Origin of the sequence: Nonomuraea solani (genome assembly GCF_900108335.1) — a bacterium.
GTDB lineage: Bacteria > Actinomycetota > Actinomycetes > Streptosporangiales > Streptosporangiaceae > Nonomuraea > Nonomuraea solani.
In genome coordinates, this window is sequence record NZ_FNVT01000011.1 from 135,561 (window position 1) to 361,697 (window position 226,137).

203 protein-coding genes, 1 pseudogene and 1 riboswitch (2 of these 205 running past the window's edge) are annotated in these 226,137 nt (G+C 71.2%); of the genes and pseudogenes, 110 read left to right on the forward strand and 94 right to left on the reverse strand.

Features of this window, described 5'->3' with window-relative positions:
* Together C4V41_RS33915 and C4V41_RS33920 are read left to right on the forward strand one after the other, a co-directional pair.
* Positions 1-209, forward strand: partial view of a serine hydrolase domain-containing protein gene (locus tag C4V41_RS33915; RefSeq protein WP_103960064.1) — the 3' end only. It extends 976 nt beyond the left edge of the window; the window shows 209 of its 1,185 coding nt (coding positions 977-1,185); its start codon lies off the left edge, out of view; the stop codon is at positions 207-209.
* 89 nt (positions 210-298) lie between these two features.
* Positions 299-631 (forward strand): hypothetical protein, encoded by a 333-nt coding sequence (locus C4V41_RS33920; protein ID WP_103960065.1) that lies wholly within the window; start codon positions 299-301, stop codon positions 629-631.
* A 226-nt stretch (positions 632-857) separates the two neighbouring features.
* Here the strand turns inward: C4V41_RS33920 and C4V41_RS33925 are convergent, their stop codons facing one another.
* Positions 858-1,379, reverse strand: coding sequence for a hypothetical protein (locus tag C4V41_RS33925; RefSeq protein WP_103960066.1), 522 nt, complete (start codon positions 1,377-1,379; stop codon positions 858-860).
* 346 nt (positions 1,380-1,725) lie between these two features.
* On the opposite strand from C4V41_RS33925, the gene C4V41_RS33930 reads away from it, so the two are divergent.
* Positions 1,726-2,793, forward strand: coding sequence for a trypsin-like serine peptidase (locus C4V41_RS33930; RefSeq protein ID WP_103960067.1), 1,068 nt, complete (start codon positions 1,726-1,728; stop codon positions 2,791-2,793).
* A gap of 102 nt (positions 2,794-2,895) precedes the next feature.
* Entirely contained in the window at positions 2,896-4,047 is a 1,152-nt protein-coding gene (locus tag C4V41_RS33935; RefSeq protein ID WP_103960068.1) for a M20/M25/M40 family metallo-hydrolase, read from the forward strand.
* On the opposite strand, the gene C4V41_RS33940 is transcribed toward C4V41_RS33935, so the two are convergent.
* Positions 4,019-4,774, reverse strand: coding sequence for a PH domain-containing protein (locus tag C4V41_RS33940; protein WP_235030537.1), 756 nt, complete (start codon positions 4,772-4,774; stop codon positions 4,019-4,021). The genes C4V41_RS33935 and C4V41_RS33940 overlap by 29 nt on opposite strands.
* A gap of 63 nt (positions 4,775-4,837) precedes the next feature.
* Positions 4,838-5,437 (reverse strand): TetR/AcrR family transcriptional regulator, encoded by a 600-nt coding sequence (locus C4V41_RS33950; protein WP_160150491.1) that lies wholly within the window; start codon positions 5,435-5,437, stop codon positions 4,838-4,840.
* 99 nt (positions 5,438-5,536) lie between these two features.
* On the opposite strand from C4V41_RS33950, the gene C4V41_RS33955 reads away from it, so the two are divergent.
* Positions 5,537-7,588 carry a peptidoglycan-binding domain-containing protein gene (locus tag C4V41_RS33955; protein ID WP_103960070.1) on the forward strand — a complete coding sequence of 684 codons (2,052 nt, stop codon included), beginning with the start codon at positions 5,537-5,539 and terminating at the stop codon, positions 7,586-7,588.
* On the opposite strand, the gene C4V41_RS33960 is transcribed toward C4V41_RS33955, so the two are convergent.
* Positions 7,585-8,565, reverse strand: coding sequence for a helix-turn-helix domain-containing protein (locus C4V41_RS33960; protein ID WP_103960071.1), 981 nt, complete (start codon positions 8,563-8,565; stop codon positions 7,585-7,587). The genes C4V41_RS33955 and C4V41_RS33960 overlap by 4 nt on opposite strands.
* A gap of 143 nt (positions 8,566-8,708) precedes the next feature.
* On the opposite strand from C4V41_RS33960, the gene C4V41_RS33965 reads away from it, so the two are divergent.
* The 5 genes from C4V41_RS33965 to C4V41_RS33985 all read left to right on the forward strand — a co-directional run bounded on the left by C4V41_RS33965 (position 8,709) and on the right by C4V41_RS33985 (position 12,662).
* Complete coding sequence (locus tag C4V41_RS33965) at positions 8,709-9,812, forward strand: WD40/YVTN/BNR-like repeat-containing protein (RefSeq protein WP_103960072.1); 1,104 nt, start codon at positions 8,709-8,711, stop codon at positions 9,810-9,812.
* A 41-nt stretch (positions 9,813-9,853) separates the two neighbouring features.
* A complete protein-coding gene (locus tag C4V41_RS33970; RefSeq protein ID WP_103960073.1) occupies positions 9,854-10,735 on the forward strand; it encodes a class I SAM-dependent methyltransferase in 882 nt (293 codons plus the stop codon).
* Positions 10,736-10,842: 107 nt separating this feature from the next.
* Positions 10,843-11,289, forward strand: coding sequence for an RlpA-like double-psi beta-barrel domain-containing protein (locus tag C4V41_RS33975; protein ID WP_103960074.1), 447 nt, complete (start codon positions 10,843-10,845; stop codon positions 11,287-11,289).
* Between the two features lie 11 nt (positions 11,290-11,300).
* Positions 11,301-11,897: a cell wall protein gene (locus tag C4V41_RS33980; RefSeq protein WP_103960075.1), complete on the forward strand. Its 597-nt coding sequence runs from the start codon at positions 11,301-11,303 to the stop codon at positions 11,895-11,897.
* 12 nt (positions 11,898-11,909) lie between these two features.
* Complete coding sequence (locus C4V41_RS33985; protein WP_146103893.1) at positions 11,910-12,662, forward strand: MauE/DoxX family redox-associated membrane protein; 753 nt, start codon at positions 11,910-11,912, stop codon at positions 12,660-12,662.
* A 5-nt stretch (positions 12,663-12,667) separates the two neighbouring features.
* Here C4V41_RS33985 and C4V41_RS33990 read toward each other — a convergent pair whose 3' ends face one another.
* From C4V41_RS33990 to C4V41_RS34000, 3 genes are read right to left on the reverse strand one after another with little or no spacing between them, the layout of a single operon-like run.
* Positions 12,668-13,504: a carbohydrate ABC transporter permease gene (locus C4V41_RS33990; protein ID WP_103960077.1), complete on the reverse strand. Its 837-nt coding sequence runs from the start codon at positions 13,502-13,504 to the stop codon at positions 12,668-12,670.
* Complete coding sequence (locus C4V41_RS33995; RefSeq protein ID WP_103960078.1) at positions 13,498-14,385, reverse strand: carbohydrate ABC transporter permease; 888 nt, start codon at positions 14,383-14,385, stop codon at positions 13,498-13,500. Before C4V41_RS33995 ends, C4V41_RS33990 begins: the two co-directional genes overlap by 7 nt.
* An 11-nt stretch (positions 14,386-14,396) precedes the next feature.
* A complete protein-coding gene (locus C4V41_RS34000) occupies positions 14,397-15,713 on the reverse strand; it encodes an ABC transporter substrate-binding protein (RefSeq protein WP_103960079.1) in 1,317 nt (438 codons plus the stop codon).
* Positions 15,714-15,949: 236 nt separating this feature from the next.
* Between C4V41_RS34000 and C4V41_RS34005 the strand changes: the two genes are divergently transcribed.
* The 4 genes from C4V41_RS34005 to C4V41_RS34020 are packed head-to-tail and all read left to right on the forward strand — an operon-like array spanning position 15,950 to position 19,576.
* Positions 15,950-16,954, forward strand: coding sequence for an SIS domain-containing protein (locus C4V41_RS34005; protein WP_235030538.1), 1,005 nt, complete (start codon positions 15,950-15,952; stop codon positions 16,952-16,954).
* 3 nt (positions 16,955-16,957) lie between these two features.
* Positions 16,958-17,818, forward strand: a complete 861-nt coding sequence (locus C4V41_RS34010) for a PfkB family carbohydrate kinase (RefSeq protein WP_103960080.1) — start codon at positions 16,958-16,960, stop codon at positions 17,816-17,818.
* Positions 17,819-17,848: 30 nt separating this feature from the next.
* Positions 17,849-18,946, forward strand: a complete 1,098-nt coding sequence (locus C4V41_RS34015; protein WP_103960270.1) for a LacI family DNA-binding transcriptional regulator — start codon at positions 17,849-17,851, stop codon at positions 18,944-18,946.
* A 51-nt stretch (positions 18,947-18,997) separates the two neighbouring features.
* Positions 18,998-19,576 (forward strand): dienelactone hydrolase family protein, encoded by a 579-nt coding sequence (locus tag C4V41_RS34020; RefSeq protein ID WP_103960081.1) that lies wholly within the window; start codon positions 18,998-19,000, stop codon positions 19,574-19,576.
* Here C4V41_RS34020 and C4V41_RS34025 read toward each other — a convergent pair.
* Together C4V41_RS34025 and C4V41_RS34030 are read right to left on the reverse strand one after the other, a co-directional pair.
* The gene (locus tag C4V41_RS34025) at positions 19,569-19,955 is read right to left on the reverse strand and encodes a chorismate mutase (protein WP_103960082.1); all 387 of its coding nucleotides are present in this window, start codon (positions 19,953-19,955) and stop codon (positions 19,569-19,571) included. The genes C4V41_RS34020 and C4V41_RS34025 overlap by 8 nt on opposite strands.
* A gap of 56 nt (positions 19,956-20,011) precedes the next feature.
* Positions 20,012-21,187, reverse strand: a complete 1,176-nt coding sequence (locus C4V41_RS34030; RefSeq protein ID WP_103960083.1) for a 4-hydroxybenzoate 3-monooxygenase — start codon at positions 21,185-21,187, stop codon at positions 20,012-20,014.
* 278 nt (positions 21,188-21,465) lie between these two features.
* Here C4V41_RS34030 and C4V41_RS34035 point away from each other — a divergent pair, with 278 nt between their 5' ends.
* Genes C4V41_RS34035 through C4V41_RS34060 form a run of 6 tightly spaced genes read left to right on the forward strand, consistent with a single transcriptional unit; the run spans position 21,466 to position 26,997 of the window.
* Entirely contained in the window at positions 21,466-21,660 is a 195-nt protein-coding gene (locus C4V41_RS34035) for a CbtB domain-containing protein (RefSeq protein WP_103960084.1), read from the forward strand.
* Positions 21,661-21,668: 8 nt separating this feature from the next.
* Positions 21,669-22,430, forward strand: coding sequence for a CbtA family protein (locus tag C4V41_RS34040; protein WP_103960085.1), 762 nt, complete (start codon positions 21,669-21,671; stop codon positions 22,428-22,430).
* A 4-nt stretch (positions 22,431-22,434) separates the two neighbouring features.
* Positions 22,435-22,989, forward strand: coding sequence for a histidine phosphatase family protein (locus tag C4V41_RS34045; protein WP_103960086.1), 555 nt, complete (start codon positions 22,435-22,437; stop codon positions 22,987-22,989).
* The gene (locus C4V41_RS34050; protein ID WP_103960087.1) at positions 22,986-25,070 is read left to right on the forward strand and encodes a magnesium chelatase subunit D family protein; all 2,085 of its coding nucleotides are present in this window, start codon (positions 22,986-22,988) and stop codon (positions 25,068-25,070) included. Before C4V41_RS34045 ends, C4V41_RS34050 begins: the two co-directional genes overlap by 4 nt.
* A gap of 2 nt (positions 25,071-25,072) precedes the next feature.
* Positions 25,073-25,675, forward strand: a complete 603-nt coding sequence (gene cobO / locus C4V41_RS34055; protein ID WP_103960088.1) for a cob(I)yrinic acid a,c-diamide adenosyltransferase — start codon at positions 25,073-25,075, stop codon at positions 25,673-25,675.
* A complete protein-coding gene (locus C4V41_RS34060) occupies positions 25,669-26,997 on the forward strand; it encodes a cobyrinate a,c-diamide synthase (RefSeq protein ID WP_235030539.1) in 1,329 nt (442 codons plus the stop codon). The genes cobO and C4V41_RS34060 overlap by 7 nt, the downstream gene beginning before the upstream one ends.
* On the opposite strand, the gene cobN is transcribed toward C4V41_RS34060, so the two are convergent.
* Complete coding sequence (cobN, locus tag C4V41_RS34065) at positions 26,952-30,521, reverse strand: cobaltochelatase subunit CobN (protein ID WP_103960272.1); 3,570 nt, start codon at positions 30,519-30,521, stop codon at positions 26,952-26,954. The two genes, C4V41_RS34060 and cobN, sit on opposite strands and share 46 nt — an antisense overlap.
* Before the next feature lie 39 nt (positions 30,522-30,560).
* A riboswitch (cobalamin riboswitch) is annotated at positions 30,561-30,753 on the reverse strand.
* An 18-nt stretch (positions 30,754-30,771) separates the two neighbouring features.
* Between cobN and C4V41_RS34070 the strand changes: the two genes are divergently transcribed.
* The 3 genes from C4V41_RS34070 to cobJ are packed head-to-tail and all read left to right on the forward strand — an operon-like array spanning position 30,772 to position 33,925.
* Positions 30,772-31,824, forward strand: coding sequence for a precorrin-3B synthase (locus C4V41_RS34070; protein WP_103960273.1), 1,053 nt, complete (start codon positions 30,772-30,774; stop codon positions 31,822-31,824).
* Positions 31,821-32,441, forward strand: a complete 621-nt coding sequence (locus C4V41_RS34075; protein ID WP_200824424.1) for a precorrin-8X methylmutase — start codon at positions 31,821-31,823, stop codon at positions 32,439-32,441. Before C4V41_RS34070 ends, C4V41_RS34075 begins: the two co-directional genes overlap by 4 nt.
* Before the next feature lie 5 nt (positions 32,442-32,446).
* Positions 32,447-33,925 (forward strand): precorrin-3B C(17)-methyltransferase, encoded by a 1,479-nt coding sequence (gene cobJ / locus C4V41_RS34080; RefSeq protein WP_103960090.1) that lies wholly within the window; start codon positions 32,447-32,449, stop codon positions 33,923-33,925.
* On the opposite strand, the gene C4V41_RS34085 is transcribed toward cobJ, so the two are convergent.
* The 4 genes from C4V41_RS34085 to C4V41_RS34100 are packed head-to-tail and all read right to left on the reverse strand — an operon-like array spanning position 33,916 to position 37,011.
* On the reverse strand, positions 33,916-34,638 hold the full coding sequence (locus C4V41_RS34085; protein ID WP_103960091.1) for a cobalt-precorrin-6A reductase: 723 nt from the start codon (positions 34,636-34,638) through the stop codon (positions 33,916-33,918). The genes cobJ and C4V41_RS34085 overlap by 10 nt on opposite strands.
* Positions 34,623-35,378 carry a precorrin-4 C(11)-methyltransferase gene (cobM, locus tag C4V41_RS34090; protein WP_103960092.1) on the reverse strand — a complete coding sequence of 252 codons (756 nt, stop codon included), beginning with the start codon at positions 35,376-35,378 and terminating at the stop codon, positions 34,623-34,625. The genes C4V41_RS34085 and cobM overlap by 16 nt, the downstream gene beginning before the upstream one ends.
* A complete protein-coding gene (gene cbiE / locus C4V41_RS34095; RefSeq protein WP_103960093.1) occupies positions 35,375-36,628 on the reverse strand; it encodes a precorrin-6y C5,15-methyltransferase (decarboxylating) subunit CbiE in 1,254 nt (417 codons plus the stop codon). Before cbiE ends, cobM begins: the two co-directional genes overlap by 4 nt.
* Positions 36,625-37,011 (reverse strand): pyridoxamine 5'-phosphate oxidase family protein, encoded by a 387-nt coding sequence (locus tag C4V41_RS34100; protein ID WP_235030540.1) that lies wholly within the window; start codon positions 37,009-37,011, stop codon positions 36,625-36,627. Before C4V41_RS34100 ends, cbiE begins: the two co-directional genes overlap by 4 nt.
* 111 nt (positions 37,012-37,122) lie before the next feature.
* On the opposite strand from C4V41_RS34100, the gene cobF reads away from it, so the two are divergent.
* The 5 genes from cobF (at position 37,123) to C4V41_RS34125 (ending at position 41,767) form a co-directional block, all read left to right on the forward strand.
* Positions 37,123-37,866, forward strand: coding sequence for a precorrin-6A synthase (deacetylating) (cobF, locus tag C4V41_RS34105; RefSeq protein ID WP_103960095.1), 744 nt, complete (start codon positions 37,123-37,125; stop codon positions 37,864-37,866).
* Between the two features lie 72 nt (positions 37,867-37,938).
* Positions 37,939-38,337, forward strand: coding sequence for a VOC family protein (locus C4V41_RS34110; protein ID WP_200824425.1), 399 nt, complete (start codon positions 37,939-37,941; stop codon positions 38,335-38,337).
* A 74-nt stretch (positions 38,338-38,411) separates the two neighbouring features.
* A complete protein-coding gene (locus C4V41_RS34115) occupies positions 38,412-39,683 on the forward strand; it encodes a sensor histidine kinase (RefSeq protein ID WP_103960275.1) in 1,272 nt (423 codons plus the stop codon).
* On the forward strand, positions 39,671-40,333 hold the full coding sequence (locus tag C4V41_RS34120) for a response regulator (RefSeq protein ID WP_103960096.1): 663 nt from the start codon (positions 39,671-39,673) through the stop codon (positions 40,331-40,333). The genes C4V41_RS34115 and C4V41_RS34120 overlap by 13 nt, the downstream gene beginning before the upstream one ends.
* A gap of 99 nt (positions 40,334-40,432) precedes the next feature.
* Entirely contained in the window at positions 40,433-41,767 is a 1,335-nt protein-coding gene (locus tag C4V41_RS34125; protein ID WP_103960097.1) for an esterase/lipase family protein, read from the forward strand.
* A 49-nt stretch (positions 41,768-41,816) separates the two neighbouring features.
* On the opposite strand, the gene C4V41_RS34130 is transcribed toward C4V41_RS34125, so the two are convergent.
* The 6 genes from C4V41_RS34130 to C4V41_RS34155 form a co-directional block, all read right to left on the reverse strand.
* Entirely contained in the window at positions 41,817-43,232 is a 1,416-nt protein-coding gene (locus C4V41_RS34130; RefSeq protein WP_103960098.1) for a hypothetical protein, read from the reverse strand.
* 102 nt (positions 43,233-43,334) lie between these two features.
* Positions 43,335-45,197, reverse strand: coding sequence for a pectinesterase family protein (locus C4V41_RS34135; protein WP_103960099.1), 1,863 nt, complete (start codon positions 45,195-45,197; stop codon positions 43,335-43,337).
* A complete protein-coding gene (locus tag C4V41_RS34140; protein WP_103960100.1) occupies positions 45,197-46,480 on the reverse strand; it encodes an ABC transporter substrate-binding protein in 1,284 nt (427 codons plus the stop codon). Before C4V41_RS34140 ends, C4V41_RS34135 begins: the two co-directional genes overlap by 1 nt.
* A 6-nt stretch (positions 46,481-46,486) precedes the next feature.
* On the reverse strand, positions 46,487-47,908 hold the full coding sequence (locus C4V41_RS34145; RefSeq protein ID WP_103960101.1) for a glycoside hydrolase family 43 protein: 1,422 nt from the start codon (positions 47,906-47,908) through the stop codon (positions 46,487-46,489).
* On the reverse strand, positions 47,905-48,726 hold the full coding sequence (locus C4V41_RS34150) for a carbohydrate ABC transporter permease (protein WP_103960102.1): 822 nt from the start codon (positions 48,724-48,726) through the stop codon (positions 47,905-47,907). The genes C4V41_RS34145 and C4V41_RS34150 overlap by 4 nt, the downstream gene beginning before the upstream one ends.
* A complete protein-coding gene (locus tag C4V41_RS34155) occupies positions 48,723-49,637 on the reverse strand; it encodes a carbohydrate ABC transporter permease (RefSeq protein WP_200824426.1) in 915 nt (304 codons plus the stop codon). The genes C4V41_RS34150 and C4V41_RS34155 overlap by 4 nt, the downstream gene beginning before the upstream one ends.
* Positions 49,638-49,820: 183 nt before the next feature.
* Between C4V41_RS34155 and C4V41_RS34160 the strand changes: the two genes are divergently transcribed.
* Complete coding sequence (locus tag C4V41_RS34160; protein WP_103960103.1) at positions 49,821-50,852, forward strand: LacI family DNA-binding transcriptional regulator; 1,032 nt, start codon at positions 49,821-49,823, stop codon at positions 50,850-50,852.
* On the opposite strand, the gene C4V41_RS34165 is transcribed toward C4V41_RS34160, so the two are convergent.
* The 6 genes from C4V41_RS34165 to C4V41_RS34190 form a co-directional block, all read right to left on the reverse strand.
* On the reverse strand, positions 50,834-52,633 hold the full coding sequence (locus C4V41_RS34165; protein WP_103960104.1) for an ABC transporter ATP-binding protein: 1,800 nt from the start codon (positions 52,631-52,633) through the stop codon (positions 50,834-50,836). The two genes, C4V41_RS34160 and C4V41_RS34165, sit on opposite strands and share 19 nt — an antisense overlap.
* Entirely contained in the window at positions 52,630-53,121 is a 492-nt protein-coding gene (locus tag C4V41_RS34170) for a hypothetical protein (protein ID WP_103960105.1), read from the reverse strand. Before C4V41_RS34170 ends, C4V41_RS34165 begins: the two co-directional genes overlap by 4 nt.
* Positions 53,122-53,159: 38 nt before the next feature.
* Positions 53,160-53,720: a MauE/DoxX family redox-associated membrane protein gene (locus C4V41_RS34175; RefSeq protein ID WP_103960106.1), complete on the reverse strand. Its 561-nt coding sequence runs from the start codon at positions 53,718-53,720 to the stop codon at positions 53,160-53,162.
* A 61-nt stretch (positions 53,721-53,781) separates the two neighbouring features.
* The gene (locus C4V41_RS34180) at positions 53,782-53,976 is read right to left on the reverse strand and encodes a hypothetical protein (protein ID WP_103960107.1); all 195 of its coding nucleotides are present in this window, start codon (positions 53,974-53,976) and stop codon (positions 53,782-53,784) included.
* 75 nt (positions 53,977-54,051) lie between these two features.
* On the reverse strand, positions 54,052-56,973 hold the full coding sequence (locus tag C4V41_RS34185; protein WP_103960108.1) for an AfsR/SARP family transcriptional regulator: 2,922 nt from the start codon (positions 56,971-56,973) through the stop codon (positions 54,052-54,054).
* 12 nt (positions 56,974-56,985) lie between these two features.
* On the reverse strand, positions 56,986-57,417 hold the full coding sequence (locus C4V41_RS34190) for a S26 family signal peptidase (RefSeq protein WP_103960109.1): 432 nt from the start codon (positions 57,415-57,417) through the stop codon (positions 56,986-56,988).
* A 247-nt stretch (positions 57,418-57,664) separates the two neighbouring features.
* Between C4V41_RS34190 and C4V41_RS34195 the strand changes: the two genes are divergently transcribed.
* The 3 genes from C4V41_RS34195 to C4V41_RS34205 all read left to right on the forward strand — a co-directional run bounded on the left by C4V41_RS34195 (position 57,665) and on the right by C4V41_RS34205 (position 60,303).
* Positions 57,665-58,447, forward strand: a complete 783-nt coding sequence (locus tag C4V41_RS34195; RefSeq protein ID WP_103960110.1) for an SAM-dependent methyltransferase — start codon at positions 57,665-57,667, stop codon at positions 58,445-58,447.
* A 213-nt stretch (positions 58,448-58,660) separates the two neighbouring features.
* Entirely contained in the window at positions 58,661-59,755 is a 1,095-nt protein-coding gene (locus C4V41_RS34200) for a helix-turn-helix domain-containing protein (protein ID WP_200824427.1), read from the forward strand.
* Complete coding sequence (locus tag C4V41_RS34205) at positions 59,752-60,303, forward strand: hypothetical protein (RefSeq protein ID WP_103960112.1); 552 nt, start codon at positions 59,752-59,754, stop codon at positions 60,301-60,303. The genes C4V41_RS34200 and C4V41_RS34205 overlap by 4 nt, the downstream gene beginning before the upstream one ends.
* Before the next feature lie 235 nt (positions 60,304-60,538).
* Here C4V41_RS34205 and C4V41_RS34210 read toward each other — a convergent pair whose 3' ends face one another.
* Positions 60,539-60,997, reverse strand: a complete 459-nt coding sequence (locus C4V41_RS34210) for a hypothetical protein (protein WP_146103894.1) — start codon at positions 60,995-60,997, stop codon at positions 60,539-60,541.
* Positions 60,998-61,254: 257 nt separating this feature from the next.
* On the opposite strand from C4V41_RS34210, the gene C4V41_RS60970 reads away from it, so the two are divergent.
* The 3 genes from C4V41_RS60970 to C4V41_RS34225 all read left to right on the forward strand — a co-directional run bounded on the left by C4V41_RS60970 (position 61,255) and on the right by C4V41_RS34225 (position 64,609).
* On the forward strand, positions 61,255-62,238 hold the full coding sequence (locus tag C4V41_RS60970) for a trypsin-like serine peptidase (protein ID WP_160150492.1): 984 nt from the start codon (positions 61,255-61,257) through the stop codon (positions 62,236-62,238).
* Between the two features lie 158 nt (positions 62,239-62,396).
* Positions 62,397-63,122 carry a response regulator transcription factor gene (locus tag C4V41_RS34220; RefSeq protein WP_103960114.1) on the forward strand — a complete coding sequence of 242 codons (726 nt, stop codon included), beginning with the start codon at positions 62,397-62,399 and terminating at the stop codon, positions 63,120-63,122.
* A complete protein-coding gene (locus C4V41_RS34225) occupies positions 63,119-64,609 on the forward strand; it encodes a sensor histidine kinase (protein WP_103960115.1) in 1,491 nt (496 codons plus the stop codon). The genes C4V41_RS34220 and C4V41_RS34225 overlap by 4 nt, the downstream gene beginning before the upstream one ends.
* Here C4V41_RS34225 and C4V41_RS34230 read toward each other — a convergent pair.
* On the reverse strand, positions 64,511-65,893 hold the full coding sequence (locus tag C4V41_RS34230) for a hypothetical protein (protein WP_103960116.1): 1,383 nt from the start codon (positions 65,891-65,893) through the stop codon (positions 64,511-64,513). The genes C4V41_RS34225 and C4V41_RS34230 overlap by 99 nt on opposite strands.
* Complete coding sequence (locus tag C4V41_RS34235) at positions 65,890-66,771, reverse strand: ABC transporter ATP-binding protein (protein ID WP_103960117.1); 882 nt, start codon at positions 66,769-66,771, stop codon at positions 65,890-65,892. The genes C4V41_RS34230 and C4V41_RS34235 overlap by 4 nt, the downstream gene beginning before the upstream one ends.
* Positions 66,772-66,835: 64 nt before the next feature.
* On the opposite strand from C4V41_RS34235, the gene C4V41_RS34240 reads away from it, so the two are divergent.
* Genes C4V41_RS34240 through C4V41_RS34250 form a run of 3 tightly spaced genes read left to right on the forward strand, consistent with a single transcriptional unit; the run spans position 66,836 to position 69,215 of the window.
* Positions 66,836-67,411: a TetR/AcrR family transcriptional regulator gene (locus C4V41_RS34240; protein ID WP_103960118.1), complete on the forward strand. Its 576-nt coding sequence runs from the start codon at positions 66,836-66,838 to the stop codon at positions 67,409-67,411.
* A 29-nt stretch (positions 67,412-67,440) separates the two neighbouring features.
* A complete protein-coding gene (locus C4V41_RS34245; RefSeq protein ID WP_103960119.1) occupies positions 67,441-68,397 on the forward strand; it encodes an ATP-binding cassette domain-containing protein in 957 nt (318 codons plus the stop codon).
* Positions 68,394-69,215: an ABC transporter permease gene (locus tag C4V41_RS34250; RefSeq protein ID WP_103960120.1), complete on the forward strand. Its 822-nt coding sequence runs from the start codon at positions 68,394-68,396 to the stop codon at positions 69,213-69,215. The genes C4V41_RS34245 and C4V41_RS34250 overlap by 4 nt, the downstream gene beginning before the upstream one ends.
* Here the strand turns inward: C4V41_RS34250 and C4V41_RS34255 are convergent, their stop codons facing one another.
* Entirely contained in the window at positions 69,216-69,923 is a 708-nt protein-coding gene (locus C4V41_RS34255; RefSeq protein WP_103960121.1) for a GbsR/MarR family transcriptional regulator, read from the reverse strand.
* A 149-nt stretch (positions 69,924-70,072) separates the two neighbouring features.
* On the reverse strand, positions 70,073-71,269 hold the full coding sequence (locus C4V41_RS34260; protein ID WP_103960122.1) for a cytochrome P450: 1,197 nt from the start codon (positions 71,267-71,269) through the stop codon (positions 70,073-70,075).
* Between the two features lie 74 nt (positions 71,270-71,343).
* Between C4V41_RS34260 and C4V41_RS34265 the strand changes: the two genes are divergently transcribed.
* Both C4V41_RS34265 and C4V41_RS34270 read left to right on the forward strand, forming a co-directional pair.
* Complete coding sequence (locus tag C4V41_RS34265) at positions 71,344-72,849, forward strand: FAD-dependent monooxygenase (RefSeq protein WP_103960123.1); 1,506 nt, start codon at positions 71,344-71,346, stop codon at positions 72,847-72,849.
* Between the two features lie 163 nt (positions 72,850-73,012).
* Entirely contained in the window at positions 73,013-73,666 is a 654-nt protein-coding gene (locus C4V41_RS34270; protein ID WP_103960124.1) for a maleylpyruvate isomerase family mycothiol-dependent enzyme, read from the forward strand.
* On the opposite strand, the gene C4V41_RS34275 is transcribed toward C4V41_RS34270, so the two are convergent.
* Positions 73,650-74,054, reverse strand: coding sequence for a hypothetical protein (locus tag C4V41_RS34275; protein ID WP_146103896.1), 405 nt, complete (start codon positions 74,052-74,054; stop codon positions 73,650-73,652). The genes C4V41_RS34270 and C4V41_RS34275 overlap by 17 nt on opposite strands.
* Positions 74,051-74,446 carry a VOC family protein gene (locus C4V41_RS34280; protein WP_103960126.1) on the reverse strand — a complete coding sequence of 132 codons (396 nt, stop codon included), beginning with the start codon at positions 74,444-74,446 and terminating at the stop codon, positions 74,051-74,053. Before C4V41_RS34280 ends, C4V41_RS34275 begins: the two co-directional genes overlap by 4 nt.
* Positions 74,447-74,496: 50 nt before the next feature.
* Here C4V41_RS34280 and C4V41_RS34285 point away from each other — a divergent pair, with 50 nt between their 5' ends.
* Both C4V41_RS34285 and C4V41_RS34290 read left to right on the forward strand, forming a co-directional pair.
* On the forward strand, positions 74,497-75,120 hold the full coding sequence (locus C4V41_RS34285) for a TetR/AcrR family transcriptional regulator (protein WP_103960127.1): 624 nt from the start codon (positions 74,497-74,499) through the stop codon (positions 75,118-75,120).
* 21 nt (positions 75,121-75,141) lie between these two features.
* The gene (locus tag C4V41_RS34290) at positions 75,142-76,095 is read left to right on the forward strand and encodes an NAD-dependent epimerase/dehydratase family protein (protein WP_103960128.1); all 954 of its coding nucleotides are present in this window, start codon (positions 75,142-75,144) and stop codon (positions 76,093-76,095) included.
* On the opposite strand, the gene C4V41_RS34295 is transcribed toward C4V41_RS34290, so the two are convergent.
* From C4V41_RS34295 to C4V41_RS34315, 5 genes are read right to left on the reverse strand one after another with little or no spacing between them, the layout of a single operon-like run.
* Complete coding sequence (locus C4V41_RS34295; RefSeq protein ID WP_103960129.1) at positions 76,092-77,360, reverse strand: ABC transporter substrate-binding protein; 1,269 nt, start codon at positions 77,358-77,360, stop codon at positions 76,092-76,094. The genes C4V41_RS34290 and C4V41_RS34295 overlap by 4 nt on opposite strands.
* A 5-nt stretch (positions 77,361-77,365) precedes the next feature.
* Positions 77,366-78,469, reverse strand: coding sequence for a branched-chain amino acid ABC transporter permease (locus C4V41_RS34300; protein WP_235030542.1), 1,104 nt, complete (start codon positions 78,467-78,469; stop codon positions 77,366-77,368).
* Positions 78,466-79,347 (reverse strand): branched-chain amino acid ABC transporter permease, encoded by an 882-nt coding sequence (locus C4V41_RS34305; RefSeq protein ID WP_103960130.1) that lies wholly within the window; start codon positions 79,345-79,347, stop codon positions 78,466-78,468. The genes C4V41_RS34300 and C4V41_RS34305 overlap by 4 nt, the downstream gene beginning before the upstream one ends.
* A gap of 4 nt (positions 79,348-79,351) precedes the next feature.
* A complete protein-coding gene (locus C4V41_RS34310; protein ID WP_103960131.1) occupies positions 79,352-80,068 on the reverse strand; it encodes an ABC transporter ATP-binding protein in 717 nt (238 codons plus the stop codon).
* Positions 80,065-80,823 (reverse strand): ABC transporter ATP-binding protein, encoded by a 759-nt coding sequence (locus C4V41_RS34315; protein WP_103960132.1) that lies wholly within the window; start codon positions 80,821-80,823, stop codon positions 80,065-80,067. The genes C4V41_RS34310 and C4V41_RS34315 overlap by 4 nt, the downstream gene beginning before the upstream one ends.
* A 178-nt stretch (positions 80,824-81,001) precedes the next feature.
* Between C4V41_RS34315 and C4V41_RS34320 the strand changes: the two genes are divergently transcribed.
* On the forward strand, positions 81,002-82,351 hold the full coding sequence (locus tag C4V41_RS34320) for a PucR family transcriptional regulator (protein WP_235030543.1): 1,350 nt from the start codon (positions 81,002-81,004) through the stop codon (positions 82,349-82,351).
* The gene (locus C4V41_RS34325; RefSeq protein ID WP_103960134.1) at positions 82,338-83,804 is read left to right on the forward strand and encodes a long-chain-fatty-acid--CoA ligase; all 1,467 of its coding nucleotides are present in this window, start codon (positions 82,338-82,340) and stop codon (positions 83,802-83,804) included. Before C4V41_RS34320 ends, C4V41_RS34325 begins: the two co-directional genes overlap by 14 nt.
* 59 nt (positions 83,805-83,863) lie before the next feature.
* On the opposite strand, the gene C4V41_RS34330 is transcribed toward C4V41_RS34325, so the two are convergent.
* Complete coding sequence (locus C4V41_RS34330; RefSeq protein WP_103960135.1) at positions 83,864-86,170, reverse strand: M28 family peptidase; 2,307 nt, start codon at positions 86,168-86,170, stop codon at positions 83,864-83,866.
* A gap of 72 nt (positions 86,171-86,242) precedes the next feature.
* Positions 86,243-88,570: a glycoside hydrolase family 2 protein gene (locus C4V41_RS34335; protein WP_103960136.1), complete on the reverse strand. Its 2,328-nt coding sequence runs from the start codon at positions 88,568-88,570 to the stop codon at positions 86,243-86,245.
* A gap of 155 nt (positions 88,571-88,725) precedes the next feature.
* Between C4V41_RS34335 and C4V41_RS34340 the strand changes: the two genes are divergently transcribed.
* From C4V41_RS34340 to C4V41_RS34365, 6 genes are read left to right on the forward strand one after another with little or no spacing between them, the layout of a single operon-like run.
* Entirely contained in the window at positions 88,726-89,475 is a 750-nt protein-coding gene (locus C4V41_RS34340) for a sulfite exporter TauE/SafE family protein (RefSeq protein ID WP_103960137.1), read from the forward strand.
* 43 nt (positions 89,476-89,518) lie between these two features.
* The gene (locus tag C4V41_RS34345; RefSeq protein ID WP_103960138.1) at positions 89,519-91,042 is read left to right on the forward strand and encodes an ABC transporter substrate-binding protein; all 1,524 of its coding nucleotides are present in this window, start codon (positions 89,519-89,521) and stop codon (positions 91,040-91,042) included.
* Positions 91,039-91,983, forward strand: a complete 945-nt coding sequence (locus tag C4V41_RS34350) for an ABC transporter permease (protein ID WP_103960139.1) — start codon at positions 91,039-91,041, stop codon at positions 91,981-91,983. Before C4V41_RS34345 ends, C4V41_RS34350 begins: the two co-directional genes overlap by 4 nt.
* Positions 91,980-92,747, forward strand: a complete 768-nt coding sequence (locus C4V41_RS34355) for an ABC transporter permease subunit (protein ID WP_103960140.1) — start codon at positions 91,980-91,982, stop codon at positions 92,745-92,747. The genes C4V41_RS34350 and C4V41_RS34355 overlap by 4 nt, the downstream gene beginning before the upstream one ends.
* On the forward strand, positions 92,744-94,123 hold the full coding sequence (locus tag C4V41_RS34360) for an ABC transporter ATP-binding protein (RefSeq protein ID WP_103960141.1): 1,380 nt from the start codon (positions 92,744-92,746) through the stop codon (positions 94,121-94,123). Before C4V41_RS34355 ends, C4V41_RS34360 begins: the two co-directional genes overlap by 4 nt.
* Entirely contained in the window at positions 94,120-94,752 is a 633-nt protein-coding gene (locus tag C4V41_RS34365) for a GNAT family N-acetyltransferase (protein WP_200824428.1), read from the forward strand. Before C4V41_RS34360 ends, C4V41_RS34365 begins: the two co-directional genes overlap by 4 nt.
* Here the strand turns inward: C4V41_RS34365 and C4V41_RS60975 are convergent.
* Together C4V41_RS60975 and C4V41_RS34375 are read right to left on the reverse strand one after the other, a co-directional pair.
* Positions 94,639-95,325 (reverse strand): hypothetical protein, encoded by a 687-nt coding sequence (locus tag C4V41_RS60975; RefSeq protein WP_235030544.1) that lies wholly within the window; start codon positions 95,323-95,325, stop codon positions 94,639-94,641. The two genes, C4V41_RS34365 and C4V41_RS60975, sit on opposite strands and share 114 nt — an antisense overlap.
* A 71-nt stretch (positions 95,326-95,396) precedes the next feature.
* Positions 95,397-96,410, reverse strand: coding sequence for a LacI family DNA-binding transcriptional regulator (locus C4V41_RS34375; RefSeq protein ID WP_103960143.1), 1,014 nt, complete (start codon positions 96,408-96,410; stop codon positions 95,397-95,399).
* Positions 96,411-96,547: 137 nt separating this feature from the next.
* Here C4V41_RS34375 and C4V41_RS34380 point away from each other — a divergent pair, with 137 nt between their 5' ends.
* From C4V41_RS34380 to C4V41_RS34400, 5 genes are read left to right on the forward strand one after another with little or no spacing between them, the layout of a single operon-like run.
* Complete coding sequence (locus C4V41_RS34380; protein ID WP_103960144.1) at positions 96,548-97,918, forward strand: ABC transporter substrate-binding protein; 1,371 nt, start codon at positions 96,548-96,550, stop codon at positions 97,916-97,918.
* A complete protein-coding gene (locus C4V41_RS34385) occupies positions 97,915-98,781 on the forward strand; it encodes a carbohydrate ABC transporter permease (RefSeq protein WP_103960145.1) in 867 nt (288 codons plus the stop codon). Before C4V41_RS34380 ends, C4V41_RS34385 begins: the two co-directional genes overlap by 4 nt.
* Entirely contained in the window at positions 98,778-99,620 is an 843-nt protein-coding gene (locus C4V41_RS34390; RefSeq protein ID WP_103960146.1) for a carbohydrate ABC transporter permease, read from the forward strand. Before C4V41_RS34385 ends, C4V41_RS34390 begins: the two co-directional genes overlap by 4 nt.
* Before the next feature lie 25 nt (positions 99,621-99,645).
* On the forward strand, positions 99,646-101,676 hold the full coding sequence (locus C4V41_RS34395; RefSeq protein WP_103960147.1) for a glycoside hydrolase family 2 protein: 2,031 nt from the start codon (positions 99,646-99,648) through the stop codon (positions 101,674-101,676).
* A gap of 15 nt (positions 101,677-101,691) precedes the next feature.
* Positions 101,692-103,332 (forward strand): ricin-type beta-trefoil lectin domain protein, encoded by a 1,641-nt coding sequence (locus C4V41_RS34400; RefSeq protein WP_235030545.1) that lies wholly within the window; start codon positions 101,692-101,694, stop codon positions 103,330-103,332.
* A 69-nt stretch (positions 103,333-103,401) separates the two neighbouring features.
* On the opposite strand, the gene C4V41_RS62175 is transcribed toward C4V41_RS34400, so the two are convergent.
* The gene (locus C4V41_RS62175; protein ID WP_160150493.1) at positions 103,402-103,569 is read right to left on the reverse strand and encodes a hypothetical protein; all 168 of its coding nucleotides are present in this window, start codon (positions 103,567-103,569) and stop codon (positions 103,402-103,404) included.
* A 132-nt stretch (positions 103,570-103,701) separates the two neighbouring features.
* Here C4V41_RS62175 and C4V41_RS34410 point away from each other — a divergent pair, with 132 nt between their 5' ends.
* Complete coding sequence (locus tag C4V41_RS34410) at positions 103,702-106,641, forward strand: ATP-binding protein (protein WP_103960148.1); 2,940 nt, start codon at positions 103,702-103,704, stop codon at positions 106,639-106,641.
* Here the strand turns inward: C4V41_RS34410 and C4V41_RS34415 are convergent.
* Entirely contained in the window at positions 106,593-110,006 is a 3,414-nt protein-coding gene (locus tag C4V41_RS34415) for a M28 family peptidase (protein WP_235030546.1), read from the reverse strand. The two genes, C4V41_RS34410 and C4V41_RS34415, sit on opposite strands and share 49 nt — an antisense overlap.
* Positions 110,007-110,279: 273 nt before the next feature.
* Between C4V41_RS34415 and C4V41_RS34420 the strand changes: the two genes are divergently transcribed.
* The 3 genes from C4V41_RS34420 to C4V41_RS34430 all read left to right on the forward strand — a co-directional run bounded on the left by C4V41_RS34420 (position 110,280) and on the right by C4V41_RS34430 (position 115,391).
* Positions 110,280-113,537, forward strand: coding sequence for a BTAD domain-containing putative transcriptional regulator (locus C4V41_RS34420; RefSeq protein WP_103960149.1), 3,258 nt, complete (start codon positions 110,280-110,282; stop codon positions 113,535-113,537).
* A 120-nt stretch (positions 113,538-113,657) separates the two neighbouring features.
* Complete coding sequence (locus C4V41_RS34425; RefSeq protein ID WP_103960281.1) at positions 113,658-114,800, forward strand: FAD-dependent monooxygenase; 1,143 nt, start codon at positions 113,658-113,660, stop codon at positions 114,798-114,800.
* 33 nt (positions 114,801-114,833) lie between these two features.
* Entirely contained in the window at positions 114,834-115,391 is a 558-nt protein-coding gene (locus tag C4V41_RS34430) for a hypothetical protein (RefSeq protein WP_103960150.1), read from the forward strand.
* On the opposite strand, the gene C4V41_RS34435 is transcribed toward C4V41_RS34430, so the two are convergent.
* On the reverse strand, positions 115,381-116,193 hold the full coding sequence (locus tag C4V41_RS34435; protein WP_103960151.1) for an SAM-dependent methyltransferase: 813 nt from the start codon (positions 116,191-116,193) through the stop codon (positions 115,381-115,383). The two genes, C4V41_RS34430 and C4V41_RS34435, sit on opposite strands and share 11 nt — an antisense overlap.
* A 176-nt stretch (positions 116,194-116,369) precedes the next feature.
* Between C4V41_RS34435 and C4V41_RS34440 the strand changes: the two genes are divergently transcribed.
* Positions 116,370-116,555, forward strand: coding sequence for a hypothetical protein (locus tag C4V41_RS34440; protein ID WP_103960152.1), 186 nt, complete (start codon positions 116,370-116,372; stop codon positions 116,553-116,555).
* A gap of 25 nt (positions 116,556-116,580) precedes the next feature.
* On the opposite strand, the gene C4V41_RS34445 is transcribed toward C4V41_RS34440, so the two are convergent.
* A complete protein-coding gene (locus C4V41_RS34445; protein ID WP_103960153.1) occupies positions 116,581-117,681 on the reverse strand; it encodes a serine hydrolase domain-containing protein in 1,101 nt (366 codons plus the stop codon).
* A 78-nt stretch (positions 117,682-117,759) separates the two neighbouring features.
* Here C4V41_RS34445 and C4V41_RS34450 point away from each other — a divergent pair, with 78 nt between their 5' ends.
* On the forward strand, positions 117,760-118,401 hold the full coding sequence (locus C4V41_RS34450; protein ID WP_103960154.1) for a TetR/AcrR family transcriptional regulator: 642 nt from the start codon (positions 117,760-117,762) through the stop codon (positions 118,399-118,401).
* Here the strand turns inward: C4V41_RS34450 and C4V41_RS34455 are convergent.
* Positions 118,382-119,155: an N-acetylmuramoyl-L-alanine amidase gene (locus tag C4V41_RS34455; RefSeq protein ID WP_103960282.1), complete on the reverse strand. Its 774-nt coding sequence runs from the start codon at positions 119,153-119,155 to the stop codon at positions 118,382-118,384. The genes C4V41_RS34450 and C4V41_RS34455 overlap by 20 nt on opposite strands.
* A 39-nt stretch (positions 119,156-119,194) precedes the next feature.
* Positions 119,195-120,805 (reverse strand): carbamoyltransferase C-terminal domain-containing protein, encoded by a 1,611-nt coding sequence (locus C4V41_RS34460; RefSeq protein WP_235030547.1) that lies wholly within the window; start codon positions 120,803-120,805, stop codon positions 119,195-119,197.
* A 263-nt stretch (positions 120,806-121,068) separates the two neighbouring features.
* On the opposite strand from C4V41_RS34460, the gene C4V41_RS34465 reads away from it, so the two are divergent.
* The 4 genes from C4V41_RS34465 to C4V41_RS34480 all read left to right on the forward strand — a co-directional run bounded on the left by C4V41_RS34465 (position 121,069) and on the right by C4V41_RS34480 (position 125,284).
* Positions 121,069-122,526, forward strand: coding sequence for an APC family permease (locus C4V41_RS34465; protein WP_103960156.1), 1,458 nt, complete (start codon positions 121,069-121,071; stop codon positions 122,524-122,526).
* A 23-nt stretch (positions 122,527-122,549) separates the two neighbouring features.
* On the forward strand, positions 122,550-123,152 hold the full coding sequence (locus C4V41_RS34470; protein WP_200824430.1) for a GNAT family N-acetyltransferase: 603 nt from the start codon (positions 122,550-122,552) through the stop codon (positions 123,150-123,152).
* A 122-nt stretch (positions 123,153-123,274) separates the two neighbouring features.
* The gene (locus C4V41_RS34475) at positions 123,275-124,399 is read left to right on the forward strand and encodes an alkaline phosphatase PhoX (RefSeq protein WP_103960157.1); all 1,125 of its coding nucleotides are present in this window, start codon (positions 123,275-123,277) and stop codon (positions 124,397-124,399) included.
* Between the two features lie 27 nt (positions 124,400-124,426).
* Positions 124,427-125,284 carry an SGNH/GDSL hydrolase family protein gene (locus tag C4V41_RS34480; protein WP_103960158.1) on the forward strand — a complete coding sequence of 286 codons (858 nt, stop codon included), beginning with the start codon at positions 124,427-124,429 and terminating at the stop codon, positions 125,282-125,284.
* Here C4V41_RS34480 and C4V41_RS34485 read toward each other — a convergent pair.
* Positions 125,268-126,470 (reverse strand): PucR family transcriptional regulator, encoded by a 1,203-nt coding sequence (locus C4V41_RS34485; protein ID WP_103960284.1) that lies wholly within the window; start codon positions 126,468-126,470, stop codon positions 125,268-125,270. The genes C4V41_RS34480 and C4V41_RS34485 overlap by 17 nt on opposite strands.
* Before the next feature lie 168 nt (positions 126,471-126,638).
* On the opposite strand from C4V41_RS34485, the gene C4V41_RS34490 reads away from it, so the two are divergent.
* The gene (locus tag C4V41_RS34490) at positions 126,639-129,791 is read left to right on the forward strand and encodes an ATP-binding protein (RefSeq protein WP_103960159.1); all 3,153 of its coding nucleotides are present in this window, start codon (positions 126,639-126,641) and stop codon (positions 129,789-129,791) included.
* Here the strand turns inward: C4V41_RS34490 and C4V41_RS34495 are convergent.
* Entirely contained in the window at positions 129,785-130,930 is a 1,146-nt protein-coding gene (locus tag C4V41_RS34495) for a DUF418 domain-containing protein (RefSeq protein WP_103960160.1), read from the reverse strand. The two genes, C4V41_RS34490 and C4V41_RS34495, sit on opposite strands and share 7 nt — an antisense overlap.
* Positions 130,931-131,018: 88 nt before the next feature.
* On the opposite strand from C4V41_RS34495, the gene C4V41_RS34500 reads away from it, so the two are divergent.
* From C4V41_RS34500 to C4V41_RS34545, 10 genes are all read left to right on the forward strand, one after another.
* Positions 131,019-131,624, forward strand: a complete 606-nt coding sequence (locus C4V41_RS34500; RefSeq protein ID WP_103960161.1) for a TetR/AcrR family transcriptional regulator — start codon at positions 131,019-131,021, stop codon at positions 131,622-131,624.
* 102 nt (positions 131,625-131,726) lie between these two features.
* On the forward strand, positions 131,727-134,240 hold the full coding sequence (locus C4V41_RS34505) for a glycoside hydrolase family 9 protein (protein ID WP_103960162.1): 2,514 nt from the start codon (positions 131,727-131,729) through the stop codon (positions 134,238-134,240).
* Positions 134,241-134,313: 73 nt separating this feature from the next.
* A complete protein-coding gene (locus C4V41_RS34510; RefSeq protein ID WP_103960163.1) occupies positions 134,314-134,637 on the forward strand; it encodes a PadR family transcriptional regulator in 324 nt (107 codons plus the stop codon).
* Positions 134,634-135,542: a hypothetical protein gene (locus C4V41_RS34515; RefSeq protein ID WP_103960164.1), complete on the forward strand. Its 909-nt coding sequence runs from the start codon at positions 134,634-134,636 to the stop codon at positions 135,540-135,542. The genes C4V41_RS34510 and C4V41_RS34515 overlap by 4 nt, the downstream gene beginning before the upstream one ends.
* Positions 135,543-135,575: 33 nt before the next feature.
* Positions 135,576-136,466 (forward strand): hypothetical protein, encoded by an 891-nt coding sequence (locus tag C4V41_RS34520; protein ID WP_146103898.1) that lies wholly within the window; start codon positions 135,576-135,578, stop codon positions 136,464-136,466.
* Positions 136,467-136,473: 7 nt separating this feature from the next.
* On the forward strand, positions 136,474-138,210 hold the full coding sequence (locus C4V41_RS34525; RefSeq protein WP_103960166.1) for a peptidoglycan-binding protein: 1,737 nt from the start codon (positions 136,474-136,476) through the stop codon (positions 138,208-138,210).
* Positions 138,211-138,217: 7 nt separating this feature from the next.
* A complete protein-coding gene (locus C4V41_RS34530) occupies positions 138,218-138,898 on the forward strand; it encodes an ABC transporter ATP-binding protein (protein WP_103960285.1) in 681 nt (226 codons plus the stop codon).
* A 28-nt stretch (positions 138,899-138,926) separates the two neighbouring features.
* The gene (locus C4V41_RS34535) at positions 138,927-140,105 is read left to right on the forward strand and encodes an ABC transporter permease (protein WP_103960167.1); all 1,179 of its coding nucleotides are present in this window, start codon (positions 138,927-138,929) and stop codon (positions 140,103-140,105) included.
* Positions 140,106-140,136: 31 nt separating this feature from the next.
* On the forward strand, positions 140,137-140,556 hold the full coding sequence (locus tag C4V41_RS34540; RefSeq protein ID WP_103960168.1) for a hypothetical protein: 420 nt from the start codon (positions 140,137-140,139) through the stop codon (positions 140,554-140,556).
* A gap of 37 nt (positions 140,557-140,593) precedes the next feature.
* Positions 140,594-142,015 carry a pyridoxal phosphate-dependent decarboxylase family protein gene (locus C4V41_RS34545; RefSeq protein WP_103960169.1) on the forward strand — a complete coding sequence of 474 codons (1,422 nt, stop codon included), beginning with the start codon at positions 140,594-140,596 and terminating at the stop codon, positions 142,013-142,015.
* Positions 142,016-142,127: 112 nt separating this feature from the next.
* Here the strand turns inward: C4V41_RS34545 and C4V41_RS34550 are convergent, their stop codons facing one another.
* From C4V41_RS34550 to C4V41_RS34565, 4 genes are all read right to left on the reverse strand, one after another.
* Positions 142,128-143,255: a monooxygenase gene (locus C4V41_RS34550; RefSeq protein ID WP_103960170.1), complete on the reverse strand. Its 1,128-nt coding sequence runs from the start codon at positions 143,253-143,255 to the stop codon at positions 142,128-142,130.
* Between the two features lie 108 nt (positions 143,256-143,363).
* Positions 143,364-144,029 (reverse strand): hypothetical protein, encoded by a 666-nt coding sequence (locus C4V41_RS34555; RefSeq protein WP_146103899.1) that lies wholly within the window; start codon positions 144,027-144,029, stop codon positions 143,364-143,366.
* A 5-nt stretch (positions 144,030-144,034) separates the two neighbouring features.
* Positions 144,035-145,111 carry a hypothetical protein gene (locus C4V41_RS34560; protein WP_103960172.1) on the reverse strand — a complete coding sequence of 359 codons (1,077 nt, stop codon included), beginning with the start codon at positions 145,109-145,111 and terminating at the stop codon, positions 144,035-144,037.
* 23 nt (positions 145,112-145,134) lie between these two features.
* On the reverse strand, positions 145,135-145,455 hold the full coding sequence (locus tag C4V41_RS34565; protein ID WP_103960173.1) for a hypothetical protein: 321 nt from the start codon (positions 145,453-145,455) through the stop codon (positions 145,135-145,137).
* A 138-nt stretch (positions 145,456-145,593) separates the two neighbouring features.
* On the opposite strand from C4V41_RS34565, the gene C4V41_RS34570 reads away from it, so the two are divergent.
* Positions 145,594-145,983, forward strand: a complete 390-nt coding sequence (locus tag C4V41_RS34570) for a YbaB/EbfC family nucleoid-associated protein (protein ID WP_160150494.1) — start codon at positions 145,594-145,596, stop codon at positions 145,981-145,983.
* Positions 145,984-145,998: 15 nt separating this feature from the next.
* Complete coding sequence (locus tag C4V41_RS34575; RefSeq protein WP_103960175.1) at positions 145,999-146,376, forward strand: YbaB/EbfC family nucleoid-associated protein; 378 nt, start codon at positions 145,999-146,001, stop codon at positions 146,374-146,376.
* 3 nt (positions 146,377-146,379) lie between these two features.
* On the opposite strand, the gene C4V41_RS65490 is transcribed toward C4V41_RS34575, so the two are convergent.
* Positions 146,380-147,471 (reverse strand): sensor histidine kinase, encoded by a 1,092-nt coding sequence (locus C4V41_RS65490; RefSeq protein ID WP_103960176.1) that lies wholly within the window; start codon positions 147,469-147,471, stop codon positions 146,380-146,382.
* A 51-nt stretch (positions 147,472-147,522) separates the two neighbouring features.
* Complete coding sequence (locus C4V41_RS34585) at positions 147,523-149,472, reverse strand: family 10 glycosylhydrolase (RefSeq protein WP_103960177.1); 1,950 nt, start codon at positions 149,470-149,472, stop codon at positions 147,523-147,525.
* A gap of 187 nt (positions 149,473-149,659) precedes the next feature.
* On the opposite strand from C4V41_RS34585, the gene C4V41_RS34590 reads away from it, so the two are divergent.
* From C4V41_RS34590 to C4V41_RS64540, 4 genes are all read left to right on the forward strand, one after another.
* Positions 149,660-151,180: a golvesin C-terminal-like domain-containing protein gene (locus C4V41_RS34590; RefSeq protein WP_103960178.1), complete on the forward strand. Its 1,521-nt coding sequence runs from the start codon at positions 149,660-149,662 to the stop codon at positions 151,178-151,180.
* 96 nt (positions 151,181-151,276) lie between these two features.
* Positions 151,277-152,779: a sugar ABC transporter ATP-binding protein gene (locus tag C4V41_RS34595; protein ID WP_103960179.1), complete on the forward strand. Its 1,503-nt coding sequence runs from the start codon at positions 151,277-151,279 to the stop codon at positions 152,777-152,779.
* 47 nt (positions 152,780-152,826) lie between these two features.
* Entirely contained in the window at positions 152,827-153,792 is a 966-nt protein-coding gene (locus C4V41_RS64535) for an ABC transporter permease (protein WP_235030548.1), read from the forward strand.
* Positions 153,793-153,806: 14 nt separating this feature from the next.
* The gene (locus C4V41_RS64540; RefSeq protein ID WP_235030549.1) at positions 153,807-154,727 is read left to right on the forward strand and encodes a substrate-binding domain-containing protein; all 921 of its coding nucleotides are present in this window, start codon (positions 153,807-153,809) and stop codon (positions 154,725-154,727) included.
* Positions 154,728-154,730: 3 nt separating this feature from the next.
* Here C4V41_RS64540 and C4V41_RS34605 read toward each other — a convergent pair whose 3' ends face one another.
* Genes C4V41_RS34605 through C4V41_RS34640 form a run of 8 tightly spaced genes read right to left on the reverse strand, consistent with a single transcriptional unit; the run spans position 154,731 to position 160,180 of the window.
* Complete coding sequence (locus C4V41_RS34605) at positions 154,731-155,180, reverse strand: PIN domain-containing protein (protein ID WP_103960180.1); 450 nt, start codon at positions 155,178-155,180, stop codon at positions 154,731-154,733.
* A complete protein-coding gene (locus C4V41_RS34610; RefSeq protein WP_200824431.1) occupies positions 155,165-155,467 on the reverse strand; it encodes a hypothetical protein in 303 nt (100 codons plus the stop codon). The genes C4V41_RS34605 and C4V41_RS34610 overlap by 16 nt, the downstream gene beginning before the upstream one ends.
* A gap of 51 nt (positions 155,468-155,518) precedes the next feature.
* Positions 155,519-156,274, reverse strand: coding sequence for an SDR family NAD(P)-dependent oxidoreductase (locus C4V41_RS34615; protein WP_103960181.1), 756 nt, complete (start codon positions 156,272-156,274; stop codon positions 155,519-155,521).
* 19 nt (positions 156,275-156,293) lie between these two features.
* Entirely contained in the window at positions 156,294-156,785 is a 492-nt protein-coding gene (locus C4V41_RS34620) for a TetR/AcrR family transcriptional regulator (protein ID WP_235030550.1), read from the reverse strand.
* Positions 156,704-157,366 (reverse strand): SigE family RNA polymerase sigma factor, encoded by a 663-nt coding sequence (locus tag C4V41_RS64545; protein WP_235030551.1) that lies wholly within the window; start codon positions 157,364-157,366, stop codon positions 156,704-156,706. Before C4V41_RS64545 ends, C4V41_RS34620 begins: the two co-directional genes overlap by 82 nt.
* Before the next feature lie 56 nt (positions 157,367-157,422).
* Positions 157,423-157,695 carry a hypothetical protein gene (locus C4V41_RS34630; protein ID WP_103960183.1) on the reverse strand — a complete coding sequence of 91 codons (273 nt, stop codon included), beginning with the start codon at positions 157,693-157,695 and terminating at the stop codon, positions 157,423-157,425.
* Positions 157,696-157,751: 56 nt separating this feature from the next.
* Positions 157,752-158,588: an alpha/beta fold hydrolase gene (locus tag C4V41_RS34635; protein ID WP_103960184.1), complete on the reverse strand. Its 837-nt coding sequence runs from the start codon at positions 158,586-158,588 to the stop codon at positions 157,752-157,754.
* 44 nt (positions 158,589-158,632) lie between these two features.
* Positions 158,633-160,180, reverse strand: a complete 1,548-nt coding sequence (locus C4V41_RS34640) for an IucA/IucC family protein (RefSeq protein ID WP_103960185.1) — start codon at positions 160,178-160,180, stop codon at positions 158,633-158,635.
* Positions 160,181-160,241: 61 nt separating this feature from the next.
* On the opposite strand from C4V41_RS34640, the gene C4V41_RS34645 reads away from it, so the two are divergent.
* The 4 genes from C4V41_RS34645 to C4V41_RS34660 all read left to right on the forward strand — a co-directional run bounded on the left by C4V41_RS34645 (position 160,242) and on the right by C4V41_RS34660 (position 165,633).
* Positions 160,242-161,786: an IucA/IucC family protein gene (locus tag C4V41_RS34645; RefSeq protein ID WP_103960186.1), complete on the forward strand. Its 1,545-nt coding sequence runs from the start codon at positions 160,242-160,244 to the stop codon at positions 161,784-161,786.
* A 116-nt stretch (positions 161,787-161,902) separates the two neighbouring features.
* Positions 161,903-162,676 carry an STAS domain-containing protein gene (locus tag C4V41_RS34650; protein ID WP_146103901.1) on the forward strand — a complete coding sequence of 258 codons (774 nt, stop codon included), beginning with the start codon at positions 161,903-161,905 and terminating at the stop codon, positions 162,674-162,676.
* A 49-nt stretch (positions 162,677-162,725) separates the two neighbouring features.
* Positions 162,726-163,736: a chemotaxis protein CheB gene (locus C4V41_RS34655; RefSeq protein WP_103960188.1), complete on the forward strand. Its 1,011-nt coding sequence runs from the start codon at positions 162,726-162,728 to the stop codon at positions 163,734-163,736.
* A 28-nt stretch (positions 163,737-163,764) separates the two neighbouring features.
* A complete protein-coding gene (locus tag C4V41_RS34660) occupies positions 163,765-165,633 on the forward strand; it encodes a CheR family methyltransferase (protein WP_103960189.1) in 1,869 nt (622 codons plus the stop codon).
* 125 nt (positions 165,634-165,758) lie between these two features.
* On the opposite strand, the gene C4V41_RS34665 is transcribed toward C4V41_RS34660, so the two are convergent.
* Complete coding sequence (locus C4V41_RS34665; RefSeq protein ID WP_103960190.1) at positions 165,759-166,859, reverse strand: sialidase family protein; 1,101 nt, start codon at positions 166,857-166,859, stop codon at positions 165,759-165,761.
* Positions 166,860-166,967: 108 nt separating this feature from the next.
* Between C4V41_RS34665 and C4V41_RS34670 the strand changes: the two genes are divergently transcribed.
* The 4 genes from C4V41_RS34670 to C4V41_RS34685 are packed head-to-tail and all read left to right on the forward strand — an operon-like array spanning position 166,968 to position 170,942.
* Complete coding sequence (locus tag C4V41_RS34670; protein ID WP_103960191.1) at positions 166,968-167,576, forward strand: RNA polymerase sigma factor; 609 nt, start codon at positions 166,968-166,970, stop codon at positions 167,574-167,576.
* Positions 167,569-168,630, forward strand: a complete 1,062-nt coding sequence (locus tag C4V41_RS34675) for a CU044_5270 family protein (protein ID WP_103960192.1) — start codon at positions 167,569-167,571, stop codon at positions 168,628-168,630. Before C4V41_RS34670 ends, C4V41_RS34675 begins: the two co-directional genes overlap by 8 nt.
* Positions 168,631-168,640: 10 nt before the next feature.
* Complete coding sequence (locus tag C4V41_RS34680) at positions 168,641-169,477, forward strand: hypothetical protein (RefSeq protein WP_103960193.1); 837 nt, start codon at positions 168,641-168,643, stop codon at positions 169,475-169,477.
* 58 nt (positions 169,478-169,535) lie between these two features.
* Positions 169,536-170,942 (forward strand): dihydrolipoyl dehydrogenase family protein, encoded by a 1,407-nt coding sequence (locus C4V41_RS34685; RefSeq protein ID WP_103960194.1) that lies wholly within the window; start codon positions 169,536-169,538, stop codon positions 170,940-170,942.
* On the opposite strand, the gene C4V41_RS34690 is transcribed toward C4V41_RS34685, so the two are convergent.
* The 4 genes from C4V41_RS34690 to C4V41_RS34705 all read right to left on the reverse strand — a co-directional run bounded on the left by C4V41_RS34690 (position 170,930) and on the right by C4V41_RS34705 (position 174,180).
* Positions 170,930-171,325 (reverse strand): STAS domain-containing protein, encoded by a 396-nt coding sequence (locus C4V41_RS34690; protein WP_146103902.1) that lies wholly within the window; start codon positions 171,323-171,325, stop codon positions 170,930-170,932. The two genes, C4V41_RS34685 and C4V41_RS34690, sit on opposite strands and share 13 nt — an antisense overlap.
* Positions 171,326-171,396: 71 nt before the next feature.
* Positions 171,397-171,909 carry a MarR family winged helix-turn-helix transcriptional regulator gene (locus tag C4V41_RS34695; protein WP_103960196.1) on the reverse strand — a complete coding sequence of 171 codons (513 nt, stop codon included), beginning with the start codon at positions 171,907-171,909 and terminating at the stop codon, positions 171,397-171,399.
* Positions 171,910-171,973: 64 nt separating this feature from the next.
* Positions 171,974-172,972 carry a hypothetical protein gene (locus tag C4V41_RS34700; RefSeq protein WP_103960197.1) on the reverse strand — a complete coding sequence of 333 codons (999 nt, stop codon included), beginning with the start codon at positions 172,970-172,972 and terminating at the stop codon, positions 171,974-171,976.
* Positions 172,969-174,180, reverse strand: coding sequence for a hypothetical protein (locus C4V41_RS34705; RefSeq protein WP_103960198.1), 1,212 nt, complete (start codon positions 174,178-174,180; stop codon positions 172,969-172,971). Before C4V41_RS34705 ends, C4V41_RS34700 begins: the two co-directional genes overlap by 4 nt.
* 306 nt (positions 174,181-174,486) lie before the next feature.
* Here C4V41_RS34705 and C4V41_RS34710 point away from each other — a divergent pair, with 306 nt between their 5' ends.
* The 3 genes from C4V41_RS34710 (at position 174,487) to C4V41_RS34720 (ending at position 179,063) form a co-directional block, all read left to right on the forward strand.
* On the forward strand, positions 174,487-176,631 hold the full coding sequence (locus C4V41_RS34710) for a transglycosylase domain-containing protein (RefSeq protein WP_103960199.1): 2,145 nt from the start codon (positions 174,487-174,489) through the stop codon (positions 176,629-176,631).
* Positions 176,632-176,860: 229 nt separating this feature from the next.
* Positions 176,861-177,832, forward strand: coding sequence for a LacI family DNA-binding transcriptional regulator (locus C4V41_RS34715; RefSeq protein WP_103960200.1), 972 nt, complete (start codon positions 176,861-176,863; stop codon positions 177,830-177,832).
* A 10-nt stretch (positions 177,833-177,842) separates the two neighbouring features.
* A complete protein-coding gene (locus C4V41_RS34720) occupies positions 177,843-179,063 on the forward strand; it encodes a serine/threonine-protein kinase (protein ID WP_103960201.1) in 1,221 nt (406 codons plus the stop codon).
* 78 nt (positions 179,064-179,141) lie between these two features.
* Here the strand turns inward: C4V41_RS34720 and C4V41_RS34725 are convergent, their stop codons facing one another.
* On the reverse strand, positions 179,142-180,512 hold the full coding sequence (locus C4V41_RS34725; protein WP_103960202.1) for a GH12 family glycosyl hydrolase domain-containing protein: 1,371 nt from the start codon (positions 180,510-180,512) through the stop codon (positions 179,142-179,144).
* A gap of 266 nt (positions 180,513-180,778) precedes the next feature.
* Between C4V41_RS34725 and C4V41_RS34730 the strand changes: the two genes are divergently transcribed.
* Both C4V41_RS34730 and C4V41_RS34735 read left to right on the forward strand, forming a co-directional pair.
* Positions 180,779-181,834, forward strand: a complete 1,056-nt coding sequence (locus tag C4V41_RS34730; RefSeq protein WP_103960203.1) for a lytic polysaccharide monooxygenase auxiliary activity family 9 protein — start codon at positions 180,779-180,781, stop codon at positions 181,832-181,834.
* Entirely contained in the window at positions 181,831-182,352 is a 522-nt protein-coding gene (locus C4V41_RS34735; RefSeq protein WP_103960204.1) for a hypothetical protein, read from the forward strand. The genes C4V41_RS34730 and C4V41_RS34735 overlap by 4 nt, the downstream gene beginning before the upstream one ends.
* Before the next feature lie 138 nt (positions 182,353-182,490).
* Here C4V41_RS34735 and C4V41_RS34740 read toward each other — a convergent pair whose 3' ends face one another.
* The 3 genes from C4V41_RS34740 to C4V41_RS34750 form a co-directional block, all read right to left on the reverse strand.
* Positions 182,491-184,068, reverse strand: a complete 1,578-nt coding sequence (locus C4V41_RS34740; protein ID WP_103960205.1) for a cellulase family glycosylhydrolase — start codon at positions 184,066-184,068, stop codon at positions 182,491-182,493.
* 66 nt (positions 184,069-184,134) lie between these two features.
* Positions 184,135-186,690 (reverse strand): glycoside hydrolase family 9 protein, encoded by a 2,556-nt coding sequence (locus tag C4V41_RS34745; protein ID WP_103960206.1) that lies wholly within the window; start codon positions 186,688-186,690, stop codon positions 184,135-184,137.
* On the reverse strand, positions 186,633-189,524 hold the full coding sequence (locus C4V41_RS34750) for a glycoside hydrolase family 48 protein (RefSeq protein ID WP_235030553.1): 2,892 nt from the start codon (positions 189,522-189,524) through the stop codon (positions 186,633-186,635). Before C4V41_RS34750 ends, C4V41_RS34745 begins: the two co-directional genes overlap by 58 nt.
* A gap of 318 nt (positions 189,525-189,842) precedes the next feature.
* On the opposite strand from C4V41_RS34750, the gene C4V41_RS65920 reads away from it, so the two are divergent.
* Positions 189,843-192,188: a glycoside hydrolase family 6 protein gene (locus C4V41_RS65920; protein WP_407670107.1), complete on the forward strand. Its 2,346-nt coding sequence runs from the start codon at positions 189,843-189,845 to the stop codon at positions 192,186-192,188.
* Between the two features lie 250 nt (positions 192,189-192,438).
* Here C4V41_RS65920 and C4V41_RS34760 read toward each other — a convergent pair whose 3' ends face one another.
* The 5 genes from C4V41_RS34760 to C4V41_RS34780 all read right to left on the reverse strand — a co-directional run bounded on the left by C4V41_RS34760 (position 192,439) and on the right by C4V41_RS34780 (position 196,785).
* Positions 192,439-192,843, reverse strand: coding sequence for a DnaJ family domain-containing protein (locus tag C4V41_RS34760; protein WP_103960208.1), 405 nt, complete (start codon positions 192,841-192,843; stop codon positions 192,439-192,441).
* A 13-nt stretch (positions 192,844-192,856) separates the two neighbouring features.
* Positions 192,857-193,753: a dihydropteroate synthase gene (gene folP, locus C4V41_RS34765; protein ID WP_200824432.1), complete on the reverse strand. Its 897-nt coding sequence runs from the start codon at positions 193,751-193,753 to the stop codon at positions 192,857-192,859.
* 74 nt (positions 193,754-193,827) lie between these two features.
* Positions 193,828-194,301: an ATP-binding protein gene (locus tag C4V41_RS34770; RefSeq protein ID WP_160150495.1), complete on the reverse strand. Its 474-nt coding sequence runs from the start codon at positions 194,299-194,301 to the stop codon at positions 193,828-193,830.
* 199 nt (positions 194,302-194,500) lie between these two features.
* A complete protein-coding gene (locus tag C4V41_RS34775) occupies positions 194,501-195,550 on the reverse strand; it encodes an NAD-dependent epimerase/dehydratase family protein (RefSeq protein ID WP_103960210.1) in 1,050 nt (349 codons plus the stop codon).
* A 53-nt stretch (positions 195,551-195,603) separates the two neighbouring features.
* A complete protein-coding gene (locus tag C4V41_RS34780) occupies positions 195,604-196,785 on the reverse strand; it encodes a zinc-dependent alcohol dehydrogenase (protein ID WP_103960211.1) in 1,182 nt (393 codons plus the stop codon).
* A 71-nt stretch (positions 196,786-196,856) separates the two neighbouring features.
* Here C4V41_RS34780 and C4V41_RS34785 point away from each other — a divergent pair, with 71 nt between their 5' ends.
* Positions 196,857-197,132 carry a hypothetical protein gene (locus tag C4V41_RS34785; protein WP_103960212.1) on the forward strand — a complete coding sequence of 92 codons (276 nt, stop codon included), beginning with the start codon at positions 196,857-196,859 and terminating at the stop codon, positions 197,130-197,132.
* Here the strand turns inward: C4V41_RS34785 and ispG are convergent.
* Together ispG and C4V41_RS34795 are read right to left on the reverse strand one after the other, a co-directional pair.
* Positions 197,119-198,170 (reverse strand): annotated as a pseudogene (gene ispG, locus C4V41_RS34790) (flavodoxin-dependent (E)-4-hydroxy-3-methylbut-2-enyl-diphosphate synthase). The gene C4V41_RS34785 and the pseudogene ispG overlap by 14 nt on opposite strands.
* 50 nt (positions 198,171-198,220) lie before the next feature.
* Entirely contained in the window at positions 198,221-199,969 is a 1,749-nt protein-coding gene (locus tag C4V41_RS34795) for a 1-deoxy-D-xylulose-5-phosphate synthase (protein ID WP_103960213.1), read from the reverse strand.
* 129 nt (positions 199,970-200,098) lie between these two features.
* Here C4V41_RS34795 and C4V41_RS34800 point away from each other — a divergent pair, with 129 nt between their 5' ends.
* Genes C4V41_RS34800 through C4V41_RS34820 form a run of 5 tightly spaced genes read left to right on the forward strand, consistent with a single transcriptional unit; the run spans position 200,099 to position 207,215 of the window.
* Complete coding sequence (locus C4V41_RS34800) at positions 200,099-201,142, forward strand: polyprenyl synthetase family protein (protein WP_160150496.1); 1,044 nt, start codon at positions 200,099-200,101, stop codon at positions 201,140-201,142.
* 27 nt (positions 201,143-201,169) lie between these two features.
* Positions 201,170-202,111 carry a 4-hydroxy-3-methylbut-2-enyl diphosphate reductase gene (locus C4V41_RS34805; RefSeq protein ID WP_103960215.1) on the forward strand — a complete coding sequence of 314 codons (942 nt, stop codon included), beginning with the start codon at positions 201,170-201,172 and terminating at the stop codon, positions 202,109-202,111.
* Between the two features lie 29 nt (positions 202,112-202,140).
* The gene (locus C4V41_RS34810; protein ID WP_103960216.1) at positions 202,141-203,553 is read left to right on the forward strand and encodes a family 2B encapsulin nanocompartment shell protein; all 1,413 of its coding nucleotides are present in this window, start codon (positions 202,141-202,143) and stop codon (positions 203,551-203,553) included.
* A 52-nt stretch (positions 203,554-203,605) separates the two neighbouring features.
* Entirely contained in the window at positions 203,606-204,952 is a 1,347-nt protein-coding gene (locus C4V41_RS34815) for a family 2B encapsulin nanocompartment shell protein (protein WP_103960289.1), read from the forward strand.
* A gap of 22 nt (positions 204,953-204,974) precedes the next feature.
* Positions 204,975-207,215 (forward strand): terpene synthase family protein, encoded by a 2,241-nt coding sequence (locus C4V41_RS34820; RefSeq protein ID WP_235030554.1) that lies wholly within the window; start codon positions 204,975-204,977, stop codon positions 207,213-207,215.
* Here C4V41_RS34820 and C4V41_RS34825 read toward each other — a convergent pair.
* Positions 207,130-207,480: an STAS domain-containing protein gene (locus tag C4V41_RS34825; RefSeq protein ID WP_160150497.1), complete on the reverse strand. Its 351-nt coding sequence runs from the start codon at positions 207,478-207,480 to the stop codon at positions 207,130-207,132. The two genes, C4V41_RS34820 and C4V41_RS34825, sit on opposite strands and share 86 nt — an antisense overlap.
* Positions 207,481-207,853: 373 nt before the next feature.
* On the reverse strand, positions 207,854-208,120 hold the full coding sequence (locus C4V41_RS34830) for a hypothetical protein (protein ID WP_103960218.1): 267 nt from the start codon (positions 208,118-208,120) through the stop codon (positions 207,854-207,856).
* 338 nt (positions 208,121-208,458) lie between these two features.
* Here C4V41_RS34830 and C4V41_RS34835 point away from each other — a divergent pair, with 338 nt between their 5' ends.
* Positions 208,459-209,034, forward strand: coding sequence for a C40 family peptidase (locus C4V41_RS34835; RefSeq protein WP_160150498.1), 576 nt, complete (start codon positions 208,459-208,461; stop codon positions 209,032-209,034).
* A 247-nt stretch (positions 209,035-209,281) separates the two neighbouring features.
* On the opposite strand, the gene C4V41_RS34840 is transcribed toward C4V41_RS34835, so the two are convergent.
* Positions 209,282-209,548: a hypothetical protein gene (locus tag C4V41_RS34840; protein ID WP_103960220.1), complete on the reverse strand. Its 267-nt coding sequence runs from the start codon at positions 209,546-209,548 to the stop codon at positions 209,282-209,284.
* Positions 209,549-209,943: 395 nt separating this feature from the next.
* Between C4V41_RS34840 and C4V41_RS34845 the strand changes: the two genes are divergently transcribed.
* Positions 209,944-210,435 carry a hypothetical protein gene (locus tag C4V41_RS34845; RefSeq protein ID WP_146103903.1) on the forward strand — a complete coding sequence of 164 codons (492 nt, stop codon included), beginning with the start codon at positions 209,944-209,946 and terminating at the stop codon, positions 210,433-210,435.
* 24 nt (positions 210,436-210,459) lie between these two features.
* Here C4V41_RS34845 and C4V41_RS34850 read toward each other — a convergent pair whose 3' ends face one another.
* A complete protein-coding gene (locus C4V41_RS34850) occupies positions 210,460-210,912 on the reverse strand; it encodes a MarR family winged helix-turn-helix transcriptional regulator (protein WP_103960222.1) in 453 nt (150 codons plus the stop codon).
* Positions 210,909-211,526: a DJ-1/PfpI family protein gene (locus tag C4V41_RS34855; RefSeq protein ID WP_103960223.1), complete on the reverse strand. Its 618-nt coding sequence runs from the start codon at positions 211,524-211,526 to the stop codon at positions 210,909-210,911. Before C4V41_RS34855 ends, C4V41_RS34850 begins: the two co-directional genes overlap by 4 nt.
* A gap of 61 nt (positions 211,527-211,587) precedes the next feature.
* On the opposite strand from C4V41_RS34855, the gene mads6 reads away from it, so the two are divergent.
* The gene (gene mads6, locus C4V41_RS34860) at positions 211,588-212,934 is read left to right on the forward strand and encodes a methylation-associated defense system protein kinase MAD6 (protein ID WP_103960224.1); all 1,347 of its coding nucleotides are present in this window, start codon (positions 211,588-211,590) and stop codon (positions 212,932-212,934) included.
* On the forward strand, positions 212,931-213,440 hold the full coding sequence (locus C4V41_RS34865; RefSeq protein ID WP_103960225.1) for a GNAT family N-acetyltransferase: 510 nt from the start codon (positions 212,931-212,933) through the stop codon (positions 213,438-213,440). Before mads6 ends, C4V41_RS34865 begins: the two co-directional genes overlap by 4 nt.
* A 38-nt stretch (positions 213,441-213,478) precedes the next feature.
* On the opposite strand, the gene C4V41_RS34870 is transcribed toward C4V41_RS34865, so the two are convergent.
* Positions 213,479-216,154: an AfsR/SARP family transcriptional regulator gene (locus C4V41_RS34870; RefSeq protein WP_103960226.1), complete on the reverse strand. Its 2,676-nt coding sequence runs from the start codon at positions 216,152-216,154 to the stop codon at positions 213,479-213,481.
* A 114-nt stretch (positions 216,155-216,268) separates the two neighbouring features.
* Between C4V41_RS34870 and C4V41_RS34875 the strand changes: the two genes are divergently transcribed.
* Complete coding sequence (locus tag C4V41_RS34875) at positions 216,269-217,171, forward strand: M23 family metallopeptidase (RefSeq protein ID WP_103960227.1); 903 nt, start codon at positions 216,269-216,271, stop codon at positions 217,169-217,171.
* Between the two features lie 40 nt (positions 217,172-217,211).
* On the opposite strand, the gene C4V41_RS34880 is transcribed toward C4V41_RS34875, so the two are convergent.
* A complete protein-coding gene (locus C4V41_RS34880; RefSeq protein ID WP_146103904.1) occupies positions 217,212-218,015 on the reverse strand; it encodes an FKBP-type peptidyl-prolyl cis-trans isomerase in 804 nt (267 codons plus the stop codon).
* Positions 218,016-218,118: 103 nt separating this feature from the next.
* On the opposite strand from C4V41_RS34880, the gene C4V41_RS34885 reads away from it, so the two are divergent.
* Both C4V41_RS34885 and C4V41_RS34890 read left to right on the forward strand, forming a co-directional pair.
* On the forward strand, positions 218,119-219,162 hold the full coding sequence (locus C4V41_RS34885) for a DUF2293 domain-containing protein (RefSeq protein WP_235030555.1): 1,044 nt from the start codon (positions 218,119-218,121) through the stop codon (positions 219,160-219,162).
* Between the two features lie 10 nt (positions 219,163-219,172).
* Entirely contained in the window at positions 219,173-219,544 is a 372-nt protein-coding gene (locus C4V41_RS34890) for an MmcQ/YjbR family DNA-binding protein (RefSeq protein ID WP_103960230.1), read from the forward strand.
* Here C4V41_RS34890 and kynU read toward each other — a convergent pair.
* The 7 genes from kynU to C4V41_RS34925 are packed head-to-tail and all read right to left on the reverse strand — an operon-like array spanning position 219,537 to position 225,954.
* Entirely contained in the window at positions 219,537-220,730 is a 1,194-nt protein-coding gene (gene kynU / locus C4V41_RS34895) for a kynureninase (protein ID WP_235030556.1), read from the reverse strand. The genes C4V41_RS34890 and kynU overlap by 8 nt on opposite strands.
* Positions 220,731-220,741: 11 nt before the next feature.
* Positions 220,742-221,839, reverse strand: a complete 1,098-nt coding sequence (locus tag C4V41_RS34900; protein ID WP_103960232.1) for an ABC transporter substrate-binding protein — start codon at positions 221,837-221,839, stop codon at positions 220,742-220,744.
* A gap of 12 nt (positions 221,840-221,851) precedes the next feature.
* On the reverse strand, positions 221,852-222,820 hold the full coding sequence (locus C4V41_RS34905) for an amidohydrolase family protein (protein ID WP_103960233.1): 969 nt from the start codon (positions 222,818-222,820) through the stop codon (positions 221,852-221,854).
* Positions 222,821-223,336 carry a 3-hydroxyanthranilate 3,4-dioxygenase gene (locus C4V41_RS34910; protein WP_103960234.1) on the reverse strand — a complete coding sequence of 172 codons (516 nt, stop codon included), beginning with the start codon at positions 223,334-223,336 and terminating at the stop codon, positions 222,821-222,823. It abuts the gene before it with no gap.
* A complete protein-coding gene (locus C4V41_RS34915) occupies positions 223,333-223,758 on the reverse strand; it encodes a RidA family protein (protein ID WP_103960235.1) in 426 nt (141 codons plus the stop codon). Before C4V41_RS34915 ends, C4V41_RS34910 begins: the two co-directional genes overlap by 4 nt.
* Positions 223,755-224,552 (reverse strand): 2-keto-4-pentenoate hydratase, encoded by a 798-nt coding sequence (locus tag C4V41_RS34920; RefSeq protein WP_103960236.1) that lies wholly within the window; start codon positions 224,550-224,552, stop codon positions 223,755-223,757. Before C4V41_RS34920 ends, C4V41_RS34915 begins: the two co-directional genes overlap by 4 nt.
* A complete protein-coding gene (locus tag C4V41_RS34925; protein ID WP_103960237.1) occupies positions 224,545-225,954 on the reverse strand; it encodes an aldehyde dehydrogenase family protein in 1,410 nt (469 codons plus the stop codon). The genes C4V41_RS34920 and C4V41_RS34925 overlap by 8 nt, the downstream gene beginning before the upstream one ends.
* Positions 225,955-226,084: 130 nt before the next feature.
* On the opposite strand from C4V41_RS34925, the gene C4V41_RS34930 reads away from it, so the two are divergent.
* A protein-coding gene (locus C4V41_RS34930; protein ID WP_103960290.1) for a dienelactone hydrolase family protein crosses the window boundary here: on the forward strand, positions 226,085-226,137 show its 5' portion. The gene runs 649 nt beyond the window's last position; only the first 53 of its 702 coding nucleotides appear in the window; it begins with the start codon at positions 226,085-226,087; its stop codon lies off the right edge, out of view.

Consider the following 226,137-nt stretch of genomic DNA (forward strand, 5'->3'; position numbering starts at 1 on the left):
CCTACACCTCCGGCATGTCGCGGATGGTGCTGCCCGGCGGGATCGTCGCGTACGGCAAGACCGGTGCCCGCTACGGCTACGCCGCCGGGGTCGGCGCGACCCGTGACCTGAGCCGCACCCTGGTCTATTCGGTCAACTCCACCGATGCCAAGGCGTCCGGCCAGAACCAGCGGACCCTGGGCATCGCGCTGGCCGCCTTCGCGCGCTAGCTTTACCCGCTCCGGGGATCGGGTTACCGTCGGGGTCCACCTCACCCTGTGCCACACGAAACCCACGGGGGTGCGTCATCAACGCCAAAGTGGTCCTGGGAATCCTGTTACCCCTCTTCCTGCTCGTGGAGGCTCCGCCCGCCCAGGCCGCGCAGCCGGTCTGCATTCCCGAGGCTCCGGTCTGCGCGGGCCTCGACGGGGGCGGCTTCGTCTTCACCATCGCACCGCCACCGGCCACGCTGTCGGTGAGCGTGACGGTCAACGGGCTGCCCGCGAGGGGGTCGCTGTCCAGCTATCGGACACCGACCTACCTGTACGGGCTGTTCCGTCCGTCCCCGCCGCTCGTTTCGGGCGACCGGATCTGCATGACGCTCTACGCCGGCGGCGTATCGCCGGGGCCGTACTGCGACACCATGCCGTAACGACGAGAACGGCGAGCGAGGCCGCGCCGGAGAGCGCGGCCTCGAACAACGCTCACCCCAGCGCGCGCCGGCGGCGGCGACGCCGGCGCGAGCGGCGATTGGTATCGCTGTCGGCGTCCGGTGTGGGTGCGGCCGGACGGATGAATCCCAGGTAGTGCTGGATTGCCATGTGTCCCCCTCATGCCGACGGCAGCCCTCCAGCTACCCGGAGGCCGATCCGGAAACCTCACTTGTGGGACAACAGCCGATTCTTGTACGTCGGGTGCTTGGTCTCCCAGTAGCGCCATCCCTCGACCCTGGCCGGTACGTTGGCGATCCCGGCGGCGACCTTGACGTGGCGGCACGACCGGAGCACCGACCAGGCCGACCAGCCGGCGCGGTACCCGAAGACGCGGTACCACATGTTGCCGTACATGCCCTTGTTGATCTCGCGGGTGTACTCGTGGCCGCTGAAGACCATGTGACGCTCTTCGAGGTGCGGCAGACCGAGCCTGCGCAGGCTCTTCACCACGTCTCCTGTGGTGAGCGTGTGCTGCTTCTCGTTCTCGGTCTCGATGAACGCCAGCACTTCGTGTTCGCGCGTGACCGACACCGTCATCGAACCGCCGGGGCCGTCGATGTAACGGGTGCGCGGCAGGAAGAAGTTTCGTGGTGAGACCCGGTGCAGCTTCCAGAAGACGTGCGGCGAGCACGTCTTGTCACCTGCGGAGACGGCGATCGCGGAGGTCGCGGGGGTCAGCGTGGTCATGAGAACGACTGCGGCGAAAGCCCGCAAAGTCTGCCTCTGTACGTATTTCGTCCGAGAATAAGGCGTGAACATGTTCCGGTCCTTTCGGAAATCGACCGGTTCGATGCTTACAGTTGCCGCGAGTCCCGCGATAACGCCACGCCGGATATCAATTCCCTATAACGGACAAGTGCCGATAAATAAATGCCCATATCAGGGCGGGACGCGTGCGACAGGCCCGTGACGCACGGTATCGACGCGCGCTCACTCCGTAGTTCTCATATATCCGTATGTACTTGCATTGAGGAAGATTGATGATCCCGTGCGTACCTTTCTTCGGCAGATTCCGGTTTTCGGGAGGTACGTAATGCACCGCAGAGTCGCCCTGGTCTCCGCCATCGCGCTCGCCGTGGCAGGAGCCCTGGTCCCCGCGAGCACCGCACAAGCCGCCGGCGCCTCAGCGCAAGCCGGCACCTCAGCCGAGCTCGATCGCAGGCCCGTCGGGTGGACCGCCACGGACTCCTGGTCGGAACGCAGGACCGTCTCGTCCTATTGGACCAGCCAGCGCATGCTGGCGGCACAACCGCTGTCGGCGCCCCCGCCGCAGCGCGGCGACCGGCTGGGCCGGCCGTCCCAGGGCGATCCCTGGTCGAACGGCAACTCCTCGGTCCGGCGCTCGAGCTTCGGCACCCGGGGCGCCGCCTTCTCGGTGCAGCCCGTCAACGCCCAGCGGTCCCTGATCCCCAACAGCCCAGGTCTGCAGTGGACCGACGGAGGAGCGGTCGTACGGACCCTCGGGCGCGTCTTCTTCACCACCGCCGACGGCCAGAACTCCTCCTGCTCGGGCACGGCGGTGACCAGCGCCAACGAGAGCGTCGTCATGACGGCGGGCCACTGCGTGAAGCTGAACGGCGCCGCCCACCGCAACTGGGCGTTCGTCCCGGCCTTCGACGACGGCCGGCGCCCGTTCGGCACGTGGGTGGGCAGCAGGATGCTGACCACGCCGCAGTGGAACGCCAACGAGGACATCAACTTCGACATCGCCGCCGTCGTGGTCGCCCCGCTGCAGGGCCGGACGCTGACCGACGTCGTGGGCGGGCAGGGAGTGGCGTTCAACCAGGCCAGGCAGCGGCAGATGTTCGCCTTCGGCTATCCGGCGGCCGACCCGTTCGACGGCTCGGAGCTGATCTACTGCAGCGGCCGCACGTTCAACGATCCGATCATGACCCAGGACCAGGGCCTGCGCTGCAACATGACCGGCGGGTCGAGCGGCGGCGGCTGGTTCCTCAACTTCAACGAGGGCACCGGCCAGGGCATGCTGAACTCCGTCAACAGCTTCACCTACAACAACGCCCCGAACTTCATGTTCGGCCCCTTCTTCGGCAACGAGGCGATGGCCGTCTTCCAGGCCGCGCAGAACGCCGACGCCCTCTGAGGCAGCTCTGAGGCCGCTCTGAGGCCGCGTGGCGAGCACCCTCTTCCCGTCCGCGCGATCACCTGATGCGATGGGCGGGCATCCCACCTGAGGAGGTTCGCCATGGCCACCGATCCCCTGCCGCTGCTTGAGCGGCTGATCGCCATCGACTCGGTCAATCCCGACCTGTCCCCCGGCGGCGCGGGCGAGTCGGCCGTCGCCGGGTTCTGCGCGGACTGGTCGCGTGAGCGCGGGTTCGAGGTCCACCTTCTGGAACGGCGACCGGGCCGCCCTTCGCTGGTGGCCGTGGCCAGGGGCAGCGGTGGCGGACCGTCTCTCATGCTCAACGGCCACCTGGACACCGTCGCGTACGGCACCTACGACGGCGACCCGCTCGCCGCCCGCGTCGAGGACGGCAGGATCCACGGCCGTGGCGCCTTCGACATGAAGAGCGGCATCGCCGCGATGATGGCCGCGGCGGCGCGCGCCACCGCGGACGGGCCCCTGCGCGGCGACGTCATCCTCGCCCTGGTGGCCGACGAGGAGCACGCCAGTTTCGGCACGGAGGAGGTGCTGGAGAAGTTCACCGCGGACGCGGCGATCGTCACCGAGCCGAGCCACCTGGAGGTGACGCTCGCGCACAAGGGCTTCGCCTGGTTCGAGGTGGAGATCCTGGGCCGGGCGGCCCACGGGTCCCGTCCCGACCTGGGCGTCGACGCGATCGCGAAGGCCGGGCACTTCCTGGTCGCGATCGAGGAGCTCGGGCGCCGGCTGGCCGCGTCGGAAGGGCATCGGCTGCTGGGGCCGGGGACCGTGCACGCCTCGCTCATCGAGGGAGGTGAGGGTGCCTCGACCTATCCCGCCCGCTGCCGGATCACTTTGGAACGGCGTACGGTCCCCGGGGAGAGCGCCGCCACGGTGCGGGCCGAGCTCGCCGGGATCCTCGACGGGCTCGCGGCGAGCGTGCCGGACTTCGCGTACCGGCTGCACGACGGCCTGAACCGCGAGCCCTTCGAGGCCGATCCGGACGCCGCCATCGCCCGCGTGCTGCTGGGTCAGGTCGAGCGCGCGCTCGGCCGTCCGCCGGTGATCCGCGCCGAGCCCTTCTGGACGGACTGCGCCCTGCTGGACCGGGCCGGGATCCCGTGCCTGCTCTTCGGCGTGGATGGCGGCGGCGCGCACGCCGACACCGAGTGGGCCGACATCGCCTCAGTGCGGCAGGTCACCGACGTGCTCGCGGCCACGATCACGGAGTTCTGCTCAGGAACTCGGTGAGGATCCGCGGGGCCGCCGCCTCCGCCAGCGCGGGGGCCTCGCCCGCCGCCAGGTCGCGGATGCTGTAGCCCTGCTCCCCGGCGGCGACGGCGGCCGTCAGCGTCACGACACCCGCCCGCCTGCCGAACGGGGACGAGCCGAACGTCCAGAAGGTCAGCGGCGCGTACCGGACCCAGCGGGGGTCGAACGCGGACGGCACCGGATCGCCGTCCGCCCGCCCCGGCGTCCCGCGCAGCAGCTCGCCGCGGAGCGCGGCGGCCGCGTCCCTGGCCAGAGCCTCCAGCCGGACCTCTTTGTGGTCGGCGGTGCCGATGCGGACGACGGACAGGCCCAGCACCCGGTGCACCAGGGTGGCGGTCAGGTCCACGCTGCGGATCCTGCTCAGCGGCACCGTATGACGCCTGCGGACGAGGATCCCGGACCGCAGCTCGACCTGGTCGCCAGCCACCCGGTATCGCGTGGTCAGCCAGCGGCCCAGCCCCATCAGGCTGACGACCGCGAACCCGGCCGCGACCGCGCCGAGCGTGATCCACGCCCGCGCGTCGACCAGCAGCAGCGGCCCCAGCCAGAACAGCGCGCCGGGGAAGAACAGCAGGGACAGGACGAGCAGCGTCAGCGCCGTCAGCAGCGCGGGCCCCGACAGCGACACGAGCGCCTGCAGCGTCCACCACCGCCTCGCTCGCGGATCGACCCTGTGCAGCGGAGGGCGTAGTCGGAGGTTGCTCACGCCGCTCATCCTTCCTAAGTCAGATGTATTGCCTTCGACGTTAGCAAGACACTTGACTTGGAATCAAACCGGCGTGTTGAGCCGGGCCAGATGGATCTCCATCAGCTCGACCGTGCGCTCGGCGGTCAGCGCGCCCAGGTGGAACCCGGCCCGCAGCCCGTCGGCCAGGCCGACCAGCAGGGCCGCCTCCGCCTCCGGGTCAAGACGCGGGTCGAGGCGGCCCGCCCGCATGGCCAGCGCGATCTGCCCCTCCAGCAGGCCGCGCAGCGCGAGCGCCCGCTTGCGCGCGTATTCGCCCAGCGGCTCGCTCCTGGCTGCCTCCAGCAGGAAGCTGACGTTGATCAGGCTGCCCGCCTGGGCCCTGGCGTCCACCGGCAGCATCTCCATGACGATGGCGCGCAGCCTGGTCAGGGGATCCTGGCCGCCCATGGCCAGCATGCGCTCGGCCACCCGCTCGACGTTCCTCTTGTTCATGAACTCGACGGCGAACACCATCATGTCCTCGCGGGTGCCGAAGTAGTGCTGCAGCCGGCCGAGCGACATGCCCGCCTCGGCGGCCACCTCACGCAGGCTCACCCGGTCGAGCCCCTTGGCCTCCGCCACCCGCCACAGCGCCCTGGCGATACCGGTCCGCCGCTCATCGTGATCGACTCGTCTTGGCACCCATTCACCGTACCAATACATTCGACTTGATAAGAACCCAGAGTTTTCCCTAGTGCCATCCCTGAGGCGCCCCGCGCGCCCGCGTCCTACCGTCGTCTCATGCTGGAGGACCTCGACCAGGTGTTCGCCTGGCTGCTCGCCGTGCTCATCCGGCCCACCTCGGGGCTGTACGGCGAGTTCGACCTGCGGGAAGACGACCGGGACCCGAGCCAGGGGACCACGGCCCGGTACGGCGGGCGCGAGCGCCCCGAGCTGACCGGCACCACCCACGTCCGCGACCTGCACAGGGACCTGCGCGAGCTGGGCTTCCTGCTCGCCCCCGAGAACGCCACCACCTTCACCAGGGCCACCCGGTGGGCGGTCGAGGAGTTCCAGCGCTACGCCGCGCTCCCCGACTCGGCCGTCCAGCGCCACCCGGACGCCGCGACGCTGCTGCGTGACCTGACGGCGGCGGACGGCACGCTCCCGGTCAGCGGCCTCTCGGCCTTCCCCGACGCCGCGCCCTTCCGCGTCCGGATCGACGCCGAGGTCCTGGAGGTCACCGGCCTCGCGGGCGACCTGACCGTGACGCGCGGAATGGAGGACACCACGCCCGCCGCCCACGCCTCCGGCGCGCGGGTGGAGCTCGTCCGCTGGTCGGACCGGCTCGTGCCGGTGGACGCGCACTTCTACGAGCGCTACACCGAGTCGATCACCGGCGTGGTCAACCCGTGGACCCGTTTCGTGCTGCGGCGCTGGCGGCAGGCCCGCCGGCGGTGCCCGATCGTGGTGGAGGCGTGGCAACTACGGCAGGGACAGCCGGACCGGCTGCACCCGCTGCCCGCCGCCGGCAACGTGTGGGGGCACCGGGACGTCGCCGACAAGGCCCCACGCTTCTACGTGCGCGACCTGACGCGGACGTGGCGGCGCCCGGCCCGGCCGCCGTCCGCTCCCGCGCATCCGGAGCTGGACGTGACCGGGGAGTTCGCCACGTATCTGACGGACTGGTCGGGCCCGCGGGCGTGGCCGAACACCGGGCACACGTGGCGGCCCGAGGCCGAGATGCTGCCCGAGCACCTGCTGCCGGTGCGCGCCGGCGGAACCGGCCCGACGCTGGCGGAGCTGGCCGGGGACGCGGCGGGGCTGAGCACGTACAAGGTGGTCAGGGCGGTGGCCGAGGTCGAGGCCGTGGGCTATTTCGACGGGCTCAACGGCTACGACCCGGCGTTCATCTCGCTGGGGCCCTGCCACTGGACGGCGGGCGCGGCGAGCGGGCCGGCCGCGGGCGCGTCCGTGGACGCCGGTGAGCTGTGGGGCTTCCTGTCCTACCTGAAAGCCGTCGATCCGGCCGCCTTCGCGCAGGCCGTCGGACGGTTCGGGGTCGGCGTCGCCACCGACTGGGGCCAGAACGGCCAGGAGGTGTTCCTGCCCGGCCAGCGCAAATACGTCTCCCGCCCCACCGTCCCGCAGGAGAACGGCCCGATGCGGCTGCTGCCGCAGGTGGTGGCCGAGTTCGACGTCTTCCGCGGCTGGCACTGGTTCTACCGGTTCCAGATGGCCACCCGCACCGTCGAGGGGTTCCGCCGCCGGATGTGGCACATGGCCAGGCTCCGGATCCGCGACATCGCGGAGACCCCGTGGGACGGCCCCGCCGGCCCGCCCACCTGGACCATTCCCGATCCGGAGGCCCCGGGCGGCACCCGTCCCGCCCGGATCAAGGACGTGATCACCTCCGAGCGCGGCCTGGCCCTGGTCTACCGGTGGCACATCAAGCGACCGGCCAACATGGTCGCGGGCGGCCCGGCCACCGAACCGGTCGCGACACGCCGGCTCGGACGCGCGGGCCCGCAGCTCCACACGGCCTTCGACGAGGCCGCCAAGGACCACGAGACCCTGTTCGCCAGCGGGCCGCACACGTGGGGGGACGGCGCGGAGCGGGCGCTCGTCGAGCACCTGCTCACGCGGGCCGAGCGGCTCAACCCGCCCGACGCGGGGCTGCGCGGCTCCCTCCAGTACGTCTTCGACTGGCCCCGGTACGGCACCAACCCGCGCGGCTACACGCTGCCCGTCGACATCCTGCCGGAGGCCGAGGACGGCCAGGGCCGCCGGCTGCGGATGGCGCGGCACTCGTTCACGTTCGACGCCACCGACCTGCCGGCACCGCCTCTCTAGAACCACCCGCGCCGGGCGGCGAGCAGCCCGGCCTGGAAGCGGGTGCGCGCGCCGAGCAGGTCCATCACCTCACTGACCCGCCGGTGCACCGTCCGCAGGCTCACCCCGAGCTGGCGCGCGACGGACTCGTCCTTGAGCCCGGCCGCGAGCAGCGTGAACAGCTCGGGGTCCGGCAGCCCGCCGTCGGACACCCCGTCTGCGGACCTGGCCGGCAGTGGCAGCGACGAGCGCCACAGCACCTCGAACAGCGTGACCAGCGCGTCCAGCAGCGTCGAGGAGTGCACGATGACCGCGCTGTCGGCGTGGGCGGAGGCGTCGGTGCCGAGCGGCAGGATCGCCCACTTCCGGTCGGCGATGGCCAGCTTCATGGGCACCTCCGGGCTCACCCTGGCCTGCTCCCCGGCTGCCGCCGCCTCCTGCGCGAGGCGCAGCTTGCCGGGGATCTCCAGGGCCGTGACGTCGTAGATGCCGCGTACCAGGACGCCCTGGTCGAGCCGCTCGATCTCGTCCACGTTCTGCTGCGAGGGGTCCTGGGCGTAGGGCGGGCGGTCCAGCACCAGGAGCTCCTCGGTGGCGGTCTGCTGGAGCTGCGTGAACCGCTGCACCACGGCCGCCTGGCCCTGCACGACCTCGACCAGCTCCTCGGGCGACTGGTGCTCGGTGCGCGGCGTCTCGGCGAGCAGCGCGACCGAGGCCAGCCGGGCCTGGGCCAGCCCCTCCTCGCGGCGGGAGATGAGGGCCGCCACGGCGACGTCCGGCCGGATCGGCACGAACCGGATCGGGCGGCCCGCCATGCGGCTGACCAGTCCCAGCGCCTCCAGCCGGGAGAAGGCGCGGCGCAGCGCCACCGTCGTGCGGCCGGTGTGCTCGGCCAGCTCGGGCAGCGTGGCGCGTGGGCGGCGCAGCAGGTCACGGTAGATCTGCTCGTCCTCGGCATCGATCCCGACCGCGGAGAGTGCGTTGTCGTGCGTGTTCATGATCGGCAATCATGACAGATGCCTGCAATGTCATAAAGCCGCCAACCTGTTTCCTAGGCGGGGAGATCCGCGCACCGGTAGGACGGTACCGGGCCTGCGTCGCGCAGCAGGCGCAGGCCCGTATCGCACAGGAAGAGGACGTTGTGAAGAGAGCGATCACCATCGGAGTCGCGGCCGCGCTGACGGCCGTGTCGGCCGCCGCACCGGCCGTCGCCGCCGGGTACGACGACTGGATCCTGCCGTCGTGCGGCACGGTGACCGGCGACGGGACGGTGACGTACACGCGGACCGAGGGCGAGAAGATCACGCCGACCAGCAACCGGCTGCGCCCGGTCGTCTACACCACCGGGCTGGTCGCCCTCGACAGCCCGGGCACGTTGCTGTCCATCGCCAACGGCCGGCTTTCGTCCTCGACGGACACCGGCTGCACGTGGCGGCAGATCGGCCAGGTCAGCGGGTCGCACACCGAGCTCGTCCCGGCCTCAGGCGGCGGCGCGTACGCCTGGGACCGGGACGGCAACCTCTCGCTCGCCAGGACCACCGGCGGCGTCACCCCGCTCACCTCTCCGGCGAGCGAGGTGGCGGGGATCGGCGTCGACCGGAACCAGGGTGAGCGCCTGCGGGCGGCCGACGGCGACGGGCAGTTGCACGAGTCGACGGACGGCGGCCGCACCTGGAAGCCCATCGGGGTGCCCGCCTGGCCGCAGAGCGAGCTGCTCATGGTGTACACCGCCGTGTTCGACCCGAAGGACCTCGACCACGTGGTGCTCGGCTCGGCGGGTGACTCGCGCGTCACCTTCGACGGCGGCCGTACGTGGACGGTGGCCACCGGGATGAGCTCCGGCGGCAAGGTCAACGTGTTCAGCGCCACGATCTCCCCGGTCGTCGGCAACCTGGTGTGGGCGATGGGCCTGAACCTCTCCGAACTGGACGCGGGCGCGCCGTCGGACGGCCGGCACATCTACATGTCCACCGACGGTGGCCGCAGCTACGTCCCCGTGGTGGACCAGAACAGCGACATCACGATCCCCAACGGCCCGCTGATGACCGCGCACCCGACGAACCCGACCGTGCTCTACTTCGTGTTCGGCACCGGCTGGTCGGGCATCGGCACGGACATCTACCGGTACGACGGCCGCCAGAAGAAGGTCACCACCAACCACAACTCCTACGACCGGGTGACCTCCATCGCGTTCAACCCGGCGTCGCCGTCCGTGATGTACCTGGGCGTGGCCGAAGAGTCGTAATTCGATGGCGTACGCCGCACAGACCCACCTACCGTGACCCGGTGATCTACGAGCACCCGCTGGCCTACGTCCTGGCCCTCGAAGGCATGGCCCTCATGCGGTCGTTCACCGGCGAGCACGACCGCGCGTTCGTCGAAGCCCGTCTCGCCGAGATCCGCCGGCTCCTCGACGACGAAACGCTGGCGAACGCGGCCCGGGAGGTCGCCCGGGTGAGCACGGTGGACGGCTACCGGATCTGGTCGCGCACGTACGACGACGCCAACTCGACGTTCGCCATCGACGAACCGCTCATCGAGGACATCGTGGGCGGGCTGCCGGCGGGGGTGGCCCTCGACGCCGCCTGCGGCACCGGCCGGATCGCGGCCCTGCTCGCCGGGCGCGGGCACCGGATCCTGGGCGTGGACAGCTCGCCCGACATGCTCGCCAAGGCACGTGAACGGGTGCCGGACGGCGACTTCCGGCCCGGCGACCTGACCCGCCTGCCCTTCCCCGACGGCAGCACCGACCTGGTCGTCTGTTCGCTGGCGCTGACGCACGCGCCCTCGCTGGAGCCGGTCATGGCCGAGTTCGCCAGGGTGCTGCGGCCGGGCGGGCACGTGGTGATCTCCGACATCCATCCCGAGGGCGTGGCCCGGGGCATCGTGCCGCCCGTCCGCCTTCCCGACGGCAGGCCCGGCCGGGTGGCCACCTACCAGCACCGCATCGGTGACTACGTACGGGCCGCTCTGCGCGCGAACCTGCGGGTCCGCCGCTGTGAGGAGCCCCAGGCCGCCGACCCGGGCCCGCGCGAGCCGAGGCCCGCGTCCGTGGAGCCCTGGGACCTGTGGCCCTGGTGCCTGGCCGGCTTCGCGCCGGAGGCGGCGCGCGCGGCGACCAAGGGCTCGCCGACGATCGTGGTGTGGGAGTTCCAGCTCGGGTCCTGATAAATCCGGCATTGACGAAAAATCCTTACATGGTACTCATAGATCAAGTCGGAAACCTTCAAACCCCCTCGCTGAGATCGTCCAGAGCTCACCCAAGGAGGACGCGCATGGCGCGTAAGTCCACCGACCCGCCCGCCGACTTACTCGGCCCCGTCCAAGGAGAGGTCTCCTGGTTCTGCTGCGGCACCGCCTGGGGACCGTGCAGCAGCACCGGCAAGGGAGCCTGCGGCACCTGCAACTCGGGAAACCTCCAACACGCCTGGCCCAACACCTCCGACGCCTGCTGGGACATCACCCGCCCCGACCGCTGCGGCGTCAGCCTGTCGCGCAGGACCTGCGGCTACCGGCACCGCATCACGGCCCTGTGCAGCGGCACCAGCGTCGTCACCGCCATCGCCGACTGCGGCCCGCAGACCGACCTGTTCTGCGGTGAGAGCAGTTGCTGCGGCGCGACCTGCGCCAGCAACCGGCTGATCGACCTCACCCCCGCCGCCTACAGCCAGATCGCCAGCCTGTCCAGCGGCCTGCGGCCGTGCGAGATCTCGTCGGCCTAGGAGGCGGAACGATGCGCAGCAGAAGGGATGTGCTCAGGTCCGCCGTCCTCGGCGGCGGCGCGAGCGTGGTCGCCGCGACCACGATGGGCTCGCTCGGCCCGGAGGCGGCGTTCGCCGCCACCGCTCAGAAAGTCGAGCCGGGCGCGCCCGACCCCGACTTCGCCGAGGGCCGGATCCGCTCGATCAAGGACAACACTCTGCTCGTCCTGGGCTCGAACATGGTCTTCCACACCATCAGGGTCGTGGACGGCACGAGCCTGTGGAAGCTCGGACCGGTCGGGTTCGAGCAGGCCAAGCCCGGTGACGGCCTGTACGCCAGAGGCGTCCGCATGCCCGACGGCATGCTCGCCGCCGAGTCGGTGTGGCTCAACATCGTCAACATCAAGGGCCACATCAGGAACATCAGCGACAAGACCCTTCACCTCGATCACAACGGGCACGAGGTGCTGTGCCACGTCGTGCCCGGCAGGTCGGTCGCCGTCCACTCCGAGTCGCCGCCCACCGCCGACCTGTCGATGCTGAAGGTCAGCCAGCACGTGCAGATCCTGGGCGCCTGGCGGCCGGACACGAACGAGGTCGACATCGCCACCGTCTTCTCCCCGCACTAAGGAGGCAGCACGATGCACGGGATCGCCGCGTCGCAGCCGTACGTCATCGCCTTCTTCCTCCTCTGGGCAGGTCTGCTGAAGCTGCTCAGCCGGCGGATGCGGGCGCAGGCCGGGCAGACCGCCCTGGCCAGGCTGATCGGCCCGGCGCGCGCGGTCCCCGCGCTGCGGCTCGTCGGGCTGGCCGAGCTGGCGGTGGCCGCCGCGCTGCTGGCGCCGCCCTCGCACCCGCTGGAGGGCGTGGCCGCGGCACTGCTGGCGGCCGGTTTCCTGGCCTATCTCACCTACGCCCACGTCGCCGCGCCGACCTCGTCGTGCGGCTGCCTGGGCACGCACTCCCGTCCCGTCGACCGGCGCGCCTTCGCCCGCGCTGCGTCGCTGCTGGTGGCCGGGGTCGCGGCGGCCGTGTCGACCGGGACGGAGCCGATCGCGCCGCTCGTCGTGGCGGAGGTCCTGCTCCTGCTGGCGCTCTCGTCGGAGCTGGACCGCCACTGGCTCGTCCCGCTCCGTCAGTTCCTGGTACGCCTGCGCCGCCCGCTCGCCCTTCCCCCGCAGCGGGCCGTCCCGCTGGAGACGTCGCTGCATCTGCTCCGCCGCAGCCCCGCCTACTGTTCGGCGTCCGCCCAGCTCACCTCGGACGTGCAGGAGACCTGGGACGAGGACGGCCTGCGCTTCGTGATCTACGGAGCCCGCGACCGCACGGCGGTGTTCGCCGTACCCCTGTCAGGAGACGACCCGGGAGCCGTCCGGGTCGCGCTCGTGGACTAGCACCGTCATTTTCCGATCCCGTCGGCGAGACCTCTGACGATGTACCGCTGGCCGAGGAAGAACAGCAGCACCACCGGCAGCGCGGCGATCACCATCCCGGCGAACACGACCGGATACTCGGTGCCGTGCTTGCTCATCAGGCTCGTCAGCCCGACGGGCAGCGTCTGCACGCCGGAGCCGCTGGTGAAGACCATCGCGAAGAGATACTCGTTCCAGGTGAACAGGATGTGCAGCAGCACCGTCGAGGTGAGGATCGGCTTGCACATGGGCAGGATGATCCGCCAGAACGCGGTCCACCGGCCCGCGCCGTCCATCTCGGCGGCCTCATCGACCTCGCGCGGCAGGTCGATCATGTACGCCCGGATGAGGAAGGTCGTGAACGGGATCCGGAAGGCGGTGTACAGGATGAGCAGCGCCCAGAACGTGTTGTACAGCCCCATCGCCTGGAACATCTTCACCAGCGGCACGAGCGCCACGGTCGGCGCCAGCATGAGACCGCCGAGAATGGCGGCCGTGAGCGTCCTGTTGAGCGGCAGGTTCACCCGGGTCAGCCCGTAGGCGGCCCACGCGCTGACGAACACGGTGACGATCGTCGAGGTCACCGTGACCAGCACGCTGGTGGTCAGATAGTCGCTGACGCCGCGGTTCCACGCCTTCTGGTAGTTCTCGAAACTCCAGTTCAGGGGCAGCGCGAACGGGTCGCCGAACAGCTCGGCGTTGGTCTTGAAGCCGTTGAGCGTCATCCACAGCAGGGGATAGAGCACGACCACCGCGAGGGCCAGCAGGAACGCCCACATGAAGACGCGGGCGATCACCCCGAGGAAGCTCAGGCGCGTCACCATTCCACCCTTCTCCTGCGGGTGACCCAGAGCTGCGCCACCGCGATGCCGAGCGTGATCACGAAGAGGACGGTCGCGATCGCGGCGGCGTACCCGAAGTTGTTGCGGACGAAGCCGCTGCGGTAGAGCCAGGTGCCCAGCACCTGCGTCGAGTTGTTGGGCCCGCCGCCGGTCATCACCATGACCTCGTTGAACACCTGGAACGCGCCCGAGATCGTGACGATCGCCATGAGCCCGGTCATCTCGCGTACGAGCGGCACCGTCACGTGCACGAAGCGGCGCACCGGGCCGACGCCGTCGATGGCGGCGGCCCCGTAGATCTCCGACGGGATGCGCTGGATCGCGACGGCGAACAGCAGTGTCGAGTAGCCGAAGCCCTGCCACTGGCTCATCGCGATGATCGCCGTCATCGCCGTGCTCTCCTGGCCGAGCCACGCCTGCGCGAACCCGTCGAGGCCGATGGCCCGCAGCGCGTGGTTGAGCGGGCCCAGGTTCGGCTCGTAGATGAAGTAGAACAGCAGGCCCGCGACCGTCAGCGAGAGCGCGGCCGGGATGAAGTAGATCGCGCGCAGGGCGCGCCGCCACCGTTCGCCCCGGATGCTCTCGATGAGCGCGGCCAGCACGAGCGCGCCGAACACCTGGAACGCGATGGAGATCACCGCGTAGAGGGCGTTGTTCCCCAGCGACGACCAGAAGATCGGGTCCTCGACCAGCTTGGTGTAGTTGCCGAGGGCGACGTACTCCTGGCTGCCGCTGTAGATGTCCCAATTGAGCGTGCTGAACTGCAGGTTCTGGACGAGCGGCAGGTAGACGAACACCCCGACCAGCACGAGGGCGGGGAGCACCCAGGCCAGGCCGAGCGTCCTTCGCAAGGTGGCGCGCACGTACGGTCCCCCTACTTGGCCCCGGCCGAGGCCTGGCGCACGCTTTCGAGCACCTTGTCCGCGGTCATGCCGCCGCTGATGAGCCCCTCGCCGCCGGCCAGCCACGCGTCTGCCACCTCGGGCACGGTGACGGTGTCGAGCCAGATGGCCAGCTTGGGCGCCTTGTTGACGAGTTGGACGCCCTCGAAGACCGCCTTGCTCGACGTCTCGGCCGTGACCGCGCCGACGACCGTGCTGGGCTGCCCGTACGGCGGCGACGACAGCGTCTTGGCGCTCTCCAGGCTCGTGGCGAACTTCATGAAGTCCACCGCCAGCGCGACCCGGGGCGACTTGGCGTTGATCAGATAGCCCTCGGGCGAGCCCTCCAGCACGGCGGCGTCACCGGGGGCGTTCTGCGGCGCGGGAAGCTGGAAGATGCCGAAGTCGGCCGGCTTGACCTTGCTCGACGTCGCGTTGTCGAACTCCAGGATCTCCTGGTAGTACATGGCGGCCTTGCCGTTGGCGAACGCCTCCTGGGCGGAGGAGTAGAGCACGCCGTTCGTGCCGTCGCGGGTGTCGGTGCACTGGTCGACCAGGGTCTTGAACTGGTTGAGCGCGGTGACGTACCCCGGGTCGTCGAGCTTGGCGGTCTCCGGCGCGAAGTCGGCCTGGAGGGTGGCGTCCGGCACGTTGTAGGCGAACAACTGCTGCAGGTAGTGCAGCGCGGGCCAGCCGTCCTTGTTGCCGAAGGCGATGGGCTCGTAGCCGGCCTTGCGCAGCGGGCCGCAGGCGGCGATCAGCTCCTCGAACGTCGCCGGCGGCTTGACCCCGGCCGTGTCGAAGGCGGCCTTGCTGTAGCCCATGAACTTGCCGTTGCCGTAGAGCGGGATCCCGTAGTTCTTGCCCTCACGCGCGAAGGCGGCCAGCGAGCCGGGGCTGAACGTCTTGCCCCACTCGGTGTCCGGGCCGATCACCTTGGTGAGGTCGGCCGCCCGGCCGCCGCGGATGTAGTTGTCCGCCCAGTTGCCGGTCCAGGTGAAGTAGACGTCGGGCAGCGCGTCGGAGGCCGTGAGCGTCTTGAGCTTGTCCTTGACGCTCTGGTCGGTCTCCTGGATCAGCTCCACCTTCACCTGCGGATGCTGCTTCTGGTACGCGGCCGCCAGGTTCTCGAAATAGGGACCCGTGGGGTCGCCGGCGAACTTGGTCAGGATGCTCAGCGTGCCGGAGAACTCGGGCGTGGCGGCGACGTCGGCCGCCGGGGCCGGTGCGGCACCGCCACCGCCAGAGCAGGCGGTCAGCGTGAGGGTCCCGAGGAGTGCCGCGAACGTCGGCAGGGCGCGAGGGCGCATGGGGCTTCCTTTCTCGTCCAGGAGCCTTGGTGTTGGCCGACCTTACAGCCGTGCTGATACCGGTACCAGACCCGCAAGCAAAGATCTTTCTTTCGTTAACCCGGCGTGACCTGAATAGCGGCTATGTCTGAGCAGGTCAGAAAGCTTTTCAAGAACTGTGAGGTTGACGGTTCGCGGGACGCTGTGCCAACGTGACTGCCGCGTGATACCGGTATCAGGCCGGAGGAAAGGAAACGATGATGCTCGGATTCAACGAGCCGGAGTTCAGCGCCCAGGTGGCGAGCGCGGTGGCCCTGCGCCCTCAGATCGAGGAGCTGGTCGACCGGCTCGTGGACGAGGGGTTCGACCAGGTGCTCCTCGTCGGGGCCGGCGGCACCTACGCCCAGATGTGGCCGTACGAGCACCTGGCCCGGCGCCTGTCCACGCTCGACGTGCGCGCCGCGATCGCGGCCGAGCTGATCGTCTCCGGTGACGCCCGCCTCGGCGAGCGCACGGTGGCGGTGTTCACCTCGGTCTCCGGCACCACCGACGACAGCGTTCGCGCCATCGAATACTGCAAGTCCAAGGGCGCCTACACGGTCGCCTTCACCGGCTACCCCGAGTCGCCCATCGCCACGAAGGTGGACGCGGCGCTCGTCTCCCAGCCCAAGACCTGGCCCTTCGACATGCAGTTGCTGCTGTTCACGGGCCGGCTGCTGGCCCGCAGGGGCGAGTTCGACGGCTACGAGAAGCTGGCCGGCGAGCTGGCCGGGCTGCCCGGCGTCCTCGTCGACGTGGCCAGGCAGGCCGAGCCGGTGGCCGCCGCGTTCGCCGACGCGCACAAGGACAACGACTTCCACTTCCTCATCGGCGGCGGCAACCTCTGGGGCTTCACGTACCTCTACTCCATGTGCATCCTCGAAGAGATGCAGTGGCTGCGGACCACCAGGGTGCACAGCGCCGAGTTCTTCCACGGCTCGCTCGAACTGCTCGAAGAGGACACCAGCGTGATCCTCTTCCAGGGCGAGGACGAGACGCGGCCCCTCACCGACCGCGCCGAGGCGTTCGCCAGGCGCGTGTCCAAGGACGTCACCGTCTTCGACACCCGCGACTACCCCCTCACCGGGATCAGCCCCGAGTTCCGTGGCCTGCTCGGGCCCGTCGTCCTCGACACCGTGATGAGCCGGGTCAGCAAGCACCTGGAGCGGGTCCGCGACCACTCCCTCGACCTGCGCCGCTACTACCGGGTCATGGACTACTGAGGCATGAGGGTGCTCGGCTTCGGCGACAACATCGTCGACCGGTTCGTCGACCGGGGCATCGACTACCCGGGCGGTAACAGCGTCAACGTCGCCGTCTACGCCCGGCGGCTCGGCGTCGAGTCGGCCTACCTGGGGGTGTTCGGCGACGACGAGCTCGGCGGGTTCCTGCGCGACTCGATCGCCGCCGAGGGGGTGGCCGTCGGCCGCTCCGTCGTCCGGCGCGGGGAGAGCGGCGTCTCACACCTGCGGGTGGACGACGGCGAGCGCGTCTTCCTGGGCTGGAACGGCGGCGGCGTCACCGTACGGGAGCCGCTCACGCTCGACGACGACCTGCTCGGCTACGTGAACGGCTTCGACCTCGTGCATTCGAGCGTCTACTCCCGTAGCGAACCCGAGTTGCCCAAGCTGGGCCCGCTGGTCAGCTTCGACCTGTCCAGCGAGGAGGAATACCGCACCCCCTCCTACCTCGACCGCGTCTGCCCGCACGCCGACCTGGTGCTGCTGTCCTGTTCCGACCTCGGCGAGGAGGCCACCGCCGGCCTGCTCGCCGAGGCGGTACGGCGCGGCGCCCGGCTGGCGCTCGGCACCCGTGGCGTGCACGGCGCGCTCGCCTCCGACGGCCAGGTCACGCTGTCGGCCCCCGCCGACCTGGCGCCGGACATCGTGGACACCATGGGCTGCGGCGACGCCTTCCTGACCGGGTTCGTGGTCTCGCTGCTGCGCGACGGCTGGGCGGCTGCCGCACCGCCCCGGCCCGCCATGATCGAGCGGGCGCTGCGGCTTGGTGCGGAGACGGCCCGCGAGCAGTGTTTCGTCGAGGGCGCCTTCGGCCACGGCCGGGCGACGCCCGTGACTAGCATGTGATGGGCCGATCAGGAACGAGGGATGGAGACCATGCCAGCTGACCGGGGTCAGGCGGGGCCGACGATCTCCGAGGTGGCGGCCGAGGCCGGCGTCGGCCGCGCCACGGCGGCCCGCACGCTCGGCGGCTACGGATACGTCAGTCCCGAACTGCGGGCGCGGGTGCTCGCGGCGGCCGAGAAGCTCGGCTACCGGGCCAACGCGCTCGCGCGCAGCATGTCCACCGGGGTGAGCCATACGCTCGGCGTGATCGTGGCCGACATCGGCAACCCGTTCTTCGCCGGGCTGCTGCGGGGGATCTCCGACACCTCGAGGGCCCGGGGGTTCGACGTGATCGTGCTGAGCACGTACGAGAACCTGGGGCAGGAGGTCGCGGCCACCAACGTGCTCATCGACAAGCGCGTCGACGGCGTCATCGTGGCCTCCGCCGCCCTCGACCGCGACCAGGTCGCGCACCTGAAGGCGGCCATGGACCGGGGCATCCCGATCGTGCTCGTGGACCGCGCGGTCGCCGCGCTCGACCTCGACGCCGTCGTCATCGACAACCGCGAGGCGGCGCGCGAGGCGGTCGAGGTGCTGATCGCGGCCGGTCACCGCCGCATCGGGTTCGTCTGGGGGCCGCCGGTCGCGCAGGCGCCCGCCACCAGGCGCGAACTGCTGGCGGCCGCCTCCCACAACCTGTGGACGGACGGTGAGCGGCTGCGCGGCTACCTCGACGCGCTCGACGACGCGCACATCCCGTTCGACCCTGAGCTGGTGATGGTCGGGCCCAAGACCGAGGAGCGGGTGGTGGGCGAGGTCGGCCGCATGCTGGCGCTGCCCGACCGGGTCACGGCCGTGTTCTGCACCGAGACGGACGGCATGACCGGCTCACTGCGGGCGCTGCGCAAGGCCGGGCTGTCCTATCCGGACGACGTGGCGCTGATCGGGTTCGACGACAGCGCGTGGGCGGCGGTCATGGAGCCGCCGCTGACGATGATCGCGCAGCCTGTGCACGAGCTGGGCGCGAAGGCGGCCCAGGTGCTGCTCGACATCCTGGGGGGCGCCGAACCGGCCCGCGAGATGCACACCTTGCGCTCCCGCCTCATCCAGCGCTCCTCCGTGGCCCCGCCCCGCCTTTCTTCCGAATAGTGTCGGTGGCCGGCGGCATAATCGGTGGCCTCGTCGAGGGGAAGGTTCGAGATGGCTGAAGTGCTGGTGTTCCACCACTCGTGCGGGCTGACGCCCGGTGTCCGCGAGTTCGCCGAGGCGCTCGGGCGGGCCGGTCACACCGTGCACGTGCCCGACCTGTACGAAGGGCGCGTCTTCGGCACCCTCGAAGAGGGCGCCGCCCACGCCCAGGAGATCGGGTTCGGCACGATCATCGAGCGGGGCAAGGCGTTCGCGGAAAAGCTGCCCGCCGACGTGGTCTACGCCGGGTTCTCCCTCGGTGTCCTGCCGGCCCAGATGCTGGCCCAGACCCGCACGGGGGCGAAGGGCGCGCTGCTGATGGAGGCGTGCGTGCCGGTCACCGAGTTCGGCGACGGTTGGCCGCAGGGCGTCCCGGTCGAGGTCCACGGCATGGACAAAGACGAGTTCTTCGCCGGGGAAGGCGACCTGGAGGCGGCCCGCGCCCTCGTCGAGACGGCGGCCGACGCCGAGCTGTTCCTCTATCCGGGCGACCGGCACCTGTTCGCCGACCCGGGCCTGCCCTCCTACGACGAGCAGGCCGCCGCGCTGCTCCGGGAACGCGTGCTCGCCTTCCTCGACCGCGTCAGGTAGCCGCGCTCCGCCGGAGGCCGGTCTCGTCGGTGGCCTGCTGGTTCGCGCGGGCCGCCGATCTGCTGTTGGCGATCAGTTCGTGGTGCCGTACGACTTCGGCGATGATGAAATTCAGAAATCTCTCGGCGAAGACGGGGTCGAGTTTCGACTCCTCGGCGAGGCTGCGCAGACGCTTTATCTGCTCCGCCTCGCGCGCGGGATCGGCCGGGGGCAGCTCATATTCCGCCTTCAGCCGGCCGACCTCCTGCGTGCACTTGAACCGCTCCGCGAGCAGGTGAACGAGGGCGGCGTCGAGATTGTCGATGCTGGCGCGAAGCCGCCGCAGCTCTCTCCGGACATATGCATCCTGCTCAGGCTGTTCTACGGAGGAGTGTCCCATAAGGGATTTTTACCATAAGGGTGGAAATCGCTTAGTTTGCGAGGATCCTCCGCGCTTCAGCCGCCCGCCATCAGGTCCGCGAACGCGCGGGCCGCGGCGCCGGAGGTGAACAACCGGTCCAGGCGCGCCCGCGCCAGCCGGTGACGGAACGGCCCGGCCAGCGTGGCGTCGCCGGACTCGTGCATCATCTCGGTCATCCAGCGGGAGAACTCCTGGTGGTTCCACACCCGTTCGAGGCAGGTGGCCGAATACGCGGCCAGCGGCCCGTCGTCCCCGTCCCGCAGGGCCGCGCGCAGGGCGTGGGCGAGCACGTTCGCGTCGGCGATCGCCAGGTTCATGCCCTTGCCGCCCATGGGCGTGATGATGTGCGCGGCGTCCCCGACCAGGAAGAGCCGGCCGTGCCGCATGGGGTCGGCGACGAAGCTGCGCATCTCCACGACGGCCTTCTCCGTGATCGTCCCGCCGGGCAGGTCGTCGTCCCCGAGCCGCAGCCGTAACTGCGCCCAGATCCGCTCGTCGCTCCACTCGTCGAGCACGTCGCCCACCGGGCATTCAAGATAGAACCGGCTGGCCCTTGGTCCCCGCGCGAACTGCGCCGCGAACCCGGCCGCGTGGATCCCGAAGAGCGGATGCCGCGGCGGCGGCGCGTCGGCGAGCACGGTGAACCACCCGATGCCGTGGTCATAGGTGTACGTGGTCAGCGCCCCGGCGGGCACGCTGGCCCGGCTGACACCGTGGAAACCGTCGCAACCCGCGATGTAGTCGCAGGCGATCTCACGCACCACCCCATCGAGATCCCGATAGCTCACCTTGGTGTCTTCCACGGCTCCGAAGTCGTGCGGTGTCACTTCCGCGGCGTCGAACCGCAGGTCGCCTCCCCCGTCCACGAAGGCCGCGATGAGGCGCCCCACGAGGAGTTGCTGCGGCACGATCCGCCCCGACCTGCCGTCGGCCAGGGCCGGAAGGTCGAGCAGCCGCGGCTCGCCATCGACCCGGATCTCCAGGAACCCGTCGTGCGGCATGCCGGCCAGCACGCTCTCCCCCAGCCCCCAATCCTCGAAGACGCGCGCCCCGGCGTATTCCAGCACGCCCGCCCGCTGCCGCCGCTCCACGTAGGAACGGCTCTGCCGCTCCAGGACCACGCACCCGACGCCCGCCCGCCTGAGCAGATTGGCCAGGGTCAGACCGGCCGGGCCGGCTCCGATGATGACGACCTCGGTGCTCTCGCGCATGCGGGACTCCTTCGGCGTGAACGGCCTGCTCGGCATCCGACACCAAGATCGACAGATTCGCAAGCCCCCATCAGCCGTCGCCGTCCATCAGATGGGAGGTGTTTGACGCGAAAAGGAGGAAAGGATACGTTCCGGTAGATTTCACGGTTGTCCAAGGGAAATCCGGTGAGATGCCGGTGCGGACGCGCCACTGTATCCGGGACGTAGATCCCGGGAGCCAGGTCGCTTGGCGACCGTGAACCTCACGAAATGGGACGCGTCACCCTGAGGAGGCTCGTATGAGTGGCTTGACCACCACTTCTTCCACCACCATTCCCTTCCCAAGCCTGCGTCGCTGGCTGCTGTCCGTGCCGTTGTTCTTGCTCGTCGCGTACCTGGTCCTCATGGACAACGGTGCCATCTCCCAGACGGGTACGTTCCTGCACGAACTCATGCACGACGGGCGTCATCTGCTCGGCGTGCCCTGTCACTAGGGCGCGGCATGGTACGCACCCTCCTGGTCAGGGGCCTGCTTCTGGGGCTGCTGGCCGGACTGATCGCGGGCGGCTTCGCCTTCGCCTTCGGGGAACCGCACGTGGACAGTGCGATCGCCCTGGAAGAGGCAGCCACCCCAGCACACGCCGCTCCGGCACACGAAGAGGCGCCGGAGCACGGTCATGGCGAAGAGGCCGTGGTGAGCAGGCCGGTGCAGAAGGCCGGGCTGTTCCTCGCGACCGGCCTCTACGGGCTCGCCGTGGGCGGGGTCTTCGCGCTCGTGTACGCGGGTTTGCGCGGCCGGGTCGGCCCCCGTTCCGACGGGCTGCTGGCCCTGGCGGCGGCGGGGACGGCGTTCACGGCGGTCATCCTCGTACCGTTCCTGAAATATCCCGCCAACCCGCCCGCCGTGGGCGACCCCGGCACCATCAACGGCCGGACGCTCCTCTACGTGGTGATGGTCCTGGTCGGGCTGGCCGCGACGGCGATCGCGGTCGCCACGGCCCGGCGCGTCACGGCGGGCCCGTGGGCGCGGTGGGTCGCGGCGGCGCTCGCGTTCCTCGTCCCGGTGGTGGCCGCCTGGGCGCTGCTGCCGCCGATCGACGAGGTGCCGGCCGACTTCCCCGCCACGCTCCTGTGGGAGTTCCGGCTCGCGTCGCTCGGCACCCAGCTCGTCTTCTGGACGGCGTTCGGCGTGCTGTTCGGCTGGGTGAGCGACAGGGCGGCACACCGTACGGTGCCCGCCCCCGCCGCCACGCCGAACGGCTGAGCCGGTGCTGTTCATCCGGCACGCCACCACGCCGGGAATGCGAGCCGCCTGTTTCCCCACCGACGAGAACGCCGACCCGGCGAGCCTGACCAGAGCCGCCACCCTCGCCCCACTCGTGTCCCAGATGGTCGGTTGGGTGGCGCCTGGCCGGGCCGCCTGGGAGAGCGCTGTGGCGATGGGGCTGGAGCCGCAGGCCGTGAAGGCGTTGGCCGAGGTGGACTGTGGACGGTGGCGAGGGCTGCCGTACGCGCGGATAGCCGAGGAGGAGCCGGACGAGCTGGGGCGGTGGCTGGCCGATCCCGAGGCGGCGCCGCACGGTGGTGAGAGTGTGGCGGCGATGGTGGCGCGTGTGGGCGAGTGGCTCGGCACGATGCGTGCGGCTCCCGATGGAGTGGTCGTCTGTGACGTGGGGGCCATCAGGGCGGCGCTCGGGCACGCGCTCGGGATCGAGCCCCTGGGCGCCGCCGCGTTCGATCTGGCGCCGCTGTCCACCACCGAGCTGACTCTCGCGCGGGACGGCTGGCGGGTTGCTCATGTCAACAGGGAGGTCGTGTTTTGATCGTCACCTATCCGTTCAGCGCCGTTGTCGGGCTTGGCGATTTGAAGCTGGCCCTGGTGCTCAATGCCGTCTCGCCCAGGGTCGGCGGAGTGCTCGTACGCGGTGAGAAGGGGACGGCCAAGTCCACCATCGTGCGTGCCCTGGCCGCGCAGTTGCCCGCCGTGGAGGTCGTACCCGGCTGCCGGTTCGCCTGTGACCCCGCCGCGCCCGATCCCGAGTGCCCGGACGGGCCGCATGAGGCCGGTGTTCAGGGCGTGCGGCGGGCGGCTGCGCTCGTCGAGTTGCCCGTCGGCGCTTCGGAGGACCGGCTGGTCGGCTCGCTGGACGTCGAGCGGGCGCTGACGGAGGGGGTCAAGGCGTTCGAGCCCGGTCTGCTGGCTGCGGCGCATCGCGGTGTCCTGTACGTCGACGAGGTCAATCTTCTTCACGATCATCTTGTGGATCTGCTGCTCGATGCGGCCGCCCTGGGCACGTGTTACGTGGAGCGGGAGTCGGTGTCGGTACGGCATGCCGCCCGATTCCTCCTGGTCGGCACCATGAATCCGGAGGAAGGTGAGCTGCGTCCGCAGTTGCTCGACAGGTTCGGGCTGACGGTTGAGGTCAGGGCGTCGCGTGAGCCCAGTGAGCGGGCGGAGGTGGTACGGCGGCGGCTTTCGTTCGAGGCCGGCCCTGAGGCGTTCGCCGAGCGGTGGGCCGCCGAGGAGTCGGCGCTGGCGGAACGGATCGTGCGGGCGCGGGCCCGGGTGCCCGGGGTGCGGCTGCCGGACGGGCGGTTGCGGCAGATCGCGACCGTGTGTGCGGCGTTCGAGGTGGACGGGTTGCGTGCGGACCTGGTCACGGCGAACGCGGCCATCGCGCATGCCGCCTGGCAGGGGCGGGACTCGGTGACCACGGACGACGTACGGGCGGCGGCCCGTCTGTCGCTGCCGCACCGGCGGCGGCGGGATCCGTTCGACGCGCCGGGGCTGGATGAGGCGCTGCTGGACGAACTGCTGCGAAGGACCGGCTGGGACGATGACGATCCCTCGGATGGGGGTCCCGGCAACGGTCCGGATGACGGCGGTGGTAGCGGGTCCGATGGCCGCCGATGGGACGAAGGGCCCGACGGCGCGGGAGAGGGCGGGCCGGACGACCTGGCCGGTCGCGAGCACGGTCGCGAGCGTGGTGGCGGGCCGGAGGCCGCTGGGGGCGGTGGCTCTTCGGATGGTGAAGGGCTTGGTGCCTCCGGGGGCGAAGGGGCTGGGCAGGGCGTTTCCGGTGGTGGGCGCATAGATGGGGTGGCGGCGCCGTTCCGGGTGCCGTTGCTGCAGGTGCCGGGGCTGGGTGAGGGGGTCGCCGGGCGGCGGTCGCGGGCGCGTACGGTCGCTGGGCGGGCGACCGGATCGCGGCGGCCCTATGGGCGTGTGCGGGACCTGCACCTGGCGGCGACCGTACGGGCGGCGGCGCCGCATCAGGCGGCGCGGGGCCGGGCGGGCCGGGGGCTGGTGTTGCGGGCGGACGATCTTCGTGAGGTCGTGCGGGAGGGGCGGGAGGGCAACCTGGTGCTGTTCGTGGTGGACGCGAGCGGCTCCATGGCGACCCGTAAACGGATGAGCGCCGTCAAGACGGCCGTGCTGAGCCTGCTGCTCGACGCGTACCAGCGCCGGGACAAGGTCGGGCTGATCACGTTCAGGGGCTCGGGCGCCGAGCTGGTGCTGCCGCCGACCTCGTCGGTCGAGGCGGGTGCGGCCCGGTTGCGCTCGCTGCCGACCGGCGGGCGTACGCCCCTGGCGGCGGGGCTGGTACGGGCGGCGGAAGTGCTGCGGGTGGAGCGCCTGCGCGACCCGGCCCGGCGCCCCCTGCTGGTCCTGGTCACCGACGGCCGCGCGACCTCCCCGGGTTCGTCCGATGCCGTACGGCAGGCGGCGGGGCTGCTCGAAGGGACGGCGGCGGTCGTCGTGGACTGTGAGCGAGGGCCGGTCCGGTTGGGGCTGGCGGTCGAGCTGGCGATGCGGTTGCGGGCCCGGCTGGTGTCTCTCGACTCGCTGACCGGGCCGGCCGATCTGGCTTCGGTGGTGCGTGAGCGCAGGAAGGCAGGCTGATCATGCCGCAGGGGAAGCCGGCCGTCGTGCCTGAAGACGGTCTCACCACCCGGCAGCGCCGGACGAGACCACTGTTGATGGTTCATACCGGGCCGGGGAAAGGCAAGTCGACGGCCGCGTTCGGGATGGCGTTGCGGGCCTGGAACCAGGGGTGGCCGGTCGGGGTGTTCCAGTTCGTGAAGTCGGCCAAGTGGCGGATCGGGGAGGAGCGGGCGCTCAGGGTGCTTGGTGAGACCGGCGAGGGCGGCGCGGTGACCTGGCACAAGATGGGTGAGGGCTGGTCGTGGATTCAGCGGCCGGGCACCGAGGAGGATCACGCGGCCGACGCCCGTGAGGGGTGGGAGCAGATCAAGCGGGATCTGGCCGCCGAGACGTACCGGTTCTATGTGCTGGACGAGTTCACGTACCCACTGAAGTGGGGCTGGCTGGACTTGGACGATGTGCTGGCGGCGTTGACCGCGCGGCCTGGGAACCAGCATGTGGTGATCACCGGGAGAGACGCGCCCGAGCGGCTGATCGAGGTGGCTGATCTGGTGACGGAGATGGGGAAGGTACGCCATCCCATGGATGCCGGGCAGAAGGGTCAGAAGGGGATCGAGTGGTAGTTCCCCGGCTCGTCATAGCCGCGCCCTCGTCCGGAAGTGGCAAGACGACGGTGGCCACGGGACTGATGGCGGCGCTGCGGGGCCGGGGGCTCGCGGTCTCGCCGCACAAGGTGGGGCCCGACTACATCGATCCGGGTTATCACGCGCTGGCCGCCGGACGGCCCGGGCGCAATCTGGACCCGTGGCTGGTGGGTGAGGAGCGGGTGGCGCCGCTGTTCCTGCACGGCGCGGCCGGGTGTGACGTGGCGGTGGTCGAGGGGGTGATGGGGCTGTTCGACGGCCGGGCCGACACGGACTTCGCCTCGACCGCGCACGTCGCCAGGCTGCTGGACGCACCGGTGGTGCTGGTCGTGGACGCGGCGCGGCAGAGCAGGTCGGTGGCGGCGGTGGTGCACGGGTTCGCCACGTTCGACCCTCGGGTGCGCGTGGGCGGGGTCGTCCTGAACCGGGTGGGATCGGACCGGCACGAGGAGCTGTGCCGGGCGGCGCTGGCCTCGGCAGGGGTGCCGGTGCTGGGCGCGATCCGCCGTGACGACGCGGTGTCCACTCCGTCCCGGCATCTCGGGCTGGTGCCCGCCGTCGAACGTCGCGCGGAGGCGGTGCGTGCGGTGGATCGGCTCGGCGCCCTGGTGGCCCGCTCCTGCGACCTCGACGCCCTGGTACGCCTGGCCGCCACGGCCCCTGCCCTGACCGCCCGGCCCTGGACCCCGGCACCCATCGAGGTCGGGGAGAAGGTCGTGGTGGCGGTGGCGGGTGGGGCCGCCTTCAGTTTCGGGTACGCGGAGCACCTGGAGCTGCTGCGGGCGGCCGGCGCCGAGCCGGTCGTGTTCGATCCGCTGCGCGACGAGCGACTGCCAGCAGGCACCGCCGCGCTGGTCATAGGCGGTGGTTTCCCCGAGGTGTACGCCGCCGAACTCGCCGCCAACGAGCCCCTCCGCGCCCAGGTGGCATCCTTCGGCGGGCCGATCGCGGCCGAGTGCGCCGGCCTGCTGTACCTGTGCCAGGAACTGGACGGCCGCCCCATGTGCGGGCGCGTCCCGGGCCGGGCGCGCATGACGCCGAAGCTCACCCTCGGCTACCGCGACGCCGTAGCCCTCCGCCGCTCCCCGCTGACCAGGCCCGGCGAGCGCTACCGAGGCCACGAGTTCCACCGCACGACCCTCACGCCCGCCGGTGAGCCGCTGTTCCGCTGGCCGGGCGGCACCGACGGCCACGGCGACGCCCGGGTGACCGCGTCCTACCTGCACCTGCACTGGGCCGGCAGCCCCGAGGCGGCTCAGCGGCTGGTGTCGTCCTCCAGGTCGCCCTCGGTCTTGAGGTAGACCTCCTGCAGCCCACGCAGCAGGTCGGGGTCGGGGTGCTCCCACATGCCCCGTTCGGCCGCCTCCAGCAGGCGTTCGGCGATCCCGTGCAGGGCCCACGGGTTCGAGCGGGCCATGAACTCCTGGTTCTCGGGGTCGAGCACGTACGTCTCGGTGAGTTTGTCGTACATCCAGTCGGCGACCACGCCCGTGGTGGCGTCGTAGCCGAACAGGTAGTCGACGGTCGCGGCCAGCTCGAAGGCGCCCTTGTAGCCGTGCCGCCGCATCGCCGCCAGCCACCTTGGGTTGATCACCCTGGCGCGGAAGATCCGCGACGTCTCCTCGGACAGCGTGCGGGTCCGTACGGCGTCGGGGCGGGTGCTGTCGCCCACATAAGCGGCCGGTGCCCTGCCGGTGAGCGCGCGGACGGTGGCCACCATGCCGCCGTGGTACTGGAAGTAGTCGTCGGAGTCGGCGATGTCGTGCTCGCGGGTGTCGACGTTCTTGGCCGCCACGGCGATCCTGCGGTAGGCGTCCTCCATCTGCGGCCGGGCGGCGACACCGTCGAGGTCGCGGCCGTAGGCGAAGCCGCCCCACACGGCGTACACCTCGGCCAGGTCGGCGTCGTCACGCCAGTTGCGGCTGTCGATGAGCGGTAGCAGCCCGGCCCCGTACGCGCCGGGCGCGGACCCGAAGATCCGCATCGTCGCCAGGCGTTCGTCCCCGCCGGCCGCCGCGACGTGGGCGCGGACGTAGTTGTCCTCATCCGCCTCCGCCAGCCCGGCCGCCAGCCGTACGGCGTCGTCGAGCATGGCCACGACGTGCGGGAATGCGTCGCGGAAGAAGCCGCTGATGCGTACCGTCACGTCGATCCTGGGCCGGCCCAGCTCGGCGAGCGGGATCGGCTCCAGGCGGGTGACCCGGCGCGAGGCCTCGTCCCATTCGGGGCGGACGCCGAGCAGCGCCAGCACCTCGGCCACGTCGTCACCCGCCGTACGCATGGCGCTGGTGCCCCACACCGACAGCCCCACCGAACGCGGCCACTCGCCGTTGTCCGCGCGGTAGCGCTCCAGCAGCGACTCCGCCATCGCCTGCCCGGTCTCCCAGGCCAGCCGGCTGGGCACCGCGCGCGGGTCGACGGAGTAGAAGTTACGGCCGGTCGGCAGCACATTGATCAGGCCGCGCAACGGCGACCCGCTCGGCCCGGCGGGCACGTAACCGCCGTCGAGAGCGTGCAGGATGTGGTCGAGCTCGTCCGTGGTCCGCGCCAGCCGTGGCACCACCTCGGTCGCGGCAAAGGCGAGCACCCGAGCGACCGGCTCAGAAGAGGTAAGATCCCCGACCGCCTCGACGGCCCACCCCCGCTCCTCCATCCCGGCCACGAGAGCCCGCGCCGTCGCCTCCGCCCGGTCCACGTCCCCCAGCCCCGCCGTCCCGTCCTCCGCCAGCCCGAGGGCCTCCCGCAGCCCGGGCAGGGTCTCCCGCCCCGACCACATCTGCCGGGCCCGCAGCATGGCCAGCACCAGATCCACCCGCACCTCACCGGCCGGCGCCTGGCCGAGCACGTGCAGGCCGTCGCGGATCTGCGCGTCCTTCACCTCGCACAACCAGCCGTCCACGTGCAGCACGAAGTCGTCGAACTCGGTGTCGTGCGGCCGGTCCGCCAGGCCCAGGTCGTGGTCGAGCCGCGCGGCCTGGATCAGCGTCCAGATCTGCGCCCTGATCGCGGGCAGCTTGGCCGGGTCCATGGCGGCGATGGTGGCGTGCTCGTCCAGCAACTGCTCCAGCCGGGCGATGTCGCCGTAGGTCTCGGCGCGGGCCATCGGCGGCACCAGGTGGTCCACCAGCACGGCGTGCGCCCGCCGCTTGGCCTGGGTGCCCTCCCCCGGGTCGTTCACCAGGAAGGGATAGACCAGCGGCAGGTCCCCGATGGCGGCGTCGGTGCCGCACGCGGCCGACATGCCCGCCGACTTCCCGGGCAGCCACTCCAGGTTGCCGTGCTTGCCCACGTGCACCATCGCGTGCGCGCCGAAGCCGGCCGCCAGCCAGCGGTAGGCGGCCAGGTAGTGGTGGCTCGGCGGCAGGTCGGGGTCGTGGTAGATGGCGATCGGGTTCTCGCCGAAGCCGCGCGGCGGCTGCACCATCACCACCAGGTTGCCGGCCCGCAGCGCGGCCAGGACGATGTCGCCCTCGTGCACGAACAGCTCGCCGGGCGGCGGCCCCCAGTGCCGCTCCATCTCCTCGCGGAGGGTCGCGGGCAGCGTACGGTACCAGCGTTCGTAGTCGGCGGCGGAGATGCGTACCGGATTGCCGGCGAGGTGCTCCTCGGTCAGCCAGTCCTGGTCCTGGCCACCGGCGGCGATCAGCGCGTGGATGAGCGCGTCGCCGTCCTGCTCGGCCACGCCGGGAAAGCCGTCGCCCAGGTCGTAGCCCGCCTCGGCGAGCCTGGCCAGCAGCCGTACGGTGCTGGCCGGCGTGTCCAGGCCGACGGCGTTGCCCACGCGGGAGTGCTTGGTCGGGTACGCCGACAACATCACCACCAACCGCCGCTCACCGGGCGGGGTGTGCCGCAGCAGCCCGTGCCGTACGGCGATGCCCGCCACCCGCGCGGCCCGTTCGGCGTCGGCCACGTAGACGGTCAGCCCGTCGCGGTCGATCTCCTTGAACGAGAACGGCACCGTGATGATCCGCCCGTCGAACTCGGGGATCGCCACCTGCGAGGCCGCGTCCAGCGGCGACAGACCGTCGTCGTTCTCCTCCCACGCCCGCTTCGAGGTCGTCAGGCAGAGCCCTTGCAGGATCGGCACGTCCAGGGCCGCCAGCGCGCCGACGTCCCACGCCTCGTCGTCACCGCCCGCCCCGGCGGTGGCCGGTCGCGAGCCGCCCGCCGCCAGCACCGTGACCACCAGCGCGTCGGCCGCCCGCAGGGTGTCGAGCAGTTCGGGCTCGGCCGTGCGCAGGGACGAGCAGAAGATCGGCAGCGCCTGCCCGCCCGCCGCCTCGATGGCCGCGCAGAGCGTCTCGACGAAGGCGGTGTTGCCCGCCATGTGGTGCGCCCGGTAGTAGAGCACGCCCACCACGGGCCCGCTCCGCGACCCCGCCGCGCGCTCCAGCCGTCCCCAGGTGGGCGCCGGTGCGGGCGGCACGAATCCGTGGCCGGTCAGCAGGACGGTGTCGGACAGGAACGCGTGCAGCTCGGCCAGGTTGCCCGGCCCGCCCTGCGCCAGGTAGGCGTGCGCCTCGGCGCAGACGCCACCGGCGACCGTGGACAGCTCCATCAGCTCGGCGTCCGGCGCCTGCTCGCCGCCCAGCACCACCACCGGACGCGGCCCGGCCAGCAGCGCGTCGAGCCCTTCCTCCCAGGCGCGGCGGCCACCGAGCAGGCGTACGACGACCAGATCGACGTCTTCGACCAGGCCGGGCAGGTCGTCGGCGGCCAGCCTGGCGGGGTTGCCCCATCGGTAGGCCGCGCCGCTGGCCCGGGCGCTCAGCAGGTCGGTGTCGGAGGTCGAGAGCAGCAGGACGGTACGGCTGTCGCCAGGCACGGCGCATCCTCCCTCGGGGTCCTCGCCCCGGTCGCGGGTGTCAGGACGGCAGGAGTCTCCTGGCTCCCGGATCGACGCTCACCCCGGCCTTCCCGCCCGTTGCCGGACGGTGGCCTGCGGTGGGGTTCGCTCCCCGGTCACAGTGGCGGGACCGCGCCGGTTTCGCACCGGCTTCCTCACTCAGCCATCCCTTACCGAGGAGCCTACGACAGAGGTGGCCGCCACCAGAACAGGCGTTACCATCCTTTTCGTGTCCATAGCCGACTTTCCCGGACGTGCGCGCCCTGACGCCTGTCCCGGAGCGCTACAGGTACACGAGGCCGCCGACGGCCCCCTGGCCCGGATCCGCCTGCCCGGCGGGGCGATCACCCGGGCCCAGTTGCTGGAGCTGGCCGCGTGCGCGGCGGAGCTCGGGACGGGGGTGATCGAGCTGACCTCGCGGGCGAACGTCCAGGTACGCGGCCTGCGCTCCCCCGCCGCCTTCGCCGATCGCATGGCGGCCGCCGGACTTCTGCCGTCGCCCTCGCACGAACGCGTCCGCAACATCGTCGCCTCCCCGACGGGAAGCCTGGCACTCGTCGAGACCCTCGACCGCGAGCTCTGCGCCCGCCCTCGGCTGGCCGCCCTGCCGGGCCGCTTCCTGTTCGCCCTGGACGACGGGACCTGCGACGTGACGACCCTGAAGGCCGACGTCACCCACCTCGCCGCAGAAGGCCGCCTGCTGCTCGCGGGCGTCGACGCCGGTCTCGTCCTCGAGCAAGAGACCGTAGTGCCCACGATGCTCGCGGCCGCCGAAGCCTTCCTCGACGAACGGGACACGAGCGAGGCCTGGCGCATCGCCGAGCTGCCCGACGGCCCGGCCCGCATCGCCACCCGCCTGGGCGGCACCGCCACCGACCGCCCGCTCCCCCCTGCCCGCCCACGACGTGTGCCACTGGAGGTCGTGGTGCCCCTCGGCCGCCTGACCCCCGGCCAGGCCCGAGCCCTCGCCACCGGTGCCGTACGACTGACGCCCTGGCGAACCGTGGTGGTGACCGAGCAGATCGACGGCACGGCACTGGAGGCCGCCGGCCTGAGCACCGACCCGCGATGGGCGGGGGTGACGGCGTGCACCGGCAGACCCGGCTGCGCGAAGGCACTCGCCGACGTGCAGGCCGACGCCCGCCGCTGGGTCGCCACCCTGACCGGCCCCGCCCCGGCCCCCGTCCACTGGTCGGGATGCGAGCGACGCTGCGGAGCCCCGCCCGGCAAGGTCACCCACAGGGTCGCCACCGGCGACGGATACGACGAAAGGCACCAGTGACCGACTACCTCCGCGACGGCGCCGAGATCTACCGGCGTTCGTTCGCGACCATCCGCGCCGAGACCGACCTGACCGGCCTCCCGCCCGACGTGGCCCGGGTCGCGGTGCGGATGATCCACGCCTGCGGCATGACCGACCTGGTCAAGGACCTGGCCTGGTCCCCGCGGGTGGTCCGGGACGCCCGCGCCGCCCTGCGCGGGGGCGCGCCCGTGTTGTGCGACGCCCACATGGTCGCCTCCGGTGTGACCAAGCGCCGCCTGCCCGCCGGCAACGAGGTGGTGTGCACGCTGAACGACCCGGCCGTGCCCGAGCTGGCGGAACGGCTCGGCACCACGCGCAGCGCCGCCGCGCTGGAGCTGTGGCGCGACCGGCTGGAGGGCGCGGTGGTGGCCGTCGGCAACGCGCCGACCGCCCTGTTCCGCCTGCTGGAGCTGGTCGCCGAGGGAGCGGGCAGGCCGGCGGCGGTGATCGGCGTCCCCGTCGGCTTCATCGGCGCGGAGGAGTCCAAGCGGGCTCTGGCGGACGGCGATCTGGAGTATCTGGTGGTGCACGGCCGTCGCGGCGGCAGTGCCATGACCGCGGCGGCGATCAACGCCATCGCCTGCGAAGAGGAGTGAGGGCGATGACGGGACGTCTGTACGGAGTCGGGCTCGGCCCCGGCGACCCCGAGCTGGTCACGGTCAAGACCGCGCGGCTGATCGGTGAGGCCGACGTGATCGCCTACCACGCCGCCAGGCACGGGCGCAGCATCGCCAGGGGCATCGCGCTGCCGTATATGCGGCCGGGCCAGATCGAGGAGCTGCTGCTCTACCCGCTGACCACGGAGACCACCGATCATCCCGGCGGCTACCAGGGCGCGCTCGACGACTTCTACGCCGACTGCGCGGAGCGGCTGGCCGCCCACCTGGACGCGGGCCGCATCGTGGTGGTGCTCAGCGAGGGCGATCCGCTGTTCTACGGCTCGTACATGCACATGCACAAGCGGCTCGCGCACCGCTACCCGACCGAGGTGGTGCCCGGGGTGACGTCCGTCAGCGCGGCCGCCGCCGTGCTCGGCCGCCCGCTGGTCGAGCGGGACGAGGTGCTCACCGTGCTGCCCGGCACCCTGCCGCCGGAGGTGCTCGCCGAGCGGCTGCGCGGCACCGACTCGGCCGCGGTGCTCAAGCTGGGCCGGACGTTCGAGAAGGTCCGCGACGCCCTCGCCGAGGCCGGGCGGCTGGACGACGCCTGGTACGTCGAGCGCGCCACCATGGGCGCCGAGCGGGTCGCGCCGCTGAAGGACGTGGACGCCGACGGCGTGCCGTACTTCTCGCTGGCCCTGCTCGCCAGCCCGGCCGAGCGCACCTTCGTCGCCGAGCGGGAGGTGACCGAGGGCCCCGGCGAGGTGGCCGTGGTGGGTCTCGGCCCTGCCGGGCGGCCGTGGCTCACGCCGGAGGCGCAGGAGGCGCTGGCGGCGGCGACGGACCTGGTGGGGTACGGCCCGTACGTGGACCGGGTGGCGCCGAACCCGCGGCAGCGGCGGCACCGTACCGACAACCGGGTCGAGGCCGAACGCGCCAGGCACGCGCTCGAACTGGCCCGCGAGGGCGCCCGGGTGGCGGTGGTGTCGTCCGGCGACCCCGGAGTGTTCGCCATGGCCAGCGCGGTGCTCGAAGCGGCCGAGGACTATCCCGACGTGCCGGTGCGGGTGGTCCCCGGGCTGACGGCGGCGCAGGCGGTGGCGAGCCGGGCCGGGGCGCCGCTCGGGCACGACTACTGCGTGCTGTCGCTGTCGGACCTGCTCAAGCCGTGGGAGGTGGTGGCCGAGCGGCTGAGCGCGGCGGCGCGGGCGGATCTGGTGCTGGCGCTGTACAACCCGGCTTCGCGCAGCCGTACGTGGCAGGTCGGGGCGGCCCGTGACCTGCTGCTCGAACACCGCGACGCGGCCACCCCCGTGGTGGTCGGCCGTGACGTCGGCGGCCCGGACGAGAGCGTCACGATCACCACACTGGGCGAGCTGGACCCGGACCAGGTGGACATGCGCTGCCTGCTGATCATCGGCTCCTCGACCACGCGCGTCACCGAGAACGGCGGCGTCTACACCCCGCGCCGCTACCCGTGAACCCAGGCCACGGCCGCCTCGACCGTGTCCACCGACCGCACGCCCTCAGGAAGGGGCGGGCGGTTCACCATGATCACCGGTAGGCCGAGCTCGCGGGCCGCGACGAGCTTGGCGGTGGTCATGGCGCCGCCGCTGTCCTTGGTGACCAGCACATCGAGGCGGTGCTCGCGGATGAGGGCCAGCTCGCCCTCGACGGTGTACGGCCCCCGGTCGAGGAGCACGTGCACCCCGGCCGGTACGGGCGGCTCCGGCGGATCCACCGACCTGGCCAGCAACCAGACCCCCGGCAACCCGGCGAAAACCGGCAGACTTCGCCGCCCGGTCGTCAGAAAGACCCGCTGTCCGGCCAACAGGGCGGCGGCCTCGTGCAGGGTCGCGACGCGTCGCCAGGAGTCGCCAGGGCCCTCCTGCCAGCCCGGCCGCCGCAGCACGAGCAGCGGCACGGCGGCCTGGGCCGAGGCCAGCGCGGCCGAGGCCGTCATCCGCTCGGCGAACGGATGGGTGGCGTCCACCAGGGCGTCGATCCGCTCCTCCGTCAGGTAGGCGGCCAGCCCTTCTGGGCCGCCGAACCCGCCCTCACGCACCTCGCCCACCGGCAGCCGCGGCCTGCTCACCCGTCCGGCCAGCGACGACACGACGTGCACGCCAGGCGTGAGGGCCTGCGCCAGGGACCTGGCCTCCGCGGTGCCGCCCAGGATCAGGACGCGTCGCATGACCGGGCCCGTTCGGCGCTGTAGAGGTGGCTGTCGGGGAACTCCGACGCCGACAGCACCCGGCCGACCACGATCACCGCCGTCCGCCGGACGCCCGCCTCGTGCACCAGGGCGGCGATGTCGGCCAGCGTGCCACGCAGGATCACCTCGTCGGCCCGGCTCGCCCTGGCCACCACCGCCACCGGGCAGTCGGGGCCGTAGGAGGGCAGCAGCTCGGCCACGACCGCGTCGATCCGCTGCACGGCCAGGTGCAGCACCATCGTGGCGCCGCTCGCCCCGAGCGTCGCCAGGTCCTCCCCGGGCGGCATCGGCGTGGCCCTGGCCGACGTGCGGGTCAGGATGATCGTCTGCCCGACGCCGGGCACGGTCAGCTCCCGGCCCAGTGAGGCCGCCGCCGCGGCGAACGCGGGCACGCCGGGCACCACCTCGTACGGCACGCCGAGCGCGTCCAACCGGCGCATCTGCTCGGCCACCGCGCTGAACACCGAAGGGTCGCCCGAGTGCAGCCGCGCCACGTCGAGCCCCGCGCGGTGCGCCGCCGCCAGCTCGGTGACGATCTCGTCGAGCGTGAGGTTGGCGGTGTCCACGAGTCTGGCCCCCGGCGGGCACGAGCCGAGCAGCTCTTCCGGCACCAGCGACCCCGCGTACAGGCACACCGGCGCCGCCTCCAGCCGCCGCAGCCCGCGCAGGGTGATCAGGTCCGCGGCACCGGGCCCCGCCCCGATGAAGTACACGGTCATGATGCGTCCCTCCTGGTGACCGACGTGACCGACGTGACCGACGTGACCGACGTGACCGACGTGACCGACCACACGGTCACCGGCATCGCCGCCCGCCAGCCGGTGAAGCCGCCCACGGGCGAGGCCCGCTGCACCGACAGCCGCACCAGATCGCCGCCGAGCCGGGCGTACCATCCGGCGACGACGGCCTCCGACTCCAGCGTGACGGCGTTGACCACGAGCCTGCCGCCGGGCCGCAGCGCCGTCCAGCAGCGCTCCAGCAGGCCGGGCGCGGTCGCCCCGCCGCCGACGAAGACCGCGTCGGGCACGGGCAGCCCGTCCAGCGCCGCCGGCGCCCGGCCCTCGACGACCCGCAGCGACGGGACGCCGAGCGCGCCCGCGTTGCGCCGGATCGCGGCGGCCCGGTCGGCCCGGTCCTCGACGGCCACGGCCGCGCACGACGGATGGGCGCGCATCCACTCGATGGCGATGCTCCCGGCCCCCGCCCCGACGTCCCACAGCAGCTCGCCGGGCAGCGGAGCCAGCCGCGACAGGGTGACCGCGCGGACTTCGCGCTTGGTGAGCTGCCCATCGTGCTCGTACGCGGTGTCGGGCAGCCCCGGCACCCTGGCCAGCGGCTCGGCGTCCGGCCCAGCGACACACTCGACGGCGATCACGTGCAACCCGGACGCGGCGGCCCCCGTCCAGCCCGCCGCGCTCCCCCGCTGCTCGCTCTCCGAGGTCGCGCCCAGGTCCGACAGCACTCTGAGGGAGCTGGGCCCGTACCCGAGCCCGGTCAGCAGCCCCGCCACCGAGGCCGGGGACTCCACCCCGGCGCCGAGCACCACGATCCGCCGCCCCGGAGCCACGACGGCGGCCAGGGCGGCGAGCGGGCGGCCCACCAGGCTGACCACGTCCACCTGCTCGACCGGCCAGCCGAGCCGGGCGCACGCCAGCGACAGCGACGACACCTGCGGCAGCACCCTGACCTCGGCCCCGAGCAGCCGCACCAGCGTGGAGCCGATGCCGTAGAACATCGGGTCGCCGCTGGCCAGCACGCACACCTCGCGCCCGGCGTGCGCCTCCATGAGCGCGGGCAGCGCGGGCAGCAGCGGCGACGGCCAGGCCACCCGCTCGGCGGTAGCCGACTCAGGCACGAGATCGAGCTGACGGCGACCGCCCATGATCACCTCGGCCGCCTCCAGCGCCTGCCGCGACCCGGCGGTCAGCCCGTCCCAGCCGTCCGCGCCGATGCCGACGACGGTGATCACACGTTGCCCAGCACGCGCGTCACCCGGATCTCCACGACCACCCGCGCGGGGTTGGGCCGGGGCGGCTTGTAGCGGGCGGTGTAGCGGCGCTCGGCGTCGGCGACCTGCTCGGGCTCGGTGCGCAGCACGGCCATGCCCTCCAGCGTCGACCACCGGCGGCCGTCCACCTGGCTGAGCGCGACCAGCGCGCCGGACGTGCCGATGAGCCTGGCCTTGTACGAGGCCCCCGAGGTGATCACCCGGGCGATGCCGGTGTCCACGTCGAGGGTGGCGCCCACGGGCACCGCGTGCGGCGGGCGGTCCTGACGCGCGGTGGCGAGCGTGCACAGGTGGCGCTCCTGCCAGAACGCGGCGAAGGCGGCACCCTGCTCGGCCAGGTTCACGGTCCTCCTCGGGTGATAGGCGGCGGACTCAGGTGGTGGGCGGCGGACTCGGGTGGTAAGCGGCGGACTCAGGTGGTAAGCGACGGACATCGTACTGGCAGACTTTCACGGGTGAAGCGGCTACTAGTGGTCGGCATCGGCGCCGGCGATCCGGACCATCTGACCCTGCAGGCGGCCAAGGCCATCGCCGCCGCGGACGTGTTCTTCGTCGTGGACAAGGGCGAGGTCAAGCAGGAGCTGGTACGCCTCAGGCAGGAGCTGATCGAGGAGCACGGCCGCCCGCCGTACCGGATCGCCGAGGCCCGCGACCCCGAGCGCGACCGGACCGCGCCCGCCTACGCCGAGGCCGTCGCGGACTGGCGTTCGCGCCGGTCGCTGGCCTGTGAGGCGCTCATCCGCGACGAGCTGGGCGAGGGCGAGACCGGGGCGTTCCTCGTGTGGGGCGATCCCGGCGTCTACGACAGCACGCTGGCCATCGTCGAGGAGATTCTCGGGCGCGGGCAGGTGAGGTTCGACTACGAGGTGATCCCCGGGGTCAGCAGTGTGAGCGCGCTGACCGCCCGGCACCGTACGAGCCTGACGCAGGTCGGCCGGCCCGTGCACCTCACGACAGGGCGCCGCCTGGCCGAGGAGGGCGCCACCGCCGACGACGTGGTGGTCATGCTGGACGCCCACTGCTCGTTCGCCGAGCTGGCCGGCTACCACATCTACTGGGGCGCCTACCTGGGCACACCCGACGAGATCCTCGTGTCGGGGCCGGTGGCCGAGGTGGCCGATCGGATCAGGGAACTGCGCGCCGAGGCGCGGGCCCGCAAGGGCTGGATCATGGACACGTACCTGCTGCGCCGCCTCTAATCAAATTTGACCAATGCCTCGCGACAAGGCTACGGTGGGCCAGTAGTCAAACTTGACCAGCCAGGAGGAGCAGTGACGGTCACGCCGTATCTCATGGTCCACAGCGCCAAGCAGTTCACGGAGTTCGCCGCCCACGTCTTCGGCGCGGAGGCGAGGAACGTCATCCCGCTCGAAGGCGACCCGGAGCGGGTCGTGCATGGGGAGGTCCGCATCGGCGAGAGCCTGGTCTACTTCGCCGACGCCAGGGTGGACGGTGCGCAGTGCCTGCCGCCCTACCGCAAGGGCGACGACCCCGCCCGCGTCCAGATGTACGTCACCTGGCCCGACCCGGCCAAGGCGTACGAAGCCGCCATCGCCCAGGGCGCGACCCCGATCGTCGAGGTCACCGAGCAGGAGGGCGGCACGAAGATGGGCGGCTGGGTCGATCCGTTCGGCACGCTCTGGTGGGTCAACTCGGCCACGGAGGTATAGCAGGCTGTACTCTTCGCCCGGCGATCACCCGGCATCTCGGTAGATGTCCTATGGTCTGGGGCCAGGAGGTGCGGATGCCGACCCACGACCAGACGGCCGGGCGACCGGCGCGCTCGTGGAACGTGTTCGTCCGCGGCCGCGCCGCGTTCGACGGGCTCGAACACCTCGTCGGCGGCGTCGGCACCGCCATCCTGGCCTTGATCACGCTGATCGCGCTGGCCGTCGTCGCGCTGACCTGCCTCGTCGGCGTGGGCCTCTACCTGCTGCCCACCACCCTGCGGGCGGTCCGCGCGGTCGCCAACCGCGAACGCGCGCGGCTGTCCCGCTGGGGCCCCGACGTGATCATCGACCCCGACCCGGTGCCGCCGGGCCTGCGGGCGGCGCTCCTGCGTCCCGCCACCAGGCGGGAGGTGGGCTGGCTGACCGTCCACGCGACGCTCGGCTTCCTCGGCGGCCTGGTGGGCATGACGCTGCCGTTCTCGGCGGTGCGTGACCTGGCCTTCCCGCTGTACTGGAAGCTGCTCCCGGCGGGCGAGGCGGCCGGCGCGGCGATGGGGCTCTGGGAGGTGCACGACTGGGCCGGCGCCTTCGGGGTCTCCCTGCTGGGCCCGGTCTGGATCCTCATCGCCCTGACGGCCACCCCGGGCATGGCCCGGCTGCAGGCGTGGCCGGGCCGGCGGCTGCTGGCCACCGACCCCGGCACCGACCTGGCGCTGCGGGTCGCCCAGCTCACCGCCACCCGCGCCGCCGCCTTGGACGCGCACGCCACCGAGCTGCGCCGGATCGAGCGCTCGCTGCACGACGGCACCCAGAACCGGATCGTCGCCGTCAACGTCCTGCTCGGCGCGGCCCGGCGGGCGGTGCGGCGCGACCCGGCCACCGCCGACGCCGTGCTCGAACGCGCCCAGGACGCCGCCGAACAGGCGCTGGCCGAGCTGCGCGCGGTCGTGCGCAGCATTTTGCCCCCGGTGCTGGCCGACCGGAGCCTCGCCGACGCGCTGACCGGGCTGGCCGCCGCCTGCCCGGTGCCCTGCGAGGTCGACGCCGACGTGCCGGGCCGGTGCGCCGCCTCCGTCGAGGCCACCGCCTACTTCGTGGTGGCCGAGGCGCTCACCAACATCGCCAAGCACAGCCGGGCCCGGCGCGCCACCGTAATGGTCCGCCGGCACGACGACCGGCTCCAGCTCCGGATCACCGACGACGGCCGCGGCGGTGCCGGGCAGGACGGCGGATCGGGGCTGGACGGCATGCGCCGCCGGATCGAGGCGCACGACGGATCGTTCGAGCTGACCAGCCCTCCCGGTGGACCGACCACCCTGAATGTGAGCCTGCCATGCGGATTGTGATCGCCGAGGACGACCTGTTGCTGCGCGAGGGCCTCGCGCTGCTGCTGCGCGCGGAGGGCCTCGACGTCGTGGCCACCGCCGGGGACCCGGCCGGGTTCCTGACCGCCGTCGACGACCACCGGCCCGACATCGCCATCGTGGACGTACGGATGCCGCCCACCCACACCGACGAGGGCATCGTGGCCGCCGTGGAGGCCAGGCGGCGGCTGCCAGGGCTGGCCGTGCTGGTGCTGTCGGCGTACGTGGAGCAGGCGTTCGCCACCGACCTGCTCGCCCACGGCAGCGCCCGCCTCGGCTACATGCTCAAGGAGCGGGTCGGGCGGGTGGAGGAGTTCCTGGCCGCGCTGCACCGGGTGGCCGACGGCGGCACGGCGATCGACCCCGAGATCGTCGCGCAGCTCCTGTCCCGCAGCCGCCCCGACAACCGGCTGGAACGGCTCAGCCCGCGCGAGCGCGACGTCCTGGCGCTGATGGCGGAGGGCCTGGGCAACGCCGCGATCGCCGAGCGGCTCTTCGTCACCGACGGCGCCGTGCACAAGCACATCCGCAGCATCTTCGCCAAACTCGACCTGGCGCCGACCGACGGCACGGACCGCCGGGTGGCCGCCGTCCTGCAATATCTGGAGGACGGCGACCGCCGCTCGGCATGAAGTCGCGACACAACTCTACGTTCTCAATCAATCACTCTAAGTGATCGTATGGTGTGCTCAGTGGCCCCCACGGCCCCGGCAACCAGCGAGAGGACGAGCATGTCGCACGAACCGAGGATCGACGTCGAGACCAGGGCTCAGAGGGTCGAGCACAGCCTGACCGCCGAGCAGATCGAGCGCATCGCGGAAGCGCTCGGCGAGCAAGGGGTCTGGTTCGCCACCCCACCCACCCGGCAGGGCCAGGCGCGCACCGCCGACACCATCTGGGACCTGGTGGGCGACCGGCCGCACGAGGGCCACACGGCCACCGGCCGGGCCGCGGTGCACCTGGCCGAGGGGCACACCGAGCTGACCAGGCCGCTGATCCTGGCCGACGGCTTCGGCTACGGGCCGAGCGACCTCGACGGGCTGTGGCGCTGGTTCAACGCGCCCTACCAGCAGGGCACGCCCGGCTTCCTCGACCAGCTCAGGACGATGGGCATCGACGTCGTGCTGCTCGGCTTCGACCAGCGGCACACGCACATCCAGGCCAACGCCGCCGTGGCGGTCACCTGCGTGCAGCGCGTGATCGCGGAGCGGCAGGGCGACGACCAGCTCGTCGTCGGCGGCATCAGCATGGGCGGCATCATCACCCGGTACGCGCTGGCGCGGATGGAGAGCGAGCGGGTCGACCACCAGACCGACAAGTACTTCTCCTGGGACTCCCCGCACCTCGGCGCCTGGATCCCGCTGGTGCTCCAGCAGCTCGCCTACCTGCACGAGGCACTGCAGCCGCGCTCCGACGGTCCTGGCCAGGCGGAGCTGATCCGTAGCCCGGCCGCCCAGCAGCTCCTGTGGGGCTGGGTCGGCGACGCCGACTACTCGGGCCCGGTCATGACGTCGAGCCCGCTGCGCGCCCAGTTCCTGGACGACCTGCGCCGGGTCGGCGGGTTCCCGGCGCGCCCGTACAAGCTGGGTCTGGCGAACGGCGTCGGCAACGGCGCCGGCCCCGACCTGCCGCCGGGGACGCCGGTCTTCGACCTGGACTTCGACCCGCTGCGGCTCGTCGCCAGGATCCAGCCCGACATGGGTGAGCTGCAGAACGTCGGCACCCTGCGCTTCGACGCTCCCAAGTGGACGAGCGCCACCTCATGGGTGCCGGCGTTCGACGGGGCGCCCGGCGGCACGCTGGACTCGTGGGGCCAGATCGCCAAGGCGATGGACCTGCCGATCCAGGACCGGTTCAGGAGCAGTTGCTTCGTGCCGGCGGTCAGCGCGATCGCCCTGGCCAGGGACCCGTTCCAGTGGCAGTCGGACCTCTACGAGGACCTCACCGACCTGCCGAAGGACGAGACGCTCCTCGACGCGTTCTGCTGCGACACCGCCAACGCGCCGCACGGCGCCGTGACCAGGACGCTGGCCGAGTGGTTCCTGGAGCAGCTCGCCGGTTGGTGATCGACGGCACGGGTGCCGGCTCGCGTTCGGCGAGCCGGCACCCGTCAGGTCAGCGACCGCCCCGGTGCACGCACAGGAGCTGGTCGTGGGTGGCGTTCTTGTCGCGGTAGGCGATCACGGCGGGGCTCTCGCCGCTGTAGTGGCGGGGCAGCCGCTCGTCGGCGGTCCAGCCGGAGCCGTTGAAGCCGGTCCACCACAGGCTCTGGTCGGAGCCGCCGCCACGGTGGACGCAGTAGAGCCGGTCCTTGTAGACGGTCAGGGCCGGGCCCTCCGCGGCGTGGTGCCCCGGCAGCTTCTGGTCGGGGCTCCACTTCGAGCCGTCCCAGCGGGTCCACCAGAGCGCGGTGTCGTCACCGGCGCCGCGGTGCACGCAGTAGAGGTGGCCCCGGTAGACGGCCAGCGCCGGGTTCGAGCGGCTGGCGTGGCCGGGCAGCTTCTGGTCGGGGCTCCAGCCGGAGCCGTCCCAGCGCGTCCACCACAGCGCCTGGTCGTCGCCGGCGCCGCGGTGCACGCAGTAGAGATGCCCGTCGTACGCGGCCAGCGCCGGGGCGGCCGCGCTGAAGTGCCGGGGAAACGTGGTGTCGGGGCTCCAGTTCGAGCCGTCCCAGCGGGCCCACCACAGCGACGAGTCGCCGCCGCTGCCCCGGTGCGCGCAGAAGAGCTGCCCGTCGTACGCGGCCAGCGCCGGCCCTGAGTCGCTGAAGTGCTGGGGGAAGCGCTGGTCCTCGCTCCAGCCCTCCTCGGCGTCGTAGACCGTCCACCACAGGGTGGAGTCCCCCGTGCCGCCCCGGTGCGCGAGGTAGAGCCGGTCCTGGAACTGCGCCAGCGCCGGGCTCGACACGCTGAAGTGGTCGACGAACCGCTGGTCGTCACTCCAGCCCTCGCCCGGCTCGTGGACCGTCCAGTAGAGCGTGGTGTCGCCCGCGGGCCGGCCGTCCTGGCGGGCCGGGACGAGCATGCCGGGGGCGGTCCACGGCGAGGCCAGCTTGACCCCGTGCGGACGGGCGATCGAGGAGATCCAGCCGGACTTGGCCCGCACGGAGCGCTCGACGACCGGGGCCAGCCAGATGCCCAGCACGCTGCCGGTGAGCTCCCCGATGAGCTGCGGGATCTCGGCGGCCAGCAGCGCGCCCGACTCGTTGAGGTGGATCTCGAAGCCCCACCACCTGGCGACCGGCCAGACGTCGGCGCCCATGGCGCGCAGCTCACGCTGCAGCCGGCGGACGCGCTCCTGGTCCCTGCTGGTCAGCTCGGCGATCTGCCGCTCGCTCTCCCGCCGGGCCTCGACCGCGCCGACCGCCTCGCGCGCCGGGCCGTCCTCCAGCAGTTCGGTCTCGACGGCGGCGTCCACGGCGGCGGCGGCCGCCGGGTCGTCCTGGGAGTGCAGGAGCGTGGTCTCGCCGCCCACCGCCGTCTCCTCCACGGCGTCGATTCCTACTTTTTCGGCCTTCGTCTCGTCGGTCATTTCCAGCCCCCTGGCGTGTTAGATGAGCGAACTTCGCCATCGTAACTTTGGGTAGCGTTTCGATTACCCTAGGGCTGGATTGGTCCGGGTAAAGCCCGAAGGTCAGGGTCGCCAGCCGCCGAGATACCGGTCGATGGTGTGGTCGGCCGCCTGGTCGTCGGTGAGCTGCGGCCGGTCCGCCGTGACGGCCGCGCCCGGTCCGGTGTTGCGATATTCGGCCAGGCGCGCGTCCCGCCAGGAGAAACCGCCCATGTCGGTCCACGCGTCGTCCTTGATGTGCGGGCCGAGCCAGGAGTCGCGGATCACGACCTGCGCGATGGCTTTGGGGTCGTTGCCCGGGTGCCACGGCCGCCCGAGGTGCACCGTCTTGTCCGCCAGTTCGCTCTCCAGGCGGCTGTTGACGATGAGGAAGCCGTAGCGGTTGGAGTCGCTGGTGCTGGCCGCCGTCACGTAGCCGGCGCCGGTCGACTTGAGCACGCAGCCGTCGAGGACCGCCGTGCCCCGGCCGTAGACGAAGTCGACGTCGCCCTCGATGTAGCAGTCGCGCAGGTAGGTGCGGCTGACGACGTCCCGATTCGGGGTGTCGGCCTTGAAGGTGTCCTGGTCGCCGAGGAACCGGGTGCCCTCGAACGCGATCCGGTCGCCGACCGTGCGCACGGCCAGGGCCTGGCTGGGGGCGACCGACTCGTCGTAGGAGTTCTCCAGGGTGATGTCCTCGACGGTGACGCCGCTGCCGAGCACGCCGAAGGTGGGGCTGTCGGCGGAGCCGTACGTGCCGCCGTAGAACTTCTGGCCGCCGGCCGGCAGGTCGTAGGTGATCACCACGTCCGCGGCGTCGCCGGTCGCGCCCCTGATCGTCAGGTCCCTGCGGCCCGGCCACACCCGGACGATCTCCCGGTACACGCCCGGCTTCACGGTGATCACCGCACCGCGCGGCGCCGCGCCGACGGCCGCCTGGACGCTGCCGAAGTCGCCGGTGCCGTCGAGCGCGACCGTGATCCGGCGTGGCGCGGGCCGCTGCCCGCCGAGCGGCCCCGCTCCCCTGGCGACGATGCCGGGCACCCGGTCGGCGGGGTCGAGCCGGTAGGCGTAGTAGGAGGCGGGGTCGAAGGCGGCGCCCGCGCTGTCGGTGCGCCCGCGCGTGCCGTCGAACACGTTGCCCCGCTGGACCACCTGCGAGGCCGGGTCCTTGGCCACGATCGGGTCGGGCACGCCCCGGTAGTAGCTGTTCTCGACCACCATGCGGCCGCCGCCCCGGATCATGGTCCCGTAGAGCCCGGTGTCCTGAACGTAGTTGTTGTAGAGGTGGGCGGCCTCGGTGTTGTCGATGCTGCCGTTGCGCTGGTAGGTGCCGCGGATCCAGTTGTGGTGCATGGTGACCTTGGTGACCACGTTCGGGGTCCAGCCGACGCCGACGGCCTTGTTGTGGTCGCTGAAGACGTTCCAGGAGACGGTGACGTAGTCGCTGTCCTTGCGGATGTCCAGCAGGCCGTCGCCGGTCCTGGTGAAGTGGTTGTGGTCGATCCAGACGTGGTGGGCGCCGTCCATCTGGACGCCGTCGTAGTCCTTGGTCTTGCCGTCCCAGTCGCCGGGGACGTAGGAGTCGCGGATCGTCAGGTTGCGGATGATGACGTTGTGCACGCCGTTGAGGAAGAAGCCGCCGTGCACGATCTCGGCGCCCTCGCCCACGATGCTCTTGTCCGAGGCGACCTCGATCTCCTTGCCGTAGGGCTCGATCGCGATCGAGCCCCTGACCTTGATCACGTACGGCTCCGCGGCCGTGGCGTACCGTTCGAGGTCGGCCTGGGTGGACACGGTCACGGTCCGGCCGGCCGCGCCGCCGGTGGTGCCGTCGACGCCGAGGGCGTTCAGCGACGCGAAGCCGTCGGCGCGCGGGGCGTGCGCCTCAGCGGGTGCGGGTGTCGCGACCAGCGCCGCGACCAGGGCGATGACCAAGCCCTTCATCAGCCGTTCCGCTTCTTGTACGCCGCCTGCGCCTCGGTCATCTTGCCCGCGAACTGCTCCAGGAAGTCCTTGGCGGTGAGCTGGCCCAGCAGCACCTTCTGGAACTGCGGCTCCGCCCACGTCTTGGTGATGTCGTTGAACTCCGGCAGGTGGTAGGGCATCTGCACGACCTTGGTCGCCGGGTCGTTCAGCACCCGCTGCGCCTCGCTGATGTGCGCGGCCTGCGTGCCCCGCACGTCGGTGTTGGCCGGGATGACGCCGGTCTTCTCCGCGATGTAGGCGTCCGTCTCCTTGGCGGCGAAGAACTCGGCCAGTTTGAACGCGGCCTCCTTCTGCTCGCTGGCCGAGAAGACCGCGACGCCGCCGACGGGGTTCGACAGCACGGCCTGGACGCCGGAGTCGGACTTGGGCACGGAGAAGGAGGCCACCTTCTCGGGGCCGAGCGACTTGATGTGGTCCTGGTAGGAGCCCAGGTTGTGCTGCATGACGGCGATGCTGCCCGCGGTGTCGAACTGGGCGACCATCTTGACGTAGTCGTTCTGCAGGTCGCCCTCGGGTGTGTTCTTCTTGTACAGCCCGGCGTACTTCTCCAGCGCCGTCACGTTCCGCGGGTCGCTGATCGTGGACCTGCCGGTGGCGTCGAAGAACTCCGTCAGGCCCGACTGCCCGTAGACGACCTCCAGCATCTGGGCGATGGAGCCGGCGCCGCCGCGGATGGTGAAGCCGAACCGGTTCTCCTGCGGCTTGGTCAGCTTGTCGACCGTCGAGAAGAACTCCGACCAGGTCTTCGGCGGCTCCAGCCCGGCCTCCTTGAACCAGTCCTTGCGGTACCAGAAGGCGCCCGAGTTGGTGGACAGGGGATAGATATAGAGCTTGCCGTCCGGCACGACGTTCTTGACCGTCGTCAGCAGCGCGTCGTTGAACTTGCCGTTCAGCGCCGGGTTCTTGGCGATGCGCTCGTCCACCGGTTCGAGCGCCTTCTGCGCCACGAGGTTGCCCAGCCCGGCGGTGGCCACGTCGGCCACGTCGGGCGTGCCGCCACCGGCGATCGCCGTGTCGATCTTCTGCGGGGCCTGCGCGATCGGGATGCCCACGTACTTGACCTTGATGGTCGGGTTGGCCTTCTCGAACTCGGCGATGGCGTGCTGCCAGACCGGCGTGCGCGCGGGACCTGCGTTGGTGTCCCAGAAGGTGATCTCGGTCTTGCCGTCGGCGCCCGTCCCTGAGCCGCAGCCGGCCAGCACTGCGGCGGCGAGGAGCACCGCGGGCACACGTCTTCTCATGGGCTGCTACCTTTCGATGTCCACGGTGAACGAGTCGAAGATCGCCTGACCGGCTCCGCTCCCCGCGGCGTACAGGCCGAGCACCGCCCCGACCCACCGGCCCTGCGTGGCCTGGAAGGGCTCGCCGATCTCGCGTAGCCCCTCTCCCGTATCGGCCAGAAACGTGACGAGCGCGCCGTCGCCGACCCGCGCGCCGACGGTGACCGGCCGGCCGTCCTCGACCGGCACGGGTTTGCCGTCCCCGCACACCAGGACCGTCCCGTCCGCGGTGCGCTCCAGCCCGACGGAGGCGGCGGTGAACCCGACGACGGCCAGCCCCGCCCGGCCCTCGCCCTCCAGCGTCAGGGTGGTGGTGACCGCGCACGGGTCGCCGGGCAGCCGCTGCCCCAGCACGGACGGCCGTTCCCGCAGGTCGTCGGGACCGGGCACGCAGGTCAGGCGGAGCCGTCCGTCGCGCAGCTCCCACCACGCGGGGTCGGGGTTGGCCTGCCAGCTCCACTGCAGCCCCAGCTCGGGACCCGTGAAGTCGTCGGAGACGGCCGGGGCCCCCGGCTCGCCGCCGGGGACCGGCACGGGGCCGCCGGGCACCGGCTCGCCGTTCGCGCCCATGACCGGCCAGCCGCCGTTCCAGCGCATCGGCTGCAGGTGCACGACCCGGCCGTAGGGGCCGCGGTCCTGGAAGTGCATGAACCAGTGCTCGCCGGACGGGGTGTCCACCCAGCCGCCCTGGTGCGGGCCGTTGACCTCGGTGCCGCCCTGTTCCAGGACGATGCGGTCCTCGTACGGGCCGAAGATCGACTCCGCCCGGAACACCGACTGCCAGCCCTGCTCCACGCCGCCCGCCGGCGCGAAGATCCAGTACACCCCGTCGCGCTTGTAGAGCTTCGGCCCCTCCAGCGTCCGATAGCCCGGCAGCAGGTCGGCGTCGATGACCAGCGTGCCCTCGTCGAGCACCCCGCTGCCGTCGGGCGCCATGCGGTGCAGCGTGAGCCGGTTGTTCACGCCCGCGCGGCTCTTGGCCCAGCCGTGCACCAGGTACGCCTGGCCGTCGTCGTCCCAGAGCGGGCAGGGGTCGATGAGCCCGAGCCCCGGCTTGACCACGTGCGGCTCGGTCCACGGCCCCCGCGGATCCTCGGCGCTGACCCAGCAGATGCCCGCGTCGGGGTCGCCCCAGAAGATCCAGAACCGCCCGGCGTGGTGCCGCAGCGACGGCGCCCACACCCCGCAGCCGGGCCGGACGTCGTCATAGCCGCTGGTCACGGCATGGCCGATGATCGTCCAGTTGACCAGGTCGCGTGAGTGCAGAATCGGCAGCCCCGGCACCTTGGTGAAGGTGGAGACCGTCAGGTAGAAGTCGTCGCCGACCCGGATCACGTCGGGATCCGACCAGTCGGCGTTGAGCACGGGGTTGCGGTACGTCGCGGTCATCCCTTCACCGCCCCTGCGGACATCCCCTGCACGAGGTAGCGCTGGATGAACGCGAAGACGATCACTACGGGCAGTGCGGCGACGACGCCGCCGGCGGCGAGAGCGCCGAAGTCGACGCTGTTCTCGCCGAGGTTGTAGGCAAGGCCCACAGGCACGGTGAATTTCTCCTGGTCGTTGATGAACATGAGGGCGAAGAGGAAGTTGTTCCAGCTGTGGATGAAGGCGAACGAGCCGACCGCGACCAGCGCGGGCCGCAGCAGCGGCAGCACGATGGCCAGGAATCCGCGCAGCCGGGAGCAGCCGTCCACCCAGGCCGCCTGCTCCAGCTCATGCGGGATGTTCCTGATGAAGCCGCTGATGAGGATCAGGGAGAGCGGGAGCTGGAAGACCGTCTCCGCGATGACCAGGCTCCACAGGGAGTTCGTCAGCGACAGCGTCCTGAAGATCTCGAACAGCGGGATGATCATCAGGGCACCCGGGATGAACTGCGTGCAGAGCATCCCGATCATGAACGCGGCCTTGCCCCGGAAGTTGTAGCGGGCCAGCGCGTATCCCCCGGCCAGCGCCACCACCGTCGTGGTGATCAGCGAGGCGACGCCGACCAGCAGGCTGTTCTGGAAGAAGACGGCGAACCCCATCCCATTCCAGACCGTGTCGAAGTGCTCGAACGTGATCGGCCACGGCACGATCGACGTGGAGCCCCTCGGCCGGAACGCGAAGACCAGCATCCAGTAGAACGGCACCAGCGTGAACAGCAGGTACAGCCCCAGCGGGAGATAGATCCGCCACCGGGACACCCGGTCGCGACGCGGGCTCATGACTTCGCCCCGAACTTGCTGAGCCGCAGGTAGACGATGGAGAAGAAGGTCAGGATGAGGAACGCCACGGTGGTCAGCGCGGTGGCGTAGCCGAAGTCGTGCGACTGGGCGGCCTGCTGCGCGACGTAGAGCGGCAGCGTGGTCGTCTGGTGGGCCGGGCCGCCGCCGGTGAGGGTGTAGAGCAGGTCCACGTTGTTGAACTCCCACACCGAGCGCAGCAGCGTGGACAGGATGATCGCGTCTCGCAGGTGCGGCAGCGTGATGTGGAAGAACCGGCGCATCCGGCTCGCGCCGTCCACCGACGCGGCCTCGTACAGCTCCTTTGACACCGACTGCAGGTCGGCGAGGAGCAGGATCGCGAAGAACGGCACCCCTCGCCACAGCTCGGCCACCACGGCGGCCCAGAACACGGTGTCGGGGTTGGCCAGCGGCGCGGCCCCATACTCGATGAGGCCCATGTCGGCCAGATAGCGCGACACCCCGGTGAAGGGGTTGTAGAGCAGGACCCAGATCGCGGTGGTGAGCACGCCGGAGACCGCCCACGGCGAGAAGACGAGCGCCCGGGAGATCGCGCGGCCGATGAAGCTCTCGTTGACGATCAGTGCGAGCGCGAGGCCGAGCAAGAACTGCAGGACGACCTCGACGACCACCCACTTCGCACTGAAGCCGAGGCTCTGCCAGAAGATCGGGTCCTCGAAGAGCAGCGTGCGGAAGTTGTCGAGCCCGGCGAAGCCGTTGTCCCAGGGCTTGGTGACGTTGTACCGCTGGAGGCTGTAGTAGAGGACGCTGGCCATCGGGTACACGAGGAAGCCGAGCATCGCGATCACCGACGGGGCGATCAGCAGATAGGGGGTTAACGCTCCTGCTCGGCGTGGGTTCGTGCGGGGCGGGGGCGCCGAGACGACGGCCACGTGGTGACTCCTTCGCGTGGTGCCGGCTATGCAATCGGTTGCAGGAAACGTTGCGTTAGCACGAACGCAACGTCAATGGCCGGTGAACGTGACACGCGCCACTACCAGCGCAAATGCCGAAATTTCGAAATTTTCGTGCTGATGGCCTGGCCTCTTCCCGGCAGGTCGGAGGAGAGTGGGGGCATGACGGCCGACGACCCGCACCCTCCGTTGCCCAAGCTGGCGGTGATCGCCCGCGAGGCCGGAGTGTCGGTTGCAACCGTTTCCAAGGCCCTCAACGGCAGAGCCGACGTCTCCGCCCAGACCCGCCGCCTGGTCGCCGAGGTGCTCGAACGCCGCGGCTACCCCCGGCAGCGCCTCAAGCCCGCGCGCGGCAGCATGGTGGACGTCATGCTGCAGGGCCTGGAGTCGCCGTACGCGCTGGCCATCCTCGGCGGTGTCGAGGACGCGGCCTGGCGGCTCGGCGTTGACCTGGTCGTCTCGGCCGTCGTCGGCCGCACCAAGAACGGCCAGCCGCCGCCCGCCTGGCTCGACCGCCTCGGCGCCCGCGACAGCGCCGGCGTCCTGCTGGTCCGCACCTCACCGACCGCCACGCAGCGCGCCTGGCTGTCCGACCACGGCATCCCCGCCGTCATCGTGGACCCGCGCCGCAAGCCCCCGCCCGGCCTCCCGGTCGTCGCCGCCGGCAACCTGGCCGGCGCCCGCGCCGCCACCGAGCACCTCATCGGGCTGGGCCACGAACGCATCGCCATCGTCACCGGCCGCCCCGGCGTCCCGTGCGCCGTCGAACGGCTGACCGGTTACCGCCAGGCCATGGCCGCCGCCGGGCTGCCGGTCGATCCGCGGTGGGAGGTGTGCGGCTACTTCCAGCGCGACTCGGCGGCCACCGCCACCCACGCCCTCCTCACCGGCCTGCCCGAACCCCCGACCGCCGTCTTCGCCTGCTCCGACTCGATGGCCGTCGGGGTGTACCAGGCGCTCGGCGAGCACGGGTGGCGGGTGCCCGACGATGTGAGCGTGATCGGGTTCGACGACTCGTGGGCCGCCGATCACGTCACGCCCGCGCTGACGACGGTCCGCCAGCCGTGGCCGGAGCTGGGGGCGGCCGCTCTGAGCGCGCTGCTGTCCGGCGAGCCGCCGGCCCGGACCGAGCTCCCGACCGCCCTGGTCGTCCGGGCCAGCGCCGCGCCCGTCTCTCAGGCTTCGACCCGGTAGCCGCTGGCCTGGGTCTCGAACAGCCGGGCGTAGCGGCCGCGGGTGGCGATCAGGTGGTCGTGGGTGCCCTGTTCGACGATCTTCCCGTCGCCGAGCACCACGATGAGGTCGGCGTCCCGTACCGCGCCGAGCCGGTGCGAGACGAGCAGGCTGGTACGTCCTTCGCGGTGTTCGCGCAGCCGCCGGTGCACCTCGTACTCGGCCTCCGCGTCGAGGCCCGAGCTGGGTTCGTCGAGGATGAGCAGGTCGCGGTTCTCGCGTACGAGGGCGCGGGCCAGGGCCAGGCGTTGCCACTGGCCTCCGGAGAGCACGACCCCGGCCTCGTCCTCCGGGCCGAAGAAGATGCGGCTCAGCGTCGTGTCGTATCCGTGGGGCAGGGATCGTACGATCTGGTCGGCCCCGGCCAGCTCGGCGGCGGTCTCGATCCTGGTCCGGTCGGCCAGCGCCGCCAGTTCGCCGACGCCGATGTTCTCCGCCGCGGTGAGGTCGTAGCTCATGTAGTCCTGGAAGAGCACGCCCATCCTGGCGCGCAGCTCGGCCGGCGGCACGTCGCGCAGGTCCACGCCGTCCCAGAGGATGGCCCCGCGCGACGGGTCGTAGAAGCGGCACAGCAGTTTGATCAGCGTGCTCTTGCCTGCGCCGTTGAGGCCCACCAGCGCCACCGACGCGCCGTGCGGGATCGTCAGGTTCACGCCGCGCAGCACCCAGGGGTGGTCGTCGTCGTACCGGAACCAGACGTCGCGGAGCTCGATGCCGCGTCCGAGTGGCGGCAGCGCGGCCGGAGCGCGGGGCGGGGTGAGGTCGTCGGCGAGCGCCATCACCCGCTCGTGATGGTGGAACAGGATCAGGGCGTGGCTCGCGTTGGCCGCGTTCTCGACGGTCGCGATCAGGGCGGCCTGGGTGCCGGCGACGGAGGCGGCGAAGACCGTGACGTCGCCCAGCGTCAGCCGCCCGGACAGCGCCGAGTACGCCGCCCAGGCCAGCCCGATGCCGCTGACCAGCGCGGACAGGGTCGCCAGCGCCGACTGCGTGAGCGCCTCCCGCCCGTCCAGCCGCCGTTCGGCCCGCTGCATCGAGGTGAGCTCGCCGATGACCCGGCTCCGCAGGAAGTCGCCGAGCCCGAAGAGGCGCACCTCCTTGGCGGCCTCCACGTCGGTGAGCAGCGAGGAGTAGAAGATCTGCCGCCGGGCCGCCTCCGACTGCCCGGCGATCATCTTCGCGCGCCGCTTCTCCAGGGACATCCTGGCGGCGAGGGTGGGCAGCGCCGCGACGGCCACCAGCCCGGCCATCAGCGGGCTCAGCACGGCCAGCGAGCCGAGCAGCCCGGCCAGCGTGATGACGTTGCGTCCGAGGTCGAACAGGCCCGAGGTGATCGGCCCCATCGCGCCGCCGGTGGCCTGCGTGGCCATCCGCAGCTCGTCGAGGAAGGCGGGGTCCTCGAACCTGGACAGCCCCTGGAACCCGTTCACCCTCGTGTAGAGGCGATCCTGCAGCAGCAGGTCGAGCCGGCGGTCCGACTCGGCCCGCAGATATCCCGTGACGTGCGGCAGCACCCCGGCGGCCAGGCCCAGGCCGACGAGCGCGGCGACCGGGCCCAGCACTTCGTGCGGGCCGCCTTCCGCCGCCAGGGCGTCCACGAGCAGTTTCGTCGCCCACACGACGGCCGCGGGCAGCAGCCCGGCCGCGACGGTGACCACCAGCTGGGACACCGTGATCACGGGCCCCGCCCGCCAGCACAGCCTTCCGAGGGTGACGGCCCGCCGCAGCCCGGCCGAGGTCACTTCGCCGTCGCCATGAGTTCGGCGAGTTCGGTGTCGGCGGCCACGACGTGGCCGTCCTCGTCGGCCCGGAGGAACGTGGGGAACGCCTCCACGCCGAGCGCGTGCGTGAGGTGGGCGGCCTCCTCGCCCGTGAGCACGCTCGCCACGCCGCCGACCACGGCGACGAGCTCGCCGACCTTCGCGCCGTCACCGGTGACGACCGCCAGGGCGGGCTGCTTGCCGGCCTCCTCGGCGAACAGGGGGGCGCGCTCGTGGCAGGTGCTGCAGCCGACGTCGAAGAAGCCCACCAGCCGCGCACCCGCCGCGGCCTCGGGCAGCGCGCGGCCGACCAGCACGCCGGGGTCGTACGGCATGAGCATCGAGCGGCCGGCCAGGCGGCCCAGCTCGGCGGTGTGCTCGCGGAGGCGGCGGAGGACGCCGAGCATGAGCACCAGGTTGAACAGGCACAGGAGGCCGACGAACACGACAGCGGCGATCAGGAACGGCATCGGGCAACCTCACTTCAGAACGATCTGGGTACCGCGCTTCAGATGGCGAACAGCTCCATCAGGTCGTCGAGGCGCACCACGAGCAGGGCGCTCACGCCGGCCGCGACGAGCGCGATGACGACACCGGCCGGATGCGGCGCGTCCGGGCCGGCGACGGCCCAGGCGGCGAGCCCGGCTCCACCGGCGCCGGCGGTGGCCCAGGCGGCGAGTCCGGCTCCACCGGCGGCGGCCAGGACCAGGTTGCGCACCACGTGCACCCGGCCGAGTGGTGTGACGGAGGCGCCGAAGCACCGGCACGGCGCCCGCCGTCCACGGCGCAGCGCGACGAGAATGCCGCCGATCATAGCGGCGAGCGTCCCGGCCGCGGCGGCGAACCCCAGCGGCACGGTCCACGGCAGCGCCAGCAGCACGATCACCACGGCCTCGGCGGCCAGCAGCGCGTTCGCGGCCGCCACGGACACCCGGCGCGGCAGGATTTCCAGGGCCACGATGGAGGAAACGTACGCGTCGAAGGCCGCGCGGCCACGGACCTTCCCCGCGAGCGCGATCGCGAAGACGGCGGCCAGCAGGACCTGGCACGCGATCAGGAGATACGGCAAGTCGTCACCTCGCGCCGGGTCTGGCGGCGGGATCCCGCCGCCAGACCACTCGGGCTACCTACTAACCGCCGCAGACCCTGAACGCGTAGCAGGATCCGCAGCGGGTCGTGCCGCCGGCGGTGGTACAGATCTTGCGGAAGTCGGAGCGCTCCCTGCAGTAGCAGTGGACGTACCACTCCGCGGCCGCCTTGGCGGACGCCTTGGGCACCAGCTTGTCGAGAATCCGGTCACCGAGCCTGCCGAGAACAGCAGTCATGGATTCGCTCCTTCCGTAGCGATGCGGGCTAGCCGAAACCTATTCGGATGGCATACAGCACCCCATACAGCCGCGCTACAAACGGGCGGTGAGCAGCCTTTCCAGCACCGGATCGCACCGGGTCGCGGGATCGGCGAAGAGCTCCGCGGCCATGTCCGCGTCCGCGCCGGCACGGGGGTCTCCGAGGGCCGCGCGTGCCCTGGCCAGCTGGCGCAGGCCGGCGGCTCTGCCGTACGCGTCGCCGATCCTGGTGGTCAGCTCCAGGACGCGGGCCAGGTCCGCCGCGGCGGCGGCCGCGTCCTTCTGCCGCAGCAGGATTTCGGACCTGCTGAGCAGCACCTCCCATTCGTCCTCGCGGTTGCCCGTCTCCGCGCAGCGGGCCAGGGCCTCCGCCAGCACCGCCAGGGCCTCCTCCCGCCGGTCGAGCAGGCTGTGGGCGCGGCCGAGCGCGGCCAGGGTGATGCTCTCGCCGTACAGGTCGCGATCGGCCCGCCGGATGGCCAGGCAGCGTTCGAAGCGGTCCACCGCCTCGGGGTAGCGGCCCAGCCGGAGCAGCACCTCGCCCAGGTTGTGCGCGACCAGCCCGACCCGGTTCGACCCGTGCTCCTCCAGCAGCCGCAGGCCGGCGGCGATGTGGTCGAGCGCCCCTTCGAGGTCTCCGGTCTGCATGCACAACCAGCCCAGGTTGTGCAGCGCCAGCCCTTCCTCGCCGCGATCGCCCAGCTCCCGCCGCAGGTCGAGCGCCCGGCACAGGACCTCGTGCGCCGCCTCGGGCCGGTCGGACTTCCACTCCAGCAGGCCGAGCGTGGCCAGCGCGGGCGCCTCCGCGGCATGGTCGTCATCCCGCCGCGCGACCTCGACGGCGAGCCGCACGATGGTCTCCAGCTCCCGCCAGTAGCCGCTCTTCATCGCGATCGCCTTGATCAGCGCCACCAACTCGGCGACGAACCCGCCCCGCTCTCCACTCGAAGCCTGAACGGCGGCCGTCACCTGCTCCGGTTCGGCCGCCTGTACGGCGGCCGCCACCAGACACGGCAACTCCATGTCCAGCCACCGCAGGGCCGCGGCCAGGTCCGGCAGACCCGACTCCCCCGCGCTCTCGTCCGCTCGCACCAGGTGCGGCTGCATGAGGGCCACCAGTCGGCGGCAACGCTCCAAATACCACTCCAGCGCCCGTCCGACCGCCCGCCGCCGCTCCTCGGGCGGGTCGTGGGCGGCGGCCAGCTCCGCCGCGAAGAGCCGGAGCAGATCGTGCATGCGGAACCGGCCGTCGCCGACCGGCTCCAGCAGCCGGGCCTCGGTCAGCTCGTCGAGCGCGGCCTCCGCCGTCGTCTGGTCGGTGTCGGCCAGCGCGGCGGCCAGTCCGACGCCGATCTCGGGCACCTCCAGCACGCCGAAGACGCGGAAGGCCGCCTTCGCGGTGCTGGTCAGGGTCCCGTACCCGACCTCGAAGCAGGTTCGTACGGACAGGTCGGCCACCCGCAGCTCGTCCAGCCGCCGCTGCTGATCGCCCAGCCGCTCCCCGAACCGGGCCAGCGACCAGTCGGGCCGCCCCGCCAGCCGGGCCCCGGCGATGCGCAGCGCCAGCGGATGGTGGCCGCACCAGCGCGCGATCTCCCCGACCGCCTCCGCCTCGGCGCCCACCCGCTCCTGGCCGGTCATCAGCGCCAGCAGGCGTACCGAGTCGGTCTCGTCGAGCAGGCCGACGGGGATGGGCACGGCGTCCACGGTGGTCAGCGCCGCGCGACTGGTGACCAGCGCCGCGCAGCCGCTGCCCGCCGGCAGCAACGGCGCCACCTGGGCGGCGCCGACGGCGTTGTCGAGGACCACCAGGACCCGCCGGTCGGCCAGCAACGACTGGTAGTGCGTGGCCGCCTCCGCCGGCGCGACCGGCACGCTGCCCGGGGCCACTCCCAGCGCGCGCAGGAACCGGCCGAGCACCTCGGCCGGTCGCAGCGGTGGCAGACCGGGCGTGGATCCCTGTAGGTCGACGTACAGCTGGCCGTCGGGATAACGGCCGGCCGCATTGTGCGCGGCCTTCAGGGCGAGCGCCGACTTGCCCACCCCACCGGGCCCGTGCAACGCCACCACGGGCGGGCCCTGCGACGCCTCCAGAAGCGTGTGCACACGGGCCAGCTCAGCCGCCCGCCCCACGAACACCACGGGAGCCCTCGGCAGCAACCTTGGCCGCGGCCGCCCGTCATCAACGGGTCCGGTCACCTTGTGGGTGCCGGCGTCCTTATTCAGAGCCGTCTGCAGCGCGCTGCCATCCCTGCGCAGAATCGCCTGCTGCAACCGGCGCAGATCGGGCCCCGGATCGATCCCCAGCTCATCGGCCAGCACCCGGCGAGCGGCCCCGAACGCGTCCAGCGCCCCCACCACGTCGCCGCTGCGATACAGCGCCACCATGAGCTGCCCGTGCAACCGCTCCCTCAGCGGATACTGTCCCACCACCGCACGCAACCGGGTGACCGCCGCCGCGTTCCTGCCGAGGGCGAGCTGGATGTCCGCGTGCTCCTCCACCACCCCCAGGTAGTGATCGGTGAGCCGGGCGACCACCTCACGGAGCGTGGCCCCCAGCGGCACGTCCTCCGCCGCCGTACCCTCCCACAACCTCAGGGCCTGGCTGAACGCCTCCTCCGCGGCACTGAGGTTCTGCCGCGCCACCGCCTGCCGCCCCCGCGCGGACAACGCCTCGAACTCGAAGACGTCGAACTCCTCCGCTTCGACCCGCAGCAGGTATCCGACGTCGGAGGTGACCAGCCGCTCCTCGTCCGGCAGCAGCTTGCGCAACTGCATGAGATAGGTACGCAGATTCGCCACCGCGGACCGGGGCGGCCGCTCATCCCAGACCTCCGCCACCAACGACCTGATCGGCACCACGTGCCCGGCCCTGACCAGCAGCATGGCCAGCACGGTTCGCTGCTTGGGCGCCGTGATCTTGACGGGCGCCCCGCCGACCTGGATCCGCATCGGCCCGAGCAGCCGGAATCGCACGATGAGCCCGTCTTACAGCGCCGGCCCACCCAGCCGGCGCAACGCGACCCCGAGCAGGCGATCGGCAGAGAAGAACCCCCGCTGCCGGGAGTCGACGCTGCCGTCGCCGTTGTCCCCCACCACGACCAGCGCCCCCTCAGGCACCCGGCCCGCACCACCCTCGATCCCCGGCGGCACCGGATCCCCGGGTAAGGCCACGGCCCGCTTGATGTTCCACAGCGGCCCGTTCCCTCTCGGTTCGGCGTGACCCAACGGTGGTTCGAGCACCACCACGTCTCCCGTACTGACCTGGTCGATCCGCCGCCTGCGCACCAGAACCCGATCACCATCGGTCAGGGTCGGGGCCATGCTCATCCCCTCGACCGTGACCACCACGTACCGCCTCCGGGCCCACAGGGCACCTGCGATCGCCGCCAGCACGAACCCACCGATGATCAGCTTCATGGCGCTTCTTCCCCGGTCGCCCCTCGGAAGGGGTGAGTCTTTCCGCGAAACGATCTACGTTGACCTGCACCCCTGTCAAGGCACCGGCACAGCCACCCGGGCCCGCTTGGGCCGCCGCCGGTTCGTCTTCCGCGGCATGACTTCGAGATAGCCGGTATCCGACTGAATACCCGTCCTGAGGCGATCTTCGGGCAGTACGCTCTCCCTCATATCGCACCCCCCTCTTGTCCCAGGGAAGGCGCCACCGATGACCGAACGCCCGCTCGACACCGACGTCCCCAGCCCCGCGCGCATCTACGACCTGTGGCTGGGCGGCAAGGACAACTACGCGATCGACCGCATGGTGAGTGAGCAGATCCTCGCGGCCGTGCCCGAGTTGCCGGTGCTGGCGCGGACCAACAGGGAGTTCCTCGGGCGCGCCGTGCGGTACATGGCCGGGGAGGCGGGCATCCGCCAGTTCCTGGACATCGGCACCGGCATCCCGACCTCGAACAACACCCACCAGGTGGCCCAGTCGGTGGCGCCGGACAGCCACATCGTGTACGTCGACAACGACCCGATGGTCCTGGCCCACGCCCGCGCCCTGCTGCGTAGCGCGCCGGAGGGTACGACCGCGTTCATCGACTCCGACCTGCGCGAACCCGACAAGATCCGCGCCGCAGCCGCCGAACTGCTCGACTTCGACCGCCCGATCGGCCTGACCCTCCTCGGCGTCGTGGACTTCCTGCCCGACACGGCCCAGGCCAAGGCGATCATCCAGGACCTCCTGTCCGCCATGGCCCCCGGCAGCCACCTCGCGATCTCGCACGGCATCGTGGGCAAGCAGCTCGAAGAGGGCGTACGGCAATGGAACGAGAGCGGCGGCAGCCCCATGACGCTGCGCACCCTGGAAGAGGTCACCGGCTTCTTCGACGGCCTGGAGCTGCTGGAGCCGGGCGTCGTCGCCCTGCCCCAATGGCGTCCCGTCCCGGAGACCTTGTACGCCGACCATGAGGCCGTCTATTACGCGGGCGTCGGCAAGAAGGTCTGAGCGATCACGGGAGGGGTGAGCGGGGCTCGCGCCCACCGCCTTGATCGCTACCCCGGCCGGGCGATGGGGCGGTAGCAGATACGTCACGCAGCCATTGGCAACACGTGACATGAGTGACTATTGCACGATTCGGCGGCGGCTTTTAGGTAAAGAAGTCGAACTCAGGGTGCGAGCCGATGGTCGCCTTACCGAGGAGTGTGCGATTATCGCACCATGAGCACGCTGGATTGGGCCGACATCGGCGCGCGAGTTCGCGAGTCCCGATTGGCCATGCGGCTCTCCCAGGAGCAACTGGCCGAACTGACCGGCCTCGACAGAACCATGGTCAGCAAGATCGAGGCCGGCACAAGGCGTCTCGACGCTCTGGAACTCATACGACTGGCACGAGCGCTCGATCTTCCCATGGGCCATTTTCTCAACGCGCCTCCAGCCGTTATGTCACACCGCCCGCCTCTGACCGAGGACACAACGTCGTCTGCCGCACAGGCTTCTTATCGCATGGACGTGGCTCTCGCGGCCTGGATTCGGGAGATCCGGCTCCTGGTCTCTCTCGGGGCGCTGGAACTCATCCCCATCAAGCGATACAACGGCAAGGTCGATGGGCCGACTGCGGCCGCGGATGCGGCCCGATGGCTGAGAGCCGAGCTGGATTTGGGACTCGCCCCCATCGAATCGCTCGCCGGCCTGAGTGAACGGTGTGGCCAGTTCATCCTGGTGACCGAGCTTTCCGGAGAAGGCGCCTCGGCGATAGATGATGATGTGGCTGCCGCCGTCGTCTGCATCAGCGGTGATCCTGGACGACGGCGAACCACCGCCGCCCACGAACTCGGGCACCTGATCCTGGGCGACGAATACTCCACCGACCTGGGAGTAGGCACCTCCCGCGAAGCTCGTGAAGCCGTGATAGACGCTTTCGCCGCCGAGCTTCTCCTGCCGGTTGAGGCGATCCGGCATGCTGCCGCATCGACTGCCCTCACCAGAGCGGAGTTGGTTCGTCTCGCGGCGAAGTATCGGACGTCCTGGAGTCTCGCGCTGCGGCAGGCGAGAGCCGCCCATGCGATTGGCCAGAACGAAGAGAAGGACCTGCGGACCTGTCCGCCCACCTTCGCGGAGTTCAGGGATTCCCTGGGTTGGACGCCTCAGCCGGATTTGGACGAGATCCGCGTGTCTCCGATTTTTGCCCACGCGGTGATGACGGCGTACAAGAACGGTCGGATCACCAGCCACCGCGCCCTGGAGCTCATGCACGGACAGCTCGAAAGCGAAACGGACCTGCCTCCGGTAGCTGAGGCGGATGAGCGCCCGTGACCGAATCGAAGCCTGTCGGCCCTTTGCCTCCGCTCGTGACCGACACCATGATGCTCCTTCACTTTGCCAAGGCCGACCGGCTCGATGTTCTAGGAGCAAGTGTCACGGAGATGTCCACGACTCTTGTCGTTGTCGACGAGCTGGGCAAATACTCCAACGAGTGCCCTTTGCTGCGGCGCATTACAGAGCTTGAGTGGCTGCATATCCATCCTCAGGATTCTGTCGAAGAGCTCATCGCCTTCGACACATGGAGCCAGCTACTCGGCACCAGCGACGATTACGACAAGGGAGAGGCCAGTATCTTCGCCGCGGCCCAGATACACGGCTTGGTCGCGCTCACGGATGACCGAGACGCGACGAAGGTCGGCCGGGCGAATGGACTCGAGATCCACGGCACCATATGGCTGCTGACCCGGCTGCTGGGGCTCGGCAAGATGACGCTGGTCGAGATTTGCAACCACGTGGACGCTCTACGAGCCTCCGGGATGCGCCTTCCGTGTACAGGGCCTGAGCTTCCAGGCTGGGCCAGAGACCGCGGACTTCTCTAGCGTCCCGGGATCAAGGCCGGCGAAACGGTTGGGGTAGGCGGGGTGCTCGAGGGGCGGGTGTTCGGCGGCCCACCGTGTAATCAGGTCACGGGTGGGTTGATGGCGCCGGAGGCGCGGGGGTTGCGCCAGAGGCGCCTGAGCCCCGCGCGTAGCGCTCCCTAGGTGAAGACCTTTGGGGTGGGCATCAGGGGGTCCGCTGTCCAGAGGGGCAACAGGAGGGTGGCTTCTGGCCCGCCTACCTGCGCTTGTTGGTGGTCACCGTGAACGGGGCCGTGGTGGTCTTGTTGCCGACCTTGACGGTGACCGACTTTTCGCCTGCTCTCGTCTTCGAAGGGACGGTCAGGGTCTTCGTGGCGTGGCCGGAGGAGAGGCTGACTCGGTAGGTCTTGCCCTCGGGGCTCGTGATCGTGGCCGTGCCCGAGGAGAGGCCCTTGGTGGTGATCGTGACACTGTACGACGCGCCGGCTCGTACGCGGCTCGGGTTGACGGAGGCGCTGAGAGAGATCTGCTGCTGCGGCTTGCGGGTCCTGGTGTCCTTGTGCTGCCCGTCGCGGTCCTGCCGCTGCTTGGTCGCCGGGGTCGAATGCGTCGGCTGCGCGGCCTTGGTGGTGGCCGTCGGTTGCGGGCGGGGGGCTTCGGCGAGGGCGGAGCCGGTGAAGGGGAGGGCGATGAGGGCCGCGCTGGCGATGGTCACGGTGAATGGCTTGGCGAAGCGCACTGGTCGAGAATCCAATCCGGGACGGACCTGGCCGAACTTCTGAATTCAGCCCCGAAGGTCATCCGCATGGCAACGACTCTGCCGAGGCAACCTGAGAAAAGGCTGTCATGCGCTTATGAGTTGGATAAGTGCAGGTCGTGGCCCTGAGCTGGAGACAGTGATGTGCGACACATAAGGTCTCTTAGGGAAAATTCAGGTTCTTGTCGGGGTCGTTCTCAGGATCTGTTCTCGCCTTGGGGAATGTCAGCACCACCACCGCGAAAGGCATCGCCACCTTCTGGCTGGAGAACAACGGCGCCGCGCTGAAGGCCGCCACCTACGTCGAGGAGGACACCACCGACGTCGACAAGCTCAAGTCCACCGGCACCGCCACCACCGACACCAAGGCCGGCTCCGTCGCCCCGACCGGCACCACCACCTCCACGAGCAAGTCGAAGAACGTGAACCTGCCGAAGACCATCGGCAAGGTCTTCTTCGTCGACGCCGAGGGCGCGAAGCGCTGGTGCTCGGCCACCTCCATCCAGGGCAGGTACGCCAACCTGGTCGCCACGGCCGGCCACTGCGTGTACGACACCGCCGACGACGAGCAACTCCTCGACAACTGGGTCTTCGTGCCGGGCTACTACCAGGGCAAGGCCCCGTGGGGCATCTACGTCGGCAAGCAGGCGTTCGTGCACTACGACTACAGCGTCTACGAGGACTACGACCGCGACTACGCGTTCGTCTCGGTCTACAACGGCGTGACGGTCAAGGCGTCGACCGAGGGCAGGCACTCCGGCATCGAGGCCGAGGACGCGGGCCGTCTGGGTGACAACGTCGGCGGCCAGGGCATCTCCTGGAACCAGCCGCTGAAGAAGGCGCACTACGTCTTCGGCTACCCGCAGGCCGCGCAGCCCGACGGCAACAAGCCGTTCACGGGCGTCACGCCGAAGTGGTGCTACGGCACGACCACGGCCAAGACCGTGGGCTCGGCCGCGAAGAAGATCGAGGAGCACGTGGGCCTCAAGTGCTCCATGACCGCCGGGGCGGACGGCGGGCCGTGGCTGCTGAAGTACAGCGGCGCCAAGCGGGTCGGTTACCTCAACGGCGTGACCAGCAGCTTCTACGACCAGGACGAGAACAACCGGGTGGACTACATCAGCTCGGCGTACTTCGACGCCGAGACGTACGGCGTCTACTCCTCCGCCGCCAATGTGTGGTCGGGAAAGTTGTTCTAAGCGCTGTTTCCAGGGAAGGGGTGGGCTCTGGGTAGCTCTGAGTGTGTCTTAAAGGGATAGGAAGGGCCCGGCCACCGCGCCGGGCCCTTCCGCATGCACCATGAAGAAATCAGGGCCGTTTCATCAAACACTCATCCTGGCCCGACATCGTCGGCACCATGCAGACGACCAGCGCGCCCGTGCGCCGAGCCGACGGCAGCTCCATCAACATCCTCGTCGTCGACGACGAGCCCTCGCTGACGGAGCTCCTGTCCATGGTCATGCGCCAGGAGTCCTGGGACGTGCGCTGCGCCTACAACGGCGGCGAGGCCATCCGCGCCGCCCGCGGGTTCCGGCCGGACGCGATCGTCCTGGACATCATGCTGCCCGACATGGACGGAATCGAGCTCCTGCCCAGGTTGCGGGCGGTACTGCCGGGGGTGCCGGTCCTGTTCCTGACCGCGAAGGACTCCGTACAGGACCGGCTCATCGGCCTGCGCGCGGGTGCCGACGACTACGTCACGAAGCCGTTCAGCCTGGAGGAGGTCGTCATCAGGCTGCGCGGCCTGCTGCGCCGCTCGGGCGCGGCGCGCGTGCGGCCCGACGCCGGGCTCGTGGTCGGGGATCTGACGCTGGACCAGGAGACCCACGAGGTACGCAGGGACGGCACGGACATCAGGCTCACCCCCACCGAATTCGAGCTGCTGCGCTTCCTCATGCACAACCCGGGCCGCGTGATGAGCAAGCCGCAGATCCTGGACCGGGTGTGGGCCTACGACTTCGGCGGCCAGAGCAACGTGGTCGAGCTGTACATCTCCTACCTGCGCCGCAAGATCGACGCCCAGCGCAAGCCGATGATCCACACCATCCGCGGCGTCGGCTACACGATCAGACCCGCCGTATGACGATGTCGCTGGAGACCAAGCTCGTGGTCTCCTCGATCGCGCTGCTCGCCGTCGTCTCCGCCGTCATCGCCACCGCGACGACCCTGCTGTTCAACGACTTTCTCACCGACCGGCTCGACCTGCAGGTCAGCTCGGCCGCCCGCCGTTCCACCAGCACCGCGGTACAGCCGCCGCCCGAGGCGCGGGAGGTGTCGTTCCTGCTGTTCCCGGGGCAGGCGGTGGACACGTTCGGGGCGCGGGTGCGCGACGGCGTCGTACGCCGGGCCGCCGTACTGACCGGTGTCGGCACCGTACGGCAGGTGCAGGCGCCACCCGAGCTCGCCCGCGTCACCGGCAGGCCCGTCACCGTCAGCCTGGGCCCGCTGGGCGACTACCGGATGGTCGGCGTCCGCGCTCCCGACGGCGACCTGCTCGTCACGGGGCTGCCGGTGCTCGGCGTGCAGACCACGCTGACCAGGCTCGTCGTGGTGGAGGCCGCGGTGACGCTGGCGGGTGTGGCGGTGGTGGCCGTGGCCGCCACCCTCCTCGTACGCCGAGCGGTCCGCCCCCTCGGCCGCCTGGCCGCCACCGCCGCCCGCGTGTCGGAGCTGCCCCTCGCCACCGGTGAGGCCGTGCGCCTGGCCCGCGTACCGGAGGTGGACACCGACCCGCGCACCGAGATCGGCCAGGTCGGCGGCGCGCTGAACCGCATGCTCGGGCACGTGGAGACGGCCTTCGCGGTTCGGCACGAGAGCGAGACCCGGCTGCGGCGCTTCATCGCGGACGCCAGCCACGAACTGCGCACCCCGCTGGCCTCGATCGTCGGCTACGCGGAGCTGACCAGGCGCGGCGGCGAGCCGCACGGCCCGCAGACCACGCACGCGCTCGGCCGCATCCGCTCGGAGGCGGGCCGGATGACCACGCTGGTCGAGGACCTGCTGCTGCTGGCGAGGCTGGACGCGGGCCGTCCGCTCGAACGGGCGGAGCTGGACCTGTCGCCGATCGTGGTCAACGCGGTGAGTGACGCCTACGCGGCCGCGCCCGGCCACCGCTGGCTGGTCAGCCTGCCCGACCAGCCCGTCCTGGTCGTCGGGGACGCCGACCGGTTGCACCAGGTGGTGACGAACCTGCTGGCCAACGCCCGTACGCACACGCCGCCGGGCACCACGGTGACCACGACCGTGCTGCCGGAGGCGATCGTCCGGGTGGCCGACGACGGGCCGGGCATTCCCGCGCATGTGCTGCCGCACGTGTTCGGCAGGTTCGCGCGCGGCGACGGGTCGCGGTCCCGGCTGGCCGGGGGCAGCGGGCTCGGCCTGGCCATCGTCTCGGCCGTCGCGGCGGCACACGACGGGCGGGTCGAGGTGGCCAGCGTGCCGGGGAACACGGTCTTCACGCTCAGCCTCCCCTCACGCGACCAGGTCCCGCCGGGCGAAGGCGGCCCACCCGATGCCCACGAGCACGGCGGCGACCAGCGTGAACGCGATCGGGGCGGCATAACCGGCTGAGATCAGGGGGTGTCCGTAGCCGTAGGGGGTGAACAGGAACGCCGTCCTGCCGATCGTCTGGGCCTCCCACAACGCGACAAAAGCCGTGGAAACCCCGACCGTGGCCCACGCCGCCGGGATGGCCAGCCGGGGACGCAGGCCGTACACCGCGAGGGCGACACCCGCGACCGTCCAGGCGGCGGGGACGAACAGCAGCGCCTTCCCCATCTGAGCGAGCAGCGCCCCGGAGCCCAGCCCGGTGCCGGCGCCGACGGCCAGCAGCATCGCGACCGGCGCGGCGAGGCCGAGCACCACGTATCCGGACAACCAGCGCGATCTACTCGTGGAGACCAGCAGCGGCGCCACCCGCCCCCGTCGCTCCTCCGTGTACGGCCGCAGCGCCCCGGCCGCCGTCAAACAGGCCACGACCAGGCAGAAGACGTACGTGAAGATCGCCAGCACATCCCCCCACCCAAGCTCACCAAGGCGCGACACCGACACCCACCCGGCTCCCGCCGACATCACGCCCAGCGCGATCGTCCAGCTCACGACCTGCCCGCCGTACAGCCGCCAGGCCAGCGCCACCGGACTCGCCGGGCCACCACGCGCGGGCCCGGTGCCGGAGCGATCGCGCAACAACCCGGCGCCCAGGTCCCGCCGCCCCGCGACGACGTACGCGACCACGAGCAACAAGGCGGCGACCACCAGCGGCACCCACCACTGGGCGACGCGCGGCACCAGCACGCCCACGGCGGCGCCCCGCGCGAGCGGCGCGCTCTGCGCGAGCTGCCCCGCCACGAGCCCGCACGCGGCGAACATCAGCCCGCTCGCCCCGGCCGCCAGCCCGAACAGCACGGAACCACCGAGGCTGTAGCCGAACAGGAGCACCAGCGCGGCGGCCAGCAGCACGGTGACGGCGGCGGTGACGGCGGCGACCACGACCATGGCGGCGGTGACGGCGGCGTGCCGGCGCACGGCGCCCGCGGCCATGAGCTCCCAGCGCCCCGAGTCCTCCTCCGCGCGCGTGTGCCTGATCGCGAACAGCAGCCCACCCAGCCCCAAGATGATCTTGCTCTGCACGCTCGACCGCCAGAACACGACCCCCTCGATGGAGGTGTCGTCCAAGGGGCCGAGCAGCGCGGCGGTGAGCGGATTACCGGCGCTGACCTCGGCAAAGGTAAGGCGGGCCGCCTCGGTCGGCAGCAGCGCGCCCAGGGAGAAGGCGTTGAAGACCGGAACCGCGACGGCCACCGCCACCCACCCGGCGATCAGCAGCCGGTCGCGCCGCACGATGAACCTGATCACGCGGCCTCCACCCGATAGTGACGCAGGAACAGCTCCTCCAGCGTGGCGGGCTGCGCCGTAATGTCGCGCAGGCCGTAGCGGGTCAGCCGGGTGAGCACCTCGCCGGCCCGGCCGCTGTCCACCCGGAAGCGCACCTCGGTGCCGTGGATCTCCAGATCGTGTACGCCGTCCAGCCGCTCAAGAGGCCGCTCCAGCCGGGCGGTGACCGAGGTCCAGGTGAGGTGGCGCAGCTCGGCCAGGGTGCCGGACTCGACGACGCGACCGGCGCGGACGATGCTCACCCGGTCGCACAGGGCCTCCACCTCGGCCAGGATGTGACTCGACAGCAGGATCGTGGTGCCCTCGTCACGGCGTTCGGCCAGGCAGCGCCGAAATTCGGCCTCCATGAGCGGGTCGAGGCCCGAAGTGGGCTCGTCCAGCAGGAGCAGCTCGGCCCGCGCCGCCAGGGCCGCGATCAGCGCGACCTTCTGCCTGTTGCCCTTGGAGTAGACGCGGGCCTTCTTGGCGGGGTCGAGCTCGAACCGGTCGATCAGCTCGGCGCGGCGGCGCTCGTCGACCTGGCCGTGCAGGCGGCCGAGCAGGTCGATGGTCTCGCCGCCGGTCAGCTCGTCCCAGAGGGTGACGTCGCCGGGCACGTACGCCAGACGGCGGTGCAACCGCACGGCGTCGTCCCACGGATGCCCGCCCAGCAGCCGCACCTCACCGGCGTCGGCCCGCAGCAGGCCCAGCAGGACGCGCAGGGTGGTGGTCTTCCCCGCGCCGTTGGGGCCGAGGTAGCCGTGGATCTCTCCGGCGCTCACCCGCAGGTCGAGGCCGTCCAGCGCGCGAATGCGCCCAAACGCCTTCACGAGGCCGGACACCGCGATCACAGGATCCATGGTCGGGACGCTACTCACATTTTGCAGTCCTGTAAATATGCATCCAGTGCAATAACATGGCGGCATGTCGTTGCGGGAGCGGAAGAAACAGCGGACCCGGCAGGCGCTCATCGACGCCGCCGGGCGGCTGTTCGACGAGCAGGGCTACGAGGCCACCACCGTGGAGCAGATCGCGGCGGCGGCGGAGGTGTCCACCCGCACGTTCTTCACCTACTTCCGGCACAAGGCGGACGTACTCGTCACCAACCTGACCGAGCAGGTGGACGCCGGTGTCCGGGTGATCGGCTCGCGGGCTCCCGATGAGCCGGCGGCCCGGCTGCTGGCCAGGGCGTTCGACGAGATGCTCGCGGAGAGCTGGACGCTGGGGCTGAACGTCGGGCTGGTCGGTACGGCGTTCAAGCTGCCGATCTTCTCGCCGCAGGCGTCCATCGACCGCTCGAACACACGGCTGGACCGGCTGGCCGGCGCGCTCATGAGCGCGTGCGAGCTCGATCGGATGACCGCGTACGCGATGGTGGGGGCCGCGATCGGGGCGGTCAGCGCGACGGCGGCGGTGTGCGTGGGCGAGGGCCGGCCCGACGAGGAGACCCTGGCCGAGGTCGGCCGCGCCTGCCGCAGGGCGCTGGCCGGGTTCCGCTAGATCCGATCTAGCGGGCCGCCTAGCGCCTCATGGGCGTGAACGAAACAGCCATACAAACCTCCGGCCTGGTCAAGGTCTTCGGCGGCACCCGCGCCGTGGACGGCCTCGACCTCACCGTCCCCGTCGGCGCCGTGTACGGCGTGCTCGGGCCCAACGGCGCGGGCAAGACGACCGCCGTACGGATGCTGGCCACGCTGCTGCGGCCCGACGGCGGCGAGGCGACCGTGTTCGGGCACGACGTGGTGCGCGAGGCGGACACCGTACGCGGCCGGGTCAGCCTGACCGGCCAGTACGCGTCCGTGGACGAGGAGATGACCGGCGCGGAGAACCTCATCCTGCTCGGCCGCCTCCTCGGCCACCGCAAGCCGGCCGCCAGGGAGCGGGCGGCGGAGCTGCTGGACGCCTTCGGGCTGACGGAGGCCGGGGGACGGCAGGTCAAGACGTACTCGGGGGGCATGCGGCGGCGGATCGACATCGCGGCCAGCATCCTCAACACGCCCGACCTGCTCTTCCTCGACGAGCCCACGACCGGCCTCGACCCGCGCAGCCGCAACCAGGTCTGGGACATCGTCCGCGTCGTCGTCGCCCACGGCACCACGGTGCTGCTGACCACCCAGTATCTGGAGGAGGCCGACCGGCTGGCCGGCCGCATCGCGGTCATCGACCACGGCCGGGTGATCGCCGAGGGCACGCCGGGTGAGCTGAAGTCCTCCGTCGGGTCGGGCTCGGTGCACGTCCGGCTGCGCGACCCGGCCACCCGTGCCGACGCCGAGCGCGTACTGGCCGAAACCCTGGACGCGCCCGTCCACCTGGAGGCGGACCCGGCGGCGCTGTCGGCGCGCATCACCGGCGACGCCGAGCAGGCCGCGCGCGCCCTGTCCCGGCTGGCCGCGGCCGGCATCGTCGTCGACGACTTCTCCCTCGGCCGGCCCAGCCTGGACGAGGTCTTCCTGGCACTGACCGACCGTGAGGACGCCGCCAAATGAGCACCTACACCCCCGCTGCCGAAGCCCTCGCCGCCGTGCTGGCCCCGAAGGCGCGACCCCGGCGGCCGAGCGCGTGGTCGGCGTCGATGACGTTCGGCTGGCGGGCGATGTTGAAGATCAAGCACGTGCCCGAGCAGCTCTTCGACGTGACCGCGTTCCCGCTCATGATGACGTTGATGTTCACGTACCTGTTCGGCGGCGCACTGGCCGGCTCACCGACCGAATACCTGCAGTACCTGCTGCCCGGCATCATGGTGACGAGCGTCGTGATGATCACCATGTACACCGGCATCGAGGTCAACAAGGACATCGAGAAGGGGGTCTTCGACCGTTTCCGCACCCTGCCCATCTGGCGCCCTTCGACCATGGTGGGCTACCTGCTCGGCGACCTCCTGCGCTACACCCTGGCCGCCACGATCATCCTCCTGGTCGGCCTGGTGCTGGGATTCCGCCCGCAGGGCGGCCTCGCCGGGGCCGTGATCGCGATCGCGCTGCTGCTGGTGTTCTCGTTCGCGTTCTCGTGGCTGTGGACGATGGTCGGCCTGCTGATGCGCAGCGAGAAGTCGGTGATGGGGGTCAGCATGCTGGTGTTGTTTCCGCTGACCTTCCTGAGCAACGTGTACGTCGACCCCGCCACCATGCCCGGCTGGCTGCAGGTGTTCGTGACCGCCAACCCGGTCTCGCACCTGGTGACGTCGGTACGGTCGTTGCTCGCGGGCAGTCCTGACCTGGGGGAGATCACCTGGGTGCTGGTGGCCTCGGTGGCGTTCGTCGTGGTGTTCGGCACGCTCACCATGCGGCTGTACAACCGCAGGTAGTCACCTTGCGGGGCGCGTCTGCCACTGGTCCATGACCTGCTGGAACGCCTTGCTCAGGAGACCGAGGAGCTCGGCGGAGGACTCGAAGCGGGCGCCCGCCGGGGTGGTGGCCCCGAGGATCTCGGCCCCGCGCCGTGAGGCGGCGGCCAGGACGTCGTTCATCTGCTGGGCCGCGAGGATGGTCTGGACCCAGATCCCGTCGTCCATGACATAGCGTTCGCGGCGCGCGCCGGGAACGCGTTCCCGCCTGAGCATTCCCTGCTGTTCGAGGAAGGTGACGGCGTGCGAGATCGACGCCGGGCTGACGCGGAGCCGCTGGACCAGGTCGGCGGCGGTGAGGGCGCCGGAGTCGGTGACGTAGAGACAGGCCAGCACCCTGGCCTCCATCCGGGGCAGCCCCTGCTGAATGAGGAGATCGGTGAAGGACTGCGTGAAATCCTGGACCGCCCGGGGGTCTCGCCCGTGGCCGCTGTCGGGGAGCGGCGGGGCCGGAGGTTGAGCCTGCTTGTGCCGGCGCGCACGGTGCCGGGTGGCCTCCTGCGCCTGGTCGGCCCCGTAGCCGTCGGGCCCGCCGTTGCGGGTGACCTCGCGCATGATGGTCGAGGCGGGCCGGCCCAGACGCCGGCCGATCTCGGCGTATCCGAGACCCTCGGCCAGCCACGCGGCGATGCGCTCCCGGTCCTGGCCGGTCAGTCTGCCTCCGGGCATCGGTGCTCGGCTCCCATCCGATCGTTGCAATGCCTGCCTACTGAGCCTGACTCTAACAGGTGAGATGCCCGATCTTAATGGTTGACTGATCTATGAACGCAATGTTCCGGCGCGGAACGTCAGAGTCCTCCTGACCGAAAGGTCCGGTGCTACCAGGTCACCTCAAGGGAGGACAGCCCGTACACGATGCTGAAGGACCGGAACAGCGGGTCGCTGGCCGTCACCCGGAGGCCGGGGAAGCGGCGCAGCAGCGCGGGGAAGGCGATGCGCATCTCCATGCGTGCCAGCGGGGCGCCCAGGCAGTGGTGTACGCCGTGGCCGAAGGCGACGTGGCCGGGGGCGCCGCGGGTGATGTCGAAGGTGTCGGCGTCCGCCATGAGCCCCGGGTCGCGGTTGGCGGCGGGCAGGGCGCAGATCACCAGTTCCCCGGCCTCGATGACCTGGCCACCGAGCTCGACCTTCGTGGTCGTGAGCTTGGTGGTGCCGGAGTGCACGATGCTGAGCCAGCGCAGCAGCTCCTCCACCGCGGCGTCGATCCGCTCGGGCTCTTTCCTGATGAGGTCGAGCTGCTCGGGGTGGCGCAGCAGGGCGAGCGTGCCGAGGGAGAGCATGTTGGAGGTGGTCTCGTGCCCGGCGAACAGCAGCAGGCCGCCGATCCCGACCAGTTCGTCGGTGGAGAGGTCGTCGCCGTGCTCGCGTACGAGCATGCCGAGCAGTTCCTCGCCCGGCTCGGCCTGGACGCGGGCGACCAGCTCCTCCATGTAGGCACGCTGCTGGAACTGGAGCATCAGCCGCTCCTCCCCCGGCACCGTCATGTCCAGCATCCTGCGCGTACGCTCCTGGAAGCCGTCGCGGTCCGTGTACGGCACCCCGAGCAGTTCGCAGATCACCAGCGACGGGATCGGCAGCGCGAACGACGGCACCAGGTCGGCGGGCGCCCCGGCCGCCTCCATGGCGTCCAGATGGTCCTCGACGATGCGCTGGATCCGCGGCTCCAGGCGGCGCATCCGGCGGATCGTGAACTCGGGCGTCAGCATCCGGCGCAGCCGCGTGTGCTCGGGCGGGTCGACGCCGAGCAGGTTGCCGGCCTTCACCTTGGCGAGCTGCTCCTCGGTCAGCTGCGGCGTCCCGGGCAGCCGCGCGATGGTCTGCGGCGCGACCTTGAAGCGCTCGGCGTCGCCCAGCACCTCGCGTACGTCCGCGTAACGCGTCACGAGCCACGCGGGGTCGCCGTGCGTGGTGGTGACCCGTTTGACCCGTTCGTCGTCACGGGCGGCCGCCAGCTCCGGCGCCGGATCGAACTCCACCCGCCGCATGTGCAGCGGCATCGCCGAGGTCTCGCTCATGCAAATCCCCTTGATCATCCGGGTTGGTGCGTAGAACGGTAGCCTCTGATCATCATGAGTGAATAGGACGGCCGATGAATCTTGATACGCCTGAGTCCGTGCCGGTGCTGGTCGCCGGAGGCGGCCCCGTAGGACTGGCGACCGCGGTGGAGCTGGCGTATCACGGCGTCCGCTGCCTGGTGGTCGAGCCGCGCGAGTCGGTGTCGTGGCTGCGCCCGCGCGCGAAGACGACCTCGGCCCGCTCGATGGAGTTGTTCCGCAGGTGGGGGCTGGCCGAGACGTTACGGTCGCGGGCGCCGCTGGCCGTGTCGTGGTCGGACGAGGCGGTGTTCGCCACCGGCCTGCTCGGACGGGAGATCACCAGGATCGGCGGCTGCTTCGGGCTCGACCTGGCGGGCTCCGACCTGGCCGCCGAGCCGGGCCAGCAGGTGCCGCAGCCGCTGGTGGAGGAGGTGCTGCGCGAGGCCACCGGCGACGCGCTGCTGACCGGCTGGCAGGTGGCCGGCCTCCGCGAGGACGCCGACGGCGTGTCGGTGCGGATCACCTCGAAAACCGGCGAAGAGCGTGCGGTACGCGCCCAGTACGTCGTCGGCTGCGACGGCCCCCGCAGCGTGACCAGGGCGGCCATCGGCGCCCGCTACGAGGGCCGCCAGGACGCCAGGCCCAACTTCAACGTCGTCTTCCGCGCCCCCGGCCTGGCCGAACGCCTCCCCCACGGCCCCGCCGTGCACTACTGGGTGCTGAACCCGGCCCAGCCCGGCCTGGCCGGCCGCCTGGACCTGAAGGAGACCTGGTGGTGCATCGCCCAGGGGGTGCGGGAGGACGCCGACCCGGTGCGCCTCGTACGAAACCTCGCGGGCGCCGACATCGACATCGAGGTCCTGGCCACCGACCCGTGGACCGCGCGGATGCTGCTGGCCGACCGGTACGCGAGCGAGCGCGTCTTCCTGGCCGGCGACGCGGCACACCAGAATCCGCCCTACGGCGGCCACGGCTTCAACACCGGGATCGGCGACGCGGTCAACATCGGCTGGAAACTGGCCGCCGTGCTGCGGGGATGGGCACCGGCGAGCCTGCTGCGGACGTACGAGAGCGAGCGTCGCCCGATCGCCGCCGACACCATCGAGGCGGCCGCCAGGAACATGGCCACGCTCGCACCCGAGCTGGCGGACCCAGCGCTGATGGGCGACGCGGCCGCGTTCGAGCGGGTGCGGCCGGCCGTGGCGGAGGCCGTGCGCAGGACCAAGGACAGTGAGTTCCACAGCCTCGACCTGGTGCTGGGATACACCTACGCGGGCTCGCCCATCGTCGCCCCTGGCGCCGGGGAGCGGCTGCCGCACCGGTGGCTGTCGGCCGGGGAGTCGCTCTACGACCGTCTGGGCCCCGGCTTCAGCCTCGTCGGCGACCAGCGGCTGCCCGGCGCGAACGTGCTGGTGTCGGAGGCGCGCGAGCTGGGCGTGCCGCTGCGCGCCGTCGACCTGCCCGGCGAGCCCCTGGCCCTGGTGCGGCCGGACCAGCACGTGGCCTGGCGGGGCGAGGATCCCTCCGGCGCGCTGCGAGCGGCGCTCGGCGAGCGGTGACGTTCGGGCGCGCAGGCGGCGCTCGGCGGGCGGTGACGTTCGGGCGCGCAGGCGGCGCTCGGCGGGCGGTGACGTTCGGGCACCACAAGCGGCGATGACTTTCGGGCGTGCCAGAAGTCTCCATTGTGACCATTCATAACCGGCGCCATGGAGGGCACGCGGCATGGGCAAGGCATCGAGCGACATCTGGCCACTGATCCACGCCGAACGGGCGGCGCTGGCCGCCGACCTCGCACCCCTGACCGACCGGGAGTGGACGACGCCGTCGCTGTGTGAGGGGCTGTCGGTGCGCGAGGTGCTGGCCCACCTCACCTCCGGGACGAGCCTCACTTCCCTGCGGTGGCTGGCGGGCGTGATCCGCTGCCGGTTCGACTTCGACAAGCAGGTGGCGATGCGGCTGGCCGAACAGCTCGGCTCGTCCGGGGCGGACACGCTGGCGAGGTTCCGCCAGATCCTCACGAGCACCACGTCGCCGCCCCTTCCCGTGGTGGCGATGCTCGGGGAGTCGATCGTGCACGCCGAGGACATCCGGCGGCCGCTGGGCCTCCACCGCGACTACCCGATCGAGGTCGTGACGCGGCTGGCCGACTATTACCAGGGGACCGATCTCGTGGTCCCCGCCAAGGGGCGGCTCGGCGGGCTGCGGCTCGTCGCGAGCGACGGGCCCTTCCGTACCGGGTCGGGGGCGGTCGTGTCGGGCCGGACCGTGGCGCTGGTGATGGCGATGACCGGGCGCGGGGCGTACTGCGCGGAGCTGGAGGGCGACGGTGTGCCGGTGCTGCGCGAGCGCTGCGGGGTGGCTACGGGAACGCCGTGAACAGCACCTTCCAGGTCCCCGCGGCCAGGCATTCCGTGCTCGGCCTGGCCGTCCTGGCGCCGTCGCACACCTTGAGCTCCACCACGCTCACGCCGGACCTGGTGAACTGGACGCTCAGGCGCTTGTCCCGCGCGCAGGTGCGGTAGGACTTGTGGGCGAGCTTGGAGTCGCCGGACGTGATGCGGAAGACCGCCCACGAGCAGCGGGTGCGGGCGGCGACCTTGGCGCGGACGCGGACCTTCGCGACGTGCGCGTCGCGGTCGAGATCGGTGACCAGCAGGTCGCCGGTGGCCTTGGCGTTGCCGCTGGGCGAGGCGACGGGCCCCCAGGGTTCGATGGCGGGAGTCGCAAGTAAAGCCGCCAAAGCCACCAGAACGGTTCTCATCATCGCTCCCTCTGTTGCAGGGTGTAGAGGCGGATCTCGATGCCGTCGGGGTCGGTCAGCCCGGCGACCAGCCAGCCGACGCTGCCCTCGACGACACCCGAGTGCACGACGCCGAGCCCGTCGAGGCGCGCGGCCCAGTCGCGGAGCGCGTCGAGCGTGGGCACGCCCAGCGCGACGGGGTCGAACCCGCTCAGCGCCGCCGCGCGCGCCGGCTCCTCGCGTAGCGCGAGCATCAGGGTCTTGCCGGCGTCCTGCAGCGCCACGCCGCGCAGCACACCGTCCTCGACGAACTCGACGGCGACGTCGAAGCCCAGCACCCGCCCGTACCAGTCCACGCTCTTGCGCACATCGGACACGGGTAACTTGACGTGGTGGAACCCACCGAGCAGGGTCATGACAGAGCTCCAGAATTTAGAGTGACACTTTAAAGTGGTACTTTACATTTATGGCCGACGTCAATAGCAAGAACCGGCGCTCCGCGCCCACCAGGCGGCGCATCGTGGCGGCGGCGCACGGGCTGTTCGCCGAGCGCGGCTACGCGGGCACCACGTTCCAGGAGGTGGCCGACGCGGCGGGGGTGTCCGTGCAGACGGTCTACTTCCACTACGGCAGCAAGAGCGGGCTGCTCAAGCACGTGGTGGACGTGGCCTCCGTGGGTGACGACGAGCCGGTTCCGCTGCTGGAGCGGCCCTGGTTCAAGGAACTGTCCACCACGCGGGACCCGAGGCAGGCCATCGCGCTGTGGACGCACGCGAGCGGGGAGATCTTCGACCGGGTGGCGGCGATCCTCGCGGTGGTCCGCGACGCGGCGGCCGGGGATCCGGAGATGGCCGAGCAGTGGCAGGTCAACAGCGGCCAGCGGCGTACGGCGCACGAGACCTTCACCGGCATCCTGGAGGGCCTCGGCGCGCTCCGGCCCGAGCTGGACCGCCGCCGCGCGACCGACATCACCGTGGGGCTGCTCTCCCCCGACCTGTTCCTGGTGCTGCAGCGCGAATGTTCCTGGAGCACGGCCGAGTGGGAGGAGTGGGCGGCCGGTCAGCTCGCCCACGCCCTATTGCCGCTCTGAGCACGGGTCTACGCTGTCGGCATGCGCGTAGTGGTGATTGGCGGCAGCGGACATATCGGCACCTACCTCATCCCCCGGCTCGTGGGGGCGGGCCATGACGTCGTCAATGTCAGCCGGGGCAAGCGGGAGCCCTACAGCCCGCACGGCGCCTGGCAGCGGGTCACGACCGTCACCGCCGACCGGGAGTCCGAGGAGACCGACGGCACGTTCGGCCGGCGGATCGCCGAGCTCCAAGGCGACGCCGTCATCGACCTGATCTGCTTCCAGGAGTCCAGCGCCAGGTCGCTGGCCGCCGCGCTGACCGGGCGGGTCCGGCACTTCCTGCACTGCGGCACGATCTGGATCCACGGCCCGAGCGCCGAGGTGCCGACGACGGAAGACCGGCCCAGGGGCCCCATCGACGAGTACGGCCGCCAGAAGGCCGCCATCGAGAGGTTCCTGCTCGACCTGGCCCACCGCGAGGGCTTCCCCGCGACGCTGATCCACCCGGGGCACATCACCGGACCCGGCTGGGTGCCGGTCAATCCGGCGGGCAACGTCAACCCGGCCGTCTACCAGACGCTGGCCGACGGGGCCGAGCTGGCGCTGCCCAACCTGGGCATGGAGACCGTCCACCACGTGCACGCCGACGACGTGGCCCGGCTGTTCATGGACGCCCTCGCCAACCGCACGGCGGCCGTCGGTGAGAGCTTCCACTCGGTGTCCACCACCGCTCTGACGCTGCGCGGGTACGCCGAGGCGGTGTCGGGCTGGTTCGGGCGGGAGCCGCGGCTGGCGTACCTGCCGTGGGAGCGCTGGCGGGAGACCGTGTCGGAGGAGGACGCCCGGATCACCTACGACCACATCGCGCACAGCCCGCACTGCAGCATGGAGAAGGCCGGCCGGGTGCTGGGGCACCGGCCCCGCTACACCTCGCTGGAGGCCATCTCCGAAGCGGTCGACTGGCTGGTCGGCGCGGGCCGGATCACGATCTAGCCGGTCAGCGGGCCGAACTCCTTGCGGGTGTCGATCACCTGGCCGAACAGCTCCCAGCGTTCGCCCTTGAACGTCATGAGCTGCATCGACTCGATCGGGAAGCCATCACCCCGCGCGGTGTCCAGCGTCACCCCGGGCAGCAGCATGTCCACCTTGACGCCCTTGAGGTCGCGCACGGAGTCGCGCAGCCCCTCGCGGGTCGGGCAGGCGGCCGCCTCCATCGCCTTGTGGAAGCTGTTCGCCGCCGCCCAGCCGAAGGTGTGGTACGGCACGTTCGCGTCGGCCCCCGGCGCGTACTGCTGCATCTTCTGCTTGTAGAGCATCATCTCCGCGTCGTTCGCCCACGTCGGGTCGTTCGGGTCCTTGTAGTACGAGCTGGACACGACACCCTGCACGTTCTCGAACCCGACGGGCTTGAGCACGGTGATCGAGGCGGCCACGTTGTTGACGATGTGCAGCGGGTTCCAGCCCGAGATCTTGGCGTCGGCCGCCAGCGCCTGCGAGCCGAACTTGGGCGTGGTGATGTTGAGGAAGACGTCGGCCTCCGACTCGGCCAGGTTGCGCATCTGCGGATCGATGCTGGGGTCGGTCACCTCGTAGCTCTGCTCGGCCACGACCTTGACCTGGGTGCCCTCGATGGCCCGCTTGAACCCGCCGAGCAGGTCCTTGCCGAAGTCGTCGTTCTGGAAGAGCACGGCGACCTTGGCCTCGGGCTTCTCCTGCTTGAGATATTGAGCGTAGACGCGGGCCTCGGAGACGTAGTTGGGCTGCCAGCCGATCGTCCACGGGTGCGTGGTGTCGGAGCCCCACTTGGAGGCGCCGGTGGCGACGAAGACCTGCGGGACCTTGCGCTGGTTGGTGTAGTCCCAGGTGGCCGTGGTCGAGGGGGTGCCGAGCGTCTGGAACAGGGCGAACACCTGCTCCTGCTCCACCAGCCTGCGGGCCTCCTCCACGGCCTTGGGCGGCTGGTAGCCGTCGTCGCGGACGACGAACTCGACCTTGCGGCCGCCGATGCCGTTCTTCTCGGCGTTGATGTAGTCGAAGTACGCCTTGATGCCCTTCGGGATGTCTCCGTAGGCGGAGGCGGGGCCGGACAGCGGGTAGATGCCGCCCAGCTTGATGCTCTTGTCGGTAATGCCGGTCGTCTGCTGGCCCTGGCACTTGCCCGACGCCGCCGTACCGGTCCCGTTCCCGCTGTCGCGCCCTCCGCAGGCCGCGACGGCGAGGAGGAGCAGCGCCGAACAGCCGATCGCAGATACTCGCATCCCTCTTACTCCTTCCGGGGAATCTTGTTGATCAGGCGCCCGGCCAGCCCGGCCAGTCCCGTCGGGGCCACGTACATCACCGCGATGAGCAGCAGGCCGAAGATGACGCCGGGCGGGACGTCGTTGACGTTCTGCGCGATGTTCGGCACGAACACCACGAACAGCGCGCCGAGCACGGGTCCCACCATCGAGCCGAGACCGCCGACGACCAGGCCGGCCAGCAGGCTGATCGACAGGTTCACGGTGAACGAGTCAGGCGACACGAACCCGATCACCCACGTGTAGACGCAGCCCGCCGCCCCCGCGAACATGGCGCTCCAGGCGAACGCGAGCGTCTTGTGGAACGACAGCCGCACGCCCATCACCTCGGCCGCCGCCTCGTTGTCCCTGATCGCGTGCAGCGCCCGCCCCACACGCGACCGGAGCAGGCCGGCGACCAGCAGGAACGCGGCCACGGCGACGGCCAGGGTGAGGAAGTACAGCCACTGGTCCTCGGCCAGGCCGCTCCACGCGGGCGGCGCGGGCTTGGGCAGGGTCAGGCCCATGGAGCCGCCGGTGACGTCCTCGAACCGCTTGAGCAGGGGGACGAGGAAGATCGCGATGGCGAGGGTCACGAGCGCCAGGTAGAGACCGCGCAGCCGCATCGCCGGTACGCCGAAGGCCAGGCCCAGCAGGAACGCCAGCGCGGCCGCGATGGGCAGGGTCAGCGGGTACGGCAGGTCCCAGCGGTGCATCAGGACGGCGGCCCCGTACGCGCCGACGGCGAAGAAGGCCCCATGGCCGAGCGAGATCTGGCCCGCGTGCCCGACGAGCACGTTGAGCCCGAGCAGCGCCACCGCGTAGATCAGCACCATGGTGAGCTGGAAGACGTGGAAGGGGACGAGCTGGAAGGGCGCGTAGACGGCGGCGGCCGTGAGCACGGCCAGGCCGGCCCACCGCAGACGCGGCGCGGGCACCCGCCTTCTCGACGTGGCGACCCGCTCAGGAGCGGCGACCCGCGCGGATTCACTCGTGCCCGCCTGCGCGGATTCGCTCGTACCCGCCTGCGCGGATTCGCTCGTACCCGCCTGTGTGGATTCGCTCGTACCCGCCTGTGTGGATTCGCTCATGCCCGTTCCACCACCGCTCGACCGAACAGCCCCTGCGGCCGCAGCAGCAGGACACCGAGGATGATCACCAGGGGCACCCCCACCTTGAGGTCGGACCCGATGAACCCGACGTAGGCCCCGGCCAGCGTCTCGGCGACGCCCACGATCAGCCCGCCGGCGACCGCGCCCCCCGGGCTGTCGAAGCCGCCGAGCGTGGCCGCCGCGAACGCGTAGATGAGGACGCCGCCCATCATGTTCGGCTCCAGGAACAGCAGCGGCGCCACCAGCACCCCGGACACCGCGCCCACGGTGGCGGCCAGCCCCCAGCCGAGCGCCAGCGTCCAGCCCACCCGGATGCCGACCAGCCGCGCCGAGGCGGGGTTGGTCGCCACCGCGCGCATGCCGAGCCCGATCCTGGTGTGCTGGAAGAGCAGGTACAGCAGCCCCATGACCAGCGCCACCACGCCGAGCACGCCGAGCGTGGCGTAGCCGACGCTGATCCCGCCGGCCTGCAGCGCGCCGCCGGGGAACGGGTTCGGGAAGTCCTTGATGAGGAAGGTCCAGATCCAGCCGGCGGCGGCGTTGACGAAGATGAACAGCCCGACGGTGACGATCACGATCGTCAGCTCCGGCGCGCCCTCGACCGGCCGGATGATCACCCGCTCGATGAGCATCCCGCCCGCGAACGACACCACCAGCGTCAGCGCCAGCGCCGCCCAGAACGGCAGCCCGGCCGCGACGCACTGCCAGGCGATGTACGTGGAGAACATGGCCAGCTCACCCTGGGCGAAGTTCACGATCCCGGTGAACTGGTAGATCAGCACCAGCGCCAGGGCCAGGCTGGCGTAGATGGCGCCCGCGCCGAGCCCCTCGACGAGCTGCTGCAGGAATCCGGCCATCGCGCTACACCCGGTACCCGAGATAGGACTGCGCGACCTGTTCGTCGGCCCTGATCCGCTCGGCCGTGCCGGACAGCACGATCCGCCCGGTCTCCAGGACGTGCGCCTGCTGGGCGATGCCGAGGGCGAGATGGGCGTTCTGCTCGACGACGACCACGGTGGTCCGCTCCTCTGCGTTGATGGCCTGGACGATGCGGAACAGCTCCCGGGTGACCAGCGGCGCCAGGCCGAGCGACGGCTCGTCGAGCAGCAGCAGCCGGGGGCGGAGCATGAGGGCGCGGCCGATGGCCAGCATCTGCTGCTCGCCGCCGCTGAGGCTGCCGGCGGCCTGCCTGAGCCGGGTCTTCAGGACCGGGAAGTAGGTGTAGATGCGGCCGAGGTCCGCCTCCACCGCGGCCCGGCCGCGCCGGACGAACGCGCCGAGCCGCAGGTTCTCCTCGACGGTCAGCGGCATGAACGTGCCGCGCCCCTCGGGCACGTGCGCGACGCCGAGCCTGGCGACCGCGTCGGGTGAGCGCCCGGCCAGCTCCGTGCCGCCGAGCGTGACCTTGCCGCGCGCCTTGACCATGCCGCACAGGGCCCGCAGCAGCGTGGTCTTGCCCGCGCCGTTGGGGCCGAGGATGGCGCAGATCTCGCCCTGGCCGACGCTCAGCCGCACGCCGTGCAGGACGCGGGCGTCTCCGTAGCCGGCCACCAGGTCTTCCACGACCAGATCCGTCATACCGCCGTCCCCAGGTACGCCTCGATCACGCCGGGATCCCGCTGCACCACGTCCGGCGGGCCTTCGGCGATCTTGCGGCCGAAGTCCAGGCAGACGATGCGCTCGCAGATACCCATGACGAATCCCATGTGGTGCTCGACCACGATCACGGTCAGGTCGTACTCGGTGCGGATCGCCCCGAGCGTGCCGGCGAACTGCTCGACCTCGCCCGCGTTCAGCCCGTTCACCGGCTCGTCGAGCAGCAGCAGCCGGGGCCGCAGGACGAGCGCGCGGGCCAACTCGACCCGTTTCAGGGTGCCGAACGGCAGCCCGGTCGCCGGATGCCCGGCCACGGCCGTCAGGCCGAGCCGGTCGATGACGGCGTCGGCGTCGGCGCGCAGCTCGCGCTCCTCGCGGCGCACCCCCGGCAGCCGGAGCCCGGCGGACAGGAAGCCTGCGCGGCCCCGGTGATGCGCGCCGACCAGCACGTTGTCGCGGACGGACAGGCGCGGGAACAGGCCCAGGTTCTGAAACGTCCTGGCGATGCCGAGCCGGGCGATGGCGTGCGGCGCCACGGCCGTCAGGTCTTGTCCCTCGTACGCGATCCGCCCGGAATCGGCGTCGTAACGTCGCGTCAGGCAGTTGAACAGGGTGGTCTTGCCGGCGCCGTTCGGCCCGATGAGCCCCACCATCTCGCCGCGCGCCACCTCGAACCCCACGCCGTCCAGCGCCGTGATGCCGCCGAAGCGAACGGTAAGATCGTGTACCTCCAGCATCCGGCCTCCTGGAGAACAATGTTCTGAAGTTGCGCTCAGCGTAGGATCCGCTCGTCAACGGCCGCATTGGGCACGGTGACCCAAGATGTCTCCGGCGAGTTGTCCGCTGAGCACAGCCTCGGTCTCGGACCGGTCACAACCCGTTGACCGCCCGGCCACGGGCATGGATCATCCCGGCATGTCCACTGGTTCGAGCACCGTGGCAGCCGTCGGAGCGGAGCGCACGCGCATCCTGGCCGCTCTGCTCAACGACGTCGAGGCGCTGGCCATGGCCGCGGTTACGACGATCAAGGAAGAGATCCCCGCCTACGCCGCCCAGGATCCGGGCTTCCACGCCGACGTGTTCGACCACGTGGTCAAGCACTACCGCGCCAAGCTGGCCGTGCTGCTGGAGGAGCGCACGGCCACGGCCGGGGACATCACCTTCACCCGGCGCGCCGCCATGCGCCGGGCCAGGGCGGGGGTGGCGCTGGCCGACTACATCAACGCGTTCAGGATCGGGCACCGGGTCTTCTGGGAGGCGGTGCTCGACCGGGCGGGGCACACCTACGCCGGGCGTGAGGCGGCCCTGCTGCTGGCGGCGCCGCTGATGCGCTATTCCGACTTCGCCAGCACGCACACGACGAACGCGTACATGGAGTTCCAGCAGTACGCCGCGGCCGAGGCCGTCCGCGAGAGCCGCGACCTGCTGGAGACGCTGCTGGCCGGGGCCGTGCCGACGCGAGGCAGGGAGCTGGCCGCGGCGCAGGCCCACGGGCTCGGCCCGGAGGCGCGTACGCCGCTGCTCGTGGTGATCGCGGTGCTGGCCGGGCCGCCCGCGTCCGTCACGATGGGGGCCGACGCGCGGCACGCCGCGTGCGCGGCCATCGCCAGGGCCAGTGGCAGCGGCCCGCGCACGCTGTCGGTCGTCCGGCAGTCGGAGATCGTCGCCATCCCCGTGCTGAGCCCCGGCACCGGCCCGGACGAGCTGTGCGACCGGCTGCAGGAGGTGCTGCGGAGCCTGGCCACCGAGGGCATCAGGCTGGCCATGGGCATCAGCACCGTGTCGGCGGGCACCGCGCAGATCCCGCAGGCGTATCTGGAGGCCAGGGCCGTGCTGGACTTCGTGCCCGAGGAGGGCGGGGTGGCGGCGCTGCCCAGGATCACGCCGTTCCAGTATCTGGCGCTGAAGGCCGACGACACCGCCCGCCACCTGGTGGACCCGCGCATCACGGCGCTGCTGGCCGAGGACCGGGAGCGCGGCGGCGTGCTGACCGCCACGATCAGGGCGTTCGCCGCCGCCGACCTGAACCTGCGGGCCGCGGCCGAGGCACTGCAGATCCACCCCAACACCGCGCAGTACCGGCTGCGCCGGATCCAGGAGCGCACCGGGCGCAGCCTGCGCTCGATCAACGATCTCGTCGAGCTGCTCGTGGCGATCGCGCTGCACGATGCCCTGCCCACCAACGCGGGCCGGGAAAGACTGGCCACCGCGACCAATGAGCGGCGTGGGAGCGCGGACGTACGGTCTTTCCATGAACCTCGCTGACCGGCTCCAAACCGCCGCCGCGCGGCTCGGTGGCAGAGCGGTTCTCACGCTGGACGAGGCGGAGCTCACCTACGGCACGCTTGAGGAGTTGAGCGCCCGTCTCGCGGGCCTGCTGCGCCTGCGCGGGATCCGCGCCGGCGACCGGGTCGCGATCATGTTGCCGAACGTGCCCGAGTTCGGCGTCGTCTACTACGGGGTGCTGCGGGTCGGGGCCGTGGTGGTCCCGCTGGATCCGCTGCTGAAGCGGCGCGAGATCGCCGCCTATCTCGGTGACTGCGGGGCGCGGCTGCTCATCGCCTGGCACGCGTTCGCCGAGACGGCCGAGGCGGGCTCGGCGAGCACGAAGACCGACTGTTTCTTCGTGGTGCCCGAGGAGTTCCGGCGGCTCTTACGCGGCGTCGCGGCCGAGCACGAGATCGCCGCCATGGCGCCCGGCGACACCGCGGTGATCCACTACACCTCCGGCACCACGGGCCGGCCCAAGGGCATCGAACTGACCCACGCCAACCTGAGCGGCAACGCGGCGACCGTGGCCCGCATGCACGCGCTCGGCGTGGACGACGTGGTGCTGGGCGCGCTGCCGCTCTACCACACGTTCGGGCAGACCTGCTCGCTCAACGCGACCGTGGTCGCGGGCGCGCGGCTGACGCTGCTGCGCCGGTTCGAGGCCGGGCGGGCGCTGGAGGTCATCAGGCGCGACGGGGTGACGGTCTTCCAGGGCGTGCCGACGATGTTCATCGCGCTGCTCGACCATCCGGGGGCCTCCGATCTGTCGATGCTGCGGGTCTGCGCCTCGGGCGGTGCGGCGCTGCCACTGGACGTCTTGCGCGCGTACGAGGCGAGGTTCGGCTGCGCGATCATCGAGGGGTACGGGCTCAGCGAGACCTCCCCGGTCGCCGCCACCAACCGGGGCGGACGGCACCGCAGGCCCGGCTCGATCGGCTGGCCCATCAGGGGCGTGGAGATGAAGGTCGTCGACGAGGACGGCCGCGAGACGCCCCGGGGCGAGATCGGCGAGATCGTGGTCCGCGGCCCCAACGTGATGAAGGGCTACTGGAACAACCCGGAGGGCACGGCGGAGGCGCTGCGCGACGGCTGGTTCCACACCGGTGACCTGGGCCGGGTGGACGGGGACGGCTACTTCTTCCTGGTGGATCGCCGGCGCGACGTGATCATCCGGGGTGGTTACACCGTCTATCCGCGCGAGGTGGAGGAGGTCCTCTACGAGCATCCGGCGGTGCGGCAGGCGGCCGTCTTCGGGGTGCCGCATCCGGAGCTCGGCGAGGAGATCGCGGCCGTGGTGGCTTTGAGGTCGCCGGTGACCTGTGAAGACCTGCGCGACTTCGTACGGGAGCGGGTGGCCGCGTACAAGTATCCCCGGCGGGTGTCGTTCGTGGACGAGCTGCCGATGAGCCCCACGGGCAAGATCCTCAAGCGCGCCCTCACCCGCTGACCCACGTCACGGGCGGCCGAACGACCACCAGGTCATGGAGACGTCTCCTCAGGATGCCGTCAAAGAGCGTACGTCCTGGTGATCGCGAGCAGGTCGCCGTCCTCCCGCGTGGCCGCGATCAGCCCCGCGGGACGGGGGACGAAACCGGGCACCGCGGTCAGGCCGTCGGTCTCGGAGATCGCGGTCAGCCGGAACCCCTTCGCCCCCGGCACCCGCAAGGTGATCTCGGCGCCGCTCGCCGGCAGGCCGCGGAAGCGCACCTCGCCCGGCCAGGTGTTCACGCGGCTGCCGGTCACGGGCACGGTCACGGCACGCGTCCCGCCGGTCTTGGCGGTCGCCTCCGTGATAGGGCGCTCGGTGCGCAGTGTGATGGAGCGCGCGCCCTGGCCCGCGGTGACGCGCAGCCGGTAGGTGTCCCCGGACCGGGACAGGATGGTGACCTTGGGCCCGGTGGCCTGGACGGCCGGGGCGTCGCCCGTCCACAGGGTGCCGCGCGCGTAGCCGGGAGGGAGTGAGCGGGTGTCGTGGCCGGACACGTACCGTCTGGTCCAGGAGGACGGGTCGAGGTCGGCGCTGACCCAGCCCGCGACCTTGGTGTCGGCGTCCATCACGTAGGCCAGGTGGGTGCGTCGCGGGTTCGCCGCGTCGAACCGGTCCACGGCCAGCCCGGCGGCCACCAGCACCACCGCCAGCACGGCGGCGGCCGGCGTCACCGCATGGTGGCGCCGTTCCGGCAGCAGCAGCTCCACGATCGGCAGCACCGTCAGGGCGAACAGCGCCATGACCAGGGCGCTCACCCCGCCGAGCGCCAGCCCCATGCCGTCGAACGCCACCCGCGCCAGCGCCGGCAGCAGCGCCGCCGACACGACCGCACCCCAGGTGACCACCGCCACCGACGCCACCGCTTTGAGGCGCGCCGAAGTCCGGCGCAGCAGCAGCACGGCCAGGCCGCCGAGGGCGCACAGGAGGGCCGGCAGCGTGAACATGTACGACGCGCCCGGCGCGACCTGCGCGCACACCGCGCCCAGCAGCGCCGGCCAGGCCAGTCCGCCGATCGCCAGCGCGGCGGGCCCGACCCTGCGCCGCAGCGTCAGATACCAGCCCAGCACCGCGAGCCCGGCCAGCACGACGACCGCCGCCCGGTACGCCTCCGGCCGATGCAGCAGGCCGCCCATCCCGTTGTAGTCGGGCCGCACGGCCACCAGCAGCTCCCACAGGCCCTGCGCCAGCGCCGCCGCCAGCACGAGCGGCACCACGGCCGACACCGCGCCGGCCGCGATCCGGCCCGGCCCGGCCACCCCGTGGAAACGAGCGAGCAGCGCGAGCCCGGCGACCGCCGCGAGCGCGAGCCCGGCCAGCGGCCAGACCAGCCCGTTCGGGTAGGTGACCAGGCCGCCGAAGAGCCGGAAGAAGGTGACGTCGTGGTCCGCGGTCAGGGCCGGCAGGTCGGCGCCGCCGAGGTCGCGGGCCAGCGCCAGCATGTTCGTGCCGTGGTGCTGGAGGCTGCCGCGGTCGAGGAAGGCGAGGGAGTCGTCCGCGGTGTGGTAGCGCGAGGACTCCTGGATGTAGGCGAAGTTCAGGCCCGCGAACCCGGCCTTGGTCAGCGGCGTGAAGTCGGTGTTGTTCGGCAGCAGCCGGTAGAGCTCGGCCATCATCGAGTCGCCGCGCGGGTGCGGCACGGTCCTGGCGAACGTCGCGACCAGCCCGGCGTTGTCCCGCGAGGTCTCGAACATCAGCGAGGGGCCGCTGACGCCCCGCGCCTCCCAGTTGAGCAGCACCCCTCCCTTGCGCCCGAGCGGGTGCTCCCTGACGAACGCCTCGGCGCCGAGCACGCCGTCCTCCTCACCGTCCGTCATGAGGAACACCAGGTCGTTGCGGAGCGCGGTGCCGCCGAGCGCGCGTACGGTCTCCAGCATGGCGGCGACGGCCGCGGCGTCGTCGGAGGCGCCGGGCCCCATCGCGGCCGAGTCGTAGTGGGCGGCGATCACCACCGTGCCGGTCGGGTCGGTGCCGGGCCGGGTGGCCACGATGTTGTGCACCTGCCCGAACGACGCCAGCCCCGCCGACGTGTTCGCGCCCACCGCGCGCTGGATCCGCACGTCGAGCCCCGCCGCGCGCAGCCGCCCGGCCAGGTAGTCCCTGGCCTGCCCGCCCGCCTCACTGCCGATCGGCCGGGGCCGGGTGGCGAACCGCTCCAGGTGGCGCAGCGCCCGCTCGGCGCTGAACTCCGTGGCCGGCGCCGAGGCGGGCAGCGGCTGCATCGTGCTGTCGGCCATGGCGGTCAGCATGATCACCCCGGCGAGGACGAGCAGGGCCGATACCGCCGCCAGGGTCCGGCGGGGGACGTCGAGCAACTTTCCGATCATGCCTGTGAACGTTAGGTTCGCGACCCCGGCCGCCGGAATGATGGGCGTACCCGGATCAACCTGCGGTTTTCCTCAGGTCCGCTCGTTGACACAGCGCAGCACCGGGTACGCGGTGAGCGCGGCGGCGTCCAGGTCACGCCCGGTGGCGACGTGGAAGGTCACGCTCTCGCCGGGCAGCAGGGTGACGAGCTGGTCGTCCACCGTGGCGGCCGGGTCGAGCCGGTCGGGGAAGATCGCCAGCTCGCGCAGGACGGTCGTGGCGGTGACGGTGACCGCGAGGCCGCCCGTCTCCTTCGCCACCACGGCGGTGTACTCGGCCGGCGGGTAGCCCATGGCCGGGTCCTCGGCGAGCGCGAACACGGCCCGTTCGCCGCCCAGCGCGGCGGTGAGCAGGCGGCCGTCCCGGTGCTCGGGCGGGGTGCGGCGCAGGGTGGCGCGGGCGGCCACCGTGACCGGCTCGTCCCGGGTCTCCAGGGCCCGGCCGGACAGGTCGCGGGCGGCCAGTTCGAGCGTGCCGGTCCACTCCTCGTCCGTGTCGTTGACCAGGACGATCTCCGCGCCCTGCCGGGTGATCAGGCGGTCGGCGAAGGAGCGGCGCAGTGCGTACCAGAGGGGCTTTCTGCGGCCCGCGCCGTCGACGGCGGCCCAGGACGTCACCGGCCAGCAGTCGTTGAGTTGCCACACCACGGTCCCCATGCAGTACGGCATCAGCGCACGGAACCGCTCCACCCCGAACGCCATCGCCCGCGCCTGGTTGAGCTGCGTGTAGTAGTGCCAGTCGGCGAAGCTCCCGGGGGCGGGCAGGTGCTCACCGAGGCCGCGCAGCAGCTTGGCCTGACCGTCCTCGGCCTTCTGGTGGGAGGAGTCCGGGGTCAGCGGCTCGTCGGAGGAGGCCGCGCGCAGAGTGGCGTACGTGGGCGGCCCCTGGAAGCCGAACTCGGCCACGAAGCGCGGCGTGTAGTCGGCGTAGTGGGTGTAGTCGGCCGAGTTCCACACGGTCCAGATGTGCACGGTGCCGGTCGAGGGGTCGCGCACGTCCCGGTCGGGCGCCCCCGAGTACGGGCTGCCCGGCCAGTACGGGCGGGTCGGGTCCAGCTCCGCCACGATGCCCGGCAGCAGGTCGAAGTAGAACCCGGCGCCCCAGCTCCGGTCCGCCAGCGGCCCCCGCCAGCCCCAGTGCTGGTGGCCCTCGATGACCTCGTTGTTGCCGCACCACAGCACCAGGCTGGGATGGGCGGCCAGCCGCGCCACGTTGTCGCGCGCCTCGGCCTCGACCTCCGCGCGGAACGGCGCCTCCTCGGGGTAAGCAGAGCAGGCGAACGGGAAGTCCTGCCAGATCAGCAGGCCCGTGCGGTCGGCCAGGGAGTAGAAGTCCTCCGACTCGTAGACGCCGCCGCCCCACACCCGCAGCACGTTCGCGCCGGAGCCGGTGGCCTGGCCGAAGCGCTCGGCCAGGCGTTCCGGGGTGATCCTGGCGGGGAAGCAGTCGTCGGGGATCCAGTTGTAGCCGCGCAGGAACACCGGCCGGCCGTTGACGATCAGGCGGAAGGCGTCCTCGTCCAACTCGACCGTGCGGAAGCCGATCTCGCGCCGCCACTGGTCGGAGCCCGCGCGGACGGTGAGCGGGTAGAGGGGCTGCGCGCCGTGGCCGCGCGGCCACCACCGCTCCGCGTGCGGCACGTCGAGGCGCAGCACGGCCTCGCTCTCGCCCGCCGCCAGCTTGGCCTCGGCGCGCACACCCGCGACGTCGGCGGTGATCGTGATCGGCGCGTCGGCGGTGCGCTCCACGCGTACGTGCACGTCCACGCCGTCGCCGCGCACCAGCGGCCGCACCTCGGCCAGTCGCGCGCCGGACCAGGCGTGCAGGCCGATGGGCCGCCAGATGCCGCTGGTCACCAGCGTCGGCCCCCAGTCCCAGCCGAAGTTGCAGGCCATCTTCCTGATGAACGGGTACGGCTCGTCGTAGGGCCCGGGCCGCTCCCCGTGGCGTTCGCGCTGCTCCTCGGCGTAGGCGTACGGCGCCAGGAAGCTCACTTCGAGCGTGTTGGCGCCCTCGCGCAGCAGGTCGCGCACCTCGAACCGGTAGCGGCGGTGCATGTTGGCGGTCCGGCCGGCCTCCCGGCCGTTCACCCGCACGGTCGCGACCGTGTCGAGCCCCTCGCACACCAGGTCCACGCGCTCGTGGCCGTCGTCGTGCCACTCGAACGAGGTCGCGTAGACCCAGTCGGTGCGGCCGATCCAGCCGAGCCGGGTCTCGTTGTCGTCGCGGTAGGGGTCCTCGATCAGGCCCGCCGCGAGGAGATCGGTGTGCACACTGCCCGGCACCGTGGCTGCCACTGGGGCCGGAATCGTGGAGTCGGCGGTGCGGAGGGTCCAGCCGTCGTGCAGCGGACGGTACACGTGAGTCTCCCTTATGAACCGAATAAGCCCGTCGGGACTCTACGTTTCATCCTTTTCACCGTCAATGCCTGATTAACCGATGAAGCAAGTGATGCACATCTCAAATAATGGTATATTTCGTCTTATAAAGTAAGATTGAGCTAGAGTCGCGCAGCATGACACCTTGGGAGATGGTCGCGGTGCTCGCGGCCGGCGTGGCGGGCGGGGCCATCAACACCGTCGTCGGATCCGGCTCGCTGATCACCTTTCCGACGCTGCTGGCCGTGGGCCTGCCACCGATCACCGCCAACGTGTCCAACAACATCGGCCTGGTGCCCGGCGGGCTGACGGGCGTCATGGGCTATCGGCCGGAGCTGAAGGGCCAGCGCGGGCGACTGCTCCGGCTGGCCCCCGCCTCCGTGGCGGGCGCGCTGGCCGGCGGGCTGCTGCTGCTCAACCTGCCGGAGGCCACGTTCACGGTGGTCGTCACCGTGCTGATCGCCTTGTCCTGCACCCTGGTCATGATCCAGCCGAAGCTGAGCCGCCTGCTGGCGATCCGCCCGGGACGGGCGCACGGCGGGCCGTGGTTGTGGCTGGGCGCGCTCGTCGCCGGCGCGTACGGCGGCTACTTCGGCGCCGGTCAGGGCATTTTGCTCCTCGGCCTGATGGGCATCCTCCTCGACGAGGAGCTCCAGCGGCTCAACGCCGCCAAGAACGTGCTCGTGGTGCTGGTCAACGGCACGGCCGCCATCCTGTACGCCCTCGTCGCCGACGTCGACTGGCTGGCGGTGCTGCTGGTGGCGCTGGGCTCGATGGCCGGCGGCTTCCTGGGCGCCCGGCTGGGCCGCCGGCTGCCTCCCACGTTGCTGCGCGGGTTCATCGTCGTCATCGGCGTCGTGGCGATCATCAAACTGCTCAGCGATTAGGGGTGGTTTGCACTACAAATGAAAATCGTTACCATTATCGGCCATGCGCCTGGATCGTCGTACCTTCCTGTCCGCCGCCGCCGTGGCCCTGGCCGGCTGCGCCTCACAACCCACCAGTGGCGGCACCTCATCGCAGCCCAGCAGGGGCGGCCGACTGCGGGCCGTGTTCGCGGGCGGCGGCGCCCAGGAGAGCCTTGACCCGCATCTGGCCAACCTGTTCCTGGAGGCGTCGCGGTCGAAGGCGATGTTCGACAAGCTCGCCGACTACGGGACCGACGTGTCGATCGTGCCGCGCCTGGCCTCCGGCTGGGAGGCCGACGCCAAGCTCACGACCTGGCGGGTCACGCTGCGCGAGGCCACGTTCCACGACGGCAGGCCGGTACGCGCGGCCGACGTCCTGCACAGCTACGCCCGCATCGCCGACGAGAAGCGCACCTTCCGCGCCAAGGCGAACCTCGCCCTGATCGACCTGAAGAACAGCCGGGCGCGCGGCGACCGCACGGTGGAGTTCCGGCTCGAACGGCCCTACGCCGAGTTCCCCAACGTGCTGGCCGCCTTCGGGGCCTACATCGTGCCCGAGGGCGCCGACGAGTTCAGCCGCCCGGTCGGGTCGGGGCCGTTCTCGTTCGGGTCGTTCCAGCCCGGCCGGTCGCTACTACTCAAGCGGAACCCGGATTACTGGGACGGCGCCCCCTACGTGGACGAGCTCGAATACCTGATCGCCAACGAGGAGTCCGCCCGGGTGAACGCCGTGCTCGGCGGCCAGGCCGACTACGCGCACGACCTGACCCCGGCCACGGCCCGTACGCACCAGGACGGCGGCCGGATGTCGATCGTCCGGCTCACCAACAGCGGCATGCAGGCGTTCGCGATGAAGGTGGACCGGCCGCCCTTCGACGACGTACGGCTGCGTCAGGCCATGTTCCTGCTGGCCGACCGGTCCCAGATGATCGACAGCGTGCTGTCGGGGGCCGGGCAGGTGGGCAACGACCTGTTCGGCAAGGACTACCTCTACTACGCGGACGGCCTCGCGCAGCGTACTCCTGACCTGGAGCGGGCCAAGTGGCTGGTCTCCCAGGCCGGGGCGCGGGGGCTGCGGATCCAGCTCGACACCTCGGCGGCCGCCAGCGGCTTCCTCGAAGCGGCCGGCGTCTTCGCCGACCAGGCCCGTCAGGCGGGGCTGGAGGTGAGCGCGAAGGTCGGCAACAAGGACACGTACTGGGCCGACGTCCTGAACAAGGGCACCATCTGCTGCTACCGCTCCGGCGCCATGCCCATCGAGACGCACATCTCCCAGCGGCTGCTCACCCACTCCACCACGAACGCCACCAAATGGGCCCGTCCCGAGTTCGACGCCCTCTACGACCAGGCCATCGCCAGCCCCGACGAGGCCAAGCGCCGCGAGCTGTACCTGGAGATGCAGCGCACGCTGCACGCCGAGGGCGGCTTCCTCATCTGGGGGTTCGCCGACTGGCTGCTCGGCACCTCGCCCAAGCTGCGCGGCGTGGCCAACGCGCCCGCCAACACGCTCGACTGGGCCCGCTTCGACAAGGTCTGGCTCGGGTGAACCTGGCCCGTTACGCGCTGCGCCGACTGCTGCTCGGCGCGGCGCAGGTGGTGGCGGTGGCGACGCTGGTGTTCGTCCTGACCGAGGCGCTGCCCGGCGACGCCGCCGTCGTGCTGGCCGGGGACATCCCGGACGAGGAGCGCATCGCCCAGCTACGTCACGCCCTGGAGCTGGACCGGCCGGCCGTGGAGCGGTGGGCGGGCTGGCTGGCCGGGCTCCTGCGCGGGGACCTCGGTGTCTCGCTGGTCTCCGGCCGTCCGGTGGCGGGAGTGCTCGCCGACGGGCTGCCGCCGACGCTCGTGCTGGCCGGGGTCACGCTGCTGCTGCTCGTACCCGTCGCGGTGGGGGCGGGGGTGCTCGCGGCGGTGCGGCGGGGCCGCCCGCTCGACCGGGTGCTCACCGGCGTCACCGTCGGCCTGTACTCGATCCCGGAGTTCGCGCTCGGGGTGCTGCTGGTCGCGGTGTTCGCGGTCCGGCTCGGCTGGTTCCCGCCGACGGCGATCGGCGCGCCCCCGAACCTGCTGGAGCAGCCCGCCCTGCTCGTGCTCCCGGTCGCGGTCCTGCTGGCCCGGCCCGTCTGCTCGATCAGCCGCCTGGTGCGGGCCGGCATGATCGACGCGCTCGGCTCCGGTTACGTGGCCCACGCCCGCCGTCTGGGCCTGTCACCCTGGCGGGTACGCCTCACGCACGCGCTCCCCAACGCCCTCGCGCCCGGGGTGCAGCAGCTCGCCAGGACGACGGACTGGCTGCTGGGCGGCGTGATCGTGGTCGAGTCGGTGTTCGTGATCCCGGGGCTCGGCACACTGCTGAACGACTCCGTGGCGGCCAGGGACATCCCGGTGATCCAGGCGCTGTGCGTGCTGTTCGCCACGACGACGGTGGTGGTCAACCTGGCCGCCGACCTGGGGGCCTACCGGCTGACTCCGGCGGGTGCCCGATGAGGGCCCGCCGTGGCGCCGGGGTGGTGCTGCTGGCCGTGCCGCTGCTGCTCGCGCTGCTGGGGCCGTGGCTGGCGGGCGCGCCGGAGCCGCGCGGGGTGTCCTTCGCGCCCGTGCCGCCGCTGGGCACCGACTTCGTAGGACGGGACGTGTGGGAGCAGGTGCTGCTCGGCGGGCGGTCGGTGGTGGCGGTCGCGGGGCTGGCGACGCTGCTGGCCTACGCCGCCGGGGTGCCGCTCGGCATGACGGCGGCGCTGGTCAGGCGGCGGTGGGTGGACGAGCTGCTGATGCGCCCGCTCGACCTGCTGCTGGCGATCCCGTCGCTGCTGCTGCTCATCCTGCTGGCCGCGCTGTTCTCGCCGGGACCGGCCGCGCTCGTGGTGATCGTGGCGCTGATCGGGCTGCCCGAGGTGGTGCGGATCTCGCGGGCGGCCGCGCTGGAGGCGTCGGGCAGCACGGCCATGGAGGCGCTGCGGCTGCAGGGCGAGACGTGGTGGCGGCGGGCCATCGGTTACACCGGCCGTTCGATGCTCACGACGCTGGTGGCCGACGTCGGGGTGCGGCTGGTCGGGGCGCTGTACCTGGTGGCGTCGGCGAGCTTCCTCGGCGTCGGCCTGCCACCGGACGCCGGTGACTGGGCGGTGATGGTCGACCGCAACAGGACCGGGATGTTCCTGCAGCCGTGGGCGGTGCTGGTGCCGGCGCTGCTGATCGTCGCCCTGTCGGTGGGGCTGAACCTGACGTTCGACCGGGCGGTGCGGCGATGATCCTCAAGGTTTCCGGGCTGCGCGCGGAGGTGGACGGCCGGGCGCTGGTGGACGGGGTGTCCCTGGAGCTGGCCGCCGGTGAGGTGCTCGCGCTGGTGGGGGCGTCGGGCAGCGGCAAGACCACGACCGGGCTGGCGCTGCTCGGCGAGCACGCGCCGGGGGTGCGGGTCACGGGCGAGATCCACCTCGCCCCGGGCGCCGTCGCCTACGTCCCGCAACACCCGTCCACCGTCCTCAACCCGGCGCGGCGCGTGGGCGGGGTCCTCCGGGAGATCGCCCGGGCTGCCGGGAGAGCCGGGGAGCTCGCGCGGGTGGTGGAGCGGGCGCGGTTGCCGAAGGAGCTGCTCGGGCGGTATCCGCACCAGCTCTCCGGCGGTCAGCAGCAGCGGGTCGTGCTGGCCCAGGCGCTGCTGCTCGACCCGGTGCTGATCGTCGCCGACGAGCCGACGACCGGCCAGGACGGCCTCATCCGTGCCGAGGTCATCGAGGAGTTCCGTGGCCTGCGCGCGCAGGGGATCGCCCTGGTGCTGCTCAGCCACGACCTGGCCATGGTCCGCGCGCTGGCCGACCGGGTGGCGGTGCTGCACGAGGGCCGCGTCGTCGAGTCGGGCCCGGCCGCCACCGTCCTGGACGCGCCACGGCACGAGTACACCAGGCGGCTGCTCGCCACCCGCCTCACGCCCAGAACGGCGACGGCCTCCGTACCGGCGCTGCTGGAGGTGCGGGAACTGGTGGCCGGGCATCGGCGCGCGCCCGTGCTGAACGGCGTGAGCCTCCAGGCCGGCGCCGGGGAGTGCGTGGCGGTGGTGGGCAGATCGGGCGGCGGCAAGACCACGCTGGCCCGGTGCGTGGCCGGGCTGCATCGGCCCGTTTCCGGCACGGTGGCGCTGGACGGGCGGCCGCTGCCGCGTCACCTGCCGACGCGGGCGCGCGAGGTCCAGTACGTCTTCCAGGACGCCAGGGCCTCCTTCGACCCCTACCGTGGCGTGGCGGCCCAGGTCGCGCGCACGGCCGTACGGCTGCGTGGCACCCGTCCCGATGAGGCGGCCGCGCGGGCGCGGGAGATGCTCGACCGGGTCGGCCTCGACGAGCGCACCTCGGAACGAAGGCCGGCCGCGCTGTCCGGCGGCGAGCTGCAGCGGGCCGCGCTCGCCCGCGCGCTGCTCGCCGAGCCGAAGGTGCTCATCTGCGACGAGATCACCTCGGGCCTGGACGCGCTCGTCCAGGCCGCCATCCTCGACCTGCTCGACGAGTTGCGCCGCGACCTCGGGCTCACCCTGCTGCTCATCAGCCACGACATGGACGTGGTGGCCAGGTCGGCCGACCGCGTCCTGGCGCTGGACGGCGGCCGGATCGAATCGGAGCGAACCCCGTGAATCCCTACACCGTCGTGACCGCCGCGCCGCACCATCTGGAGGGCGCGCGGAAGGTCATGCTCGACACGTTCTACCGCGAGTTCGGCTACGGCTACCAGCCCGCCTGGCACTGGGACGTGGTGGACCTGGAAGCGACGTACCTGCTGACGGCCCGGCACACGCTGATCGTGGCCCTGCACGGCGAGGAGGTGGTCGGCACCACGGCCGTGCGGGCGGGCGGCCCGAAGAGCCCGCCGCATCCGGAGTGGCTGGCCAGGCTCTACCCGGACGACTCGACGGCGCAGCTCTTCCGCGTGTACGTCGCCCCGGCCCACCGCAGGCACGGCCTGGCCCGCGAGATGGTCCGCCGGGCCACCCGTTTCGTCGCGGGCCGCTACCGGTCTCTCTACCTGCACACGGACACCCGCGTACCGGGCGCGGAGGCGTTCTGGCGATCGCTGGCCGAGCCCGTGTACGACGCCCGCGACGGCGACCCCGGCCGCTTCCAGACCCTGCACCTGGAGATCGCCCTGCCCTCAGCCGGTCAGCCCCAGCACGAACGCGACGGGCACGAACGCGACCGTCGCCCCCACCGCCCACCAGCGGGGAGCGGGCCCGTTCCGCAGCACCGACCAGCCCAGCGGCCATAGGGCGACGGCGAGGCCGAGCAGGGCGACCAGGGAGACGGGGTCGGTGCTCCCCTTCAGCACCCCGAGCGGCAGCCCGGCCGCCAGCGCCAGGCACACGCACCTGACCAGGCCCAGCGCCCTGGCCCGGTAGAGGCCGGCGGCGAGCACGATCCAGCCGGCCATGACGCAGATGTTGACGGCCTTGAACACGTGGAACGCGCCGTAGGTGTCCGCCACGACGCGCTGCGCCGCCGCCGGGCCGAGCGCGTCGACGAGCTGGAAGGCCAGGTGGCTCACCCCGGCGTGGAACACCCGCCCGAACAGCCCGAGGATCACCAGCGTGGCGCCCCACTGCGCCCAGCCGGGCCGCGCCAGCCGGGCCAGGGCGGTCACCGCGGGCCAGAGCAGCACGATCCCGGCCGCGTACAGGCTGTAGGAGAGCGCCATCCGCCCGGGATGGGCGGCGTAGGCGGCGAGCTGGCCGGGGAAGAAGTCGTCCTCGCCCACCCGGGTGAGCACGCCGGCGAGCAGCAGCAGCGGCCCGAGCACCAGCCCGGCGCCCTCGGCCCAGCGGCCGGGAATCACGTTCGTCATACCGATCATCCAAGTCACGGCCGGGCGCCGGCACACGGGTGCTGCGGCGAGAACCGGGGGTAGTCCTGGCGCTAGTGCCCGGCCGTGCTCTCCCTGACGATCAGCCGGTGCGGCACCACGATCTCGGATGGCGTGGACGGCGTGCCGGTGATCGACTCCAGCAACGTGTTCACCGCCCGGCGCGCGATCTCGCCCTTGTCCGGCGCGACGGTGGTCAGGCTGGGCGTGCTGAACTGGCCTTCCTCGATGTCGTCCACGCCGACCACGGCCACGTCGTCGGGCACGCGGCGGCCCGCTCGGGTGAGCGCCCGGAGCGCGCCCAGGGCGAGCAGGTCGTTGTAGCAGAACACCGCGTCGGGCGGCTCGGGCAGCGCCAGCAGCCGCTCCATGGCCTGCGCGCCCAGTTTGCGGTGGAAGTGCGGGGTGGACACGACGAGCTCCTCGTCCACCTCCAGCCCGGCGCGGGCGTGGGCCTGCCGGTAGCCGGTGGTGCGGAGCTGGGCGGTCTCGCCCGTCGCGTACGGCTGGTCGCCGATGGCGGCCACCCGGCGGCGGCCCAGGCCGAGCAGGTGCTCGGTGGCCTCGCGGGCGGCGCTCACGTTGTCGATGGCCACGTGGTGGAAGCTGCCGTTGAAGATGTGCTCGCCCAGCAGCACGATCGGGATCCGGTTGCCGCGCTCGCGCAGCTCCTCGGCGGTGACCGACAGCGGGCTGAGCAGCAGGCCATCGAACATGGTGGCCCGCGACTCGCGCCCGAGCAGCTCGCGCTCGCGGTCACCGTCGCCGTCGGTCTGGTCGATCATGACCACGTAGTCGCGCGCGCGGGCGGCCGTGATCACCTCGCGGGCCAGCTCGGCGAAGTAGGGGACGTCCAGCTCGGGGACCACCAGGGCGATCATCCCGGTACGCCCCTGTTTGAGATTGCGCGCGATGAGATTGGGCCGGTAGTCCAGCTCGTCGAGCACGGCCTGCACCCGGGCCCGCAGCTCGTCGGAGACCGGGGCGTAGCCGTTGACGACGTTGGACACCGTGCGGATCGAGACGTTCGCCCGTTTGGCGACGTCGCGCAGGGTTGGACCGGCCATGCGTCTGCTATACCTCCGGCTGCTCGTCCTGTGAAGATCCTAAACCCGCTCTTGCATCGTTGCAGACGAGTATGCATGATGTCTGCATCGTTGCAGAGCCCTCACAGGCTCTTTTTTCGCTCGGCGAGGAGTCGAAGATGTCCACACCCCCGATCGGCCGCCGCGGTTTCCTCCAGGGAGCCCTGGGCATCGGCGCGCTCGCCGCCACGGGCTCGCTCGCCGCGTGCGCCCCCGGCGCTCCCGGCGGTTCCGGCGCGCCGAGCAAGCTGGCCGCGCCGACCGCCTCGGCGTCGGCGGCCAAGGGCGAGATCACCATCTGGAACCGGTCGGGTGACCTGTTCAAGGTGTTCGACGCGGCGATCGGCGAGTTCCGGAAGGCGTACCCGAACGTCAAGGTGAATCACCAGGCCGTGGACATCGACGCCAAGCTGGCCAACACCCTGATCAGCGGGACCGACGTGCCGGACGGCAGCTTCTGGGACGACGCCAAGATCGGCGGGCAGGCCGAGCACCTCTTCGACCTGACGGACCTGATCGCGCCGTACCGGGACCAGACCTCGCCGTACAAGCTGTCGGTCAACACCGTGGACGGCAAGATCTACGGCGTGCCGTGGGACCTGGACCCGGGGCTGCTCTGGTACCGCGAGGACATCCTGGAGAGCGCCGGGGTCGATCCGGCGAGTCTGGCGACGTACGACGACCTGCTGACGGCGTCCCGGACGATCAAGGAGAAGGACCCGAAGACCAAGCCCATCCACCTGGAGAAGACGCCGTTCCTGAGCCAGCTCTGGCTGGAGATGATGGCGAACCAGCAGGGCACCAGCCTGACCGACGCCCAGGGCAAGCTGCGGCTGGACTCGGCGGAATACCGCCGGATCTTCGGCTGGATCCAGTCGGCGGTCAAGGACGGCCTGGTCACCCACGCGCCCTACCTGGAGCCCGCCGACGTCAACACGCTCGACAGCGGCCAGCAGGTGTTCGTGCCGTGGGCGATCTGGTGGTCGTTCGCGCCGCAGCAGTTGCTCAAGGCCACCAAGGGCAAGTGGCGCGCCGCCCCGCTGCCGGCCTGGACGCCGGGCGGCGCGCGCAGCGGCGCCATGGGCGGCAGCAGCTTCGTCATCCCCGCCAAGGCGAAGAACCCGGAGCTGGCCTGGCTGCTGTACGAGTTCCTGTGCTTCAAGGAGCCCGGCTACACCGCCGTGTACGGCCCCAACGACGTCTACCCCGGCGGCCTGTCCACCTCCATCCCCAGCTACACCCCCGCGCTCGACCCGGCCAAGCCGCTGTTCCAGCCCATCGAGGCGCTCGGCGGCCAGGACCTGTGGAAGGTCGCCGTCGAGGCCGCCGCCACCATCCCGGCCGCCGCGCCGATCCCGTGGTGGTGGGCCCAGTCCGTCGACTACCTGGGCGACAACGTGCAGCGCCTGATCGAGGGCAAGATGTCCCCCGACCAGGTGATCACCGAGTCGGGCGAGAAGATCCAGCGCAACCTGATCGACCGCTCATGAGGGCTCCGCGGCTGTCGCCGTACCTGTTCATCGCCCCGTTCTTCGTGGTCTTCGCCGCGTTCGGGATCTACCCGCTGATCTACGCGCTGCAGCTCAGCTTCATGCGCTGGCGGGGCGCGGGCGCGGCCCACTGGGTCGGGGTGGACAACTACCTCTATCTGCTGACCAGCCCGGACTTCTGGGCCTCGCTCGGCAACAGCGCGGTCATGTGGCTGCTCATCGTGCCGATCCAGGTGGTGGCCGGGCTGGGCGGCGCGGTGCTGCTGGCCAACGCCAAGCTGCGGCTGCGCGGGTTCTTCCGGGTGGCGTTCATCGCGCCGTTCGTGACCCCGCTGGTGGCCATGGCGCAGGTGTGGATCGTGGTGTTCGACCAGGACTACGGGCTGATCAACTACGTGCTCAACCTGGCCGGCCTGCCCGACGTGGGCTGGCTGACGTCCACGACGTGGTCCAAGCCGACGCTCGCGCTGCTGTTCCTGTGGAAGACGACCGGGTTCGCGATCATCATCCTGCTCGCGGGCCTGCAGGCCGTCCCCGGCGGCGTGTACGAGGCCGCCTCCCTCGACGGCGCCTCCCGCCGGCGCCAGTTCTGGTCGATCACCGTCCCGCTGGTGCGCAGGAGCATGGCGTTCCTGGTGGTCATCCAGACGCTGGCCGTCTTCCAGATGTTCGCCGAGCCGTTCGTGGTCACCGAGGGCGGCCCGTACGGCTCCACCACCACCGCGGGGCTCTACCTCTACGACCACATCACCGCCTCCGACCTGGGCACCGGCGCCGCGAACTCGTTCCTGCTGGTCCTGCTGGTCTTCGGCCTGTCGCTGGTCTCGGTCAGGCTGCTCCGCCCGAAGGACGAGGTGTCATGAACCAGCCCAGACCAGGGCTCGTCCAGTACGCGGTGCTGGCGCTGCTCGCCGTCGCGTTCCTGTACCCCATCTGGTGGGCGGTCAGCTCCTCGCTCAAACCGGCGGCCGAGATCATCACCAGCCCGCTGTCGATCGGTGAGCTGACCCTGGACAACTACCGGGCGATGTTCGCCGACGTGCCGATCGGCACCGGGTTCGCCAACACGGCGCTGGTGCTGGTGGTCAAGGGCGCGATGACGATGTTCTTCTGCCCGCTGGCCGGCTACGCGTTCGCGAAATACGACTTTCCCGGCAAGAACCTGCTGTTCGGCGTGGTCCTGCTGACGCTCATGCTGCCGACGCTGGTGCTGGTCATCCCGCTGCTGCTGGAGATGAGCTCGCTGGGCTGGGTGAACACCTACCAGGCGCTGATCCTGCCGGGCAGCATCGACGCGTTCAGCATCTTCTGGATGCGGCAGACCATCGCCGCCATCCCCAACGAGCTGATCGACGCCGGGCGGGTGGACGGCGCGGGCGAGTTCGGCATCTTCGCCAAGGTCGTGCTCCCCGTGATCCGCCCCGGGCTGGCCGCGCTGGCCGTGCTCACCACCATGAACGTCTACAACGACTTCGTCTGGCCGGTCGTCGCCGTCAACGACACCTCGCACCAGACCCTCCAGGTGGTCCTTTCCACCCTGGCGCAGAACGTGACCGGCAACCGGATCGGCGCGGACTTCGCCACCGTGTGGGGCGAACTGCTGGCCGCCGGGAGCATCGCCATGCTGCCGCTGCTGGTGATCTTCGTCCTGCTACAGCGCCACTTCATCAACGGCATCCTCGCGGGCAGCGTCAAGGGCTGACCCGGACCCCATGAAACGGAGCACCATGACGCCGCGTGCGGAATATCCCCGGCCCCACTTCGACCGGTCGCACACCTGGTCGAGCCTGAACGGCGACTGGGACTTCCGGGCCGACACCGAGCAGGACTGGAACCGGACCATCACCGTGCCCTTCGCCTGGGAGACACCGGCGTCGGGCATCGAGGAGCACTGGCTGCCCCTGGCCTGGTACCGCCGCCGATTCACCGTCCCCGCCACGTGGGCCGGCCGGCGGGTCGTGCTCCACTTCGGAGCCGTGCACCACGAGGCCACGGTCTGGGTCAACGACGTCGAGGTGGTCACGCACCGCGGCGGGTACACGCCGTTCGAGGCCGACATCACCGGCGCGCTGCGCGGCGACGGCCCGCAGGAGGTCGTCGTACGGGTCTCCTCGCCGACCGACAAGCGGGAGATCGCGCACGGCAAGCAGCGCAGCATCCCGCGCGACGACTTCGACGGCGTGTGCTTCACCCCGTCGTCGGGGATCTGGCAGAGCGTCTGGCTGGAGGGCCGCCCGGCCACCCATCTGACGGCGCTCAAGCTGCGGCCATCGGAACGGCTGGACGGCATCGAGGTGGAGGCCCAGGTGGCGGGCCCGGCCGAGTCGGCGCTGCGGCTGCGGCTGCGCGGCACGAGCCTGTCGGCCGAGGTCCCGATCGTGGACGGGTTCGCGAAGATCGTGCTCCCGGTGGCCGAGCCGCGGCTGTGGACGCCCGAGGACCCGCACCTCTATCACGTGGACGCCACGCTGACCTCGGCCGACGGCACCGACGAGGTCGCGGCCTACACCGGGCTGCGGCGGATCGAGGTGATCGGCGAGGACCTGTACCTCAACGGGCGGCGGCTGTTCGTGCGCGGCGTGCTCGACCAGGGGTACTGGCCGCGCACGGGGATCACCGCGCCCGACGACGCCGCGCTCCGCCACGACATCGAGCTGGCCGCGGCGGCGGGCTACAACCTGGTGCGCAAGCACCTCAAGCTGGAGGACCCGCGCTTCGTCCACCACGCCGACGTGATGGGCATGCTGGTGTGGGCCGAGCCGGCCGCGACCGGGCGCTTCTCGGCGGATTCTGTGGCGGCGTTCGAGGAGCAGATCGCGCCGATGGCCGCGCGCGACGGCAACTCCCCGGCGATCGTCATCTGGGGTCTGTACAACGAGGAGTGGGGCCTGGACTGGGACATCCCCGGTGACCCGGCCAAGCAGGAGGCGGCGGCTCGGGCGTACGAGCTGCTCAAGGCCCTCGACCCGAGCCGGCCCGCGGTGGACAACTCCGGCTGGACCCACGTCAGGACCGACCTGCTCGACTGGCACTACTACGACGAGTCCGCCGCCTCCTGGGGCCGGACGGTCGCCGCGCTCATGGACGGCGACCAGGACGACTTCCCCGTACGGCTCGGGCCCGACTACGTGGTGCGCAAGAAGCTGGCCGGCGTCCCGTCCCAGCCGCTGCGCGGCCTGCCCAACCTCAACAGCGAGTACGGCGGCGGCTTCACCGGCTTCCAGCGGGGCTGGAACCTGCGCTGGCAGACCCAGGAGCTGCGCCGCCACGACCGGCTGGCCGGCTACGTCTACACCGAGCTGTACGACATCGAGCACGAGTCCGCCGGCCTGCTCGACTTCGAGCGCCGGGCCAAGGACCTGGCCGGCGTGGACCCGGCCGACGTCAACGCCACCACGACGTTCGTGCTCGACGTCGTGCCCGTCGCGCCAGGCCGTGACCTGCTGAGCGAGACGGGCGAGGTCACGGTGCCGGTCCGGATCTCGCACCACGGGACCGAGCCGGTCAACGGGCACCTGCACACCACCTGGACCCCCGTGCTCCGCCCCGCCCCCGCCTCGTTCGGAGACGAGGGGCCGTGGGTGGAGGCCAAGCCGTTCCTGCTCAGCGGCCCCGCCGAGATCCACGCCGGGCTGCCCGCGGGCTGGACGAGCGGGCGGCTGCACATCGCCCTGGTCAGCGACGGCGCCGTGCTGGCCAGGTCGGCCGTGGACGTGGACACCCACACCGAGTTCGTCATCGGAGACGACCGTCCCTAACAAAGGAGACAACCGTTGCGATTCGCATCCCCCACCCGCCTGCTGGCGGCGTTAGCCCTGGTCGCGGCGTCCTTGGGCGCACTGGCCGGTCCCGCCTCGGCGGCCCCGGCCGGCCAGGTGCTCTACTCCCCCAACCTGACCACCTTCCCCCAGGGTGACGCCAGTTACCCGAGGGCGATCAGGCTCGACCACGACGGCTCGCCGAACGAGACCATGCTGGCCACGTTCGCCCGCCGTAACCACAGCGGCCCTTCGTCGTTCCCGATCCACCGCAGCACCGACGGCGGGCGCACCTGGTCGGCGAACCCGATCTCGACGGTCACCTCGCACACCGCCGGCTGGGGTCTCGGGGCTCCGGTCCTGTACGAGGTGCCGCGCACCGCGAACGGCCTCAACCAGGGCGACCTGCTGGCCGCCGGGACGGCCTGGGCGGAGGGCAACTTCACGGCCCAGAAGGTCGAGGTGTTCAAGAGCACCGACCACGGGGCGAGCTGGACGTACCTGTCCAACTGCACCCAGACCAGCGGCCTGCCCAACACGATCGGGCACGGCATCTGGGAGCCGTGGTTCCTGCTGGCGCCGAACAACACGCTGGCCTGCTTCATCTCCGACGAGCGGCCGGCGAACACCGCCACGAACAACCAGGTCATCGGCCACTACACCTCCACCAACGGCGGGCAGTCGTGGAGCGCCACGCTGACCCAGGACGTGGCCTTCCCGGCCGACAACCTAGCCAGGCCGGGCATGTCGATCGTGACGGCGCTGCCGAACGGCACCTTTCTGATGGCGTACGAGATGTGCCGGGACGCCACCAACGCCGACCACGCCTGCGAGGTGTACACCAAGACCAGCTCCGACGGGCTGAACTGGGGGTCGGGGGCGGGCACGCTGGTGCGCACGTCGGACGATCGGGAGCTGCTGCACACGCCGTACGTGGCCTGGCTGCCCGGTGGCGGGGCCAACGGGACCCTGCTGCTGTCGGGGCAGCGGGTGGTGGCCGGGCCGACCGGCAACAAGACCGTGCTCGGCGAGTCGGGCCAGGTGCTGTTCGCCAACACGAACCTCGGAGCGGGGGCGTGGACCGAGATCGAGGCGCCGGTGAACATCTCGCCCACCGGGGGCTACTCGGCCGGTGAGCCGTCCTGCCCCGGGTACAGCTCGCCGATCACGCCGCTGGCCAACGGGACCGACTTCCTCTACCTGGCGGCCACCCATCTCACGGGGAACCAGTGCCAGGTCAGGTACGGGATCGGCACACTGCCCGGAAAGGCCGGCCAGATCACCGGGCCCGCGGGGGCCGGCAAGTGCCTGGACGTGGACACCAACACGAACACCAACGGCAACGCGGCCCAGCTCTGGGACTGCGGCGTCGCCACGGGGCAGCGGTGGTCGAAGCATCCTGACGGGACCTTGCGGGCGTTCGGGAAGTGCCTGGACATCGACGCCAACGGGACCGCCAACTTCACCAAGGTGCAGCTCTGGCAGTGCAACACCAACGGCGGGCAGAAGTGGGTGCCCCAGGCGAACGGGTCGCTGCTGAACCCGCAGTCGGGGCGCTGCCTCGACGCCCCGCAGGGCGCCACGGCCAACGGGACCAAGCTCCAGATCTACGACTGCAACGGCCTGGACCCGCAGAAGTGGAACCTGCCCGCATAGACGGCTATCGGAGGAGAAGGGGCGAGCGGCCGATCCTGGACGCTCGCCCGTACTCCGGCACAGCTCCCTTCAACGGGCGCGGCGGGCGGCGGCTCGCTGAACATCGCGGCGCTGCCGGAGCCGGTGCGACTGGTCGTACGGGGCCGCGTACGGCGACGCGACCGGCCACATCTTCCTCATCTCGGCGGCCATCGCCGTCGTCGGCCTGATCGCGACCCTGTTCCTCCAGCCGGTCAAGCTGCGTGACTGCCTCGACCTGCCCGCCCCGGCGGAGAAGGCGCATGTCGGCTGAGTCTTGACCCGTGCTTACCGTTAGTGGATAACGGTATTTCGACAAGGGGAGTAAACCGCACTGTAACGGAGATCCCGATGGCAAGCCTGGTTTCTCCTGCGCTGGTCGGGCGAGACGCCCAGCTGCGATTACTCGTCTCCACCCTCACCAGCCCGCCCGCCGTCACCCAGGTGCAGGGCGAGGCGGGTATAGGAAAGACCAGTCTCGTCCGGGCGGCGATCGACCCGCTGCTCGGCGGCGAGCGGACGGTGCTGCTCGGCCACTGCCACCAGATCCGCGAGCCCTTCCCGTACGGGCCCGTGCTCGACGCCATCCGGCACATCACGCTGCCCGGCCTGGACCGGCTCAGCCCGGTCACCGGCGTGCTGCGCGGCTACCTGCCCGAGCTGGCGGGGCGGCTGCCGGCCGCGCCGTCGCCGTCGCCCCTCGACGACCCGCGCGCCGAGCGGCACCACCTGTTCCGCGCGGTGCACGCGCTGCTGGCCGCGGCGGGGCCCGTCGTGCTGGTGGTCGAGGACCTGCACTGGGCCGACGACGGCACCCGTGACCTGCTGCGCTTCCTGAGCGGCCAGCCGCCGGACGGGCTGGCGCTGGTGGTGACGTTCCGGCGGGAGGAGCTGCCGGTGCCGGGGCTGCCGTTCGGGCACGCGTACCGGCGGGCGCCCGGCGTGCGCTGCGAGGTGATCTCGCTGACGCCGCTCGACGTCGAAGGCGTGCGCAGCCTGACCGGCGCGCTGCTCGGCCATCCGGCACCGATCCCCGGCGCCGCCGGGGCCGCCGCGTTCGCCGCTTTCGCCGCCAAGCTGCACGAACGCACGGCGGGGGTACCGTTCGTGATCGAGGAGGTGGTGCGCTCGCTGCTCGACGACGAGGGCCGCCTGCCCGAACCGGAGGCACTCGATCGCATGGCCGTGCCGATGCTGCTGCGCGAGGCCATGGCCGAACGGCTCACCGGGCTCACCCCGGCCGGCCTGCGCACCGTGCACGCCGCCGCCGTCCTGGGCCTGCCCGCCGACGAACCGCTGATCGCCGCCGTCTCCGGGCTGCCCCAAGAGTCCACCGACCGCGGCCTGAGCCAGGCGCTGCAGGCCGGAGTGCTGCTCGAACACCAGGACGGCCAGTACGGCTTCCGCCACACCCTGGCCCAGCAGGCCGTCTACGACGCCATCCCCGGCCCCGACCGCAGGCTCACCCACCGCCGCGCCATGGACGCCCTGGCCGCGCTCGACCCGCCACCCCTGGTCCAGCTCGCCCACCACGCCCGCCGCGCCGGCGACTTCGCCGCCTGGCAGCATCACGGCAGCGCCGCCGCCGACCACGCCGCCGCCCTCGGCGACATCCCGCTGGCCGTCGAGGTGCTCGAAGGGCTGCTCGCCGACCCCAAGCTCCCCAGCGACGCCCGCGGCCCGCTGGCGCTGCGGCTCAGCAGGGTCGCCGCGATCGGCCTGTCGCACCGGCGGGTCGTCCGCATCCTGCGCCACCTGCTCTCCGACGACTTCCTGTCCCAGCGGGTACGCGGCGAGGCCCGCCTCAACCTGGGCGTGCTGCTGTCCAACCAGGCGGGCTCGGTCGCCGCCGGCCGCCAGGAGATCCTGGCCGCGCTCCCCGACCTGACCGACAGCCCCAGCCTCGCCGCCCGCGGCCTGGCCCTGCTGGCGATGCCCGCGTGGGGCGCCGAGCCGCTCGCCACGCACGAGGAGTGGATGGCCCAGGCGGAGAAGCTCCTGCTGGAGGACCAGGACCCCGAGCTGACCGCCGCCGTGCTGGCCAACAAGGTCAGCCTGGCCATGCTGGTGGGCGCGCAGGACGCGTTCGAGCTGGCCGGCACGCTGCCGGTCAACGACCCGTCCACGGCGGTGCGCAGGCAGGTGGCGCGCGGCTACTCCAACCTGTACGACGCCGCCCTCGCGCTCGGGCACTACGAGGCGGCCGAGCGGTTCGCGGGCCAGAGCAGGCGGATCGCCGAGGAGACCGGCGCGCTCTACCCGGTGTTCCTGGTCGAGATGTCGTCGATCCGCCTCGACCTGCTGACCGGGCGCTGGGACGGCCTGCGCGAACGGGCCGCCGCCGCCGTGGAGACGCTGTTCGAGGCGCCGCTGCTCGCGGTCGACGCCCGGCTGGCGCTCGGCGTGCTGGCCCTGGCCAGGGGCGAGTGGGACGAGGCCGGCGAGCAGTTCGAGGCGGCCGGCGTACGGGATCTGGACTCGGGCTTTCTGCCCGTCGCCGTGGCGGCCTCCAGCGGGCTGGTCGAGCTCCACCTGACCAGGGGCGCGCTGGAGGAGGCGCTGCGCGAGGCCGGCGCGGCGGTGACCAGGCTGCGCCGCAAGGGCGTCTGGGTGTGGGGCGACTGGCTCGTGCCCACCTCGGTGGCGGCGCTGCTGCGGGCCCGGCGCGCGGAGGAGGCGGCCGGGCTGGTGGCCGAGTTCGCGGCGGGGATCGAGGGCAGGAACGCGCCGTCGGCGTACGCGGGGCTCGACTCCGCGCGGGGGGCGCTGGCCTGGTACGCGGGCGGGTTCGACGAGGCGGCCCGGTGTTTCGCGCGGGCGCGGGAGGCGTACCAGGCGATGCCCCGGCCCTACGCGGCGGCGCGAGCGGCCGAGTGGGAGGTGGGCGCGTGCCTGGCGCTCGGGGACCGGGAGCGGGCCGCCGGCCTGGTCGCCGACGCCGTCGAGTGGTACGCGGCGCTCGGCGCCACCCACGACGCGGCCCGCTGCCGGCGGCTGCTGCGCGAGATCGGCGGGACGAGCGCGCCCCGGCGCGGCAGGAGGACCGGGAGCGGGGTGCTGTCGCCCCGGGAGAGCGAGGTCGCCCGGCTGGTCGCGCTCGGGCGGACGAACAGGGAGATCGCCGAGGTGCTGTTCCTGTCGCAGCGGACCGTGGACACGCACGTGGCGAAGGTGCTGCAGAAGCTGGGAGTGCGGACGCGGGCAGAGGTGCGGGAGCCCCTCGCGGGGCCCCCGCAGGATGGTCAGACGGTGATGCTCCAGGAGTCGAGGAAGCCGGTGTCACCGGAGTAGACGTCCTCGATGTCCAGCACCCAGGTGCCGGCCGCCTGCTGGCTCACCGGGACGGAGAACGTCCTGGTGCCGTACTGGGTGCACGTCGTGCCGCCGTAGCGGTCGACCGCGTACCAGGTGCCGTTGGGGCCGCGTACCCAGATGTCGAGGTCCTCCGCGCAGGTGTGGCTGATCGTGATGGACAACTGGACCGGGGTGGTCGCGGTGCCCGACGCGGTGGAGACGATGGAGCTCTGGGTGTTGCTGAAGTCGGCGATCGGATAGTTGGTGCCGTTGGTGAACGTCCGGCCGCCCGAGGTGCTCTGCACGGTCAGCGCGTACGTCGTCGTGCGCGTCGCCGTCTCACCCGTGCCGGTCACCGTGACGGTGTAGCTGCCGGCCGGCGTGGTGGCCGCGGTCGAGATCGTCAGCGTGGACGAGCTCCCCGAGGACACCGAGGCCGGGCTGAACGCGGCCGTGGCGCCCGTGGGCAGGCCGCTCGCCGACAGGTTCACGGTCTGGGCGGTGCCCGCCGTGGTGGTCGTACCGATCGTGGACGTCGCCGCCGAGCCCGCCTGCACGGTGCCGGAGGCCGGGTTCGCCGAGATCGAGAAGTCGCGCGTGGGCGGGGTGCCGCCGACCGCCTGCTTCCAGATCGCGTACATGGCCGCGTCCGCCGCCCGGTCCAGGATCGTGTCGTTGATGTTGGTGGTGGTGTCGCAGGAGGCGTGGTAGCAGGAGTCGTACGCCCGCGCCGCCGTGCCGCCCCACTTGGCCGCCTGCGCCGACGTCTTCGTGGCGCTGGCACCCGCCGCGACGCCCGAGCTGGCGATGCCGGCGTTGCGGAAGGAGGCGTCGTCGGAGCGGTTGGCGCCCTCGACGTTCTCCTCGGGCTGGAGGCTGAGCCGGTCGTAGAACTCCTTCAGGTACGTGGCCCCGGCGGTGTTGATGTTGTTGATGAAGTAACCGCCGTTGGTGGAGCCCGTCATGTCGTAGTTGTAGTAGACCTGGATCCGCGACCGCTCGGCGGCGCTGAGCGAGGCGACGTAGAACTCTGAGCCGTTCAGCCCCTGCTCCTCGTCGCTCCACCAGCCGAACCTGACGTGCTTGGCCAGCGTCGGGTTCCGCTGCGCCAGGGTCAGCGCGACCTCAAGGAGGTTCGCCGAGCCCGAGGCGTTGTCGTTGATGCCGGGTCCGGCCGACACGCTGTCGAGGTGCGCGCCGGACATGATGACCTGGTTGGCGTCGCCGCCGGGCCAGTCGGCGATCAGGTTCGGGCCCGCGCCGCTGGTGCAGGTGCTCGTGCCGCAGGCCTGCCGGACGACGTTGTACCCGGCCGCGCGCAGTTGGTTCTCGACGTAGGTGACCGACTGCAGGTAGCCGTTCGTGGTCGACCTGCGGTTGCCGCCGTTGCTGGTCGCGATCGACTGGAACTGCGTGAGGTGCGCCTTGATGTTGGCCAGGCTGATGTCCGGCGGGTCGTCACCGCCCGGGCCCGTGGCGACCGTGAGGGTGTAGGTGGCGGTGTGGCTGGTCGTGCCCGCGCCGGTCACGGTGATCCGGTGCGTCCCCTGCGCCGTGGACGCCCCGACCGACAGCCGCAGCGTCGAGGAGCCGCCCGAGGTCACCGAGGCCGGGGTGAAGGTCGCCGTGGTGCCGGAGGGCAGCCCCGACGCGGTCAGGTTCACGGTCTGGGCGCTGCCCGAGGTGGTCTGCGTGTTGACCGTGGCCGTCACCTGCTGGCCCGGTGCCGTACTGCCGGCCGACGGGTTGAGGGTGAGCGAGAAGTCGTTGCCCGGCGTGCCGCACGCGGGCTCGCCCGACGCCGCCGCCACGCTGACCGCGCTCCACGCCGCCTTGGTGGTGTTGCACTCGGCGCTGCTCGCGCCGAACAGCTCGATGGCGGCCGCGACCGAGGCGGCGCGCACGTTGGTGTAGCGCCAGCTCGACGTCTTACGGCCGAGCGCGCCCATGAAGATCTTGCCGGCGTTCTGGATGCCGACGCCGGTGACCGACGAGGGCCCGCCGGAGCAGATCGGGCTGGCCGGCTTGCCGCCGCCCGGGTTGTTGCCCTCGGCCAGCAGGTAGAACCAGTGGTTCAGCGGGCCCGCCGCCGCGTGCACCTCCGTGCTCGGGATCGAGGAGGAGTAGCAGTTGGGGTCGCCGAGCGCGCTCGGGTTGTACATGTTGCGGATCGGCCCCTGGCCGACCAGGTTGACCTCCTCGCCCACCAGGTAGTCGGGCGGGTCGCCGGCGTGGTTGGCGTACGCCTCGGTGAGCGCGCCGAAGATGTCGCCGGTGGCCTCGTTGAGCCCGCCGTTCTCGTTGCCGGAGCCGGCGCCGCCGGGCGTGGTCTGGAAGATGGCGTGCCCGAACTCGTGGGCCACGACGTCGATGGGGGTCGCCTGCGCGGTGTTGGCCTGGTTGTGGCCGAAGTTGGTGTAGCTGCCGTTCCAGTAGGCGTTGACGTCATTGAGGCCGACGCGGGCGGGGAAGCCGCGGCCGCTGCCGTTGATGCCGTTGCGGCCCAGCCAGTCGCGCAGCATGTCCCATTCGCGCTGGACGCCGTAGAGGGCGTCCACGCAGGCGGTCTCCAGGTTGGTGCCGGAGCCGGTGCCCCACGCGTCGTCCGTACCGGTGTAGGCGCTGCCGTTCTGCCCGCCGCACTGGATGCCGGGCCTGGTGGTGTCGGTCATCGAGTACGAGCTGCCGGAGCCGCTGGTGTTGATCGTGACCTGGCCGTAGTAGTAGCCGTTGCCGGTGCCCGCGCGGACGAGGTCGTAGGAGTCGGCGATCTCGCCGGTCCTGGCGTCCACGAACACGTGCTGGATGCTCGGCTTGCTGCCGGCGATGCCGCCGACCACGGCCTCCCACGTCAGCCTGGGCTTGTCGCCCCAGGCCAGCACGACCAGGCGGGGCTCGGCGGTGTCGTCCACCCGCGAGAGCTTCGTCTTGGCCACCCGGGTGGCCCGCGCGGCGCTGATCGTGGCGGTGGTCGGCACGCCGCTCGGGCTCGCGTCGCTCGCCGCGACCGTGTCCCTGACGTTCCCCGCCGCGTCGGTCACGACGACGGCGTCGCCGCCGACCATCGGCAGTCCCTTGTACGTGCGCTCGTACGCCACGTAGAACATGTCGCTCGCGCCCGGGGTGACCGAGACCCGGCTGTAGGCCTCGTCCGGGCCTCTGGTGAGCTCGTCGAGCTGGCTGGAGACGGCCTTGTCCGCGACCGCGGCCGCGAGCGAGGCGGGGTCGGCCGCCGCGAGCGTGCGGTTTCCCTGGGACTTGGCCGCCCCGGGAGGGGCGGCGTTCGCCGATGGCACGGGTAATGCCATCGTCGCGGCCGTGGCGATGCCTACGACCGCCGCGAGTAAGGCTTTACGTTTCACGCTGCAGTGCTCCTTTCGGCGTTTCCCCGGGCCGCCGGGAGCTTGTGAGCACACGACGGCCGCCGCGTCACCCGGGATCGCCTGGGTGCGCGGAGATGTCGGGGAAATTGGGGGGTGATGGGGGGTGAAGAGAAAGTGAGCGGATCGTTTCGCCTTGTTGCCGCCCGACGCTAAGCGCTCGGTCCCGGCGGGGAAATACGTATGTGCATCGGTAGGACATACCGATAATTCCGTCGCGCCTGGTCATCAGGTACGTACGGGATAATCGACACCGTGCAGTTCGGCATCCTTGGGCCGCTCGTGGTGCGCTCACCCGGCGGCGAACCGGTCTCCGTGGGCGGTCCGCGTCCGCGCGCCCTGCTCGCGATGCTGCTGCTCGACGCGGGCCGGATGGTGAGCCTCGAACGCCTCATCGACGGCCAGTACGGCGACCGTCCGCCCGGTGGCGCGGCCAACGCCGTCCAGGCGCAGGTGTCCCGGCTGCGGCGGCACCTGCCGGCCGACCTGATCGAGTTCCACGGGACCGGCTACCGGCTGGCCGTGGACCGGGAGTGCGTGGACGCGCACCGGTTCGAGGACCTGTCGCTGGAGGGGCGCCGGCTGCTGGCCGCGGGGCGGCCCTTCCAGGCCGCCGCCTTGCTACGGGAGGGGCTGGGGCTGTGGCGGGGGCCGGCGTTCGCGGACGTGGCGGACGCGCCGTTCGCCGGGCCGCAGGTGGTGCGGCTGGAGGAGCTGCGGCTGGCGGCCACCGAGGACCTGTTCGCGGCGGAGCTGGAGCTGCCTGAGGCCAGTCCGGTGGCCGGGCTGCGCGAGCTGGTGGCCGCGCAGCCGCTTCGGGAGCGGGCGCGCGGGCTGCTCATGCGGGCCCTGCACGGGGCCGGGCGGGCGGCGGAGGCGCTGGAGGTCTTCGACGACGCGCGGCGGCTGCTGGCCGAGGAGCTCGGGACCGACCCGTCGCCCGAGCTCGCCGCCGTGCACCTGGACATTCTGCGCGGCGAACGGCGACGCACCGCCCTGACGGGGCCGCCCGTGCAGCTCAGCAGCTTCGTCGGGCGCGAGGAAGAACTCGCGAACCTGGCCGCCCTGCTCCCGAACGCCCACCCGAACACCACGGGCGGCCCGAACGCCACCGGTGGTCTGAACGCCGGCGGGCGCCCGGACATCACCGCCCGCCTGATCACCATCGTCGGGCCTGGTGGGACCGGTAAGACTCGGCTGGCCATCGAGGCCGCCCAGGCGGGTGCGGCGTGTTTCGTGGATCTGTCGCTCGTCGAGGGGGGCGGGCAGGTGGCGCGGGCCGTGCTCGGGGCGCTCGGGTTGCGGGAGCCGGCGTTGCTGCCGTCCGCCGCCGGTGGGCCCGATCCCACCGAACGGCTGGTGGCCGCGCTGGCCGGGCAGGAGCTGCTGCTCATCCTGGACAACTGCGAGCACGTCGTCGCCGAGGCCGCCACGTTCGCCCGGCGGCTGCTCGCCGCCTGTCCCGGCCTCACCGTCCTGGCCACCAGCAGGGAGCCGCTGGCGATCACCGGCGAGCGGCTGGTCCCGCTGGCGCCCCTGCCCACCCCGCCGGCCGACGGCGGCCCTGTCGGTGATCCCCTGGGCTATCCGGCGGTCAGGCTGTTCGCCGAGCGGGCGGCGGCCGTGCGGCAGGGGTTCTCGCTCGACGCCGGCAACCTGGACGCGGTGCTGCGGATCTGCGCGGCCCTGGACGGCCTGCCGCTGGCGATCGAGCTGGCGGCGGCTCGGGTGCGGACGTTCGGGGTCGCCGAGATCGCCGACCGGCTGGCCGAGCACGGCCGGTTCCGGTTGCTGTCGCGCGGCGACCGCACGGCCGCCGCCCGCCACCAGACGTTGCACGCCGTGGTGGAGTGGAGCTGGGGGTTGCTGGACGCCGGTGAGCAGCGGCTGGCCAGGCGGTTCGCGGTGTTCGCCGGGGGCGCGAGCCTGGAGGCGGTCGAACAGGTCTGCGGCCCAGAACCGGGCGGCGCTGAGCCCGTCGGCAGTGGACCCGTCGGCGCTGGGCCCGTCGGCGGTGAGCCCGTTGATGACGTGCTCGCCGGTCTGGTGGACAAGTCGCTGGTCGAGACGGACGGTGAGCGCTACCACATGCTCGACACCATCCGGCTGTTCTGCCTGGAACGACTGGTGGCGGCGGGTGAGGAGGAGCGGCTGCGGGAGGCCCACGCCGCCTGGTTCCTGGCCTTCGCGCGGCGGGCCGACGATCACCTCTACCGGAGCGAGCAGCTCGAATGGCTGGCCCGGTTGTCGGCGGACAACGCCAACCTGCAGGCGGCGCTGCGGTGGAGCGTGGAGCACGACAGGATGGCGGCGGCGCGGCTGGTGGCGGCGCTGGCGATGTACTGGTGGCTGAGCGGGCGGCGGGGTCAGGCCACCCGGCACGCCGCCCGGCTCCTCGACGCCCTCGACACCCTCGACACCCTCGGGGCCGAGCCGCCCGCCGAGATCGCCGAGGAATACGTACTGACCGTGCTGCACGCCGTACCGGAAGCGGGGTCGCCGCACTGGAAGCGGGCGCGCGCGATCGTCGAGTCACTCGGCCGGCCGGCCCGATACCGGTTCGGGGTGGCGTTGTGGGGCATGATCACCGGGCCGCCCGACGGGCCGGTGGCGACGGCACGAGGGCATCAGATGCTCGGGAGCGATCCGTGGAGCCGGGCTCTCGGACGGCTCAGCATCGCGCTGATCGCGCTGCTGAGCGGCTCCGTCGTGGCGGCGGAGCGGGAGTTCGAGTCGGTGCTGGCCGACTTCGGCGCGGTGGGCGAGCGCTGGGGGAAGGCGCAGGCGCTCGACCAGCTCGCCCTGGTAGCGAGCTGGCGCGGCGATTGGGCGCGCGCCATGGGGCTGTGGGGTACGGCGCTCGGCCTGCTGGAGGAGCTCGGGGCGCTCGACGAGCTCGTGGACGTGCTGGGGCGGCGGGCCGGCGCGCACTGGCGGGCGGGTGACACCGCGGCCGCCCGGGCCGACTACGAGCGGGCGGGCGAGCTCGAACGGCGGCTGGGACGGCCCGAGCTGATGGCGTGGGTGCAGTTGGAGCTGGGCGAGATCGCCCGGTTCGAGGGGGATCTCGCGGAGGCGGCCAGGCGGCTCGACTCGGCGCTGTCCGCCACGGGGAACGCCGCGTTCACCGCCGATGGGACCAGATCGCACGTGTACACGGCGCTGGGCCGGCTGGCCGAGGCGAACGGGGACATGGCGGATGCCGCCCGCAGGCACGACGCCGCCCTGGCAACCGCTCTGGGCTCCCCTCTGGCCACCGACCTCGCCGACGCCGCAGAGGGCCTGGCCGGTCACGCTCTCGCCGAGGCGGCACCCCGGCGGGCGGCGTTGCTGCTGGGGGTGGCGGTGGCGTTGCGAGGGATGGCGGTGGCCGGGGACCGGGATGTCGCGAAGGTCGCCGCCGGGGCGACCGAGGCGCTGGGAGCCGAGGGGTTCGCGGCGGCGTACGCCAAGGGGGCGGCGCTGTCGAGGGAGGCGGCGCTGACGGTGCTGCGGGAGGCCGTCGACCGGTAGCCACCCCGCTGACAGTGCCGCGGGAGGCTCACGACCGGTAGCCGCCCTGCTGACAGTGCCGCGGGACGTTGTCAGCCGGTGGTCGTCCCGCTGTCAGTGGCGGCGGCGAGGCTGCCGGGCATGCGCAACACCAACGTCCTCATCTCCGGCGCCAGCATCGGCGGCCCCGCCCTCGCCCACTGGCTGACCCGCCACGGCTACACCGTCACCGTGGTCGAGAAGGCCCCCGTCCTTCGCACCGGCGGCCAGGCCGTCGACTTCAAGGGCGCGACCCACCTCACCGTCCTCGACCGCATGGGCGTCCTGGAAGACGTGCGGCGGCTGCGGACCGGCGGCACCGACCAGGAGATCGTGGACGCCCACGGCCGCAAGGTGGCGGTCGTGCCGGGCGAGTTCACCGGCGGCGACCTGGAGATCAGGCGCGGCGACCTGGCCAGGCTCCTCTACGAGCACACGGCGGCCCACTGCGAGTACGTCTTCGGCGACTCGATCACGTCACTCACCGAGACCCCCGACGGCGTCCACGTCACCTTCGAACGCTCCGCACCCCGTACGTTCGGCCTGGTCGTGGGCGCGGACGGCATCCACTCGAACGTGCGCCGCCTCGCCTTCGGCCCCGAGTCCGACTATGTGCGCTTCCTCGGCCACTACTACGCCCTGGTAGAGATCGAGGGGGAATTCGGCGGGATGCCCCAGATGTACAACGAGCCGGGCAGGATGGTCGCCGTGGGCGGCCCGAAGGCGCCGGCGTTCTTCGTGTTCGCCTCCGAGCGGCTCGACTACGACCGCTACGACCCGCGCGGCCAAAAGGACATCCTGGCCCGCGTCTACAAGGGCATGGGCTGGCGGGCACCGGCGGTCATGGCGGCGGTGGACCGGTCGGAGGACGTCTATCTCGACTCGATCAGCCAGGTCAGGATCGACCGCTACAGCCAGGGCCGGGTGGTGCTGCTGGGCGACTCGGCGTACGGCAACACCCTGGGCGGCTTCGGCAGCGGGCTGGCCATGGTGGGCGCGTACGTGCTGGCGGGCGAGCTGGCCGCGGCCGGCGGCGATCACCGGGTGGCCTTCGCCGAGTACGAGAGGCTGATGCGCGGATACGCCAAAATGGCCAAGAACGGCAACGCGGGCCCCTTCCTCGCCCCCGCGACCCCCGCCCGGCTCCGGATGCGCAACTGGATGTTCAAATACCGCTTCCTGCTCCGTTTGATGATGAAAATGGGCGACAAGTTCGCCACGGACATCGAGCTCAAGAACTACTGAACTTTCCGATCACGGGCGGCATCCAATCCCGGCATGAGAACACTTCACGCCTTGGCCGCGCTGCCCATCGCCGCGACGCTGGCGCTGATCGCATTGCCCGCCGAGGCGTCCGCCCGCCCCGCCTGCCCCGCCCCGTCCAAGGCGGAGCTGAAGCGGACCGAGCCCGACCGGCCGGCCAGGGGTACGAAGGCCATCAAGGGTGTGCGCGTCGGCCACCTGCCGAAGGGGTTCACCTACGGCGAGGTGGTGGCGAACAGGCACCACGGCATGACCGAGTACGGCTACCTGTGGGCTGATGACCGCGACGACGTGGACCGCGCGCACCGGTCGTTGTGGGTCCGGGTCGCGTGCCGGCCCGGGGTGACCAAGCTCGCCCAGCTCAAGAAGGTGCCGTTCCAGGAGGGGCGGTTCACCGACACCACGACCCTGAAGGTCGGCAGCCGCGAGGTGCTGACCAGGGACGGCGATGGCGCGCTGGGCCACGGGCGCTACGCCGGCTGGGTGGAGCGCGACGGCGTCGTGGTCACCGTGATGGCCAGCGAGCCCCTCGTTCCCGAACTGGTCAAGATCATCAAGTCGATCAGGCTCTGAGCAGCCCGGCCCCGCCGTCCACGCGCATCAGCGGCGGGCCGTCCAGCAGGGGGAGGTCGTCCGGGCCGAGGTGCCAGTCCTGGACCGGCACCAGGCCGGGCCCGATCAGCTCGAACCCGTCGAACAACCGCAGGACCTCCGCCCGCGTGCGGAACCTGGCCTGCGCGGGCGAGCCGGCCGTCGCCATCCGGAGTCGCTCGATCGCCTCGGGGGCGCTCTCGGCCATGGAGTGCGAGATCACCAGCGCGCTATCGGGGACCATGCGCTTCCTGAAGGCGTCCACGATCCCGGCCGGGTCCTCCTCGTCCATGACGTAGTGCAGGACGCCGACCATCAGCACGCACAGCGGCTGGTCGAAGTCGATCAGCCCGCTGACGTGGGGGTCGGCGAACAGCTCGGCGGGACGGCGCAGGTCGGCCTGGATGCCGGCGACGCCCGGGGCGTCGGCCAGCAGCGCCTGGGCGTGCAGGCGCACCATGGGGTCGTGGTCCACGTAGATCACCCGGCAGGCCGGGCTCACCGCGCGGACGGTCTCGTGGATGCTGGGCGAGGTCGGGATGCCGGTGCCCAGGTCGATGAACTGGCGCAGGCCACGCTCGGCCAGATGCCTGACCACCTCGATCTGAAAGCGGCGGTTGGCCCTGGCCACCAGGCGGGCGTCGGGGGCGACGGCGAGGAGCCTGTCGGCCACCGCCCGGTCCACCGCCAGGTGGTCCTTGCCGCCGAGGAGGTAGTCGTAGACCCGGGCGGAGCTCGGAACCGTGGGATCGACACCGGGCGGAACGCGTTCTAGCTCGGTCACAGGGGCCGTCTCCTTCGCCGGATCAGCCCATCCTACTCGCGAGTAGCTAACGTCCGGCGGCAGTCGGCATGAATTAGAGCCTCATGACCGATGCGCTCGGGGCACAAGCCTGTGCATCCTGGTGGGGACGGGTCCGGCGCGGGCCTCGTTCCGGACCTGAGAGGAGTCACGAGGGCATGGACAACGCGGCAGGCCGCCCTACCGTGATCTTGGACAACGGCGTCGTCGGCAGGGTCATGCTGGCGCACCCGCCCCGGCGCGACCTCGTGCTGGTGCTCGGCATGAACGGCACCCTGTTGAGCTGTCAGCTCGACGAGATCGCCTGCGTGGTCGGCGGCAAGCCGCTGTGCCGCGACGGCTGAGCCCCGGCAAGGCGACGCCGAGCTCCTAGCCCTGGGAGATCAGGCCGCCCATCAGACCGGCCGCCGAGAAGTCGTTGGTGAGCCGGTTCTTGGTGAGCGCGAACGTCGTGCCCGTCGCAGTGTCGGCCCAGGCCGAGCTGCCGCCGGCGCCCGCCATCCCGAACGTCGTCGGGCTCGGCTCGGTGCTGGAGGCCGGGTCGCCGATGCCGAAACCGAGCCCCCAGGTCGACGGCATGCCGAACACCTCGTCCATGCCACTCGACGCCACGGCCGTGACCTCGCGCAGTCGCTCGGCAGAGATCAGCCGTGTCCCGTCCACCTCGCCGAGCAGCGCCGCGTACATCCGCGCGATCGCCCTGGCCGAGGTCTTGCCGCCCGCCGGAATGTCGGCCGACAGGTAGTCGGGCCGGTTGCCCAGCTCCGCGTTCGGCATCAGCGTCATCGGCGCGGCCCTGAACATCGGCAGGTCCGCTGGCATCTCCCCGAACGCCGACATGTCCGCCGGCGCGTCCTCCAGCCTGGCCAGCCGCGCGTGCTCCTTCTCGGGCATCCCGAAGTAGAGCTCATCGGCCACGCCCAGCGGCGTGGTGACCTCCTCCAGCAGCACCTGGGAGATGGGCTTGCCGGTCACCCGCCGGACGATCTCGCCCACCAGGAAGCCGAACGTGTAGGCGTGGTAGCCGACCTTGGTGCCCGGCTCCCACCACAGCTCGGCGTCCTCCAGCGCGGCGACCATCTTGCCCCAGTCGCAGACGTCCTCGGGCGTGGTGTCCAGGGGGACGCCGGGCACGCCGGCCGTGTGCGAGAGCACGTGGCGTACGGTGACGCCCTGCTTGCCGTGCCGCGCGAACTCCGGCCACAGCTCGGCCACCGGCGTGTCATAGCCGAACAGCCCCCGCTCAGCGAGTAGGTGCGCGACCGTCGCGGTGGCGCCCTTGCCGATCGAGAAGTTGTAGAAGGGCGTATCGGACGTCACGGGGCGGCCCGTCCCTGGGTCGGCGACGCCCGCGACCACGTCCACGATCTGGACGCCCTCCCGGTAGGCGGCCACCTGGAGCCCGCGCTCCTCGCCCGACTCGACGAGGCGGTCGGCGGCTTCCTGCACCTGCTTCTGGAGATCGCTCATGATCTGTCCTTCCCGCGTTTCGGAACTAGACGGTACAGTACTGACATCAGTACGGAACTGTCTAGTACTGTGTTGGGCATGGCACCTGAAGAGGACGGCCGGACGGCACGCAAGCGCAGGCAGATCCTGGAGGCGGCGCTGCCCGTCTTCCTGCGCAACGGCTACGTCGGCGCGAGCATGGACGAGGTGGCCTCACTGGCCGCGGTGTCGAAGCAGACCGTCTACAAACACTTCACCGACAAGGAACAGCTCTTCACCAGCATCATCCTGGACACCACCGGCCAGGTGGACGGGCTGGCCAAGATGATCACAGCGGCCCTCGACGACAGCGACGACCTGGAGAAGGACCTCGGCGAGCTGGCCCGCCGCTTCCTCGACGCGATCCTGCACCCCGACGTGCTGCGGCTGCGCCGGCTGATCATCGCCGAGGCCGACCGCTTCCCCGACCTCGGCCGGGCCTGGTACGAGCAGGGCTTCGAGCGCTCGCTGAAGACCATGGCCACGGCGTTCGAGCGGCTGGCCGGCCGCGGCCTGCTCCGCCTCGACGACCCGCAGCTCGCCGCCGAGCACTTCGCCGGCCTGCTGCTGTGGATCCCGGTGAACAAGGTGATGTTCTCGGGCGGCGGCGGCGAGCACTACACGGAGGCCGACCGCGAACGCCTGTCGGAGGCCGCGGTGACGGTGTTCCTGCGCGCCTACGCTAGTTCAGGTACCGCCTGAGCCCGGCGGCCAGGGAGGTGGCCATGCGCTTGCGGAAGGCGGCGTCGGACATCTTGGCGGCGTCGCCGTCGTTGCGCATGTTGCCGCACTCGATGAACACCGCCGGCCGCTTCGACAGGTTGAGCCCGCCCAGGTCGGTGCGCGTCTGCAGGCCGTTTCGCGCGGTGTAGGTGGCGTACGGCAGGCCGGTGCCGGCGCGGAAGGCGTCGCGGATGGCCCGCCCGAGCCTGCGGGAGGGCTTGATCACGTCGTCGTTGTGCCCGGGCAGCAACCCGGGCATGATCACGTGGAACCCGTGCCCGCCCGGCGCGGCCCCGTCGCCGTGGATCGACACGACCGCGTCCGCCCTGGCCTCGTTGCCGATGGCGGCCCGCTCGGTGACGCAGGGGCCCACGCCCTTGTCGTCGGGCCGGGTGAGCACGACCTTGGCGCCCAGTTTCTCCAGCATCGGCTTGAGGTCGTTGGCGACGTCCCAGGTGAAGGCGTGCTCCGTGTAGCCGTCGTCGGTCTCGGTGCCGGTGGTGTTGCACGCCTTGCGGCCGTTGATGATGTCGACCTGACGGTTGATCTCCTCGGGATGCGCGGCGTTGCCGCCGTTGTGCCCGGGGTCGATCACCACGACCTTCCCGGCCAGCGGCTCTCTGAGAGGCGAGACGGTCGGCGTCGCCTGGTACGCGGCGGGCGCGGCGCCCCCGCAGGCGGTGGACAGCACCAGCGTGGCCACCACCACGGGTCCGGCTCGGTAGGCGCGCATGCACCGACCGTACCGGCCACCGACCGCCGAACCCATGACCTAGCCTGACCTGGGATTTCGTGTCGTTTTGCGGATCAGGTACGGCGGCATCGCCAGCGCGTCCAGGCCGGTCGAGCGCAGGACCTCGATCGCGTGCTCCGGCGTCTCGGCCGGCGGGTCCCCGAGCGCGGCGTTGATCAGCACCGGGACGCCCGTGCGCTCGTGCCACCTGGTCAGCAGCGCGTGCAGGAACGGGGTGGCGACCGGCTCGACCGTCCGCGGCCTGGCCGTGCCGTCCACGTGCGTGATCCCCGGCAGCAGATCGCGGAACTCCGGGCGGACGGCGACCGTGGCCTGTGTGACCGGGCGGTCCACGTCGAAGATCCGCTCGGTGTGGCCGGCCAGCACCAGCGACCCCAGCGGCCGGAACCACTCATTTCCCAGCACCTCGAACGTGAGGTGGTCCTGGAGGTAGCGCGGGTCGGCGAGGACGCTCCGGTTGCCCAGCGTCCTCGGGCCCGACTCGCTGCGGCCCTGGTGCAGGCCCACCACGAGCCCGCTCGCCAGCAGCGCGGTGATCTCGCCGGCCAGGTCGGCGGGGCGCTCGGCGTACAGGCCGGCGGGCAGGTCGGGACGCTCGGCGTGCAGGCCGATGGGCAGGGCGCGGACGGCCGCCTCGATCGCGCTCTCGTCAGGGTCGGGCCCGAGGAAGTCGTCGGTCCAGCGGAACCGGCTGTCCACGCCGAGGCAGGCGATGAGGCCGTACAGGGCGCAGCCCACGGCGGTGCCGCCGTCGTGCGGGCTGGGCGGGACGAACACCTCGCGGAACGGGGACGCGCGGACGAGCCGCCCGTTGGCCGGGGAGTTCAGCGCGGAGTCGCCGGCGTACACCAGCGCGTCCAGGCCGGTCCGCTCGTGCAGCCAGTCCGCCAGGCGGGCCAGCGCCCGTTCGAAGGCGCGCTGACCGGCGGCGGCCAGGTTCGCGGCCCGGCGGAACGCGCCGCCGCCCGGCTCGTAGACGAAGGCGTCGCCGCGGCCGAAGACCTCCAGCCACTCCGGCGGGACGTGCACCTCGTGGCCGCGTACGTCGAGGTCGGGCAGGCCGAGCGCGTCCGGGTCGCCGTACGGCGCCAGCCCCGTCACCCTGTCTTGCTCCTCTTCGTCCGGCCAGAGCATGTCCGTCACCAGCGCGAAGAAGGCGCCGAGCCCGGCCGGCCGGTCCCAGTCGCCGTCCCAGAGCTGCTTGGCCAGGCACTCGACGCCCTCCTCGCGCGAGCACCGGTAGAACGAGCCGACCTCCAGCAGGTCGCCGTCCGTGCCCGGCGGCAGCTCGACGTGCTCGGTGAAGTCCGCGGCCCTGCTCCCCCGTACGTCGATCACGAGCCCGGCCGCCCGCTCGAACGGCGAGGGCGGGAAGGCGCTGTAGAGGTGTGAGAGGTGGTGCGAGACGAGCACGATCGGCGCGCCGTCCTTCAGGCTGAGGGTCGCGCGCGCCTCCTGCTGGTACGCGACGGCGTGCTCGATCTCGGTGTCGGAGGAATATCCCTCCACGACCAGGTCCACCGGCTCCTTGAGCAGGGGCATGGCGGGCAGGTACCGGTCGGGCAGGTCGCCCAGGCGGCCCCAGTGGTGCTTGCGGCGGCTGACGCGCTCTTTCTGCAGGCTGTACATGCCCGACTCGCCCACCGCGACCGCGATAGAGCCATCTTGGGTGCGATTTACACCGACAACAATGGGAAAGTCCGTCATCTCGGTCCCTCCTGGTTGTGCTCCCCGCCACCGATTACCCCAGGTCAGAACAAGTGGATCTCCCGACCGCGTAAGGGGCACGTGATGAACCGGACAACGAGAACGTGGCGGGCAGGGCGCTGGCCGCTGCCGGAATTCCGCCGCACCATACGAGGCGCGCCAAGACACCCCCTGGAAGGACCACGATGCGTACAGCGGACTCCGGCTCGCTCGCCGCCGACCGGCTCGGGGCGCCCTCCGTCGTCTACTTCGTCCTGTCGGCCGCCGCGCCGCTCACCGTCGTCGCCGGCATCGTCACCACCGGCTACGCCATCACCGGGATCACCGGGCTGCCGATCGCCTTTCTCGTGGTGGGGGCCGTGCTGGCGGTGTTCGCGGTGGGATATGTGGCGATGGCCCGGCACATCGCCAACGCCGGCGCGTTCTACACCTACGTCAGCAGGGGGCTCGGCCGTCCCGCGGGGATCGCGGCCGCGTGGGTGGCGCTGGTCGCGTACAACACGCTGCAGGTGGCCCTCTACGGCGCGTTCGGGGTGGCGGTGGCGCCGCTGCTCGAAGCCTGGCTGGGCGTCACGCCCGCGTGGTGGGCGATCGCGCTGGTCGCCTGGGTGCTGGTGGCGGGCCTGGGCGTGCTGCGGGTGGACGTCAACGGGCGGCTGCTGGCGGTGCTGCTGACCGCCGAGATCGCGGTGATCCTGCTGTTCGACCTGGCCGACCTGATCAACCCGGCGGACGGCGTCTACTCGGTCGAGACGCTGTCGCCGGCCGCGCTGTTCGTGCCGGGCGTGGGGGCGCTGCTGGTGCTCGCGACGCTCGGGTTCGTCGGGTTCGAGTCGTCGGTGGTGTTCTCGGAGGAGAGCCGGAACCCGCGTCGTACGGTGCCGGCGGCCACGTACGCGTCCGTGGCGATCATCGCCGTCCTGTACGCGCTCTCGGCCTGGGCCATGACGGTCGCCACCGGCCCCGGCCGGATCGTCACCGTGACCCAGCGCTACCAGGCGGACACCATCTTCGCCCTCGCGCACATCCATCTCGGCGGCACCGTGGTGAACATCGCCCGGGTGCTCTTCGTGACCAGCGTCTTCGCCGCGATGATCTCCTTCCACAACACCACCGCCCGCTACTTCTTCGCGCTCGGCCGCGAGCGGGTGCTGCCGTCGCTCTTCGGCCGCACGCACGCGCGCACCGGCGCGCCGGTGGCGGGCTCGATCACACAGAGCGTGCTCGGGCTGGCCGTCATCGTGCTGTACGCGATCCTGGGGCTCGATCCGCTGGTGCGGTTGTTCTTCTATGGCGGCTCGTTCGGCGGGCTCGGGGTGCTGCTGCTGATCTTCGTGACCGCCATCGCGATCATCGTCTACTTCTCCCGCGAACCGGGCGGCGAGACGCTCTCCCGGCGGGTGATCGCCCCCGTCGTGTCGGTGATCGCGCTGGCCGTGATGGTGTGGCTGGCGCTGGACAACTTCCCGACCCTGCTCGGCGTGCCGGAGGGCCACCCGCTCGCCTGGCTGCTGCCCGCGGTCTACGGCGTCACCGCCGTACTTGGGGCGGTATGGGCGCTTGTGCTGCGGTCCGGGCAGCCCGCCGTTTACGCTCTTGTGGGGATGGGCGCCCAGGCGGCCACCGCCCAGGACACCGCATGACGCATGAGAGGAGACCTGGGCCCATGGGAAAGACCTTCACGATGAGGCCGGCCATCCGACGGGCCACGGCCGACGACGCGGAGCAGGTCGCCGACCTCGTCGCGATCGCGTTCGCCGGGCTGCGGTCGGCGTCCTACCTGGTGCCCGTCCGCAGGGAGCGGCGCAGGGTGATGACGGCCAACCTGCGGATCCTCGTCGACCACGCCGTCGAGCACGGCGAGATCCACCTGATCGACGATGGCCCGGCCGTCGCGGTCTGGTTCCCGCACGTGTCGCCGCTGCCTCCGCCGCATGACTACGACCGGCGGCTGGCCGAGGCCACGGGTGAGTGGGTGGAGCGGTTCCGGGCGCTCGACGAGCTGTTCGATCGGCATCTGCCCGCGGCGCCGTTCCATCGGCTGGCCTTTCTGGCGGTCCACCCCGACCGGCAGAACGAGGGGCTCGGGACGGCGTTGCTCCGGCACCACCATGCCCGGCTGAACGGTATGCCGGCGTACCTGGAGGCGAGTGACCCGCGCAACCGCGATCTCTACGCCCGGCACGGTTATCAGGGGCTGGCGCCGTACACGCTGCCCGACGGGGCGATGGTCTGGCCGATGTGGCGGCCTGGGTCGCCCGATTCGTGAAACCGATTTGTGAACCGTCACAGATTTGACCGCTGACATTTACTCTCCTGTCCAGTTCACAGAATGACGAGCATGGCTCATCGTGTGCATGCGAATCGAACTGCGATCAGGGGAGAGCCGCCATGCGCCGCCGTACGTTCATCACCGCCATGTCCGCCGCGGTCGCGTTCTCGGGGGCGGTGTGGCATGAGGCGGTCGCCTCGGTGTCGGCCGGGGCGAGCCCCTACGGGCCGCTCGGCGCCCCGGACGCCAACGGCATGGCGTTACCCTCCGGCTTCACCGGCCGCGTCGTGGCCAGGTCGGGCCGGAGCGTCGGCGGCATCCTCTGGCACCCGGCTCCCGACGGCGGCGCCTGCTTCGCCGACGGCACCGGCTGGATCTACGTGTCCAACTCCGAGGTGCCGCTGGTCGGCGGGGCGTCGGCGATCAAGTTCAGGGCCGACGGGTCGATCGAGCGGGCCTACCGGATCCTCAGCGGCACCAGCGTCAACTGCGCCGGCGGCGCCACCCCCTGGAACACCTGGCTGTCGTGCGAGGAGATCTTCCGCGGCCGGGTGCACGAGACGTGCCCGCTCGGCGGCACCGCCCGCGCCCGCCCCGCCATGGGCCGCTTCAAGCACGAGGCCGCCGCCTGCGACCCCGACCACCGGGTCATCTACCTGACCGAGGACGAGACCGACGGCTGTCTCTACCGCTTCGCCCCCACCACCTGGGGCGACCTGTCCAGCGGCCGGCTCGACGTGCTGTGCGCCCTCAGCGGCGACGCCGTCGAATGGCGCCAGGTCCCCGACCCGCAGCCCGGCATCCTGTCGCGCCAGACCCGGCACCAGGTCTCGGCGGCCAGGCACTTCAACGGCGGCGAGGGCTGCCACTACGCCGGTGGCGTCTGCTACTTCACCGCGAAGGGCGACCGCAAGGTCTGGGCGTACGACACCGCCCGCCAGACCGTGACCGCGATCTACGACGGCACGGGCACGCTCGACGGCGTCGACAACATCACCGGGCGCCCCTCCGGCGACCTCTACGTCGCCGAGGACGGCGGCAACATGGAGATCAACATCATCACGCCCGACGGCGTGGTCGCCCCCGTCATGCGGCTCGACGGCCAGAGCGGCTCGGAGATCACCGGGCCCGCCTTCTCCCCCGACGGCCGGCGGCTCTACTTCTCCTCCCAGCGCGGCACCAGCGGCGAGTCCGCGGGCACCGGAGGCATCACCTACGAGGTGACCGGCCCCTTCCGCCGCTGAACCCCCCATCCCGAAGGAGCCCCCCTCATGGTGCGACGTACGTTCACCCTGCTCGCAGCCCTCCTCCTCGCGCTGACCCTGGTGCCGCCCGCGCACGCCGCCCAGGCCGAGATCTACGTGGCGCTCGGCGACTCCGCCGCCTCGGGGCCGCTCGTGCCGAACCAGATCGGCCCCGACTTCGGCTGCCTGCGCTCCGACCGCAACTACGCCCACCTCACCGCCCAGAACATCGGCGCGAGCACGTTACGCGACGTCACCTGCTCCGGCGCCGACACCACGGACATGTACCAGCCGCAGAGCACCGAACTCGGCGACGTACCACCCCAGCTCGACGCCCTCACCCCGGACACCACGCTGGTCACCGTGCAGATCGGCGCCAACGACGTCGGGCTGACCGGCTTCATCGAGGACTGCCTGAACCTGCTGCCCCCGCCCATCGGCGACGCCTGCAACGACGACTACATCGAGAACGGCCAGGACACCTGGCGGCTCAAGACCGACGCGCTGCGGCCCCGGCTGACCACGCTGGTCTCCGACATCCGCGCCCGCGCCCCGCAGGCCCGGATCTTCGTGGTCGGCTACGCGACCTACGCCCGGCCGAACGGCTGCTATCCGCGCGTTCCGATCATCCGGGCGGACGCGAACTACATCAGGGCCACGCTCCTGTACTTCAACCAGATGCTGGCCGAGCAGGCCGCCGGAGCCGGGGCCGGCTTCATCGACCTGCAGACCCCGAGCGTCGGCCACGACCCGTGCACCGCGCCCGGCGTGCGGTGGATCGAGCCGTACGTCCCCGCCGCCCCCGCCGCGCCGTTCCACCCGAACGCGCTCGGGATGCGCGGTTTCGCCGTCGCCGTGACGGCGGCGGTCACCGGGGTCCTGTGAGGCGGCGCGCGGCCAGCGCGGCTCCGATGCGCTGGAGGTGCGCCGGGTTCACCGGGTCGAGCCCGGTCAGGCTGACCGCCCTGCGCAGGCGGTAGTCGACGGTGTTCGGGTGCACGTGCAGCAGCTCAGCCGTGCGCCGCCGGTCGAGGCCCATGTCCAGGTACGCCTTGAGCGTCCTGAGCAGGTCGGGGTTGTCGAGCAGCGGGTCGAGCAGCCCGGCGAGCGCGGCGGTGGCCTCGCTGGATCTGGTGAGCTGGTATTCGAGCAGCACGTCGGCCAGGTGGTAGGCGCCTGGGGGACGGTCGAAGATCCGTACGACGTCGAGGACCTCCTCGGCCAGCCGGGCCGCCGCCGGCACGGCCGCCGGGGGCGCGGAGGCGGCGGCCAGCCACACGGGCACGCCCGCCGCCTCACCGGCCGCCCGCGCCAGGTCGGCGGTCTCAGGCTCCTGGTTCCGCAGCGGGATCAGGACGAGCCCGCCCGCCGTGTCCAGGGCGGGCAGGACCGGCTCGGCCACGTACCGCTGGAGCGCGCTCCTGATCCGGCGTAACTTGCGCCGCCCGGCGATCGCCGCGCCCGGCCCGTCCTCGTCGGGATGCCGGCCCGCCGCGATGGCCAGGACCAGGTAGCGCGGCGCCAGCCGGACCCCCGCGAGCGCCGCGCGCTCGCCGCCGTCGCCGCCGAGCAGCGCGGCGACGGTGGCGTGCATGGCGTGCTGCTCCTGGCTGAGCAGGCTCTCCCGCTCCTCCAGGTAGGCGGTGCACACGGCCGTCGTCGCGGCCTCCAGGTAGAGCAGCATGATCCGGTTGGCCTCCAGCACGTCGTCGAGGTCGCCGGGCCCCGCGTCGGCGAACAGCTCCTCCGCGATCATGCGCGCCCCCAGATGGTAGGCCGCGAGCAGCGCTTCGAGCGGGACGCCCTCCTGGGCGCGGCGGGCCGCCGAGTCGCGCAGCGGCGCCAGCCCGGCCCTGGCGGGCGGGCGGCGGTCACGGAAGACTCGCGCGACCAGGCGCAGGTTGTGCTCGGTGATGGCGGTGATGTCGCCGTCGAGCTCCTCTTGCGGCAGCCGCCGGTAGAGCGGGATCTGCTCGGCGAAGCCTCGCACGAGCCGCCTGGCCAGCTTGGGGACCTGACGTTCGAGCACCTCGTGCACGGGACGCCCGGCCAGGGTGAGGGCGCGGACCACGCTCGAACCCTGCCAGAACAAGGGCCCCGGCCACCACCCCCGATGTGCCTCCTACAGGCCGGTCACCTTGAGCCGGACCCGGTAGGAGTGGGTCAGTGGTGCAGAGCACAGGGCGTACGTAACGTTTGACACAGTCAGGCCGCAGATCCACGCCTACCCTCTCGCGCTATGGGAGAGTCGCTGACCCTGCTGCTGCTCGGCACGCCGGATCTGGCCGTCGGCGGGCTGCCCATGAGCATTCGCTCCGCCAAGACGCGCGCCCTGCTCTGCTACCTCGCCACCACGTCCGGTCCGCGCTCGCGGGGTGAGCTGGCCGAGCTGCTGTGGGGCGAGCGGCCCGACGCAAACGCCCGGGGCAGCCTGCGCCTGGCGCTGTCGGAGCTGCGCCGTGAGGTCGGCGAGTGGCTCGACATCACCCGCGACCACGTACGTTTCCTGGCCGGCGACGGCTGTTTCGTGGACCACCGGCGGCTCGGCCAGGCTCCGACGGTGGCCGAGGCGCTGGGCCTGTGGCGCGGAGACTTCCTGGACGGCGTCTCCTTCGAGGGCGCCCCCGCCTTCGCCGGGTGGCTGGAGTCGGAGCGGCATCGCGTGCGCCTGCTGCTGCGCGGGCTGCTCGTGGCGGCCGAGCCCGACGGATCCGACCACATGGTACGGCTGGCGCGGATCGTGGCGGCGCTGGACCCGTACGACGAGGAGGCGCACCGGCTGCTGATGGTGTCGCTGGCCGGGGCGGGCAACCGGGCGGGGGCGCTGGCCTGCTTCGAGGAGCTGCGCCGGCGGCTGGCGGCCGACCTGGGCGTCTCGCCCGCGCCGGAGACCCTGGCCGTCCGCCGTGACCTCCTGCCCCGGCCCCTTCCCGCCCGCCGCACGCCCTTGCCCGTCCCCGCCACGGAGCTGATCGGCCGGGACGGCGACGTGCGGCGGCTGCGCGCGCTGCTGTCCCGTGAGCGCCTCGTCACCCTGCTGGGGCCGGGTGGCATCGGCAAGACCCGCCTCGCCATCGCCGCCGCCGCATCGTCCGAGACGGCCTTCGTGTCGTTCGCCGGCGTACGGCCGGAGGCGGCGGTCACCACGCTGGCCCGGCGGCTCGGCGTGGACCTGTCGCCGGCGCGGCCCGCGCTCGACCTGCTCCTGTCCGCCTTCACCGCCCGCGCCCTGCCCCTGCTCCTCGTCCTGGACAACCTCGAACACCTCCCCACCTTCGACCCGGTCATCGGCGAGATCCTGCGCGCCGCCCCGGGTGTGCGGGTGCTGGCGACGAGCCGGCGCCGCCTGGACCTGCCCGGCCAGGTGACGATCACCCTGGAGGGCCTGCCGGGACCGGACGCCGAGGCCCTGTTCGCGGCCAGGGCGCTCGCGGCGCGGCCGGCGTTCGACCCGGACCGCGAGGCCGCCCTGGTGGCCGCGATCTGCACCGCCACCGGCGGCCTGCCGCTGGCCATCGAGCTGGCGGCCAGCCTGCTGCGCGCCGTCCCCTGCGCCGACCTGGCGCAACGGCTCGGCGTGGACCCCGGGCTGCTGTCCGCCGCCGGCCCCGCCGCCCGCTCGCGGCACGCCTGCATGCGCACGGTCTTCGAGACGTCCTGGAACCTGCTGGACCCGGCGGGTCAGGAGGCGCTGGCGGCGTTGTCGATCTTCCGTGGCGGCTGCACGCTGCGCTCCGCCCTGGAGGTGGCCAGGACCACTCCCGCGGTGCTGGTCCGCCTGGTCGACCACAGCATGATCCGGCTCACGCCCTCGGGCCGCTACACCATCCACCCCCTCGTCCAGCAGCTCGCCGCCGCCCGCCTCCCCTCGGGCTCCCCGGTGCGCCGCCGCCACGCCACCCACTTCGCCCGCCTGCTCGACCGCCACGCCCCCGCCCTCCACGACGGGTCGGACACCGAGGTCACCCGGGTGCTGGCGGCGGAGCTGGACAACATCCGGCTGGCCTGGACGGCTTCGGGGGAGCCGGGCTTTCTGGATCGCTACTGGACGTTGTGCCTGCGATTACGTCTCTACGAGGAGTCGGGGGTGATCGTGCGGGACCACCTCGCCCGTACGCCGCAGGCTCCGCACCTGCGGGCTCGGTGGTCGTGGATGGCGGGGGTGAGCGCGTACCAGCTGGCCAGGGAGAAGGAGGCCGACCGTCTGGCGAACCAGGCGCTCGGCACGCTCGGCGAGCGGCTGCCCACCTCGACGGCCGGCCGCGTGGCCGCCATGGCGGGCGCCGCCGTGCGGCAGACGGCCCGGCGGCTGCTGCCGATCTCGGGCACGGACCCGGCGGGGCCCGAGGCCGCGCAGGCGCTGACGCTGCTGGCCAGGCTCGCCTACCACCGGCAGGACCTGCCCGTGATGCTGGTCGCCTCGCTCCGCCAGCTCAACGCCGCCGAACGGGCGGCCGACCCGGCGCTGCGAGCCGAGGCGTACGCGAACTTCGCCACGATCGCCCGGATGGCCGGACGCCACGGCCTGGCCACCCGCTACGGCGACCTCGCCGACCGCGCCCTGGCCGCCATCGGCCACCCCACCGACGCCGCGAACCGGGCCCGGCTGGCCCGCGGCCTCGACCAGCTCCATTCGGGCGCGTTCGGTGCCGCCCGGCGGTCGTTCGCCGAGGGCCGGGCCAGGACGCTCGACCCGCGGATGGCGGAGAACTGCGTGGGCATGCTGGCCGAGACCGCGCTGTGGCAGGGGGACTTCGCGCGGGCGGCGGAGCTGTACGAGGAGACCGAGGAGCTGGCGTTCAAGCGGGTGGGCGGGGACGACATCGGCCGCTACTGGTGCCTGACGGGCCGGGCGGAGGCGCTGCTGCGGGTGGACGGGGTGCCGGCGGAGCGGATCGGGGCGCTGGTGACGGCGGCCCGCGCCTCCACCGACCGGCGCATCGCGTACGAGCGGGAGCTGGGCCTGCGCGACGGGCGCGTGATGCGCGTCGTCCAGGACCTGCGCCTCCTCACGGCCTCCGCCCGCCTCTTTCCGGCCGCCGTCCCGCCCGGGGAAGCGCTTGATCGGGCGCTGGAGCTGGCGGAACGGCTGCCGGCCGCGCAGCCCGGCATGATCGAATGCTGGACCGGGCTCGCCGAGCTGCTCTGGTCACTGGACCCGCCGCCGCACCGGGCCACCTCGCGCCGGCTCGCCGCCCACCTGACCAGGTACGCGGCCCGCAACCCGGGTGCGGTGGCCAGGATCGGCTGGGCCCGCGCCCTCGTCCTGGCCGCGGCGGGCAAGGAGAGGGCGGCGAGAAAGACGGCGGACCAGGCCATGACCACCGCCGACCGGCTGGCGGCCCACTACGACCGCCGCCGGGCGGAAGAGATCACCCGGCGGCTTCAGTAGGTCAGCCTGCGCAGCAGGATCTCCGCGGGCCCCCGGCGGCCGCGGAGGGCCGTGGCCAGCAGGACCGTGCCCAGCCAGGTGACCACCGCGATCCCCGAGGCGGCGGCGTCCCCTGCCACCGCGCCGAGCCCGCCCGCGTACGGCGCGAACACCGCCGTGAAGATCACCGACTGCAGCAGATAGCAGGTCAGCGACCACTGCCCGCACGCGACCAGGGCGGTGACCACCGGCCCGGGAGTCCCGCGCCGCATCCGGCTCACGGCGAGCCCGATGAGCGCCGCGTACCCGAGGCCGCCGGCGATGCCGGTGAGGCTGTGCAGCACGTACGCGGCGATGGAGACGGCCGTGGAAGGCACCCAGACCCGCGTGTCCACCAGCATCAGCGGCACCCCGCCGACGACCGCCGCGCCGACGCCCACGACCGCGACCCGGGAGAGCAGCTCCCGATGAGCGGCCGGCTCGTCGAGCAGCCGGCGGCGCGCCGCCCAGATGCCGAGCAGGAACGCCGACACGACGCTCGCCGCGAAGTAGGTCGGCGTCATCCCCGCCCACCCGATCAGCCGCATCACCAGCGCCTCGACCGGATCGGCCAGGGCGGCGGGCGTGTCGCCCTTGGGGGCGGAGACGGTGAGCAGGCCGAACGCGGCGAGCACGACGACGTGCAGCACCAGCCCGGCCACGGCGGCCCGCAGCAGTGCCCGGTCCGTCCGCTGGACGAAGCCGATGAGGACGAGCCCCACCAGCCCGTACGCGCCCAGGATGTCGCCGAAGAACAGCAGCAGCGCGTGGCAGAACCCGAACGCCAGCAGCCACAGGCTCCGGCGCCGCAGCACCCGCCGGATCTGCGACCGGCTCCGCCCCATGGCGGCCTGCCGGTTCGCCAGTTGCACGAGACCGTAGCCGAACAGGGCGGCGAACATGGGCAGCGCCCGCCCGTCCACCAGCAGGATCTGGACCCCGGCGACCAGCCGGTCGAGGAGGCCGCCGTCGAGGGAGTAGCCGCGGAATCCGCTCTGGTGGCCGGACAGGTACATGTGCGCGTGCGCCACGGCGATGAGCAGCAGCATCAGGCCGCGCGCGAGGTCGGGCGCGAGCGAGCGCCGCGTCAGTGGCACGGCGGCAGGTGTCGCTAAGGACATGACTCTCCCAGGGAAATTAGATACACGATTTGTAGCTAATACCCACAAGCTAAGCTACAGCCGCGTAGCTAAGCAAGCTGGAGCGAGAATGGGCGATCACCACGTGCGGACCCGCCGGCGCGGCGATGAGCTGATCAACGCCATCCACACCGCGGTCCTGGAAGAGGTGGCGGAGGTCGGCGTGGGGCGGCTGACCATGGACGGCATCGGCAAGCGCGCCGCGACGCCCCGCACCACGCTCTACCGCCGCTGGTCCGACCCCGTCGAGGTGCTCCTGGACGCGCTGCGCCACCTGCACCCGGTCGAGGAGCCCACGCCGGGCGCCGACGACCTGCGTGGCGACCTGGTCCGCGCCCTGCGGCTCATGGTGGACTGGATGCTCAGCCCGGCCGGGCGCGCCGTCGCGGCCATCATGACCGACCCGCGACGGCCTCCGGAGGTCACCGAGGCGCTGTTCGAGCGGGTCTTCGCCGAGCGCGGCGGCACGTTCACCGGCACCGTCCTGCGGCACTATGCCGGCCACGGCCGTTTCCCCGCCGAGCTGCTCACCCCGGTCGTGACCGACATCGGCGAGGCCCTGGTCACCAAGCACATGATCGACGCGAGCGTCCCGCCGGACGACACCGCGCTGGGAGCCATCGTCGACCAGGCCATCCTGCCCGCGATCGGCTTCGGGCCAGGGCGGCCGGCATGAAAGTTTCATCCTCTTGGAGAGGGACCCGTTGACGCGGCGGCGGTGGGCAAGGAGGATCGGATCGCTCCATTGGGAGCGCTCCCATCCCCTGTAAGGACCTCCATGACCCGATGCCGGGCCGCCTTACTGGCCCTCTTCACCATGGTCGCCCTGTTCCCCGCCACGGCCGCCCAGGCCGCCGACGAGGGACCCGAGCAGATCGTGAACGGCACCTTCGACACCGGCACCGCCCCCTGGTGGGGCACCGCCAACGTGACCCTCGCCGTGACCGACGGCCGGCTCTGCGCCGACATCCCGGGCGGCACCACCAACCCCTGGGACGTCATCATCGGCCAGGACAACATCCCGCTGGTGGAAGGCGACACGTACGCCTACAGGTTCTTCGCCGCCGCGACCCCGGCCAAGGTCGGCCGGGCCCTGATCCAGCTCCCCGTGGACCCCTGGACCCAGTATCTGTCGGCCGCACCGGAGATGAGCGTCTCGGGCAACAGCTACTCCTACACGTTCACCGCCCCTGTGTCGCTGCCGAACGCCCAGGTCGCCTTCCAACTGGGCGGCAGCGCCGAACCATGGAGGTTCTGCATGGACGACGTGTCGCTCAAGGGCGGCGCCGAACCCGAGGTCTACGAGCCGGACACGGGCCCGCGCGTGCGCGTGAACATGGTCGGCTACCTCCCGGCGGGACCGAAGAAGGCCACCGTGGTCACGACCGCGACCGAGGCCGTGGACTGGGAGCTCAAGAACGCCGCCAAGGAGACCGTCGCGAGCGGCAGGACCACGCCCAGGGGCGTGGACGCCAGCTCCGGCCAGAACGTGCACACGCTCGACTTCGGTTCCTACCGCAAGGCGGGCAAGGAGTACACGCTGACCGCCGACGGCGAGACGAGCAGACCGTTCGACATCGCCGCCGACCTGTACGACCAGCTTCCGGTGGACGCGCTGAAGTTCTACTACACGCAGCGCAGCGGCATCGAGATCCTCGACGGCCTCAGGCCCGGCTACGGCCGGCCGGCCGGCCATGTCGGCGTCGCGCCGAACCAGGGCGACGTGAGCGTGCCGTGCCAGCCCGGCGTCTGCGACTACTCCCTCAACGTCAAGGGCGGCTGGTACGACGCCGGCGACCACGGCAAGTACGTCGTCAACGGCGGCATCTCGGTCTTCCAGCTCATGGCCACGTACGAGAGGGACAAGGCCACCTTCAAGGACCGGCAACTGAACATCCCGGAGAGCGGCAACGGCACCCCCGACATCCTCGACGAGGCCCGCTGGGAGCAGGAGTTCCTGCTGAGCATGCAGGTGCCGGACGGCAAGCCGTACGCGGGCATGGCCCACCACAAGATCCACGACCAGAACTGGACGGGCCTGCCGCTCCTGCCGCACCTGGACCCGCAGCTCCGCGAGCTGCACCCGACCTCCACGGCCGCCACGCTCAACCTGGCCGCGACGGCGGCGCAGGCGGCCCGGCTGTACGCGCCGTACGACGGGAAGTTCGCCCTCAGGAACCTTGAGGCGGCGCGCAAGGCGTGGACGGCCGCCAAGGCGAACCCGGAGCGCTACGCCGACCCGACCGACGGCACCGGCGGCGGCGCCTACAACGACCCCGACGTCAGCGACGAGTTCTACTGGGCGGCGGCGGAGCTGTACATCACGACGGGCGAGAAGGAGTTCAGGGACTTCGTGCTGACCTCGCCGCACCACACGGGCGACATCTGGCGCGAGCGCGGCTTCGACTGGGGCAACACCGCCCAGCTCGGCCGCCTGGACCTGGCGACCGTGCCCAACGCGCTGCCCGACCGGGCGAGGGTGCGGCAGTCGGTGATCGAGGGCGCCGAGAAGTATCTGGGGATCCAGCGGGCGCACCCGTACGGCCTCTCCTACAACCCGCCGGACTTCGACTGGGGCTCCAACAACCTGGTGCTCAACAACCTGGTCGTGATGGCCACCGCGTACGACCTGACCGGCCAGGAGAAGTACCGGGCCGGCGTACGCGAGGGCATGGACTACATCCTGGGCCGCAACGCGCTCAACCAGTCGTACGTCACCGGCTACGGCGAGGTGGCCTCGAAGAACCAGCACAGCCGCTGGTACGCCCGCCAGCTCGACCCCGCCCTGCCCAACCCGCCGCGCGGCACCCTGGCCGGCGGTCCGAACTCCGGTCTCCAGGACCCGCTCGCGCAGCGCCTGCTGCGCGGCTGTAAGCCGCAGTTCTGCTACATCGACCACATCGAGTCGTGGGCCACGAACGAGCTGACCATCAACTGGAACTCCCCGCTGGCCTGGGTCTCGGCCTTCCTGGCCGACCGGGGCGAGCGGTCGGACTGCCGGGTGCGCTACTCGGCGCACGGCGCGGGCTCGTTCGCCGCGCAGGTCGCGATCGAGAACACCGGCAGGCACACCGTCGACGCCTGGGCCCTGCGCTGGTCCTTCCTGGGCGGCCAGCGGGTCAGGCAGGGCTGGGGCGCGGCGTTGTCGCAGGCCGGCCCGGTGGTGACGGCCAAGGGCCAGGGCCGGATCAAGCCGGGCAGAACCGTGACGTTCGGCTTCACCGCCACGAATCCAGGAGGCCCCAACCCGGCGCCCGAAGTGTTCTGGCTGAACGGCGCCCGCTGTAAATAGGACCCGTTGTAAATGAGACACGGCGACCCCTGGGCGTTGCGGACGCTTCGTTGAACGGAATACTGTCAACCCCATGCCCAGGGGAACCTCAGAAGTCAGCGAGCCGATGTACTTCGTGCTCACCGCGCTCCGCGCGGGCCCGCTGCACGGACACGCGATCAGCAAGGCGATCAAGGAGCTGTCGGCCGGCCGGGTCCAGCCGTCGGTCGGCACCCTTTACGGCATCCTGGAGCGCCTCAACGAGCGGGGCGTGATCGCCGTGGACCGCGAGGAGACGGTCAACGGCCGCAACCGGCGCTACTTCAGGATCACCGACGAAGGCCAGGCGCTCGTGGAGGCCGAGGCCAGACGGATGCAGGAGGCCGCTTCGCTGGTCCTGCGACCGTCCGGCGCATGACGGCTCTCGATCCGGCGGGTATGTCGGCGCTGGAGCGGCGCTACCGCAGGCTGCTGCTGGCCTACCCGCGTCAATACCGCAGCGCGCATGGTGACGAGCTGCTCGACGTCCTGCTGGAGTCGGCCGGCCCGGGCCGGACGATCCCGGCGTTCAAGGAGGCGTGGGGGCTGCTCCTGGGCGGCGTGCGCAGCCGCATCGTCCACCAGGCGACCGGCAGCGCCTGGGAGGACGGCCTGCACCTGGGCGTCACGGCCGTGGCGGCGGCGAACCTGGCGGCGCTGCTGCCGTACGCGGGCGCGCTGCCGCTGTGGACCCTGGTCTCGGCGCTGTCGCTGCTGGCGATCCTGCGCGGATGGGCGCGGGTGGCCTTTCCGCTCACGCTGGTGACCGGGGTGAAGGCGGTCGCGATCTCGGGCGGCTGGCAGCCGTTCGACGTGACCCTGCTGCCGGTCTCTCCTGGCCCGCTCGCCAACCGGCCGCTGTTCGCGGACACCGACCCTTTCGTGGTGGCGGGGGCGTACGCGGTCGTGCTCCTCGGCCTGGCGGTGCTCGCCTCGCTGCGACGGCCGCCGCGCACCAGGTCGTGGTGGTGGTGGGCGGCGGTCGTGGCGGCCTCCTGGGCCGGGCCGGAGTGGATGGACGACGGGTCTAGATACACGATGAGCCTGAGCAGGCTGGTCGTGGAGGCGGCGGCGTTCGGGCTGGCGGTGGCGTGCGGCTATCTGGCGCGCGACCACCGGTGGGCGATGGCCGCATGCGTCTATCTGCCGGTGGGCGGGGGCGATCTGATCGCGCACTCGTTCGAGCTGTCCAGGCAGCATCTCGCGTACGCGGGCGTGCTGGTCGTGCTGACCGTGGCCGCCACGTTCGCGCCCTTCCGCCAGCGCCGGCACTGTCTGGATTGACCATGCTCCGTTGAACGGAGTATGGTCTTCGTCATGCCCAAGCGATCCCACCTGGCCCTGGCCGTGGCGTTCTCGGCGGCCGTCCTCGGCGGCTGCGGGGGCGCCGCCGAGAGCGCCCAGCCCGCGCCGAGCAAGCCGGCCGCCGTCGACAACAAGCACCGGCTCGAAACGGCCAAGGCCGACTGCATGAAGCAGAAGGGCTTCAAGTACATCCCGTACGTGCGGCCCGAGAAGCAGGAGTCCGACGAGGAGCGCAAGCGCGCCTCCGGCGATTACCAGGCGATGCGCAAATATCGCGCGAAATACGGATATGGGGTTTTCGCGATGCACGTCTACCCCAAGGAGATGAAGAATCCGGCGGTCGAGCCCGAGCCCGATCCCAACATGAAGGTGCAGTCCCAGCTCTCCGCGGCGCAGGCGCAGTCCTACCGTAAGGCGGCCGACGGCTGCATGATCGCCGCCGCCAAGCAGGTCCTCGGCCTGGAGCTGAAGTCGTTCGACGACTACTTCGCCCAGATGAACGTGGCCAGTGAGCGGGCCGCCGACGAGCAGCTCAACAGCGACCCCGGCCTCGTGGAGTCGGCCGGCGCCATGGCCACGTGCCTGAAGGGCAAGGGCTACTCGATCACCGACACCAAGCCGACGGCCATGGCCGAGCGCGGGCAGCGCGTGTTCCTCACCCAGGAGGACAAGATAGGCCGCGAGCAGAGCCCCGACGTGCCGGACGTCGCGCCTCCGAGGAAGGAGGGTGAGATCCCCATGATGTACCAGCCGACTCTCACCCCCGAGGAGGCCAGGCCCCACCTGAACAAGGAGATCAAGGCGGCACTCGACGACCTGGAGTGCGGCAAGGACTTCTACCCGGCCTACGAGCCGCGCTCGAAGACGATCGAGCGGCAGGTCAGCGGCCGATTCGGCATGTGACGTCCGCATGAGATCGCCACGCGGAACACTCGCCGGCGTGCTGACCGGCGTCGTGCTCGTCGCGGGGGCGGGCTGGGCCGTGAGCACCCGCCTGCGCTCCCCCGCCGACGAGGCCGCCCGCCGCGCCGCGCCCGCCGCCTCGCTCGTCACCGCAGCCGTCGAGCGCCGCCGGCTCGTCAGCACCGTCGTGCTCAGCGGCACGCTCGAATACGGCTCCCCCTTGCCGATCGGCCTGGCCGGGGTGGTCGGCGGCACGGCCGAGCTGCAGCGCGCCACCCGGGCGCCCCATCAGGGGAAACTCCGGGAGGGCGCCGTGCTGATGGAGGTCAACGGCCGGCCGGTGTTCGCGCTGCGCGGCCGGGTGCCGATGCACCGCACGATCGCGCCGGGCGGCAGGGGCGACGACGTCGAGCAGTTGCAGCGGGCGCTGCGCAGGCTGGGATATTCCGCGCCGTCCACCGGCGTGTTCGACCGGGCCACGATCGCCGCGGTCACCAAGTTCTATGCCAAGAAGGGTTACCAGGCGCAGCAGCCCACGCTGACCGATCGGCAGACGTACGACACGCTGCGCAAGAGCGTGCAGACGGCCGAGGAGACCCTCGCGACCGAGAAGCGCACCCTCGACCAGGGGCGCGACGTGCTGCCGCTCAAGGTCAGGCTGACCAACGCGAAGGCCGACCTGGCGGCGGCGCGCGCCGCGCTGAAGGAGGCGGAGTCGCGGCGGCTCACGCCCGCCGACGAGGCCGAGCTGGCGGCGGCCGACACGGCCGTGCGCGCGGCTGAGGAGCGGCTGCTGGAGGCCGAGCAGGCGCTCGACGCGGCCAGGAACCCGCCGGCGCAGGCCCCCACGGGCGACCCGACGGGCACCCCCGCCCCTTCGGCGCCCACGCCCGAAGCGACCGCCGGCACGCGGCTGCTCGAACTGAGGGTCGACAACGCCCGGGCCGGCCTGTCGGCCGCCAGGCAGGCCCGGGACCTGGCCCTGGAGGAGGCCGGCGAGGCCAGGAAGAGCAGGCTCGAAGAGCTGCGCAAGGCCGTGCGGACCGCCAAGGAGGCGGTGGTCACCGCCCAGCAGGCGCTGCGTCAGGCCAGGCGGCTCTCCCCGACGCGGCTGAAGGTGGCGGGCGCCGGGAAGGACGTGGCGGCGGCCAAGGGCCTGCTGGCCGAATACGCCCGTACGTACGGGGTCTCCGTGCCGCCCGGCGAGATCGTGTTCCTGCCGAAGCTGCCCGCCCGCGTCCAGAAGGTCTCGGTGAAGCCGGGGCAGCGCGTCGAGGACGAGGTCGCCACCGTGACCAGCTCGTCGTTCATGGTCACCGGATCGGTGGAGGCGGCGGAGTCCGAGCTCCTGCGCACGGGCATGGACGCGACCATCGAGCTGGACACGGGCCGGTCCCATCCGGCCACGCTCACCGCGATCGGCGACAAGGCCAGGATGCCCGGCGCCGAGCAGCCCGCCGATGGGGCGCAGCCGGTCCTGCTCACGCCGTCCTCGGCGAAAGGGCTGCGGGCGGGCGTCGCGGTGACGGCGCGGGTGACGGTCGGCGCGACCGAGGAGCCGGTGCTGGTGGTGCCGGTGACCGCGGTGATCACCTCGGCGGACGGCAGGGCGCGGGTGCGGGTCGAGTACGCGACGGACAAGACCAAGGACGTCGAGGTGCGCACGGGCCTGACCGCCGACGGCAACGTCGAGGTCACCGGCGCGCTCAAGGAGGGCGAGCGGGTGGTGGTCAGCGGTGCCTAGGCTGACCTTGGTGCCGCCCCAACCGGTCATCGAGCTGACCGAGGTCCGCAGGGAGTTTCCCGCGCAGCCGCCGGTCCGCGCGCTCGACGACGTCACGCTCCGGGTGGAGCCGGGCGACTACCTGGCGATCGTGGGCCCGTCGGGCTCCGGCAAATCGACCTTGCTCAACGTGCTGGGCCTGCTCGACCGACCCGATTCCGGCACCTACCGCCTCGACGGCACCGAGACCACTACGCTGCCGGACAAAGCCAGAACCCGGCTGCGCGGCGACCGGATCGGCTTCGTCTTCCAGTCCTTCCACCTGCTCTCCCACCGCAGCGTGGTGGAGAACGTCATGCTCGCCGAGATCTATGGCGGGCAGGGACGTAAGGGCAGGCGGGAGCGGGCCCTGGCGGCGCTGGGGCGCGTCGGTCTCGGCCACCGGGTCGGGTTCTCACCCGACCGGTTGTCGGGGGGCGAGCGCCAGCGTACGGCCATCGCCAGGGCCCTCATGGGCGGCCCGGCCCTGCTGCTCTGCGACGAGCCCACGGGCAACCTCGACAGCCGCAACACCGAGGCGGTGCTCGACCTGTTCGACGAGCTGCGCGAGCAGGGGCTGACGATCGTGGTCATCACGCACGAGCGGGAGGTCAGCGCGCGGGCCGGGCGCCGGGTCCGGATCACCGACGGCCTGCTGGTGGAGGAGTGATGCACGCACACGGACCGATGGAGGAGTGATGCACGTACGCGACCTGGTCGGCGAGTCCGTCGCCGGCATGCTCGCCAGACCCGTCCGGTCGGCGCTGACCACGCTCGGGACCGTCCTCGGCATCACCACGCTGGTCGTCACGCTCGGCGTGGCCGCCACCGCGGGCAACCAGATCGTCGGCCGCTTCGACGCGCTGGTGGCCACGGCCATCACCGTCGAGGTGCCGGAGAGCGACGGCGAGCCGATGGTGGAGTGGGACGCGGTCGAGCGGCTGACCAGGCTGCGCGGCGTCGAGTCCGCCGCCGCGGTGGCCGAGAGCAAGGACAGCGCCAACCTGTCCGTACGCTCCAACGACCTCGTCGACCCGGCCAGGGTGACCCTGCGGAACCTGAGCGTCCTGGCCGCGACGACCGGGCTGCCCGAGGCGGCGCGGGGCCGGATGACGCAGGGCAGATTCTACGACACCGGGCACATCCGGCGGGGCGACCGGGTGGCGGTGATCGGCGACCAGGCGGCCAGGATGCTGGGCGTCACCCAGCTCGACCGGGCACCGGCGATCTTCATCGGCGAGCACGCGTACACGGTCATCGGCATCCTCGGTGACCTGCGCCGCGAGCGAAACCTGAGCAGCGCCGTGTTCGTGCCGCCCACCACGGCCGCCAGGTTCGGGCTGCGCGACGTCACCAGGGTGCTGGTCAACACCAGCCTCGGCGCCGCCGGCCTGATCGCGGGCCAGGCCCCGGCGGCGCTCAGCCCGGCCAACGCCGACGTGCTGCAGGTCGTCGCGCCGCCCAGCCCCACCAGGGCGCGCGACCAGGCGCAAAACGACGTCGACGCGCTGTTCCTGATCCTCGGCCTGGTCTCGCTCGTCGTCGGGGCGGTCGGCATCGCCAACGTCACCCTCGTCACCGTGATGGAGCGGGTGCCCGAGATCGGCCTGCGGCGCTCGCTCGGCGCGGCCAGGCGGCACATCGCCGCCCAGTTCCTGCTGGAGTCGACGCTGATCGGGCTCACCGGCGGCGTGATCGGCGCCGGCCTGGGCCTGGTCATCATCGTCGCCGTCTCGGCCGCCAAGCAGTGGACGCCGCTGCTCGACGGGTGGCTGGCGGCCGCCGCGCCCGTCGCGGGCGCCGTCGTGGGGCTGCTGGCCGGGCTCTATCCGGCGCTGCGCGCGGCCAGGATGGAACCCGTGGACGCACTCAGGTGAGCCGATCCGGGCTCCGATACGTCCAAGAGTCATGAGGATCTGGCGAATCGTGCTCCTTCCGGTGCTCCTCCTGGCACTGAGCACGTCCATGGCCCCGGCGCAGGCGGAGATGGCACCGAAGCGGGTGCTGGTCGAGCTGCGCGAACAGGGCGGTTTCGCGGGGCTGAACAACCGCGTGGTCGTGTACGGCAGCGGCTGCGTCCGGCTCAGCCGGCGCACCGGGCCGACCATCGACAAGTGCCTGACCGCGAAGGAGGAGCGCAAACTGCGCGGCTACCTGCGGCACCTGAAGATGGGCCGCAGCGAGCGGCCACCGCAGGGAGCCGACTTCATCAAGTACACACTGACCTACGACAAGCGGCGCGTCAGCCGCTACCAGCTCCCCGCCACCTGGCAGCCGCTGGTCCGGCACCTGGAGAAGATCATGGAGAAGTACTGGGCTCCGGACTGATTGACCCGGAGGACGCGACCGAACTACCTTCGGTCGCGTGAACCTGCCCCCGGTCGCGAGGACCACCGAAGACCTGCTGGCGGAGGTGGCCCGGCTCAGGGCGCACGACCTGCCCGTCCGCGGCGGCCAGGTGACCGCCTACGTCTACGACACCGGCCGGGCGGAGGTGCACGACGCGGCGACGCGGGCCTACCTGGAGATGCTGGAGGTCAACTGCCTCGACCCGACCGCGTTCCCGAGCGTGGTCGCGATGGAGCGGCAGGTCGTCGGCGCGGTCGCCGACCTGCTCGGCGGCGGTCACGGCGTGTTCACCAGCGGCGGCACCGAGTCGATCATGCTGGCCGTCAAGGCGGCCCGCGACCTGGCCGGTCGTGACCGCGCCAACCTGGTGCTGCCGGTCACCGCGCATCCCGCCTTCCACAAGGCGGCCCATTACCTGGGCGTGGCGGTCGTCGCCGTGCCGGTGGACCTGGAGACGTACAAGGTGCGGGCGGAGGACGTCGCGGCGGCGATCGACGAGGACACGATCCTCGTCGTGGCCTCCGCGCCGTCCTATCCCCAGGGCGTGATCGATCCGGTGGCGGAGGTCGCCGCCGTGGCCGCGGCGGCGGGGGTGCCCTGTCACGTGGACGCGTGCGTGGGCGGCTGGCTGCTGCCGTGGCTGCGGGAGGCGGGCGCGGCGATCCCGCCGTTCGACCTGTCGGTGCCGGGGGTCACGTCGATCTCGTGCGACCTGCACAAGTTCGGATACTCCCCCAAGGGCGCCTCGGTCGTGCTCTTCGCCGATCCGGCGATGCGGCGCAAGGCGTACTTCGCCTCGGCCGGCTGGCCCGGTTACACGATCATCAACGCGACCGTGCAGAGCTCCAGGTCGGCCGGGCCGCTCGGCGGCGCCTGGGCCACGCTGCAGGCGCTGGGCCGGCAGGGCTACCTGGAGCTGGGCCGCGCCACGCTGGAGGCGACGGCCGAACTGCGGGCGGGCCTCGCCGTGATCCCGGGGCTGCGGGTGCTCGGGGAGCCCGAGTCATCGCTGGTGGCGTTCGCGGGGGACGGGATCGACGTGTTCGTGCTGGCGGACGAGGCGCGGGCGCGGGGCTGGTTCCTGCAGCCGCAGCTCTCCTACGCGGGCATCCCGGCCAACCTGCACATCACGGTCACCGGGGTCACTCTGGCGGGCGTCGAGGCCATGCTGAAGGTGATCGCCGAGTCGGCCGAGGCGGCCCGCCGGCGCGGCCCCGCCGTGCTGCCCGAGGGGCTGGTCGAGCTGGTGGCGGAGCTGGATCTGGAGGCGATCGACGACGCGACGTTCGCCGAGCTGAGCGCCTCGGTCGGAGTGGACCTGCGACCGGGGGCCGGGCAGCCGGAGATGGCCGTGGTCAACGCCGTCCTGGACGCGCTGCCGGCCGCCGCCAGGGAGGCGGTGCTGGTGCGGTTCCTGTCCAGCATGTACGCCACGTAGCCGGATGAAATGAGGGTATATCCCCGCTGCCGGAGTGGACCCCGGCAGCGGGGGACGGCGCGATCGTCTCTTCCCTGCCCGCCGCCTCCGCAGGGCGAATACGTGAGGCCGCTCAGGTGAGCGACACGATGGCGATGCCCAGGCACATCTCGTCACTGGTGCCGGCGCCCCAGACCACGTAACGGGGCGGCAGCTCGCGCAGTTGCGGCAGCATGGAGCGCAGTTTCGCGTCGTGCGTGCACGTCACCCGTACGACATCGCCCTTCTTGACGTCGACCGGCGCGGGCAGCACCCGCAGCGCCTGGTCGTCGAAGTTGTACTCGGGGACGTCGAGCAGCGTCCTGGCGCCCGGCTTGCCGGGATTGAGCTCGACCTTGATGGAGCGGCCGAGCAGGTGCATGTGACCGGCCAGCCCGTGGATCACGGCGGGGCCCTCCATGCGCTGATCGCAGTACTGGGTCGGCCCGGGCTTCTTGCGGCCGCAGAACTGCTCCGTCTCCCCCACGTCCTGCTGGATCTCGGCGCCGAAGCGGCGGCCGACGTCCTTGATCGCCGCGGCCCTGTCGCACAGCGGCCCTGACTCCTGCGGCGTGCAGGGCAGCTCGACCGGCGCGGCGAACAACGCGGTCTCCAGGGGACGCAGCACGCGGTCGGTGACCCGCAGCCGGATGCTCGACTTGTCCGTGCCCGGCTCGCCCTTCACGCCCAGCAGGTTGTAGTGCACCTGCATGACGAGCCGGCTGCCCGGCGGCAGGTCGTAGCCGTAGCGGGCGTCGAGGAGCGTCTCGTTGGTGCCGGGGGCCCAGTGCGTCACCCAGGACGACTCTCCGACGCCTTCGTCACCGAAGCAGGTCCAGCCCTGTCCCGGGGTCTTGTCGTCGAGCTTGCGGGCGTTCGCGGCCTGCTCGGGGCCGAGCCTGAAGAAGATCGCGTGGTGGACGACCTCGGTGTTCTGCGGCTGGAACTGGGCGCCGGTCAGGGACACCCGGCTCGCCAGCCGGGGGTCGATGAGGAAGCAGCGGTAGTCGTCCGTGCCGCCGTTGGGGCCGGTGGGCCGGTACGGCTCGTCCATGGTGAGGTTGACGAACCGCTCACCGTCGCGGAGCGGGGCCGCCGCCGGAGCGGCCGACCTGGCGGGGTGCCCCGAGTGGCCGGCCGGGGCGGCGGTCGTGGCCGCGCCGCACGAAGCGAGCAGGACGACCACCAGGAGTAAGGCGGCCGTCCGGAGATATCGGTTCATGTATCAACAGTCGCCCGCGAGAGCGCGCCGGGCATCCTTCCACAGGACGTTTCCGTCTCGTACTCCGGAAGGACGACGCCGTCAGACCAGGGTCGCGCTCCGGCCGGATCAGTCCTCGTTCAGTCGCTCCTGGGCGAACGAGCGGATCTCCTCCTGCTCGACCTTGGCCGCCTGCTCCAGGAGGCTCGTGTCCTCCGGGCCGGACAGGCTCGCGGCGGCCGCCGCGGCGAACAGCTTGGTCACCGGGTCGCCCGCCTCCAGCCGGATGACGATGCCGCCCAGGTCGGGCTCCTCGCCGTCCTGGAGGATCAGCCACTCGGCCAGCTCCTTGATCTGACCGGGGGGCAGGGAGGCCGCCCCGGCTTCGAGCTGTTCGAGTGAGGCGTCGGACAGGAACTCGAGGACCTTCCAGCGGACGGCGCTCTCCGGGTCCTGGCTCAGGGTCATGACCTGCGCGACGATGGGCCCGTGGCGCTCGTCGGCGTTCTCCAGTGCCACCACGATGGCGTCGTACCGTACACCGAGGATCGGGCTGGACAGCAGGGCCGGGACCTCGTCGATCAGCGGCGCGCCGAGGTCGCCCAACTCCGACAGCAACCAGGTCGCCGTGCGCAGGATCCGGTCATCACCGCAGTGGAGCAGCCTGGCGAGGTTATCGGCCGGGTAGCCCGCGTAGAAGGCGCTGAGGAGGTCGTTGGCGGCCGGGCCCAAAACGTCGTCGGGCGGAAGCGCGAGGATGCGCTCGATCAGATCCTCGCCTGCTTGCGCCTGCATCAGATCTACCACTTCCTCTTCCTCTGCTGCTCCGCCCACTCCGCGTCAGTGGGATACCTGTCGGCTTGGGCCTGCGAGCCCCCACTGTAGTTGCCCCCGCTGGAGGAGGGCGTCGAGTCCACGTCCGCGTCGTACTGCTTTCGCCGGATGCTGTCGTTGAGGTCTTTGAGCGCCCTCTCTTCTCTTCTGATCCGCTCCGCGTGCCCGGCCTCCCAGCCCTTCTGGTCCTCCTCCCGCTTCCGCGCCTTGATGCTCTTCTCCAGCGCGGCCCTGGCCTCCTTCGCCTGCTTCTCCGTCATGCCCTTGGCGCTGCTGGGCGGATCGCCGTGGATTCGTCCGTCATGGCGTGAGCCGTTGTTCGAGTTCCGGGAGAAGAAGCCGCCGCCGCCTCTACGGCTGCTGTCGCCGCGACCGTTGCCTCGGTTGTTGTCCCGCCTGTTGTTGCGGCCCATCCGGGCGATGCCGTCCTGAACGGACCGGGGGCCGGTCGGGTTTCGCAGGCCGGACGTTCGCAACGGGACTCCGCCGCGCGGGCCGGCCACGGCCAGGCGTGGGCCCGGGCCTCCTGGGCGGCGCAGGTCGTCCAGGATGCGGCGCATCGGGTCGGTGATCCGGCGGCGCACGATGGGCCCGATCACCTTGCCGGTGCCCTCGCTGCCCTCGCGCAGCACCCTCCTGACCGCCTGCCGCGACGCCAGCACCCGGGCCGTCGCCAGCGTCGCCCCGGCCGCCCCGCCGAACATCAGCGCCTTGGCCACGGCGACCGAGGTGAACACCGCCTGGGTGCCCGCCGCCACCTTCACGGCGGCCACCACGGAAGCGGTGCCCTCCAGGGCCACCGGCGTCATCCTCATCGCCGAGTTCGCCTGGGCGACGTGGCCGTTCTGCGCGCCGGTCTTCTCCCAGTGGGTCTCCATGCTGGTGGCCGACTGGCCGTGGTAGACCTGCTGCGTGGTGCGGACCGCCGTGTCGGCACCGGCCGCGGCGGGGGCCGTACCTGCCTGGGAGACCCGAGAGGCGTTGCCCTCGGCCCTGACGTCGTCCTCGTTCATGTTCGGCCAGGGGCCGAGCAGCTGCATCATCCCGGCCGCCTCCGGGGGAAGCATCACAGCCATGTGCGACCGAGCTGCTGGACGTGTTCGGTGTTGGTGGCCTCGCCGTCGCGCGTGTTCCTGACCACGGTGTCCAGGCCGTCGCCGGTGTCGGCCATCACCGTGGACAGTCCGTCGAGCGCCGCCATGGACACCGCGCGGCACTCGGCGTAGATCGAAGTGAAAATGCCGAACAGGCCGTCGTCCCCGAACGTGGACACTCCGTCGCCGCGGGCCCTGAGCGGGTCGAGCGCGGCGTTGTAGTCCTCCGCATGGGTCCTGATCCTGGTGGCTTCCTGCCCCACCGCCCCCAAGGCGATCTCAAGTCCCGTCATGCCCACGCACCATATCGTCACATGTCATGATCATTTCGGCACTTGTCATTCATGAGACCTACATCTCAATGTCAAGATCACGTGCGGATATGTCTAGACTGGTCGGCTGTTCGCTCTCCTGAAAGCCGGAGGTCCGACATGCGGCCACCCACCCCGGACAACGACGCCGAATTCCTCCTCGAATACGCCGCCCAAGGCCAGCGGGTCATCCGTGACCTGCAGGCGGCCCAGTCCGCCATCCGGCAGCTCGAAGGCGTGGCCAGGAGCAAGGACGGGCTGCTCGAAGCGGCCGCCGACGGCGAGGGCGGCCTGACCCGGCTCCTCATCGACCCACGGGCGCTGCGGCTCAGGGAGCCGGCGCTCGGCCGTGAGGTCGCCGCCGTGCTGCGGGCGGCCCAGGAGGAGGCGGCGCGCATGGCGCAGGAGATCGCGGACGCGGCGGAGGGCGCCACCGCGATGCCCCAGCCGCTCGACGAGACCTTCGTACGCGAGCGGGTCGAGCAGGCCGCCCGCGATCTTCTTCACTAGGCCGGGGAGGCAAGCGTGCACGGTCAGCGGTTCGACCCCGCCGACATCACGGAGCAGGGCATCGACGAGGTGGCCCGCCAGGGCGAGCGGGTGCTGGCCTGGCTTGAGACGGCGCAGGCGGACCTCGACCAGATCGTCGGCGCGGGCGAGGCGGCGGCGGGCCAGGTCAAGGCGACCGTGGACGTGAACGGCCGGGTCCTCGACGTCACCTACGGATCCCGCGCGCTGCGCGTGGACAGCCGCGAGCTGGCCGCGCAGACGCTCGCCGCCGTGGCCGCGGCCTGCGCGGACGCCCAGCGCCAGACGCACGACCTCATGCGCGAGGCCATGCCCGGCTTCGACCCGGTGGCGGCGACCCAAGAGTTCCAGCGCCTGCTGACCGACTGGAGCTGACCCTCACGCCGGTGCTGTGGGGAAGGTCGCCTCCACGTGGAAGCCGCCGTCATCCCCCGGCCCGGTCTCCAGCTCCCCGCCCGCCACCTCGACCCGCCGCCGCAGGTCGAGCAGGCTCATGCCCGGCTCGCTGGCGGCGACCCAGGCGTCCGGCTGCCCGGCGGTGTTGCGGACGCCGAGCCGGACGAAGCCGTGCGTGTAGCGGACCCGCACCCGCACGTCCGCCCCCGGCGCGTGCTTGCGCACGTTGGCCAGGGCCTCCTGCACCACCAGGTACGCCGTCCGCCCCACCAGCCCCGACACGGGCACCGGCGTGCCGTCCACGGTCAGCTCGACGGGCATCCCGTCAAGGGCCGACTCGGTCACCAGGGACCGCAGGTCGGGCAGGGGCAGCCCCAGGTCGAAGCCCTCACCGGTGTCCCGCCGCAGCAGCGCGACCATGTGCCGCAGCTCGTCCAGCGCCTCGCACCCGGTCGCGCGGATGTCCTCGGCCGACGCCCTGGCCCGCTCGTCCCCTGCGGCCGCGCCCAGCACCCCGGCCTGGAGCACCATCCGGCTCACGCGGTGGGTGACCACGTCGTGCATCTCGCCCGCCAGCCGCTCGCGCTCGACCCGTTCCGAGCGTTCGGCCAGCTCGTCGCGGAGCCGGTCGCGGACGGAGACGTACAGGCCGTACATGACCGCGAGCGCGATCACGGCCTCGGTGCGGGCGACCAGCGGCAGCCGGTCGGGCAGAGTCAGCACCGCGAGGGCCAGGACGATCACCGGCAGCCACCGGGGAAGCCCGCGGTGCCGCTCGGCCGTTAACGCCATCGCGCCGTAGGCGGCGAACGCGCACGCGGGCGGCCAGATCGGGGCGCCGGCCGCCGGGGGCGGGAACACGGCGGGGACGAGCACGGACAGCACGGACAGGACGATCGCGGTGCCCGCGCTGATCCAGGCGACGGTGAGGGGCGCCCGGCGCATCCACAGCACCGGCAGCGCCCCCGCCAGCAGGATCACCAGACCCGGGCCCGGGTAGCCGATCGTCGGCGTCAAGCCTGCCGCGACCAGGACCGCGACCGCGTCGATCGGCCGCGGACGGGCACCGTCCACGGCCTCATCGTACGATCACCCGCCGACCCTGCCCACCCTCTGATCGGCCACTCAGACCTTGGTGATCCGGACGGCGTCGGCGATCACGTACCCCGTCGTGGAGGTCCATCGGCTCACCCCGACCACGTTGTACGTCCCCGCCGCCAGCGCGTACGTCCCCAGCACCCGCCACTGCCCGCCACCCGAACGCTGGTCCACGGTGACCGTCTGGTTCCCGCCGGAAGCGGCCACGATGTACGGCGTCGCGCTGTTGTAACCGGCGTTGGCCGGATACCACACCTCCACCCGGTAGGTGCCCGCGCTCGGGATCGCCGCCTGATACCAGGCGGGGTCGCTGGCGGAGACCGGGTCGGCGAAGCGGTAGTCGCTGCCGTGGAGCTGCGCGGAGAAGGTCGAGGTCCCCCAACCGGAGCTCGCGGCGAACCCGGCGTCGGTGTTGTCGATCACCACACTGAACGTGCCGCCCCCGCCCGAGCCCACCGCCTTTCCGGCGCTCGGCGCGCTCTCCTGGTGGGTCCGGTTGAGCGCGGTCACGTAGTAGGTGTAGGCCGATCCGGTGGCGGTCGTGTCCGTGAACGTCTTCTGCCGGGTCGTCGTGACCAGGTTGCGGGCGTCGGCGAAGGCGCACGGGTCGGCGGCCGACGGCGTGCCGTTCACCCGGTAGACCGCGTACGAGGTGGCCGAGCCCGTCCAGGCGAGCTGGACGCCGTTCGAGACGGCGGTGGCCGAGCTGATGACGGGCACGGCGGGGGCGCTCGCGGAGCCGCGCGCGGGCAGCAGCGTGGGCCTGCTGTAGTGGGCGTTGACGACCCTGGTCATGGCGCCGATCCGGTCGGCCTTGACGTCCTTGGCGCTGAAGAAGATGTCTCCGGCCACCTCGGGATGTTTCCTGTTGTCGGTCAGGTGGTCGCTCAGCTCGGCCGCGTCCTGCCAGGCGGCCTCCTGCCCGGACGCGCCGGCGCGGTAGGCGGCCTGGCCGACGACGAGCTGCACGTCGGTGCCCTTGACCACGTCGGACCACCAGGCGGTGAGCACCTCGTAGGCGGCCGAGGAGAAGCCGATGTGCCAGTAGATCTGGGGCGCCAGGTAGTCCACCCAGCCCTGCTTGATCCACTTCCGGCTGTCGGCGTAGATCGCGTCGTACGACTGCAGGCCCGAGGTGCGCGAGCCGAGCGGGTCGGTGCCGGAGTTGCGCCAGATGCCGAACGGGCTGATGCCGAACGACACGTGCGGCTTGGCCGTGTGGATGCGCTGGTCGAGCTCGCGTACCAGGAGGTTGACGTTCTCGCGCCGCCAGTCGGCGACGTTGCCGAAGGAGCCGCCGTACTTGGTGTACGCGGCCGAGTCCGGGATCGCCTGGCCGCTCACCGGATAGGGGTAGAAGTAGTCGTCGAGGTGCACGCCGTCCACGTCGTAGCGGGAGACGGCGTCCATGATCGCGTCCTCGATGAAGTCGCGCACTTCGGGGATGCCCGGGTTGTAGTAGAGCTTGCCGTCGTAGGCGAAGCGCCAGTCGGGGTGCTGCCGCGCGGGGTGCGTGGACACCAGCCTGCTCGGGTCGGCGTGGTTGGCGACCCGGTACGGGTTGAACCAGGCGTGGAACTCCAGGTTGCGGGCGTGCGCCTCGCTGACCATGAACGCCATGGGGTCGTACCCCGGGTTGCCGCCCTGGGTGCCGGTCAGCCACTGCGACCACGGCTCGTACGTCGAGGGCCAGAACGCGTCAGCGGTCGGCCTGACCTGCACGAACACGGCGTTCATCCGCTTGGCCACGGCCAGGTCCAGCCACGCGCGGAACTCGGCCTGCTGCGCCGACACGCTGAGCCCGGTCCGGCTGGGCCAGTCGATGTTGGCGACGGAGGAGATCCACATCCCCCGGAGCTGTCGCTTGGGAGTGGCGGGGTCGGTGGCACAGGCGGCCGCGAAAGCCGAGGTAGGGGCCACGATGCTGACGAGTGCGGCGGTGAGCGCCGCCAGAACGGTACGCAGGAGCGCGGTCACGAAGGGAAGTTTCAGTGCAATCGCGACAAAGCGCAATAGTTTTCACAACTTCCAAGGGGACCCAATCTCTGACCCTTCGGAGTCAGGCGGAAAGTTTCACCCACCGCACGAGTAATGTCAATTATCGACATTAGTCAGAGGAACCCGTAGCGTGCACCCGTCACCTGTGAACGAGGAGCACCCCCAAATGACTCTCGCCCGCACGCGATTAACAGCCCTCGCCACCTCTGCGTTCGCCGTCCTCCTCATCGGCGCGGGCCAGCCCGCCTGGTCCGAGGCCAAGGACGCCCCGCTCCCCGCCGCCTTCGCCAAGGCGGCGGCCCAGTACGACGTACCGAGTGACCTGCTCGTGGCGCTCGCCTACGCCGAGACCCGCCTCGACGGCCACAACGGCGAACCCAGCGCCAGCAACGGCTTCGGCCTGATGCACCTGGTCAGCAACCCCACCAACCACTCTCTCGAACAGGCCGCCGAGCTCACCAAGCTCCCGGCCGACAAGCTGAAGGCCGACGACGAGGCCAACATCCTCGGCGGCGCGGCCGTCCTGCGGGCCCACGCCGACAAGCTGGGCCTCGACGAGAGCGCCAGAAAGGACATCGGCCGCTGGTACCAGGCCGTGGCCAAGTACGGCAACGCGACCTCCCCCGACCTGGCCCGCCTGTACGCCGACGGCGTCTACGAGCCGCTCGGACTCGGCATCGACACCCTCGGCGTGCGGGTCAAGCCGCAGGAGGTCACCGCCGACCGCGGCGAGTACGCCAAGGCCCGCGACCTGAGCGGCGCACAGGCCGCGGCCGCCAGCCCCGACTACCCGCCGGCCGCCTGGGTGGCCGCCAACTCCGGCAACTACCGGGTGTCCGACCGCGAGACCAGCTACAACATCGACCGGGTGGTCATCCACGTCACCCAGGGCTCGTACGCGGGCACCATCTCCTGGTTCCAGAACCCCAGCGCCAACGTCTCGGCGCACTACGTGGTCAAGTCGTCCAACGGCGCCATCACCCAGATGGTGCGCGACAAGGACGTCGCCTGGCACGCCGGGAACTCCACCTACAACAACCGGTCCATCGGCATCGAGCACGAGGGCTTCGTCAACGACGCCTCCTGGTTCACCGACTCGATGTACCGGGCGTCCGCCGCGCTGACCCGCGCCCTGTGCGACAAGTACGGCATCCCCAAGACCAGGACCGGCATCATCGGCCACAACGAGGTGCCCGGCGCGACCCACACCGACCCGGGTTCGCACTGGAACTGGACCACGTACATGAACTACGTGACCGGTGGCGGCGGCACCCCGTCGTGGACCACCACGGTGGACAACGCCACCGCCGGCGGGTTCACCGCGAGCGCCAACTGGGGCACCTCCGCCTACTCCAGCCAGCGCCACGGCGCCGACTACCGCTTCGCCGACCCGGTCGCCGCCAGCGACCCGGCCTGGTACTCGGCCGCGATCCCCACCACCGGCACCTACCGGATCGAGGTCTGGTATCCGGCCGACGCGGGATACAACAGCTCGGCGCCGTACATCGTGGCGGCCTCGGGCGGTAACGAGACCGTGTACGTCGACCAGCGTTCAGGCGGCGGAGCCTGGCGCAGCATCGGCGAGTTCTCCCTCAGCGCCGGCACACAGAACGTGGTCGGCGTGAGCAGGTGGACCTCGGGCACCGGCCTCGTCATCGCGGACGCGGTGCGCATCAGCCGGCTCTGATCCCACCAGCTACGGCCCGCGCCCATACCCCCTCTCGGGCGCGGGCCGTACCTTTTCCATGGTTCATCACACTCTGTAGCGGATAAAGCTCATGCTGTGAGCAAGGAGATTCTCAGGGCCGAGGGGTTGCGCAAGGTCTTTCCCGGCGTGGTCGCGCTCGACGGCGTGGACCTGCGCCTGCGGACCGGCGAGGTGCACGTCCTGCTGGGCGAGAACGGCGCGGGCAAGAGCACGCTGATCAAGATCCTCTCCGGCGCCTACCACCCCGACGGCGGGCGGGTGCTCATGGATGGCGGCCCCGTGGCGCTCCGCACGGCGGGCGACGCGCAGCGGCTCGGCATCGCGACCATCTACCAGGAGTTCAACCTGGTCCCGCAGCTCACGGTCGCGGAGAACCTGTCGCTCGGCCGCCCGCCGCGCAGGCTCGGGCTCGTGGATCCCAAGCGCATGGAGGAGCGGGCCATCCGGCTGCTCGGCCAGGTCGGCGTGGACGTACACCCGCGCACTCCCGTCGCCCGGCTGGGCATCGCGCGCATGCAGATGGTCGAGATCGCCAAGGCGCTGGGGCTGGACGCCCGCGTACTGATCATGGACGAGCCGACCGCCGTGCTCACCACCAGCGAGGTCGAGCGGCTGTTCACCATCGTGCGCCGGCTCCGTCACGCGGGCGTGGCCATCGTGTTCATCACCCACCACCTGGAGGAGATCGCCGAGATCGGCGACCGGGTGACCGTGCTGCGCGACGGCAGGTCCGTGGCCGAGGTGCCGGCGAACACCCCGCAGGACGAGCTGATCGGCCTCATGGTCGGGCGGCCCATCGACCAGCAGTACCCGCGCCGGCCGTCCGCCCGGGGCGAGCCGCTGCTGCGGGTGTCGAAGCTGACCCGCGGCGGCGCGTTCGACGACGTCTCATTCGAGGTACGGGCGGGCGAGGTGGTCGGCGTGGCCGGGCTCGTGGGGGCGGGCCGCACGGAGGTGGCGCGGGCCGTGTTCGGCGCCGACCACTACGACTCGGGCGAGGTACGCGTACGGGGCGGGCGGCTGCCGCCCGGCGACGTGCACGCCGCGATGGCGGCCGGGCTCGGCCTGGTCCCCGAGGACCGCAAGGGCCAGGGGCTGGTGCTGGGCGCGAGCATCGGCGAGAACCTGGGCCTGGTCATCATGCGCGAGGCCACCCGCGCCGGCTTCGTGGATCGTTCCAGGGTCCGCAAGGCCGCCGCCGAGGTGGCCGGGCGGCTCGGCATCCGGATGACCGGGCTGGACCAGGAGGTGCGCACGCTGTCCGGCGGCAACCAGCAGAAGGTGGTCATCGGCAAGTGGCTGGTGGCGGACGCGGGCGTGCTCATCCTCGACGAGCCGACGCGCGGCATCGACGTCGGGGCCAAGGTCGAGATCTACCAGTTGATCAACGCGCTCACCGAGTCCGGGCACGCCGTGCTCATGATCTCCAGCGACCTGCCGGAGGTGCTCGGTATGAGCGATCGCATCCTGGTCATGGCCCGGGGCCGGCTCGTCGGCGAGCTCCCCGCGGCCGGGGCCACACAGGACGACGTGATGGCCCTGGCGGTCACGGAAGTGGAGGGACCCCGTGCCCGCTGACCGTGGCGCGCTCACGACTTCGACGATGTTTCACGTGGAGCCTTCTCATGCCCGCTGACACGCTCCCCCGCCACTTCAGGTCTCCGATCGGCGCCTGGTTCGCCGAGAACGGCGCGCTGGCGGCGCTCGTCGTGCTGGTCGTGGCCCTGTCGCTGCTCTCGTCCGACTTCCTGAGCGTCACCAACCTGCTCAACGTCGGCGTCCAGGCCGCCGTCACCGCGATCCTGGCCTTCGGGGCCACGTTCGTGATCGTGACGGGCGGCATCGACCTGTCCGTGGGCTCGGTGGCGGCGCTGTCGGCGATCACCCTGGCCTGGACCGCCACCGCCGCCGGGGTGCCGTGGCCGGTGGCCACCCTGGTGTCGCTGGCGGTCGGGGTCGCGTGCGGGCTGGTCAACGCGGGCCTGATCGCGTACGGGAAGCTGCCGCCGTTCATCGCCACGCTGGCCATGCTCGGCATCGCCCGCGGCCTGGCCCTGGTCATCTCGCAGGGCAGCCCGATCCCGATGCCGGAGCAGGTCGCGCACCTGGGCGACACGGTCGGCTACCTGCCGATCCCGGTCATCGTGATGGTGATCATGGGCGTGATCGCGGCCGTGATCCTCAACCGGACCTACCCGGGCCGCGCCATGTACGCCATCGGCGGCAACGCCGAGGCCGCCCGGCTGTCGGGCATCAACGTCAACAGGCAGCAGCTCGTCACGTACGCGCTGTCCGGCGGCTTCGCGGCGGTGGCCGGGATCGTGCTGGCCAGCCGCCTGGCCTCGGCGCAACCGCAGGCGGCGGCCGGCTACGAGCTCGACGCGATCGCGGCCGTGGTGATCGGCGGGGCGAGCCTGTCCGGCGGCAAGGGCCGGGCGCTGGGCACGTTCGTCGGCGCGCTCATCCTGGCAGTCCTGCGCAACGGCCTCAACCTGCTGTCGGTCTCGGCGTTCTGGCAGCAGGTCGTGATCGGCGTGGTGATCGCGCTCGCGGTCCTCGTGGACACCCTGCGGCGCAGGGGCACGAACTAGAAAGGAACAGACTCATGCGGATTCCCGCGATCGTCATGGCCACACTCTGCCTGGCCGCCTGCGGCACCTCAGGAGGCGGCGGCTCCTCGGGTGACATCAAGATCGGGATGTCGGTGTCCACGCTGAACAACCCGTACTTCGTCCAGCTCAGGGACGGCGCGCAGGCCGAGGCGGCGAAGCTGGGCGCCACGCTCACCGTCACCGACGCCCAGAACGACGCCTCCCAGCAGGTCAACCAGGTCCAGAACTTCACCAGCCAGAACATGAAGGCGATCGTCATCAACCCGGTCGACTCCGACGCGGCCGCCCCGGCGGTCAAGGCGGCCGAACGGGTCAAGATCCCGGTGATCGCGGCCGACCGGGGCGTCAACGGGGTGGAAGTGGCACAGACCGTCGCCTCCGACAACGTGGCCGGCGGCCGGCTGGCCGCGCAGGAGCTGGCTGAGCAACTCGGCGAAAAGGGCAACGTGGTCGTGCTCCAGGGCACCCCCGGCACCTCCGCCTCGCGCGACCGGGGCCAGGGCTTCGCGGAGGGCATCGCGGCGTACGCCAACGTCAAGATCGTCGCCAGACAGCCGGCCGACTTCGACCGGGCCAAGGGGCTGGACGTGATGACGAACCTCATCCAGTCGCATCCCGATGTGACGGGCGTGTTCGCCGAGAACGACGAGATGGCGCTAGGCGCGATCAAGGCACTCGGGGGCAGGGCGGGGCAGCAGGTCAAGGTGATCGGCTTCGACGGGACCCCGGACGGGCTGAAAGCGGTCCAGGCGGGCACGATGGCCGCCACCATCGCCCAGCAACCCCGGCTGCTCGGCAGGCAGGCGGTGGACGCCGCCGTCAAGGCTGCCAAGGGCGAGACGATCAAGAAGACGGTGGCGGTGCCGGTGAAGGTGGCGACCAAGGAGAACGCGTCGGAGTTCCAGATGTCGTGAGGGCTACACCTTGATCCACTGAATCGGCCGGGCTCCCAACTCGGCAGCGGCTTTGCACAGGGCGGGAATATGGGAGCCGTCGGAAGTGAGCAGGCGCCCTGGCGCGCGGTCAGAAGCCGCGGTGGCCGTCACGAGCGCGTCGATGACATCGTTGTGGCCATCGAGCCCAGCGCACTCGAGCAAGCCTGCCGCCAGATCGGCCACCTGTTCGCTGACGGGCACGATCACCAGCCGGGAGCGGAGCCAGCGCATGCGAGCCGCCGCCTGCCCGGTTCTGCGCTGCTCGGCGAGGGTGACGACACTGACGGTGGCGGCGTAGCCGTCCTCACGGGAGGCTTCCACCAGATCCACGGTGTCAGCGTGGTCGTCCGCCAGCAGGGAGAGGGCCTGAGCGTCGAGCACCAGCAACGGACCGGCGGCCGTGGCCGGGACGTTCCTCAGGCGTCGTGCCACCGACGCCTCGCCCGCTCCAGTCGCTCTTCACTGATCGGACCGTGCCGCCGCTCGTACTCATCGACGATCTCGCCCGTCTTGATCAGAGCCAGCCAGTGCTGGGCGGCCTTGGCCATGAAGGCGGAGAACTCACCACGGCCGACGCGAGCGTCGATCTCGGCGGCGAGCTGCTCAGGCAGGGTGATGGCCTTCTTGACCTTCGGGCCGGGCTCGTCGTGGGCGGCATAGAGCGCGGCCCGGGACGGATCCGCGCGATCAGACGTGGTCTCACGGGCCGCATCGCTCATAGCCTCATCATACCAGTGGTATGACAATCACCCTCGGCTCCAGCCCTGCGGTCAGGCCGTGGCGCCGCCGTCGATCACGTGGTCGTGGCCGACGACGTAGCTCGACTCCGGTGACGACAGCCACAGGGCCGCGGCGGCGATCTCCTCCGGGGTGGCCACGCGGCCGATCGGGAGTGCCGTCCGCATGCGCTCGTCCCGGTCCCGCGTCGTCTCGCCGGGACGCATCGACATGGGGGAGTCGATCGGGCCGGGGCTGAGGGCGTTGACGCGGACGCCGTCGGCGATGTGGTCGCGGGCCGCCGCCCTGGTCAGGTGGCTGACGGCAGCCTTCGATGCGGCGTAGGCGCTCGCCCCGGCCAGGCGCCAGTGCGCGCCCAGGTTGGAGGCCACGTTGACGATCGTGCCCCCGCCGCTGGCACGCATGTGGGCGATCTCGTGCTTCATCGACAGGAACACGCCCTTGAGGTTGACCGCGAGCACCTCGTCCCAGGTGTCCTCGTCGTAGTCGGCCAGCGGCGCCATCCCGCCGAAGATGCCGGCGGCGTTGAGGGCGACGTCGAGCCCGCCGTACCGGGTGACGGCGGCCTCGACCATGGCGGCCACCTCGGCGGAGCGGGTGATGTCGACGGCGAACGCGCTCACCCGCCCGCCGTCCGCCAGCTTGACGACCTCGGCCAGCCTGGCCTCGTCGCGGCCGGCGGCCAGGACCGCGGCGCCCTCCCGCGCGTACGCCAGCGCGGCCGCCCGGCCGACCACCCCGCTCGCGCCCGTGACGAGTGCGACCTTGCCCTCAAAACGACCTGTCATTATTCCATACCAATCGTTCTTAAATTTGGACAGCGTTCATGGCCTGATCCACCGCATCGCGCAACCGGCGCGGGTCCGGGTCGGCCCGGCCGAGCACCCTGAGGCCCTGCAGCAGCACGAGCAGGAACCTGGCCAGCGCGTACGGATCCTTGCCCGCCGGGATCTCCCCCTGGGCCCGCGCCCGGACCAGCGCCCCGGCGAGCGCCGTCTCCAGCGCGGCCCAGCTCGTCAGCACCTTCGCCACCACGACGGCGTCGCGGGCGGCGAACTCCACCGCCGTGTTGACCACCATGCACCCTCTCCGCAACTCGTCGGCCAGGCATTCGGCCACGTAGGAGTCGAAGAGGGCGCGGATGGCGGGCAGCGCGGGCCCCGGCTGGGACAGCGGCGCGACGACGTCGCCCTGCTGGAGGTAGCGATCGAGCGCCTTCAGGTAGAGCTCGCGCTTGCCGCCGAAGGTCGCGTAGATGCTCGCCCGCGCGACGCCCAGGCGCTCCACGAGATCGGCCATCGAGGTCGCCTCGTAGCCGCGCTCCCAGAACAGCTCCAGCGCCTTCTGCAGGGCGTCGTCGGGATCGAACTCCTTGGTCCTTGCCACGCCGACAAAGCTAGCAGAATCGAGAACGATCGGTCAAAAAAGTGGCTACCGGGGTGTGAGGACCCACCGACGGAACAGCCGAGCACCTGCGCGATCTCCTTCTCGGGCAGGTCCTCGAAATACCGCAGCACCAGCACCGCGCGCTGCCGCGCGGTCAGCCGGGCCAGGGCGGAGCGCAGCACCATGCGCAGCTCGCTCTGGTGGTGCGCGTCCCGGTCCGCGAGCTCGGGCGGGCTCGCCTGCATGACCTCGCCCCGCCGTACGCTCGTCCGCCACCAGCCGATCTGCTGCCGGTACATGATCTGCCGCGCGTACGCCTCCGGCGTCTCCACCCGCCGCCACCTGGCCGCCAGCTTGGCCAGCGCGTTCTGCACCAGGTCCTCGGCCGCGTGCTGGTCACCACCGGTGAGCAGGAAGCCGAGCCGCATCAGGGCGGGCGAACGCGCGGCGACGAACTCGCGGAAGCGCTGCTCGTCCACGGCGTCCACGGTCACCTCCAGAAAATGGATGTCACCCTCTCAGACGCCGTTACGGGCCCCCGCTATGCGACTTATCGCAAGGAACTGGGATCGTCGTCGTCCGCCAGCAGCCCGAGGCTGTCCTGTTCGCCCCTGCGCCTGATCACGTCGTCGATCGCCGCGACCATCTCCTCCTTGGTGTAGTCATCCTCGGGCAGCTCGTTGAGGTGCGCCAGCAGGTCGGCCGACAGGAGAATGTGCTCGGAGGCCCGCAAATACACCTCCCTCGGCGGCACCCGCTCCCGCTCCGCGAACGCCTCGTCGATGGCCTGCTGCAACTCCTGTAGCCCGGCTCGATCCGTCATCCGTCCTCCCCCGTGGTCGGGCGCATCGACTACCCACCCGGTTCCCCCCTTTAACTTCAGGTCAGCAGCGCCTTCTCCAGCCACGGGCGTACGACGGGCAGCACGTTCGGGGCCTGCATGGCGCTCATGTGGTCGAGGCCGTCCAGCACCTCGACGTCCCAGCCGAGCGCCGTCAGCTCGGCCCGGTGCCGGGTGAGCGGCCCGGCGAGGTCGACCAGCACCCCGCCCCACCGCTCGTCGTACCGGATCTCGTCGGCGGAGCCGGCGAAGCACAGCCGGGGGCAGGACAGCCGAACCTGCCGGTCGTCGAACCCCTGCAACTCCTCGTACAGCGTGACGAACTGCCTGCTCTGCTCCTCGGTCGTGCTGACCTCGACCGACGACCAGTCGTACGCGTCACCGGACCGGGCTTCAGCGGGCTCGGGCGGCTTGACGGCCATCTCGTACGTGGCCATGGTCACCCGCAGCATCTCCGCGTACGGCCCCGCGTACGGCGGGAACCCGCCCATGACCAGCGCGGAGAGCCGATCGGTCCTGATGGCGAGCTGCAGCCCGCTCAGCGCCAGCCACGAGTACCCGTAGTACGCGAACCGCTCCGCGCCCGCCGCGTCGGCCACGGCGAGCAGGTCGGCCGCGACGTTGGCCGGAGTGAGCGTGCCCGGCTTGGGAGCCCGCATGACGTGGCCCTCGTAGTCGAAGGCCACGACCCGGAAGGCGTCGGCGAGCCCGTCGATGAGCGAACGCCCCAGCGCCGGATCCATGCCCCACTTCCGGATCTCCTCGGCCCGCTCGCCCTCCACAGGCTGTGGATTGACGGACAGGAGCAGGGCCGGGCCCGTGCCGTGCACCTCCACCTCGATGGTGCTTCCGTCGTGCAGTGCCGCCTCGGCCATCGTGATCTCCTTACGCCATAAATAATTACCTCCGCGAGGATAGCTTATGGCGTAAAGAGTCTCAACGGATTGGGGATGGGCACCCACAGCGTCTCCCCGCCACCCGCGTCCAGCCAGCGCAGCAGCAGGTTGGCCTTGGCCGGGATGGACGGCGCCGCCAGCAGGTCGCGCAGCTCCGGGGGTTCGTCGTAGTCCTTGCCCACAGCCGCGAAAACGCCCCTGGCCCGGCTCCACAACTCCTCCCGCAGCGCCGGGTGCCGGGCGGCCAGCGCGCCGGCGATCTCGCAGAGGTTGTTGGTCAGCAGGCAGTAGACCAGCCGCTCCCACCCACATCGGCCGCTCACCAGATCGGCCGCGCGCAGCCGGGGATGCCACCCGGCGACCAGCTTGACGCCCTCGTGGTCGCGGAACAGCGCCTGCGCGGGCATCCCGCGCCCGTCCACCGCGATCAGCACGTTCTGCAGGTGGCACTCCAGCACGGCCCCGTGCCGCAGGTACGCGTGCAGCACCGGAGGCACCACGTGCTCCAGATACCCCTCCCACCAGGCGAACGCCCCGTTCTCGTCCAGCCCGTCCAGCGGGTTGCCGGGGAAACCCTCGCTGACCCCGGCCGCCAGCAGCGGCGTCAGCCCCGGCCGCAGGTGCGCGCGCAGCCCGTCGCGGACGATCACCGCGAGGGCCTCACCGCCGTCCCCGCCCAGCTCCGCGCTGCGGTAACCACGGTCGCGCAGCACCGCCGGACGGGCGAAGTGACCGGGCAGGTCGTCGAAGACCCGGTCCAGCACGGCACCGACCACCGGCAGCCGGCGCAGGTCGGCCAGCCACAGGCGGCGCACGTCGTTCGTGATCCGCACGTCCAGGCTGAACTTGCAGAACAGGTCCGCCTCCGGCAGGTACACCGTGCGCACCGACGAGGTCGGCACCGCCGTGGCCGCCGCCTCCCCCAGCCGGCGCAACCGCCCGTCACGCAGCCCGCCCAGCAGTTCCACCTGCCAGGGATGCGCGGGCAGCACCGCCGGTCCGCCGAACCGGTCGAGCGCGCCCACGTCCCCCTGCTCGACCAGGTCCCCGGCGGGCACGCCGAACAGCGGCAGGGCGAAGCTCGCGTGCGCCTCAGGCGAGTAGCGCAGCCACGCCTCCCGGCCCGAGCCGCCGCGCGCCTTGGGTGCGGGATGGTAGCGGTGGCCCGCGACCAGGGCCTGCTCGGAGCGCAGGTACGGGTCGGCGGGCGGCGTGGCGGCACCCCTGGCCGCCAGCAGGATCGCCGTCACGTCCCGGCTGCGCAGGATCTCGGCGGGCAGGGCGTCGTTGCCGACCCCGGTGCCCGCCCGCAGCTCGGCGGCCGTCAGCGCGACCAGGCGGGCCAGCGGCAGCGGATACCACCCGTCCGGCGTGTGCAGGGCGGGATCGATGGGAAAGCGGGAGCCACCGGCGCGCAGCACCTGGCCGGTCGCGGGCAGCAGGAAGACACCGGGCCCGGCGGGCTTGGCGACTTCACGGATCACGCAGTTCAGGAGCGCCGTCGTCGCGAGGACGTCGGCCTCTCGCTCCAGCCCCGGGATTAGGAGGGGCGGGCCGTCGATGGATGCCATGGCGCCCTTACTCCTACCCCCTCTGTCCATAGTCGCCCTGTTTGTGGAAACGATGGGAGGTATGAGGCGCTTGGAGATGGAGTTCGCGGCGGAACTGGCCCTCGTACGCCCCGATCTGTCCGCCCGGTACGCCGAAGCCCTCCCCGGCGCCCGAGCCGCCGTCCTGGGCCGCCTCTGGCGAAGCCTGCTCTACGAACCGCTGCCGGGCCTGACGCCATCGGGGCCCGGCCGGGTCGTGCTGGCCGACGGGCGGCGGCTGACCGGGCGGGCGCGGCTGCCTCATGACCTGGGGGACGAGCTCGCGCTCCTGCTCGACGGCCACCCGCACACCCATCCCGCCGAACTGCTGGCCGCCCTCGGCCTGCCGGGCACGGCGCGGCTGGTCGAAGACCTCGGCAACAGCGTCGCCTCGCTGGCGTTGTCCCGCGCGGGAGCCTCGGGGGCGCCTCCCGGCACGCCCGACGCGTACGAGCAGAGCGTCGTCGACGGCCATCCCTACCACCCGGGCTGCCGTAACCGGCCGGGCGTGTCCGTGGCCGAGCAACTGGCCTACATGCCCGAGCACCGCCCCACGGTCCGCCTGGACCTGCTGGCGGTGCCCGCCGGAGACTGCCTGGTATCGGGGCCGTGGCCGGGCTCCCTCATGGACGGCGACCGGCTGCTGCTCCCCCTGCACCCGTGGCAGACCCGGCACGTGCTACCCGTGCTGGGGCTGCGGCCGTACGCCATGGGTGTCATCCCGGCCCGGCCGCTCATGTCCGTGCGGACGCTCGCGCCCCTCGACGGGAGCCCGCACGTCAAGACGGCGTTCACCACGCGCATGACCTCGGGCGTCAGGGACATCTCGCCCGGCTCGGTACGCGACTGCGTGCTCCTGTCCGACCTGCTCACGACCCTGTCGGCGCGCTGCGGCGGCCGGCTGCGCATCTCCCGCTACCTGGCCGGCGCCGCCGCCCCGGTGTCCGGCGAATACAGCGCCGACCTGTCGGCCATGCTCCGCGAACCCACACCACGACCGGGGACCGTCCTTCCCGTGGCCGCGGTCACCCGGGCGATGGCGCCCGACCCGGTCGCCTGGATCGGGGCGTTCGCCCGCCTGGCCCTGGCCGGCGCGCTCGGGATGCTGGCGCTCGGCGCCGCGCTGGAGGCCCACGGCCAGAACCTGTTGATCGAGCTCGGCGCCGACGGCCTCCCGAGCCGCCTGATCTACCGCGACCTGGCCGACGTCAGGCTCAGCCCCGCCCGGCTGGCCCGCAACGGCGTCGAGGTCCCGCCGGTCAGCACCAGGCTGCTCAGCGACGACCCCTTCGTGCTGCACTCCAAGCTTTTCGGCTCGCTCGTCGGCACCACGTTCGGCAGCGTGATCTCCCTTTTCGGACAGGGCGACCGGGAGGCGGAGTCGCGTCTCTGGCACGTCGTGACCGCCGCCGCGCGCACGGCGTTCGACGACCTGCCCGGCACCCAGGACGTACAGACCGACCGCGCGGCCCTGTTCGCGCCGCGTCTCGCGGTGAAGGCGCACCTGCTCGCGCAGCTCGACGGCGCCCCGCCGGGCGACAGTTGGACCCGGCTGCCCAACCCGCTCACCTCCGAGGTCCCTGTCTGAATGCCGAATTGCCTGGCTCTCCGTGACGCGGAGAGGGAGTATGGGCACGAGCCGGAAATCTGCCGACGCGCCCGCTCCCCTCGGTTGCGCCACGAGCAGAGAAGGGAGTGCTCACGATGATGCAGCTCGCGGTGCGGCTCGTCCCTGTCGATGACACCACCCTGGTGATCGCCTTGACAGGGGAGCTGGACACCACGACCAGGCCGGTGCTCGCCGCGTTCCTGGACCCGCTGCCGCAGTCGCCGATCAAGATCGTGCTCGTGGCGGCAGGAGACCTCTGGTTCTGCGACCTGAACGGGCTCGAACAGCTCGCGATCACCCATCGCGCCCTGCAGGAGAAGGGCGGCTATCTGGCCGTGGCCGAGGCCCAGCAGCCGTTGTGCCGTCTCATCGCGTTGATGGCCGAGCAGGACCATCCGTCGATCCCGGTCTACACCAGCATGCCGGAGGCCCTGGCGGACGCCGGCGTGGAGGCGTACCGGGCCCCGGAGACGCCTGCCGTCGAGCGCCGCCACCTGCCGAGTGTGCGCCTCATGGCCCGCGCCCAGTCCTCCGGCCGCGACCGGAAGCGCGCCCCCCGGCGAAAGCCCCAGATCGCCCAACCGGCACCGCCCGTGCTGAAGTCGCTCATCGAGCTGAACGCCGACGCGCTACCGCCGATCATCTCGCAGTCGCGCACGCTCCGCGAGCAGGCCGCCCACCACCAGCAGGCGATCCACCAGCGGCTCGACGAAGCGAACGAGGCCCGCGACACGCTCACCACCTCCCTCCGGCGCTGCGACGACAGCCTGGAGGCCATGCGCGTCAATCTCGTCAAAGCCCGCACCGCCATGGCGGCGGTCAACTCCTCCAACCGGGTGAAGCCCCGTTTTCCGGGCTCCATCCCCTGACAAGGGGCCGATGCGCATGATGCCCCCATTCCTGGAGAGTTGAGGAGGCATGTGGGCAGCAGGACGTGACGTGATCGTGGTCGCCGCTTCAGCGGGGGGCGTCGATCCACTGCGCGTCCTGCTGCGCGAACTGCCGGCCGACCTGCCCGCCGCCGTGCTCGTGGTCCTGCACGTGCCGCCGCAGGGCAGCAGCGTGCTGGCCAGCATCCTGGATCGGGCGGGACCGCTCAAGGCGGCTCCCGCCGTGGACGATGAGCCGGTACGCCCGGGCCGCGTATACGTCGCCCGCCCCGACTACCACCTGCTCCTGCACGACGGCAAGGCCCGTCTGTCCCGGGGCCCGCTACAGAACGGGCACCGGCCGGCGGCCGATCCGCTGTTCATGAGCGCGGCACTGGACGCGGGCTCCCGTGCGGCGGCCGTGGTGCTCAGCGGCACGCTGGACGACGGGGCGAAGGGCTGCGAGGCGATCGAAAGGCACCGGGGCGCGGTCGCCGTACAGGATCAGGACGAATGCGCCTTCCCCGGCATGCCCGTCGCGGCCGCGGCGGCCGTACCGAGCGCACAGGCTCTTCCCGTACGCGAACTCGCTGGGTGGATCCTGCGGCAGAGCCGTACCCCTGTCAGCACGGAGGACCAGGTGTACGACGACGACATGGAGCGAGAGGTCAGCTTCTTCCTGAAGGAGGCCCCATCGCTTGGGGAGCCCGGCGGGGAACTGATCGCCTTCAGCTGCCCGGAGTGCAGCGGTCCCATCTACGAGCAGAAAGGCGAAACCACCTCGCGTTACATCTGCAGGGTGGGTCACGCCTGGTCGAGAGACAGCATGATCAACGCACAGTCCGACGCCGTCGAGCGCGCCCTCTGGGTCGCGATCCAGCGACTGGAGGAGCGGCTACGGGTGCTCGACCGCATGCGCCGCTCCGCGGAGGAACGCGGCCAGCGGTTGTCCACGCACTACTTCCGCGACGAGGAGGAGCGCACCCGCGAGGCCCTGAACACGATTCGCATACTGCAATCGAGCATCGGCCGCAACGGGGACGCGCTGCTGTCCGGTTGAACGTGCTGGAAAAGCGTAGGCTTCCCTTGTGACGACAGAGGAAGAGCGTGAGTTCGACGACCTCCTCCTTCTCCTCAAGGAGACACGCGGGTTCGACTTCACGGGCTATAAGCGCAACACCCTCGTCCGGCGGATCGCCCGCCGGCTGGAGTCCTTGAAGCTGCGTGACTACGGCGAATACCGTGATCTGCTCGAACTCGAACCGGAGGAGTTCACCAGGCTCTTCGACAGCCTGCTGATCAACGTCACCAGCTTCTTCCGCGACGCGGCCGCCTGGCAGCGGCTCCGCGAGACCGTCATCCCCGCCCTGCTCGACCAGAAGCCGGCCGACCAGCCCCTGCGGGTGTGGAGCGCCGGCTGCGCGACCGGGGAAGAGGCGTACACGGTCGCCATGGTGCTGGCCGAGGAGCTCGGCATCGACCGGTTCCGCGACCGCGTGAAGATCTACGGCACCGATCTCGACGAGAAGGCGCTGCAGGTGGCCAGGGCGGGTGTCTACACCGACAGAGCGCTCAACGACGTGCCGATCGACCTGCGCGAGACCTACTTCGAGCAGGTCGAGAACGGCTTCACCTTCCGCCGTGACCTGCGCCGTCAGCTCATCTTCGGGCGCAACGACCTCACCCACGACGCTCCCATCTCCCGCGTCGACCTGCTGCTGGCCCGCAACACGCTGATGTACTTCAACACGGAGATGCAGCTCAACATCGTCAGGCGCTTCCACTTCGCGCTGTCAGACCCCGGCTTCCTGTTCCTGGGCAAGGCCGAGATGCTGCTCAACCACAGCGACAAGTTCGAGCCGGTGGATCTGCGCATGCGCCTGTTCAGAAAGATCAGGCCGGTCAGCCAGGGCAACCGGGCGCCATGGTCGGTCACGGGCACGCCCGCCGACCTGGCCTCGCGCCTGCCCACGCTGGCCTCCGTGGCGCTGCTCTCGGGGCCTGTGGCCCAGATCGTCATCGACGTCTCAGGCAACCTGGCGCTGGCCAATTCGAAGGCGGAGGCTCTGTTCAACCTCAATCCGCGTGACGTCGGCCGTCCCTTCCAGGACCTGGAGGTCTCCTACCGGCCCGTGGAGCTGCGCTCGGTCATCGAGCAGGCCCGCCAGGACCTGCGCCCGGTGGAGCTGCGGGAGGTGGCCTGGCACCGGGTCGGCACATCCGAGGCCGGCGTCTTCGACGTCTCTGTCGTGCCGCTGCTGGCGTCGGGCAATCTGGTGGGAATAGGCATCCATTTCTACGATGTCACCCGCTACCGCAAGCTCAGGGACGAGCTGGAGCAGGCGAACCGGCAGCTCGAACAGGCCTACGAGGAGCTGCAGTCTCTCAACGAGGAGCTGGAGACCACCAACGAAGAGCTCCAGTCCACCAACGAAGAACTGGAGACCACCAACGAAGAGCTCCAGTCCACCAACGAAGAACTGGAGACGATGAACGAGGAGCTCCAGTCCACCAACGACGAGCTCCAGCACATCAACGACGCCCTGACGGCCCGCACGATCGAGCTCGACGAGGTCAACCGGTTCGTCTCCTCGGTGGTGCGCAGCCTGGGCGACGCCGTGGTGGTCCTCGACGACGAGCTGCGGGTGGTCGTCTGGAGCCCAGGGGCCGAGGATCTGTGGGGCGTGCGCGCCGACGAGGCCGTGGGGCAGACGCTCGCGGCGCTCGACATCGGCCTGCCGCTCGACTCGCTCGCCCCCCGCCTGCGGGCCGCGCTGGCCGACGGGTCCAACCCGCTGGAGGTGATGGAGGGGCTGGTGCTGGACGCGGTCAACCGCAGGGGGCGGCCTGCGCCGCTGACCGTGCAACTGTCGCACCTGCGCACGGAGGACAACGCCATCCACGGTCTGATCATGGTGATGAACGTCCTCAATCCGGAGGCCGCGGCCGATCGCTGAGCATCGCCGCCGGGGCGGGGAACACGTTCTACGCCGGAGACCTGTGCGCCGGCTCGCGGTGTGAACGCCCACCTCTCCACGGTCCCGCCGACCTCGCCCACCTATGAAGTGATCGTGGTCGAGCCCTAAGGCGCGAGTTCCGCGACGGGGATACGGCGGAAGGCGATGCTCTCGTACGGGCCGAAGTTCCCGGTCTCGTACAGCAGGCCGACCGTGTCCCCGTCGACGCGGACCAGGTCGGAGTAGGCCGCGGGCAGCCCGGACACCGTGTGCGCCACGCGCCAGGTGAGGCCGTGGTCGTCGCTGGCGCGTACGGTCATGAGCGCCCGCGCGTCCGGGGCCGCCGGGCCCGAGAACAGCAGCACGTCCGGCGCGTCGCACCACAGCGTGCTACCCTCCACCACCGGGCCGACGAGGCCGGCCTGGGGGCGGAAGGGCAGCTCCAGCTTCTGGCCGCCGTCCGCGGAGTAGGCGTCGGCCCGGGTGCCGGGGGCGGTGGACTCGGTGCGGGTGTTGAGGTAGAGGCGACCGCCGGGCAGCTCGGTGGCGGTGGTCTCGTTGACGTTGACGTAGCCGTCGGGGTTGTCGTCGACGTAGCCGATGCGCCAGGTCTGGCCGCCGTCGTCGCTCAGCAGCGCGTGCCCGCCGTTGTACTTGCCCTCGGTGCCGTTGTCCTGGCCGCCGGGCGGCATCGAGTGGTTGGCGGGCACCACGACGCGACCGGCGCTCTGGCCGTGCCGCAGCAGGGTCGCGTGGCCCGGGGTGGTCGCGTACCAGCGCCACTCCGGCCGCTTCACGCTGCCGGTGATCTCGCGCGGCGCCGCCCAGGTGGCGCCGTCGTCCTCGCTGACCGTGACGAACACCCGCCGCCCGTCGGCCGCCGCGACCTGGCCGCGCCTGATCTTCTCCTCGGTCGCCGCCGGGCCCTGCCGGATGTAGACGAGGAGGATCCGGCCGTCCTCCAGGACGACCGGCGCGGGGTTGCCCGCCGTGCCGCGGCGCGGCTCGGTGGCGACGACCTGCGGCGCGCCCCATGTCCTGCCGCCGTCCGACGAGCGCTTGAGCACCAGGTCGATGTGGCCGGAGTCGCCGGCCGAGCCTCGCCTGCCCTCCGCGAAGGCCAGGACCGTGCCGGTCCTGGTCACCACGGCCGCCGGGATCCGGTACGTGTGGTAGCCGTCCGTCGCCTGCCGGTACGGCACCGACGTCGGATAACGATCCGCCATGCGGGCACGCTACGGCTCCCCGGTTAACGGACACCGACGAAAGCCGTACGTGAAGACGAATGTGGCAAGCGGTTGATATGGGGTGTAAGCAACAGAAGGGACGCCCGCATGACCGCTCCTCCTGAGGTGGACGACCCACCGAGAGAGGCCGACGACGCGCGTGTGATCAGCGAGTCCGTACGCCGGCCAGAGCGGTTCGCCATCCTCTACGACCGGTATTTCCCCGAGATCTACCAATATCTGGCCGCCAGGCTCGGCAGCGCCGAGGCCGCCGAAGATCTCGCGGCGGAGACGTTCCTGGTCGCCTTCCGCAAGCGGCGCACGTTCGACGCCGCGCGCGGAGCCGTCCGGCCCTGGCTGTACGGCATCGCGACCCACCTCGTCTCCAACCACCGCAGGGGCCTGTCCAGGATGCTGGCCGCCTTCCGCCGCGCACGCTCCGCCGACCCGGTCGAGGCGGGCCCCGAGGACCGGGTGCCGGCCCGCGTGGACGCGGCGAGCGTGCGGGGGCCGCTCGCAGAGGCGCTGGCCGGGCTGTCCCCGGGAGACAGGGACGTGCTGCTGCTCGTGGCCGTGGCCGGGCTGAGCTACGAGGAGGTGGCCGACTCGCTGGGCATCCCCATGGGCACGGTCGGCTCCCGGCTCAACCGGGCCCGCAAACGGGTCAAGGCCGCACTCGGCGACGTCAATCCCATGATCGGAGATACAGATGGATGACCTGTCCACGGTACGGGAGCGGCTCGCCGTGCCAGGGCCCTCCACGGAGACGGTCGCGCGGGGGCGCTCCCGGCTCCTGAAGGCGATCGCGAAAGAACGGAGGGCACGCTCGGCCCGCTGGACGACGTTCGGCCTGGGCCTGGCGGGCGCCGCCGCCTCCGCCGTCGTGATCGGCTCCACGGCCGTGCCCCTCGTGCCCGCCTCACCGCGGCCGACGGCGCACGCCGCGCCGGTCCCGTCCGCGAAGCAGGTCCTGCTCGCCGCCGCCACCTCCGTGGCCGGCAAGCCCGCCGAGGGCGACTGGTGGGGCATCAAGCTGGTCAGGGGCAGCCGCTTCCACGACCCCACCGGCCGGTACGTCATCCAGCGGGCCGACGCCGAGGAGACCTGGATCCCCGCCGGGAAGATGACCAAGCCCCACTGGATCGTGCAGCGCTACCTGGGCGCCAAACCGGCCACGCCGCGGGACGAGGCCGCCTGGCGCGCCGCCGGCTCACCTTCGTCCTGGGCGTACCGGACCGTGAACCCCTCCGACCTGGGCGGCAACCCGTTCGACGTGGAGGCGGCGCCCGGGGAGGCCGAGTCGTTCGAGTCCCGCGACGTGGAGTGGCGGCTGCTGTTCACCGGCAAGACGCTGGCCGGGATGGACGAGCTGCCCTCCGACGCCGAGGGGCTGCGCGCCCTGCTGGACCCCGATGGTGAGGAGGGCAACCTGCTGCACAACCTGCAGAGCCTCATCGCCTACGTCCCCGTCTCGTCCGAGGTCCGCGCAACCGCCTACCGCCTCATGGCCGGGCTGCCCGGCGTGGTCGCCGAGGGCCGGGCGACCGACCAGCTCGGACGTACGGGCCAGGCGGTGCTCTACCTGAGCCCGGACATGCGCGACTCCGGCGAGCAGGTGCGTACCCGCCTGATCGTCGACTCCGTGACCGGCGAGCCGCTGTCCGTCGAGACGCTCACCCTCGACACCGGCGAGCTGATGTCGTTCACGGCGATCGAGCAGACCCTGTGGACCGACCAGAAACCCGATTTCCCCAACCCCCAACGCGACTGAGGAACCCGAGATGCGTAAGTTTCTGACACTCACCCTGGCCACCCTGGCCATCGCGGCGACGGCTCCCGCCGCCCAGGCGAGCGCCCCGGGCGCCGAGGGCAAGTACTGGCACACGAAGACCGTCCAGGTGAAGAACCACTCGCGCCAGGTGGGCCGTGGCGCGAACAAGTACTGGGTGGTGGAGCGGCGGCTCAGCGAGGAGTGGACGCTGCCCAACGGCCAGTCCTGGCACGGCTACCGCCCGATGGGCGCCGCCCCGAAGACCGCCGCCGACCGGGCGGCGTGGAAGCGGGACGGCTCACCCAGGAAGTGGAGCTACCGCACCGAAGGCATGCTGGTGGAGCTGTCGATGGAGCCGGAGAAGGGCCGGTTGTTCAAGCCGAAGGGCAGTGCCGGCTGGATCATGGGTTACACGAGGCTGACGTTCGAGGAGCTCCAGGCCGCCCCCACGGAGCCGGAGGCCTTGAAGAGCTGGCTGCAGAAGCTCTACAGCGCGCCCGGCAAGCCTCCGCTCGACATGAACACGTCGCTGAAGGGCGTATACCCGGACCTCATGCACCGCCTGCCGGTGCCCAAGGGGGTGCGCGAGGCCGCGTACAAGGTGCTGACGACGATGCCCGGCGTCACGGTCGCCGACGCCGGCAAGGACCGCAAGAAGGTCACCGAACGCTCGGAGGACCCCAAGTACAAGGTCCGGCACACCTTCACGATCGACACCAGGAACATGAAGCTCGTCGCCACCGACCTCGACACCGTCTACAACGGCGAGCAGCTCCACGCCAAGACCTGGACGATGAAGATCGAGTCCGGCTGGACCGATACCGAGCCCGCCATCCCCACTTCCTGAATCCGTGACCCCGGCATGAAAGCATTCGGTCCATAGTCGAGTGCTTGTGGAGGCAGGAGTGGCTGACGACTTCGACGTCATCGTGATCGGCGCGGGACCGGCCGGCGAGAACGTGGTGGACCGGGCCGTGCGCGGCGGCCTGACCGCGGCGATCGTCGAGGAGCGGCTGGCCGGCGGCGAATGCTCCTACTGGGCGTGCGTGCCGAGCAAGGCGCTGCTGCGGCCCATCGATCTGGCGGGCGAGGTGAGCCGGGTGCCCGGCCTCTCGCTCGGGCCGATCGACGTGGCCGCGGTGCTGGCCCACCGCGACGAGGCCGTGTCGCACTACGACGACGCCGGTCAGGTGCGGTGGGTCGAGAGTGTCCCGGCCGAGTTCGTCCGCGGCCGAGGCCGCCTCGACGGGCCCAGGCGCGTGCGCGTGACCACGGCCGACGGCGGTGAGCGGGTGCTGACCGCCCGGCAGGCCGTCGTGCTGGCCACGGGCACCTCCGCGGCCATACCCCCCGTGCCGGGGCTGCCCGAGGCGGCCCCGTGGACCAGCCACGAGGTGACCGCGGCGAAGGTGGTCCCCGAGCGGCTGGCCGTGCTCGGCGGCGGCGTGGTGGCGTGTGAGATGGCGCAGGCCATGCACGGGCTGGGCGCCCGGCAGACCACCGTCCTCGTACGCGGTGACGGCCTGCTGGCCCGGATGGAGCCGTTCGCGGGCGAGCTGCTCGCGCGGTCGTTCGCCGACGCGGGCATCGACGTGCGCACCAACATCGGCGTCACCCGGGTCGAACGCCCGGAGCCCGGCGGGAAGGTGACCGTCCACCTGTCCGAGGGGCCGCCGCTGGAGGCCGACGAGCTGCTGGTGGCCACCGGCCGCCGGCCCTCGACCCGCGACCTGGGGCTCGGCACCGTCGGCCTGGCCGACGGTAAATACGTCGAGGTGGACGACAGCATGCGGGCCACCGGGGTCCCCGACGGCTGGCTCTACGCCGTGGGCGACGCCAACGGGCGCGCGCTCCTCACCCACATGGGCAAATACCAGGCCAGGATCTGCGGCGACGTGATCGCCGCCCGGGCGCGCGGCGACGAGCTGCCCGCCATGCGCGACCTCGCGGGCGGCTATGGCGCGCCGCAGGTCGTCTTCACCGATCCGCAGATCTGCGCGGTCGGCCGCACGGAGGCGGTGGCCCGCGAGGACGGGTTCCGGGTGCGCGTGGTCGACTACGACATGGGCGGCGTCAGCGGCGCCTACCTACTGGGCGACGGCTACCGCGGTCAGGCCAGGGCGGTGGTGGACGAGGACAGGAAGGTGCTGCTCGGTGTCACGTTCGCCGGGCCGGGTGCGGCCGAGCTGCTGCACGCCGCCACGATCGCGGTGACCGCCGAGGTGCCGCTCGACCGGCTCTGGCACGCGGTGCCGTCGTTCCCGACGGTCAGCGAGGTGTGGCTGCGGCTACTGGAGGCCTACGGGCTGTAGAAGGGGCTGGGCGGGGGTTCCGTGGCGGCGGGCGCGTGCACCATCAGCTCCGCCACCGTCCCCTCGACGCTGTCGCGCAACTCCACGTGCGACAGCAGGTCCGTCAGCCGCAGCACCGACAGCAGGTGGTCGGATGGCTGGACGAGGATGATCCGGCCCGCGCTCTCCTCCTCCTCCATCCGCTGCATCGCCATCGCCAGCACCCCGATGACCGACGAGTCGAAGAAGTCGAGGTCGGCCAGGTCGAACACGAGCACCGGTCCCCGCGACCAGTTCCATACGGCTTGGATGCGGGCGCTGAACCGGACCCGGCCCGCGTGGTCCAGTTCGCCGCTGGCGCGCATGACCGTGCAGTGCAGGTGCCGGGTCGTCTCGATTCGCAAACCACTGCTGCCCACAGAGAACAACTGCCCAATGAGCGGCGTTATCACGGGAAGCCGGTGAATTTTCGCACCTATTGGGCCCCGCCGTCCCCGCGGTCACCAAGAGGACCGTCCAACAGCTTGCGCATGATCGAGGACAGCGTCTCGACGTCCTCGCGGGTCAGCGGGGCGGCCAGGCGCGCCAGGTTCGCGGCGTGCTCCGTGAGGGCGTCGTCCACGATCCGCAGGCCCTCGCCGGTCAGCCGGACCCGGAAACTGCGCCGATCGGCGGGATCCAGGCTGCGCTCGACCAGCCCGGCCGCCTCCAGCCGGTCGAGCCGGTTGGTCATGCCGGCCCGCGACATCATCAGCACGTCCGACAGCTCGGACGGGATCAGCGTGTACGGCGGCCCGGCCCGGCGCAGCGCGGCCAGCACGTCGAACTCGCCCTGCCGCAGCCCGCGCTTGGTGAAGACCCGGTCCACCTGGGGCATCAGCAGCCGCATGGCCTGGGCGAGCCGCCCGAAGACGTCCATGGCCGACAGGTCGAGGTCAGGCCGCTCGCGCCGCCACTGCTCGATGATCCGGTCGATAGCGTCGCCCATGACTCCGCATCTTATTTGAGCGAAAACTATTCGTATCCGTACTAGTGCGCGGTTCCCAAGGTATTCAGCAGGCGGTTCCCGACTCCAGGGTCGGCACCGCGCCGTGGCACGGCGCCATGATCACCAGCAACGGCGACGTCGCCGGGCCTGGCAGCACCAGGTCGGTGATGTTGCCGTGGACGACCTGGTCGGGCGTGCCCATGTCGCCGTCCCTGACGCTGATCACCCGCTCCACCGACGGCGCCGCCGCGTGCAGCAGCTTCCTGGTGGCGTGGCGCAGCCAGCGCAGCTCGCTGTTGACCCGCTGCCATGTCGCCGGGATGACGCTGGCCGGCTCAGCCCGCGTGCCCAGCCGGAGCGTGATCCGGCCGCTCGACCCGAACCGGTCCTTGAGCACCGGGTTGATCACGAACATGCCCGAGCGCAGGGGCCGGACGCCCTGCCGGTTGAGGTTGGCCAGGCCGCCCCCGCTGATCAGCGAATACAGCTCGCAGCGCGACCCGTCGAGCGTGTCGGGGTCGAAGTCCGTCGCGGGCGGCTCCTCGAACACCACCTTGTCCAGCCGCACGCCGGCCACCCCGTCGGCCACGACCAGGCCCGAGACGGCCTGGCGCAGCTCGTCGCAGACGCCGTCGCCCTCGCTGATGTCGAGCACCTCGACACAGATCAGGCCGTCGTCGGGGATCTCCTCCGGCGTCAGGTCGAAGGCCACCCGCGCGTGCGCCTTGCGGCCCCGCAGCAGCACACACTGGCGCAGCCGCCCCTGGGAGCGGATCTGCAGCAGCCGCGGCAGCCCCCCGGTCATGTCCGTACGGCCGGTGTGCCAGCCGCTCACCGACCGCTCGTCGGCGGACAGCGCCAGTTGCACCCGCAGCGGCCGCCCCTGCGCCGACACCTTGAACCCGGCCAGCCCCGACGTCTCGAACCTGCCCACGATCTGGCTGCCGCGGTGCAGCCGATCGGTCACCTGCAGCGCGGCGACCTGCCCGCTGAGCAGGTGGACGGGCGGGATCGCGGGAAGCACCACCTGGTCCAGGTCGGTGGCGGGTCCTGTGCTGCTCATCTGAAGCTCCTAGAGGGGGTGAGTGTGCCGGCCAGCCCGGCCGGGTCATGGAGGTCGAAGCGGGTGAGCACGGGGTCGCGCCGCTCCCACATGCGGGCCACCGCGCCGTAGAGAGGGTCGCCGTCGGGCTCCGCGTGCCGCAGGTTGACGGCGAGCGTGCGGGCGTAGTCGGCGCCGTGCTCCCAGTGCGGCAGGAGCTGACTGGGCACGTCGGCGCCGCAGCGGCGCAGCCAGAGCCACAGCCGGGCGCGCTCGCGCTGCTCGGGGCCGAGGATGGACTCGCCCTTGGCGTGCCTGGCGATGGCCTCCTGGAGCAGCCCGCGGTGTTCGTGGGGCGAGCGCGGCACGTGCGCGGCGCCGCAGACGCCGCCCTCCGACCAGCCGGCCTGGATGACGGGGATGCCGAAGGCGGGCAGGTCGCTGTCCCCGAAGGTGACGGCCACGTCGGCCATGCTCCACAGCAGGTTGGCCGACAGCGCGCCGGTCACGTTCCTGATCCGGGGCCGGCCGTCCGCGGGCACGCGATCGAGGAACAACCAGTTGGCGCTCTCGTCGGACATGGCGAACTCCGCCGTCGTCCCGAACAGCTCCGCGTCCCGCGCGGGCACGTGGCCGAACACCGCGATCGTGGGCCGGTCGGCGTCGAGGCCCAGGCGGGCGCAGCCGTAGTAGCGCAACTGGCGGCGCTCGGTCTCCGTGCGGAGCTGGTAGCCGCTCTTCGCCCGCCAGGCCGCCCGCTCCGCGCTCGGCCTGATCGTCTCCCTGTACGGCCACACGTGCCGCTCGAAGAACGCGCCCACCCGGGCGGGCAGCTCCTCCTCCAGCGAGCACGGCCCCTGGTCGGGGAAGAGCGCGTACGCCTTCAGCGACCCGGTGCCGTGCACGTACACGACGGGGATCTCCCTGGGCAGGGTCCTGTCCACCCGGCTGGCGACCAGCGCGACGGGCGGCACCTCGGGCCACACGTCGTCGGCGGCGCCGAACGCCTCCGCCAGCCGCCGCCACTCCGGCCGCCCCGGCACGACCAGCCGCGCCGAGAGCAGCCCGCAGACCGCCCGCGCGACCGCGAGCGTACGCACCACGACCCGCAGGTCCTCGTCGAACGCCTCGGCCACGACACACCTGTCACCGCCGGGACCCGCTCCCCAGCAGGCCCTGGCGGCGGCGAGCACACGTTCGATGTGCTCGCCGGCCCCCGCGTGACGCATAAGTCCCTCCACCACGGACAGGACGTTGCCAGACCGGCGGGCCCCCACTCCGCGGGCCACACGCTTCTTTGCCGGTGCCTGGAGGGAATCTCAGCCGTCACAGAAGGAGCGGCCGTCACACTCGTCGCAGGGGTCCCACGCAGCACGAACTGCGCCATACGCACGGAGTCGGCGAAAAACCCCCGCTACCCCCCGAACTTTCCCGCCCCATGCGACGTCCAAGCTTTTACATGGAGCACGTCATGGCCGGGTTTAGGATGCACCCTAATGCCACGATGGGGAGGATTTACCAGCATGGGTTCCCGTATGTCGAGTGTCGCACGCCTGACGGCGGCCGCGGCGGCGGCCGGCGTCGTGGCCGCCGCTATCGCGCTGCCCGCGGTCGGGGGTACCGGAGCGATGTTCGTCTCGGCCTCCGAGGACCTGGGCATCAAACCTGAGGAGCTCACGGAGCCCCCACTGGCCGAGCGGACGACCGTGCTCGACGCCAAGGGCAACGAGATCGCCTGGTTCTACGAGGAATACCGCGAGAGCGTGAAGCTCGGCGAAGTGGCCGAGATCATGAAGACGGCCATCCTCTCCATCGAGGACTATCGCTTCTACGAGCACGGCGCGATCGACATCGAGGGCACCATCCGCGCCCTGGCCAAGAACGCCGCCTCGGGCGGCATCGCGCAGGGCGGCTCGTCGATCACCCAGCAGTACGTCAAGCAGGTGCTGCTCAACTCGGCCACCACCGACAAGGAACGCAACGCGGCCCTGGAGGCCAGCTACGCGCGCAAGCTCAAGGAGCTGCGCTACGCGATGGCGGTGGAGGAGAAGTACACCAAGGACGAGATCCTGGAGAAGTACCTCAACATCGCCTACTTCGGCGCAGGAGCCAACGGGGTGGAGGCGGCGGCCAAGCGCTTCTTCGGGGTCAAGGCGTCCGAGCTGACGCTGGCGCAGGCCGCGACGCTGGCGGGCGCCGTGCAGGACCCCAACGCGACCGACCCCAACCTGGGCAAGGCGCAGCGGGCCAAGCTGCTGAGCCGGCGCAACCTGGTGCTCGACACGATGGCCAAGCTGGGCAAGATCACACCTGAGATGGCCGCCGAGGCCAAGAAGAAGAAGCTCGGCTACAAGGGCACCGCGATTCCGGGCGGCTGCACGGCCAGCGAGACGCCGTACTTCTGCATGTACGTGCGCAACGAGGTGCTGAGCAACAAGGTCTTCGGCAAGACGCCCAAGCTCAGGAGCCAGTTCCTCAACCGGGGTGGCCTGACGATCCATACCACGCTCGACCCCAGGATGCAGAAGGCCGCCGACCGGGCGATCAAGAAGCACGTGAACGCCTCGGACAACCCGGTCGCCTCCGAGGCCCTGGTGGAGCCGGGCACGGGCGCGATCAAGGCGATGGCCGCCAGCCGGAAATACGGCAACAACAAGCGCAAGAAGGAAATGTCGTACAACGTGGTCGCCGACGCGGTGCACGGCGGCGGCACCGGCTTCCAGGCGGGCTCGACGTTCAAGACGTTCACCCTGATCACCGCCCTCAAGGAGGGCATGAAGATCAACGACGGGCTGTCGGTCAGCCAGGGTTTCCGCGCTCCTTACTACTCCTCGTTCAAGAACTGCAAGGGCGAGAACATCGGCGACCCCAGCCACACCGTCACCAACGACGAGGGCGGCGGCGGCTTCAAGTCGCTGGCCACCGGCACCTGGCAGTCGGTCAACACCTTCTTCATGGCGCTGGAGCAGAAGGTGGGCCTGTGCGACACCATCAAGACCGCCAAGGACCTGGGCATCAAGCGCTCTGACGGCCTGCCGCTGCTGGAGTTCTCCACGTTCACGCTCGGCACCAACGAGATGGACCCGGTGACGGTCGCCAACGCGTACGCGACGATCGGCGCCCGCGGCAAGTACTGCGCGCCCATGGTGATCACCAAGATCACCGACCGCAACGGCAAGACCAAGAACTACAAGCCCCAGTGCAACCAGGCCCTTGACGCGGAGGTCGCCGACGCCGCGGCCGACATCCTGTCCGGCGTGTTCACCAAGGGCACGATGCGGGGCGTCGGCGGCATCGGCCGGGACGCCGCCGGCAAGACCGGCACCACCGACTCGCAGGCCACGGCCTGGTTCGCCGGCTTCACCCCGGACCTCGCGGGAGCGGTCAGCATCGGCGACCCGCGCGGCGCGCAGGACCACAAGCTGAACAACATCACCATCGGCGGCCGCTACTACGGCTCCGTCTTCGGCGCCTCGATCCCGGGACCGATCTGGAAGGACACCATGCTGGCCGCCCTGAAGGGCGTCCCGGCGACGGAGTTCACCCCCGTCAACTCCTCCCGGTTCGGCGGTTGTGGCTCCAGCTGCGCGCCGGTACGGGTCGAGCCCGACCGGAGCGACGACGATGACGACTCGGACGGCGTGCTCGAGGACACCGACATTGACACGACGTTCGACTGATCGAGTCGACAAGAGGGGTTTCCTGATTGTCAGATACGACAAATCGGGCACGGAAATATGCGGTGATCCACATCCGGCGCAGAAACCCCTGACGGTTACCAACGCCTCTAGCTGAGCAAATTCGGAGTGCGTCCGCACAGTGGGACGCACTCCTTGCAAAGGCCCTATTAACAGCGGCGAAACATTGGTAACGTGGGAGCGCTCCCAGGATCTTTCCGCGAGGTGCTCCATGACCGAGCAGCCCACACTGGCACAGGTCGCGGCCGAGGCCGGGGTCTCCCCCGCGACCGCATCTCGAGTCCTCACGGGCTCGGTGCGGGTCAGTACCTCGACCCGCCGGCAAGTCTACGACGCCGTGTCCCGCATGGGATACGTCCGACAGCGCGCACCCCGGGGAACGGCCGCGAAAACCATGGCCGATGGCGTCACCGCGGTGATTTGCGACCATCTACCCCGGCTCTTCTCCGAGCCTTACTACGCCAGACTTCTCTCCTCAGCCGGAGCCGTGATCGCCGAGCACGGCACCCACCTCATGGTGACCACCGTCACCCCGACCTCGTCCACGCTGCCCGCCCTATCCGGCGCGGTGCTGATCGTGGGCGCAAGAGAGCGTCACCCCCTGGCGATCAAGTTATCCACCTCAGGCGTCCCCGTCCGCAACATCGGCCGCCCGCCCCACGACCTCAAACTCCCGTACGCCGACGTCGACAACCTCGACGGCGGCCGCCAGGCGGCCGAGCACTTCCTGTTGTCAGGCCGCCGTAATGTCGCCGCCATCGGCGGCCCCCCGTCCTTACCCGGAGCCCGAGACAGATTAGAGGGCCTGATACGCACCCTGCAGTCGGCGGGCGCACCCGACGTCCCCGTGGCCTACGGGGACTTCACCGCCGCCTCCGGCACCCACGCCATGCAGTGGCTGTTACGCCATGCGCCGGGTCTGGACGCCGTGTTCGTCGCCTCGGATCTGATGGCGGCGGGCGCGATCCAGGCCCTGCGCAGGGCGGGCCGCAAGGTCCCCGCGGACGTCGCGGTGATCGGGTTCGATGACGCCCCGGTCGCCCGGCACACCGTCCCCGCTCTCACCACCATTCGCCAGCCCGTCGAGGAGCTCGCCACGGTCGCCACCCGGCTGCTGCTGACGGGCGCAGCGGGGATCGATCCCGTACTCCCCACGGAACTGGTCATCCGTGAGTCGGCTTGAGCCTGGGGATGTGCTGGCCCGCAGGTACCTGTTGCTGGATCCGCTGGCCCGCGGCGGCATGTCGGTCATCTGGCGCGCCTTCGACCAGTCTCTGCACCGGATGATCGCGGTCAAGGTGCTCACCGCCTCGCTGCACACCGACCCCCTCGAACGGGTGAGCGTGCGCAGCGAGGCGCGGGCCGCGGCCAGGTTCATCCATCCCGACTCGATCGAGATCTACGACTACGGGGAAACCGTCACCACGAGCGGCGGCGTGGCCGCGTACGTGGTGATGCCCCTGCTCGACGGCACCCCACTGGCCGAGCGGGTCGAGAAGGGCCCGCTGCGGTGGCAGGAGGCGGCGGCCATCGCGCTACGGCTGGCCCGGGTGCTGATGGCCGGGCACGCCCGCGGCCTGGTGCACCGGGACGTCACGGCCGAGAACGTGCTGCTCACCGCCGAAGGCCCCAAACTGCTCGACTTCGGCATCGCGGCCTGGGCGGGAGATCCCGACGACGACCGCGGCACCCCTCCCTACGTCGCTCCCGAGCGGCTGCTCGGCGCGCCCACCCATCCGGCCGTCGACGTGTACGCCCTCGGCGTGCTGCTGCACACCATGCTCACCGGGCGGACGCCGTACCCGGAGACCACGTGGGAGGAGATCGAGGCGGTCCGCAGGACCGCTCCGCCGCCCCGGGTCCCCGGCGTGCCGAACTCCGTCGCCACGCTCTGCCAGCGCTGCCTGGCGCACGAGCCGGAGGCGCGGCCGACTGCGGCGCAGATCGTCTCGGCGCTGACCTCCGCGCTCGGCACGGCCACGGTGGGCCGGCACGTGCGGCGCGGGCTCACGGTGGCGGGCTCGGCGGCCATCGCGCTGTCCGCCCTGCTGTGGTTCCAGCAGAGCGCGCCGCCCCCGACGCCGGAGCGGGCGGCGAAGTCGCCGTCGCCCACGGCCCGGCTGATCGAGAGCTCACCGGCCGCGACGATCACCGTCGAGAAGGCGGCGGCCGACTTCACCACCGTGCTCACGGCCAGGACTCCGTGCGGCGCGACCGACGACGACGTGGTGCTCGACCTGCGGCAGGTGCTGAACCACGCCGTGACGCCGCAGCAGGGCCCCTCGGAGACCACGACCGACAACCTGCGCAGGAAGCTGTCCGACCGCTGGCGCGAGGGCCGCCTCACACCGGCCTGCCTGAGCGAGTTGCAGGCCAGGCTCGACGACCTCGACACCGCCTTACAGGGAGAGTGATGAGGGGTACGGCAGCACCAGCCGTACCCCTCGATCGCGCGGGCGGGGCCCCTCGCAAAGCGGTGCCCGCGCGAGCCCTCATGCGCAGGTGTAACCGCTGGGCACCTGCGTGTTCCCGGCCGGCCTGGTCGCCTGGAAGCCGAACGTCGTGGATGCGTTCGGGCCGAGGCCGCCGTTGTGGCCGAGGTTCCTGACGGTCACCGTGCCGCCGCTGACCGTGTAGCTCGCGTTCCAGATGCCGGTGATCGTGTGCCCGGACGGCAGCGGGAACGTCACCGCCCAGCCGTTGAGCGCCGACGTGCCCCGGTTGGTGACGGTCACGGGCTGGATAACGTAGCCGTTGTTCCAGGCGTTCTGCGTGGTCGCGGTGACCGCGCAGCTCCCGCCGCCTCCGCCCTGCTGGGTGGTCACGGTGACGGTGCCCGACTCGGGCGACAGGTTGCCCGCGCCGTCCCTGGCCTGGATCCGGTAGCGGTAGGTCGTGGCGGGGCTCAGCCCGGTGTCGGTGTAGGAGGTGGTGGTGCTGCTCCCGACCCTGGTGAAGGTGTCACCGGTCGCGCGGAGGATGTCGTAGCCCGCCAGGCCGCTGCCGCCGGAGTCGGTGGAGGCGCCCCACGACAGCGTGGTGCCGGTCGCGGTGGTGCCGCTCGCGGCCGGGTTGCCCGGGGTGGTCGGCGGCGAGGTGTCGGTGGTGCCGCCGCCCGAGCCGAAGGAGAAGGAGTTGACCGCCAGGCCCGTGCCGCCGATCCAGGGCTCGAAGCCGGCCTGGACGCTGGTCAGGTACCACGACCGCTGGCCGTAGCCCCGGCTGACGACGTCGGAGTAGAAGGTGTTGATCGAGAAGTCGAGCGAGGTCGCGGGCGAGGTGCGCACGTACGAGATCACGTTCCAGCCGGTGTTGCCGAACCAGACCTGCCAGGTGGCGCCGGCCAGGTTGACGGTGCCGACCTGGGAGCCGATCGGCTGGATCGAGCCCGCCCGGTTGAGCCAGATCATCAGCTCGGCACCGGTGTTCTGGCCGTCGGTGCGGGGCGTGGGGTCGAACCACAGGTCGTAGGAGGCGTTGTAGGTGCCGGAGCCCGGGTACGTCATGCTGACGCTGCTCCGGAGCGCGCCGAAGCCGCTCGCGCTCGCCTGCATGGGCAGGCCGCTGCCGGTGGTGCAACTGGCGTAGTGGCAGCCGGCGTAGATCGACGGGTAGGCGGCCGGGGCGCCGTTGGTGGCGTTGTTGTGCGCCGACTGCGTGATCGTGAACCCGCCGTTCTGGTTGACGTCAATGCACTGCGCGGTGCTCGCGCCCCAGACGTTGTTCTGCACGATGTACCGGTTGTTCTGGATGGCGGCGGCGCCGTACTTCTCGCAGAGCACCGGGGCGGCCTGCGCCGGGGCGGCGAACAGGACGGTGGCGAACAGAGCCCCGATGATCAGGTGGATGTGCGCGTGCCTCATGGCGTGTTGCTCCCGCCTCTCTGAAAGGGGAGTGTAGTGGGAGCGCTCCCAGCAGTCAGCCTGTCCGCGCGATCCGCGCACGGCAAGCGGGCCCGTACGAGACCGACCAGGAACGGGGCGGACACCAGCGGAAACCATGACCAAGATCGGTTGAAAGTTTCACCGCTCGTTGTCGAAGCCGGGAAAGCCGTGATTCAATGCGCTGGCCGGGCGGGCAGGTCGTGGGGCAGGTTCCTTTTCTGTCGTCAGCTGCAAGGGAAATCCCCATGAAGTTATTCAAGTCGGCGGCGTTCACCGCCGTCCTGGTCCTGATCACTACCATTTTGATGGTGCCCACGCAGGCGCAGGCACACGGCGTGTCGATGTTCCCCGGCAGCCGTACGTTCCTGTGCTGGCAGGACGGCCTGCGGGACAACGGGCAGATCATCCCCTACAACCCCGCGTGCGGAGCCGCCGTCAACCAGAGCGGCGCGACCCCCCTGTACAACTGGTTCGCGGTGCTGCGTTCCGACGGCGCCGGCCGGACCACCGGATTCATCCCCGACGGCCAGATCTGCAGCGGCGGCACCGGCGGGCCCTACGACTTCTCGGCCTACAACGCGGTCCGCTCCGACTGGCCGCTGACGCACTTGACCTCCGGGGCCACCATCCAGATGCGGCACAGCAACTGGGCCGAGCACCCCGGCTCGTTCAACTACTACGTCACCAAGAACGGCTGGAACCCCAACGGGCCGCTGAAGTGGTCCGACCTGGAGCCGTTCGGCAGCGTCACCAACCCGCCCAAGACCGGCGGCGCCGGCGCGCTCAACTACTACTACTGGAACGCCACACTTCCGTCCGGCAAGAGCGGCCGGCACATCATCTTCACGCACTGGATCCGTTCCGACAGCAACGAGAACTTCTACAGCTGCTCCGACGTCGCCTTCGACGGCGGCAACGGCAACGTGACCGGGGTCGGCCCCGGCGGCAGCTCTCCCGGCCCCGACCCGACGGTCACGCCGACCGCCCCCGCGGGTGCCTGCACCGCCACGTGGAAGGCCACCAACACCGGCTGGGCCGGCCACTTCCAGGGTGAGGTGACCGTCAAGAACACCGGCGCGAGCAGCATGAGCGGCTGGACGGTCAACTGGACCTACACCGGCGGCCAGGGCTTCGACGGCTCGCCGTGGAACGGCGTGCTGAACGGGCAACCGCCGAACGTGTCGGTCAAGAACGCCTCGTACAACGGACAACTCGCACCGAACGCGTCCACCACGTTCGGATTCAACGCCACCGGCTCGGTTCCGAGCCCCGCCCCAAGCCTGACCTGCACCAGCCCGTGATCAAAACGCGTCGCGGGCTCATCGCGGCGATCGTCACCCTGGCCTGCCTGACCCTGGCCGGGGTGACGTTCTTCGCTGCCAGGCAGCCGTCGTCACAGCTCAACGAGGAGCTCGCCGCCCAGGTGACCTTGATACTCGAACAGGCCTCGCCAGGCGAGCACCACGCCCACGGGCACAGCTTCGAATCCCGCGTCGTGTGCGCCGTGGAGCCCTTCGGCACCGAACCCGCCGATGCCAAGGCCCTGGTCGAGGTGCGGTGGGTGTACGCCCGCCACATGTGCGCCGTCACCGGCGTGAGCTCCGACTGGGCGGCCTCCGTACGGGCCTCGGGCCCGATCGCCGTCAAGGTCGACATCCCGCCCGAGGTCCGGGTGCCGGAGTCCGGGGCCGGCTATCCGGACCGGGTCAGGAACCTCATCCCCGAGCGGTACCACGAGCAGGCGTTCGCCGAGTTCGGCGATGACTCGGCGATCGAGGCGGCACGCGAGCGGTTCACGCTCTCATCAACCGCCAAGTAGACATACACGAACGGACGCGGCCGACTGGAGGAATCGGCCGCGTCCGTCCCATCCGGGCGGGATGGTGTGTGTTGTCGGGCAGGGTTGGAGTTTTCAGCCTCACCTCCTCATACGCACCGGGGGGCAGGGCAGTTCAGATCAGTTGGCGCACGTGTAGCCGGAGGGCACCGAGGTGTTGCCGCCCGGGCGGCTGACCTGGAAGCCGAAGCTCGTGCTCGCGTTCGGCTGCAGCGCGCCGTTGTAGCTCAGGTTTTTGGCCGTCACGGTCTGGCCGCTGACCGTCACCGCGGCGTTCCAGGAGCCGCTGAGCGTGTGCCCGGCGGGCAGCGTGAACGTCACCGTCCAGCCGGTCCTGGCCGTGGTGCTCGTGTTGGTCACGGTCGCGGGCTGCACGACGTAGCCGGTGCCCCACTGACTCTGTACGGTCCCCGTGGCCGCGCAGCCGCCGGCCGGAGCGCTGGTGGTGGTGAACGAGGCCGTCGGCGACTGGGCCGACTGGTTGCCCGCCGCGTCCCTGGCCTTGACGTACACCTGGTAGGCGGTGCCCGCCGACAGCCCGGTCAGGGTGATCGAGTTGGTGGCCGTGGCGCCGAGCGGCGTGCCGGTCGAGGTGTAGACGTCGTAACCCGTCACGCCCACGTTGTCGGTCGAGGCGGTCCAGGTCAGGGTGGCTCCCGACGAGGTGATGTTCGACGCCGACGGCGTGCCGGGGATGCTCGGCGGGGTCGGGTCGGTGGTGCCGCCGCCGTAGATCGAGGCCTGCCTGGCGGTCGCGGCGATGCCGTTGGCGCCGTTGAACAGCCGCTGTCCCCAGGAGGTGAGCTGGGTGACGTCGAAGTTGGTGACCTGGTCCAGGTATTCGACGCCGCCGCCGTTGCCGCTCCACGACCAGCCCAGGTAGCCGAGGCCGCGGCTCACGGCCTGCGCCATGATCGTGTCCTCGTCCGGGTCGCCGTCGGAGTGGTTGAAGCCGAACTCGCCCACGATCAGCGGCAGCCCGGCGGTCTTGAAGGCGTCCATGTAAGCGGTGATCTCCGCCGCCGTGTCGAAGACGCCGTACATGTGGACCGAGAAGATCGTGTTCTTGTCCGGGTCGCTGTCGAAGACCGCCCGCGCGTTGTCGCGCATGCCGAACTGCCAGTCCTGGCCCCAGTTGGGCGCGTCCACCATCAGCGCGTGGTCGAAGCCGTTGGTGCGCAGCTTCTGGATCGCGGCCGTGGTGGCGGCGGCCCAGCCAGGGGTGACGGCGTTGTTGCCGATCGGCTCGTTGCCGATGTTGACGACGATGTAGTCCTCCTGGCCGACCAGGGCGGACTTGACGCTGATCCAGTAGTCGGCGGCCTGGTCGAGGGTGTAGGCGCCGCTCTGCTCGCCGTACCCGGTGGTGTCGTGGTTCTCCAGCACGCAGATCAGCTTGTTCTGCTTGCAGAGGGAGACGACGCCGGCCACGTCGGTGACGTTGTTGGGGGTCCAGCGGCCGCCGCTGAGCACGACGCGGACGGTGTTGGCCTTCAGCGACTTGATGTCGGCGAACGCCTTGGTCTGGGTCGCGTACCAGGTGTGCGCGTGGCTGGTGCCGCGCATCACGAACTCCTGGCCGTTGCCCTCCAGGATCTTCGTGCCGCTGACGTGCAGCCCGGTGGCGGCGTTCGCGGGGGCCGCGGGGACGGCCAGGAGGGCGGCCACGCAGGCCAGGGCGGTCAACAGTGATCTCATGTGCTGCCTTTCACTGCGCCTGTGGAACCGCCCCCGCCGCTCCTGCGGCGGGGGCGGGGTCTGGGCTCAGGCGGGGGTGCAGGTGATCGGGTCGGGAGTGGTGGACGTGCCGTTGGCGATGAAGCCGAACGTGGTGCTCGCGCCCGGCGCGAGCGCGCCGTTCCAGCCCTCGTTCCTGACGGTGACCGAGGAGCCGGACACCGTGTGCCTACCGCCCCAGAGCTGGGTGATCGTGTTCGGCGAGGCCCAGGTGACCGCCCAGCCGGTGGTCGCCGAGGTGCCGTTGTTCTTGACCGTCACCTCGGCCTGGTAGGCGCCGCCCCAGGTGCTCGTCACCTTGTACGCCGCCGCGCACCCGCCCGTGGGCCCCGGCGTGTCCGTGGTGGTGAACGCCGTGCCCTCGGAGGCCGCCGAGGTGTTGCCGGCCGCGTCCCTGGCCACCACGGTGGCCGTGTAGGACGTGGCAGGGGTGAGACCGCTCAGGTCGAAGGCGGCGCTCGTGGCCGTGCCCATCTTGGTGGACCCCAGATAGACGTCATAGCCGCTCACGCCGACGTTGTCCGTGGACGCCGGCCAGCTCAGCCGTGCCGTGGAGCCCGTGATCCCGGATACCACGGGCTTGCCCGGCCTGCTGGGCGCGGTCGTGTCCACGACCTCCGGCCCCGGCGGCTCACCCCAGATCTTGGTGGCGCCGCTGTAGAGGGTGATGTTCTGGGTCCGGGCCGGCGTCGCGCCGGGCGTCGTGGGGATGTTGCGGTAGGACCAGTCGTTGGCCGGGTCCCACGTCCCCGCGCTGGAGATCCTGAACTGCACCTCCCTGCGGTGCTGTGACTGCCCGGCGGGCGCGATGGCCTGGCCCGAGCAGTCGATGTTCACGTAGTAGGTGCTGCCGCTCGACTGGTGCAGCGTCGGCGCCTTGCACTGGGTGTAGGCCGACGACACGCTGATCTGCGAGGCGGTCGTGGTGCCGTCGAGGGTGAAGTAGTAGCGGAACGAGCCGTCGGCCAGCACCCTGGCGGGCCAGGCCGACTGGTTGCGGACGATCGCCTTGATCTCCGTGAACGTGCCGCCCGAGGCGTTGACCCCGGCCTCGACGAAGATCTCGGGGCCGTCGGGGGTCTCCTGCGCCGGGAAGTTCGCCGCCGGAGCGCCGCCGTACTCCTTGTAGAGCCTGGCCAGCGCGCTGGTGAAGCCAGCGTTGTAGTCGGTGGCGACCTCGTTCATGACGTAGTCGTCGCGTTTGTCGGTGTAGGCGTCGTTCGGGTCGGGCGGGCCGCCGACGAGGGCGCCGTACAGGGTGTGGCGGGTCTGCTCGGGGCTGGTGATCTGGTCGGTCCACGAGCCGTGCGCCGTGCGGTGATGCGGGTTCTTCGGCGGGTTGGCGCCGAAGCCGATCACGTACGAGGAGTTGCGCGGGTTGTCACCGAGCGCGTAGTTGATCTGCCGGACCGCGAAGTCGTGGTAGCGGGTCTTCCGCGTCGCGTCGGTGATCGAGTCGCTGTGCACGAGCGCCGCGAACGAGGTGTTGGCCGCGTACCGCAGCGAGCCCCACCGGTCGAGCACGGCCTGGCCGCCCGGCGAATACTTCACCTGCGAGCCGTTGACGCCGACCGTCCACCAGTCGAGCCAGCGGTTGGCGTCGTCGAGATACTGCTGCTTGCCGGTCAGCTTGTGCAGCAGCACATAGGCGCCGTACGACTTGTCGTCCCAGGCGATCGTCCACTTGTACGACTTGATGGTGCTCTGCGGCTCGGTTCCGAGGTTGGCGTAGCCGCTCTCGGCCTTGGCCAGGTAGGAGGCGTCGTTCGTGGCCCGGTAGAGCCAGATCGCGCCCCACACCAGCTCGTCGTTGAAGCCGCTCCACGACTGGTAGTAGCCCGAGGCGTCGGTGATGCACTCGCTGTACTTCTTCCTGACCGTGTCGGCGAAGGTGTAGAGCTGCTTGGCGTGCGTCACCAGCGTGTCGGCGTAGGCCGCGTTCGTCGGCCGGAAGACGATCGAGGAGGCCGCCATCGCCGCCGCCGTCTCGCCCGCCAGGTCCGCCCCGCCACAGGATGCGTCGATCTTGTACGCGGGGCGCGTCATGCCCATCGCCTCGGCCGGCCCCCACCAGGCGTGGTCCGTGCCGCCGTTGCCGACCTGCCCGTAGAGCGTGTTCGGCGACGGGTGGGCCTTGATGAAGTAGTCGTTGACGAACTTGAGGTTGTTGAGCAGGTGTGTGAGCTGGCCCGAGCTTGCGTACGCGTCGCGGTACTCGACCGCGCCCCAGGCCAGCATCGTGGCGGAGAAGGCCATCGGGAAGCCGAACTTGACGTGGTCGCCCGCGTCGTACCAGCCGCCCGTGAGATCCACTCCGACGTCCTTGCCGTCGTTCATGCCCGAGTCGCCGCGCCAGGAGACGCGGTTCCAGGCGGGCTTGGGGCCCGACTGCTGGGCCTCGTAGAACCACAGCGACTTCTGCAGCGCCTCGCCGTAGGCGAAGGGCGCGGCGGCGTGGGCCGCCGGCCCCGCCCCTGTCACCAGGGGCAGGACCAGCGACGCCACAGCGATCAGTACCGCTTTTCTCACGGGAAGAGCCGCCCGTACTCCGCCAGGGCGACGGCGACGTCCACCTGTGCCCAGAAGCGGTGGTAGTTGAAGACCGGCGCGGGGCCGGTGCCGTTCAGGAAGGACTGGACCCTCGGCCAGTCCGGGTCGTTGCGGTAGAAGGACCTGATGGAGATGAAGGTCGAGTTGGAGTTGATGGCGTCGCCGTTGGGCATCTCGCCGCTCCAGCCGGCCGGCACGTACACCGCGTCGTCGACCCGGTTGTAGTCGGTCTTCGTCTCCGGCACCGAGACACCCTTGGCGTCGCGGTTCAGCCAGACGCCGTCCAGCAGCGCCTTGGCCGTGTCACGCGCCTGGGTGTGGTTCGCCCTGGCCGCGTAGTACATCAGCACCTTGGCGTAGGAGCCGGCGACGCCCACGTCCTGCGTGTGATCCACGACGGTCACGTGCAGGCCCGGGTTGGCCGGCGGCATGCCGGTGGTGGCGCTGAAGTTGCCCGCGGGCTGGCCGGTCCAGCGCAGCGTGGACGGGATCTGGTAGCTGCCGTTGGCGCCGATCGTGGTGTTGGCCAGCGCCCACGTCACCCACTTGTCGAGCAGCGCCTTCGCGTCGGCGTTGCCGGTGACGTTGTAGAGCTCGGCCACCCGCTCCATCGTCCACGCCTGGAAGCCGAACCACTGGTTCGACGGCGGGTCGTGGTAGACGGGCTGCCAGTCATAGGTCATGCCGTGGAACTTCGGCAGTCCGCTCGGCGGTGCCGCGTAGTGGCCCTCCCAGCTGTTGGTCGCGCCACCGGCGATGGCGCCCTCGGCCGACTGCAGCCAGGTGTAGAACTGCAGTTGCCGGGTCAGGCTCGTGCTCCAGTCGGCCGCGCCGGTCGAACTGCTGGGCCGCAGTGCCGCGACGTTGGACAGCGCCCAGGCCGCGAACGGGTTCTGGTAGCCGGAGTGGTTGTGGCTGGAGCCGATGCGCCAGGCCCAGCCGGCGCTGGCGTCGGTCGCGCCGCCCCATGCGTAGTACCAGGACAGCAGGTAGTTGGAGGCGTTCTTGCCGGTGCCGGCCGGGCACGACGGGCTCGTGCAGCCGGGCTGCTTGAAGTACTTGTCGTACATCGAGTAGCGCAGGTAGTCGCCCATCTTGGCGGCCTTGGCCACCGTCGCGGAGATCTGCGACTGCTTGCCCTGCGCCGTGGCCCAGGTCTGCGCCCAGTACGCCACCTGCACCGCGCGCGCGTCGGCGTCGGGGGCGTTGGTGTACTTCCACTGCTTGGCGTACGAGGCGTCCTTGATGAACAGGTCCAGGTAGCCGTTGGTGCCGCCGTGGGCGAAGGTGTCGCAGGACGGCTGCGGAATCGTCTCGAAGACCGACTCCTCCGGGCCGCGCTGGTAGGTGTTGATGTAGGCGGGCTTGGTGGTGCCGTCGCCGCAGCGGCCGAAGCCGTAGGTGTTGTCGACGTCCAGCAGCCAGTGCATGCCGTAGATGTCGCGGGTGCCGTACGCGCTCTGCAGCTCACCGGCGATCGGGTCGGTGCCGACGGAGACGCCGGAGTCGATCTGCGAAGGGTAGCTGTTGATCGTGTTGTACTCGGCCGCGTAGGTCGCCGGCTTCGAGGCGTTGTAGAAGGAGTTGGTCGGCTGGTCGGCGGTGGCCGGGATGATGTACTTCTCCATCGAGGCCCACGCGTTGTTGAACTTCGTCCAGTCGCCGGTCACCTGACCGTAGGTCGCCTCCAGCCACAGGTAGTAGCTGTAGGCCTCGGACGTGGTCTCGTGCCCGTGGTCCGGCGCCTCGACCATGAACGTCTCGATCGAGTGGTACGGCACGCCCTCGGGCGAGAAGTAGCCGTTGGCCGGGTCGTGGAGCTCGTTGTAGAGCTCGACGAAGCGCTGGACGTACTGGTTGTTGCCCCCGACGTCGTCGTCCGCCTCGCTGACGGTCACGTCCACGGGGGTGTAACCGGTGGCGCTCACCCTGAAGACGGCCGAGCCGCTCGTGGTGTCGGTGTCGTTGGCCGCGGCGATCGCGACGTTCTGCGCCGTGTTCCAGTTGGCCGGCGTGAACGTGCGGGTGGCGGTGCCCGACACCGTGAGGTCGGTGTCACCGCTGGCCCGGGCGATGGAGACGGTCACGTTCGACGTGGGCGCCTGGGAGAGGCTCACCCCGAAGCTCGCGGTGCCCGCCTCGGGCACGGACAGCGTGGTCGGGCTCACCACGAGCGCGGGGCCCGTGGGCGGCGAGACCGTGATCCCCACCGGTGAGGAGGTGGTGGTAAGGCCGGCGTTGTCGGTGGCCCTGGCGGTGATCGAGTAGCTGCCGGCCGCGACGTTCGTCCAGCTGTAGCCGTACGGCGAGGACGTGTCGGTGCCGAGCAGCGTGGTGCCCTGGTAGAAGTCGACCTTGGCGACGGTGCCGTCGGCGTCGGCGGCGTTGGCCGCGATCGCCACGGTGGCCGGCGCGGTGTACGTCTGGCCGGCGGTCGGCGAGGTCAGCGACACGGTGGGCGCCGTGCCGGTGCCGCCGCCACAGGTGACCCCGTTGACACTGAAGGAGGCCGGCTTCGGGTTCGTGCCGGTCCAGGTGCCGTTGAAGCCGATGTTGGTGGAGGCGCCGGTGGCCAGGTTGCCGTTCCACGGCATGTTCGTGGCCGTGACGCGGGTGCCCGACTGGCTCCAGTTGGCACCCCAGCCATTCGGGGTGTACTTCTGGCCGGTGGTCGGGAAGTCGAACCCGAGTGACCAAGACGTCAGGGGGTCACCGGTGTTCTTCAGCGTGATGCTCGCGGTGAATCCCCCCTGGCCAGTGCCCCATTGGTTGGCCGTGTACTGCACGTCGCAGGCCACGGCCGCCTGGGCGGGAGACGCCGCCACGGCCGTGGTCGCGCTCGCTACGAGAACGAGGGTCGTGGCCACGGCGAGACGCCTCGATAAGCGCGACAAGAGGAGAGGAGGTCTGTACTTCACGGGATCTCCATGGGAGTAGGGGTGTGGGAGCGCTCCCAAAGGGGATTGTGGGTGACCTCCGGCGTATGTCAACGGAATGGCGTCGCGGTGACCCCCGTGTTTCCTCTCACCAGGCTGCCCGGGATGAAAGTTTCATCCATGTTCCGGGGCATTCAACGAGCATGCGGGGCGGCGGACACCTTCTCGGCGGACGTCCGCTGTACACGGCCCGCACCGCGGCTCACCATGGGAGCGCTCCCAGCCATTCAATCCTGGAGATGATCGCTCGTGAGACTCCAACGCGGCCTCCGCAAATGGGCCGTGACCATGACCGCCGCGAGTGTCGCGGCTTTAGGGCTCGTCGTCGGACAGAGCACCGCCGCGAACGCCGCCGTCGCCTGCGACGTGACCTACACAGCCAACCAGTGGGGCTCAGGCCAAGGCGGTTTCACCGCGAGCATCACGCTGAAGAACACCGGTGACCCCCTGACCTCGTGGTCGCTGGCCTTCGACTTCCCGACCACGGGTCAGAAGTACACCCCGTCAGGCTGGGGCGCGAACTGGGCCCAGTCGGGCACCCGCGTCACGGCCACGAACATGCCGTGGAACGGCAACCTGGCCACCGGCGCCTCCACCAACATCGGCTTCAACGGCACCTGGACCGGCACGAACCCCAGCCCGGCCGCGTTCAGCGTCAACAACACCACCTGTGGCGGCACCGGCCCCACGACGCCGTCGGTGGTCACGTCCTCCAGCGCGGTCGCGGTCAACGAGGGCGGCACGGCGACGTTCACCGCCAGGCTCTCCTCCGCGCCGAGCTCGAACGTGACCGTCACCACCGCTCGGACCAGCGGTGACACCGACCTGACGGTCAGCTCGGGCGCCTCGCTCACCTTCACCCCGTCCAACTGGAGCACCGCGCAGACGGTGACCCTGGCCGCGGCCCAGGACTCCGACACCGCCGCCGGTACGGCCGCCTTCAGCGTCGGCGGCACGGGCGTCACCGGCGCCACGGTCAGCGCGACCGAGGTGGACGACGACGCCACCGTCGAGCAGTCGATCATCGTCTCGCCGACCGCGGTGACCGTGCCCGAGGGCTCCACCGGCACGTACTCCGTGCGCCTGGCCGCCCAGCCCACCTCCAACGTCACCGTCACCTCGGCGGCGGGCAGCGGCGACACCAACCTCACGATCTCCAGCGGCGCGAGCCTCACCTTCACCTCGGCCAACTGGAACACCGCGCAGACGGTCACCCTGGCCGCCGCGCAGGACACCGACACGGCCAACGGCAGCCGCACCTTCACCGTCGCCTCGACCGGCCTGACCTCGCGCACGGTCACCGCCACCGAGGCCGACGACGACGGCGGCCCCAACCCGACCCACGTCGAGAACCCGTACGCCGGGGCCACCGGCTACGTGAACCCGAACTGGAGCGCCAAGGCCGCGGCCGAGCCCGGCGGCTCGGCGGTCGCCAACACCTCCACGGCCGTGTGGATGGACCGCATCGCGGCCATTGCCGGCACCTCCGGCGCCATGGGCCTGCGCGCCCACCTGGACGAGGCCGTCAGGCAGGACGCCGCCAACGGCTCCGCGCCGCTGACCATCCAGATCGTCATCTACAACCTGCCCAACCGCGACTGCTCGGCGCTGGCCTCCAACGGCGAGCTGCTCATCGCGCAGAACGGCTTCAACCGCTACAAGGCCGAGTACATCGACCCGATCGCGGCCATCATGCGCGACTCCGCGTACGCCAACCTGCGCATCGTCACGATCATCGAGCCCGACTCGCTGCCGAACCTCGTCACCAACCTCAACGCCTTCGAGAAGTGCCGCGAGGCCAACGGCGCGGGCGGCTACCGTGACGGCGTCCGGTACGCGCTCAACCAGCTCCACGCCATCACCAACGTCTACACCTACATCGACGCCGCCCACCACGCGTGGCTCGGCTGGGACTCGAACTTCAACCCGTCCGTCAACCTCTTCCACGAGACCGTCGCCGGCGCCACCGCCGGGGTGGACAGTGTGGACGGCTTCATCGTCAACACCGCCAACACCTCCGCCACGACCGAGCCGTACTTCACCATCAACTCCACGGTGAACGGCACGTCCGTCAGGCAGTCGAAGTGGGTGGACTGGAACTGGTACATCGATGAGCAGACCTTCGCCACGGCCCTGCGCAACGCCCTGGTCGCCAAGGGCTTCCGTCAGGGGCTCGGCATGCTGATCGACACCTCGCGCAACGGCTGGGGCGGCAGCGCCCGTCCGACGGGTCCGAGCACCTCGACCATCCTGGAGGACTTCGTCAACCAGTCCCGCGTCGACCGTCGCATCCACGCCGGCAACTGGTGCAACCAGAGCGGCGCCGGCATGGGCACCCGCCCGACCGCCAGCCCGGCCGCCGGCTTCGACGCCTACGTCTGGATCAAGCCTCCTGGCGAGTCCGACGGCGCCAGCCGGGACATCCCGAACGACGAGGGCAAGAAGTTCGACCGGATGTGCGACCCGACCTACACCGGCAACAGCCTCAACGGCAACAACATGTCCGGCGCCCTCCCGGACGCCCCGCTGTCCGGCCAGTGGTTCTCGGCCCAGTTCCGTCAACTCCTGGCGAACGCCTACCCGCCCATCAACTGACACCCGCCCGCAGGGGTCTGGACACCCCGCTCCAGGCCTCCGACCAGCCAGAGGCGCCCTTGTACCGGCGCCTCTCACAGCCGGAGAGTCCCGCCTGACCCGGGACTCTCACCAGCCGGAGGGACCCGCCTGACCCGGGTCCCCCGCCTGCGGAAGGGGGCCCGGGCCAAGTGCCCGGGCCCTTTTTCCACGCCGGCCACCTTCCCCAAGGCCCTGCCGCCGGGGTGCTTCCACTTGCGCCCGTGGGACCTCAGCGGCGGCGGGCCTGGCGCCACTCGGAGACGACCTGATCCACATCAAAAGGCATCAGGTTGAGCGGCGGCCCCGGCAACCCGGTCCGGATCGCCTCCCGAATCCGCTCGTTGATCTCCTCGACGATCCGCCGAGCCTCGGCCTCCGACCTGGCCCCCCGAGCCTCACCCAGCGCGACCTCAGCGTCCCTGCGCAACGCCAGCGTAGGCGGCAGCGCCATCGAGAGCCCTTCGCTCTCGATCTTCTGCTTGATCCACCAGTTCTCGTCGAGATGCCGGTCCAGCCCCGGCAACGGCTTACCGGCCCCCGGCAGGTCATCGAACGCGCCCCGCTCCTCAGCCTCCCGGATCTGCCGATCGATCCAGTTCTCGAAGGGCAGGTTCAGAGGCTTGCGCTCACTCACGTACGGAATCTCCTCACGCCAGGTTGTGATTGGGCGAAACCGGACCGCGCCACCCCAGCACGGCCTCGATCATGCGTACGGACGCGACCGTCGCGGCCACGTCGTGCACACGCAGAATGCGGGCCCCCTTGAGCACGGAGACGACGTTGACGGCGATCGTGCCCTCTTTCCGCTCGCCCTGGGGGCGATCGATCGTCTCCCCGATGAAGTCCTTGTTGGACAGCGCCACCAGCGTCGGATAGCCGATCGCGGTGATCTCCTCAAGCCGCCGCGTCAACTCCAGCGAATGAAAGGTGTTCTTGTTCAGATCATGCCCGGGATCAATAATGATCTTGTCAGGGGCGACACCGGCCGCGAGCGCGTACGCGACCCGCTCCCGCAGAAACCCGGCCACCTCGGAAACCACGTCACCATAGCTGGGCCGGAAGACCCGCCGCCCAGGCCCGCCCAGGCTGTGGGTGACGATCACACCGACGCCCAGCGCGGCAGCGACCTCGGCCATCCCCGGCTCACGCAGGCCGTTGGTGTCGTTGATGACATCGGCGCCGGCCTCGACGGCGGCCCTCGCCACCTCGGGCCGGTGGGTGTCCACGGAGATCACGGCGTCGGTCGCGGCCCTGACCCGGGCGATGGCGGGGGCCACCCGGTCGATCTCCTCCGAAACGCCGATCCCCGCCTGGGCGGCGCTGAAGGCGAACCCGCCGATGTCCACCCAGTCGGCCCCGTCGGCGACGGCCCTGGTCGCGGCGGCGACCGCCTGGTCCAGCTCGTACGTAAGCCCCTGGTCGTGAAAGGAGTTGGGCGTCCTGTTGACGATGGCCATGATGGCGACCTGGCGGTCGAAATCGAACTCGCGCCGCCCAATGCGCCGGACGGGAGAGATGATTCCGGAGTTAGGCTCGCCGCTCACGTGCTGTCCCTTTCGTCCCTTCGAGCCTACCTGTCACTCAGCCAGGTCAGACGGCCCGGGGACACGTCGAGGGATCAGGCGGTGAAGCGGCCGAACGGGTGTCCTCCGGAGGAGCTGACCCTGATCCGGCGCATGGCCCTGGGGACTCCGTGATCGTGGCCACGCGGTAAGCGCATGGTGAGCCGGACCGTGGTGCCGCCGGGGCCGGTACGGAAGTCGGCCGCGTCGCACAACCGGCGGATCAGATAGATCCCCCGGCCCGTGTAGGACTGGTCGGAAGGCCGGCTGGCGCCGTTGACGTAGGCCGGGGGGATGCCCGAGCCCTCGTCGGTCGTCTCCGAGCGGATGATGCCGTCGACCGTCCACAGCCGGAAGTGTCCGTGCCCGCCCGCGTGCTCGACGGCGTTGACGACACTCTCGTGCACGGCCAGGACGAAGTCGTCGAGCCGGGGGCCGTGCAGCCCGCAGTGCTCGGCCGCCTCGGCGACCGCGCGGCGCAGTTTCGTGACGTCGTCGAGAGCGAACGGCTGGGTCAGAAAGGTGCGCATGGCAGGCTCCTCCAGCCGACGCGCAGGGTGAATAGACATGCCACATCACAAAGAGGTCAGGGTGAGGGGCCCGATGGGAATCGGCCCCCGAATGGCGATCCATGCGCTCCTCCGTGTCAGATCGACACGCAGGCCGCGCTTCAGGACCTCGCGTGATTTTTCCCCTTCCCCACGCAGAGGAAATTACACGCGGTCATCTTTACGGACGCCCGCCCACACCGCTGGCCAGTTCCTTTATCCGGCCGACCGGCCCTCCGTCCGGGGCCAGCGGCGGGGTCTCCATGCCCGCGCCGTCGTGCAGCCCGTCGAACAGGTCCAGCATGGCCTCCTGCGACGAGTGCCGGGGCGACCAGCCCAGCACGTCCCTGGCCCGGTCCACCTTCATCACGGGGATGCGCAGGGCCAGCTCCAGCAGCCCGGGCGAGGCGGGCACGAGCCGCATGCGCCAGCCCGCGGCCACGGCCGCCTTGGCCACTCCCTTCGGGACCGAAACGGTCCGCGTGTCGAGCAGCCGGGCCAGGTCGTGCGCGTCGAGCACCGGCTCGGCGGCGATGTTGAACGGCCCTCTGACGTTTTTGGTCACGGCCAGCCGGTACGCCTCCGCCGCGTCCTCGGCGTGCAGCACCTGCAGCCGCAGCCCGGGAATGTCGGGCACGAACGGGATCCGCCCGGCCCTGATCAGCCGCCTCGGCACGAACGGCCCGCCGAACAACCTGCGCTGCTCGGTCGCCGCCACCCGCTGGAAGATGAACCCCGGCCGCATCCGCACCACCCGGATGCCGGGATGGTCGTTCTCGAAGACGTCGAGGACGCGCTCGACGTACGCCTTCTCCCGCCCGTACGCCGCCCCGGGCCAGCCGTGCGTGGGCCAGCTCTCGTCCACAGGACGGTCCTTGGGCCCCGGTGAGTACGCCCCCACGGACGAGGCGTGCACCAGCGCGCCCACCCCCGCCTCGGCGGCCGCGCGGAACACCCGCATACTGCCCAGCACGTTGGCCCGCCAGGTGACGGCGGGATGCCTGATGGGCTGGAACAGCCACGCGAGGTGCACGACCGCGTCGGCCCCATCGAAGATCCGTACCAGATCGGCGCCGGCCACGTCGGCCTGCCGCCACTCGGTACGGTCGACTCGCCAGGCGGGCAGCCGGCGCGCGACCCCCACGATCGAGGTCACCTTTTCGTCCGCGGCCAGCGCGCGCACCACGCTGGTCCCGACGTTTCCCGTGGCTCCCACCACAACGACTCTCATGCGTGCACCGCTGCCCGCCTCCCCGGCCGCGAAACCCCTCTGACCTGCCACGATCAGGGTTTCAGCAAGATCTTCACGGCGCCTCCCGCTTTCTTCTGGAACATCTCGTACGCCATGGGCGCCTCCTCCAGCGGCAGCCGGTGAGTGGTCAGGTCCATGACCCCGAGCGGATCGGCGTCGTCGGTCACCAGCGGCATGAGCGCGCCGACCCAGCGCCTGACGTGCGCCTGCCCCATGCGCAGGGTGATGCCCTTGTCGAACATGCGCAGCATGGGCAGCGGGTCGGTCATGCCGCCGTAGACGCCGATGACCGAGATGACGCCGCCGCGGCGTACGGAGTCGATGGCCTGGTTGAGGGCCGCCAGGCGGTCGACGCCAGCGTTCGTCATCAGCGGCGCGGCCACGGCGCCGGGCAGCAGGCCGGTGAGCGTCTGGGCGATCTTGGCGGCGGGCGAGCCATGGGCCTCCATGCCGACCGCGTCGATGACGGAGTCGGTGCCGCGCCCGGCGGTGAGCCGGCGGATCTCCTCCGGCACGTCGGTGACCTCGCTGGCGTCGATGACCTCGATGTCGTGGCGGCGGGCCATCTCCAGGCGCGCAATGACGCCGTCGACGCCGATCACCCGGTGCCCGTGGTGGCGCGCGATGCGGGCGCTCATCTGCCCGATCGGCCCGAGCCCGAACACGGTCACGCTGCCGCCCTCCGGGATGTGCGCGAACTCGACGGCCTGCCAGGCGGTCGGCAGCACGTCGGACAGGTACAGGAAACGTTCGTCCGGCGGGCCCTCCGGCACCTTGATCGGGCCGAACTGCGCCTCGGGCACCCGCAGGTATTCGGCCTGCCCGCCGGGCACCTGGCCGTAGAGCTTGGTGTAGCCGAACAGGGCGGCTCCCATGCCCTTCTCGCGGACCTGAGTGGTCTCGCACTGGGCGTAGAGCTCCATCCCGCACATGTGGCAGTGGCCGCACGAGATGTTGAAGGGGATGACCACGCGGTCGCCGGGCTTGAGGTCGGTGATCGCGGCCCCGACCTCCTCGACGACGCCCATGGGCTCGTGCCCGAGGATGTCGCCCTCGGCCATGAACGGGCCGAGCACCTCGTACAGGTGCAGGTCGGATCCGCAGATTCCGGTGCTGGTCACCCTGATGATGGCGTCGTTGGGCTCCTTGATGAACGGGTCTCGAACCTCTTCGACCCGGATGTCCCGCTTGCCGTGCCAGGTGACTGCCTTCATGCTGGTCTCCTCACTACCGGGGATACCAAATCCCCGCATACCCCCACATAGGGCATCAAACGGGAGAGTCCATGGCTGAGCGCACCCCTTTGACTCCCGACGAGGCGATCCGTTTCCAGCGCGGCATGTCCGAGTGGCTCGCCAAGGAGCTGATGGAGAAGGGCTCTGTGCGCCTGTCGGCCGTCGAGGACCCCGCGCTCCAGCGCCACTTCCAGGAGGTCGCCCACCGCGTCGGCGAGATGCTCAGGAGGCCCGTGATCAGCATGGCGAGCAGCCGCGGCATGTCGTTCGAGCTCGGCGCCGAGCCGCTGCCCGGCCAGGAGCGCTCCTCCATCACCCCGCGCTAGGCGGCTGCTCCTCCGCGAGCCGCATGGCCTCCTCGACCAGCGTCTCCACGATCTGTGACTCGGGCACGGTCTTGACGACCTCGCCCTTGACGAAGATCTGCCCCTTGCCGTTGCCGGAGGCCACCCCCAGGTCCGCCTCGCGGGCCTCGCCGGGCCCGTTGACCACGCAGCCCATGACCGCCACCCGCAGCGGATGCGGGAACCCGTCGAGCGCCGCCGTCACCCGGTCGGCCAGCGTGTAGACGTCGACCTGGGCCCGCCCGCACGACGGGCAGGAGACGATCTCCAGCCGCCGCTGCCGCAGCCCCAGCGACTCCAGGATCCCGATGCCGACCTTGACCTCCTCGACGGGAGGCGCGGACAGCGACACCCGGATCGTGTCGCCGATGCCCTCGTCGAGCAGCAGCCCGAAGGCCACCGCCGACTTGATCGTGCCCTGCATGAGCGGCCCCGCCTCGGTCACGCCCAGGTGCAGCGGATAGTCGCACCGCCCGGCCAGCAGCCGGTAGGCCGCCACCATCACCCGCGGATCGTGGTGCTTGACCGAGATCTTGATGTCACGGAACCCGTGCTCCTCGAACAACGAACACTCCCACAGCGCCGACTCCACCAGCGCCTCGGGCGTGGCCTTGCCGTGCTTCTCCAGCAACCGGGGATCGAGCGAACCGGCGTTGACCCGATCCTGATCGGCGTCCCCCGGTCGGCCGCCGCCCGCGCGATCTCGCCCACCTTGTCATCAAATTTCTTGATATTGCCGGGGTTGACCCGCACGGCCGCGCACCCGGCGTCGATGGCGGCGAACACGTACTTCGGCTGGAAATGGATGTCGGCGATCACCGGGATCTGCGACTTCCCGGCGATGGCCGGCAGCGCGTCGGCGTCGTCCTGCGACGGCACCGCCACCCTGACGATCTGGCAGCCCGCCGCGGTCAGCTCAGCGATCTGCTGCAGCGTGGCGTTGACGTCGGCCGTGACCGTCGTGGTCATCGACTGCACCGAGACGGGCGCGTCGCCGCCGACCGGCACGTCACCCACCATGACCTGCCGGGAGACGCGCCGGGAACGGCGGACGGACGGAATTCCGAGACTTACAGCGGCCACCTGTCGAGCTCCTTTCTGATGGCGTACGCGATGCCCTGGCCGGTCAGCCCGGCCTCGGCCAGCAGCTCCGACCGGCTGCCCTGGCCGATGAACTCACACGGCAGGCCCAGGTTGACCACCCGCTGGCCGGGCCCGCACGCCTGCCGGACGAGAGCGCCGGCCCCGGAGGCGGCCAGGCCGTCTTCGACCGTGACGACCAGCCGGCCGCCGGCGACGACCCTGCGCAGGTCACGGGAGACCGGGATGACCCAGCGCGGATCGACCACGGTCAGGCCGACGCCCGCGGCCGACAACATCGCCCCGGCGCTCAGGCACGGCTCGGCCATCGGCCCGATGGCCACGAGCAGCACGTCCTGACCGCTGGACGACAGCACGTCCACGTCGCCGACGCTGCCGGCGGGCGGGATCTCCACGCTCGCGGGGGACTTGGGGAAGCGCAGCGCCGTCGGGCCGTCGTGCTCGACGGCCTCCTCCAGCAGCTCGCACAGCCGCACCACGTCGCGCGGCGCGGCCACCCGCATGCCGGGCACGAGGGCCAGCGCCGCCAGGTCCCACATGCCGTGGTGGCTGGGCCCGTCGGGGCCGGTGATGCCGGCCCGGTCGAGCACCAGCGTCACGGGCAGCCGGTGCAGCGCGATGTCCATCAGCACCTGGTCGAAGGCGCGGTTGAGGAACGTGGCGTAGATCGCCACCACGGGATGCAGGCCGCTCATGGCCATGCCCGCGGCCGAGGCCAGGGCCTGCTGCTCGGCGATGCCGACGTCGAACATGCGCTCGGGGAAGCGCCGCCCGAACGCGGCCAGCCCGGTCGGGCCCGGCATGGCCGCGGTGATGGCGACCAGGTCGGGCCGCCGCTCGCCCAGGGCGCAGAGGTGCTCGGCGAAGGCGTGCGTCCAGGTCTTGGGTGAGGGCGTCAGGGGCCGCCCGGTCGCCGGATCGGTCACCGGGATCGCGTGCAGGTGCTCGTCGAGATCGCGCTCGGCGGGCTCGTAGCCGCGGCCCTTGCGGGTCACGCAGTGGATCACGACCGGCGCCCGCAGCTCGCGCGCCGCGCGCATCGCCCGCTCCAGCGCCGGGATGTCGTGGCCGTCCACCGGGCCGAGGTAGCGCAGTCCGAGGTTCTCGAAGACGGCCACGCCGGGGCTCGCCCGCATCCGGCCGAGGTGGTCGGCGCAGCCGCCGTGCGTCGGCGCGTAGGAGCGCCCGTTGTCGTTGAGCACCACGATGACCGGCCGGTGCCCGGCGGCCCCCAGGTTGTTGAGCGCCTCCCAGGCCACGCCGCCGGTCAGCGCGCCGTCGCCGACCACCGCGACCACGGCCCGCGCGCCGTCGCCGGCCAGGTGCCTGGCCTTGGCCATGCCGTCGGCGTAGGAGAGCGCGGTGGAGGCGTGGGAGCTGTCCATGTGGTCGTGCGCGGACTCCTGCCTGGAGGGATAGCCGCTCAGGCCGCCCCGGCAGCGCAGCGCGTCGAAGGCGTCGCGGCGGCCCGTGAGGATCTTGTGCACGTAGGCCTGGTGGCCGGTGTCGAACACGATGACGTCGGCGGGTGAGTCGAACACCCGGTGCAGCGCGATCGTGAGCTCCACGATGCCGAGGTTGGAGCCGAGGTGGCCGCCTCGCGCGCTCACCTTGTCGATGAGGAAGGCCCGGATCTCGCCGGCCAGCCCCGGGAGCAGCTCAGCGGGCAGGGCTCGGAGGTCTTCGGGGGTCGAGACGTAGGGCAGCAGGGTCTTCATGGCATCCCCAGACCGTGGGACTGCTGTGGCAAAAGAAAGCTTGAGCTACAAAAGACACTTTACACGCTCCGTATTCAATGAGTAACTATTGGTAGCGACCGACTGACAGAAGGAGCCGGGCGAATGCCGGTGAGCTTCACTCAGCACCACCTTGGATCACGCATTGATCGGCGGCTCAACGTCTTCCTTGAGAGCTGGCGGGCCCCCGTCTCCGACCCCGGCGTCGAGGCGGCCTACGGCCTGCTGACCGACTTCATCCTCAGCGGAGGCAAGCGGATCCGGCCGCAGCTCTGTTACTGGGGCTGGCGGGGCGCCGGTGGTGACGACTGTGAAGAGATCATCAGCGCCGCCGCGTCCCTGGAGCTGTGCCACGCGGGGCTGCTCATCCACGACGACATCATGGACGGCAGCGAGCTGCGGCGGGGCCGGGCCACCGTGCACAGGAACCTCGCGGGGCTGCACCAGGGCCCGGGGGCGGAGGCGTTCGGCCAGGCGGGTGGCATCCTGCTCGGCTCGCTCAGCCTGGCCTGGTCCGACGCGCTGCTGTCGTCGTGCGGAGTGGACCCGGTGCGGCTGCGCGCCGCGCACCACCTGTTCGACGCGATGCGCACCGAGGTCATCAGCGGTCAATACCTCGACATCCTGGCCCAGCTCCGCTCGGGCGCCAGCGTGACCGAGGCGCTGACGATGATCCGGTTCAAGACCGCCAAATACACCGTCGAACGGCCGCTGCAGATCGGCGGCGCGCTGGCCGGGGCCTCGCGGGAGCTCCTCGACTCCTACTCCGGCTTCGGCCTGCCGCTCGGTGAGGCGTTCCAGCTCCGCGACGACGTGCTGGGCACGTTCGGATCGTCGTCGCAGACGGGCAAGTCGGCCCTCGACGACCTGCGGGAGGGCAAGCACACGGTGTTGTTCGCGCACGCCGTACAGCAGGCGTCTCCCGCGCAGCTCGACCACCTCAGAAGCTGGCACGGCAACCCCGAGCTGACCGAGGAGCGGGCCGCGGAGCTGCGGCAGATCCTGACCGAGACCGGCGCGCTGGCCAGAGTCGAGGAAATGATCGAAGAGCGGGTGCGCGAGGCCGTGGCGGCGCTGACCGCGGCGCACATCAAGCCGGAGGCCGCGAGCGCGCTGACCGTGCTCGCCGACCAGCTCGCCCACCGCACGAAGTAGCACCGCACCAGGTAAGGGGCTGTCCACATGGGACGCGTACTCATCGCGGCCCCGCGCGGCTACTGCGCGGGCGTCGAGCGGGCGATCATCACCGTGAAGGAGGCGCTGCGGCGCTTCGGGCCACCGGTCTACGTGCGCAAGCAGATCGTCCACAACACCTTCGTGGTCGACGACCTCACCGAGCGCGGCGCGATCTTCGTCGACGAGCTCGGCGAGGTGCCCGACGGCTCGCTGGTCATCTTCTCCGCCCACGGCGTCTCGCCGGCGGTCAAGGACGAGGCCGGGCGGCGCGGGCTGCGCACGATCGACGCCACCTGCCCGCTGGTGACGAAGGTGCACAAAGAGGCCGTACGAATGGCCGAGGAGGGCTACGAGATCGTGCTCATCGGCCACGCCGAGCACGAGGAGGTCGAGGGCACGCTCGGCGAGGCCCCCGGCCGCATCCACGTCGTCGACCCGGCCAGGCCGGAGGAGGTGACGGCGAGCGGCTCCGGGCGGGTGAGCTGGCTGTCGCAGACCACGCTGGCCGTGGACGAGACCATGCGGGCCGTCGCCGAGCTGCGCGAGCGCTTCCCCGGCCTGGCCGATCCGCCGAGCGACGACAGCTGCTACGCCAGCCAGAACCGCCAGGAGGCGGTCACCCTGATCGCCCCGCGGTGCGAGCTGGTCATCGTCGTCGGCTCGGCCAACTCCTCCAACTCCCAGCGGCTGGTGGAGGTCGCGCTGAACGCGGGGGCGAGCGCGGCCCACCTGGTCGACCGGGCCGCCCACGCCGACGAGGAGTGGCTGCGCGGCGTGGAGACCGTCGGGGTGAGCTCCGGCGCCTCCGTCCCGGAAGTGCTGGTCGCGGAGCTGCTCGCCTGGCTCGCGGCCCGCGGATACGCCGACGTCGAGCCGGTGACCCTGACCGAAGAGACCCTCACCTTCTCACTCCCTCCCGAAATCCGACCAACCCGCAACCCCGGTTAGGCCCCTACAGAGATTGGCGGTAGATCACGATGACCGAAACGACCCACTCCGGCGTGCCCGAGAACGGCAACGGGCAGCTCAGCCTCAGCACCGATGCCGCCAGGCAGCTCTCGACCACCACGAAGACGCCGCCGCAGATGCAGGAGATCACCTCACGGTGGCTGCTGCGGCTGCTTCCATGGGTGCAGTGCGCCGGTGGCGTGTTCCGGGTCAACCGGCGGCTGACCTACACGCTCGGCGACGGGCGCATCACCTTCAGCACGACGGGCTCCGACGTGCGGGTCATCCCGGCCGAGCTGACCGAGCTGCCGATGCTGCGCGACTTCGACGACATGGAGGTGCTGGAGGCCCTGGCCGGTCGCTTCCAGCAGCGTGAGATAGAGCCGGGCGAGAAGGTCGTCTCCGAGGGCCGTCCCGCGGACCAGCTCGTACTGATCGCTCACGGCCGCGTGGTCAAGGTCGCCAGCGGCGCGTACGGCGACGACCAGAACCTCGGGGTGCTGGCCGACGGCGACTACCTGGGCGAGCAGACCCTGACCGACGGCGCCGAATACCGCTTCAGCGCGCAGGCCAGGACGGCCACCACCGTGCTCACGCTCTCCCGGCAGGACTTCGACCAGATCGCCCAGATGGCTCCCCATCTGCGTGAGCACATCGAAGCCTGGCGCACGAGCGGCGACCGCGCCCAGAACGCCTATGGCGAGGCCGCGATCGACATGTCCTCCGGCCACATCGGCGAGCCCGTGCTGCCCGGCACGTTCGTGGACTACGAGCAGAGCCCGCGCGAATACGAGCTGAGCGTCGCCCAGACCGTCCTGCGCGTGCACAGCCGGGTCACCGACCTGTACAACCAGCCGATGAGCCAGCTCGACCAGCAGCTCCGCCTCACGATCGAGGCCCTGCGCGAGCGCCAGGAGGACGAGCTGGTCAACAACAAGGAGTTCGGCCTGCTGCACAACGCCGACTTCGGCCAGCGCATCCGCACCCGCTCGGGCCCGCCCACCCCCGACGACCTCGACGACCTGCTGTCCACGGTGTGGAAGGACCCGGCGTTCTTCCTGGCCCACCCGCAGGCCATCGCGGCGTTCGGCAGGGAGTGCAGCAAGCGCGGCATCTACCCGCAGTCCAGCGAGGTCAACGGGCACCGGGTGCCGGCCTGGCGGGGTGTGCCGATCTTCCCGTGCAACAAGATCCCGGTCACCGGCCAGCGCACGACCTCGATCATGCTCATGCGCACCGGCCAGGAGAACCAGGGGGTCATCGGCCTGCACCAGACCGGCATCCCCGATGAATACCAGCCGAGTCTGTCGGTGCGGTTCATGAACATCAACGAGAAGGCGATCATCTCCTACCTGGTCAGCGCCTACTACTCGGCCGCCGTCCTGGTGCCCGACGCGCTCGGCGTGCTGGAGGACATCGAGCTCGGCAGGAACGGCTACTAGCCCTCGATTGGTGGTGCTGAAGGTGACGGAGTCGGATCAGCGCGACGCGCGCATGAGTCTCGGCACCGGGGCGGCGCGCGCGCTCGCCACGACGACCAAGACGCCTCCGCAGATGCGGGAGATCACCTCCCGCTGGCTGCTGCGGGTGCTTCCGTGGGTGGACGTCGCGGGCGGTGTCTATCGCGTGAACCGGCGGCTGACGTACCCGGTCGGAGGCGGCCGGGTGAGCTTCTCGAACACCGGCTCCCGGGTGCGCGTCGTCCCGCCGTCCCTGACCGAACTGCCGTTGCTGCACGGGCTCGACGACGACCGCGTGCTCGACACCCTCGCGGGGCTGTTCGAGCAGCGGGAGTTCGCCCCGGGCGACGTGATCGCCCGGGCGGGGCGGCCGGTGGACGAGATGCTGCTCATCGCGCACGGCCGGGTGAGCAGAGTCCGGTCCGGCCCGTACGGCGACCGCGTCGTCCTCGGCACGCTGGCCGACGGCGACCACGCCGGCGCGGACCGGCCGGACAACGTGTGGGACTGCACGCTGGAGGCCGGCACGGCGTGCACCGTCCTGGCGCTGCCGTGGGCGGAGCTCCACGCCGAGACCGGCCGGTCGCCGTCGCTGCGCGACCAGCTCACCCGCCACCGGGCCCGCCTGGCCGCGCCCCAGAACAGGTGGGGCGAGGCGGCGATCGTGACGGCCGCCGGGCACCGGGGCGAGCACCCGCTGCCCGGCACGTTCGCCGACTACGACCCGGGGCCGCGCGAATACGAGCTGAGCGTGTCGCAGACCGTGCTCCGCGTCCACACCCGGGTGGCCGACCTGTTCAACCAGCCGATGGACCAGACCGGCGAACAGCTCAAGCTCACCATCCAGGCCGTACGCGAGCGCCAGGAGCACGAGCTGATCAACAACCGCGACTTCGGGCTGCTGCACCAGGCCGATCCGAAGCAGCGCGTCCACCCCCGCACGGGCCCGCCGGGCCCCGAGGACCTCGACGAGCTGCTCTGCCGCAGGAAGAAGTCCCGCTACTTCCTCGCCCACCCGAAGGCCATCGCCGCCTTCCACCGGGAGTGCAACGCCAGGGGCGTCTACCCCGACAGCACCGAGATCGAGGGCGCCACGCTGACCGCGTGGCGCGGCGTGCCCATCCTGCCCTGCGACAAGATCCCCGTCAGCCGGGCGGGCACCAGCTCGATCCTCGTCATCAGGACCGGCGAGGAGGACGCCGGCGTGGTCGGCCTCTATCAGAGCGGCATCCCCGACGAACGCGAGCCGGGGCTCAGCGTGCGGTGCACCGGCATCGACGCGCGGGCCGTCGCGTCCTATCTGGTCAGCGCCTACTACTCGGCCGCGCTCCTGGTGCCCGACGCGCTCGGCGTGCTGGAGAACGCCGAGGTGGCGCGCTGACCACCCATGTGAAGGAGTGATCGTGTCCCAGCCGTTCGAACTGCCGGACTTCTACATGCCGTACCCGGCGCGGCTCAACCAGCATCTCGAAGAGGCTCGCGTGCACTCCAAACAGTGGGCACGCGACATGGGCATGCTCGAAGGATCCGGCGTCTGGGAGGAGGCCGACCTCGACGCCCACGACTACCCGCTGATGTGCGCCTACACCCACCCCGACTGCGACGGCGCGGAGCTGGGGCTGATCACCGACTGGTACATCTGGGTGTTCTTCTTCGACGACCATTTCCTGGAGGTCTTCAAGCGCACCGGCGACCTGTCCGGCGGCAAGGACTACCTCAACGGGCTGGCCCGCTTCATGCCGATGGGCGCGGATCTGACCGTGCCGGAGCCGAGCAACCCGGTCGAGGCGGGGCTGGCCGACCTGTGGCCCCGGACGGTGCCGAGCATGTCGCCGGCCTGGCGGGCGCGGTTCGCGGAGAGCACGCGCAACCTGCTCAACGAGTCGATCTGGGAGCTGGCCAACATCAACAGGGGCCGGGTGGCCAACCCGGTCGAGTACATCGAGATGCGGCGCAAGGTCGGCGGCGCGCCCTGGTCGGCCGGGCTCGTCGAGCACGCCGTGGGCGCCGAGGTGCCGGACCGGATCGCCGCGACCCGGCCGATGCGGGTGCTCAGAGACTCCTTCTCCGACGGCGTGCACCTGCGCAACGACCTGTTCTCCTACGAGCGGGAGGTCGGGGACGAGGGCGAGCTGAGCAACGGCGTGCTGGTGCTGGAGAAGTTCCTGGGCTGCGGCACGCAGGAGGCCGCCGACGCCGTCAACGACCTGCTGACCTCGCGGCTGCACCAGTTCGAGCACACGGTGTTCACGGAGCTGGGGCCGCTGTTCGTCGAATACGCCATCGACCCGCTGTCCGCCGCCGGCGTGCTGGCCTACGTCAAAGGGCTGCAGGACTGGCAGTCGGGCGGGCACGAGTGGCACATGCGCTCGAGCCGGTACATGAACAAGAAGGCGAAGACCGGGAAGCCGCTGGGCATGACGTCGCTGGTCAACATGCTGGGGGCCAAGCGGGTGCGCAACTTCACGCATGTGCCGTACCAGCGGGTCGGGCCGGCGCGGATTCCCGACCTGTACGTGCCGTTCGAGCTCAGGCTGTCGCCGCATCTCGACGCCGCCCGGCGCAACACGGTGGCCTGGTGCGGGGAGATGGGCATGCTGGAGCCCCAGAACGGGGTGGTCGGCTCCATGGTGTGGGACGAACGCAAGTGCGTCGACATCGACCTGCCGCTCTGCGCGGCCGGCCTGCATCCCGACGCCACCCCTGAGGAGCTCGACCTGGCGTCGTTCTGGCTGGCCTGGGGGACGTACGGGGACGACTACTTCCCCGTCGTCTTCGGCAGGTCACAGAACCTGGCGGCGGCCAAGGTGACGGTGGACCGGTTCTCGGCGTTCATGCCTCTCGACTGCTCGGCCACGCCGGCGCCGGCGAGCGCGCTGGAGCGCGGGCTGGCCGACATCTGGGCGCGTACGGCGGGGCCGATGCCGCTCGCGGACCGGCGCAAGCTGCGCGTCGCGGTCGAGGACATGTGCGCGGGCTGGCTGTGGGAGCTGGCCAATGAGCTGGCCCACCACGTGCCCGACCCGGTGGACTACATGGAGATGCGCCGGCTCACGTTCGGCTCCGAGCTGACGATGAGCCTGTGCCGGTTGCGGCACTCCAAGGGGATCCCGGACGAGGTCTACGCCAGCGGGCCGATGGTGGCGCTGGCGAACGCGATGATGGACGCGGGTTGCCTGGTCAACGACATCTTCTCGTACCAGAAGGAGATCGAGTTCGAGGGCGAGGTGCACAACTGCGTCCTGGTGGTGCAGACCTTCTTCGACTGCGACTACCCGGCGGCGCTGGCGATCGTCAACGACCTGCTGACCTCGCGGGTCCAGCAGTTCGAGCACATCGTCGAGCACGAGCTGCCGATCGTCTGCGACGACTTCGGCCTCGACGCCGGCGCGCGGCGCGACCTCGACGGGTTCGTGACCGAGCTGCGCGACTGGCTGGCCGGCATCCTCAACTGGCACCACAACTGCTACCGCTACGACGAAGCCTCACTGCGCCGCCACCACGAACCGCCCCCGTGGCGGCTCGGCGGCCCGACGGGACTGGGCACCTCGGCCGCGCTCATCGGGCCTCCAGGTGTGCGTCATGGGTCCTGGGCAGATAGAACCAGCCCATCATGCGCAGCAACCGCCGCTGGTACGGGGTGACGTTGTGCAGCCGGATCCACCGCTCCGAGGGCGGCAGCGTGGGCATCACGAGCACGCGCAGCCCTGAGATGTCGATGAAGGTCAGCTCGCCGGTGTCGACGATGACGTAGGTGTCCTGGCGGCAACTCGCCAGGGCGCTTGCCAGCGCGGAACTGTTGGTGACGTCGATCGCGCCGCTCAGCGTCACGGCGGGCGCCCCTGGCGCCGCTCGCACGGTGATCGTCAGCTGCTCGTCCTGATAGAGCAGCCGTTCCTGAACGCTCACGCTCCTCGCACCCCCCAACGCGCACCGGGGGTTGTCTGCCGAACCTGCAGGGAATGACCGCCACAACTGCTGGCGTTTGACCCGAAATACAGGTTACACGAGGTATGTGCCGCTATGTAATTTTCGCCGGAAAATGACCGAATTTCGGGGCAATATTGGTGGCTAACGCTTTCCGAACAGGCCGGCCATACCCGCGCCGGCCTCGGGCATGAAGGTCGCCGGCCTGATCGGACGAGCGATGCGGGCGAGTGACTTGGACGGCGCCCGGACGACGCGGCGAGCCTGGGACACCCCGGCAAGGTGCCGCCACTAGGGGTCGTGGCTACCGGAGTGTCACCAGGTCAGGCGCGCGCGGTCCCGCCGCCCCGGCGACTCAGTTGTTGTCGCCCGTGTTCTTCTCGTTGTTGGCCAGGTGGAGATCGATGTCCTGCAGGTGCAGGAGCGTGATGATGTCGATGTACTTGACCGAGTCGTTGAGAACGTCGTTCGCGAGCGTCAGGTCATCGAGGATGCTGAGCTGGCTCAGGATCTGCTTGTCCTTGTTGAGCGCGTTGGGGCCGACGTCGGCCGAGGCGCTGGTGGCGGAGAACCCGAACAGGAAGCCCGCGATCGCTGCACCGGCAAGAATGCGACGCATCATTTTTCTACTTCTCCTTTGTCGTCAATCGCTCGCACAGGGCGGCGAGATTCCAGTAATAACAATCTCGCGGCTCGCAGGCGCACTGCAACTTGGCCGAGCTAAGTCGAAGTCAAATGCCCGCCCCGATTTCTTGGGGCTGTTGATCATGACTAGTTCAGAAATGTCCGAGAAGCGGAGTTTTGTCCGAAATGCGGGGACGGCGATTTTTCATCTTATCGCCATACGGGCATCCCGCCTCCCAAAAGGGCGTTTTATCACCATAGGGAAGGAGGAATGCTACCGGGAGAGCGTCGCGGTGAGGCTCGGCGCGCAGGATGCGGGGGAGCGCTGAATATGCCATGAATGGACAACGGCCGCTGCTGCTAATAGCGCTGACCATCGCGATTTCGTACGTCCCCGGCGGCGATCCACCGGCGCTGGCGGGCTGCGTCACCCATTTCTGCCGGCAGACGGTCGCCAAGTCGAACCGGGCGGCGGGCGGGGCCATCGCGGTGCGGGCCGCGCTGGAGATGATCGGGGTCCCGTACACGTGGGGCGGCGGCGGGCCGGACGGGCCCGGGTTCGGGATCGGCAAAGGGGCCAAGGTCAAGGGGTTCGACTGCTCGGGGCTCGCCGAGTACGCGTGGGCGCGGGCGGGGGTGCTCATCGGGACGACCACGTACGAGCAGTGGCGAACGGGGATCCGGCTGCCGAAGGAGGAGGTGGAGCCGGGTGACCTGGTGTTCTACGACAACGATCCGCGACGTCCCGGGCCCGAGCACGTCGCCGTGGCCGTGGACGCGACGCGGATGGTGCACGCGCCGTACACCGGGCAGTTCGTCCGGCTCGACCCGCTGGACCGGCGGACCTTCATGGGGGCGGTCCGGCCGAGCGAGCGCGCGGCCAACACCGATCCGCCGGACATCGACCTCTGAGAGGGGGGTGCGGTGTGCCTGTGGGAACGCGGCCGCGCGGCCCAGGTCGTCCTGCAGTGATCGACCTGGGCCGCGCGGTGCTGGTGGCCTGGTGCGCACCAAGCCGGTTGCCGTGGCCTCGCGACCGTCCACGGCCCGTACGTTCGGTTCACCTCAAGGCACCAGGAAGACGACCTTGGCCGGGCGGGCTCCCGGCATTGTCCGGGAGCCGCCGATCGGCTTCCTGCCTACGCCACGTGAGGAGTCGTCAGTTGTTGTCGCCCGTGTCTTCCTCGTTGTTCAGGACGTGGGCGTCGATGTCGTTCAGGTGCAGCAGCGTGATGATGTCGACGTACTTGACCGAGTCGTTGAGGACGTCGTTCAGCGCGGTCACGTCGTCGAGGATGCTCAGCTGGCTCAGGATGCTCTGCCCGCTGTTGTGCGGGTTGGGGCCGACGTCGGCCGAGGCTCCGGTAGCGGTGAAGCCGAGGGCGGCGGCCGCGATTGCTGCACCGGCCAGAATGCGACGGATCATGTTTGCTTTCCTCCATGGATCGGCGCGGAAATCCCGACGCCATAGTCGTTTGTGCAGGGCTGTGAGGTGCCGCAAATAACAATCGCGGCAGGCGGCCAGAATCGCAACTCGAAAAGCCCTCATCGAGGTCAAGGTGGAACCTCGGTTTCTTGGTGATCGGTTTTCACGCTCGTCGACGGCGGACGGGATATCGGCTGCTCTGGCAGGCTGACCGACGGCATTTATTTTGGCTGACCGCGAGAAGTCCGACGGAATCGTGCACCCCCGTTTAGGCAACGATCACCCGAAACTTTGAGAATCCGAGTACGCCCGTCGGTGTACTCCGGCGGCCCGCCACGGGGTGATGTCCCCGGCTCGCAAAGCGGTGAGGATGGCGGGCGAGTTCGGGAAAGGAGGTGATCGGGATGCGGCCACGTATCCGGAAGGCGGTCCTGGTTATCCACGTCATCGCGTCGGTGGCGCTGCTCGGCGAGGTGTGGGGGCTCGTGGTGCTGAATACGGCGGCGGCGCTGACAAAGGACCTGGAGCTGGCGCACGCCGCCTATCGGCTGATGCCGCTGCTGGTGTTCGCGGGCGGGATACCGCTCAGCGTCACCGCTTTGATCACCGGCATCACCCTGGGGCTGACCGGCCATTGGGGGCTGTTTCGCCATTACTGGGTGACGGTCAAGCTGGTCCTGCTGGTGGCCGTGATCTGCGCGGGCATGTTGCTGTTCGATCCCGAGGGAATGGCGGCCGTGACCGAGGGCGGCCGGGCGGCGGGCGCCACCCGGCAGTGGAGTCAGGTGGCCGTGCCGGGGGCGCAGATCGTCGCGCTGATGACGGCGACGGCGCTGTCGGTGTTCAAACCGCGCGGCAAACTCCGGTGGCCTGGAAAACGGCCATGAATTCCTTTGGGTGCGTGGAGACGGTCAGGGCTCTTGAGGCTCTTCGAGGCGGTCGAGGGCGGTGGAGAGGCGGCGGAGGGTGTCCAGGCAGTCGCGTGCCCCTTCGACGCCCAGCTCGCCCACCAGCCGGTCGGCGAACTCCTGGTGGGCTGGGACGATCTTGGCGATCGCATCCCGGCCGGCCGCCGTCGGCTGGAGCAGCTTGGCCCTGCGGTGCGCGGGGTTGGGCCGGTATTCGGCCAGCCCCCGCTCCACCAGCAGGTCGGCGATCCGCTGCACGCCCTGCCTGGTCATCCCCATGTCCCGGGCGATCCCGGCGACGGACAGCGGCTCGCGCAGCACGGCCCCGAGGACCTGCCACCACGCGGCCGTCATCCCGGCCGGGCGGGCCAGCCCCTCCGCGACCTGGAGGAACTGGCCATTGAGCCGGAACGAGCCCAGCGCCATCCCGGACAACAGCTCGGCGCTTTCGCTCATGCCGCCATCAGCACCTCGAAAGCCGTGGGGTCGCTCTTGGAGAAGAGCCGGAACCAGGCGTCCAGCACCTCGGGCCGGTAGACGTCCAGCCGGCGGAACGCCTCCCTGGCGAAGGCCACCGGCTCGGTCGGCCCGGCCGTGATGAGGTCGCCGTCGAGCACCGCGTCCTGGTCGAGATAGCGGCCCTCGCCCTTGTAGCCCTCCTGGGCCCGCAGGTACTGGAGCACGGCGCTGGTGTGGTCGCGGTCGTCCAGCAGCCCCTCGCGGGCCAGCCCGGCCGTGGCGCCGCAGATGGCCGCGACCGGGACGCCCGCGTCCAGGAACGCGCGGGCCTTGTGCGCGAACGGCGCCAGCTCGGCCCCCGCGTCCCACAGCTCGGCGCCGGGCAGGATGAGCAGCGCGCTGCCGGCCGGGGAGAGCCGGTCGAGCGTAATGTCGGGGGTGATCCGCAGGCCGCCCATGGTGACGACGGGGTCGGCGGTGAGGCCCACCGTGACGACCTCGAAGCCGCCGGGTTCGCGCTGGTAGCTGCCGTTGCGCAGGTGCGCGGTGAGATGACCGGTCTCCCAGTCGGCGAGGGTGTCGTAGACGGCGAGGTGAACGATTCGCTTCATGACAGTATCTTGTCATTTCGACAGCATGTTGTCAACTGGATACCGTGCAAGGATAGGCCCCATGGCAGAGATCGTCGGCGGCGGACGTCCGGTCAACGACGCCGAGCGGCGCGTGATCGCCTATTTGCGCGACCACGCGCCCGCCGACTGGTTGCTGCTGCACAACGTCGAGGTCCCGCGCGGCCATGACATCTTCGAGGTCGACCTGCTCGTGCTGACCGCGCACTCGCTGGTGGTCGTCGACGTCAAGGGCACCAGGGGGCGGATCGAGGTCTCGGGCACGCGCTGGTTCCCGCCGCGCAGAGAGGCGTTCGGCTCGCCGGTGGCCAAGCTGCGGGGCACCGCGAAGGCGCTCAAGGGGCTGCTGGTGTCCAAGGCCACCCAGCTCGAACGGGTCTACGTCGACAGCCTGGTCGTGCTCACCTCGCCCGACGCCCAGCTCATCGATCCGGCCGGGCGCGACGCGGTCAACGTCACCGACCTGCCCGGGCTGCTGGCCACGCTGAGCGACGTCTCGCGGGTCAGGCGCGGGTGCAGCCCCGACGCGAAGCCGTACCGGACGGCGATTCTCGACGCGCTCAACCAGACCGTGCGCCGCAGCACCGCGCCGCCCAGGTTCGGCAACTGGGAGGTCGAGGAGCAGCTCGGCGGTGACGCCAAGATCACCGAATATCGGGCCTTCAACGTCACGCTGCCCGGCAGCGAGACCGTGCTGCTGCGGGTCTACCAGGCCGACCCCATGGCCGACCACGAGGCGCGGGCGGCCGAGCGGCAGCGCATCGCCAACGCCTACCAGACGCTGGCCAGGATCCCGCCGCATCCGTGTGTGGTGCGCTCGCGCGACTTCTTCGCCATCGACGACGAGAGCCGGTTCGTCCTGGTCCTCGACGACGTGCACGGCGAGGCGCTGCACCTGTCGCTGGGCAAGGGGGCGCGGCTGGGCGTGATCCAAGACCTGCTGCGCGGGCTGGCGCACGCGCACGCCAACGGCGTGGTGCACCGGGCGCTGACCCCGGCCTCCGTGCTGGTCACCGATGACGGGCACGCGGTGCTGACCGGGTTCGACTACGCCAAGCCGGGGCCGCGCGACTACACCGTGGCCCACGAGCTGGGCAACGTGCTCGACGCCCATTACGTGGCGCCGGAGTGCCAGGAGCGGCCCGACCGGATGACGACCGCCTCCGACGTCTACGCCGCCGGGGCCATCGCCTACCAGCTCCTGACCGGGCAGCTCCCGACGAGCGCCGACGCCCACGGGCCCGACGTGCCCGAGGTGGTGCGCCGGATGCTCGACCACGCCCCCGCCAAGCGGCCCACCGCCGAGGAGGCGCTCCGGGCGCTGGAGGCCGCGCCTCTGCGGACATCTCGCCTCAAACGGTTCGTACGCCGGATAGTGTCCGGATCATGACCACAAGGCTGCGCCCGGTGGCAGAGGACGATGTGCCCTTCCTGCACCGGCTCATGAACGACCCCGACAGCACCGGCGACTTCCAGTGGTACGGCTTCCAGGGCCCCCACCGGCTGCGCGCCCGCTGGGCCGAGAACGGCATGCTGAGCGACGAGGGCGGCATCCTGATCATCGCGGACGGTGATGACGCGGTGGGGTTCGTGTCGTGGAACAGGCAGATCGCCAACCGGGCCAGTTTTTACTGGTCGATGGGGCTGATCGTGGCACCTGAGCATCGTGGGCGGGGATATGGCACGGAGGCGCAGAAGCTGATCGCGCGCTACCTGTTCGATCACTCGCTGGCCAACCGGATCGAGGCGTCCACCGAGATCACGAACGTGGCCGAACAGCGGGCGCTGGAGAAGGCCGGTTTCACGCGTGAGGGTGTCCTGCGGGGTGGTGGGTTTCGTGCGGGGCAGTGGCACGATGGCGTGCTCTACAGCATGATCCGCTCCGATCTGGACTAGCCTCCCGCCGCACTCCGGCACAGGTCCCTTTGGAGGTTCTAGGCGGGGAGGTTGCGGCGGAGGGCGGTGGCGTGTCTGAGGTAGTCGAGGGCCAGGCCGGTGCGTCCCGCCGAGCGGTGTAGTTCGCCCAGGAGTTGGGTGGTGGAGGCTTCGCCGCTGCGGTCGCCCAGCTCCTGGAAGATCTCCAGTGATCGTTCGAGTCCGGTCGAGGCGCGGGCCAGGTCTCCGCGCGCGGCCTGGAGCCCGGCCAGGCTCTGCAGGGCGTACGCGCCGCAGTGCCGGTCGCCCAGCGACTCGAAGATGTCCAGGGCGTGCCGGTGGAACGACATCGCCTGGTGCAGGTGGCCCATCTGGAGGCACACGCAGCCCTCCCGGTGGGCGTCCCCCAGCTCTTGGGCCAGTCGCATGGCCTGGCCGAGTGACTCCGACGCCTGCGCCAGATCGCCGGACTTCAGGAAGATCCGGCCGATGGCCTGGCGGGCGAACGCCTCCCCGTGCCGGTCGCCGGTGGCCTGGAAGATGGCCAGGGCCTGGCGGAGGTGGGCGAGCGAGCGGGCGTACCGGCCGCGGAACTGGCTGACCGCGCCGAGGCCGCAGATGGAGGTGGCCTCGGCCCTTTTGTCTCCTAAGGCGTGAAATATCTGGCGGGAGCGGGTGAAGCCCTCCTCCGACTCCTCGTACCGGTCCTGGTAGAGGCTGACCTGGGCCAGGCCCCTCAGCATGGCGGCCTCGCCATAGGTGTCCCCGGCGGCACGGGCGGCGGCCAGCGCGGCGGTGTGCGTACGCCGCCACGTACCCAGATGGCAGTGCAGATCCAGGTACGGCACCATGGCCGCGGCCAGCCCCCACGCCGGCTCCGCCAGTCCGAGCCCGGCCGCCACCTCCACCGCCCCGGCCAGCGCCTCGTGCTCGGCCTCGAACCAGACGACGGGGTCGGCGGTCAGCCGCTCCAGCGTGGCCCCCGGCAGCCGCCAACGCGGCGCCCTGGCCGCGGTGAGGCTGAACACGGTGGTCGGCAGCCGCGCCATCGCGTGCTCGGTGGTCGCCGTCCACGCGGCCAGCACCCGGGAGACGGCTTCGAGCCCGGCGCCCTGGCCGCGTTCGAGCGCGTGCCGGGCGATCAGGCCGGGCACCCGGTAGCGCGGCTGCCCCACCGGGTCGGTGCCCACCAGGTCCAGCAGGTTGACGTCGACCAGCAGGTCGGTGACGTCGTGGGCGCCGTGCCGGCCGAGCGCCGCGTCGATCACCCAGCCCGGCTGGGCGGGCGTGCCGAGCAGGCCCAGTGTGCCGAGCGCGTGGGCGGCCTCGCCGGGCAGGCCGGCGTACCCGTGGTCGAGGCTGGCCCGTACCTGCTTCAGCTCGCCCAGCCAGTCGTCGTCGAGCCGCTGCCGCAGCACCGCCAGCGACCACCCGGGACGTCCGGCCAGGCGCGTGCCCGCGTTCCTGACGGCCAGCGGCAGCCGCCCGCAGGCGGCCACGATGGCCAGCGCGGCCTCCCGCTCGCGCGCCACCCGCTCCTCGCCCGCGATGCCGCCGAGCAGCGTCAGCGCCTCCTGCGGCGTCAGCTCGGCGAGCTGGATCAGCACCGCGCCGGGCAGCTCGGTGATCCGGCGTCCGCTGGTGACGATCACCGCGCCCCCGTTGCCGGGCAGCAGCGGCCGCACCTGGCCGGCGTCGCGGGCGTCGTCGAGCAGCATCAGCATGGGCCGCTCGGCCAGCAGCGACCGCAGCAGCGCCGAGCGCTCGGGCACGGTCGGGGGCGCGCTCTCCACGCCGAGCGCTCTGAGGACCTCGGCCAGCAGCTCAGCCGGGTCTCTGTCGCCGAGCTCCAGGTAGAGCTGCCCGGCGGGATAGGACTCGCGCAGGGCGTGGGCCGCGCGCACGGCCAGCGCCGACTTGCCCGCGCCGGGCGGCCCGGAGATAACCGCGACGGAGAACGGCCTGCCCAGCTCGGCCAGGGCGGCGGCCCTGCCGGTGAAGTCGGGCAGGTCGGGCGGGAGCTGCCGGGGCGCGACCGGTGCCACCGTGTCGGCCAGGATCAGCTCGTACGCCCCGCGCAGCTCGGCCCCCGGCTCGACGCCGAGCTCGTCCACGAGCTGGTCGCGGACGGCGGCGTAGGCACGCAGGGCCTCGGCCTTCCTGCCGTTCCTGTGCAGGGTCAGCACGAGGCGGCCCCACAGGTCCTCCCGGTAGGGGTGCTCGGCCAGCAGCCCGCGCAGCTCCGCGATGGCCCCGTCGTGGTCCCCGCGCTCGATCCGCCGCTCGATCAGCGCCTCGGCGGCCCGCAGGCGCAGCTCGTGCAGGGGTTCGAGGCGGCGGTCCCAGACCGGGCTGCCGGGCAGGTCGGACAGCGGCGCGCCGCGCCAGAGCGCGAGGGCCTCGGCGTGCTCGCCCAGCGCGACCAGTTCCTCGAACACCAGCAGGTCGAGCGTGCCCGCCGCCACGTCGATCGCGTAGCCGGAGCCGTCGCCCCGGAGCCACGCCGAGCCCAGCTCGGAGCGGAGCGAGCTGACGTACGTGCGCAGGTTGGCCTGGGCCGAACGGGGCGGGCGGTGCGGCCACAGCACCTCGACGAGCCGGTCGGCGCCGACCACCCGGCCCGCGTCGAGCAGCAGCGTGGCCAGCAGCAGGCGCGGCTTCCTGCCGGAGATCCGGACGGGGCGCCCGTCGGAGCGGACCTCCAACGGCCCGAGCACGGAAAAGGTGGTCGTCATCCCGCATCAGCTTCCTCTACAGAGGCCTGACAGCTCTTTGTACTGGTTCTGGACGATTCTTGTGCGGACGGTGCGGACTCTGGTCTCAGAGATCCCACGGGAAAGGATCACCCCATGAAGCTCAGCGGAGCAATGGTCGCGGGCCTCGCATTGTTATTCGGCCTCGGTACGGCCCCGGCCGCGGCGGCCGATCCGGTGCCCGAGTCGGAGATGGCTCAGGTACTCGCCACGAACTTCCAGCTACCGTTCCCCTGCGGACAGAGCTGGACCGGGAACTCCAGCGGGAGCAGCGCACACCAGTCGTGGGAGATCGACTTCAACCGGGGCAGCACCGCGGACGCCGACCTCGGTGACACCGTCGTGGCCGCCGCGTCCGGCACGGTGGCGATCTCGGCGCACATGGGCTCGACGAACCGCTACGGCAATCTCGTCAAGATCGACCACGGTGGCGGGTGGAGCACGTACTACGCCCACCTCAACATCCGCTCGGTCGTCGAGGGGCAGTCGGTCTCGCAGGGCCAGCAGATCGGCACGGTCGGCAGGACCAGCGCGCCGGGCAACAACATCTCGCCGCACCTGCACTACGAGGTACGGCTGGGCACCAACTACCCGTCCAACATCCAGAAGGCCGTCTTCAACGGCGTCACCTTCGGCTACCCGGCGCAGACGCTGGCCTCGAAGAACTGTGGTGGGTCGAGCAACCCGTACACGCCTCAGGAGGTCTGCGGCGCGGGCTACGACGTGATCGACTCGGCCGCGCTCAGCACCGAGGGCACCGTCTACCTGCTCTACAACGGCACGAACAACTGCGTGGCCACGATCAAGGCCAAGTCGCTGGGCACGGCCACCCTCACCGCCGCCTACCTGGAGGTGGAGGGCGCCGCCAGGAAGACCGACTCGGGCAACTTCGGCTACTACGCGGGACCGGTGATCGCCTCGGCGGCCGGCAAGTGCGTGCGGTGGGGCGGCAAGGCGGGCACCGCCGTGTACGACAGTCCGCTCGAGCACTGCGACTGACGGACACGATCAGGGCCGGGCGGTTCCAGAGCCGCCCGGCTCACACGTGTGTGATCGTGTCGAGGACGTCGATGACGTAGAGCCTGGGGTTCTCGCCCGGCGACGGGACCGCCACCCGGCTGCCGACCCGCTGCCCGACGAGGGCGTCCAGCCAGGCCGCCGGCACCTGCCCGCGCCGCAGCGTGAACGCGCTGGGCCCGCCCCGCCGGTACGACGAGTCCACGACGGTCCTGGACGGCCAGGCCGCGGCCACGTACTGGACGACCACCTTCGCCCCCGCCACGACCTCCCGCCCGGACCCGTCGATGATCGTACGAGGCGGCGCGGACGGGGTGAGGTCGGCCGGGATCACCGGCAGCGTACGCCCGACGAGCCGCGCGTCGGCCGGATAGCCGCCCAGGATGTCGAAGACGAGCACCAGCGTGTCCGTGGGCGACAGGCCGGCCGGCGCCGGGTTCGGCCCGAGCGCCTCGGCGGCCGTGCCGACCAGCATGATCCGGCTGCCCGCCGGCCGGCCGATGAGCGACTGCCGCCAGGTGTCGGCCACCCGCCTGCCGTCGAAGACCACCGTCGTGGGCTGGTTGCCGTCGTACGTGCTCGAATAGGGCCGGTTGCCGGACCAGCGCCGGATGTCCACGTCGGCGAGCACCACGTCACCGGGGACCGTACGCCGTCCGCTCCCCACCGACAGCACCGTGATCCGCGGCATGCGGCCCGGCTTGCCCCTGGGTATGGCGACGATCGGCCGGCTGCCGAACGTGCCCGTGACGACGGGTTGCGTGCCGTCCTCGGCCACGCCACACGAGGTGGCCAGCATGAGAAGAGCAGGCCAGAACAGACGCACGATTTCCTCCAGGACCAGATCCGAAGGAGTTGTTGCCGCAAGTCGGGCAAGGAATGCTGCGGGTCGCGCCATCTCACGACAAAGGCGCGGGAGACTGGATGTCGTGAGCAAGCCCAATCTCGCGCGGCGGGTCGCGGAGGCGGCCGAGATCGCCCTGACCACCCGGAAATACGTGACGTTCATCGACGTGGTGACGGGCCTGCGCTGGCTGCACTCCCGGCACGTGGACACCTGGCGGCAGGGCCGGGTGGCCACGCTCGCCGAGCTGGCCGCCGTCGATGAGGACCGGCTGGTCACCACCGCCGCCCTGCTGCGCGACTGGGCGCGGGCCAAGGGTCTCAGGCCGGTGGACACGCCCTACCTGGCCGGCACCCGCGACCAGCGCGAGCTGCGCTTCACCGCCGGGGAGGGGCAGGAGCCGTTCCGGGTGCACTGGCTCTCCCCCGACCTCAGCGAGGCCAGGGTGCGGCGGCTCACCGAGGCGCAGAGCAAGGCGCCCGACCTGGTGGCGGTCTCTCCGCTGGACGCCTGGACGTGCGCGTCCTGCGGCGACACCGGCCCCTACCTGATCATGGAGGATGACCGGCCACACTGCCTGACCTGCGCGGACATGGACCACCTGGTGTTCCTGCCGTCGGGGAACGCGGCGCTCAGCCGCCGCGCCAAGCAGGAGAGCGGTCTGGCGGCCGTGGTGGTGCGCTTCAACCGGCGGCGCAAGGTCTACCAGCGCATGGGCCTGCTGGTGGAGGACGCGGCGCTGGCGGCGGCCGAGGAGCGCTGCCTGGCCGACGAGGAGGTGCGCGAGCGCCGCCGCGAACGCGACCGGGTCCGCAGGGGCGAGCAGGACGTGGAGTTCCAGGCCCGGATGGCGGCCGAGATCGCCCGGCTGTTCCCCGGCTGCCCGGAGGAGCGGGCGCGGGAGATCGCCGAGCACGCCGGCCAGCGCGGCAGCGGCCGGGTCGGCAGGTCGGCCGCGGCCAAGGCGCTCGACGAGAACGCGATCACCCTGGCCGTGATCGCCTCCATCCGGCACCTCGACACCGACTACGACGGCCTGCTGATGTCCGGGGTGCCGCGGATGGAGGCCCGCGAGCGGATCAGGAACCGCATCGAGGCGAAGCTCGATGAGTTCCGCGGGCCGCGCTAATGTCGAAAACATGAGCGACTGGCACGACGTGCGGGAAGAGCTCCGGGTGTTCGCGCTCGGCCTGCCCGAGGCCCACGAGGATCACCCCTGGGGCGAGACGGTCATCAAGGTCAACAAGAAGATCTTCCTGTTCCTCGGCATCGACGAGCAGACCGAGAAGTGGGACCCGGGCTTCGGCGTGAAGCTGCACTCGGAGGCGCACGGCCACGCCCTGACCGTCGAGGGCGCGGCCCCCAGCGGCTACGGGCTGGGCAAGGCGGGCTGGGTGCACGTGCCCTTCCTGTCGGAGCTGCCGGAGACCGACGTGCTGATCGACTGGGTCGAGGAGAGCTTCCGGCTGATCGCTCCGAAGCGCGCGGTCAAGGAGCTCGACCTCAGGTGACGGCAAGACGCGTGGCGTAGCGCTCCTCCCGCCAGAGCTCCTTGCCGAGCACCTCCAGGAGGGTCTGGGCGGCGTCATAGACGTCGGTGTAACCGATGTAGAGCGGCGCGAAGCCGAACCGCAGGATGTCCGGCGCGCGGAAGTCGCCGTGCACGCCCCGGTCGATCAGCGCCCGCATGACCGGATAGCCGTCGGGGTGGCGGAAGCTCACCTGGCTGCCACGGTCGGCCGGGTCCGCGGGCGAGGCCAGCTCCAGCGCGTCGCCGACCAGGTCGATGAAGAGCGAGGTCAGGGCCACGCTCTTGGCGCGCACCTGGGCCATCGGCACCCGTTCCCACACGTCCAGCGCCGCCTCCAGCGCCGCGAACGACAGCACGTGCGGCGTGCTCACCGCGAACCGCCGCACGCCCTCGGCGGGCCGGTAGCCGGGCTCGAACGCGAACGGTTCGGCGTGTCCGTGCCAGCCGGACAGCACGTTCTCGGCGGTGGCGTGGTGGCGCGGGTTGACGTAGAGGAAGGCGGGCGCGCCGGGGCCGGCGTTCAGGTATTTGTAGGTGCAGCCCACGGCGAAGTCGGCGGCCGAGACGTCCACCTCCATGGCGCCCACGCTGTGGCACAGGTCCCAGACGATGAGCGCCCCGGCTTCATGGGCCGCGGCGGTGATCGACGGCATGTCATGACGGGCACCGGTACGGTAGTCGACCTCCGACAGCAGCACCACGGCCGCGTCGTCGAAGCGCCGCTCGGCGAAGTCGCGCACCTCGTAGCCGCCGAGCAGCCCGGCCAGCCCCTGCACCATGTAGTGGTCGGTGGGGAAGTTGCTCAGGTCGGAGACGATCACCCGGCGCCCGGGCCGCAGCCGCAGGGCCGCCGACACCGCCTGGAAGATCGCGATCGAGGTCGTGTTGCCCGCCACGACCTGCCCGGGGCCCGCGCCGATCAGCGGAGCCAGCCGGTCGCCGACGGTCAGCGGCTGCGCGTACCAGCCGGCGTGGTTCCAGCCGCCGACGAGCTGCCCACCCCATTCGTCCTCGACCGTCCGCCGTACGCGCTCCGCGGTCCGGCGGGGCAGCGCGCCGAGCGAGTTGCCGACGAGGTAGACGACCCCTTCCGGCAGCACGAACTCGTCTTTGAAGTCTCGCAGCGGATCGGCGGCGTCGAGGGCGAGGCAGCGGTCGCGATCCAAGGTTGACTCCTTTATGGCGGGATGGTGGCTATCACCCTATTCACGCCATTGTGGTACTCCCTCGCGTACCAGTTCTGCACCGGATTGTGACGCGCGTCCAGCCGGAACCTGCCGCGCGGCCCGCCCAGCTCGCCCACCTCGCCCAGCGCGCGGGTCAGGTCGCCGCCCCTGGCCACCGCCTCGTCGATGAGGCGCATGGCGTCCCAGCCCTGCACCGCCATCGCGGACGGGTCGCGGCCGGTCAGGGCCTGCCATCGGGCGACGAAGGCGGTGTTGTCCGGGTTGACCAGGGCGGGCGAGTACATGCCGACGCTCGTGATGCCCTCGACGTCCGCCCTGGTGGCCAGCAGCACGTCCTCGTCCGTCAGGTTCATGCAGGTCAGCAGCTTGACCTTGGTGTCGTAGCCGAGCCGCTTGAACGCCCTGGCGAACGTGATCGCCTCACCGCCGGCGTAGAACGCGAACAGCAGCCCGGCCTCCGGCGGGATCCGCTCGAAGTACGGCTCCAGGTCCGTGACCCTGCCGTAGGGCGTCAGGATGCGCTTGAGCGGCTCCGCGCCGTAGCCGTCGACGAAGCCCTGGAGCGTCTCGGTGCCCGCCGAGTAGTCGGAGGCCATGAGCACCACCCGCTGCCCGCCGTAGCGCTCGGCGGCGTACCGGCCGGCGGCGTGGCCGTGGGCGTGGTTGGTGTAGGAGACGCGGAAGACGTTCGCGCCGCCCAGCTCGTCGGCGCCCGCGTTGGCGATCACCACGGGCGTGCGGCCCGATTCCTTGACCACCGACACGGCGACGGGCGAGGCGATCAGACCGGTGATCACGTCCACGCCCTCGTCGTCGATGAACCGCCTGGCCTCCTTCTGGCCCCGCTCCGGGCTGCCCGCGTCGTCGGCCACCAGCAGCTCGGCGGGCCTGCCGCCCAGGCGGCCGCCGTGGTCGTCGAGGTAGAGGCGCATGGCGGCCTCCATGTCGTCGCCGAGCATGGCGTACACGCCCATCTGCGAAATGATCGCGCCGACCTTCACCGGACGGTCGTCCTCGTCGGGCGGCGGCAGCGACCCGCCGCAACCGGCCACCAGCAGCACGACCAGCCCCAGCACGGGAACGCGCATGGGGAGCTCCCTTCAGCCCAGGAACGCCTCGGCGTTGGCTGCGAGCAGCTTGGCGCGGGTCGTGCCGGACAGGAAGCCGGCGTTCCTGATCAGGTCACCCGAGGGTGACTCGCCTAGTGGGTAGGGAAAGTCGCTGCCGAGCATCACGTGGTCCTCCCCGAGAGTGTCGACGAGCAGCCGCAGGGCGCGCTCGTCGAAGACGGCAGAGTCGACGCTGAACCTGCCGAGGTAGTGGGACGGCGGCCGTTCCGAGACGCCGACCAGGTCGTTCCTGCGGTGCCAGGCGTTCTCGAACCGGCCGAGCCAGAACGCGAACGAGCCGCCGCCGTGCGCGAAGCAGATCCGCAGCGTGGCGGGCACGCGGTCGAACACGCCGCCGAGGATCATGGCCAGAATGGACAGATGGGTCTCCGCGGGCATCCCGACCAGCCACTGGGCCATCCACCGGGAGACGCGCGGCCCCGCGGGCATGTCCCACGGGTGCACGAAGACGGGAACGTTCCGCTCGGCGCAGTGCAGCAGGAACTCCACCACGCCGGGGTCGTCGAGGTCGCGGTCGCCGACGTGGTTGCCGATCTCCACGCCGCGGTGGCCGTTCGCCAGGCAGCGGTCGAGCTCCGCGCAGGCCAGGCCGGGGTCCTGCAGCGGCACCTGGCAGAACGGGATCAGCCGCTCGTCGCGGCAGATCTCCAGCGCCAGGTCGTTGAAGACCTTCGCGATCCGTACGCCCTCCGCGGCCGGCCGGTCATAGCCGAAGAAGACGGGCGTGGGCGAGACCACCTGCCGGTCCACGCCGTCCTTGTCCATCCGCTCCAGCCGGACCCGCGGATCCCAGCAGTCATCCTGAATTTTCCGGAAATCTTGGTCGTTGACGAGGATCGTCGCTTCGCGCTCCGACTCGACCCTCAGTCTGGGCGCCCCGGGCCAGCCCAGCTCGGGCCAGCCCTTGGGCACGTGGTGCGTGTGGACGTCGATGACCATCTAGCCCTTGCCAGGATGTAGCGCGCCGCATTGAGCGCAGGTGCGGGCCTTCTCATCGGCGTAGAACGCCTCGAAGACGGGCGGCAGGTCCTTGACGATGTCGCGTACCTGCAGCTCGACGTCGTGCAGCCGGTTGCCGCACTCCATGCAGTACCACTGGAACCGCTCCAGTTGCCCCTCAGGCCGGATCCGCTCCACCACCAGCCCCACCGACCCGGCCTCGGGCCGCTGCGGCGAGTGCGGGACGCGCGCCGGCAGCAGCCACATCTGGCCCTCACGGACGTGCACCGTCTCGGGGCCGTTCGGGCCGATGACGTTGACGTGCATGTTGCCGCGCACCTGGTAGAACAGCTCCTCGTACGGATCCACGTGGAAGTCCGTCCTTGCGTTGGGCCCGCCGACCACCATCACGATGAAGTCGTCCGCCGCCTCGAAGACCACCTTGTTGCCGACCGGCGGCTTGAGCAGGTGGGCGTGCTCGTCGATCCACCGGGTGAAGTCAATGGGGGGAATCATGATCGCTCCTGCGGATGGTAGGCGACGGCTTGCATCTCGATGAGGATGTGCGGGTGCGGGAGCTGGTGCACCGCGACCGTGGTCCTCGTGGGCCCCTCCTCGTCGAAGAACTCGGCGTAGACCTCGTTGTAGCCCCTGAAGTCGTTCATGTTGACCAGGTATGTGGTGATCTGCACGAGGTCGGCGAGCGAGCCACCGGCGGCCTTGAGGATGTCGCCGATGTTCTCGATGACCGCCCTCGTCTGGGCGCGGATGTCGAGGGTCGTCGCCCCGAACTTGTCCACCTCCACGCCCACGAACGTGTCATCCGGCCGGCGGCAGCTCGTGCCCGAGACGTACAGGAAGTCGCCTGCCCGCTTGACGTGCGGGAACCGTCCCCGGGGCGTGGCCTTGCCGGCCACCCGGATGGCCTTGGGTCTCACTTGGCGAACACCGCCCGCACCGATCCCAGCCCCTCGATGCGCGCCTCGAACACGTCTCCGGGAGCGACCGGCACGATCGGCCCAAGAGCGCCGGTCAGCACCACGTCGCCGGCCCGCAGCGCGCGTTCGGTGCGGCCGAGCGCGGTGGCCAGCCAGACGGCGGCGTTGAGCGGGTTGCCCATACACAGCTCGCCCGAGCCGGTCGAGACCTCCTCGCCGCCGCGCGTCATCGTCATCCCGGCCGCGCGCAGGTCGAGCCCCAGCAGCGGCATGGGCGAGCCGCCCAGCACGAAGGCGCCGGACGAGGCGTTGTCGGCGATCGTGTCGGCCAGCGTGATGTCCCAGTCGGCGATCCGCGAGTCGGCGATCTCGATGGCGGGCAGCGCGAACTCCACCGCCCTGACCACGTCGGCCATCGTGAAGGGCCCGCCCACCAGGTCGCGGCCGAACACCAGCGCGACCTCGGCCTCGGCCCGCGGCTGCAGAAACCGCTCCACCGGGATGGGCGACCCGTCGCCGTAGGCCGTGTCCGCGAACAGCATGCCGTAGTCGGGCTGGTCGATGCCGAAGCGCTGCTGCATCAGCACGTTCGTGACGCCGATCTTCCTGCCGACCAGCCGCCGCCCCTCGCCGAGCGCCCGACGCGTGTTCATCTCCTGCACGGCGTACCCGTCGGCCGCCGAGCCGATCAAGTCCCTGATCGGCGCGCACGGCTTGCCCAGACGCGCCGCTTCGATCAGCCGCTCGGCGGCTTGGGCGTGCGCGTCCACGGCCTGGGACCATTCGTCATGCATCGGGCTGCTCCAGTTTGATGGTGATCGTGGTGGGTTCTGAGTAGAAGTCGAGGGACCGGGTGCCGCCTTCACGGCCGATGCCCGACAGCTTCACGCCGCCGAACGGGGTACGCAGGTCGCGCAGATACCAGGTGTTGACCCAGACGAGCCCCGCCTCCAGCCTCTGGGCCACCCGGTGCGCGCGGTCGAGGCTGGTGGTCCACACCGTGGCGGCCAGGCCGTATTCGCTGCCGTTGGCCAGGTCTATCGCCTCGGCCTCGCTGTCGAAGGGGGCGATGTGGCACACGGGACCGAAGATCTCCTCCCTGTTGAACCTTGACCATTCAGACAAGCCTGTCACCACCGTCGGTTCCACGAAATAACCAGAATCGCGATGATCACCGAACGCGGGGACACTGCCGCCTGTCAGCACCTTGGCTCCCTCCGAGCGGGCCAGGGCGTAGTAGGAGAGCACCTTCTCGCGGTGTTCGGCGGAGATCATGGGCTGCGGGTCGATCTCCTGCGCGCGGACGGCCAGCCGGGCGCAGAACTCCTCGAAGATCGAGCGCTGCACGTAGAGCCGCTCGGTGCACAGGCAGACCTGGCCGCCGTTGGTGAAGACCGACTTCATGGTGCCCTCGACCGCCCGGTCGAGATCGCAGTCCTCGAAGATCAGGCCGGCGTTCTTGCCGCCCAGCTCGAACGAGATCGGCTTGACCCGCTCGGCCACCGCCTTCATGATCGCGGTGCCCGTGCCGGTGGATCCCGTGAACGTCACGGCGTCCACGCCGGGGTGCTCGACGAGGAGCTGGCCGGCGGAGCCGTACCCGAAGATGATGTTGACGACGCCGGGCGGAAGGCCGGCGGCGGTGCAGATCTCGGCGAACACCGCGGCCGAGCCGGGCGTGTGCTCGGACGGCTTGACCACCACGGTGTTGCCCGCGACCAGGGCGGGCGCCAGCTTCCACGTCATCAGCAGGAACGGCAGGTTCCACGGGACGATCACCGCGACCACGCCGAGCGGCCTGCGCACGGTGTAGCTGAGCACCCCGGACAGGTGGAAGGCGTCGTCGGGGCGCTGGGCGGCGATCTCGGCGAAGGCGCGGAAGTTCGCGATGCCGCGCGGGATGTCGAGGGTACGGGTCTGGTCGAGCGGCTTGCCCGTGTCGGCGATCTCCGCCGCCACCAGGTCGTCGAAGCGCTCCTCGATGCCCTCGGCCAGGCGGCGCATCCAGCCGGCGCGCTCGCCGACGGGCATCGCCGACCAGCCGCGCGCCGCCTCCCTGGCCGCGCGCACGGCGCGGTCGACCACCTCGGGATCGGCCTCGTGGGCCTGCCCGGTCACGGCCCCCGTCACCGGATCGTGCACGGGGAACGTCTTTCCCGCGGCCACCGGGTGGCCGCCGATGAAATGGGTCAGCACAACGCTCTCCTCATCTCTCCCTCGCTTCCCGGTATAGATCGCGAATGGGCGAGGCGTCCCGGGGTCACGGAACCCTCGATCGCATCGTCTCGCCGGAACGCGGCGCGCGCCATGCGCGATGCTGGTGAACATGCAGACCCGTATCGACCAGATCACCGCCCACGACGGCTCCTTCGACGTCCA

What these genes read in the sequence shown, in the direction of transcription:
- C4V41_RS34450 (WP_103960154.1), top strand. Translation starts at nt 117,760, where the DNA reads ATGGCACCTGAAGAGGACGGCCGGACGGCACGCAAGCGCAGGCAGATC.
- C4V41_RS34140 (WP_103960100.1), bottom strand. Translation starts at nt 46,480, where the DNA reads ATGAGAAGACGTGTGCCCGCGGTGCTCCTCGCCGCCGCAGTGCTGGCC.
- C4V41_RS34360 (WP_103960141.1), top strand. Translation starts at nt 92,744, where the DNA reads ATGATCCTCAAGGTTTCCGGGCTGCGCGCGGAGGTGGACGGCCGGGCG.
- C4V41_RS34795 (WP_103960213.1), bottom strand. Translation starts at nt 199,969, where the DNA reads ATGAAGACCCTGCTGCCCTACGTCTCGACCCCCGAAGACCTCCGAGCC.
- C4V41_RS34265 (WP_103960123.1), top strand. Translation starts at nt 71,344, where the DNA reads ATGAATCTTGATACGCCTGAGTCCGTGCCGGTGCTGGTCGCCGGAGGC.
- C4V41_RS34475 (WP_103960157.1), top strand. Translation starts at nt 123,275, where the DNA reads ATGCGCCGCCGTACGTTCATCACCGCCATGTCCGCCGCGGTCGCGTTC.
- C4V41_RS34035 (WP_103960084.1), top strand. Translation starts at nt 21,466, where the DNA reads ATGAGTGGCTTGACCACCACTTCTTCCACCACCATTCCCTTCCCAAGC.
- C4V41_RS34815 (WP_103960289.1), top strand. Translation starts at nt 203,606, where the DNA reads ATGAGTCTCGGCACCGGGGCGGCGCGCGCGCTCGCCACGACGACCAAG.
- C4V41_RS34030 (WP_103960083.1), bottom strand. Translation starts at nt 21,187, where the DNA reads ATGCGCGAGAGCACCGAGGTCGTCATCATCGGAGCCGGCCCGGCCGGT.
- cobO (WP_103960088.1), top strand. Translation starts at nt 25,073, where the DNA reads ATGCCGCAGGGGAAGCCGGCCGTCGTGCCTGAAGACGGTCTCACCACC.
- C4V41_RS34340 (WP_103960137.1), top strand. Translation starts at nt 88,726, where the DNA reads ATGACACCTTGGGAGATGGTCGCGGTGCTCGCGGCCGGCGTGGCGGGC.
- C4V41_RS34710 (WP_103960199.1), top strand. Translation starts at nt 174,487, where the DNA reads ATGTCGAGTGTCGCACGCCTGACGGCGGCCGCGGCGGCGGCCGGCGTC.
- C4V41_RS34740 (WP_103960205.1), bottom strand. Translation starts at nt 184,068, where the DNA reads ATGAGATCACTGTTGACCGCCCTGGCCTGCGTGGCCGCCCTCCTGGCC.
- C4V41_RS34125 (WP_103960097.1), top strand. Translation starts at nt 40,433, where the DNA reads ATGTCGCACGAACCGAGGATCGACGTCGAGACCAGGGCTCAGAGGGTC.
- C4V41_RS34905 (WP_103960233.1), bottom strand. Translation starts at nt 222,820, where the DNA reads ATGGTCATCGACGTCCACACGCACCACGTGCCCAAGGGCTGGCCCGAG.
- C4V41_RS34570 (WP_160150494.1), top strand. Translation starts at nt 145,594, where the DNA reads ATGCGGCCACCCACCCCGGACAACGACGCCGAATTCCTCCTCGAATAC.
- C4V41_RS34425 (WP_103960281.1), top strand. Translation starts at nt 113,658, where the DNA reads ATGCGCAACACCAACGTCCTCATCTCCGGCGCCAGCATCGGCGGCCCC.
- C4V41_RS34390 (WP_103960146.1), top strand. Translation starts at nt 98,778, where the DNA reads ATGAACCAGCCCAGACCAGGGCTCGTCCAGTACGCGGTGCTGGCGCTG.
- C4V41_RS34560 (WP_103960172.1), bottom strand. Translation starts at nt 145,111, where the DNA reads ATGATGCAGCTGCTCGGCCCCTGGCCGAACATGAACGAGGACGACGTC.
- C4V41_RS34910 (WP_103960234.1), bottom strand. Translation starts at nt 223,336, where the DNA reads ATGATTCCCCCCATTGACTTCACCCGGTGGATCGACGAGCACGCCCAC.
- C4V41_RS34310 (WP_103960131.1), bottom strand. Translation starts at nt 80,068, where the DNA reads ATGACGGATCTGGTCGTGGAAGACCTGGTGGCCGGCTACGGAGACGCC.
- C4V41_RS33935 (WP_103960068.1), top strand. Translation starts at nt 2,896, where the DNA reads ATGGCCACCGATCCCCTGCCGCTGCTTGAGCGGCTGATCGCCATCGAC.
- C4V41_RS34195 (WP_103960110.1), top strand. Translation starts at nt 57,665, where the DNA reads ATGACCGAACGCCCGCTCGACACCGACGTCCCCAGCCCCGCGCGCATC.
- C4V41_RS34240 (WP_103960118.1), top strand. Translation starts at nt 66,836, where the DNA reads ATGTCGTTGCGGGAGCGGAAGAAACAGCGGACCCGGCAGGCGCTCATC.
- C4V41_RS34900 (WP_103960232.1), bottom strand. Translation starts at nt 221,839, where the DNA reads ATGCGCGTTCCCGTGCTGGGGCTGGTCGTGCTGCTGGTGGCCGGTTGC.
- C4V41_RS34675 (WP_103960192.1), top strand. Translation starts at nt 167,569, where the DNA reads ATGGATGACCTGTCCACGGTACGGGAGCGGCTCGCCGTGCCAGGGCCC.
- C4V41_RS33980 (WP_103960075.1), top strand. Translation starts at nt 11,301, where the DNA reads ATGCGCAGCAGAAGGGATGTGCTCAGGTCCGCCGTCCTCGGCGGCGGC.
- C4V41_RS34150 (WP_103960102.1), bottom strand. Translation starts at nt 48,726, where the DNA reads ATGAGCCCGCGTCGCGACCGGGTGTCCCGGTGGCGGATCTATCTCCCG.
- C4V41_RS34220 (WP_103960114.1), top strand. Translation starts at nt 62,397, where the DNA reads ATGCAGACGACCAGCGCGCCCGTGCGCCGAGCCGACGGCAGCTCCATC.
- C4V41_RS34490 (WP_103960159.1), top strand. Translation starts at nt 126,639, where the DNA reads ATGGGAGAGTCGCTGACCCTGCTGCTGCTCGGCACGCCGGATCTGGCC.
- cobJ (WP_103960090.1), top strand. Translation starts at nt 32,447, where the DNA reads ATGACGGGACGTCTGTACGGAGTCGGGCTCGGCCCCGGCGACCCCGAG.
- C4V41_RS34670 (WP_103960191.1), top strand. Translation starts at nt 166,968, where the DNA reads ATGACCGCTCCTCCTGAGGTGGACGACCCACCGAGAGAGGCCGACGAC.
- C4V41_RS33960 (WP_103960071.1), bottom strand. Translation starts at nt 8,565, where the DNA reads ATGAACACGCACGACAACGCACTCTCCGCGGTCGGGATCGATGCCGAG.
- C4V41_RS33985 (WP_146103893.1), top strand. Translation starts at nt 11,910, where the DNA reads ATGCACGGGATCGCCGCGTCGCAGCCGTACGTCATCGCCTTCTTCCTC.
- C4V41_RS34615 (WP_103960181.1), bottom strand. Translation starts at nt 156,274, where the DNA reads ATGACAGGTCGTTTTGAGGGCAAGGTCGCACTCGTCACGGGCGCGAGC.
- C4V41_RS33955 (WP_103960070.1), top strand. Translation starts at nt 5,537, where the DNA reads ATGCTGGAGGACCTCGACCAGGTGTTCGCCTGGCTGCTCGCCGTGCTC.
- C4V41_RS34470 (WP_200824430.1), top strand. Translation starts at nt 122,550, where the DNA reads ATGGGAAAGACCTTCACGATGAGGCCGGCCATCCGACGGGCCACGGCC.
- C4V41_RS34590 (WP_103960178.1), top strand. Translation starts at nt 149,660, where the DNA reads ATGACTCTCGCCCGCACGCGATTAACAGCCCTCGCCACCTCTGCGTTC.
- C4V41_RS34020 (WP_103960081.1), top strand. Translation starts at nt 18,998, where the DNA reads ATGGCTGAAGTGCTGGTGTTCCACCACTCGTGCGGGCTGACGCCCGGT.
- C4V41_RS34245 (WP_103960119.1), top strand. Translation starts at nt 67,441, where the DNA reads ATGGGCGTGAACGAAACAGCCATACAAACCTCCGGCCTGGTCAAGGTC.
- C4V41_RS33925 (WP_103960066.1), bottom strand. Translation starts at nt 1,379, where the DNA reads ATGACCACGCTGACCCCCGCGACCTCCGCGATCGCCGTCTCCGCAGGT.
- C4V41_RS34160 (WP_103960103.1), top strand. Translation starts at nt 49,821, where the DNA reads ATGACGGCCGACGACCCGCACCCTCCGTTGCCCAAGCTGGCGGTGATC.
- C4V41_RS34510 (WP_103960163.1), top strand. Translation starts at nt 134,314, where the DNA reads ATGCCCAGGGGAACCTCAGAAGTCAGCGAGCCGATGTACTTCGTGCTC.
- C4V41_RS34130 (WP_103960098.1), bottom strand. Translation starts at nt 43,232, where the DNA reads ATGACCGACGAGACGAAGGCCGAAAAAGTAGGAATCGACGCCGTGGAG.
- C4V41_RS34730 (WP_103960203.1), top strand. Translation starts at nt 180,779, where the DNA reads ATGAAGTTATTCAAGTCGGCGGCGTTCACCGCCGTCCTGGTCCTGATC.
- C4V41_RS34830 (WP_103960218.1), bottom strand. Translation starts at nt 208,120, where the DNA reads ATGATGCGTCGCATTCTTGCCGGTGCAGCGATCGCGGGCTTCCTGTTC.
- cobM (WP_103960092.1), bottom strand. Translation starts at nt 35,378, where the DNA reads ATGACCGTGTACTTCATCGGGGCGGGGCCCGGTGCCGCGGACCTGATC.
- C4V41_RS34270 (WP_103960124.1), top strand. Translation starts at nt 73,013, where the DNA reads ATGGGCAAGGCATCGAGCGACATCTGGCCACTGATCCACGCCGAACGG.
- C4V41_RS34285 (WP_103960127.1), top strand. Translation starts at nt 74,497, where the DNA reads ATGGCCGACGTCAATAGCAAGAACCGGCGCTCCGCGCCCACCAGGCGG.
- C4V41_RS34005 (WP_235030538.1), top strand. Translation starts at nt 15,950, where the DNA reads ATGATGCTCGGATTCAACGAGCCGGAGTTCAGCGCCCAGGTGGCGAGC.
- C4V41_RS34770 (WP_160150495.1), bottom strand. Translation starts at nt 194,301, where the DNA reads ATGCGCACCTTTCTGACCCAGCCGTTCGCTCTCGACGACGTCACGAAA.
- C4V41_RS34855 (WP_103960223.1), bottom strand. Translation starts at nt 211,526, where the DNA reads ATGAAGCGAATCGTTCACCTCGCCGTCTACGACACCCTCGCCGACTGG.
- C4V41_RS33975 (WP_103960074.1), top strand. Translation starts at nt 10,843, where the DNA reads ATGGCGCGTAAGTCCACCGACCCGCCCGCCGACTTACTCGGCCCCGTC.
- C4V41_RS34025 (WP_103960082.1), bottom strand. Translation starts at nt 19,955, where the DNA reads ATGGGACACTCCTCCGTAGAACAGCCTGAGCAGGATGCATATGTCCGG.
- C4V41_RS34835 (WP_160150498.1), top strand. Translation starts at nt 208,459, where the DNA reads ATGAATGGACAACGGCCGCTGCTGCTAATAGCGCTGACCATCGCGATT.
- C4V41_RS34555 (WP_146103899.1), bottom strand. Translation starts at nt 144,029, where the DNA reads ATGCAGGCGCAAGCAGGCGAGGATCTGATCGAGCGCATCCTCGCGCTT.
- C4V41_RS64540 (WP_235030549.1), top strand. Translation starts at nt 153,807, where the DNA reads ATGCGGATTCCCGCGATCGTCATGGCCACACTCTGCCTGGCCGCCTGC.
- C4V41_RS34665 (WP_103960190.1), bottom strand. Translation starts at nt 166,859, where the DNA reads ATGGCGGATCGTTATCCGACGTCGGTGCCGTACCGGCAGGCGACGGAC.
- C4V41_RS33990 (WP_103960077.1), bottom strand. Translation starts at nt 13,504, where the DNA reads ATGGTGACGCGCCTGAGCTTCCTCGGGGTGATCGCCCGCGTCTTCATG.
- C4V41_RS34315 (WP_103960132.1), bottom strand. Translation starts at nt 80,823, where the DNA reads ATGCTGGAGGTACACGATCTTACCGTTCGCTTCGGCGGCATCACGGCG.
- C4V41_RS34445 (WP_103960153.1), bottom strand. Translation starts at nt 117,681, where the DNA reads ATGAGCGATCTCCAGAAGCAGGTGCAGGAAGCCGCCGACCGCCTCGTC.
- C4V41_RS34375 (WP_103960143.1), bottom strand. Translation starts at nt 96,410, where the DNA reads ATGGCCGGTCCAACCCTGCGCGACGTCGCCAAACGGGCGAACGTCTCG.
- C4V41_RS34345 (WP_103960138.1), top strand. Translation starts at nt 89,519, where the DNA reads ATGCGCCTGGATCGTCGTACCTTCCTGTCCGCCGCCGCCGTGGCCCTG.
- C4V41_RS34260 (WP_103960122.1), bottom strand. Translation starts at nt 71,269, where the DNA reads ATGAGCGAGACCTCGGCGATGCCGCTGCACATGCGGCGGGTGGAGTTC.
- C4V41_RS34410 (WP_103960148.1), top strand. Translation starts at nt 103,702, where the DNA reads ATGGCAAGCCTGGTTTCTCCTGCGCTGGTCGGGCGAGACGCCCAGCTG.
- C4V41_RS34635 (WP_103960184.1), bottom strand. Translation starts at nt 158,588, where the DNA reads ATGGCCGAGGCGGCACTGCACGACGGAAGCACCATCGAGGTGGAGGTG.
- C4V41_RS34000 (WP_103960079.1), bottom strand. Translation starts at nt 15,713, where the DNA reads ATGCGCCCTCGCGCCCTGCCGACGTTCGCGGCACTCCTCGGGACCCTC.
- C4V41_RS34225 (WP_103960115.1), top strand. Translation starts at nt 63,119, where the DNA reads ATGACGATGTCGCTGGAGACCAAGCTCGTGGTCTCCTCGATCGCGCTG.
- C4V41_RS34330 (WP_103960135.1), bottom strand. Translation starts at nt 86,170, where the DNA reads ATGATCGGAAAGTTGCTCGACGTCCCCCGCCGGACCCTGGCGGCGGTA.
- C4V41_RS34520 (WP_146103898.1), top strand. Translation starts at nt 135,576, where the DNA reads ATGCCCAAGCGATCCCACCTGGCCCTGGCCGTGGCGTTCTCGGCGGCC.
- C4V41_RS34780 (WP_103960211.1), bottom strand. Translation starts at nt 196,785, where the DNA reads ATGAAGGCAGTCACCTGGCACGGCAAGCGGGACATCCGGGTCGAAGAG.
- C4V41_RS34715 (WP_103960200.1), top strand. Translation starts at nt 176,861, where the DNA reads ATGACCGAGCAGCCCACACTGGCACAGGTCGCGGCCGAGGCCGGGGTC.
- C4V41_RS34785 (WP_103960212.1), top strand. Translation starts at nt 196,857, where the DNA reads ATGGCTGAGCGCACCCCTTTGACTCCCGACGAGGCGATCCGTTTCCAG.
- C4V41_RS34505 (WP_103960162.1), top strand. Translation starts at nt 131,727, where the DNA reads ATGACCCGATGCCGGGCCGCCTTACTGGCCCTCTTCACCATGGTCGCC.
- C4V41_RS34700 (WP_103960197.1), bottom strand. Translation starts at nt 172,972, where the DNA reads ATGAGCAGCACAGGACCCGCCACCGACCTGGACCAGGTGGTGCTTCCC.
- C4V41_RS34190 (WP_103960109.1), bottom strand. Translation starts at nt 57,417, where the DNA reads ATGAAGCTGATCATCGGTGGGTTCGTGCTGGCGGCGATCGCAGGTGCC.
- C4V41_RS34775 (WP_103960210.1), bottom strand. Translation starts at nt 195,550, where the DNA reads ATGAGAGTCGTTGTGGTGGGAGCCACGGGAAACGTCGGGACCAGCGTG.
- C4V41_RS34135 (WP_103960099.1), bottom strand. Translation starts at nt 45,197, where the DNA reads ATGAAGGGCTTGGTCATCGCCCTGGTCGCGGCGCTGGTCGCGACACCC.
- C4V41_RS34085 (WP_103960091.1), bottom strand. Translation starts at nt 34,638, where the DNA reads ATGCGACGCGTCCTGATCCTGGGCGGCACCGCGGAGGCCAGGTCCCTG.
- C4V41_RS34525 (WP_103960166.1), top strand. Translation starts at nt 136,474, where the DNA reads ATGAGATCGCCACGCGGAACACTCGCCGGCGTGCTGACCGGCGTCGTG.
- C4V41_RS34305 (WP_103960130.1), bottom strand. Translation starts at nt 79,347, where the DNA reads ATGGCCGGATTCCTGCAGCAGCTCGTCGAGGGGCTCGGCGCGGGCGCC.
- C4V41_RS34040 (WP_103960085.1), top strand. Translation starts at nt 21,669, where the DNA reads ATGGTACGCACCCTCCTGGTCAGGGGCCTGCTTCTGGGGCTGCTGGCC.
- C4V41_RS34300 (WP_235030542.1), bottom strand. Translation starts at nt 78,469, where the DNA reads ATGAGCGAATCCACACAGGCGGGTACGAGCGAATCCACACAGGCGGGT.
- C4V41_RS34440 (WP_103960152.1), top strand. Translation starts at nt 116,370, where the DNA reads ATGGACAACGCGGCAGGCCGCCCTACCGTGATCTTGGACAACGGCGTC.
- C4V41_RS34655 (WP_103960188.1), top strand. Translation starts at nt 162,726, where the DNA reads ATGTGGGCAGCAGGACGTGACGTGATCGTGGTCGCCGCTTCAGCGGGG.
- C4V41_RS34395 (WP_103960147.1), top strand. Translation starts at nt 99,646, where the DNA reads ATGACGCCGCGTGCGGAATATCCCCGGCCCCACTTCGACCGGTCGCAC.
- C4V41_RS34295 (WP_103960129.1), bottom strand. Translation starts at nt 77,360, where the DNA reads ATGCGAGTATCTGCGATCGGCTGTTCGGCGCTGCTCCTCCTCGCCGTC.
- C4V41_RS34875 (WP_103960227.1), top strand. Translation starts at nt 216,269, where the DNA reads ATGAAGCTCAGCGGAGCAATGGTCGCGGGCCTCGCATTGTTATTCGGC.
- C4V41_RS34170 (WP_103960105.1), bottom strand. Translation starts at nt 53,121, where the DNA reads ATGCCGTTCCTGATCGCCGCTGTCGTGTTCGTCGGCCTCCTGTGCCTG.
- mads6 (WP_103960224.1), top strand. Translation starts at nt 211,588, where the DNA reads ATGGCAGAGATCGTCGGCGGCGGACGTCCGGTCAACGACGCCGAGCGG.
- C4V41_RS34480 (WP_103960158.1), top strand. Translation starts at nt 124,427, where the DNA reads ATGGTGCGACGTACGTTCACCCTGCTCGCAGCCCTCCTCCTCGCGCTG.
- C4V41_RS34465 (WP_103960156.1), top strand. Translation starts at nt 121,069, where the DNA reads ATGCGTACAGCGGACTCCGGCTCGCTCGCCGCCGACCGGCTCGGGGCG.
- C4V41_RS34535 (WP_103960167.1), top strand. Translation starts at nt 138,927, where the DNA reads ATGCACGTACGCGACCTGGTCGGCGAGTCCGTCGCCGGCATGCTCGCC.
- C4V41_RS34115 (WP_103960275.1), top strand. Translation starts at nt 38,412, where the DNA reads ATGCCGACCCACGACCAGACGGCCGGGCGACCGGCGCGCTCGTGGAAC.
- C4V41_RS34325 (WP_103960134.1), top strand. Translation starts at nt 82,338, where the DNA reads ATGAACCTCGCTGACCGGCTCCAAACCGCCGCCGCGCGGCTCGGTGGC.
- C4V41_RS34290 (WP_103960128.1), top strand. Translation starts at nt 75,142, where the DNA reads ATGCGCGTAGTGGTGATTGGCGGCAGCGGACATATCGGCACCTACCTC.
- C4V41_RS34255 (WP_103960121.1), bottom strand. Translation starts at nt 69,923, where the DNA reads ATGCCCGGAGGCAGACTGACCGGCCAGGACCGGGAGCGCATCGCCGCG.
- C4V41_RS34235 (WP_103960117.1), bottom strand. Translation starts at nt 66,771, where the DNA reads ATGGATCCTGTGATCGCGGTGTCCGGCCTCGTGAAGGCGTTTGGGCGC.
- C4V41_RS34320 (WP_235030543.1), top strand. Translation starts at nt 81,002, where the DNA reads ATGTCCACTGGTTCGAGCACCGTGGCAGCCGTCGGAGCGGAGCGCACG.
- C4V41_RS34010 (WP_103960080.1), top strand. Translation starts at nt 16,958, where the DNA reads ATGAGGGTGCTCGGCTTCGGCGACAACATCGTCGACCGGTTCGTCGAC.
- C4V41_RS34620 (WP_235030550.1), bottom strand. Translation starts at nt 156,785, where the DNA reads ATGGCCGATCTCGTGGAGCGCCTGGGCGTCGCGCGGGCGAGCATCTAC.
- C4V41_RS34120 (WP_103960096.1), top strand. Translation starts at nt 39,671, where the DNA reads ATGCGGATTGTGATCGCCGAGGACGACCTGTTGCTGCGCGAGGGCCTC.
- C4V41_RS60975 (WP_235030544.1), bottom strand. Translation starts at nt 95,325, where the DNA reads ATGACGAACGTGATTCCCGGCCGCTGGGCCGAGGGCGCCGGGCTGGTG.
- C4V41_RS34515 (WP_103960164.1), top strand. Translation starts at nt 134,634, where the DNA reads ATGACGGCTCTCGATCCGGCGGGTATGTCGGCGCTGGAGCGGCGCTAC.
- C4V41_RS34610 (WP_200824431.1), bottom strand. Translation starts at nt 155,467, where the DNA reads ATGAGCGATGCGGCCCGTGAGACCACGTCTGATCGCGCGGATCCGTCC.
- C4V41_RS34145 (WP_103960101.1), bottom strand. Translation starts at nt 47,908, where the DNA reads ATGACCGCGACGTACCGCAACCCCGTGCTCAACGCCGACTGGTCGGAT.
- C4V41_RS34640 (WP_103960185.1), bottom strand. Translation starts at nt 160,180, where the DNA reads ATGGCATCCATCGACGGCCCGCCCCTCCTAATCCCGGGGCTGGAGCGA.
- C4V41_RS34380 (WP_103960144.1), top strand. Translation starts at nt 96,548, where the DNA reads ATGTCCACACCCCCGATCGGCCGCCGCGGTTTCCTCCAGGGAGCCCTG.
- C4V41_RS34250 (WP_103960120.1), top strand. Translation starts at nt 68,394, where the DNA reads ATGAGCACCTACACCCCCGCTGCCGAAGCCCTCGCCGCCGTGCTGGCC.
- C4V41_RS34840 (WP_103960220.1), bottom strand. Translation starts at nt 209,548, where the DNA reads ATGATCCGTCGCATTCTGGCCGGTGCAGCAATCGCGGCCGCCGCCCTC.
- C4V41_RS34645 (WP_103960186.1), top strand. Translation starts at nt 160,242, where the DNA reads ATGAGGCGCTTGGAGATGGAGTTCGCGGCGGAACTGGCCCTCGTACGC.
- C4V41_RS34200 (WP_200824427.1), top strand. Translation starts at nt 58,661, where the DNA reads ATGAGCACGCTGGATTGGGCCGACATCGGCGCGCGAGTTCGCGAGTCC.
- C4V41_RS34870 (WP_103960226.1), bottom strand. Translation starts at nt 216,154, where the DNA reads ATGACGACCACCTTTTCCGTGCTCGGGCCGTTGGAGGTCCGCTCCGAC.
- C4V41_RS34865 (WP_103960225.1), top strand. Translation starts at nt 212,931, where the DNA reads ATGACCACAAGGCTGCGCCCGGTGGCAGAGGACGATGTGCCCTTCCTG.
- C4V41_RS34495 (WP_103960160.1), bottom strand. Translation starts at nt 130,930, where the DNA reads ATGTCCTTAGCGACACCTGCCGCCGTGCCACTGACGCGGCGCTCGCTC.
- C4V41_RS34550 (WP_103960170.1), bottom strand. Translation starts at nt 143,255, where the DNA reads ATGAACCGATATCTCCGGACGGCCGCCTTACTCCTGGTGGTCGTCCTG.
- C4V41_RS34460 (WP_235030547.1), bottom strand. Translation starts at nt 120,805, where the DNA reads ATGTACAGCCTGCAGAAAGAGCGCGTCAGCCGCCGCAAGCACCACTGG.
- C4V41_RS34705 (WP_103960198.1), bottom strand. Translation starts at nt 174,180, where the DNA reads ATGCGTCACGCGGGGGCCGGCGAGCACATCGAACGTGTGCTCGCCGCC.
- C4V41_RS34455 (WP_103960282.1), bottom strand. Translation starts at nt 119,155, where the DNA reads ATGCGCGCCTACCGAGCCGGACCCGTGGTGGTGGCCACGCTGGTGCTG.
- C4V41_RS34180 (WP_103960107.1), bottom strand. Translation starts at nt 53,976, where the DNA reads ATGACTGCTGTTCTCGGCAGGCTCGGTGACCGGATTCTCGACAAGCTG.
- C4V41_RS34695 (WP_103960196.1), bottom strand. Translation starts at nt 171,909, where the DNA reads ATGGGCGACGCTATCGACCGGATCATCGAGCAGTGGCGGCGCGAGCGG.
- C4V41_RS34920 (WP_103960236.1), bottom strand. Translation starts at nt 224,552, where the DNA reads ATGCATGACGAATGGTCCCAGGCCGTGGACGCGCACGCCCAAGCCGCC.
- C4V41_RS34890 (WP_103960230.1), top strand. Translation starts at nt 219,173, where the DNA reads ATGAGCGACTGGCACGACGTGCGGGAAGAGCTCCGGGTGTTCGCGCTC.
- C4V41_RS34015 (WP_103960270.1), top strand. Translation starts at nt 17,849, where the DNA reads ATGCCAGCTGACCGGGGTCAGGCGGGGCCGACGATCTCCGAGGTGGCG.
- C4V41_RS34540 (WP_103960168.1), top strand. Translation starts at nt 140,137, where the DNA reads ATGAGGATCTGGCGAATCGTGCTCCTTCCGGTGCTCCTCCTGGCACTG.
- C4V41_RS34850 (WP_103960222.1), bottom strand. Translation starts at nt 210,912, where the DNA reads ATGAGCGAAAGCGCCGAGCTGTTGTCCGGGATGGCGCTGGGCTCGTTC.
- C4V41_RS34725 (WP_103960202.1), bottom strand. Translation starts at nt 180,512, where the DNA reads ATGAGGCACGCGCACATCCACCTGATCATCGGGGCTCTGTTCGCCACC.
- C4V41_RS34500 (WP_103960161.1), top strand. Translation starts at nt 131,019, where the DNA reads ATGGGCGATCACCACGTGCGGACCCGCCGGCGCGGCGATGAGCTGATC.
- C4V41_RS34805 (WP_103960215.1), top strand. Translation starts at nt 201,170, where the DNA reads ATGGGACGCGTACTCATCGCGGCCCCGCGCGGCTACTGCGCGGGCGTC.
- C4V41_RS34680 (WP_103960193.1), top strand. Translation starts at nt 168,641, where the DNA reads ATGCGTAAGTTTCTGACACTCACCCTGGCCACCCTGGCCATCGCGGCG.
- C4V41_RS34385 (WP_103960145.1), top strand. Translation starts at nt 97,915, where the DNA reads ATGAGGGCTCCGCGGCTGTCGCCGTACCTGTTCATCGCCCCGTTCTTC.
- C4V41_RS34630 (WP_103960183.1), bottom strand. Translation starts at nt 157,695, where the DNA reads ATGACGGATCGAGCCGGGCTACAGGAGTTGCAGCAGGCCATCGACGAG.
- C4V41_RS34430 (WP_103960150.1), top strand. Translation starts at nt 114,834, where the DNA reads ATGAGAACACTTCACGCCTTGGCCGCGCTGCCCATCGCCGCGACGCTG.
- C4V41_RS34275 (WP_146103896.1), bottom strand. Translation starts at nt 74,054, where the DNA reads ATGATGAGAACCGTTCTGGTGGCTTTGGCGGCTTTACTTGCGACTCCC.
- C4V41_RS34565 (WP_103960173.1), bottom strand. Translation starts at nt 145,455, where the DNA reads ATGACGGGACTTGAGATCGCCTTGGGGGCGGTGGGGCAGGAAGCCACC.
- C4V41_RS34810 (WP_103960216.1), top strand. Translation starts at nt 202,141, where the DNA reads ATGACCGAAACGACCCACTCCGGCGTGCCCGAGAACGGCAACGGGCAG.
- C4V41_RS34355 (WP_103960140.1), top strand. Translation starts at nt 91,980, where the DNA reads ATGAGGGCCCGCCGTGGCGCCGGGGTGGTGCTGCTGGCCGTGCCGCTG.
- C4V41_RS64535 (WP_235030548.1), top strand. Translation starts at nt 152,827, where the DNA reads ATGCCCGCTGACACGCTCCCCCGCCACTTCAGGTCTCCGATCGGCGCC.
- C4V41_RS34650 (WP_146103901.1), top strand. Translation starts at nt 161,903, where the DNA reads ATGATGCAGCTCGCGGTGCGGCTCGTCCCTGTCGATGACACCACCCTG.
- C4V41_RS34280 (WP_103960126.1), bottom strand. Translation starts at nt 74,446, where the DNA reads ATGACCCTGCTCGGTGGGTTCCACCACGTCAAGTTACCCGTGTCCGAT.
- C4V41_RS33930 (WP_103960067.1), top strand. Translation starts at nt 1,726, where the DNA reads ATGCACCGCAGAGTCGCCCTGGTCTCCGCCATCGCGCTCGCCGTGGCA.